This window comes from Cupriavidus sp. D39, from assembly GCF_026627925.1.
Lineage (GTDB): Bacteria > Pseudomonadota > Gammaproteobacteria > Burkholderiales > Burkholderiaceae > Cupriavidus > Cupriavidus ulmosensis.
Genome location: NZ_JAPNLE010000009.1, coordinates 2,055,140 through 2,284,729 on the forward strand (window position 1 = coordinate 2,055,140; position 229,590 = coordinate 2,284,729).

General features: G+C 65.2%; 187 protein-coding genes, 3 tRNA genes, 34 pseudogenes and 1 riboswitch (2 of these 225 only partly in view). Of the genes and pseudogenes, 126 read left to right on the forward strand and 98 right to left on the reverse strand.

Annotation, left to right across the window (positions count from 1 at the left end; translation table 11 throughout):
- On the reverse strand, positions 1-485 hold the 5' portion of the coding sequence (gene hutU, locus OMK73_RS21520) for a urocanate hydratase (protein ID WP_267606462.1). 1,219 nt of this gene lie to the left of the window's left edge; the window shows 485 of its 1,704 coding nt (coding positions 1-485); it begins with the start codon at positions 483-485; its stop codon lies off the left edge, out of view.
- Between the two features lie 319 nt (positions 486-804).
- Here hutU and OMK73_RS21525 point away from each other — a divergent pair.
- Positions 805-2,635 (forward strand): annotated as a pseudogene (locus OMK73_RS21525) (ABC transporter ATP-binding protein).
- 188 nt (positions 2,636-2,823) lie between these two features.
- Here OMK73_RS21525 and OMK73_RS21530 read toward each other — a convergent pair.
- From OMK73_RS21530 to OMK73_RS21555, 6 genes and pseudogenes are all read right to left on the reverse strand, one after another.
- Positions 2,824-3,923, reverse strand: a pseudogene (locus OMK73_RS21530) (IS5 family transposase).
- Between the two features lie 228 nt (positions 3,924-4,151).
- Positions 4,152-4,682 (reverse strand): chromate transporter, encoded by a 531-nt coding sequence (locus tag OMK73_RS21535; protein WP_267603858.1) that lies wholly within the window; start codon positions 4,680-4,682, stop codon positions 4,152-4,154.
- Between the two features lie 136 nt (positions 4,683-4,818).
- Positions 4,819-5,355: pseudogene (locus OMK73_RS21540) on the reverse strand (chromate transporter); the annotation flags it as partial.
- A gap of 137 nt (positions 5,356-5,492) precedes the next feature.
- Positions 5,493-7,844, reverse strand: coding sequence for a DNA topoisomerase IV subunit A (gene parC, locus OMK73_RS21545; protein ID WP_267603859.1), 2,352 nt, complete (start codon positions 7,842-7,844; stop codon positions 5,493-5,495).
- Positions 7,845-7,924: 80 nt separating this feature from the next.
- A complete protein-coding gene (locus OMK73_RS21550) occupies positions 7,925-8,722 on the reverse strand; it encodes a lytic transglycosylase domain-containing protein (protein ID WP_267603860.1) in 798 nt (265 codons plus the stop codon).
- Positions 8,723-8,780: 58 nt separating this feature from the next.
- Positions 8,781-10,771: pseudogene (locus OMK73_RS21555) on the reverse strand (DNA topoisomerase IV subunit B).
- 314 nt (positions 10,772-11,085) lie between these two features.
- On the opposite strand from OMK73_RS21555, the gene OMK73_RS21560 reads away from it, so the two are divergent.
- Both OMK73_RS21560 and OMK73_RS21565 read left to right on the forward strand, forming a co-directional pair.
- On the forward strand, positions 11,086-12,318 hold the full coding sequence (locus OMK73_RS21560; protein WP_267603861.1) for an MFS transporter: 1,233 nt from the start codon (positions 11,086-11,088) through the stop codon (positions 12,316-12,318).
- Positions 12,315-12,461 (forward strand): hypothetical protein, encoded by a 147-nt coding sequence (locus OMK73_RS21565; RefSeq protein ID WP_267603862.1) that lies wholly within the window; start codon positions 12,315-12,317, stop codon positions 12,459-12,461. Before OMK73_RS21560 ends, OMK73_RS21565 begins: the two co-directional genes overlap by 4 nt.
- Before the next feature lie 93 nt (positions 12,462-12,554).
- On the opposite strand, the gene OMK73_RS21570 is transcribed toward OMK73_RS21565, so the two are convergent.
- Positions 12,555-14,477: an ATP-binding cassette domain-containing protein gene (locus OMK73_RS21570; RefSeq protein WP_267603863.1), complete on the reverse strand. Its 1,923-nt coding sequence runs from the start codon at positions 14,475-14,477 to the stop codon at positions 12,555-12,557.
- A 508-nt stretch (positions 14,478-14,985) separates the two neighbouring features.
- On the opposite strand from OMK73_RS21570, the gene OMK73_RS21575 reads away from it, so the two are divergent.
- On the forward strand, positions 14,986-15,912 hold the full coding sequence (locus OMK73_RS21575; RefSeq protein ID WP_267603864.1) for an amino acid ABC transporter substrate-binding protein: 927 nt from the start codon (positions 14,986-14,988) through the stop codon (positions 15,910-15,912).
- A 95-nt stretch (positions 15,913-16,007) separates the two neighbouring features.
- Entirely contained in the window at positions 16,008-17,198 is a 1,191-nt protein-coding gene (locus tag OMK73_RS21580) for a benzoate/H(+) symporter BenE family transporter (protein WP_267603865.1), read from the forward strand.
- Between the two features lie 10 nt (positions 17,199-17,208).
- Here OMK73_RS21580 and OMK73_RS21585 read toward each other — a convergent pair whose 3' ends face one another.
- Positions 17,209-17,673 (reverse strand): hypothetical protein, encoded by a 465-nt coding sequence (locus tag OMK73_RS21585; protein WP_267603866.1) that lies wholly within the window; start codon positions 17,671-17,673, stop codon positions 17,209-17,211.
- A gap of 317 nt (positions 17,674-17,990) precedes the next feature.
- Between OMK73_RS21585 and OMK73_RS21590 the strand changes: the two genes are divergently transcribed.
- On the forward strand, positions 17,991-18,323 hold the full coding sequence (locus OMK73_RS21590; RefSeq protein ID WP_267603867.1) for a DMT family transporter: 333 nt from the start codon (positions 17,991-17,993) through the stop codon (positions 18,321-18,323).
- A 508-nt stretch (positions 18,324-18,831) separates the two neighbouring features.
- On the opposite strand, the pseudogene OMK73_RS21595 reads toward OMK73_RS21590, so the two are convergent.
- Positions 18,832-19,367, reverse strand: a pseudogene (locus OMK73_RS21595) (RcnB family protein).
- Positions 19,368-19,742: 375 nt separating this feature from the next.
- Positions 19,743-20,003 (reverse strand): hypothetical protein, encoded by a 261-nt coding sequence (locus OMK73_RS21600; RefSeq protein ID WP_267603868.1) that lies wholly within the window; start codon positions 20,001-20,003, stop codon positions 19,743-19,745.
- A gap of 88 nt (positions 20,004-20,091) precedes the next feature.
- On the opposite strand from OMK73_RS21600, the gene OMK73_RS21605 reads away from it, so the two are divergent.
- The 12 genes and pseudogenes from OMK73_RS21605 to OMK73_RS21660 all read left to right on the forward strand — a co-directional run bounded on the left by OMK73_RS21605 (position 20,092) and on the right by OMK73_RS21660 (position 26,080).
- A complete protein-coding gene (locus OMK73_RS21605) occupies positions 20,092-20,802 on the forward strand; it encodes a S24 family peptidase (RefSeq protein WP_267603869.1) in 711 nt (236 codons plus the stop codon).
- Positions 20,799-21,128: a helix-turn-helix domain-containing protein gene (locus tag OMK73_RS21610; RefSeq protein WP_267603870.1), complete on the forward strand. Its 330-nt coding sequence runs from the start codon at positions 20,799-20,801 to the stop codon at positions 21,126-21,128. The genes OMK73_RS21605 and OMK73_RS21610 overlap by 4 nt, the downstream gene beginning before the upstream one ends.
- 293 nt (positions 21,129-21,421) lie before the next feature.
- Entirely contained in the window at positions 21,422-21,715 is a 294-nt protein-coding gene (locus tag OMK73_RS21615) for a hypothetical protein (protein ID WP_267603871.1), read from the forward strand.
- Positions 21,716-21,755: 40 nt separating this feature from the next.
- Positions 21,756-21,929: a hypothetical protein gene (locus tag OMK73_RS21620; protein WP_267603872.1), complete on the forward strand. Its 174-nt coding sequence runs from the start codon at positions 21,756-21,758 to the stop codon at positions 21,927-21,929.
- Positions 21,930-22,139: 210 nt separating this feature from the next.
- Positions 22,140-22,469 carry a hypothetical protein gene (locus OMK73_RS21625; RefSeq protein WP_267603873.1) on the forward strand — a complete coding sequence of 110 codons (330 nt, stop codon included), beginning with the start codon at positions 22,140-22,142 and terminating at the stop codon, positions 22,467-22,469.
- A gap of 22 nt (positions 22,470-22,491) precedes the next feature.
- Positions 22,492-22,755, forward strand: a complete 264-nt coding sequence (locus OMK73_RS21630) for a hypothetical protein (RefSeq protein ID WP_267603874.1) — start codon at positions 22,492-22,494, stop codon at positions 22,753-22,755.
- Positions 22,752-23,174, forward strand: coding sequence for a hypothetical protein (locus OMK73_RS21635; RefSeq protein ID WP_267603875.1), 423 nt, complete (start codon positions 22,752-22,754; stop codon positions 23,172-23,174). Before OMK73_RS21630 ends, OMK73_RS21635 begins: the two co-directional genes overlap by 4 nt.
- 404 nt (positions 23,175-23,578) lie before the next feature.
- Positions 23,579-24,184, forward strand: a complete 606-nt coding sequence (locus OMK73_RS21640) for a hypothetical protein (RefSeq protein WP_267603876.1) — start codon at positions 23,579-23,581, stop codon at positions 24,182-24,184.
- A 143-nt stretch (positions 24,185-24,327) separates the two neighbouring features.
- Entirely contained in the window at positions 24,328-24,603 is a 276-nt protein-coding gene (locus OMK73_RS21645) for a hypothetical protein (RefSeq protein WP_267603877.1), read from the forward strand.
- A gap of 67 nt (positions 24,604-24,670) precedes the next feature.
- The gene (locus tag OMK73_RS21650; protein WP_324291755.1) at positions 24,671-24,919 is read left to right on the forward strand and encodes a hypothetical protein; all 249 of its coding nucleotides are present in this window, start codon (positions 24,671-24,673) and stop codon (positions 24,917-24,919) included.
- Positions 24,916-25,433 (forward strand): annotated as a pseudogene (locus tag OMK73_RS21655) (tyrosine-type recombinase/integrase); the annotation flags it as partial. The gene OMK73_RS21650 and the pseudogene OMK73_RS21655, both read left to right, overlap by 4 nt.
- Positions 25,430-26,080 carry a hypothetical protein gene (locus OMK73_RS21660; protein ID WP_267603878.1) on the forward strand — a complete coding sequence of 217 codons (651 nt, stop codon included), beginning with the start codon at positions 25,430-25,432 and terminating at the stop codon, positions 26,078-26,080. The pseudogene OMK73_RS21655 and the gene OMK73_RS21660, both read left to right, overlap by 4 nt.
- Before the next feature lie 27 nt (positions 26,081-26,107).
- On the opposite strand, the pseudogene OMK73_RS21665 reads toward OMK73_RS21660, so the two are convergent.
- From OMK73_RS21665 to OMK73_RS21705, 9 genes and pseudogenes are all read right to left on the reverse strand, one after another.
- A pseudogene (locus tag OMK73_RS21665) lies at positions 26,108-27,037 on the reverse strand (phage Gp37/Gp68 family protein).
- Positions 27,038-27,414: 377 nt separating this feature from the next.
- Positions 27,415-28,593: pseudogene (locus OMK73_RS21670) on the reverse strand (DNA cytosine methyltransferase); the annotation flags it as partial.
- Between the two features lie 63 nt (positions 28,594-28,656).
- On the reverse strand, positions 28,657-30,351 hold the full coding sequence (locus tag OMK73_RS21675) for an IS1634 family transposase (RefSeq protein WP_267603879.1): 1,695 nt from the start codon (positions 30,349-30,351) through the stop codon (positions 28,657-28,659).
- A 160-nt stretch (positions 30,352-30,511) separates the two neighbouring features.
- Positions 30,512-30,850 (reverse strand): annotated as a pseudogene (locus OMK73_RS21680) (DNA cytosine methyltransferase); the annotation flags it as partial.
- Positions 30,804-31,217, reverse strand: coding sequence for a tyrosine-type recombinase/integrase (locus tag OMK73_RS21685; protein ID WP_420715557.1), 414 nt, complete (start codon positions 31,215-31,217; stop codon positions 30,804-30,806). The gene OMK73_RS21685 and the pseudogene OMK73_RS21680, both read right to left, overlap by 47 nt.
- Positions 31,154-31,552, reverse strand: a complete 399-nt coding sequence (locus tag OMK73_RS21690) for an integrase arm-type DNA-binding domain-containing protein (RefSeq protein WP_267603881.1) — start codon at positions 31,550-31,552, stop codon at positions 31,154-31,156. The genes OMK73_RS21685 and OMK73_RS21690 overlap by 64 nt, the downstream gene beginning before the upstream one ends.
- 330 nt (positions 31,553-31,882) lie before the next feature.
- Positions 31,883-32,440 (reverse strand): hypothetical protein, encoded by a 558-nt coding sequence (locus OMK73_RS21695; RefSeq protein ID WP_267603882.1) that lies wholly within the window; start codon positions 32,438-32,440, stop codon positions 31,883-31,885.
- A gap of 8 nt (positions 32,441-32,448) precedes the next feature.
- Positions 32,449-32,778 (reverse strand): hypothetical protein, encoded by a 330-nt coding sequence (locus OMK73_RS21700; RefSeq protein ID WP_267603883.1) that lies wholly within the window; start codon positions 32,776-32,778, stop codon positions 32,449-32,451.
- Positions 32,769-33,251: a hypothetical protein gene (locus tag OMK73_RS21705; protein ID WP_267603884.1), complete on the reverse strand. Its 483-nt coding sequence runs from the start codon at positions 33,249-33,251 to the stop codon at positions 32,769-32,771. Before OMK73_RS21705 ends, OMK73_RS21700 begins: the two co-directional genes overlap by 10 nt.
- Before the next feature lie 409 nt (positions 33,252-33,660).
- Here OMK73_RS21705 and OMK73_RS21710 point away from each other — a divergent pair, with 409 nt between their 5' ends.
- Positions 33,661-34,569, forward strand: coding sequence for a glyoxalase superfamily protein (locus OMK73_RS21710; protein WP_267603885.1), 909 nt, complete (start codon positions 33,661-33,663; stop codon positions 34,567-34,569).
- A gap of 189 nt (positions 34,570-34,758) precedes the next feature.
- Here OMK73_RS21710 and OMK73_RS21715 read toward each other — a convergent pair whose 3' ends face one another.
- The 3 genes from OMK73_RS21715 to OMK73_RS21725 form a co-directional block, all read right to left on the reverse strand.
- Positions 34,759-35,559 carry a hypothetical protein gene (locus tag OMK73_RS21715; RefSeq protein WP_267603886.1) on the reverse strand — a complete coding sequence of 267 codons (801 nt, stop codon included), beginning with the start codon at positions 35,557-35,559 and terminating at the stop codon, positions 34,759-34,761.
- Between the two features lie 381 nt (positions 35,560-35,940).
- On the reverse strand, positions 35,941-36,939 hold the full coding sequence (locus OMK73_RS21720) for a hypothetical protein (RefSeq protein ID WP_267603887.1): 999 nt from the start codon (positions 36,937-36,939) through the stop codon (positions 35,941-35,943).
- Complete coding sequence (locus tag OMK73_RS21725) at positions 36,936-37,970, reverse strand: DUF262 domain-containing protein (RefSeq protein WP_267603888.1); 1,035 nt, start codon at positions 37,968-37,970, stop codon at positions 36,936-36,938. Before OMK73_RS21725 ends, OMK73_RS21720 begins: the two co-directional genes overlap by 4 nt.
- 557 nt (positions 37,971-38,527) lie before the next feature.
- Between OMK73_RS21725 and OMK73_RS21730 the strand changes: the two genes are divergently transcribed.
- From OMK73_RS21730 to OMK73_RS21740, 3 genes are all read left to right on the forward strand, one after another.
- Positions 38,528-39,109 carry a recombinase family protein gene (locus tag OMK73_RS21730; protein ID WP_267603889.1) on the forward strand — a complete coding sequence of 194 codons (582 nt, stop codon included), beginning with the start codon at positions 38,528-38,530 and terminating at the stop codon, positions 39,107-39,109.
- 1,517 nt (positions 39,110-40,626) lie between these two features.
- Positions 40,627-41,238, forward strand: a complete 612-nt coding sequence (locus tag OMK73_RS21735) for a hypothetical protein (protein WP_267603890.1) — start codon at positions 40,627-40,629, stop codon at positions 41,236-41,238.
- Positions 41,239-41,758: 520 nt separating this feature from the next.
- Entirely contained in the window at positions 41,759-43,183 is a 1,425-nt protein-coding gene (locus OMK73_RS21740; RefSeq protein ID WP_267603891.1) for a hypothetical protein, read from the forward strand.
- 460 nt (positions 43,184-43,643) lie between these two features.
- On the opposite strand, the gene OMK73_RS21745 is transcribed toward OMK73_RS21740, so the two are convergent.
- From OMK73_RS21745 to OMK73_RS21770, 6 genes and pseudogenes are all read right to left on the reverse strand, one after another.
- Positions 43,644-46,724: a type I restriction endonuclease subunit R gene (locus OMK73_RS21745; protein WP_267603892.1), complete on the reverse strand. Its 3,081-nt coding sequence runs from the start codon at positions 46,722-46,724 to the stop codon at positions 43,644-43,646.
- 30 nt (positions 46,725-46,754) lie between these two features.
- On the reverse strand, positions 46,755-48,020 hold the full coding sequence (locus OMK73_RS21750; RefSeq protein WP_267606463.1) for a restriction endonuclease subunit S: 1,266 nt from the start codon (positions 48,018-48,020) through the stop codon (positions 46,755-46,757).
- Positions 48,021-49,568 (reverse strand): annotated as a pseudogene (locus OMK73_RS21755) (type I restriction-modification system subunit M); the annotation flags it as partial.
- A 552-nt stretch (positions 49,569-50,120) separates the two neighbouring features.
- Positions 50,121-51,491, reverse strand: coding sequence for a tyrosine-type recombinase/integrase (locus tag OMK73_RS21760; protein ID WP_267603893.1), 1,371 nt, complete (start codon positions 51,489-51,491; stop codon positions 50,121-50,123).
- A 131-nt stretch (positions 51,492-51,622) separates the two neighbouring features.
- Positions 51,623-51,697: transfer RNA gene (locus OMK73_RS21765), tRNA-Arg, on the reverse strand.
- A 109-nt stretch (positions 51,698-51,806) separates the two neighbouring features.
- A pseudogene (locus tag OMK73_RS21770) lies at positions 51,807-52,202 on the reverse strand (hypothetical protein).
- A 1,001-nt stretch (positions 52,203-53,203) separates the two neighbouring features.
- Here OMK73_RS21770 and OMK73_RS21775 point away from each other — a divergent pair.
- Positions 53,204-55,183: a DEAD/DEAH box helicase gene (locus OMK73_RS21775; RefSeq protein WP_267603894.1), complete on the forward strand. Its 1,980-nt coding sequence runs from the start codon at positions 53,204-53,206 to the stop codon at positions 55,181-55,183.
- 160 nt (positions 55,184-55,343) lie between these two features.
- Here OMK73_RS21775 and OMK73_RS21780 read toward each other — a convergent pair whose 3' ends face one another.
- Positions 55,344-56,603: an SUMF1/EgtB/PvdO family nonheme iron enzyme gene (locus tag OMK73_RS21780; RefSeq protein WP_267603895.1), complete on the reverse strand. Its 1,260-nt coding sequence runs from the start codon at positions 56,601-56,603 to the stop codon at positions 55,344-55,346.
- 144 nt (positions 56,604-56,747) lie between these two features.
- Positions 56,748-57,766, reverse strand: a pseudogene (egtD, locus tag OMK73_RS21785) (L-histidine N(alpha)-methyltransferase).
- Positions 57,767-58,378: 612 nt separating this feature from the next.
- On the opposite strand from egtD, the gene OMK73_RS21790 reads away from it, so the two are divergent.
- Positions 58,379-59,077: a TerC family protein gene (locus OMK73_RS21790; RefSeq protein ID WP_267603896.1), complete on the forward strand. Its 699-nt coding sequence runs from the start codon at positions 58,379-58,381 to the stop codon at positions 59,075-59,077.
- A 120-nt stretch (positions 59,078-59,197) separates the two neighbouring features.
- Here the strand turns inward: OMK73_RS21790 and ltrA are convergent.
- Positions 59,198-60,567 (reverse strand): annotated as a pseudogene (gene ltrA / locus OMK73_RS21795) (group II intron reverse transcriptase/maturase).
- Between the two features lie 541 nt (positions 60,568-61,108).
- Here ltrA and OMK73_RS21800 point away from each other — a divergent pair.
- Together OMK73_RS21800 and OMK73_RS21805 are read left to right on the forward strand one after the other, a co-directional pair.
- Positions 61,109-61,903 carry a thymidylate synthase gene (locus OMK73_RS21800; protein WP_267603897.1) on the forward strand — a complete coding sequence of 265 codons (795 nt, stop codon included), beginning with the start codon at positions 61,109-61,111 and terminating at the stop codon, positions 61,901-61,903.
- Positions 61,900-62,400 (forward strand): dihydrofolate reductase, encoded by a 501-nt coding sequence (locus OMK73_RS21805; RefSeq protein ID WP_267603898.1) that lies wholly within the window; start codon positions 61,900-61,902, stop codon positions 62,398-62,400. Before OMK73_RS21800 ends, OMK73_RS21805 begins: the two co-directional genes overlap by 4 nt.
- Before the next feature lie 82 nt (positions 62,401-62,482).
- Here OMK73_RS21805 and pmbA read toward each other — a convergent pair whose 3' ends face one another.
- Complete coding sequence (pmbA, locus tag OMK73_RS21810; RefSeq protein WP_267603899.1) at positions 62,483-63,850, reverse strand: metalloprotease PmbA; 1,368 nt, start codon at positions 63,848-63,850, stop codon at positions 62,483-62,485.
- A gap of 140 nt (positions 63,851-63,990) precedes the next feature.
- Between pmbA and yjgA the strand changes: the two genes are divergently transcribed.
- Positions 63,991-64,524, forward strand: a complete 534-nt coding sequence (gene yjgA, locus OMK73_RS21815) for a ribosome biogenesis factor YjgA (RefSeq protein WP_318232039.1) — start codon at positions 63,991-63,993, stop codon at positions 64,522-64,524.
- Between the two features lie 40 nt (positions 64,525-64,564).
- Positions 64,565-65,218 carry a molybdopterin adenylyltransferase gene (gene mog, locus OMK73_RS21820; protein ID WP_267603900.1) on the forward strand — a complete coding sequence of 218 codons (654 nt, stop codon included), beginning with the start codon at positions 64,565-64,567 and terminating at the stop codon, positions 65,216-65,218.
- 59 nt (positions 65,219-65,277) lie between these two features.
- Here the strand turns inward: mog and OMK73_RS21825 are convergent, their stop codons facing one another.
- Together OMK73_RS21825 and orn are read right to left on the reverse strand one after the other, a co-directional pair.
- Positions 65,278-66,159, reverse strand: a complete 882-nt coding sequence (locus OMK73_RS21825; protein WP_267603901.1) for an AEC family transporter — start codon at positions 66,157-66,159, stop codon at positions 65,278-65,280.
- 66 nt (positions 66,160-66,225) lie between these two features.
- Complete coding sequence (gene orn / locus OMK73_RS21830) at positions 66,226-66,870, reverse strand: oligoribonuclease (RefSeq protein ID WP_267603902.1); 645 nt, start codon at positions 66,868-66,870, stop codon at positions 66,226-66,228.
- 194 nt (positions 66,871-67,064) lie between these two features.
- Here orn and OMK73_RS21835 point away from each other — a divergent pair.
- The 3 genes and pseudogenes from OMK73_RS21835 (at position 67,065) to OMK73_RS21845 (ending at position 69,690) form a co-directional block, all read left to right on the forward strand.
- A pseudogene (locus tag OMK73_RS21835) lies at positions 67,065-68,311 on the forward strand (M48 family metallopeptidase).
- Positions 68,308-69,327, forward strand: coding sequence for a ribosome small subunit-dependent GTPase A (gene rsgA, locus OMK73_RS21840; protein ID WP_267603903.1), 1,020 nt, complete (start codon positions 68,308-68,310; stop codon positions 69,325-69,327). Before OMK73_RS21835 ends, rsgA begins: the two are co-directional and overlap by 4 nt.
- Positions 69,328-69,381: 54 nt before the next feature.
- Positions 69,382-69,690 carry a putative signal transducing protein gene (locus OMK73_RS21845; protein ID WP_267603904.1) on the forward strand — a complete coding sequence of 103 codons (309 nt, stop codon included), beginning with the start codon at positions 69,382-69,384 and terminating at the stop codon, positions 69,688-69,690.
- Between the two features lie 58 nt (positions 69,691-69,748).
- On the opposite strand, the gene OMK73_RS21850 is transcribed toward OMK73_RS21845, so the two are convergent.
- Positions 69,749-70,741 (reverse strand): CobD/CbiB family protein, encoded by a 993-nt coding sequence (locus OMK73_RS21850; protein ID WP_267603905.1) that lies wholly within the window; start codon positions 70,739-70,741, stop codon positions 69,749-69,751.
- 159 nt (positions 70,742-70,900) lie between these two features.
- Positions 70,901-71,599, reverse strand: coding sequence for a pirin family protein (locus OMK73_RS21855; RefSeq protein ID WP_267603906.1), 699 nt, complete (start codon positions 71,597-71,599; stop codon positions 70,901-70,903).
- 151 nt (positions 71,600-71,750) lie between these two features.
- Between OMK73_RS21855 and OMK73_RS21860 the strand changes: the two genes are divergently transcribed.
- Both OMK73_RS21860 and gluQRS read left to right on the forward strand, forming a co-directional pair.
- Positions 71,751-72,674, forward strand: coding sequence for a LysR family transcriptional regulator (locus OMK73_RS21860; protein ID WP_267603907.1), 924 nt, complete (start codon positions 71,751-71,753; stop codon positions 72,672-72,674).
- Between the two features lie 26 nt (positions 72,675-72,700).
- Positions 72,701-73,632, forward strand: a pseudogene (gene gluQRS, locus OMK73_RS21865) (tRNA glutamyl-Q(34) synthetase GluQRS).
- 92 nt (positions 73,633-73,724) lie between these two features.
- On the opposite strand, the gene OMK73_RS21870 reads toward gluQRS, so the two are convergent.
- A complete protein-coding gene (locus OMK73_RS21870) occupies positions 73,725-75,218 on the reverse strand; it encodes a DEAD/DEAH box helicase (protein ID WP_267603908.1) in 1,494 nt (497 codons plus the stop codon).
- 460 nt (positions 75,219-75,678) lie between these two features.
- Between OMK73_RS21870 and OMK73_RS21875 the strand changes: the two genes are divergently transcribed.
- The 4 genes from OMK73_RS21875 to OMK73_RS21890 all read left to right on the forward strand — a co-directional run bounded on the left by OMK73_RS21875 (position 75,679) and on the right by OMK73_RS21890 (position 79,500).
- On the forward strand, positions 75,679-76,173 hold the full coding sequence (locus OMK73_RS21875) for a hypothetical protein (protein ID WP_267603909.1): 495 nt from the start codon (positions 75,679-75,681) through the stop codon (positions 76,171-76,173).
- A gap of 68 nt (positions 76,174-76,241) precedes the next feature.
- A complete protein-coding gene (locus tag OMK73_RS21880; RefSeq protein WP_267603910.1) occupies positions 76,242-77,003 on the forward strand; it encodes a PspA/IM30 family protein in 762 nt (253 codons plus the stop codon).
- Entirely contained in the window at positions 77,000-77,659 is a 660-nt protein-coding gene (locus OMK73_RS21885) for a YqiJ family protein (protein WP_267603911.1), read from the forward strand. The genes OMK73_RS21880 and OMK73_RS21885 overlap by 4 nt, the downstream gene beginning before the upstream one ends.
- 50 nt (positions 77,660-77,709) lie before the next feature.
- Positions 77,710-79,500 (forward strand): flotillin family protein, encoded by a 1,791-nt coding sequence (locus tag OMK73_RS21890; RefSeq protein ID WP_267603912.1) that lies wholly within the window; start codon positions 77,710-77,712, stop codon positions 79,498-79,500.
- Positions 79,501-79,667: 167 nt separating this feature from the next.
- Here OMK73_RS21890 and OMK73_RS21895 read toward each other — a convergent pair whose 3' ends face one another.
- The gene (locus OMK73_RS21895; RefSeq protein ID WP_267603913.1) at positions 79,668-80,666 is read right to left on the reverse strand and encodes a Bug family tripartite tricarboxylate transporter substrate binding protein; all 999 of its coding nucleotides are present in this window, start codon (positions 80,664-80,666) and stop codon (positions 79,668-79,670) included.
- Between the two features lie 219 nt (positions 80,667-80,885).
- Entirely contained in the window at positions 80,886-82,514 is a 1,629-nt protein-coding gene (locus OMK73_RS21900; RefSeq protein ID WP_267603914.1) for an acyl CoA:acetate/3-ketoacid CoA transferase, read from the reverse strand.
- 168 nt (positions 82,515-82,682) lie between these two features.
- On the opposite strand from OMK73_RS21900, the gene OMK73_RS21905 reads away from it, so the two are divergent.
- From OMK73_RS21905 to OMK73_RS21915, 3 genes are all read left to right on the forward strand, one after another.
- Positions 82,683-83,102 (forward strand): helix-turn-helix domain-containing protein, encoded by a 420-nt coding sequence (locus OMK73_RS21905; protein WP_267603915.1) that lies wholly within the window; start codon positions 82,683-82,685, stop codon positions 83,100-83,102.
- Entirely contained in the window at positions 83,027-83,476 is a 450-nt protein-coding gene (locus OMK73_RS21910; RefSeq protein WP_267603916.1) for an IclR family transcriptional regulator domain-containing protein, read from the forward strand. The genes OMK73_RS21905 and OMK73_RS21910 overlap by 76 nt, the downstream gene beginning before the upstream one ends.
- A 107-nt stretch (positions 83,477-83,583) precedes the next feature.
- Positions 83,584-84,090 (forward strand): GNAT family N-acetyltransferase, encoded by a 507-nt coding sequence (locus OMK73_RS21915; RefSeq protein WP_267603917.1) that lies wholly within the window; start codon positions 83,584-83,586, stop codon positions 84,088-84,090.
- 45 nt (positions 84,091-84,135) lie between these two features.
- Here OMK73_RS21915 and OMK73_RS21920 read toward each other — a convergent pair whose 3' ends face one another.
- Together OMK73_RS21920 and OMK73_RS21925 are read right to left on the reverse strand one after the other, a co-directional pair.
- Positions 84,136-84,966 (reverse strand): aldo/keto reductase, encoded by an 831-nt coding sequence (locus OMK73_RS21920; protein ID WP_267603918.1) that lies wholly within the window; start codon positions 84,964-84,966, stop codon positions 84,136-84,138.
- A 247-nt stretch (positions 84,967-85,213) separates the two neighbouring features.
- Positions 85,214-86,092 carry an NmrA family NAD(P)-binding protein gene (locus tag OMK73_RS21925; protein ID WP_267603919.1) on the reverse strand — a complete coding sequence of 293 codons (879 nt, stop codon included), beginning with the start codon at positions 86,090-86,092 and terminating at the stop codon, positions 85,214-85,216.
- A 110-nt stretch (positions 86,093-86,202) separates the two neighbouring features.
- Here OMK73_RS21925 and OMK73_RS21930 point away from each other — a divergent pair, with 110 nt between their 5' ends.
- Complete coding sequence (locus OMK73_RS21930; protein ID WP_267603920.1) at positions 86,203-87,111, forward strand: LysR family transcriptional regulator; 909 nt, start codon at positions 86,203-86,205, stop codon at positions 87,109-87,111.
- A 117-nt stretch (positions 87,112-87,228) separates the two neighbouring features.
- On the forward strand, positions 87,229-87,696 hold the full coding sequence (locus OMK73_RS21935; protein ID WP_267606464.1) for a hypothetical protein: 468 nt from the start codon (positions 87,229-87,231) through the stop codon (positions 87,694-87,696).
- A gap of 82 nt (positions 87,697-87,778) precedes the next feature.
- On the opposite strand, the gene OMK73_RS21940 is transcribed toward OMK73_RS21935, so the two are convergent.
- Both OMK73_RS21940 and OMK73_RS21945 read right to left on the reverse strand, forming a co-directional pair.
- Positions 87,779-87,895 carry a DUF3455 domain-containing protein gene (locus OMK73_RS21940; protein WP_267603921.1) on the reverse strand — a complete coding sequence of 39 codons (117 nt, stop codon included), beginning with the start codon at positions 87,893-87,895 and terminating at the stop codon, positions 87,779-87,781.
- Positions 87,874-88,305, reverse strand: coding sequence for a DUF3455 domain-containing protein (locus tag OMK73_RS21945; RefSeq protein ID WP_267603922.1), 432 nt, complete (start codon positions 88,303-88,305; stop codon positions 87,874-87,876). Before OMK73_RS21945 ends, OMK73_RS21940 begins: the two co-directional genes overlap by 22 nt.
- 267 nt (positions 88,306-88,572) lie before the next feature.
- Between OMK73_RS21945 and OMK73_RS21950 the strand changes: the two genes are divergently transcribed.
- Positions 88,573-88,896 (forward strand): hypothetical protein, encoded by a 324-nt coding sequence (locus OMK73_RS21950; protein WP_267603923.1) that lies wholly within the window; start codon positions 88,573-88,575, stop codon positions 88,894-88,896.
- 124 nt (positions 88,897-89,020) lie between these two features.
- Here the strand turns inward: OMK73_RS21950 and OMK73_RS21955 are convergent.
- The 6 genes and pseudogenes from OMK73_RS21955 to OMK73_RS21980 all read right to left on the reverse strand — a co-directional run bounded on the left by OMK73_RS21955 (position 89,021) and on the right by OMK73_RS21980 (position 96,094).
- Positions 89,021-89,099 (reverse strand) — tRNA-Ile (locus OMK73_RS21955).
- A 27-nt stretch (positions 89,100-89,126) separates the two neighbouring features.
- A pseudogene (gene rpoD, locus OMK73_RS21960) lies at positions 89,127-91,678 on the reverse strand (RNA polymerase sigma factor RpoD).
- Positions 91,679-91,877: 199 nt separating this feature from the next.
- Positions 91,878-93,692, reverse strand: coding sequence for a DNA primase (gene dnaG, locus OMK73_RS21965; RefSeq protein ID WP_267603924.1), 1,815 nt, complete (start codon positions 93,690-93,692; stop codon positions 91,878-91,880).
- A gap of 224 nt (positions 93,693-93,916) precedes the next feature.
- A complete protein-coding gene (locus OMK73_RS21970) occupies positions 93,917-94,366 on the reverse strand; it encodes a GatB/YqeY domain-containing protein (protein WP_267603925.1) in 450 nt (149 codons plus the stop codon).
- 130 nt (positions 94,367-94,496) lie between these two features.
- Positions 94,497-94,709 carry a 30S ribosomal protein S21 gene (rpsU, locus tag OMK73_RS21975; RefSeq protein ID WP_043348281.1) on the reverse strand — a complete coding sequence of 71 codons (213 nt, stop codon included), beginning with the start codon at positions 94,707-94,709 and terminating at the stop codon, positions 94,497-94,499.
- Positions 94,710-94,819: 110 nt separating this feature from the next.
- On the reverse strand, positions 94,820-96,094 hold the full coding sequence (locus tag OMK73_RS21980; protein WP_267606465.1) for an NAD(P)/FAD-dependent oxidoreductase: 1,275 nt from the start codon (positions 96,092-96,094) through the stop codon (positions 94,820-94,822).
- A 173-nt stretch (positions 96,095-96,267) separates the two neighbouring features.
- Here OMK73_RS21980 and tsaD point away from each other — a divergent pair, with 173 nt between their 5' ends.
- Positions 96,268-97,308, forward strand: a complete 1,041-nt coding sequence (gene tsaD, locus OMK73_RS21985) for a tRNA (adenosine(37)-N6)-threonylcarbamoyltransferase complex transferase subunit TsaD (RefSeq protein ID WP_267606466.1) — start codon at positions 96,268-96,270, stop codon at positions 97,306-97,308.
- A gap of 67 nt (positions 97,309-97,375) precedes the next feature.
- On the opposite strand, the pseudogene folE2 reads toward tsaD, so the two are convergent.
- From folE2 to OMK73_RS22005, 4 genes and pseudogenes are all read right to left on the reverse strand, one after another.
- A pseudogene (gene folE2, locus OMK73_RS21990) lies at positions 97,376-98,178 on the reverse strand (GTP cyclohydrolase FolE2).
- A gap of 239 nt (positions 98,179-98,417) precedes the next feature.
- Entirely contained in the window at positions 98,418-100,328 is a 1,911-nt protein-coding gene (dxs, locus tag OMK73_RS21995; RefSeq protein WP_267603926.1) for a 1-deoxy-D-xylulose-5-phosphate synthase, read from the reverse strand.
- A 59-nt stretch (positions 100,329-100,387) separates the two neighbouring features.
- A pseudogene (locus OMK73_RS22000) lies at positions 100,388-101,307 on the reverse strand (polyprenyl synthetase family protein).
- Entirely contained in the window at positions 101,304-101,594 is a 291-nt protein-coding gene (locus OMK73_RS22005; RefSeq protein ID WP_267603927.1) for an exodeoxyribonuclease VII small subunit, read from the reverse strand. The pseudogene OMK73_RS22000 and the gene OMK73_RS22005 overlap by 4 nt, the downstream one beginning before the upstream one ends.
- A gap of 358 nt (positions 101,595-101,952) precedes the next feature.
- Between OMK73_RS22005 and OMK73_RS22010 the strand changes: the two genes are divergently transcribed.
- The 3 genes from OMK73_RS22010 (at position 101,953) to OMK73_RS22020 (ending at position 105,170) form a co-directional block, all read left to right on the forward strand.
- Complete coding sequence (locus OMK73_RS22010; protein ID WP_267603928.1) at positions 101,953-103,056, forward strand: aromatic ring-hydroxylating oxygenase subunit alpha; 1,104 nt, start codon at positions 101,953-101,955, stop codon at positions 103,054-103,056.
- Positions 103,057-103,305: 249 nt separating this feature from the next.
- Positions 103,306-104,226 (forward strand): DMT family transporter, encoded by a 921-nt coding sequence (locus tag OMK73_RS22015; RefSeq protein WP_267603929.1) that lies wholly within the window; start codon positions 103,306-103,308, stop codon positions 104,224-104,226.
- An 86-nt stretch (positions 104,227-104,312) separates the two neighbouring features.
- Positions 104,313-105,170, forward strand: a complete 858-nt coding sequence (locus tag OMK73_RS22020) for a sulfurtransferase (protein WP_267603930.1) — start codon at positions 104,313-104,315, stop codon at positions 105,168-105,170.
- Between the two features lie 52 nt (positions 105,171-105,222).
- Here the strand turns inward: OMK73_RS22020 and OMK73_RS22025 are convergent, their stop codons facing one another.
- The 4 genes from OMK73_RS22025 to polA form a co-directional block, all read right to left on the reverse strand.
- Positions 105,223-106,014, reverse strand: a complete 792-nt coding sequence (locus OMK73_RS22025) for a ZIP family metal transporter (RefSeq protein WP_420715668.1) — start codon at positions 106,012-106,014, stop codon at positions 105,223-105,225.
- 220 nt (positions 106,015-106,234) lie between these two features.
- The gene (locus OMK73_RS22030) at positions 106,235-107,107 is read right to left on the reverse strand and encodes a dienelactone hydrolase family protein (RefSeq protein ID WP_267603931.1); all 873 of its coding nucleotides are present in this window, start codon (positions 107,105-107,107) and stop codon (positions 106,235-106,237) included.
- Positions 107,108-107,299: 192 nt separating this feature from the next.
- Positions 107,300-108,628 carry an NAD(P)/FAD-dependent oxidoreductase gene (locus OMK73_RS22035; protein ID WP_267603932.1) on the reverse strand — a complete coding sequence of 443 codons (1,329 nt, stop codon included), beginning with the start codon at positions 108,626-108,628 and terminating at the stop codon, positions 107,300-107,302.
- A gap of 200 nt (positions 108,629-108,828) precedes the next feature.
- Positions 108,829-111,639 (reverse strand): DNA polymerase I, encoded by a 2,811-nt coding sequence (polA, locus tag OMK73_RS22040; protein ID WP_267603933.1) that lies wholly within the window; start codon positions 111,637-111,639, stop codon positions 108,829-108,831.
- Between the two features lie 4 nt (positions 111,640-111,643).
- On the opposite strand from polA, the pseudogene OMK73_RS22045 reads away from it, so the two are divergent.
- The 4 genes and pseudogenes from OMK73_RS22045 to OMK73_RS22060 all read left to right on the forward strand — a co-directional run bounded on the left by OMK73_RS22045 (position 111,644) and on the right by OMK73_RS22060 (position 115,193).
- Positions 111,644-112,580: pseudogene (locus OMK73_RS22045) on the forward strand (TIGR00730 family Rossman fold protein).
- Between the two features lie 155 nt (positions 112,581-112,735).
- Complete coding sequence (locus tag OMK73_RS22050) at positions 112,736-113,206, forward strand: hypothetical protein (RefSeq protein WP_267603934.1); 471 nt, start codon at positions 112,736-112,738, stop codon at positions 113,204-113,206.
- 198 nt (positions 113,207-113,404) lie between these two features.
- Positions 113,405-114,387, forward strand: a pseudogene (locus tag OMK73_RS22055) (homoserine kinase).
- Between the two features lie 5 nt (positions 114,388-114,392).
- On the forward strand, positions 114,393-115,193 hold the full coding sequence (locus OMK73_RS22060) for a BPSS1780 family membrane protein (protein ID WP_267603935.1): 801 nt from the start codon (positions 114,393-114,395) through the stop codon (positions 115,191-115,193).
- A gap of 42 nt (positions 115,194-115,235) precedes the next feature.
- Here the strand turns inward: OMK73_RS22060 and OMK73_RS22065 are convergent, their stop codons facing one another.
- Together OMK73_RS22065 and OMK73_RS22070 are read right to left on the reverse strand one after the other, a co-directional pair.
- Positions 115,236-115,505, reverse strand: coding sequence for an amidohydrolase family protein (locus OMK73_RS22065; RefSeq protein WP_324291818.1), 270 nt, complete (start codon positions 115,503-115,505; stop codon positions 115,236-115,238).
- Positions 115,460-115,921, reverse strand: coding sequence for an amidohydrolase family protein (locus OMK73_RS22070; RefSeq protein WP_267603937.1), 462 nt, complete (start codon positions 115,919-115,921; stop codon positions 115,460-115,462). The genes OMK73_RS22065 and OMK73_RS22070 overlap by 46 nt, the downstream gene beginning before the upstream one ends.
- Positions 115,922-116,191: 270 nt before the next feature.
- On the opposite strand from OMK73_RS22070, the gene OMK73_RS22075 reads away from it, so the two are divergent.
- Both OMK73_RS22075 and OMK73_RS22080 read left to right on the forward strand, forming a co-directional pair.
- Positions 116,192-116,959, forward strand: a complete 768-nt coding sequence (locus OMK73_RS22075) for a GntR family transcriptional regulator (protein ID WP_267603938.1) — start codon at positions 116,192-116,194, stop codon at positions 116,957-116,959.
- Between the two features lie 72 nt (positions 116,960-117,031).
- Positions 117,032-118,009: a tripartite tricarboxylate transporter substrate binding protein gene (locus OMK73_RS22080; RefSeq protein WP_267603939.1), complete on the forward strand. Its 978-nt coding sequence runs from the start codon at positions 117,032-117,034 to the stop codon at positions 118,007-118,009.
- Between the two features lie 32 nt (positions 118,010-118,041).
- Here the strand turns inward: OMK73_RS22080 and OMK73_RS22085 are convergent, their stop codons facing one another.
- Complete coding sequence (locus OMK73_RS22085) at positions 118,042-120,411, reverse strand: UvrD-helicase domain-containing protein (RefSeq protein WP_267603940.1); 2,370 nt, start codon at positions 120,409-120,411, stop codon at positions 118,042-118,044.
- 310 nt (positions 120,412-120,721) lie between these two features.
- Here OMK73_RS22085 and OMK73_RS22090 point away from each other — a divergent pair, with 310 nt between their 5' ends.
- Together OMK73_RS22090 and galU are read left to right on the forward strand one after the other, a co-directional pair.
- Positions 120,722-123,586, forward strand: coding sequence for a valine--tRNA ligase (locus OMK73_RS22090; protein ID WP_267603941.1), 2,865 nt, complete (start codon positions 120,722-120,724; stop codon positions 123,584-123,586).
- Between the two features lie 53 nt (positions 123,587-123,639).
- Entirely contained in the window at positions 123,640-124,524 is an 885-nt protein-coding gene (gene galU, locus OMK73_RS22095; RefSeq protein ID WP_267603942.1) for a UTP--glucose-1-phosphate uridylyltransferase GalU, read from the forward strand.
- Between the two features lie 618 nt (positions 124,525-125,142).
- Here the strand turns inward: galU and OMK73_RS22100 are convergent.
- From OMK73_RS22100 to OMK73_RS22125, 6 genes and pseudogenes are all read right to left on the reverse strand, one after another.
- Entirely contained in the window at positions 125,143-125,370 is a 228-nt protein-coding gene (locus OMK73_RS22100) for a sulfurtransferase TusA family protein (protein WP_043348346.1), read from the reverse strand.
- Positions 125,371-125,453: 83 nt separating this feature from the next.
- The gene (locus tag OMK73_RS22105; protein ID WP_267603943.1) at positions 125,454-126,041 is read right to left on the reverse strand and encodes an NUDIX hydrolase; all 588 of its coding nucleotides are present in this window, start codon (positions 126,039-126,041) and stop codon (positions 125,454-125,456) included.
- A 58-nt stretch (positions 126,042-126,099) separates the two neighbouring features.
- A complete protein-coding gene (locus OMK73_RS22110; RefSeq protein WP_267603944.1) occupies positions 126,100-127,131 on the reverse strand; it encodes a threonine aldolase family protein in 1,032 nt (343 codons plus the stop codon).
- A gap of 103 nt (positions 127,132-127,234) precedes the next feature.
- Complete coding sequence (locus tag OMK73_RS22115; RefSeq protein WP_043348354.1) at positions 127,235-127,423, reverse strand: 4-oxalocrotonate tautomerase; 189 nt, start codon at positions 127,421-127,423, stop codon at positions 127,235-127,237.
- 96 nt (positions 127,424-127,519) lie between these two features.
- The gene (locus tag OMK73_RS22120; protein ID WP_267603945.1) at positions 127,520-128,293 is read right to left on the reverse strand and encodes a class II aldolase/adducin family protein; all 774 of its coding nucleotides are present in this window, start codon (positions 128,291-128,293) and stop codon (positions 127,520-127,522) included.
- Between the two features lie 130 nt (positions 128,294-128,423).
- Positions 128,424-129,634 (reverse strand): annotated as a pseudogene (locus OMK73_RS22125) (YbfB/YjiJ family MFS transporter).
- A 144-nt stretch (positions 129,635-129,778) separates the two neighbouring features.
- Between OMK73_RS22125 and OMK73_RS22130 the strand changes: the two are divergent.
- The 3 genes from OMK73_RS22130 to OMK73_RS22140 all read left to right on the forward strand — a co-directional run bounded on the left by OMK73_RS22130 (position 129,779) and on the right by OMK73_RS22140 (position 132,954).
- Complete coding sequence (locus OMK73_RS22130) at positions 129,779-130,657, forward strand: LysR family transcriptional regulator (RefSeq protein WP_267603946.1); 879 nt, start codon at positions 129,779-129,781, stop codon at positions 130,655-130,657.
- A 300-nt stretch (positions 130,658-130,957) separates the two neighbouring features.
- On the forward strand, positions 130,958-132,196 hold the full coding sequence (locus OMK73_RS22135) for an NfeD family protein (protein WP_420715558.1): 1,239 nt from the start codon (positions 130,958-130,960) through the stop codon (positions 132,194-132,196).
- Between the two features lie 2 nt (positions 132,197-132,198).
- Positions 132,199-132,954: a slipin family protein gene (locus OMK73_RS22140; RefSeq protein WP_267603947.1), complete on the forward strand. Its 756-nt coding sequence runs from the start codon at positions 132,199-132,201 to the stop codon at positions 132,952-132,954.
- Between the two features lie 82 nt (positions 132,955-133,036).
- Here OMK73_RS22140 and alaS read toward each other — a convergent pair.
- A pseudogene (alaS, locus tag OMK73_RS22145) lies at positions 133,037-135,661 on the reverse strand (alanine--tRNA ligase).
- A 329-nt stretch (positions 135,662-135,990) separates the two neighbouring features.
- Between alaS and OMK73_RS22150 the strand changes: the two are divergent.
- From OMK73_RS22150 to OMK73_RS22160, 3 genes and pseudogenes are all read left to right on the forward strand, one after another.
- On the forward strand, positions 135,991-137,211 hold the full coding sequence (locus OMK73_RS22150; protein ID WP_267603948.1) for a CaiB/BaiF CoA transferase family protein: 1,221 nt from the start codon (positions 135,991-135,993) through the stop codon (positions 137,209-137,211).
- A gap of 159 nt (positions 137,212-137,370) precedes the next feature.
- Positions 137,371-137,826 (forward strand): DUF2214 family protein, encoded by a 456-nt coding sequence (locus OMK73_RS22155; protein ID WP_267603949.1) that lies wholly within the window; start codon positions 137,371-137,373, stop codon positions 137,824-137,826.
- 127 nt (positions 137,827-137,953) lie between these two features.
- Positions 137,954-138,924: pseudogene (locus tag OMK73_RS22160) on the forward strand (tripartite tricarboxylate transporter substrate binding protein).
- A gap of 332 nt (positions 138,925-139,256) precedes the next feature.
- Here OMK73_RS22160 and OMK73_RS22165 read toward each other — a convergent pair.
- Positions 139,257-141,026, reverse strand: a complete 1,770-nt coding sequence (locus OMK73_RS22165; protein ID WP_267603950.1) for a potassium/proton antiporter — start codon at positions 141,024-141,026, stop codon at positions 139,257-139,259.
- Positions 141,027-141,365: 339 nt separating this feature from the next.
- On the opposite strand from OMK73_RS22165, the gene OMK73_RS22170 reads away from it, so the two are divergent.
- Together OMK73_RS22170 and OMK73_RS22175 are read left to right on the forward strand one after the other, a co-directional pair.
- Positions 141,366-141,827: a tripartite tricarboxylate transporter TctB family protein gene (locus OMK73_RS22170; protein WP_267603951.1), complete on the forward strand. Its 462-nt coding sequence runs from the start codon at positions 141,366-141,368 to the stop codon at positions 141,825-141,827.
- 12 nt (positions 141,828-141,839) lie between these two features.
- Positions 141,840-143,341, forward strand: a pseudogene (locus OMK73_RS22175) (tripartite tricarboxylate transporter permease).
- Positions 143,342-143,508: 167 nt separating this feature from the next.
- On the opposite strand, the gene OMK73_RS22180 reads toward OMK73_RS22175, so the two are convergent.
- On the reverse strand, positions 143,509-144,402 hold the full coding sequence (locus OMK73_RS22180) for a LysR substrate-binding domain-containing protein (RefSeq protein ID WP_267603952.1): 894 nt from the start codon (positions 144,400-144,402) through the stop codon (positions 143,509-143,511).
- Between the two features lie 231 nt (positions 144,403-144,633).
- Here OMK73_RS22180 and OMK73_RS22185 point away from each other — a divergent pair, with 231 nt between their 5' ends.
- From OMK73_RS22185 to OMK73_RS22205, 5 genes are all read left to right on the forward strand, one after another.
- Complete coding sequence (locus tag OMK73_RS22185) at positions 144,634-145,611, forward strand: Bug family tripartite tricarboxylate transporter substrate binding protein (protein ID WP_150984157.1); 978 nt, start codon at positions 144,634-144,636, stop codon at positions 145,609-145,611.
- Positions 145,612-145,763: 152 nt separating this feature from the next.
- A complete protein-coding gene (gene ggt / locus OMK73_RS22190; protein WP_267603953.1) occupies positions 145,764-147,389 on the forward strand; it encodes a gamma-glutamyltransferase in 1,626 nt (541 codons plus the stop codon).
- A 642-nt stretch (positions 147,390-148,031) separates the two neighbouring features.
- The gene (locus OMK73_RS22195) at positions 148,032-148,892 is read left to right on the forward strand and encodes a PhzF family phenazine biosynthesis protein (protein ID WP_267603954.1); all 861 of its coding nucleotides are present in this window, start codon (positions 148,032-148,034) and stop codon (positions 148,890-148,892) included.
- A gap of 108 nt (positions 148,893-149,000) precedes the next feature.
- Positions 149,001-149,621, forward strand: a complete 621-nt coding sequence (locus OMK73_RS22200) for a pyridoxamine 5'-phosphate oxidase family protein (RefSeq protein ID WP_267603955.1) — start codon at positions 149,001-149,003, stop codon at positions 149,619-149,621.
- Positions 149,622-149,625: 4 nt separating this feature from the next.
- Complete coding sequence (locus tag OMK73_RS22205; RefSeq protein ID WP_267603956.1) at positions 149,626-150,243, forward strand: FMN-binding negative transcriptional regulator; 618 nt, start codon at positions 149,626-149,628, stop codon at positions 150,241-150,243.
- Positions 150,244-150,273: 30 nt separating this feature from the next.
- Here OMK73_RS22205 and OMK73_RS22210 read toward each other — a convergent pair.
- Positions 150,274-151,724: pseudogene (locus tag OMK73_RS22210) on the reverse strand (CoA transferase).
- A gap of 214 nt (positions 151,725-151,938) precedes the next feature.
- Here OMK73_RS22210 and OMK73_RS22215 point away from each other — a divergent pair.
- The 8 genes from OMK73_RS22215 (at position 151,939) to OMK73_RS22250 (ending at position 157,267) form a co-directional block, all read left to right on the forward strand.
- Positions 151,939-153,714, forward strand: coding sequence for a glutamine--tRNA ligase/YqeY domain fusion protein (locus OMK73_RS22215; protein WP_267603957.1), 1,776 nt, complete (start codon positions 151,939-151,941; stop codon positions 153,712-153,714).
- 4 nt (positions 153,715-153,718) lie between these two features.
- A complete protein-coding gene (locus OMK73_RS22220; RefSeq protein WP_043348411.1) occupies positions 153,719-153,937 on the forward strand; it encodes an RNA-binding S4 domain-containing protein in 219 nt (72 codons plus the stop codon).
- Between the two features lie 78 nt (positions 153,938-154,015).
- The gene (locus tag OMK73_RS22225) at positions 154,016-154,399 is read left to right on the forward strand and encodes an MAPEG family protein (protein WP_267603958.1); all 384 of its coding nucleotides are present in this window, start codon (positions 154,016-154,018) and stop codon (positions 154,397-154,399) included.
- Between the two features lie 11 nt (positions 154,400-154,410).
- Entirely contained in the window at positions 154,411-155,013 is a 603-nt protein-coding gene (locus OMK73_RS22230) for a YceI family protein (RefSeq protein WP_267603959.1), read from the forward strand.
- 144 nt (positions 155,014-155,157) lie between these two features.
- Positions 155,158-155,469: a hypothetical protein gene (locus OMK73_RS22235; RefSeq protein WP_267603960.1), complete on the forward strand. Its 312-nt coding sequence runs from the start codon at positions 155,158-155,160 to the stop codon at positions 155,467-155,469.
- Positions 155,470-155,487: 18 nt separating this feature from the next.
- Entirely contained in the window at positions 155,488-155,994 is a 507-nt protein-coding gene (locus tag OMK73_RS22240) for an alpha/beta hydrolase (protein ID WP_267603961.1), read from the forward strand.
- Between the two features lie 280 nt (positions 155,995-156,274).
- Positions 156,275-156,823 (forward strand): YaeQ family protein, encoded by a 549-nt coding sequence (locus OMK73_RS22245; RefSeq protein ID WP_267603962.1) that lies wholly within the window; start codon positions 156,275-156,277, stop codon positions 156,821-156,823.
- Positions 156,824-156,919: 96 nt separating this feature from the next.
- Positions 156,920-157,267: an FKBP-type peptidyl-prolyl cis-trans isomerase gene (locus OMK73_RS22250; protein WP_006162999.1), complete on the forward strand. Its 348-nt coding sequence runs from the start codon at positions 156,920-156,922 to the stop codon at positions 157,265-157,267.
- A gap of 119 nt (positions 157,268-157,386) precedes the next feature.
- Here OMK73_RS22250 and OMK73_RS22255 read toward each other — a convergent pair whose 3' ends face one another.
- Positions 157,387-157,707, reverse strand: coding sequence for a hypothetical protein (locus OMK73_RS22255; protein ID WP_043348426.1), 321 nt, complete (start codon positions 157,705-157,707; stop codon positions 157,387-157,389).
- Positions 157,708-157,806: 99 nt separating this feature from the next.
- Positions 157,807-158,697, reverse strand: coding sequence for a DUF1223 domain-containing protein (locus tag OMK73_RS22260; protein WP_267603963.1), 891 nt, complete (start codon positions 158,695-158,697; stop codon positions 157,807-157,809).
- A 125-nt stretch (positions 158,698-158,822) separates the two neighbouring features.
- Between OMK73_RS22260 and OMK73_RS22265 the strand changes: the two genes are divergently transcribed.
- Both OMK73_RS22265 and OMK73_RS22270 read left to right on the forward strand, forming a co-directional pair.
- Complete coding sequence (locus OMK73_RS22265) at positions 158,823-159,527, forward strand: gamma-glutamylcyclotransferase (RefSeq protein ID WP_267603964.1); 705 nt, start codon at positions 158,823-158,825, stop codon at positions 159,525-159,527.
- 16 nt (positions 159,528-159,543) lie between these two features.
- Positions 159,544-160,347: an ankyrin repeat domain-containing protein gene (locus OMK73_RS22270; RefSeq protein ID WP_267603965.1), complete on the forward strand. Its 804-nt coding sequence runs from the start codon at positions 159,544-159,546 to the stop codon at positions 160,345-160,347.
- A 68-nt stretch (positions 160,348-160,415) separates the two neighbouring features.
- On the opposite strand, the gene OMK73_RS22275 is transcribed toward OMK73_RS22270, so the two are convergent.
- Positions 160,416-162,155, reverse strand: a complete 1,740-nt coding sequence (locus OMK73_RS22275) for a long-chain fatty acid--CoA ligase (RefSeq protein ID WP_267606468.1) — start codon at positions 162,153-162,155, stop codon at positions 160,416-160,418.
- A 261-nt stretch (positions 162,156-162,416) separates the two neighbouring features.
- Here OMK73_RS22275 and trxA point away from each other — a divergent pair, with 261 nt between their 5' ends.
- Complete coding sequence (gene trxA, locus OMK73_RS22280; RefSeq protein ID WP_267603966.1) at positions 162,417-163,262, forward strand: thioredoxin; 846 nt, start codon at positions 162,417-162,419, stop codon at positions 163,260-163,262.
- A 66-nt stretch (positions 163,263-163,328) separates the two neighbouring features.
- Complete coding sequence (locus OMK73_RS22285; RefSeq protein WP_267603967.1) at positions 163,329-163,718, forward strand: cupin domain-containing protein; 390 nt, start codon at positions 163,329-163,331, stop codon at positions 163,716-163,718.
- Here the strand turns inward: OMK73_RS22285 and OMK73_RS22290 are convergent.
- A complete protein-coding gene (locus OMK73_RS22290) occupies positions 163,715-164,155 on the reverse strand; it encodes a bacteriohemerythrin (RefSeq protein ID WP_267603968.1) in 441 nt (146 codons plus the stop codon). The genes OMK73_RS22285 and OMK73_RS22290 overlap by 4 nt on opposite strands.
- 155 nt (positions 164,156-164,310) lie before the next feature.
- Between OMK73_RS22290 and OMK73_RS22295 the strand changes: the two genes are divergently transcribed.
- A complete protein-coding gene (locus OMK73_RS22295; protein WP_267603969.1) occupies positions 164,311-164,889 on the forward strand; it encodes an AAA family ATPase in 579 nt (192 codons plus the stop codon).
- Between the two features lie 22 nt (positions 164,890-164,911).
- On the opposite strand, the gene tcdA is transcribed toward OMK73_RS22295, so the two are convergent.
- Positions 164,912-165,823 (reverse strand): tRNA cyclic N6-threonylcarbamoyladenosine(37) synthase TcdA, encoded by a 912-nt coding sequence (tcdA, locus tag OMK73_RS22300; RefSeq protein WP_267603970.1) that lies wholly within the window; start codon positions 165,821-165,823, stop codon positions 164,912-164,914.
- A gap of 187 nt (positions 165,824-166,010) precedes the next feature.
- Between tcdA and OMK73_RS22305 the strand changes: the two are divergent.
- The 5 genes and pseudogenes from OMK73_RS22305 (at position 166,011) to OMK73_RS22325 (ending at position 173,076) form a co-directional block, all read left to right on the forward strand.
- Positions 166,011-168,301, forward strand: a pseudogene (locus OMK73_RS22305) (AsmA family protein).
- Positions 168,302-168,599: 298 nt separating this feature from the next.
- Positions 168,600-169,793, forward strand: a complete 1,194-nt coding sequence (locus OMK73_RS22310) for an MFS transporter (RefSeq protein WP_267603971.1) — start codon at positions 168,600-168,602, stop codon at positions 169,791-169,793.
- Positions 169,794-169,932: 139 nt separating this feature from the next.
- The gene (pdxH, locus tag OMK73_RS22315) at positions 169,933-170,571 is read left to right on the forward strand and encodes a pyridoxamine 5'-phosphate oxidase (protein ID WP_267603972.1); all 639 of its coding nucleotides are present in this window, start codon (positions 169,933-169,935) and stop codon (positions 170,569-170,571) included.
- Positions 170,572-170,750: 179 nt separating this feature from the next.
- Positions 170,751-171,983 carry an SAM-dependent methyltransferase gene (locus OMK73_RS22320; RefSeq protein WP_267603973.1) on the forward strand — a complete coding sequence of 411 codons (1,233 nt, stop codon included), beginning with the start codon at positions 170,751-170,753 and terminating at the stop codon, positions 171,981-171,983.
- An 8-nt stretch (positions 171,984-171,991) separates the two neighbouring features.
- A pseudogene (locus tag OMK73_RS22325) lies at positions 171,992-173,076 on the forward strand (DUF72 domain-containing protein).
- Positions 173,077-173,092: 16 nt separating this feature from the next.
- On the opposite strand, the gene msrA reads toward OMK73_RS22325, so the two are convergent.
- Entirely contained in the window at positions 173,093-173,635 is a 543-nt protein-coding gene (gene msrA / locus OMK73_RS22330) for a peptide-methionine (S)-S-oxide reductase MsrA (RefSeq protein WP_267603974.1), read from the reverse strand.
- Between the two features lie 99 nt (positions 173,636-173,734).
- Positions 173,735-174,688 carry a cyclase family protein gene (locus OMK73_RS22335; protein WP_267606469.1) on the reverse strand — a complete coding sequence of 318 codons (954 nt, stop codon included), beginning with the start codon at positions 174,686-174,688 and terminating at the stop codon, positions 173,735-173,737.
- A 181-nt stretch (positions 174,689-174,869) separates the two neighbouring features.
- On the opposite strand from OMK73_RS22335, the gene OMK73_RS22340 reads away from it, so the two are divergent.
- Positions 174,870-175,835: a LysR family transcriptional regulator gene (locus tag OMK73_RS22340; protein ID WP_267603975.1), complete on the forward strand. Its 966-nt coding sequence runs from the start codon at positions 174,870-174,872 to the stop codon at positions 175,833-175,835.
- Here the strand turns inward: OMK73_RS22340 and OMK73_RS22345 are convergent.
- From OMK73_RS22345 to OMK73_RS22360, 4 genes and pseudogenes are all read right to left on the reverse strand, one after another.
- Entirely contained in the window at positions 175,792-177,345 is a 1,554-nt protein-coding gene (locus tag OMK73_RS22345; RefSeq protein ID WP_267603976.1) for a class I adenylate-forming enzyme family protein, read from the reverse strand. The two genes, OMK73_RS22340 and OMK73_RS22345, sit on opposite strands and share 44 nt — an antisense overlap.
- Complete coding sequence (locus OMK73_RS22350) at positions 177,342-178,586, reverse strand: acyl-CoA dehydrogenase family protein (RefSeq protein WP_267603977.1); 1,245 nt, start codon at positions 178,584-178,586, stop codon at positions 177,342-177,344. Before OMK73_RS22350 ends, OMK73_RS22345 begins: the two co-directional genes overlap by 4 nt.
- A 58-nt stretch (positions 178,587-178,644) precedes the next feature.
- Positions 178,645-179,476 (reverse strand): annotated as a pseudogene (locus OMK73_RS22355) (alpha/beta fold hydrolase).
- On the reverse strand, positions 179,473-180,579 hold the full coding sequence (locus OMK73_RS22360) for a peptidase M29 (RefSeq protein ID WP_267603978.1): 1,107 nt from the start codon (positions 180,577-180,579) through the stop codon (positions 179,473-179,475). Before OMK73_RS22360 ends, OMK73_RS22355 begins: the two are co-directional and overlap by 4 nt.
- Positions 180,580-180,750: 171 nt before the next feature.
- Between OMK73_RS22360 and OMK73_RS22365 the strand changes: the two genes are divergently transcribed.
- Together OMK73_RS22365 and OMK73_RS22370 are read left to right on the forward strand one after the other, a co-directional pair.
- Positions 180,751-181,305 (forward strand): flavin reductase family protein, encoded by a 555-nt coding sequence (locus OMK73_RS22365; RefSeq protein WP_267603979.1) that lies wholly within the window; start codon positions 180,751-180,753, stop codon positions 181,303-181,305.
- A gap of 20 nt (positions 181,306-181,325) precedes the next feature.
- Positions 181,326-181,790 carry a MarR family winged helix-turn-helix transcriptional regulator gene (locus OMK73_RS22370; RefSeq protein ID WP_267603980.1) on the forward strand — a complete coding sequence of 155 codons (465 nt, stop codon included), beginning with the start codon at positions 181,326-181,328 and terminating at the stop codon, positions 181,788-181,790.
- A gap of 13 nt (positions 181,791-181,803) precedes the next feature.
- On the opposite strand, the gene OMK73_RS22375 is transcribed toward OMK73_RS22370, so the two are convergent.
- The gene (locus OMK73_RS22375) at positions 181,804-182,286 is read right to left on the reverse strand and encodes an Lrp/AsnC family transcriptional regulator (RefSeq protein ID WP_267603981.1); all 483 of its coding nucleotides are present in this window, start codon (positions 182,284-182,286) and stop codon (positions 181,804-181,806) included.
- 162 nt (positions 182,287-182,448) lie between these two features.
- Here OMK73_RS22375 and kynB point away from each other — a divergent pair, with 162 nt between their 5' ends.
- The 3 genes and pseudogenes from kynB (at position 182,449) to kynA (ending at position 185,292) form a co-directional block, all read left to right on the forward strand.
- Complete coding sequence (gene kynB, locus OMK73_RS22380) at positions 182,449-183,105, forward strand: arylformamidase (RefSeq protein ID WP_267603982.1); 657 nt, start codon at positions 182,449-182,451, stop codon at positions 183,103-183,105.
- Positions 183,106-183,147: 42 nt separating this feature from the next.
- A pseudogene (kynU, locus tag OMK73_RS22385) lies at positions 183,148-184,403 on the forward strand (kynureninase).
- 13 nt (positions 184,404-184,416) lie between these two features.
- Positions 184,417-185,292: a tryptophan 2,3-dioxygenase gene (gene kynA / locus OMK73_RS22390; RefSeq protein WP_267603983.1), complete on the forward strand. Its 876-nt coding sequence runs from the start codon at positions 184,417-184,419 to the stop codon at positions 185,290-185,292.
- Between the two features lie 37 nt (positions 185,293-185,329).
- On the opposite strand, the gene OMK73_RS22395 is transcribed toward kynA, so the two are convergent.
- Positions 185,330-186,145, reverse strand: a complete 816-nt coding sequence (locus OMK73_RS22395) for an IclR family transcriptional regulator (RefSeq protein ID WP_267603984.1) — start codon at positions 186,143-186,145, stop codon at positions 185,330-185,332.
- 225 nt (positions 186,146-186,370) lie between these two features.
- Between OMK73_RS22395 and OMK73_RS22400 the strand changes: the two genes are divergently transcribed.
- Complete coding sequence (locus tag OMK73_RS22400; RefSeq protein ID WP_267603985.1) at positions 186,371-187,564, forward strand: acyl-CoA dehydrogenase; 1,194 nt, start codon at positions 186,371-186,373, stop codon at positions 187,562-187,564.
- Positions 187,565-187,739: 175 nt separating this feature from the next.
- Here the strand turns inward: OMK73_RS22400 and OMK73_RS22405 are convergent.
- Positions 187,740-188,377, reverse strand: a pseudogene (locus OMK73_RS22405) (peroxiredoxin).
- A 228-nt stretch (positions 188,378-188,605) separates the two neighbouring features.
- On the opposite strand from OMK73_RS22405, the gene OMK73_RS22410 reads away from it, so the two are divergent.
- The 5 genes and pseudogenes from OMK73_RS22410 (at position 188,606) to OMK73_RS39330 (ending at position 193,218) form a co-directional block, all read left to right on the forward strand.
- Positions 188,606-188,923, forward strand: a complete 318-nt coding sequence (locus OMK73_RS22410) for a DUF883 family protein (RefSeq protein WP_324291756.1) — start codon at positions 188,606-188,608, stop codon at positions 188,921-188,923.
- Between the two features lie 170 nt (positions 188,924-189,093).
- Positions 189,094-189,474 (forward strand): phage holin family protein, encoded by a 381-nt coding sequence (locus OMK73_RS22415; RefSeq protein ID WP_267603986.1) that lies wholly within the window; start codon positions 189,094-189,096, stop codon positions 189,472-189,474.
- Positions 189,471-189,976, forward strand: a pseudogene (locus tag OMK73_RS22420) (DUF3318 domain-containing protein). The gene OMK73_RS22415 and the pseudogene OMK73_RS22420 overlap by 4 nt, the downstream one beginning before the upstream one ends.
- Before the next feature lie 163 nt (positions 189,977-190,139).
- A complete protein-coding gene (locus tag OMK73_RS22425) occupies positions 190,140-191,372 on the forward strand; it encodes an AI-2E family transporter (protein ID WP_267603987.1) in 1,233 nt (410 codons plus the stop codon).
- Positions 191,324-193,218 (forward strand): annotated as a pseudogene (locus tag OMK73_RS39330) (S9 family peptidase). Before OMK73_RS22425 ends, OMK73_RS39330 begins: the two are co-directional and overlap by 49 nt.
- A 97-nt stretch (positions 193,219-193,315) precedes the next feature.
- Here OMK73_RS39330 and OMK73_RS22435 read toward each other — a convergent pair.
- From OMK73_RS22435 to ybgC, 10 genes and pseudogenes are all read right to left on the reverse strand, one after another.
- Positions 193,316-193,391: transfer RNA gene (locus OMK73_RS22435), tRNA-Lys, on the reverse strand.
- A 71-nt stretch (positions 193,392-193,462) separates the two neighbouring features.
- Positions 193,463-194,578 (reverse strand): YeeE/YedE family protein, encoded by a 1,116-nt coding sequence (locus OMK73_RS22440; RefSeq protein ID WP_267603988.1) that lies wholly within the window; start codon positions 194,576-194,578, stop codon positions 193,463-193,465.
- 65 nt (positions 194,579-194,643) lie between these two features.
- Positions 194,644-195,327 carry a 7-cyano-7-deazaguanine synthase QueC gene (gene queC, locus OMK73_RS22445; protein ID WP_267603989.1) on the reverse strand — a complete coding sequence of 228 codons (684 nt, stop codon included), beginning with the start codon at positions 195,325-195,327 and terminating at the stop codon, positions 194,644-194,646.
- Positions 195,328-195,478: 151 nt separating this feature from the next.
- A complete protein-coding gene (ybgF, locus tag OMK73_RS22450) occupies positions 195,479-196,237 on the reverse strand; it encodes a tol-pal system protein YbgF (protein ID WP_267603990.1) in 759 nt (252 codons plus the stop codon).
- 18 nt (positions 196,238-196,255) lie between these two features.
- Positions 196,256-196,768 (reverse strand): peptidoglycan-associated lipoprotein Pal, encoded by a 513-nt coding sequence (gene pal, locus OMK73_RS22455; protein WP_267603991.1) that lies wholly within the window; start codon positions 196,766-196,768, stop codon positions 196,256-196,258.
- A 17-nt stretch (positions 196,769-196,785) separates the two neighbouring features.
- Positions 196,786-198,051 (reverse strand): Tol-Pal system beta propeller repeat protein TolB, encoded by a 1,266-nt coding sequence (gene tolB / locus OMK73_RS22460; RefSeq protein WP_267606471.1) that lies wholly within the window; start codon positions 198,049-198,051, stop codon positions 196,786-196,788.
- A gap of 294 nt (positions 198,052-198,345) precedes the next feature.
- Positions 198,346-199,499: pseudogene (gene tolA / locus OMK73_RS22465) on the reverse strand (cell envelope integrity protein TolA).
- A 15-nt stretch (positions 199,500-199,514) separates the two neighbouring features.
- Positions 199,515-199,952 carry a protein TolR gene (gene tolR / locus OMK73_RS22470; RefSeq protein WP_267603992.1) on the reverse strand — a complete coding sequence of 146 codons (438 nt, stop codon included), beginning with the start codon at positions 199,950-199,952 and terminating at the stop codon, positions 199,515-199,517.
- A 42-nt stretch (positions 199,953-199,994) separates the two neighbouring features.
- On the reverse strand, positions 199,995-200,678 hold the full coding sequence (gene tolQ, locus OMK73_RS22475) for a protein TolQ (protein ID WP_043348531.1): 684 nt from the start codon (positions 200,676-200,678) through the stop codon (positions 199,995-199,997).
- Positions 200,675-201,079 (reverse strand): tol-pal system-associated acyl-CoA thioesterase, encoded by a 405-nt coding sequence (gene ybgC, locus OMK73_RS22480; protein WP_043352192.1) that lies wholly within the window; start codon positions 201,077-201,079, stop codon positions 200,675-200,677. Before ybgC ends, tolQ begins: the two co-directional genes overlap by 4 nt.
- Positions 201,080-201,241: 162 nt before the next feature.
- Positions 201,242-201,344: riboswitch (ZMP/ZTP riboswitch) on the forward strand.
- Positions 201,345-201,465: 121 nt separating this feature from the next.
- Between ybgC and glyA the strand changes: the two genes are divergently transcribed.
- The 12 genes from glyA (at position 201,466) to OMK73_RS22540 (ending at position 212,330) form a co-directional block, all read left to right on the forward strand.
- Entirely contained in the window at positions 201,466-202,713 is a 1,248-nt protein-coding gene (gene glyA / locus OMK73_RS22485; protein ID WP_267603993.1) for a serine hydroxymethyltransferase, read from the forward strand.
- Positions 202,714-202,877: 164 nt separating this feature from the next.
- The gene (nrdR, locus tag OMK73_RS22490) at positions 202,878-203,339 is read left to right on the forward strand and encodes a transcriptional regulator NrdR (protein WP_267606472.1); all 462 of its coding nucleotides are present in this window, start codon (positions 202,878-202,880) and stop codon (positions 203,337-203,339) included.
- A 164-nt stretch (positions 203,340-203,503) separates the two neighbouring features.
- A complete protein-coding gene (locus OMK73_RS22495; protein WP_267603994.1) occupies positions 203,504-204,205 on the forward strand; it encodes a GspH/FimT family pseudopilin in 702 nt (233 codons plus the stop codon).
- Between the two features lie 3 nt (positions 204,206-204,208).
- Positions 204,209-204,748 (forward strand): type IV pilus modification protein PilV, encoded by a 540-nt coding sequence (pilV, locus tag OMK73_RS22500; protein WP_267603995.1) that lies wholly within the window; start codon positions 204,209-204,211, stop codon positions 204,746-204,748.
- Between the two features lie 13 nt (positions 204,749-204,761).
- Positions 204,762-205,310: a PilW family protein gene (locus OMK73_RS22505; RefSeq protein ID WP_267603996.1), complete on the forward strand. Its 549-nt coding sequence runs from the start codon at positions 204,762-204,764 to the stop codon at positions 205,308-205,310.
- Complete coding sequence (locus OMK73_RS22510) at positions 205,282-205,572, forward strand: PilW family protein (RefSeq protein ID WP_267606473.1); 291 nt, start codon at positions 205,282-205,284, stop codon at positions 205,570-205,572. Before OMK73_RS22505 ends, OMK73_RS22510 begins: the two co-directional genes overlap by 29 nt.
- 10 nt (positions 205,573-205,582) lie before the next feature.
- A complete protein-coding gene (locus tag OMK73_RS22515; protein WP_267603997.1) occupies positions 205,583-206,158 on the forward strand; it encodes a pilus assembly PilX family protein in 576 nt (191 codons plus the stop codon).
- An 80-nt stretch (positions 206,159-206,238) separates the two neighbouring features.
- Positions 206,239-208,425 (forward strand): hypothetical protein, encoded by a 2,187-nt coding sequence (locus OMK73_RS22520; protein WP_267603998.1) that lies wholly within the window; start codon positions 206,239-206,241, stop codon positions 208,423-208,425.
- Positions 208,426-208,672: 247 nt separating this feature from the next.
- On the forward strand, positions 208,673-209,386 hold the full coding sequence (locus tag OMK73_RS22525) for a hypothetical protein (RefSeq protein WP_267603999.1): 714 nt from the start codon (positions 208,673-208,675) through the stop codon (positions 209,384-209,386).
- Between the two features lie 118 nt (positions 209,387-209,504).
- Positions 209,505-211,094 (forward strand): pilus assembly protein, encoded by a 1,590-nt coding sequence (locus OMK73_RS22530; RefSeq protein WP_267606474.1) that lies wholly within the window; start codon positions 209,505-209,507, stop codon positions 211,092-211,094.
- 30 nt (positions 211,095-211,124) lie between these two features.
- Complete coding sequence (locus OMK73_RS22535) at positions 211,125-211,571, forward strand: type IV pilin protein (protein WP_267606475.1); 447 nt, start codon at positions 211,125-211,127, stop codon at positions 211,569-211,571.
- A 333-nt stretch (positions 211,572-211,904) separates the two neighbouring features.
- On the forward strand, positions 211,905-212,330 hold the full coding sequence (locus OMK73_RS22540) for a type IV pilus modification PilV family protein (protein ID WP_267604000.1): 426 nt from the start codon (positions 211,905-211,907) through the stop codon (positions 212,328-212,330).
- Between the two features lie 295 nt (positions 212,331-212,625).
- Here OMK73_RS22540 and OMK73_RS22545 read toward each other — a convergent pair whose 3' ends face one another.
- Entirely contained in the window at positions 212,626-212,892 is a 267-nt protein-coding gene (locus tag OMK73_RS22545) for a hypothetical protein (RefSeq protein WP_267604001.1), read from the reverse strand.
- A gap of 86 nt (positions 212,893-212,978) precedes the next feature.
- Here OMK73_RS22545 and OMK73_RS22550 point away from each other — a divergent pair, with 86 nt between their 5' ends.
- The 13 genes and pseudogenes from OMK73_RS22550 to OMK73_RS22610 all read left to right on the forward strand — a co-directional run bounded on the left by OMK73_RS22550 (position 212,979) and on the right by OMK73_RS22610 (position 222,284).
- Positions 212,979-213,308: a PilW family protein gene (locus tag OMK73_RS22550; protein ID WP_267604002.1), complete on the forward strand. Its 330-nt coding sequence runs from the start codon at positions 212,979-212,981 to the stop codon at positions 213,306-213,308.
- Positions 213,302-213,448 (forward strand): hypothetical protein, encoded by a 147-nt coding sequence (locus OMK73_RS22555; protein WP_267604003.1) that lies wholly within the window; start codon positions 213,302-213,304, stop codon positions 213,446-213,448. The genes OMK73_RS22550 and OMK73_RS22555 overlap by 7 nt, the downstream gene beginning before the upstream one ends.
- Positions 213,449-213,761: 313 nt before the next feature.
- A complete protein-coding gene (locus OMK73_RS22560; RefSeq protein WP_267604004.1) occupies positions 213,762-213,929 on the forward strand; it encodes a pilus assembly protein in 168 nt (55 codons plus the stop codon).
- A gap of 765 nt (positions 213,930-214,694) precedes the next feature.
- On the forward strand, positions 214,695-215,252 hold the full coding sequence (locus tag OMK73_RS22565) for a hypothetical protein (protein ID WP_267604005.1): 558 nt from the start codon (positions 214,695-214,697) through the stop codon (positions 215,250-215,252).
- Between the two features lie 32 nt (positions 215,253-215,284).
- Positions 215,285-215,473 (forward strand): hypothetical protein, encoded by a 189-nt coding sequence (locus tag OMK73_RS22570; protein WP_267604006.1) that lies wholly within the window; start codon positions 215,285-215,287, stop codon positions 215,471-215,473.
- Positions 215,474-215,555: 82 nt separating this feature from the next.
- The gene (locus OMK73_RS22575; RefSeq protein ID WP_324291759.1) at positions 215,556-216,083 is read left to right on the forward strand and encodes a prepilin-type N-terminal cleavage/methylation domain-containing protein; all 528 of its coding nucleotides are present in this window, start codon (positions 215,556-215,558) and stop codon (positions 216,081-216,083) included.
- Positions 216,014-216,586: a GspH/FimT family pseudopilin gene (locus tag OMK73_RS22580; RefSeq protein WP_267604007.1), complete on the forward strand. Its 573-nt coding sequence runs from the start codon at positions 216,014-216,016 to the stop codon at positions 216,584-216,586. The genes OMK73_RS22575 and OMK73_RS22580 overlap by 70 nt, the downstream gene beginning before the upstream one ends.
- Before the next feature lie 68 nt (positions 216,587-216,654).
- Positions 216,655-217,773 (forward strand): bifunctional diaminohydroxyphosphoribosylaminopyrimidine deaminase/5-amino-6-(5-phosphoribosylamino)uracil reductase RibD, encoded by a 1,119-nt coding sequence (ribD, locus tag OMK73_RS22585; protein ID WP_267604008.1) that lies wholly within the window; start codon positions 216,655-216,657, stop codon positions 217,771-217,773.
- Between the two features lie 74 nt (positions 217,774-217,847).
- Positions 217,848-218,476: pseudogene (locus OMK73_RS22590) on the forward strand (riboflavin synthase).
- Positions 218,477-218,775: 299 nt separating this feature from the next.
- Positions 218,776-219,888: a bifunctional 3,4-dihydroxy-2-butanone-4-phosphate synthase/GTP cyclohydrolase II gene (gene ribBA / locus OMK73_RS22595; RefSeq protein ID WP_267604009.1), complete on the forward strand. Its 1,113-nt coding sequence runs from the start codon at positions 218,776-218,778 to the stop codon at positions 219,886-219,888.
- Positions 219,889-219,952: 64 nt separating this feature from the next.
- A complete protein-coding gene (gene ribH / locus OMK73_RS22600; protein WP_267604010.1) occupies positions 219,953-220,456 on the forward strand; it encodes a 6,7-dimethyl-8-ribityllumazine synthase in 504 nt (167 codons plus the stop codon).
- Positions 220,449-220,970, forward strand: coding sequence for a transcription antitermination factor NusB (gene nusB / locus OMK73_RS22605; protein WP_267604011.1), 522 nt, complete (start codon positions 220,449-220,451; stop codon positions 220,968-220,970). The genes ribH and nusB overlap by 8 nt, the downstream gene beginning before the upstream one ends.
- A 132-nt stretch (positions 220,971-221,102) precedes the next feature.
- Positions 221,103-222,284, forward strand: a complete 1,182-nt coding sequence (locus tag OMK73_RS22610; protein ID WP_267604012.1) for a pyridoxal phosphate-dependent aminotransferase — start codon at positions 221,103-221,105, stop codon at positions 222,282-222,284.
- Positions 222,285-222,370: 86 nt separating this feature from the next.
- Here OMK73_RS22610 and OMK73_RS22615 read toward each other — a convergent pair whose 3' ends face one another.
- Positions 222,371-223,447, reverse strand: a complete 1,077-nt coding sequence (locus tag OMK73_RS22615) for a lytic transglycosylase domain-containing protein (protein WP_267604013.1) — start codon at positions 223,445-223,447, stop codon at positions 222,371-222,373.
- Between the two features lie 632 nt (positions 223,448-224,079).
- Between OMK73_RS22615 and ubiD the strand changes: the two genes are divergently transcribed.
- From ubiD to OMK73_RS22630, 3 genes are all read left to right on the forward strand, one after another.
- Positions 224,080-225,609, forward strand: coding sequence for a 4-hydroxy-3-polyprenylbenzoate decarboxylase (gene ubiD / locus OMK73_RS22620; protein ID WP_267604014.1), 1,530 nt, complete (start codon positions 224,080-224,082; stop codon positions 225,607-225,609).
- A 247-nt stretch (positions 225,610-225,856) separates the two neighbouring features.
- Complete coding sequence (locus OMK73_RS22625) at positions 225,857-227,191, forward strand: RNA-guided endonuclease InsQ/TnpB family protein (protein WP_267604015.1); 1,335 nt, start codon at positions 225,857-225,859, stop codon at positions 227,189-227,191.
- 5 nt (positions 227,192-227,196) lie between these two features.
- On the forward strand, positions 227,197-229,221 hold the full coding sequence (locus OMK73_RS22630) for an acetoacetate--CoA ligase (protein WP_267604016.1): 2,025 nt from the start codon (positions 227,197-227,199) through the stop codon (positions 229,219-229,221).
- Positions 229,222-229,288: 67 nt separating this feature from the next.
- Here OMK73_RS22630 and OMK73_RS22635 read toward each other — a convergent pair whose 3' ends face one another.
- Positions 229,289-229,590, reverse strand: partial view of a glutathione S-transferase family protein gene (locus OMK73_RS22635; protein ID WP_267604017.1) — the 3' portion only. It continues 355 nt past the right edge of the window; only the last 302 of its 657 coding nucleotides appear in the window; the start codon falls outside the window, past its right edge — the gene reads right to left on this strand; the stop codon is at positions 229,289-229,291.

Here is a 229,590-nt window from a genome sequence, read left to right on the forward strand (position 1 = left end):
GCTTCCACGAAGGTCTCGTAGGTGCCCTGCACGATGCCCTGGCTGCCGATATAGATCCAGCTGCCGGCGGTCATCTGGCCGTACATGGCCAGGCCCTTGGCATCGAGCTCGTTGAAGTGTTCCCAGGTGGCCCAGTGCGGCACCAGGTTGGAGTTGGCGATCAGCACGCGCGGGGCGTTGCTGTGGGTCTTGAACACGCCGACCGGCTTGCCGGACTGCACCAGCAGGGTTTCGTCGTCGTTCAGCGTCTTGAGCGTCTCGACAATCTTGTCGTAGCACTCCCAGTTGCGCGCAGCACGGCCGATGCCGCCATACACCACCAGTTCCTTGGGGTTCTCCGCCACTTCCGGGTCGAGGTTGTTCATCAACATGCGCAGCGGCGCTTCCGTCTGCCAGCTCTTGGCAGTCAGTTGGCTGCCACGCGGGGCGCGGATCTCTACATCACGGAAGCGGGGGTCTGGCTCACGGCAACTCCTTCGTTCAATAAGGCCAGCTGGAGAGCTAGCCTGTTTAGCTGTTCTAGGTATGTATAGTGTTGTATATACAAGCCCAAAGAAATTGGGGTATTCCCGAGGACAACTCGCAGGCACAGCCAAGAAAGTGCGCTTGTGATTACCTGAACGATAATGGCGACAGAAAGTGCTAACCGCTTAGATGCCGGATCGCACAGGGATCCCTTGCTGCGGGTGCGGATATCGACGCTGTATCATGCTACTGATCCGCCGCATGCCAATGGCATCGATACGGCCCTCGCGAGCACGGCGGCGCCCCGGATGATGCGGTCGCCGCGGAACCTGGACTCCCATGCTGATGCGTTTCCTGGAACGGCTGATCGACCCGTTCCGCCCCTCCCCGACACCAAGCCGCCCAGCCAGATATGGCGCTTCTATGCCTATTTCCTGCTCGAGGTGTGGCCGGTCTTCGCGCTGCTGCTGGCGGTGGGGCTGGCCGGCGCGCTGATCGAGGTCGCCCTGTTCGGTTTTCTTGGCCGCCTGGTCGACCTGGCGCAGGCAACGCCGCCCGCCGACTTCTTCGCGCGCCACCGCGCCGAACTGGCGTGGATGGCGGTGGTGGCGTTGCTGCTGCGCCCGCTCTTCACCGGCCTGCACGACGTCCTCGTGCACCAGGTCATCAACCCGAGCCTGGGCAACCTGGTGCGCTGGCAGAACCACCGCTACGTGCTCAAGCAAAGCCTGTCGTTCTTCCAGAACGACTTTGCCGGGCGCATCGCGCAGCGCATCATGCAGACCGGCTTCTCGCTGCGCGATTCGGCGGTGCAGGCCGTGGACGCGATCTGGCATGTGGTGATCTATGCCGCGAGCTCCCTCTACCTGTTCGCCGAGGCCGACTGGCGCCTGATGATCCCGCTGCTGGCGTGGATCGCGTGCTACGTAGCCGCCATGCTGTACTTCACGCCGCGCGTGAAGGCGCGCTCGGTAGCGGCCACCGGCGCGCGCTCGCGGCTGATGGGGCGCATCGTCGACGGCTATACCAACATCACCACGCTCAAGCTGTTTGCCCACACGCGCCATGAAGAAGACTACGCGCGCGAAGCCATGGCCGACCTGACCGACAAGGCACGCCTGTCCGGGCGCATGGTCAGCGCCATGGATTTCACCGTGACCTCGCTCAATGGCATGCTGATCGCCGGCACTACCGGGCTGGCGCTGTGGCTATGGAGCCAAGGGCACGTCAGCATCGGCGCGATTGCGTTGTCGACCGGGCTGGTGATCCGCATTGTCAGCATGTCGGGCTGGATCATGTGGGTGATCAGCGGCATCTTCGAGAATATCGGCCAGGTCCAGGATGGCCTGCAGACCATCGCCGTGCCACGCAAGGTAGGCGATCGCGACGATGCGCAAGCGCTGCGCGTCACGCGCGGCGAGGTGCGCTTCGAAGGCGTGGGCTTTCACTACGGCAAGGGTTCGGGCGTGATCGAGAACATCGACCTGGTGGTGCGCCCGGGCGAGAAGATCGGCCTGGTCGGCCCGTCCGGCGCCGGCAAGTCCACGCTGGTCAACCTGCTGCTGCGGCTGTACGACGTGGAGCGAGGACGCATCCTGATCGACGGCCAGGACATTGCCGGCGTCACGCAGGAAAGCCTGCGCGCGCAGATCGGCATGGTGACGCAGGATACGTCGCTGCTGCATCGCTCGATCCGCGACAACCTGCGCTACGGACGGCCCGGCGCCAGCGAGGCCGAACTGCTCGCCGCGGCCGACGACGCCCATGCCGGCGAGTTCATTCCGCGCTTGCGCGATGCGCATGGGGCTACGGGGCTGGATGCGCAGGTGGGCGAGCGTGGCGTGAAGCTTTCAGGCGGCCAGCGGCAGCGCATTGCCGTCGCCAGGGTGCTGCTCAAGAACGCGCCCATCCTGATCCTCGACGAAGCCACCTCGGCGCTGGACTCCGAAGTGGAAGCTGCCATCCAGGAGAACCTGGAGACGCTGATGCAGGGCAAGACGGTTATCGCCATCGCGCACCGGCTCTCCACCATTGCGCGCATGGACCGGCTGGTGGTACTGGAGAACGGCCGCATTGCCGAGAGCGGCACGCATGCGGAGTTGCTGGCGCGTGGGGGCTCTACGCGCGGCTGTGGGCGCATCAGACGGGGGGATTTGTGGGGGTGGACTAGAGTGGGTTGGTTGGGGGGCTTGGGATTGATGTTGGCGGTGGTGGTTTTTGGGCCCAATGGCCTGTATGCGTGTTTGGTTCGCCGTTTCTTTGGGCGGCGTTGGTTTTTGCACCCAAGGGCCATACGACATCCCCCTGCGGGGGCTGCCGGTCACTTTTCTTTGCGCGGCAAAGAGGGTGAGGACAAATTCAGGCATTGGTCAATCGGCGTACGAGCAAACGTGCCTGAGATAGCCAGACCCAGGAGGTTGCGCTGGCGATGCTGCGATCGTGATGCATGATCAGGCGGCGCGAGCGCTCGTTCCAGGCATGGGTGCGCTCCACCACCCAGCGCATGGGCAAGGGGGGAACGTTTGATCCAGCGGCCACAGGGACTGCTGTGCATCGTGCCAATGCCCAGCCTTGGGCGGGCGACGCACGATGTGCACGTTCAGGCCGTGAGCTTGCTCGAGGGCGGCGGCACAGCGCCCCGCATACGCCGAGTCGGCAAACAGCCGCTGCAACGTGCCGGCCTTGGCGCAAGCTTGAGCCACCACCGTTGGCGCCGCGTCGCGATCTTGCACGCTAGCGCTGGTAATGCATACCGCCAACAACAGCCCCAGTGTGTCCACCACGATATGTCGCTTGCGCCCTTTGACCTTCTTGCCCGCGTCGTATCCTTGGCCTGCCCCCTGCGGCGAGATCCGGGTCGACTGTGAATCGATGATGGCGGTTGTGGGCTGGGCCTCGCGCTGGATGCGCCTGCGCCATTGCTGGCGCAGGCGCTCGTGCAACTGCTCGAACTTGCCTTGCGCGCTCCAACGCAGGAAGGCCTTTTGCACGGCCGGCCAGGGTGGAAAGGACTCGCGCGGCAGCATGCGCCAGGAGCAGCCCGTGCGCAGCACGTAGCAGCACGCATCGACCATGCGGCGCCTCTCGTACACCGCAGGTCGTCCCCGATGTCCCTCTGGCTGTTCGAACAGGTCGGCCGCCAGCGTCCATTCGGCATCGGTCAGGCAACTGGTGTACTTGCCAGGATCGGCCGGCTCCAGGCGATGAGAATCGTTGTAGCCGTAATGCGCGGGCTCACTGGGCTTTGCATAGAGTACAGCGCTGGGTTGCGCAACTCGCTTCAATCCAGCGCGGCGCAAAGCCGCCGCCAGCGTGACCGTGCTGACCCTGGGGCCACCTTGCTCGGCAAGGCCTTGGGCCAACTCCCTCATCGTCGCGTTCGGATGGCTTCTCACCAGTTCCCGCAACTGCGCGTGATGCTCCTCGTCTATGGCCAAGGGCCTTCCCATCTTCCCCATGACTGCATCTCCATGTTCAGTTTAGGAAGAATAGGTCTTTCTTTCTTTTGTCTTCACCCTCTTTGCCGGTCAAAGAAAAGTGACCGGCAGCCCCCGCAGGGGATGTCGTACGGCTCTTGGGTGCAAAAGCCAACGCCGCAAAATTCAAAACCCAACCACAAAACAAGAGCCAAAGGTTCTGCCCTTGCCCCAATCAGCCAACACCGCATAATCCATCCACAATCAGACTCAAACCAACCCCAACAACCCCGCCCCAGCCCCCAACGCCACCAGCACCAGCGGATGCACCTTAGTCTTCAGCATCAGCACGATGGTGACCACCGTCACTGCCACCGCGGTCCAGCGGTGATCGACGCTCGCAGCAAGGATCCAGCCCGTTGCGAACAGCAGGCCAATGGTCAGCGTAGCAAGGCCGCGCCGGATCAGGCCGGGCCAGCGCGCCTGCGGTGAGCGGCCCGCAAAGTACTCGAAGCCGAGCGCGATCACGCTGGATGGCCCGCAGATGCCGATCATGCCGACGATGGCGCCGGCCAGGCCCGCCACCTGCCAGCCGAACAACGCGACGAACAGGATGTTGGGCCCGGGCGCGGCCTGCGAGATGGCGTACATGGCGGAGAACTGCGCGTCGCTCATCCAGGCGTTCGACTCCACCAGGAAGCGATGCATGTCGGGGATCGTGGTGCTGGCCCCGCCAATGGCAAGGAACGACAGCATCAGGAAATGCGTGAGCAGGCCGGAAAGCACGTTCGGTGAGTTCATGGCTGCGCCTCCTGGTCACGGGCGGCACGGGATCGATGCCATCATCGCTGGACGGCATGGCCGGCATGGAAGACGCCTCGATAGCAGCCGGCACCAGCGGCACCAGCGGCGCCTGCGCGCGCCGCGCAAGCTGCTCGCTGCGCCACTCCAGCACCAGGCCCATCGGCACCAGCACCGCCATCACCGGCACCAGCGGCCAGCGCAACAGCCCGATGCCGACAAACGCCGCGCCACCGATCATCAACCCGCGCACGGTGCGCGGCTGGCTCTGCGCCAGCTTGAAGCCAGTCGACAGCACCAGGCCCGCCGACACCGCCGTCATGCCCGTGAGCATGCGCTGCACCGCCGCCACGTCGCGGTAGTGCTCGTACAGCAGCATCAGCGCCAGCACGCCCACCATCGGCACCATCACCAGCCCTGCAAAGGCCGCCAGCGCGCCGCGCAGCCCGGCAAAGCGCAGGCCCAGCATCAGCGCGAGGTTGATCACGTTGGGGCCGGGCAACACCTGCCCGAGGCTGAGGAGCTCGACGAAATCGCGGTCGCCGAGCCAGCGGTTGCGGTCCACCACGGCGCGCCGCACGAAGGGCAGCACGCCGCCGAAGCCGGACAGCCCCATGCGCGCAAATTCGATGAACAGGCGCCTTGGCGTGGGCGGGGGTGCTAGCGCTACCATCGGATCGTCGCCGGCGGTGGAAGGAGTAACGGGCATCGCGTGTAACGGGAGAGGCATGGCCGCCCGGGCGGTCCGGCATGCCGGTAAAGAAAAAGCCCCGCGCATTGTCGCGCAGGGCCAGTTCGGGTTGACGCGGCTTAGTTGCCGCTCGCCGGGGGCACGATCCGTACCGGCTCGATGCTTGGCTCCTTGAGCCGGAGATCGAGCGCACGGCCCTTGCGGGCGCGCTTGCCGACATAAGGCAGCAGCAACTGGCCGTAGAGCTTCTGCGAGCTCGGCTTGCCGCCGCGCCCGGCACCGGACACTACCAGGCCCGGCGCGCCCACGGCGATCGCCTGCAACAGCGTCTCCTTGGGTTCCAGCTCCATCAGGATCACGCCGCGGCCACCGGCCGAGAGCGACTTGATCTCGTCGAGCGAAACCAGCAGCATGCGGCCGTTGGCCGACAGGCAGGCCACGTGCGTGGCTTCCTCGCCGATCGGCGCGGGCACCAGCGGCGCATCGCCTTCGTCCAGCGTCAGGTAGGCGCGGCCGCCCTTCTGCCGGCTGACCATATCGCCCACCTTGGTCTGGAAGCCGTTGCCGCCGCGCGTGGCGATCAGCAAGCGCTGGTCGACGCTGCCGGCAAAAGTGTGGGCGATCTGGCTGCCAGGTTGCAGCTCGATCAGCGTGGTCACGGGCACGCCGTCGCCACGCCCGCCGGGCAGACCGGCCACCGGCACCGTGTAAGCGCGGCCATTGGTGCCGAACACCAGCATCACGTCCACGCTGCGGCACTCGAAAGTGCCATAGAGCGCATCACCCGCCTTGAAGGTGAACTGCTGGGCGTCATGGCCGTGGCCCTGGCGCGTGCGCACCCAGCCCTTCTGCGAGACCACCACGGTGACGGGCTCGTCGACCACGCGCACTTCGGCGTTGGCGCGGCGCTCCTCCTGGATCAGCGTGCGGCGCGGATCCTTGTCTTCCGGGCTGTATTGCTTGGCGTCGGTCTCGATCTCCTTGATGATGCGCCGGCGCATCATGGTCTCGGACTTGAGCAGCACATCCAGCTCGGCCTGCTCGTCGCGCAGGCTCTTGAGCTCCTGCTCGATGCGCAGCGCCTCCAGCCTGGCCAGCTGGCGCAGGCGGATTTCCAGGATGTCCTCAGCCTGGCGGTCCGACAGGCCAAAGGCCTGCATCAGCGCCGGCTTGGGCTCGTCGCTCTCGCGGATGATGCGGATCACCTCGTCGATATTGAGCAGCACCAGCATCCGGCCTTCCAGGATGTGGATGCGGTCTTCGACCTTGCCCAGGCGATGGCGCGTGCGGCGGGTGACGGTGGCGAAGCGAAAGGCGATCCACTCGCGCAGGATGTCGGCCAGGCCCTTCTGGCGCGGGCGGCCATCGGTGCCGATCATCACCAGGTTGATCGACGCGCCGGACTCCAGGCTGGTGTGCGCCAGCAGCGTCTGGATGAATTCCTGCTGCTCGATGTTTTTGCTCTTGGGCTCGAACACCAGCCGCACCGGCGCGTTCTTGCCGGATTCGTCGCGCACCGCGTCGAGCACAGCCAGCATGCCTTGCTTGAGCTGCAGCTGCTCGGGCGTGAGCGACTTCTTGCCCGTGCGCACCTTCGGGTTGGTGATTTCCTCGATCTCTTCGAGCACCTTCTGCGACGAGGTGCTCGGCGGCAGCTCGGTCACCACCAGTTGCCACTGGCCGCGCGCCATTTCCTCGATGATCCAGCGCGCGCGCACTTTCAGGCTGCCGCGGCCATTCTCGTAGATCTGCGCGATGTCGGCCGCCGGCGAAATGATCTGGCCGCCGCCCGGATAGTCCGGCCCCGGCATCAGCGCCATCAACTCGGCCAGCGTGATGTTGGGGTTGCGGATCATCGCCACGGTGGCTGCCGCCACTTCGCGCAGGTTGTGCGGCGGCACCTCGGTGGCCATGCCCACAGCAATGCCCGATGCGCCGTTGAGCAGCACAAAGGGCAGGCGCGCCGGCATCAGCTTGGGCTCTTCCATCGAGCCGTCGTAGTTGGGGATGAAGTCCACCGTGCCCTGGTCGATCTCGTCGAGCAGCAGGCGCGCGATCGGCGTGAGCCGGGCTTCGGTGTATCGCATGGCCGCCGCGCCGTCGCCGTCGCGCGAGCCGAAGTTGCCCTGGCCGTCGATCAGCGGGTAGCGCAGCGAGAAGTCCTGCGCCAGGCGCACCAGCGCGTCGTAGGCCGACTGGTCGCCGTGCGGGTGGAATTTACCCAGTACGTCGCCCACCACGCGCGCCGACTTGACCGGCTTGGCGTCGGAGCGCAGGCCCATCTCGTGCATGGCGTACAGGATGCGGCGCTGCACCGGCTTCTGGCCGTCGGCCACTTCCGGCAGCGCGCGGCCCTTGACCACGCTGATGGCGTAGTCGAGATAGGCGCGCTCGGCATAGTGCGCCAGGGTCAGCGAGTCCGCGCCGTTGTCGGGCGAACCTGGGTCAAACGGAATGTCTTGTTGTTCCATGGATTGGCAAGAAGACGGCGCACCGCATCGTTGGCCGGTGCGCCGGTTGCATGTTGTTCGTTATGGTGTTCGGGATGGGATCAAGGCATGTTGCGGCGGCCGCCGATCACCATCTTGACGCGATTGACTCCCGCCCCGCCGAACCCCGCGGGCGCGCCGCCCGGACGGTAGAAGCGATAGAACTGCAGCACCGTGCTGACATATTGCTGGGTCTCGGGGAAAGGCGGAATCTTGTTGTTGTAGCGCTGCACCGCGCCCTCGCCCGCGTTGTACGCGGCCAGCACCAGCTCGAGGTCATTGGGGAACAGCTCCATCAGCCAGCGCAGGTAGCGCACGCCGGCCGAGATATTGGTGCGCGGGTCGGCCAGCTTCTGCTCGACCGTGCGCCGGGCATCCGCGCTCACGCCAAAACGCGCGCCGGTGTCGGGAATCACCTGCATCAGCCCGATCGCGCCCTTGGGCGAGACCGCGCCGGCATTGAAGCCAGACTCTACCGCCATCACTGCCTTGACCAGCGCGGGATCGACATTCTGCGCCGCCGCGATCTGGCGGATCATGGGCTCGACCGTGGCGATATTGGGATGGTTGACGACATAGCGGTAAAGCTTGTGCGTCTCCAGGTCGATCTGGCTGCCGGCGCCGGCACCCGCGCCTGCGCCAGCCCGGTAAGGCAGCGGGCTCTTGAGTTCGCCGCCGTTCTTCATGAACAGTGTGTAGCGCTCGTCCAGCTTCTCGTCCGAGAAATGCGCCACGCCGTCGTCGTCGATATAGCCATACAGCGCCGAGTGGGCCGCCGGCATGAAGCCCAGGCAGGCCAGCAGCATGCCTGCGGCAATCCATTGCCGGGGACGGGTGCTGCCAGGTCTGGTCTTGGCCATCGGGACTCCTTGCGTCATGCAGGTATCGATCGGTTCGAACGTGGTGCGCCGGGATACATCAGATATCGGCAACCACTTCGTTGCCGCGCTCCTCGAGCCAGGTGCGCCGCTGCGCGGCTTCGCCCTTGCCCATCAGCATATTCATCACGCCCACGGTCTGCGGCAGGTCGAAATGGCCGAGCGCCACCGGCAACAGGCGGCGCGTGTCGGGATTCATGGTGGTTTCCCACAGCTGTTCGGCATTCATCTCGCCCAGGCCCTTGAAGCGAGAGATCTGCCAGCCGCCGTCCTTGATGCCATCCTTCATCAGCTTGTCCTGGATGGCCACCAGTTCGCCGTCGTCCAGCGCATAGAGCTTCTGGGCCGGCTTCTTGCCACGTGCAGGCGCATCCACCCGGTACAGCGGCGGGCGGGCCACGCACACGTTGCCATTGTCGATCAGCCTGGGGAAATGTTTGAAGAACAAGGTCAGTAATAGCACCTGGATGTGCGCGCCGTCCACGTCAGCGTCGGACAAGATACAGATCTTTCCGTAGCGCAGGTTGGACAGGTCGGGCTCGTCGCTGGGGCCATGCGGGTCCACGCCGATCGCGACCGCGATGTCGTGCACCTCATTGTTGGCGAACAGGCGGTCGCGCTCGGTCTCCCAGGTGTTGAGCACCTTGCCGCGCAGCGGCAGGATGGCCTGGAACTCCTTGTCGCGCCCCATCTTGGCCGAGCCGCCGGCGGAGTCGCCCTCGACCAGGAAAAGTTCGTTGCGGGTGACGTCGGTGGACTCGCAATCGGTCAGCTTGCCGGGCAGCACGGCCACGCCGGAGCCCTTCTTCTTTTCCACCTTTTGCGCCGCGCGCGTGCGCGCCTGCGCCTGGCGGATCACCAGTTCGGCCAGCTTCTTGCCGTACTCGACGTGATGATTGAGCCACAACTCCAGTGCGGGACGGCTGAAGGTGGACACCAGCTTCACCGCGTCACGGCTGTTCAGCCGCTCCTTGATCTGGCCCTGGAACTGCGGGTCCAGCACCTTGGCGGACAGCACGAACGAGGCACGGGCAAACACGTCTTCGCTCATCAGCTTCACGCCCTTGGGCTGCAAGGCGTGCATCTCGATAAAGCTCTTGACCGCCTGGAACAGGCCTTCGCGCAGGCCGGACTCGTGCGTGCCACCGGCCGGGGTGGGGATCAGGTTGACGTAGGACTCGCGCACCGGCGCGCCGTCCTCGGTCCAGGCCACCACCCAGGAAGCGCCCTCGCCCTCGGCGAAGCCGTCTTCCCCTGAATTGGCGTCGGGGTCGGCGAAATGCTCGCCTTCGAACATCGGCACCACCAGTTCGGCGCCGCTGCCCTGCGCCAGCGCTTCCACCAGGTAGCCCTTGAGGCCCTGCTCGTACTGCCAGGTCTGGCGCTCGCCATTTTCTCTTGCAGCAGCGTGACCTTGACGCCCGGCAGCAGCACAGCCTTGCTGCGCAGCAGCCGCTGCAGCTCGGCCATCGGGATCGTGGCCGAATCGAAGTACTTCGCGTCCGGCCAGACCTGCACGCGCGTGCCGCTCTTCTTCTCGCCGCGCTCGAGCTTGCGCGTGGCCAGCGGCACGGTGACGTCGCCGCCGGAGAAGGTCAGCGTGGAGCAGTTGCCGTCACGCCATACGGTCACGTCGAGGCGGGTCGAGAGCGCGTTGGTGACGGAGACGCCCACGCCGTGCAGGCCGCCCGAGAAGGCGTAGGCGCCGCCCTTGCCCTTGTCGAACTTGCCGCCCGCGTGCAGGCGCGTGAACACGATTTCCACCACCGGGACCTGCTCTTCGGGATGGATGCCGACCGGGATGCCGCGGCCATCGTCCTCGACGCTGATGCTGCCGTCGCGGTGCAGGGTGACCATGATCTCGGAACCGTGGCCGCCCAAGGCCTCGTCGGAGGCATTGTCGATCACCTCCTGCACGATGTGCAGGGGATTGTCGGTACGGGTGTACATGCCGGGTCGTTGCTTGACCGGCTCCAGGCCCTTCAGGACCCGGATGGAGGATTCGCTGTACTGACTGATTTTGCTCGCCATGGAGTCGCTTGCTTAGTGGGATTCTCGGCCAGCCTTGGCGGGGGCACGGTTGCCGCACGCCAGCCAGGGGGCCGGGCAGCCTGCATTGTAATGGAAGCGGGTAGCCGTCTTGATGCCAATCGTCACCAACAATGGCCGTGCACGATTCGACACATTCGGTGTCGCGGACGGCACCGGAGTGGCGCCTGACGCCCTCCCGGGATGCGGAGTACACTCGCTCGCACGGCGTGGCCAAGGCGGTTCCGGACCGCGCCGACAAAACTAAAACAGCACCACAACAGCACAAAGCACACCGAGCCAGGATGCAGGACGCCATGCAGAACACGATTCAAAACACACAAAGAAAACCACTCTCCCTCACGACCGTCTTGATTTGCGGTGGCCTACTCGTCACCTTATCGATGGGTATCCGGCACGGCTTCGGCCTGTTCAACCTCCCGATCACGCAAACGCACGGCTGGAGCCGCGAGACCTTCGCCTTCGCGCTGGCGCTGCAAAACCTGATGTGGGGCGTGACCCAGCCGTTTACGGGCGCACTGGCCGACAAGTTTGGCGGGTTCCGCATCATGCTCGTCGGCATTGCGCTGTACGTGGCGGGCCTGGTCGTGATGGCCATGGCCACCTCGGGCACCGCCTTTGCCTCGGGCGCCGGCATCCTGATCGGCATTGCGCAGTCCGGCACTACCTATAGCGTGGTGTACGGCGTGATCGGCCGCGTGGCCAGCCCCGAGAAGCGCGTGTGGGCCATGGGCATCGCGGCGGCCGCGGGCTCGTTCGGGCAGTTCCTGATGATCCCGGTGGAGCAGACGCTGATCTCAACGGCCGGCTGGCAGAATGCGCTGTTCATCTTGGCGGTGCTGGCTTGCCTGATGCTGCCGCTGGCCTTCAGCCTGCGCGAGCCGCAAGGCGCAACGCACGCGCCCGGCTTCCAGCAGACCATCGGCCAGGCCGTGCGCGAGGCGTTCGGCAACCGCAACTTCCAATTGCTCACGCTCGGCTACTTCGTCTGCGGCTTCCAGGTGGTGTTCATCGGCGTGCACCTGGCGCCCTATCTCAAGGACCGGGGCCTGACCGACCCGAAGATCGCCACCGTGGCGCTGGCGCTGATCGGCCTGTTCAATGTGTTCGGCACCTATAGCGCCGGCGCCTTGGGACAGCGCGTGCCCAAGCGCTTCCTGCTTTCGCTGATCTACATCACCCGGTCCGTGGTGATCGCCGGTTACCTGCTGCTGCCGCTCACGGCCACCAGCACCTGGGTGTTCGCCGCGATGATGGGGTTCCTGTGGCTGTCCACGGTGCCGCTGACCAACGGCATCATCGCGCAGGTGTTTGGCGTGCAGTACTTGTCGATGCTGTCGGGCGTGGTGTTTTTCTCGCACCAGATCGGTAGCTTCCTGGGGGCTTGGCTGGGTGGCTTCCTGTATGACCGGACCGGCACCTACAACACGGTATGGATGATCGCGATCGGGCTGGGCGTGGTAGCGGCCCTGGTCAACCTGCCGATCCGCGAGCATGCGATCGCGCGGCCGCAGGCGGCGGCGGCATGAGCACGGCACACCCCGCTGGCCTTGCGCTTCGGGCAGCAGGCATTGCAGCGCTGGCCGGGGTGCTGGCGCTGGCCTTCATGGCCTACCTGCGGCCGGCGTTCATGGTGGATCTGACGAACATGGTGCTCGCCTGGTGCGGGTGAGCGCACGCGAAGACTAACAATCGCCCGTTGTCTCTTCCTCTCCTCCTGAGGGAGAGGAAGAGACAGCCATCGTCATGGCAGGCGATGTCGGCCTTACTGTGCCTCGGCCTTGGTCTTGGCTTCCAGCACTTCCCAGCGTTCCAGCGCCCCCAACAGTTCCAGGTCGATCTCGTCGTGGCGGGCCGCCAGTTGCGCAGCCTTGCCCGCGTCGCTCACATACAGCGAGCCGTCCGCCAGCTGTGCGCTCACGGTCTTCTGCTCGTTTTCCAGCGAAGCGATGCGCTCCGGCAGCGTGTCCAGCTCTCGCTGCTCCTTGTACGACAGCTTGACCAGGCGGTTGGCCGCACGGGCTTCGCGTGGCTTCGTAGTTTCCGCGGCGGCCTTGCCCTCGCCACCGCGCGCGTCCTGCATGGCCGCGCTGCGCGCCGACTGCACCTGCCAGTCGGAGTAGCCGCCCACGTACTCGCGCCAGTGCCCGTCGCCTTCGGCAGCGATGGTGGAGGTCACGACGTTGTCCAGGAAGGCCCGGTCGTGGGATACCAGGAACACGGTGCCGCTGTAGTCCTGCAGCAGTTCTTCAAGCAGTTCCAGCGTGTCGATGTCGAGGTCGTTGGTCGGCTCATCCAGCACCAGCACATTGGCCGGGCGCGCGAACAGGCGCGCCAGCAGCAGGCGGTTGCGCTCGCCGCCGGACAGCGACTTGACCGGCGAGCGCGCGCGTTCCGGTGCGAACAGGAAATCGCTCAGGTAGCTCGTGACGTGCTTGCGCTGGCCATTGATCTCGACCCAGTCGCTGCCCGGGCTGATGGTATCGGCTAGCGAGCGCTCCAGGTCCAGCTGCGTGCGCATCTGGTCGAAATACGCCACCTGCATGTTGCTGCCGTTCTTGACCGTGCCGACGTCCGCCGCCAGCTCGCCCAGGATCAGGCGCAGCAGCGTGGTCTTGCCCGCGCCGTTGGCGCCGATCAGGCCGACCTTGTCGCCGCGCATGATGGTGCCGGTGAAATCTCGCACCACCATCTTGGTGCCATAGGCTTTGCTGACATCGGTCAGCTCGGCGACGATCTTGCCGGAGCGCTCGCCTTGCGAGACCTCCAGCTTGACGTTGCCCTGCACGTCGCGGCGTGCCGCGCGGTCGGTACGCATCGTCTCCAGGCGCTGGATACGGGCCACACTGCGCGTGCGGCGCGCCTCCACGCCCTTGCGGATCCAGACTTCTTCTTGTGCCAGAAGCTTGTCGAACTTGGCCTGCTCGACCTGCTCGGCGGCCATCTGCTCGGCCTTGCGGGCCTGGTAGGCGGCAAAGTTGCCGGGGAAGGAAACCAGGCGGCCGCGGTCCAGCTCGACGATGCGGGTGGCCACGCGGTCCAGGAAGGCGCGATCGTGGGTGATCAGCAGCACGCTGCCGCGGAAGGCCAGCAGCAGGTCTTCCAGCCAGCGGATCGCTTCCACGTCCAGGTGGTTGGTCGGTTCGTCGAGCAGCAGGATGTCGGGCTCGGCCACCAGGGCCTGCGCCAGCGCCACGCGCTTCTGCATGCCGCCGGAGAGGGAATCCACGCGCACATCGGCGGTCAGGCTGAGCTGGGCCAGCGTGGTTTCCACCCGCGTGCGCAAGCCCCAGGCGCCGGCCGCATCGACTTCCGACTGCAGGCGGTGCAACTCGGCCAGCGAGTCCTCGTCGTGGTTGTCGTCCAGCGCCGCCAGCGCCGCTTCATAGGCGACCAGCAGGTCGTGGACCTTGCCCAGGCCCTGGGACACGGCATCGAACACGTTCACGCCGGGCTGGAACTGCGGCTCTTGCGGCACATAAGCCGAGGTCACGCCGCTCTGGCGCGCGATCAGGCCATCGTCCGGCACGGACAAGCCGGCCACGATCTTGAGCAGCGACGACTTGCCGGAGCCGTTGCGGCCAATCAGGCCGACGCGCTCGCCGGCTTCCAGGGAGAAGTCGGCATGGTCGAGCAAGGCCACATGCCCGAAGGCAAGCTGGGCGTCGGAAATCGAAAACAGGGCCATGGGAGCAATACGAAAGGAGACAGCGAAAGGAGGCAATTCAAGCGGCTTGAACCCGCGGCCGCGCGCCGGCGTCGGACAGCAACCGGGCGGCGGGGTGCCAGGTAGCCGGCATTGTAGACCACCTCCGCCCGCCCTCGCCGGAGGCGGCGCAAACCCCGCGCCTGCGGTCGCGACAAAAAGAAGGGCCCGCGCTCGCGCGGGCCCAAGAGTCTCTCCTCGGTGCCCTGCTCGCAAGGCACGGAACGGAGCATAGCAAGCGCCTCCGGCCGACTCTAGTCGTACAAGTCCGTAAGGGAAAGCCCCGTCAACGCCCGCCTGCGGCCCGCCTGTTGCGCGCCGCGCAACACTCCCCGCCGTGACGATTGTCGAGCCGCTCGCCCCCGTGGAACAATGGCCGCCGGCCCGCAGGCCGCAGCACAACGGCAGCAATACAAGAACCGGTCCGAACCGGTGCAGGCGACCCAACGCCAATTCCGCTTGACGCCTTTTTCTTTGTACGGGGAATTCCATGATCCATCCGCGTGCGCAGCGCCTGCCGCTGCTCCTAGTGCTATCGACCCTGCTTTTGCTTTCGCTCGCCATCGGCGCCGGGCGCGCCGCCGCGCAGTCCGGCGGCACGCCGGTCCTGCAACGCATCGAACAGACCGGCGTGCTGCGCATCGCCCACCGCGAAAGCTCGGTGCCGTTTTCCTTCGTGGCCGACGGCAAGCCCCATGGCTATGCCATCGACCTGTGCCTGCGGGTGGCCGATGCCCTGCGCGGCGCGCTCCGGCTCCCGGGCCTCAAAGTGGAATTCGTGCCGGTCACGCCGGCCAGCCGCATCGCCGCCATCGTCGACGGCAAGGCCGATCTCGAATGCGGGTCCACCACCAACAACCGCGAGCGGCGCGAGCAGGTGGCCTTTACCATTCCGCACTACATCGCCGGCAGCCGCATGCTGGTCAAGACCGACTCCGGCATCCGCAAGCTGGGCGACCTGCGCGGCAAAACGGTCGTCTCCACGGTGGGCACCACATCGCTAGCGGTGGTACGCCAGATCAACGGCGGCGGCGCCATGCAAATGCGCGTGGTGGAAGCCAAGGACCACGCCGAAGCCTTCGCCATGGTCGAGCAAGGCAAGGCCGACGCATTCGTGATGGACGACGTGCTGCTCTACGGCCTGCGTGCCAACGCGCGCGACCCGGCCAGCTACACCGTCACCAGCGAGCTGCTGACGATCGAGCCCTACGCCATCATGCTGTCGAAGCAGGACGCCGAGTTCAAGCGCCTGGTGGACAAGACCCTGGTCGCCTCCATCTATTCGCTCGATACCCAGAAGCTCTACAAGAAGTGGTTCCAGTCGCCGATCCCGCCGCAAGGGGTCAACCTCGACATCCCCATGAGCTACCTGCTGCGCGACTCCTTCAAGTTCCCGAGCGACAAGGTCGCCGACTGAGCGCGAGGCCAGTACGGCGCAACTCGTGCGAAGATGGCGGCCCAGCCACTTTTTCCGCACGCGTTGCGTCGAGTGCCCGTCCCATGCCCCGCCCCATGTCCACCGCTCCCCTGAAGCTGACCGATCTCTCCGTCTCCGCCCTGGTCGCCGGGCTGATCGCCATGCTGACCGGCTACACCAGTTCGCTGGTGCTGATGATCCAGGCCGGCCAGGCGGCCCATTTGTCGGACGCGCAAGTCGCCTCGTGGATCTGGGCGTTGTCCATCGGCATGGGAGTGACCACCATCGGGCTGTCCCTGCTGACGCGGGCGCCCATCGTCGTGGCCTGGTCCACGCCTGGCGCCGCCCTGCTGATCGCCAGCCTGCCTGGCGTGCCCTACGCGGAGGCCATCGGCGCCTTTGTCATGGCGGCCGTGCTGATGACCGCCGCCGGCATGACCGGCTGGTTCGACAAGCTGATGCGCGCGCTGCCGGCCAGCATTGCCTCCGCACTGCTGGCCGGCATCCTGTTCCGCATCAGCGTCGACGTGTTCGTGCAAGCCCAGCATCAGACCCTGTTGCTGCTGTCGATGTTCGCGCTATACCTGCTGGGCAAGCGCTTCTGGCCGCGCTACGCGGTGCCGGGCGTGCTGCTGGTGGGCGTGGCGCTGGCCGGCGCGCTAGGCCAGCTGCATTTCGAATCGTTCCATTTCGCGCTGGCCAGGCCGGTATGGACCACGCCGGCATTCTCGCTGCAAGCCTTCGTCAGCATCGCGGTACCGTTGTTCATCGTCGCGCTGGCGTCGCAGAATATTCCCGGGCTGGCGGTGCTGCGCGCCGACGGCTATCACTTACAGGCCTCGCCGCTGATCACCGTCACCGGCATCGCCTCCGCCCTGCTCGCCCCGTTCGGCTCGCACGGCATCAACCTGGCGGCCATTACCGCGGCCATCTGCACCGGCGCGCAAGCCGATCCCGACCGCAACCGGCGCTATACGGCAGCGGTGGTTTGCGGCATCGGCTATCTGGTCGCGGGGGCGTTGGCAGCCAGCATCGCCGCGCTGTTCGCGGCGTTCCCCAAAGCGCTGGTCGTGGCGGTGGCCGCGTTTGCCCTGCTCGGCTCGATCGCCAGCGGCCTGACCACGGCCATGCAAACGCCGGCCGAGCGCGAATCCGCCCTGCTGACGTTCATGATCACGGCCTCAGGCATGACGCTGGCCGGCGTGGGGTCGGCTTTCTGGGGTGTGGTGGGCGGCATGCTGGCGCTGATGGTCTTGCGCCCGCGCGCCGCCCCTAAGGCTGGATAAGCGCGAGCGCTTACAGCAGCAGGAAAGCGATATCCGCCGCGCCGATCCCGGAAATCGGCGTGCCCTTGCGTCGCTGAAACAGGATGTGCTGCAGCACCCGGTCGCGGTGCTCGGCAAACGTGGCAGGATCGAAGCGCAGCGCGGTGAGCGCGTAATGCTCGGAGAGCAGCTTGTAGACCCGGTGGCGGACCATCAGCATTTCGCTTTCGGCCCGCAGGCGGCTCATCTCGCCGGCGTTGTCCTCCTCCAGCTGCCGCATGCCAACCACCACGCGCGCATGCATGCCACGGTAGCGATCCAGTTCGCCGTGCGCCTTGCGCAACTCCTCGCGCAGCGCCCTCACCTCCTGCTGGAGCCTCATGTTGTGCTGCACGCCTCGCTGGATACGCGACGCCTCTTCCAGCGCAACATCGGCCGCGGCAATCGTGTTCTGCCAGACCCCTGACCCATCGTCTGGCCATCCACCTGCGGCCACACGGTCTGAACCTCATCCTCGCCTTTCATGACGCCCCCCTAGAACCTGACTCACCCGCCGCTGGCTTTATCACGTCCGCCAGCTGGTCGGGGCAACCGCAACCACCTTACAACGAGACTCCGGACTACCGGCGCCTGAACAACGCGCTCTACTCCCGATTGAAGATGGCATCCCGGCACGGGACAACCACCCGAAAGGAGGGATCGTCAGCCCGCAAAGCGGCTTCAACCATGCTTTGCACTGCACACCTAGCGAGGCCAGCCGGGCAGCTATGGGAAAATGTGGCCCCAGCGACAGCCAATCAGAAGGACCCATCGATGAACGCCTACGTACTACTGGCCCTCGCCATCGCGGCCGAAGTCATTGCCACCAGCAGCCTCAAGGCTTCCGAGAGCTTCACGCGCCTATGGCCAAGCGTGCTGGTGGTGGCCGGCTATGTCGGCGCCTTTTTCCTGCTGATGCAGGTCATGAAGACCGTGCCCGTGGGCATCGCCTACGCGATCTGGTGCGGCGCGGGGATCGTGCTCGTGACGCTGATCGCCAGCGTGCTGTATCGGCAGGTGCCGGATCTGGCGGCTTGGGCGGGGATCGGGTTGATCATTGCCGGGGTGGCGGTGATTCAGCTGTTTTCGAAGATGGGGACGCATTGAGGCGTGCGCCATGTGGCGACAAGCCACTGCATTGCAATTTCTGGCGGCAGTCGCGGTGAAACGCTACGCTTTGTGCAGGAGTGGCGAGTTGCGGACATTGGAGGGCGGTCAAGGGTGCAATTGATTTTGGTGGAAGGCCTGCCAGGAACAGGCAAGAGCACCTTGGCTAAGCGCCTCTGGGACTTCGCGGCCTTGAACGGACGCGAGAGCGTTTGGTATATGGCATGCGTTGGGCCTGTTGTTGCCACTCGCTCGCGACGGGAACGGCCTACACTGGTTGCATAGCCACCCAATAGGAGGCCGCCATGGTTGCCTCGCTAGTCGTCCTGCTCATCGGATTAGCTCTATGCGCGATCGTTGTCTGGGTACTCCGCGAGCGTGATCCGACCCTACTTTCGACACAGCAGCGTGCCGTTCAGACATGGTTTGACCATCTGATTCATCGGCACTAAGGCCGATCGTCAAATCATCGCAGCCCGCCGCCAGGCGGGCTTTTGTTGTCCGCAATCTAGCGCCCGATGACCACCTGGAAGACTACGCCGGTCGGAATGGCGACCAGGAAATAATCCCCGCCGACTCCCACCCACTGGTATCCGCGCGGCGGAGGCGACAGCCGATAGGAGCGCCAGTCATCGATCACGTACTGACGCTGGCGGTATTCCGGGGGACCCTTTCGCCTCTATGCCAGCTGCCAGGGCCCGGGCGATCAGCGCGACGATCAGGACCATACCCTCCATCCACCTGTCCCCTGCCCCTGTCGCCTTCCCAACCTCTGTCACCTTGCCGGCTGTGGTCACTGTCCCGGCCGCGGTCGCCTTGCCTGCTTTGGTCACCATCCCCACGGCGGTCGTTGTAGCCCCCTCTATCGTGATCTTGTCCCTGATCGCGGCCCATGGGCGGCCTTCCGCGATCATCGCCGCCGGGGCCCATGGGCGGCCTTCCGCGATCATCGCCGCCGGGGCCCCTATCTTGGGCATAACCTGCAATCGAAGTGAGAGTACACGCCGCCATCGCCAGGCCGGCGAACATCTTGATCTTCCGCATCTCGATCTCCAAAAGCCCACGTGATTGAGGGGCCTGTACCGCTCAGTCTATTCGGGGTTCCCGAGCCACCCAGTAACGAAATCGTAACGCGTACTCATCACATACCCAGCGCGCCCCTCTCTCGCGCATCTTTACTCAGCCTATAGAGCGTGGCGCCCACCTCCGTCAGCAGCACCCTCAGCGGTTCTACGCGCTTTGGCCTTTCTTCATGGCACTGGATATTGTGTGGCAGTGGCCGGCGCCACGAACGATGCCGCGAAAAACGGCCGATGTAGGCGACCCATGACGAACTCCGGCGGACGTCGAAAGCCCGCGAGGCCTTGATTTACTTGGGAGTGGAGAGGCGCGGCAAAAGTCGTATTGGTCGGGTCGCCTTTAAGCGGCCTCGGGATGGTCTAGGTGGGTGGCAGACTTGGGGCGCCCCTTCTTCTTCGAGGGCTTCAGTTCCTCTCGGTCCGCCAGATCCATCTGATCCCAGTCAACGGCAGCTGGAAATCGCGCACGCAGAAACATCACCCAAGGCCGAGGAATGTGGTTGCTCGTCTGCCACTGCGAAATCCGTCCTTTACTGAGACCGGTCTCGCTGATGACAGCCTGGGGGCCGCCAAGGGCCTGGATGAGTTCGCGTGCGTTCATGCCCATAGTATAGCGCTCTAAACCGTCACTATCAAGCCCTCTAAACCCACTTTGGTTTAGATTTCTAAAAATGACCCTAAGCGAACGAATGCAAGTGATCCTGGACGAGACCGGCGCTGAAGCTGTGGCGCTGGCGAAGGCCGCCGGCGTTACCAAAGGAACGGTGAGCCAGTGGCTGAGCGGCCAGATCAAATCCATCAAGCTGGAATACGCCGTTGGCATCCAAGATGCGTACGGCTACAACGCCTTGTGGATCGTCATGGAGAAGGGTGAAAAGAAGGCCGCGGCAGCTGCGGCCAATGACGGCGAATCACAGGCGGACGACGAGCTCAGGGCATTTGCCGACAGCGACTTCCAGCGCATGCCCAGATGCCGACAAGTTCCGGTCGTGGGCCAAGCCCAAGGCGGCCCCGACGGCTACATCAGCATCCACGACTACCCGCCAGACCAGGGCGACGGCTGGATCGTCATGCCCACCCGTGACCCGTCGGCCTACGGCCTGCGTGTCCGCGGGGACAGCATGCGTCCACGGATCAAGAGCGGCGAGTTCATCCTGGTTGAGCCCAGCTTCGAGGCGCAACCCGGCGACGACGTCGTGGTCAAGTTCCGGGATGGCAGCGCGGTCGCGAAAGAGCTGCTCTGGGTCCGCGACGATGAGGTGTGCCTGGGCTCGATCAATAACGGCGTGCCCCCGATGACACGCCCCCTGGAATCGGTGCAGACGATCCATCGGATTGCCGCCATCATCCCGCGCGGATCCCCCTCCATGTGCCAAGCGCCTGATGCGATCAGCCCATGAGTGCACCTAGGTGGCGCGCTCGAAAGACCCTGGAAGCCTGGCAGATCGAGGACGCTGAACGGCTGAGCGCCCTGTTCACGCAGCACAAGGGCCCCCTCAGCATTGCGGAATTCGCTCGCCGCCATGAGATCGGCCCCCAGATCTCGCAGTACCTGGCCGGGCAACTGCCGCTCAGCGTGAACATCGCCGCGGCCTTCGCGCGAGGCCTCGGTGTCGAGATCGACGTGATCAGCCCCCGCCTGGCAACGGAAAGCCGCCGACTGCCATCCGAACTAGACACCATCATCACGCTCACCTCCGTCAGCAATACCCTCTCCTTTCACTGAATAGCCGGATCACCCAGCAGCACCGCCAGACCGGCAATCGCGTCGTCGATCGGTAGTTCAGTTTCCTCATTCAGCGCCAGCTGCTCGAACTGGCGTATCACGTCGTCCGGTTACATCCCAAGGCCGCCCCAGACCAGTCTAGGCGGCGGCGCGCCAGTTGGCGCGAACCCACCGTTCGCACCCCACCAAAGCAGGACACTAAACTTTTGGTTTAGTTCGCTTTACTTTTGCGGATTAGAATTCTAAACTAAGTTCGCGCCGCTGAAGTTCGCAGTGGTTCGCCGGAGACAGAAATGAGCAAGCAAGCCAAGCAGTCGTGGGAAGTGGGTCAACAGGTCAAGGTGGGGTTCCTGGCCGGCCTGACCGTCGTCGCCAAGATCCCGACCGCGGGTGACTTCGCCCCGGACGCCTATGTCCTGGTGCGCGGCGAGCAGTTCTATTCCTTCGTGCCGCACAACGGCATCTCGAAGATCACCGGCGGCGAAGCCCGGGAGATGGTCGCCGATGGCAAGCGCCTGCGCGCCGTCGCAGAAAGCCGTGTCGCCGAACAGGCCAACCGCGTCATCGCCACCGCGCCGCCTAGCTGATGGCTGCCTAACCCCGCCTCGCGACCAAAAGGACCTGCCCATGCCCACCACCCACCTCATCCGCTTCATCGAATCCCACGGCGCCCCGTGCGTCGCCAACGTCGACGGCACGCTGACCGTGACCAGCGAAGTCGTGACGAACGGCGTCGTGTCGCTGGTGGAGGACACCATCCCGGCCACCATGGCCGCCGCCCGCGACCTGCTAGGCTACTGATTGGGGACTGTCATGGCTGCCACCAAGCGCGAACACCACTTCAAAGCGATCTCTCAGGGCAAAAACGCCTGGCTGGTCGTCCCTGGCTGGTCGTCCAGTTCTACGTCAGCCCGACCATGGGCGCATGCCACACCGGCTATTTCAACGTCGAGGCGCCCACCGAGCAGGCCGCGATCGAGATCGCCACGCAGGCAGCCTAAGGAAAGCCCGATGCCCTCCCTCAGCACCTACGCCCGAGTTTTCCGCCAGCCGCGCCTGCGCACCGACCAGGTCCAGGCCGTGGTGACCGCCGCCGGCCTGTTTTGGTCCGTCACGGGCGAGTTCACCACGCCCGGCCTCGGTCAAGCCCCGCGCTTTCAAGCGACGGACGTCCGCCTGGTCAACGCCGACGGCAGCGAGACCACCGAGATGCTGGACGACCTGCCCCCGACTTCATCGCGCACCTGGAAGAACAGGCCGTCGAGTCGCTCGAGGAAGACCGCGCAGACGCGCAGGCAGAGATCCAGCAGTCGTATCGCGAGCAGGACCTGTCCGACGTGATTGACGCGGCCAGGAGCGTGGCATGAGCGCGCGCAAAGGCGGGGGCTCGGCGTTCCCCTACAGCGCCCTTATCCCTGATCCGCAAACGCGCCAGCTCGTCGGCAGCATGTATCTGGACAGCACCGGCATGACCCAGCGCGCCTACATCGCGACCAAGGCCATGCAAGCCATCGTCTCGAACCCGGCGCTGGCGGACGTCTTCAGCGGCGGCACCACGGAGTTCATCTCGCGGCGCACCGTTGAGATTGCCGACGCGATGCTGGCCGCCCTGGAGCAGCAATCGTGACCGGCATCACCAACGAGAAGGTCGAGCGCTTCGGCGTGCCCATCGAAGAGGCACTCGCGCTCTTCATTGGCATGTGGAAGAAGGCACAGATGCGCGTGGCCCACAACGAGTCGTTCGATCTGCGGATGGTGCGCATTGAACTGATGCGCCAACTCGGCCACGACGATGGGTTCCACGAGCAGTGGAAGACCGCGCCCGCCTTCTGCACGCAGTCGAAGAGCACCAAGATCATCAACCTGCCGCCGACCGATAAGATGCTGTCCGCCGGACGGCGCACGGCCAAGTCGCCGAATCTGGGCGAGGCCTTCCGGCACTTCACCGGCACCGACCTGGTGGGCGCGCACAACGCCGCCGTCGACCTGGCCGCCTGCCGCACCGTGTACTACGGCATCAAGCGGCATCTCGCCACGGCGGCATGAACTGCCACACCGCATTGATCGTAACCGTCGCCGGCCTCTTCATTGCCCTTGGGGTCGGCGCGTACGCACAACATCGGTTCTTCAAGAAGATGACCGGTGACACGGGGGAGGATAAGGAATGAACGAAGAACAGAAACAAGCCGTGCGCGATGCCGTGGCAGCGCGCTTGGCCATGCCTATGACTGCCAGCGCGTATGGAGCGCCTGGGACGTAGGCACGATGAGCTCCAACGATTTTAGTCTGGTGGCGGAAGACGACGAACGCCTCAATGACATCCCCGACGCAGCGCTGGCGGCTATGCCGGCGCCATTTCAGGCGCGCGTGCAACCGTGGATGATGGCTTGCTTTGGCGCCGAGATCGCCGCTGACGCCCAGGAACGCAATCATCGCTTTCTCGAGAGGCGTTGGAACTGGTCGAGGCGTGTGGCGCCACGGCCAGCGAGGCGCACCAGTTGGTGGACTACGTCTATGGGCGGCCGGTCGGGGACAAGCATCAGGAAGTGGGCGGCGTGATGGTGACGCTTGCCGCCCTATGCCTGGCGCAAGATCGGGGCATGCACGAAGCCGGCGATGCCGAACTGGCCCGCATCTGGACGGAGGTGGAGCAGATCCGTGCCAAACAGGCCGCAAAACCGAAGCACTCGCCGCTGCCACAACATGGCACCAGCGCGCTCGGGCAGCTGGGGGCATTGGAAACCCGGTTCCTCCACACGGCACAGCCTGCCGCCGATGAGCCCAAGTACGCGTCCACCGAAGAAGGTTGGACTGACTCGCGCGTATTCTTCTGGCGCTGCGGCTGGAATGATGCCGTCAACCGATTCCGCACCGTGCTCGCCGCGCCCGCCGCTGCCGTGGATGCGCGCGATGCAGAGCCGATGTTCTACGTCCAGGACACACGCCAGTTCGTCGGCAACTGCGTGATGTGGTGGGGCAAGAATTGCAGCGGCTACGTGACCCGTCTCAACGAGGCAGGCAAGTACCCGCTGGACGAAGCGTCGCGCATCTGCTAGCGCGACACCGACCGAATGTGGCCGTGCGAACAGATCGATGCGCCAGCGCATCCGACGGTCGATATGCAACACCTGCCGAAGCCACTTCAATACAGGACGAAATGCGCCGGCGTGGCCCACTCTCTCAACAAAAAGGACTACGCATGACCGCCCAAGTGCTCGCCAGCGCGGCGCTAGTAGCGCTGGCCGCCCTGCCCCCGATCTCTGTCACCACCGTAGTCCCGGTGATCGCCTCGGTTGCGATCGCCGTGGTCCCCTCGGCCATCTCCGCCGTAGTACCCGCCACCGCCCCGATAGTCGTCCCCATAGGGGGAACAATGCAGCCGCTCAACAGTGCAACGGAAGCTGCAAGCAGTACAAAAATGGGCTTCATAGCTCTCTCCAATTGGATCTTCGCCTTCATCCAGGATACGCATTGAGTTGCATGCCGGATGTAGGAAGTGGTCGCGCCTACAACAAGGATTGCTCCTACAACGAGGCACGCGCATGATCCGCCGCGAATACAAAACCTTCGGCTTCTGCTGCGGCCTGGGCGGCGTTGCCAAGGGCTTCAAGAAGGCCGCCTCGCAGGTCGGCAACATGATCGCCACCTGGAAGTGCATCGGCGGCATCGATGTCGACCCGGCCGCCGCGCGCGACTTCGAGAAGCTGGTGGGCGTGAAGTGCACAGTCATGGACCTGTTCACCAGGGCCATGTACACCGCCTTTCACGGCAAAGAGCCGCCGGCAGGGTGACGCGCCTGGCGATGCAGTTCATGGCGCTCACCTTTGCCCGCACCACCGAGATGATCCAAGCCCAGTGGGGGAGATCGACGAGGACAAAGCCCAATGGCTGGTGCCGGCTGAGCGGATGAAGATGCGCGACTCGCACGTCGTGCCCCTGTCCACGCAGGCCCTGGCGGTAGTGGCAAAGCTGCGTGCGATCAACGGCCACCGCGACTTCATTTTCTACAGCCCCCGCGGCAAGACTGGCCATATCAGCGACAACACAATGCTCTATGCCCTGTACCGCATGGGGTACCACTCGCGCATGACCGGGCACGGCTTCAGAGGGGCGGCGTCGACCGCGCTGAATGAGCTAGGGTTTCGGGCGGACGTGATCGAGCGGCAGCTGGCGCACGTCGAGCGCAATAAGGTGCGCGCGGCCTACAACCATGCGCAGTACTTGCCCGAGCGCCGGCAGATGATGCAGGCGTGGGCGGATCACATCGGTGTTCTGCGTACGCCCAACGGAGGCATACAGAAATGAGGGATTTTCTACGTGGTTCTGTTGTTCCGTTCGTGCTTGCAGGACTCGGCTACCTCGCTTATGGCTTTTATTTGGCACCGCCAAAGGCGAGTCAGGATTGGGCGGCCTGGGCTCAGGCTTACGGCGCAACGGTGGCCCTGGCTATCGCAATCTATGTTCCCTACCGGCAGCGCGAGGACGCAAAGCGAGATCAGCTTGCGAGGGAAGCCGAACAGGCTGCATTGCACTCACAGATCTCGATCCTTATTCTGACCGATGTCATCGCCTTCCTGGAAAGGACGCTCGCATATCCCATCCACATGCCACGCGCGCTGTCTCGGATCCAACTGGAGGTGACCGGCGTGCGCCTCGAGCGGCTGAACGACTGCAGCGAGGCCGATGCGGCAGCCGAGGGCGTTGAACCCCTGGGCACCGAGCGCGAAGAGCGCGACTGGAGCGTATGCCCGCAATGCGGTGGGACTGGACTCTATGACGCTATCGGCCCGAACCTCGGCGTGATGCCCGACACCGACTGCACCGAGTGCGATACGCATGTGGAGCGATATCGGCACCTCTGGGACGCTATCAACGGCGCTGGCGCCTGGGCGGCGAACCCGTCCATACGCTCGAAAATTCACGCGAGATCTCGTTCGCGCGAATATGCGTGATCAGGGCATCAGGGATGGCGCGCTCATTCATGCCGCCACCGCCGGAAATCCATCGTGCTGCACGCCGTCGAGCAGGCGGCCGGCGGCCTTCTTGCCGATCCTGGCGGCGCCGATACCATCGCCGAACTCACGAATCTCGCGCCAGTTCAGCGCAATGGTCGCCGGGTCGGCTCGCCAACTGGAGAGGCTCTCGTTCTCATATTCGTATGTGACCGGAGTCCACTCGCCGTGCTGCTTGAATAGGAACGGCACGCCGGCGTCCGCGCACTGGTCGCGCAGGTCCCGGGCCCAGTCCGGGTGCATCGGTCGCGCGTTGGCGCCGCTCTCGCCGCCGGCGATCACCCAGCCAATGGGCAGGGGCCCCCGCCAAGCGGAGCGCATCCACATGCGCAAATCGACCGGCCCCAGCAGCGGCTCCATGCTGAGGAAGCGCACGCGCGCTGGCGCGGCCAGCAGCTTTGGGATGCCGCGGTCAGCTTCCTCCTGGTTGCAGTTCGTGGCGCCGAGCCAGACGTTCTCGGGCAGCGGCTTATGGATGCAGCCGATGGCGCCCATTGCCACCTGGGACATGGCGCGCGCATTTCCGATGCGTTTAGTCAGCAGCAGCCAATCCAGATTGGGCGTGGCCTCAATCAGTTTGAACAGGTCCGCACGCCAGGCCGGATCCACGGCGTTATCAAACACGTCGGCCAGGCTGGCGCAGAAGACACGCTGGCGCCGCCGGTGCTGTGCCTAGAACACCCCGGCATCGCGGTTCCAGGCAAGCGGCTTGCGCCAGTTTGCGGCGCTCGTGCGCCGGCGCGGCGCGCCCGGGCCCCAATTCACCGCTTGCCCGCCGCCGAAGCGCGCGTTGCGCGTCTCGGCATAGCAGTGGTCGCAGCCGGGGCCGACTTTCTGGCAACCCTCCCACGGATTGAACGTGTGGTCGGTCCATTCGATTTTTGTGTTCTCGCTCATGCCAAATGCCTCAAGGTTTCCCGCCCGCTGCCGATATCGCAGTCATGGACGATAAAGAAAAATTCTTCAAAGAGCTCGCCGACTGCTCGGGCCCGACTTGGGTGCATCGCAATATTTCTTTACATCTCACCGCGTGATTTTTTGGTGATCGTTACTACCCTTAACCCTATTGCGATCGATAGCTGAAGGAGCCACGCAATGAATTGGCGTGAAATTGCAGCCATCACCTCCGGCTGGGTTGTTGTCTGCCTCTTTGCCGGGTGGGCGCTTGCAATTGCGGCGGACGCGATCAAATAGCCTCGGCTCGGGCGCTTTGCTACCAGCGCGATGGTGGTCGCGCACCCGGCGCGCCGGGCTCCATAATGTCTTGGGCTCGCTCATGCGACCTCCGCAGGCTGCGCCACCGCCACCGGCCGTACCCACACCGGCGTGGCCGACAGCATGAACGTCTCGCCGGCCTCGGCCAGCAGCAGGGTAGTGCCCATCACCTCCGCAATCGCGCGCGCGGCATCCGGCGGCACAGCGTTGCCGATTCGTTCACGCCAGGCTTGATCGCTCAGCCCGTCTAGCTCGAGGTATTCCTCCGGCTCGATCAGCGACGGCAGCGCGGCCAGTTCCAACGTAGTGAAAGGGCGGTGCCAGGTGCCGTCCAGCGCGCGGATGATCGCAACCAGCTTGTCGTTCGCCGCCGGCAGACGCGGATCAGCCACCGACCAGCGGCCGTTGTCATGGCCAGCAGCTGCCGACACCGCACCGCTCCGCTGATCCCAACCAATAACACCATAGTGGCCGCCGGTCAGGTAGTCGTCGCCGCGCTCCCGCCGCATGCCCGGGCGCGGGTCGGCCACAGCATAGGCACCCTGGCCGGTGTCGCTGCGCGCGATCACAGTGCCCGCCGGCTCGTCGAAACCGGTGATGCGGTACTTGCCCGCGCCCTCGAAGCCAGTGGACGCGCGTGGGTCCTGCACGCACTGGCCGGTGCCGTGGGCGCCCGTGACAGCGCCGCCAGCTTGATTGTTGTGCTTAGCCGGACCAGCGTGGCGCGGATCGGCGACGGTGTAGTAGCCCTGGCCGGGCATCTGCTGCGCGGCGATGGTGTTTGCATGCTGCTCCCACGGCAGCACGCCATAGGCATGGCCGTCGCTCCACTTCGCGCTCTTGGCGAAACGCGGGTCCGCGACGCTGAACGTGCCGTTCGTCGGGCCACTGCGACCAGCGACGGTACCGCTCGGCTGGTCCCAGCGATTCACCCCCATGTAGCCGTCGCGATACTCGGGCACGATGAGGTAGTCTCGCAGCTGGCCATCCTCCACCGCTAGCTTGTTCAGGCTGCGCCAGTCGCTGCCGGCCTCGACGAACGCCAGGCGCACCCAGGTCTTCCACTGCAGCGACGGCACGCGGCGCGTCGGCCCGCCAGCCGGGTCGCCCGGCAGCGGCATGCGGCCCAGCACGGTGCCGACGCCCTGCAGACGGTGAATCTCGGGCTCATACAGGAAGGCCGGGACCTGTTCCATGTGCCGAGCCACCATGAGGAAGCGCTTGCGGCTCTGGGCCACCCGAGTTCGACAGTTAGAAGCGTAAGTCTTTGATTTGATTGGAGCCGACTGCAAAACGCTCCACTACAAGAGAGTCAGTTGGCTCGTTTTGACTGGTTTGCGAACCTTCAATGCGGAGAAAACCCGGGCCTGCTCCTGACTGATGGTCGAGAGCCCTGCCACGGACTTGGTTTGGTCGAAGACGATGCGGTGGTGCTGAATGCGATTGAGCATGGTAAGGGCTCGCGCGGGCGACAACTCGCTGTTGGCGGCCTGCAAGCGCATCCGCATCACCCGATACAGAATCAGTGCCATGAAGCAGATCGCCGCATGGGCGCGGATACGGTCTGGCAAGCGGTGATAGACCGGACCAATCTCGATCTCGGACTTGAGCACACGAAACCCGCGTTCGATATCCGCCAATGACTTGTAGCGGTCGACGACTTCACGTGGTGAGAGATCCGCGGCATTGGTGACCAGCAGCAGCTTGCCATCCATCATGCGGGCATGATGCAAGGCTCGCTCATCGACGGCGTAGCAGAAGCGCTCGCTCTTCAGATCGACTTGGATGATACGAGCCAGATGGGCCTCGCAAACCGCATGGTAGAACCGTGCACGGGCACCGCCATCGGAGAGCTTTTTGCCACGACTGCGATGACCGGTGTCTTGCGCATCAAGCTTGCCCACCCACTGCGCGGCAAGCTGCTCCAGGTGCGCAATCTGTGCATCGCGTTGCGCGCCTTTCTCCTGCGCAACCACGGGATCGTGCGCCACGATCAGGCGTAAGCCGTTCCATGGCACTTCGCCCAGGACTTCTTCACGGGCCGGCAGGCATTGCTGTGCGTGGAGGCCTTCCAATGAATCGACCACATCGTTGTAGCGACGGCCCGGCACCGCCAGGATAAATTCCAGCGGCGCACCGTCTGGCAAGGTCATCGTCTGCAGCTCTGCCAGGTTGTCGATCGAGAGCAGTCCCCGATCGGCGACGACGATGACGCGCTTGACGGGGAACCGGCTCAGCACCTTCTCGAGGGTTGGCTTCAACGTCGTGACTTCCGCGGTATTGCCGTCAAACACCTCGTGATAGAGCGGCAATCCTTCTGCCGTCTGCACGACCCCCAACATGAACTGCCGGGCAATGACGCCTTCCTTGGCCATGCCGTACTGGCGCACATCATCTTCTTGCTGCGACAGACCCTCGGCACGAATGGTCGTCATGTCGTAGAACACCACCGATAAGGTTTGATCGACCAGCGGACGCAACAGCCCCGCCAACACGGCGTCTACTTCTGCCTGATGCGTGACCAGCGCGTCCATTGCACGCAGCAGATGTTGGTGGTCGACGGCTTCGATAGATAACCCTGGCAGGCCAACCGTTTCCAGCCAGCGCAGCACGCCCAGTTTAGATTCCGGGTCACACAGGCGATTGAAGACCATGATGCGCACGAGCGCTTCGACATCGATGGCATGGCGGGTGCGTCGGAACACGCGGCGCAAGCCGTCGAAGCCGAGCTCGTGCCACAGTTCGGAGAGCGCCCACACGTCGCCGAGCGCACGGGCCGATTCGAACGTCACCGCGGGCTCGGCGGCTGCCTCAAGTGTGGGGCGGCCGGTGACTCGCAACAGCCCATTGATCACGCCTTCCATGCTGTCGCCAAGTTGATCAAGACGGCCCAAGGTGGCAACGGTGCGCTGCTTAGGCTGACCGTTGTCATCGCGATAGGACTCGACCAACTGCACGTAGCGGCGAGAACCAGAGGAGGTGACTTTGACGAACATGCCGTTACTGTACAGGCATTGAATGCCTTGTCAAATATAGGCTTCGTCGTTACAAACGTGCCACTACAAGAGTTTGACGCTCACGACCCGGGAAGCCGCGCCAGTGCTAGGGGCGACGGTCAGAAATGGCGAAAATCGGGCTCAAACTGTCGAACTCGGGGGCCAGCTTGCCGATCTCGCCACAGTCGTGCGTCGTCTCGTTCACGGCATAGCCGTAGTGGCGCAGGATCTGGTTGATCTGGTCCAGCAGATGGCGGCCGCGCGTGGCGAGCCGCGGCACGTTCTCGAAGACGATCAGCTCGACCGGGTCATCCTTCCAGGCCTCGCACATCAGCCAGACGCAGCGCAGCGTGAGCTCGTTCAGCGCCTGGTACTTCGGCGTGCGGCTCAAGGCCTCGGACAGCCCGGACGCACCCTTGCACGGCGACGAAATGAACACGCAGTTTGGCCGCTCACCGCCTGCGGCGCGCCGGATGTCGGCGGCCGTGGCCTCGCGCCACCGCGTCGCCCTCGTACGCATCGATGTCGCGCAGCAGCTGCGGCCGCTCGAGCGCGGACACGCGCGCTTGGTGCACGACCGCCGCGCCCTTCAGCGCGGTGGCACTGTCGATGTCGGCGGCCGGGTTGCGGTCGCACGCCCCATAGATGATCCCGTACTGGAACACCGCGCGCACGCGTTGCAGGATGCGTTTGGTGGTGTCCCGCACGCCCCGCGCCTCGATCTTGCGCAGCATGTCCAGCAGCACCGGCGCCTTGATGTCAGCAATCGGCATGGCGCCGATGACGGGGAACACGTCGTTTTCTAGGGAGGCGATCGCCTTGCCGGCGTAGTCGTCGTCCAGTTGCTCTTCCGGGTGGCATACCACTCGCGGGCGACAGCCTCGAACGAGTTACCCGCGGCGATCTTGATGGCGCGGCGCTGTTCCTGCTTTACCGTGCTCGGATCCTGGCCGCTGGCCACAAGGGTCCGCGCGGCCTCGCGCCGCGCACGGGCCTGGGCGAGCGTGACCTCCGGATAGCTGCCGAAGCCGAGTCGATTCTCGCCGCCAGCGGGCCGGTAATACTTGAAACGCCAGAGCTTTCGCCCGTCGGCCATGACCTCTAGAAATAGGCCGCCACCGTCAAACAGCTTATCGGAACGGTCCTTCGGCTTCGCATTGCGGATTTTAGTGTCGCTTAATGGCTCGACGGTACGGGGCATCGTTTTGGGGCACCAGATATAGGGGCATTTGTTGATGCCCCTAAAACACGCGGATGCTAACGGTTCCCGGCGAACTTTGGCGGACGTCAAAAGCCCGCGAGGCCTTGATTTACTTGGGAGGGGAGAACTTCAGAGAACTTCAGAGAACTAGTTTGTGGTCCCGCCGGCAGGCACCCATGGTTCCTTTTGGCTAGGTAGCCGTGGCGCTGAATCCCAACTGTAGCATGGCATTTTGGGTTAGTGCTGACTGACTTTTCGGAGACTCTTGAGCCCCGTTGGTACAGCAGGGGGCCTTCCGTTGGTACACCAACCCTACCAGCAGCCCCGCGTCTATTTCGCGGTCAGTGTCTCTGCGCTTATGGCGTCTGTGACTGTGGCCGCATCCGCCTCCATCTGCGCCTTCATTGCCTTCTCGATATTGGTGCCGGACCAGGATTGCCGAAGGATGCTCTGATTGATGGCCGCTTGTCCAAGCGCCCTAATCGCAAAGGACGTGCAGACGCCGGACAACGCAGCGAACACGCCCCCAAACAGGCGACCGGCCTCGTACCACGGGGTGTCAGGCAGGATTCCCTTCCTGCCCGCATAAAGCGCCACACCCATGCAGAAGCATGCAAACAACGCCCAGATAATCGCGTTCGAGCGGTTCCGCTGCTCCTGGGCGACAATCAAAAGCATCCAGCTCGGGCTCGTCCGCATGGCGACAGCGAGTTTGTGGTGTCGCTTGTCCCGCTCCTCCCTTTGCTTCCGGCGCTTGTCGGCCCATGAACTGGAAAACTTCTCCAGGCTGCGGGAGATGAGGGGCGTAGCGAGGTTCACAAGAATCCCGACGACGATGGTTCCCACCCACCAGCTCGGGCTTTGCAGGTTTTTGAGGAATTCTTCCATCGCGTTACTTACGCTTTTCCGAGTATGGGGGCCGACCGTTGGTGAAGCATCGCGCAAAGATCAATCAGGACGGACGGCACATAAATGTCCTGTCGCAGCATCTCATCCAGCTTGCTGCGCAGCCCGTGCCCAGTCCCAAGGTGGAAATCCCGGCTCAGCAAACCGCTCCACTTCCAGTAGCCAGTAAGCTCCTTCGCAGCTACTACCTCATTCCTTGAGCGATAAATGCCTACGGCTGCAAAGGCGAAGTACGCGCACAGCGACGCGGCTACGCCATTTCCTTCTGACGCATAAGCAAGTCCGCCGCCGATAGAAGCAGGCAGTCCAATCAGCAGCACTGTCTTTCCAATCGCTTTCCCCCCCAAATGGCAGAAGAGGTAGGAGTCTCTGTTGTGCCCCCAGAGAAGTACAGGCTTTGCAAAGCACTAGCTGTTTGATGCTTGAGGATGGCCCCGACGGCTACTTCTATGAATTCGGGCTCACGCGAAAATCCACCTCCGAGCAGTTCTGAGCCTTGGTGCAAAACATCGTCGCCCATGAAACAGCCCGCAATCTCGTCGCCCTTCTTGCTCGGGACTTTGCTCCATTGAGCCTCAGCCAGAACGCCTAGCGCATACTCCAAGTGTCTTACGTCGGACATCGAAGAGTCATCGCCGGCGACAAACCTGCCGTATTCGTCGTAACCATCGGCTGCCAGGATCGTCTTTGTTGCTGGTAGTAGGCGTGCCCAGTGGCGCGAGATGTATTTTTGCCCTTGCCGTGCAGCGGTGTCCCAAGAGCCCGCGTTTGCCTCGATCACTTCACCCTCCATTGTTCTTTTCCTTTCCCGGTCTAAGTGGACTCTAACACGCACAGCTTTTGGATCTGTGACGAGCCCCGACCCACCCCGAGTGACCCCTTTGGCAAACATGGACCCCTCGTCTGCAGAGCCCCCGGTGGTGGCAGGAGGGTATGTCCGCCGAGTTGGACGAGCTTAGACGTGAGTTCCATGTTGTCACTTCGGAGTTGGAGAGCGAACGACTTGCGACCATCACGAGGGCTGTGATATACCTGCCGCAGGTTCCGGCACCTGCCAGCTCGCGTCGCGCAAGCGACACGGTAAAGTCCGGCAACCATTCGGTTGATTCACGACAGACATGTTGAATCCTTTTCCGGGACTCGGCAGGCAATGCGGGCGGCTTATATCCATTAAGGTGACGGGTCTCGGTAGAGGACAATACATGCCATCCGAGCACACAGCATTTCCAGTCGACTTTAACGTTGACGCATTCTTCTCGGCCATGCCGGCCAATCTGAAGCACACTGCCAGGAATGGTGAGTCTCACCTGAAGATCCTGAAGGCTCAAGGCAAGCGCCTGAAGAGCCATCTTGAGGCCGCCTTTGCCTTGCGACTTACTTCCGCACAAGCGTTGGACGCCGCCGCACGAAGCTACGGGTTTAGCGATTACAACCAAGCCCGTGAAGCGTTGCTCAAAACGCAGGAATCGAAGATTTCCGACTCGGACTACCCGTGGGTAGACTTGGCAGCCGCCTGCCGGGAGGGCGGATATGTCATCGGCGGACACAGCATAGTCGAGCATCTGACGTTGTCGCCAACCTCAGTTATAACCGGGCTGAACGTCTTCCCTAAGGATGTGCCGCAAGGTTGGTACTTAGGCGCTGCAGCAAGATATTCGAACAAAGCATTAATCGGCAACAAGCACTTCGTTATCCGGACAGAAAACCCTAACAGCCGGCAAAACGACTTGGTGGTAATGCTAATAGAACGGGCACAGCGCTTGGCCAGGGTGGGATTGCAGTCGTTTCTTCTACTCAACAAGTGCAACGTAGATGATGAGCTTCTGTGCGAGCTGTTCTCGTCGCGGCGCGAGTTCACGCCAATTATTACTGGCTACGCGGCAGCTTGTACCGGCGAGGAAGGTGTTCCACGCTACTTGTGGAGTTCTTCGGCCTACGGCCTCTTTTTGTCGCAAACCGATTCGACCTCCGTTCTGCGCGAGACCATGCGGCACGTAGCGCAGACCTTGGGTGTCACCGAAGAACGGGCGTTGAACCTGTTAATCAACGTCCCAGACAGTAAATATTTGCGAATTCCCCCGACTAGTGACCAGCGTTCGGCATGTCCGTAGGCCGAGCGAGCACCTGAAGAGCTTCGCTCGAAGAAATGCTCAGAGCGCCGGTACAAATACGGCCGCGGCGTGCCCCCCCAAGACCCATTTTGCAGACCTTGCAGCCAATTGTTCGGAAGGCCCCCAAGGGGTGGCAAGGGCGGGGTACTATTTTCCCAGCGGGATCCTGGGTCTAGAGGATTGCAGGCTTTAGTATGGGGGGTCCTCGAGCTCCTGCTCCCATGGTGAAGAGAGGGCCGCTTTCTTGTTGTGAACTACAAACTTGGACTCGTTGGCGTCAACCCAGTCCCACCCTTCGGGCGTAACCCTGATCCCGTCATAAGGCTCTCCATGCCTTTCATCAACGAGGGTTACCGTCTCGATTAACCCCTTCTGTGTGAGCCTCCTGAGACCTAGGGCGAACCCAATCCCATTTAATCCCGCCCTTTCCATGTCCTGCTTGAGCCCCCAAACGCCTACCCCTTGGTCAAGCAAGGTAACGCTCTCGGCAGCGACCGCAAGCAACGTCAGTTCTGCAGGAGAGAGGCCATCTACTGGTGCAACAGTCTCTCGCTCAGCAAGCTGTTCAATAGTGTCGCCTTGCTGGAGCATCGCAACGAGCTTGGTAGTCAAGCGTTCCCTTAGGTCCTCAAAGTCCTGAATTGCTTCGGTCTTGTAAGTGACAATGGCGCGATGCTGGACGTCGAACGGGAATTTCTTCCCTTCGCGCTGCCGCTCGTCCCCGCACACCATAACCAAGGGGCGGCCTGATGCCTGGGCAAACCCGAGCTCGTACCAGACGTTCGGGTTATCGGTCGTTATGTCTGCGAGGCACACTGCCGCCCGCTTTATGTTCTCCTCAATTGCTTGAATCAGGACAGTTGCTGAGCTGTCCTTGTCAACGCGGTAGGGCTCCATTCCCGCCGCCCTGATGGCGGGCTCAAAAACGCTTTCATACCGCTTATCAAACTTGCCGGAGTCGAAAGGCTGAATCACAAAACAGGTCGGCATGGTTGGGTCAAAGTTAGTCACCGTGCGACCAAGTGTATGGTTGGGGTCACCCAAAGTCCATAGCCCCCCCGGGTGACCCCCTTTGGCAAACCATGACCCCCTGTTTTGCGGAGAGCCCCGGGGTGCAGCACCAGCCGAGGAACCCCGGGAGGCCTACGGTGTAGCCCCCGGGAGAGCCCTAGCAATAATGGCAAGGGCGGACCCAGGCTGGGCCGAAGCCTATGGCCGTTCCCGAGGTATGGCAGTCGCTGCTTCCACCAACGCGCTTTGCGGAAGTTCAGGTGTCTGCCTTGGGAGGGCGGCTACGAGGTAGCCTTCCCGACCATTCGCATCCCAGCAGCCGCGAACGTCCGGGCTTAAACAAGCGGATACTTACATCGATTAGTTTGTATCCTCGAGGTTAAAACCCGCACCCGCAATTGTCGCCTTTGGATAGAGACTGCGAAGTTCTTCCGTAATGTACGGAATGTATCCCTTTAATGGTCCTGTTATCAATTGTGCATTCGCTAGAGTACCAATGCAGAACTGCAGAAGCGAAACGCTCTTGGGGTACGCAGATCCGACTGTGTCTAAGGCCACCTCAATGGTTCCCAAACGTTGCTCAATGAACCGCTCAGCTGCCGCGCCCCTTATCCCCTCATTTTTGGTCGAAAAGAGAAGGCGTTGGACATTCTCACAGAATCGCATCCAGCTTGCGGGGCGTATTTCTTGGGGAAGAGTTCCTGCGTCAAGCCGAGAGCGGAATACTTGTTCTATTCGGGCACGAATAGCTACGTCCGGCCATCTCTGCTTATGAATGGTGTTCGCTGCCCCATCGAAACCCAAAACTAGCATGTCTAACTGCTCGACTGATGCTTTTAGCTGGGCAGCCAACCTCAAGCGACTCCAATCTACCCGCTCCCCTTTGTACGCCAATGAATGTGTTGCGACTGACCACGCATGTTCGAACGCCGTCCGAACTTGAACCTCAAACGAAATTTTCGTCAACTCGCTTTGGGCGGCGAAATCACTGACCCGAAGTTTGGCAATAACGCGGGTAGCATCGAACCGGAAAACTGCTGGATCTTTAAGAGTCGTTCCACGCAGCCTCGTCTCGACAACATCAAACTTCTCCTTGAGCCATTGAATCACCTGCTCCTCTTCATCAAGGAACGGAATTACGATTGAGCACCCATACAAGTCATCGAGCTTGCTCCAACTATCAAAACGGCCAGTTTCGATCTTCTCGAAGAGAGATTCAGTGTCCTTGAGGCGTCCTACGAATGCGTAACCATGCTCGTTGCAAAAATTAAAAATTCGTTCGCGAGCACGCCGCTCAATATTCTCGAGGTAAGGCTTGTACAGGTTGTGCTTTTGGGCAAGCTGCGCTGGGATGATCACGCTTGTCCCACCCCCAGTATGGATCGCATGTACCGCATACGAGTCTCGCGCGGCCCTTTGTCGTTCGATGCGGATCTCGCGGCATCGAAATAGCCAGTAAGCTCGAGATCGGCTTCGCGAGCCTCCGGAAGGTCAACCAAACCCACAAATTTGCGCAGTGCGGCCGCAGATTGCGCAGCCGGCCCGAGTCGTCCATCCTGTTGCAGAGAATCTATAGCGCCAAACAGTGCATAGAAATCCGCTTGATTTCGAACTCGCGTGGTCACAAGATCTTCGTCAGCTGCCAGCACATCTGCAATGTAAGAAATCGCTGCACGGTAACGCGCATCACATTCGACACGCCGATCCCATTCAGAGTCGCGTTCAGCAAAAGCCTTATCCAAGTCATCCTGGCTATAGCCACGTGGCCCCTCTTCAAGCAACAACAGAAGAATAGCGGTGAACTCGACATCCTTCATTTGCTTCCTGGACTGAGAAGCGAAGCGCGGGAAGTTAGCCGGCAGCACTGATTCTTGCCACTCCGACAACTGCTCCGATAGCTTGATAAATTCGCCGTCCAACCTTGCGTGACGAAGCTCCTGTGCCGTCAGCTTTGCGACATTCCGATTAATTCGATCGAAAATAGAGTTAATTACACCCTCGTCGTTCGTTGGAATATATTCAACGAGCAATTGATACGACCAAAATGCACGGCGCACATTATCGTCGAGCCCTTCGAAATATTTCCCTCGAAGTGCAGTCATCTCGGAATTCTCCCCGACCGGAAATTTGCCCTGCACAAACTCGAGGACAGTGGTAATCCGCTGCTTACCATCAACGACATGATACATCGATGTTCCCTCCGCGCTTATTTCCTCATAGAGGAATATCGCAGGCGCTGGATAGTTAAGCAGGACGGTGTCGATGAAGTACGCCTTAAATACATCGTTCCATACGCTCCGTCGCTGGTATGGCGGATCTAGGTCAAGGGCCGATCTCTTGTAGAGATCGTAAAACCAGCTCAGGTTCTGAAAATTTTGTCGGCGGATCATATCTTCAAAGGGTGGAGTTGTAACGTGGCATCCGATCGCGTAAATATAACAGCTATGACTCAATACTTACACAGGCGCGGAGCCCCACCCCATACCCCGTGCTTGGCAAAAATATGCCCCCGTGCTTCTGCGAAGGGGTACCCGGGGAGTGGGGGGTCCCCTCTGGGGTGAATGAAATTCTCTGGGTGGGACTCACTCGCACAAGGCTGAACAACAGCAACAGCGGCGAGCCTTTAGCGGTGTTTTGAACTCGATTCTGGAAAGGCATAGGGGGTACTATGTTTCAGCAGCTACAGAAAACTCTCGAGCCTCGACACCTGGAGAACACCTGAACCCGACTGAGCAACACTGGAGTCAGCCCGTCAGCCTGACGCAATGTCAAACCCCAGATGTGTGAGAGGCTCATTGGGATTCTGAGGACGAGCGGCTACTCATTGGGATGTACGGAATCGACCGGTTTCGTACCCCTCCACAACCACGTACGAAACTGAGGGTTGACGGATTTCGTACGGGGTGTATGATTCGTACATCGAATTCGTACAGATCAAGAACTAACCATGTCCCGTGTCTTCGCATATTGCCGCGTCTCCACCACTGACCAGACCACCGACAACCAAGTCAAGGAGATTGAGGCTGCCGGGTTTGCTCTGAGCCCCAAGAGGATCCAGACGGAGACCATCAGCGGATCGGTGGCGGCCTTCCAACGTCCCAAGTTCGCCAAGCTGGTCGACAAGCTCGAGACCGGTGACGTGCTGGTAGTGACGAAGCTTGACAGGCTTGGAAGGAATGCGATGGACGTACGGGCTACGGTAGACCAACTGGCTGCCGATGGTGTTCGGGTTCACTGTCTGGCGCTTGGGGGCGTCGACCTGACCAGTGCAGCGGGGAGGATGACTATGCAAGTGCTGGCAGCGGTTGCTGAGTTTGAGAGAGACCTCCTGATCGAGCGGACCAACAGCGGCATCAGCAGGGCCAGGGATGAAGGCAAGACCTTTGGTCGTCCGTCTGCCCTGAGCCCCGAGGAGCAGCAGAAGGTGTTGCAAGGGATTGCCGCTGGGGTTCCTGTGGCGCAACTGGCGAGGGACTTCGAAACGACTAGGCAAACGATTATGCGGCTGAGGGCCAAGGCAGCAGCCTAGAGCCCTTCAGGGGCCCGTAGAGGGCCTTACAATCCATTTGTGCCGTCTGGAGTACCCATGGTGAGCCTTGAAACCCAGAGAGCCCCTATGGGTCCCTAAAGGCTCCTGAGGGCCTGTGGTGACATGTGATTGATGATACATTCAACTACCATAGAGAAAGTGACGCTTGGCAGATTTACCTGCTGTAGAAGGAGTTCCCTTCTCCACACAGTAAAGTGGAAAGGCCCGCCGCGTTGCGGGCTTTTTCATGTCTGGAGGAGTCAAGTGAGCGATGGCAGACATACGTCCTTTAGAAGGAAGCGCCTTGCGATGTGGTCCATGTCAGACACGCACCAACGAGAAGGCCAGGTAAGTGATGCTTGGCAGACATACGTCCCATAGGAAGAGAGCCATCCTCAGGTGATCGATGATCGATATCTACCCTCTACAAGGCAGGGCGACCAATAAGCCGACCAATTGGACGGTTTTGTTCCTCATACCATTCATACGTGCATTAGAAGGGAGTCCATCGTCTGTGACGTATGGCAGACATCACCCCACTGGAGAGCGGGGCAGGCAGAGTTCCGCCTTGGAATCCTAGTGGCCATCGAGGACGCCAGACTTTCCCGTTTGATTTACTACGCCCACTAAAGGGAAGGCCTCCCAGCAGCGGGGTGCGCCCCTTGATTCATTTCGTACTACCAGAGGAGGACCGTCAAGGCCTCCTTTTTTCGTCTTTTGCAATAGTAAATATCAATCATCATCATGGAATACATAGCATCACCACAACTAAAGAAACGCCCGCATGCCGAAGGCCGACGCCTCCGACCGAAGGCCAAGAACGGCCAGAAGGCAGAAGCGCGGGCTGCAGCAGTGACTGCAGGCCTGAAGACGTTCCACTGGAAATGCCACAGGGGACACGGGCTGACCCTCTTCAGCACAGCCGGGACAGGACAGTGCAGGACTTGCATAGCCCTGAACTCGCAGTCGTACCTGAAGAGGAGGACGCAGGAAGAAGCCCACCGGATGACTTAAACGAGCTAGGAGCCGTTTTCCCTGTCGAGGCGCCCCCTATCCCTATCCCCGCGTGTTCCAAGAGATCCGAGGGGTCTGGAGGCCCCTCAGGACCACCGATTTATCCACCATTAAGAAACCTACATCATGACTACCACCAAATTTATCACCAGAGCCGAAGCCATTGCCCAAGGGCTGGATCGCTACTTCACCGGCAAGGCTTGCAAGCATGGGCATGTGGCAGAGCGACAGACCGACAGTGCCACCTGCATGACCTGCAGGAGAGACATAACCGTCAAGGGGCACGCCAAGAGAGCCGAACGCAGACGTACCGACACTGAGTACCGGGGGCACTCAACGCGTACAAGCGCGAGCGACACAACAACGTACCGGCAGCCCGAGGCAACACCAATGAAGCCCGCGCAGCCTTTAAATGGTGTAAGGCCACCGGAGGCACCCTAAGCGGCCTCTATGACCTCGAGCGACCGGCACTGCAGAAGATCTACGCAGAGCTGCCGAAGGGGATGGAGGCGGAGCACGGGGTTGCGAAGAAGGCCACGGACAGCGCAGGGCGTCCCGTTGCAAGTGGTCTACACACGTTCGCCAACATTGACGGTATGGCAAGCAAGGCCAACAAGTGGAAAAGGACCTCCTTCGACGACCTGAGAGACCGTCGTCAGCGCAGTGCCAACCGGTACCCCATGGGAGCCTTCGACGCATACCCCACGGAATACGAGTGGTCACTCATTGCTGATCAATGTGCGGACAGGCCCGAGACCATGACCTTTGATGGTGTCGAGTTTGTCGACGTGATTGAAGGCACGGACATGGAGACCCTGCTGGAAACGCTGAGATTGGATCTGGACCGCAAGGCCCGAGCACATGAGAGCCATGTGGGAACGCTGTCGAAGCTGGCCAGGAACACTAAGGGGCTGCGCAGGGGCACCAAAGCCCGATGGGCTGCCAAGGTGAACATGCCCGAGGTTGCCCCTGTGGATGTTCCGGCGATGATTGAGCGCAGGACCGAGGAGGTCTGCAACATGGTGGTGCTGCTGATCGCCGCACAGGCAATGATGCAAGGCTTCGACCTGACGGCGGTAGCTGCCAACGACGAGCAGATGAAGGAGGCAGCATGAGTGAAGCTGACCACTGCTTAGTCCAGCGTACCGGACTCAATGAAGCAGAGCGTAGGGCCTACCTCGAGCTCGCGGGGCTGGCCCCACAGTCCCCAGTGAGGAAGGGTCAGCGGGTCCGTACCGACGACCCCGGCAGACACCTACCGAAAGGCAATGAGCCCCACAGGATCGCCCGGGAACGCGGGAAGAAGCCAGGGAGGCCCGCAGGGGTTGCCAATGGGTGGAATCGAGAGGATCGGAACATCGAGGCAGCCTTTGCGAAGGCTACGGCAAACTGCGATGTCGACTTCCTCTGGCAGCACCAGCGGTGGCCTTCCGAGGAGGAGTCATGGGATCTCTACAAGGCCAACATTCCCGTGCAGCTGTGGCGGGATTGGGTCGACATGCGGAAGCGGCGAGGCATGGCGTAGCCGTGGCCTGCGTGAGCTGCTGGGCAGCAGCAAAGTAACCAATATTTCACATTACGGAATAGGCCCTGTGTAGGGCCGACACATTTCGATGGAAACAGGAAGCAGAAACAATGGAAGTAGATGAAATTGAAACGATGGGGCTGGGCGACGCACACGAGCCATGGGACCCCGTGGACTTCAACGATCCCTCGGTAATCGCAGAGCTTGCCCTGCTGGATCAGCTGTGGTCGAAGTCCGAAGCCAAGCCCAAGGATGTCCAAGGGGCCCTACCAGAGGCGTCAGGTTCTACCCCAGTGCGGCTAAAGCGCGGTGAGCGCAACGACCGAGCATTCGATGACAAGCGGAAAGCCTTGACCACGAAGGCCGCAGCCGTTGTCAAAGGCCTCATTGCCGAGATCCTCGCCTACGAACAACAGAATGGCACCCGCCAGCGTAGGCGCAAGGTCGAGGACCTCAAGCTGTTCAAGAAGGCTGTGGAAGCGGTGGCTTGTGACGTGGCCCACCGAGGTCTCAGCCAAGCTGGCCGCAATGCCAGAGTCAGGTTGTCCCTCTGTGAGAGTGGTCCAGCCCGCAACAAGCAAGGCCAAGCCCTGTTCGATGCGGTGTATCGACTCGCTGACCTGGGGTACCTCAAGTTCGACAAGGGATTCCGACTGCCGAACGACTGGCGTCTGTCGACCATGTGGGCCACCGACAAGCTTATGGGGCTGGGGCTTGCCCTGACCGACCTGACGAGCACCGCGAAGTTCCCTCTGGTGCGACTTAGGGACGAGGCTAAGGACAGCCAGCGGTTCCCCATGACACCGCAGATCGCCCAATGGGAGGCCAACCAGCAGCGGATCAACGATGCCCTGACTGCCAACCTGACCATGGAGCCCGGTGCGGCTGGCATCGAAGACCATGTAGGCAACTGTCTGGACGCTTCCCGAATCCGTCTCTACCGTGTCTTCCATGACAGCAGTTGGGACAAGGGAGGGCGCCAGTACGGTGGATGGTGGATGACGATCAACAAGGCCACCAGGCTGGAAGCTATGCGGATTGCTGGCAAGCGACTAGCGGAGGTGGACTACTGCCAACTGTTCCCGACCATGCTGTATGGGCTGGCTGGTCTCAAGCTGGAAGGGGACGCCTACACGATCCCCGGGCTGGAGGATTCCCGTAGTGGCGTGAAGGTAATGCTCAACTCCATGCTGAACGCTGCCAGGCCGTTGAAGCAGTGGCCGGATGGGAGGCTTGCAGGGAAGTTCAAGGGGAGCGGCCTGAGTTGCATGGGAGTCGCCAACCGCATTCTGGAGCATCACCAAGCCATCGCTGACCGGTTCTACACCGGCTATGGCGTACACCTGATGCGTTACGAGTCGGACATCGTCATTGAGGCTCAACTCAGGTTGCTGCATCAAGGCATTGTGTCGGCACCTTGCCATGACTCGCTGCTGGTGTCCATGGAATACGTCGAGGAAACCCAGCGGGTAATGCTGGAGGTCTTCGAGGAACGGATGGGGTTCCCAGCGCGGGTAGACGTTTCCTACCCGTGAGTGGTGACCCAACAATCAACCAATACAGGGACTGGGAAGGGCACACCAGTGTCCCCGGGGGAGGTACTGGAGTCCTCTAGAACACTGGTCTCTACCCGGGGACACTGGTGTCATACCTTACTACCTGTCATATATTTATCATTAATGGTATTACCATAGGACGACTGAAGGACGGCCTCACTACCCCATAGTATTTCTATGGATATCATTCCAAGCGTAATCCCCGAGATCGGCCACCAGTAAGGTTTTACGGTGAGCGACCTACCGGGCGAGGTCCGTCACCTTGGTGAGCCACCCCAGCGGCCTCTCGAGCGGGTGACCAGCCCCGTACCGGGTTGACACCGCCTCCTTGCGCCATCCCTGAAGCTGTTGCACCATTTCATCAGACTAGAGGCACCCACAGCTCTGAGGCGATCCCGTAGACCATGCGTAACCAGTCAGGGGTGTGGCATCGCATCGGCTACGCCCACTCCGCACTGAGTTTTTCGGCCTGCTGTAGCACCGTCTGTACGGCCTCTTCCTGCTGGTCAGGCGGGTATTTGTATTTCCGCAGAATCCGCTTCACCATCAGCCGAAGCTTCGCTCGCACGCTCTCCCGCACTGCCCAGTCGACGCTCACATTCGCTCGCAGGTTCTCAGTCAGTTCGTGGGCAATCTTCTTCAGCGTCTCGTCGCCGAGCAATCGGACCGATGTCTCATTGTTTGCCAGCGCATCGTAGAAACGAAGTTCGTCCTCACTCAGGCCAAGCGCCTCGCCACGATTCGCAGCCTCTCGGAACTTCTTCGCCATCTCGATTAGCTCTTCGATGACCTGGGCTGTCTCGATGGACCGATTTTGATACCGGGTGATAACGTTCGACAGAAGCTCAGAGAACTTCTTTTCCTGGACGACGTTGCCCCCGAAGCGACTCTTGATCTCGCCTTCCAGCAGACGTTCCAACATCTCTACCGCTAGGTTCCGCTCGGGCAGGTTTTGGACCTCCGCAAGGAAGTCATCGTCGAGAATGCCGATATTCGGCTTATCGAGACCGACCGACTCAAAGATATCGACCACATCCTCGGACACGACCGCCGACCCTATGATCTGTCGGATAGCCAGATCCCGCTCCTCGTCGGTGCGCCTTTTCTGCACAATGTCCCGCTTGGTCAGCAGCACCTTGACGGCCTGGAAGAAGGCGACCTCTTCTCGTACCGCCTTCGCTTCGTCCAGCGTGCAGCACAGAGTGAATGCCTTGCTCATCGCCAGTGCGACGTCGGCGAAGCGCTTCTTCCCATCCTTCAAACCAAGCAGGAAGTTAGCAGCACCAGCCAGGAACTTGTGGCCTCCGGTCAGGAAGGTGCTGTAGTCGAAACCGTGAAGCATGGAGCGCAGAACTTCGAGCTTCTCTTCCAGCACGGCATAGGCTTCATGTGCATCGACAGTAGGCCGACCACGGCCATTGCTGGCGGTGTACTCCTTTAGCGCATGCTTCAGATCGTTGGCGATACCGATGTAGTCCACCACCAGGCCGCCCTGCTTGTCCTTGAAGACACGATTGACCCGTGCAATGGCCTGCATCAGGTTGTGCCCCTTCATGGGCTTGTCGACGTACAGGGTGTGGACGCAGGGGGCATCAAAGCCGGTCAGCCACATATCCCGGACAATCACGAGGCGCAACGGGTCAGCCGGGTCCTTGAATCGCTTTTCCAGTCGTTTCTTGACCTGCTTCGAATAGATGTGGGAGCGCAACAGGGCCTTGTCGGATGCCGAGCCGGTCATGATGACCTTGATCGCCCCTTTTTCTGGATCGGGGTCATGCCAGTCTGGCCGCAGCTTCACGATCTCGTCATACAGATGGACGCAGATCTCCCGGCTCATGGCGACGATCATCGCCTTGCCTGACTGTGCCTTGTTGCGTTCCTCGAAGTGGGAGACAAGGTCGGCAGCCACGCTCTTGATCCTGGGCTCGGCACCAACAACTTTTTCGAGTGCAGCCCAGCGGCTTTTCAGCTTCGATTGTTCGTCGGTCTCCTCGTCTTCCGCCAGTTCGTCAACTTCAGTGTCAATCAAGGGCAGCGCCTCTTCCTTCAGCCCGAGCTTGGCAAGGCGGGATTCATAGTAGATCGCCACTGTGGCACCATCGTCCCGAGCCTGCTGCATGTCGTAGACGTGGATGTAATCCCCGAACACGGCACGGGTGTCTCGGTCCTCGCTAGAGACTGGCGTACCGGTGAAGGCAACGAAGGTGGCGTTCGGAAGCGCATCCCGAAGATGTTGGGCGTAACCGACCTGGTAGCCCTTGTCGTCGCCCTTGAACTTCGCCTCGAAGCCATACTGGGTACGATGCGCTTCGTCTGCAATGACGACGATATTGTGCCGGTCGGAAAGGACGGGGAAGGTGTCTTCGTCTTCGCCCGGCATGAACTTCTGGATCGTGGCAAAGACGATGCCACCTGACGGACGATTCGCCAGCTTGGCCCTGAGGTCCTGCCGCGTGCCGGCCTGTACTGGTTGTTCCCGCAGCAGGTCTTGCGACAGCGAAAAGACACCGAAAAGCTGGCCATCGAGATCATTGCGGTCGGTAATGACGACGATGGTTGGATTCTCCATCGCAGCCTCCCGCATAACCCGAGCCGCAAAGCAGGTCATCGTGATGCTCTTGCCGCTGCCTTGGGTATGCCAGACAACACCGCCTTTATGGCTACCGCCTGGCCTTGATGCAGCTACGACCTGGGAGATGGCCGCACGTACCGCATGGAACTGGTGATAGCCAGCAACCTTTTTCACCAGCCCGCCGTCATCCTCGAACAATACGAAGAAACGCAGGTAGTCGAGCAGGTAGGTCGGCGCAAGCACTCCCCGAATCAGCGTTTCCAGCTCGTTGAACTGCCCAAGGGGATCCAGCGTTTCGCCATCAATGGTTCGCCACGCCAGGAATCGCTCGGAATTAGCGGACAGGGAACCCATCCTTGCGTCGCTGCCATCGGAGATGACGAGGATTTCGTTGTACTGGAAGACGTCAGGGATCTGGTCCTTGTACGTCTGGATCTGATCGTAGGCCTTCCAGATATCGGCGTTCTCGTCAGCCGGATTCTTCAACTCCAGCAGCACCAGCGGCAGCCCATTGACGAAGAGGATGATGTCCGGACGGCGAGTGTGCTTTGGCCCCTTGATCGTGAACTGATTGACTGCCAGCCATTCGTTGGCGGATTCGTCTGTGAAGTCGATAAGCTTCACGAAATCCCCACGGGTCTCGCCATCCTTCTCGTACTCGACCGGTACCCCGTTGACCAGCAGATTGTGGAAGATGCGATTGGCGGACAGCAATACAGGCGTATCCAGATTCAGCACCTGCCGTAGCGCATCGTCCCGTGCTGACAGCGGAATAGCTGGGTTCAGCCGATTAATCGCATTACGCAGCCGATCCCTTAGTAGCACCTGTCGGTAGTCGGTCCGCTCCGGCGAGTCGCCATCCGGGGCGATCTGTGGGCCGAAGAGAGGTGTGTAACCGGATTCCTTCAGCCAGTCGAGCGCTTCTTGTTCTAGTTTGTCTTCGGTCATGGGATCTCTCGGCCCGGGGTATGTCGTTCTTTATGCAGCGTCTTCCAGCAATGCCTCGGCTTCGGGCAGGCGGATCTGGCCAGAGATCAGGCGAGGTAAGAGCGTGTCCCTGAGACCCGCTAGCACATTTATGCACTCGTAGTTTGCTGTACGCTTTTCTTCGGCAAACTTTACGATATTTTCAAAGGCAGCGACGACGTCACGTTGCGGCATCAGGATCGGCACATCGGCAAGAATCCCGGTATTGAGGTTGGGCATCGTTGCACCAACTGCATGCCTTACAAGCCAATTGCGTGCTCGCTTTTCATCCAAAGCCATGGACAGGAATGTGGGTGATGGCCAAGCTGATCCCGGCCTCACAAGTAGACATCCTGTGCCACAAATCCACCCCGTCTCCAATATGCTTATCAGAGCGTGGCGTTCAACGTCACCACGGCGGCTAAAAACAATATCGCCAGATTGCACCTTGTGCCTAGCAAGCCTGTCTGCTTCGGCCTGATCGATGCGGGCAATAGACTGCTCGTTCACCCGGCGATTCGCAATATCCTTTGGCATGACTACGGGGATCCCGAACCTCGTGTAGTCGGAAGCGTGCAGTTGGCTCCCGAACGGGCCAGTTTGAATTGTCCCCCCATGTTCGTCGCACACTCGGCCCAAAGTCGCTTCTGCCCAACCTTTTGGCACCAACCCCAACTCTGCCACCTCGAACCCATCCGGGAATAGCGCAGCCGTTTCCGAGTCCAGCCCTTCCGGTTCACGGCCTTCCGCCTTGGCACGGACCGGGTCGAAGTCCACGAACCAGGACTTGAAGAGGACCTGGGCGATGGCTTCGAGGGTGGCGTTGGTTTCATGAAGCAGGGCAATGCGGTCATCCAGGGCGCCGAGAAGCGAAGCTATGCGCGTTTGCTCGGCCAAGTCAGGACACACCACTGGCATAGGGTGCAGGTGATTCCGATTTAGCGTGGGCACGCCGCTACCTGCATTCATGCCACTGAAGTCGATTGAACGCAGCAGATAGTAGCAAAAGCGAGGATCGTTGCCCTTGAAATCCTTTACCCACAGAGTCGTGTTTAGCGGCCAGAAATCGCATTCAACGTACTGTCCTCCGCCGATACTGCCACTCCGACCAATGACAACACCTGGGCCTTTCACCGGAGCCTCGTCGTGATAACCGACCACCCCAGTTGATGCAACGACAGGAAACTCTCCGGGCTTTCGATCTTGTACCGGAAGGTCCATGCCTCGCTGCAAAGTGACCACCTCGCCGAGGCTACATTCTCGCCACTCAGAATTCATACCCAAGCCCCCCAGCTTCCGCCGAATCAGCGCATCAAGCTCTGCACCCTTGGCCATCTGCTCGCCCAGTTTCTCGGTCAGTTTCTGCATCTTCTCGCCGAAGGCTTCGTCGTCGTCCTCGACCTCTTCCGCACCGACATAGCGGCCCGGCGTCAGCACATGCCCATGTTCAGCAATTTCGGCCAAGCTAACGCTGCGGCAGAAGCCGGCCACGTCCGCATATGTAGTCTTCGCTTCAGTGTCGCCACGCCATGCATAAACTGTCTCTGCAATCTTGGCGATATCCTCGTCGGTCAGCTCAATCTGCACACGGCTGACGGACCGGCCGAGCTTCCGTGCGTCGATGAATAGCACCTCGCCCTTGCGGATTGCCTTCTGCTTTGTGAGGAACCACAGGCAGGCTGGGATCTGAGTATTAAAGAACAGCTGTCCGGGCAGTGCCACCATGCACTCGACAACGTCGGCCTCGACCATGGCCGCCCGAATTTCGCCTTCGCTGTTCTGGCTGGAGCTCATCGAACCGTTGGCCAGGACAATGCCGGCACGCCCCGTTGGCCTCAGGTGGTAGAGCATGTGCTGCAACCAGGCGTAGTTCGCATTACCCTGGGGAGGGGTCCCGTACACCCAGCGTGGATCGCCTTCGAGACTGCCATGCCACCAGTCTGAAACGTTGAACGGGGGATTGGCAAGCACGAAGTCAGCACGGAGGTCGCTGTGCTGATTGCGGATGAAGGTGTCTGCCGGTTCCTTGCCCAGGTTGAAGTCGATGCCCCGAATGGCCAAGTTCATTGCCGCCAAGCGCCAAGTGGTCGGATTGGACTCTTGGCCGTAAATAGACACATCGCCCAGCTTGCCACCGTGGGCTTCGATGAATTTTTCCGACTGGACGAACATCCCGCCAGAGCCGCAGCAAGGGTCGTACACTTTGCCATGGTGAGGTGCCAGCACACCCACCAGCGTCTTGACAATACTGGCGGGAGTGTAGAACTGCCCACCCTTCTTGCCCTCAGCACTGGCAAATTGCCCGAGGAAGTATTCATAAACCTGGCCGAGGATGTCCTTGGCCTTGCTGGTATCGGTACCAAAGCCGATTTGCGACACAAGGTCAACGAGTTCGCCAAGCTTGCCGTCCGGCAGCTGAGCTCGGGCGTAGCGTTTGTCGAGGATGCCTTTCAATTTCGTCGGGTTCTCTGCCTCGATTGCCGCCAGTGCCTCGTCAATACGCTTGCCGATGTCGGCCTGCTTGGCCTGAGAGCGCAGGCTTTCCCATCGAGCAGCCTCCGGCACCCAGAAGGCGTTCACTTCCCGGTAGTAGTCCCGATCCTCCAGTTCCTCTGCGAGCATCTCATCGTCGCACTCGTGCAGGAAGTAGTCGTCCCTCGGGTCTAGGAAGCGGCTGGTCAGCTCGTCACGGCGGGCCTGGAAGGTATCCGAAATATATTTCAGGAAGATGAGCCCGAGCACGATGTGCTTGTACTCTGCGGCGTCCATGTTGGCTCGGAGCTTGTCGGCCGTGGCCCACAGGGTTTTCTTGATGTCTTCGATCATCGATAAGAGGAGTTTGGCTCACAGTGTCGGTGCAATGGCCGCTATTATGACCGCTCCTGATGAGTCCCTTGATGAGTTTTCAGCCCCAGTCGCAAGAGGCGATCAGCGTTGCCCTGACTGCTGAATTCATCTGGGGTCATAGAATCGATTTTGGGGGTGCCGGAGTGACTAGGGTACCAATCCTCTGTGAGGTGCGACTCTAGCGACTCTAAGTGCTTCTCTGAAGGCTGGATTGTGGGTGAGCACGAAGACGACGATGAGGAGCTGGAGTTCTGAGAAGTGGTTGTTTGGGACTGGCCGGGGTGGCGACACATCCGCGCTTCAGGGGTTCGGCCAATTCTATTTGTGAATTCTCTGTTCGCTCGATGGCGCCTGAACGACGAGAGCAGCGGAGACAGAATCGGTCTTTGCCCGCACGGAGTGCCAAGAGTACCAACCATCATGTGATCGTCGATCCTAGAGGCTCTAAGTGCGTTCGTGGGGGCTGCCGCCCTCGCCAGTCACCCCAGCAGTTTCTCGATGGAGCGATCGGCCTGTGGCCTTCTGAGTGACCTACCGGGCGAGGTCCATGCCCTTCTCCAGCCACACCAGCAGTTTCTCGAGTTCGTGCCCATCCCCGTACTCGCTCGACATAGCCGACTTAGCCCAACCCTGCAATGCCTCTACGGCATCCTGCGGGGCATCCACAGCCCGCAAGCGATCCCTCATCCCATGGCGCATGCTGTGGCAGGTCTTTTCGATACCACGGGACCTGAGCCACTCGTTCAGGGTGTTGCTGGCATGGGTCGCCTTACAGCCCTCGTCGCTGGTGTATCGCGGGAAGCAGTAGATAGAACCCTTGGCTAGCTCCAGAGCCCGCTTGACAGCCTGTAGAGCCCTTGGGGTCAGCGGCACATCCCGTTCGCTATGTTCGGTTTTGACTGAACGGGATGCATATTCCTCGATGCGGATGTACGGCACCGGCGCCTTGAGGTCGCAGTCACTGACCCGTAGCCCGATGACTTCGCCTAAGCGAGCCCCAGTGTCCGCGAGGATCACCAGAGCACACCGGAGATCATCCTGGCTGGCAATGTCGCCGATGGCAGCAAAGAGCTTCTCGTAGTCGGTCTGAGTGAAGGAGCCACGCTTGACGGCCCCTCGGGCTGACTTAGGCATGTCCAAATCCCCTGCCCAAACGTTGTCGATCTTCAACCCGTGGCGACGCATTGCCATGGCCCATGCCGCCCGCAGCGGAGTCACGTATCTGGTGACGGTCGTCTTGCTGATGCCTTTGCCCTTGTCGGAATGCTTGCCGTCCAGAAGGTGCTGCACGTAGGCAGTGACGTCCTGTGGCCTGTATTTCTCGATTGGCTTGTCACCGCACAGTTTGATCAGGTACTGGAATGGCAAGGTGGCCGACTTCACGGACTGGGCATCATCGGTCTTGGCGGCGACGTATTCGTCCCTGACCTGCGAAGCCAGAAGCTCCAAACGACCCTGAACAATTTGAAGAGCGGCCCTAGTCACCGGAGGCAGATGGGGATCGATGTCCTTGTGCGTAACCGGAATACCCAACTGCGAGGCTTCCCAGTGCTGCTGTCGGACCTTGGCAGGGAGTTGCTCCTCGACGATGTCATAGAACAGATCGACAGCGAACTCGTCAGCCTTGGGGTTCGCAGGGTCGATCCCACCATCCTCCAGCATCCGCCTGCCCAGCTCTGCGCTGCCAGCCCTTGTCGGGTTGCGATGCTCCTGCCATTGGCGGTCCTGCTCCCGGACGTGTTGCGCAATCAGCCGTGCTGCCACCTTGAGGTCCCGGGTCTTCAGGCTGAACTGGATCCATGTCTTACCCTCAGCGGGAACAAGATCTTTGGGAACCTTGCGCTTGAACCAGAACGGCCCCGTGTCCGACCGAGGCCACAGGTAGCGGATGTCGAGTGCCATGATGTTGCTGAGACGGAAGAAGGCCATGTAGGTACGCCCGTTGGTACGTTTGTTGGTACACCACGGAGACCTTGAGAAACCTTGGAAGCCTTACTGGGCTTGGGATCCAGCCTAATTCCAGACTAATAAAATGGTCCCGCCGGCAGGAATCGAACCTGCATTTCACGCTTAGGAGGCGCGTGTTCTATCCATTGAACTACGGCGAGGACGTTAGACACTCCCGGATACGTCAGTACACCTTGGCGGCGCACATCCTGGAGCAGGCACGGAGTATATCAAAATCCTCTCCGGCCCAGAAACGCGCGGGGACCCGCTTCAGCATTCGCCCTTCTTGGCGTGTCCCGGCGGGCAGTGATAGCCCTTGTCTTTCTTGCCGTACCTGCCGTCGCCGCGTCCGTCCCAGCGCTCCGGCACCAGCACCCAGCCACCGCTGGCCTGCACCCAGCGCGGCGCCTCGTACACGTAGCCGGCACGCTCGCGCTCCCATTTGCCCTTTTTCCATTTGTGCTTGTGACCGCGATCGTCTCAATCCCAATAGCCGGGCGCCCAGACGTAACCCGGACGCGCGACCGGGACGGCTTCATAGACCGGTGCCGGTGGTGGAACGCCAATTGCCACATTGATGGATACCTGGGCAAGCGCTGCCGGCGCCATGGCCAGCCCACTCATCAAACTCGTCACTGCCGCTGCGAACAACACAATCCTTCGCATCTCGCCATCCCATTTTTCAGTCTTGATTAGCGCCAAGAATAGCCTGACCCGGGACTTCAGGCTGTTAGCAAAGGTATCAATGGACTACTTATGTCGCGAGAAGGAAACGCAGCGGCGTTGCGAGGTGAGTGAGCAGCGCCTCACATCCCCACAAACGAGAAGCCCGCCAGGAAACTGGCGGGCTGGTTGCGGACGGTCCGGACCTTCCAGGTCAACGCCGGCGCTATCGCGGCAACAGTCGTTGCAAGCAGCGTTTCCCATGATTCCGCCCATGACGCGGACGTCCCTCCGGACCACCCGGAGAGTCGAAGGAAAGCTGGCAGTGACGCCGACTGCCGCGATATCAGCGGCTAGCAGCACTTAAAGCAAAGCGCCGAGGAAGGTCAGCGGGTATTCCAGGTCCGCTACCTTGCCGAGCAACCGTGTGCCCGACGGCTTCAGTATAGGCAGGCAGCCCGGGGATGCAACTTTGAATGCAAGGGCGCGGAATAGCCAGAAAAGTGCTGCATGGAACGCAAAACGCGACCTTTTGGTCCTAGAAAGGAATTCCTATCGCAGTGCAACAAACTTACTTTTGTTTCTGCTATAATTCGCGCCGTGAGTTCGCACTGTGAGTTGTGCAACACGCCAGCCGGGTTCTTCCGGCAGGCGATACCGCCCCCGCTCTCAAGCTCTGCTCCCCGGTCCCGCCGACTGGCCTGCTTTATGTTGCCGTGTTGTTTGCTGCATCAAGGCCAAGTGGTGATACCCGACAGAACGCATTTCTCACCGACGTCGCCTCGTCTCCGATCCTGTTGAATAGCTCTATAGAGCTGTTTGCCTGCCAGGGACTGTCGCCCGGCCTTGTGCCCGGCGCCACCCTGCCTGCCGCCGTACTGCCAGCTGTGTCTGTCGTAACGGCCTCACCGATTGGCGCCGAAGCCTTTTTAAGACTTTGCACTGCGCCCGCCCCTGTTCGCTAGTTCGGCATGGGGTGCCATGCATTTAAAGAAAATTACGACATGACCCAGCACGACATTCGTGCGGAGCAAGATTTTGCCTCCGCCGCCGACGCATCGATCGAAGCCGCAGCCATCGCCACCCCCGCTATCCAGGAACGGAGCCCACTCGACAAGCTCGACGCCATCCTCAGCCCGGAAGCCGCCGTGGCGCCTGCCGCTGTTGCCATCGATGCCGAAAACGGCTTCGCCAAGCTCGGCCTCGAAGAAGCCATTCTTCGCGCCCTGGTTGAACTGAACTACACCACGCCGACCCCGGTGCAGGCACAAGCGATCCCCGCCTTCCTGGCTGGCCGCGACCTGCTGGTTTCGAGCCAGACCGGCTCGGGCAAGACCGGCGCCTTCATCCTGCCGGCTATCCAGCGCATCAGCGAGAAGGCTTCGCCGAATCGCCCGCGTTCGGACGATCCGGTCAAGCGCATGAAGGGCAAGCGCCCCTGTCCGTCGCCGGCGCAACCCGCACTGCTGGTGCTGACCCCCACGCGTGAACTGGCCCTGCAAGTTACCGAAGCCACCGCCAAGTACGGCCGCCACCTGCGCCGCATCGTCTGCGCCAGCATCCTGGGCGGCATGCCTTACCCGAAGCAGCTCGCCGCGCTGTCCAAGATGCCTGACATCCTGGTGGCCACGCCGGGCCGCCTGCTCGACCACGTTGAAGCCGGCCGTATCGACCTGTCCCAACTGGACATGCTGGTATTCGACGAAGCCGACCGTATGCTCGACATGGGCTTCGCCGACGATATCGACGCCATCGTTGCCGCTACCCCGGCCACCCGCCAGACGCTGATGTTCTCGGCCACGCTGGACGGCCGCATCGCCCAACTGGCTTCGCGCCAACTGCGCGATCCGCAACGTATCGAGATCGCCGCGACCCGCGCCGACCAGAGCAACATCGAACAGCGCCTGCACTTCACCGACGACATGTCGCACAAGGAAAAGCTGCTGGACCACCTGCTGCGCGACACCACGCTCAAGCAAGCCATCGTCTTCACCGCGACCAAGCGCGATGCCGATTCGCTGGCCGAGCGCCTGTCGGACACCGGCTTCGCAGCCGGCGCGCTGCACGGCGACATGACCCAGGGCGCGCGCAACCGCACCCTGACCTCGCTGCGCCGCGGCAACCTGCGCATCCTGGTGGCAACCGACGTGGCCGCACGCGGCATCGACGTGCCCGATATCACCCACGTGGTCAACTTCGACCTGCCCAAGCAAGCCGAAGACTACGTCCACCGTATCGGCCGTACCGGCCGTGCTGGCCGCTCGGGCGTCGCCATCAACCTGGTGAACCACGGCGACATGTTCCAGTGGAAGCGCATCGAGCGCTTCACCAACAACCGTGTCGACGCATCGGTCATCGAAGGCCTGGAGCCGCGTCGCTCGCCGAAGCCGCGTTCGGGCTTCGCCGGCAAGCCGGGTGGCGACCGCGGTGGCTACCGTGGCAACAGCAATGGCGGCGGCTATCGCGGCGGTGAAAACCGCAGCTTTGGCGACCGCAAGTTCGGCGGCGGCGAAAGCCGCGGCTTCGGCAGCCGTGATGGCGCCGCGCGTCCCGCAGGCGATCGCCCGTTCGGCGACCGTGACGGCAACCGTGGCTTCGGCGACCGCAGCAGCCTGGGCAACCCCAATGGCAACAGCACCGGCTATCGTGGCCAGGGCGGCCAGGGCGCAGCCGGCGGCCAGCGCAGCTTCAACAACGAAGGCGGCGGCTACCGCGGCGGCGACAACCGTGGCTTCGGCAATCGTGACGGCGCGGCTCCCCGCAGCTTTGGCGACGGCAATCGTGGCGCCGGCTTCGGCGGCGGTGCGGCCGGCAATGGCGGCAACGGTGGCTACCGTGGCGGCGAAGGCCGCAGCTTCGGCAACCGCGATGGCAACCGTGACGGCGCGCCCCGCAGCTTCGGCGACGGCAACCGCGGCGGCTTCGGCGGCGGTCAGCGCAACGGCAACGGCAACACCGGCGGCCGCTCGCGTTTTGAGCGTTGATTCGGAGCGTTGATTCGGAACGTTAATGCGCCCGGCGCAATGAGCTCACCGCTTCGGCGGTGAGCTCTCGCAGCGCAAAGAAAAAGGCACCTTCGGGTGCCTTTTTCTTTGCGCTGGCCGCTTCAACCATCCGCGCTCGCCACGGGCAGCCAGCGTCCCGCTACATCGAACAACTGCGAAAGCCGACGAACGCGAAATCGTCCTCGGGCAGCAGCGCCATGCGCGCACGCGCATGACGCTGGCGCGCCGGGCTGGCGAAAGAGGTGCCCCGGACCACCTGGTGGCTGGCAAAGCAATACACGTATTCCATATCGGCGGGGCTCGCCTCGAATCCCGCGTAGGGCTCGTACGGCGTCGCCGTCCACTCGCGCACCATGCCCCAGCGCAGGCCGCCGCGATCCTGGACGGCGGCCAGCTCCCATTCCGTTTCCATCGGCAGGCGCCGGCCCGCCCAGGCGCACCAGGCTTGCGCCTCGAACAGGGTGACGTGACGCACGGCCTCGTCAGGGTTCAACGTGCGCAGACTGCCGAAACGCAAGGCCATCCAGGCCCGCGACTCAGGATGACGGGCCCAGTAACGCGGCGCCGAGCGATCCTGCATCATCAGCCACTGGCGCCCCGCCGCCGACCACCACGACGCGCGCTCATAGCCGCCGTCCTCGACGAAATCGAGGAACTGGGCATTGCTGACCGGCGCGGCATCCATCTCGAAAGCCGGTACATAGGTGGGCTGCGCTGGCCGTTCATCGGGCAGCGCGAAGCCATCCGGCTCGTTCCAGCCCTGGATGAAACGCCCGCCGGGAAACTGCAAGGTGCCGCCTTGCGGCACCGATACCGATGGCAGGGCAATCGCAGGCTCCACGGGGGCAACGCCCAGCGCCTGCAGCAGCGCGGCGATGGCCTCGCCCTGGCGGTCCTCGTGAAACAGCGCGCGGCGCCAGGGGTAGAGCGTGGCATCGCCGTCGTCGGGCTGCGCCGCCAGCCGGCGCAGGACGGCATCGAGCACATCGGCGGCGTAGCGCTTGACGACTGCCACGTCAGGCAGCGCCACCTCCCAGCGGGCATCGGGATCGATGCGATCGGGATCGAACCACTCATCCGCGCCGGTCAGCAGTGACGGCACACCGGCCACCTGCAGCCAGGCGCCATCGCGCTCGAGCGTGCGCACGTCGCGCAGGCACCACCATTCGGCATGCCAGGCCACGTGCCCCAGCGTCCAAAGCGGCGGGTCGGCAAAGTCCTGGCGTGGCACCTCCCAGCCGCGCCGGGTCTGGCCAAAGGCTGCCAGCCAGGCCAGGGTGCGGTTGCGCGCTTCCACCAGTGCCTGTGCCAGGCCTTCGCGCGGCAGCCGCCGGACGTCGGCCCAGACGGCCTTGCCGCCGTTGAAATGAAGGTCGGGAAGCATGGAGAAGCCGCTCATCGAACACCCTGCCGGAGAATGGGATTCGCACCCGGTTGCGTGGCCCGGCGAGCCGCGTGCGCCATGCGCCGCACCTTTCGCCGGAGAGATGCGGGCATTATGACACCAGCCCCACCCCGCCCCCGCGCGGCCGGCCCGCAGGCTTCAGGCCCTGGCGTGGAACACCGCGAACCAGCCGCGCGGATCGGTCCACCAGACCGGTTCGTCGAAGCCCGCAGCCTCGAGCAAGGCAGCGAAGTCGTCCGGGCGGTATTTATATGAATCCTCAGTGTGGATTTGCTCGCCCGCGTGGAAGTTGCGGCTGCCCTCGGGCCAGCGCACGGTGACCTCGCGCTCGGCTTGCAGGTGCATCTGGATCCGCGAGCCTTCGCGGTCGAAGCTGGCCACATGACGCCAATCCTCAAGCCGGAAGTCGCTGCCGACGATGCGATTCAGGTTGCGCAGCACATTGCGGTTGAAGGCGGAGGTCACGCCTAGCGGATCGTCATACGCGGCCACCAGCGCCTGCTCGTCCTTGAGCAGGTCCACGCCGATCAGCACGCCATCCCCCTGCCCGCCGCGGCCCGCAGCCGCTGCAGCAAGGCCTGCGCCTGGGCCGGCGCGAAATTGCCGATGCTCGATCCCGGATAGAAGAACAGCCGGCGCCCGTGCCTGACTTCGGGCGGCAGGTCGAGCGGCACGCACAGGTCGGCGCCCAAGCCAAGCATGGGGATCTGCGGATGCTGCTGCTGCAGGCAGAACAGCGTGCCGCGCAGGAATTCCACCGAGATATCGAGCGCCACGTATTGCGCCGGCTGCAGGCTGCCGAAGAGCCGGGCCGCCTTCTGGCAGTTGCCAGCGCCAAGGTCGATCAGTACGCACCCACTGCCGGCGCGCGCGGCCATGGCGGGAGCAAATGCCGAAAAGACCGAGGCCTCGGTGCGCGTGGGGTAGTACTCGGGCAGGTCGGTGATGGCCTCGAACAGGCGGGAGCCGAGCACGTCGTAGAAGAATTTGGGGCTGATGCTGGCGGCGCCGGCCAGCAGGCCGCGCGTGATCTCGCCGCGTAGCGCGCCACTGTCCTCGTGGTACTGCTGGATGAAATCCAGCCGGGGCACCGGGTTCGGCTGTGCTTGGCCGTTGGCGACGACGACGCTGCTGGCGGGAGAGCCGTTGGGTTTCAGGGAAGAGGTGCCGTTGTGATTGGCTTGGGTGTGCTTGAGGCGTGCGTTCAGCGGATTCAGCGGGGTCGGGACTGCCGGCATGACGTTTCCTTGATGGTCGATGGGCACTACATAAAACCCCCAGGGGCCCGCACATCACGGCATGCGCGGGGCTCGCACGGGATCCGCCTCCGGTGACGTCTGGGGCGCATCAGCCGATGCAAGTCTTCTCAGGATAGCTGGCGAGCGCGGAGTGTGCTTACCGCACTGCACAAAATCTTCCGCGCCGAAGCGCAAAAAGTGCTTCATGTATCGCGGTAACAAGCCACCACAAAAAAGATGCAGCATCGTTTATAATCCGCCTCAGCGTATCTGCTTCAGGCCTGCCCCGAATTGGATCGCCCCTCAAAGGGGAGTAGCTCCGGGGCCATGCCCTTAGCACAATCGTCATTCCGGGACTGACAGTCTCCGGTTGTGCTGACCGCGCCAAGTACCATCGGCGGTCGAGCAAGACCTTTGCAACCTGGTTTCATGGTTTGCAAAGGCGCCTCCCAAGCCCCCCACACATCATGTCTCCAGGCCAAACCGGTGCATACGCACGGCTCTTTGCTATTCGTTGTTCGAGGAGATTTCATGGAATGGTTTACCGATTTGTTCACGATGCAGTTCCTGACGGCACTGCTGTCCATCGTCGTCATTGACCTGGTACTGGCCGGCGACAACGCCATCGTGATCGCACTGGCGGCGCGCAACCTGCCGCCCCACCTGCAGAAGAAGGCCATCATCTGGGGGACCGTCGGCGCGGTCGTGGTCCGTTCGGCCATGACGGTCGGCGTGGTGTGGCTGCTCAAGATCCCTGGCCTGCTGCTGATCGGCGGCGCGGCCCTGGTGTGGATTGCCTACAAGCTGCTGTCCGACGACGGCAATGGCGATGAGCACGGCGGGGGCGCGACCACCCTGGTGGGCGCGATGAAGACCATCATCATCGCCGACGCGGTGATGGGCGTGGACAACGTGCTGGCCGTGGCCGGCGCGGCGCACGGCAGCTTCCTGCTGGTGGTGCTGGGCCTGCTCATCAGCATCCCCATCGTGGTGTGGGGCTCGAGCCTGGTGCTCAAGCTGATGTCCCGCTTCCCCTCGATCATCTTCGTGGGTGCCGGCGTGCTGGCCTTCACGGCGGTCAAGATGATCGTGAGCGAGCCGCTGGTCAAGGCGTTCTTCAACACCAACGCCCTGGCTTACTACGGCCTGTTCGTGCTGGTCATCGGCGGTGTGCTGGGCGGTGGCTACCTGGTGCAAAAGCGCCGGGCTCCGGCTACGGCTGCGCAGTAATGCAGGATGAGGCCGGCGCCTGAGGGGGCTGGCCAATCGGCATAGGGGCAGCCCACTGGCTGCGCCCCTGCCACACCACCCGGCATGCGGGTCCGCACCGGGCGGTTCGAGAGGTTGAGGTTAAGTGAGACGGGGCATGCCCAACTGATCGAAGTAGGCGATGGTCAGGACCCGGTTCAGCGTGTCGCCGCTGTTGCGCCACCAGCACCGGCTACTCGCCGCTGCTTGCCTGGCGGCATCCGCTGTAGCACCCAGCGCACGCAACTCTCGGTAAATGACCCGACCACGGCGCCAGTGCTTGAGCTGGATGGCCCTCAGCCGGTGGCGCATCCACTTGTCCAGCTCGCGCCAGACCTGGGGCGTTTGCGCCAGCCGGAAGTAGGCCTTCCATCCCAGAACATATGGCCTCACCCGATCCACGACTGCCTGCAGACTCCGCCCGCCTGAGCGGCGAGTCAGTTCGCGGATGCGTTGCTTGAACGTCAGCAGCGGCTTAACTGCCACTTTGCGCTTGACCACTCCCCCTGCGGCCACCCAGAAGCTGTAGCCGAGGAACTTGCGGCCAAACGCGCTCGCCACCGCGCTCTTTGCCTCGTTGACCTTCAGGCGCAGGCTGCCGTACAAGCGCCGCAATAGCGCCATCACCCGCTCGCCCGCCCGCCGACTGCGCACGTACACGTTCGCATCATCGGCATAGCGCACGAAGCAATGACCTCGACGCTCCAACGCCTTGTCCACCTCATCGAGCAGTACGTTAGCCAGCAGCGGTGACAGCGGCCCGCCTTGCGGCGTGCCCTCGTACCGCTGCAGCACTACCCCGCCATCCATCAGCCCGCTGTTCAGATACGCCCGGATCAGCCGGATGACCCCGGCGTCCCCGATGCGCTTCTGTAGACGGTCAATCAGGATGTCGTGGTTGACCCGGTCAAAGAACTTCTCCAGATCCACGTCCACCACCACTCGCCGCCCCGACTGCACGTACGACTGCGCGGCTAACACCGCATCGTGCGCACGCCGCCCAGGCCGGAAGCCGTAGCTGTGCTCGCTGAAGGTGGGGTCCAGCATCGGCTGCAGCACCTGCAACAGCGCCTGCTGGATCAGCCGGTCCGTCACCGTCGGAATACCGAGCTCGCGCTCGCCTCCTCCGTCCGGCTTCGGAATCGTTACCCGCCGTACCGGACTGGGCCGGTACGTCCCCTTGAGCAGTTGCTGGCGGATCTCCGGCCACGCCGACACCAGATAGCGGGCGGTCTGATCAATATCCAGACCATCCACGCCAGCGGCGCCTTTGTTGCGGCGGACCCGCCTGAACGCCTGCTTCAGGTTCTCTCGCGTCAGCGCCGCTGCCAGCAGCGCCGACCCCGTGTCCTCCGGTCCCCGCCGCGGACCGCCGGCTTCGTCGCAGGCGGGTTCACGGCCGGCTTCACCGCCCGCTACTCCTCCCGCCCCGCTCGCGCGGGCTTCTGACGCAATGCCTTCGGTATCGACATGGCTTCGAACACTCCCTCTCGTTCGGTCCTTCGTCGGCGGATTCGAGCCTTGCCGGCGCTACCCCCAACTACTTCGACCTCTGCTGACTTCTCGCTCCGGCTCGACGCCGTCGCCCTTTCAGGCATGAGGCGAGATCTCCCCAGGTAAGAACGCACTCCTTCGCTGCACAACCGCCGGATTTACGCCGCCTCCCCTTGATCACGAGAACTTCGCGGTTTCATGCCCGCTCGTCCTGGTCGGCACCGCCTTCTATCCGGTTCGTGTTCCTCGGCTCGCAGCTTCACTCCACGCTTCCTCCCCACGATCGGTCGCCCTTTCGCAGTTGCGCTTCGCTTCGATCGCTGTGATCAACTTACGGTGGGACTTGCACCCACAGGAGTGCGCCCATGCTGGGCGCACATGAGAACGGGTCGCCGCGAGGCGGCCCGTTTTGCTTTGCGATAAAATGCTAAGCCTTTAGCAATTTGCTAATCGCTTGGCAGATTGCCCTGATACAGCGCGCACCGCTGCCGCGTCACTTTTTCCCCAACACCCGCGCCGATGAAACAGTACCTCGACTTCATGCGCCATGTGCAAGAGCATGGCACCGAAAAGGCCGACCGCACCGGCACCGGCACACGCTCGGTGTTTGGCTACCAGATGCGCTTCGACCTGCGCGAAGGCTTCCCGGTGGTGACCACCAAGAAGCTGCACATGAAGTCGATCATTCACGAGCTGCTGTGGTTCCTGAAGGGCTCGACCAATATCCAGTACCTGAAGGAAAACGGCGTCAGCATCTGGGATGAATGGGCCGACGCAAACGGCGAACTCGGGCCGGTCTATGGCTCGCAGTGGCGCGCGTGGCCTACGCCGGACGGCCGCCACATCGACCAGATCAGCGACCTGATGACGCAGATCCGCAGCAATCCCGATTCGCGCCGGCTGATCGTGTCGGCCTGGAACGTGGGCGAGATCGCGCAGATGAAGCTGCCGCCCTGCCATGCTTTCTTCCAGTTCTACGTGGCCGACGGCAGGCTGTCCTGCCAGCTGTACCAGCGCAGCGCCGATATCTTCCTCGGCGTGCCGTTCAATATCGCCAGCTACGCGCTGCTGACGCACATGATCGCGCAGCAGACCGGACTCGATGTGGGCGATTTCATCTGGACCGGTGGCGACTGCCACATCTACAGCAACCACGCCGAGCAGGTGGCCACCCAGCTCGCGCGCGCGCCGATGGCGCTGCCGCAGCTGAAGATCCTGCGCAAGCCGGACAGCATCTTCGACTACAAGTACGAGGACTTCGAACTGGTGGGCTACGAATCGCATCCGGCCATCAAGGCACCGGTGGCCGTATGACGCTGTTGACCCTGATCGTGGCAAAGGCCCGCAACGGCGTGATCGGCCGCGACAACACCCTGCCCTGGCGCCTGCCGGAAGACCTGGCGCATTTCAAGCGCACCACCATGGGCGCGCCCATCGTGATGGGCCGCAAGACGTGGGAATCGATTGGCCGGCCGCTGCCGGGCAGGCGCAATATCGTGGTCAGCCGCAACCGCGACCTGCGCATCGAAGGCTGCGACGTGGCGAACTCGCTGGAAGACGCGCAGCGGCTATGCGTAGGTGTGGAGCAGATCTTCCTGATCGGCGGCGCGCAGCTATATGCCGAGGCCCTGCCCAGCGCGGACCGGCTGGTGGTGACGGAGATCGATGCGGATGTGGAAGGCGACGCGGTGTTTCCGCCCATCGACCCGCAGCAGTGGATCGCGACGCAGCGCGAGCGGCATCATTCGGAAGCGAACGGCTTCGACTACGCGTTCGTGACGTATGAACGCCCGCCCTCAGGCGAGGAATAACGGTCGGCTCAAACGCCTGGTTTGAACGACCCTGACGTTGTTACCCGCGCGGCGGCCTGTTTCCAGGCCGCCGCTGTCGTTTTTAGTTGCCGGCGATAGTCATCTGCTCGATCAGGACCGAGCCCGTTTCCTTGGTGCCGCGCACCAGCGAATCGGCGCCAATGGCCACGATCTGCTGGAACATTTCCTTCATGTTGCCAGCGATGGTGATCTCTTCCACCGGATACTGGATCACGCCGTTCTCGACCCAGTAGCCCGACGCACCGCGCGAGTAATCGCCCGTCACGTAGTTCACGCCCTGCCCCATCAGCTCGGTCACCAGCAGGCCGGTGCCCAGCTTGCGCAGCATGCCGGCGAAGTCGTCTTCCGGCGTGGTCAGCGTGCTGGAGAGCGTCAGGTTGTGCGAGCCGCCGGCATTGCCGGTGGTCTTCATGCCAAGCTTGCGCGCCGAGTAGGTGGAGAGGAAATAGCCCTCCACCACGCCGCCGCGCACCACATCGCGCGCGTGGGTCTTCACGCCTTCTTCGTCGAAGGGCGCGCTGCCCATGGCGCCCGGCAGGTGGGGCTGCTCATGGATATGGATATGCGGCGCAAACACCGCCTTGCCCAGCGTGTCATGGAGGAAGGTCGACTTGCGGTACAGCGCGCCGCCGGACACGGCCTGCACGAAGGCGCCGAGCAGGCCGGCAGCCAGAGGTGCCTCGAACAGCACCGGGCAACGGCGCGTCGACAACTGGCGCGCATTCAGGCGGGCCAGCGAGCGTTCTGCGGCATAGCGGCCGATGTCCTCAGGCGCGGCCAGCGCGCCGGGCGCGCGCTTGGACGAGTACCAGTCGTCGCGCTGCATGCCGCTGCCGGTGCCGGCGATCGGCGCGCACGAAATAAAGTGGCGGGAATACGGGTAGCCGCCCGAGAAGCCGCGCGAGGTGGCCAGCACGAACTGCGAATGCTGGGCCGAGACGCTGGCGCCGTCGCTGTTGCGAATGCGCGGCGAGACCGCGAAGGCGGCCGCCTCGGAGCGGCACGCGAGCTCGATGGCTTGCTCGGCGTCGATATTCCAGGGGTGGAACAGGTCGAGGTCTTGCGGGTCGCGCTCGAGCAGTTCCTCTTCAGCCAGGCCGGCGCAATCGTCTTCCGCGGTGAAGCGGGCGATGTTGTAAGCCGCCTCGGCCGTGGCGCGCAGGGCAGCCGGCGAGAAATCCGAGGTGCTGGCGTTGCCGCGCCGCTGACCGATCATGACCGTGACGCCCATTACCTTGTCGCGGTTTTGCTCGATGGTTTCCACCTGGCCCTTGCGCACCGACACCGACAGGCCGCTGCCCTCGGAGATCTCGGTAGCCGCGTCGGTGGCGCCCAGCTCGCGTGCCACCCGCAGCACATCGGCGGCCATCTCGCTCAGCTGGGCCTGGGTATAAGTGAAATGGGTGGTCTGGTCTGCGGATTGATCCATTGTGGGCGCGGTCATCAAAAGTCCAAACAAGAATCATAGCAAGATAAAATGCCAACCATGACGCGAAACACCCGCCCCTCCCCCGGAACGCCTCCGGCTTCCCCGACCCGTTCACCCCCGAACCGGCCGACGACGACGACATGCTCAAGAGCAAGTCGCAGAAAAAGCGCGATATGCTCGCCCTGCAGGACCTGGGCGTGGAACTCGAAGCCCTGCCCAAGGACCGCTTGGCGCGCGTGCCCATGCCCGAAGCGCTGGCCGACGCCATCCGCGACGCGCGGCGCATCACCAACCACGAAGGCAAGCGCCGCCAGATGCAGTTCGTCGGCAAGGTCATGCGCAGGCTGGACGATGACGAGGTGGCAGCCATCCAGCGCGTGCTGGAAGGCTTCAAGGGCACCAGCAAGGCCGAGACGGCCAAGCTGCACCTGGTCGAGCGCTGGCGCGAACTGCTGCTGGCGGACGACGCCGCGCTGACGAAATTCCTGGCCGAGCATCCGGCCAGCGACGTCCAGACGCTGCGCAACATCATCCGCAATGCGCGCAAAGAGCACGAGATGAGCAAGCCGCCGCGCTACTTCCGCGAGCTGTTCCAGGCCATCAAGACCGCGCTGGAAAGCAAGCAGGCCGCAGCCAGCGGCGAGCAGGAACCCGAGCCGGAAGCCGGCGAATAACCGACAACCAACAAGCAGCAACCAAGGAAATGGGGACAAGATGACGCAAACCACAACGCCCGCGCTGGTCCATCCCGTTGCCCGCAGGCACCCGGACGAACTGCTGGTTGGCTTTGTCTCGATCTCCGACCGTGCCTCGAGCGGCACCTACCAGGACGAGGGCATCCCGGCGCTGCGGGACTGGTTCGGGCGCGCCCTGACCTCGCCCTGGCAGGCCGTGGAGCGTCTCATCCCCGACGAGCAGGCGCTGATCTCGCGCACGCTGATCGAGCTGGTCGACGTGGCCGGCTGCGATCTGGTGCTGACCACCGGCGGCACTGGCCCGGCCCGGCGCGACGTCACCCCCGAGGCTACGCTGGCGGTGGGGACCAAGGAAATGCCCGGCTTTGGCGAGCAGATGCGCCAAGTGAGCCTGCACTTCGTGCCCACGGCCATCCTGTCGCGGCAGGTGGCGGTGATTCGCGAAACCGCCAGCCGCGCCGCCCTGATCATCAACCTGCCGGGCCAGCCGCGCGCCATCCGCGAAACCCTGGAAGGCCTGCGCGGCGAGGGCGGCAAACCCATCGTGCAAGGCATCTTTGCCGCGGTGCCCTACTGCGTCGACCTGATCGGCGGCCCCTATATCGACACCGACGAAGCCGTGGCCAAGGTGTGGCGCCCGAAGCACGCGACCCGCGCCAAGCCCGCGGCGTGAGCCAACTGGGGGTGGCTTGACGCTAGCGCTTGTTAGTGCAGTTGGTGCGGTTTGTGCAGTTAGCGCAGCCCCAGATACAACCCCACCGGCACGAACACCACGGCAGCGACATTGCCCAGCAGCACGATCGACGCCACCTGGTCCGGCTCCTGCCGGAAATGATCCGCCACCAGGAAGTTGAGCACGGCAGGCGGCAGCGACGCGAACACGAACAGCAGCCCGCGCTGGAGCTGGGTTAGCGGCACCACCTGCGCCAGCAGCAAGGCGCAGGCGATGCCGGTCAGCGGACAGACCACGGCGCCGATCGCGCCCATGCCCCAGTTGCGCAGGCTCACGTCCTTCATGCGCACGCCGAGCGCGAACAACATCAAGGGCACGGTAGCGTCGCCCAGCAGCTTGATCGACTGGAACACAGGCTCCGGCAACGAGAACCATGGCCGCGCCAGCGACAAACCCACCCCCGCCACCGTTGCCAGCACCATCGGATTGCGCGCGATCTGCGTCATCGATGCGTGACGGTTGACGATCTTCATGCCGATGGTGAAGTGCATCAGGTTGGACGCGGCGAACAGCGCCACCGCGGGAGCCAGCCCGACCGGCCCGAACGCGAACACCGATAGCGGCAAGCCCATGTTGCCGCAGTTGTTGAACATCATCGGCGGCACGAAGGTGCGCGGATCCGCCCCCAGCAGCCGCGCGCCAAGCCAGGCCAGCAGCCCCGAGCCCAGCACCACGGCGACCGCGCAACCGAGCAGCACAAGCTGGTCGGCCAGCACGAATTCCTTGCTGACGAAGGCGGACACCACCAGCAGCGGCGCGATCACATCGAGCGTGGCGCGGTTGATCCCGGACATGTCGGGATGCGCGCGGCGCCCGTAGAGCCAGCCGACCAGGATGATCAGGATGACCGGCGTGATGATCGAGACGATGCGCGCGAGCATGGGCGGGCTGCCGTTAAGCCAAAGCGCCCCGCAGGGCGCCTTGGCAGTGACATGGGAGGGGGAGAATCAGGCGGCCGGGGTAGCCGGCGTTGCGCTCGCCTCGGCCGCGGGGGCCGCCGCCGGCGCCGAGTGGCGGATGAAGTGCGTGCGGTAGTAGCGCAGCTCTTCCACGGACTCCAGGATATCGGCCAGCGCGGTGTGCAGCTGGCGCTTGATGAAGCCCTTGTGGATGGCCGGCTCCCAGCGCTTGCACAGTTCCTTCAGCGTGGAGACATCGAGGTTGCGGTAGTGGAAGAACGCCTCCAGCTTGGGCATGTAGCGCGCCATGAAGCGGCGGTCCTGGCAGATCGAGTTGCCGCACATGGGCGACTTGCCGGCCGGCACCCAGCGCTTGAGGAAAGCCAGCAGCTCGACCTCGGCCTGCGCTTCGGTCAGGGTCGAGGCCTTGACCTTGTCGATCAGGCCCGAGCGGCCGTGGGTGCCCTTGTTCCAGTTGTCCATGCCATCGAGCACGGCGTCTTCCTGGTGGATCACCAGCACCGGGCCTTCGGCCAGGATGTTGAGTTCGGAGTCGGTCACCACGATCGCGATCTCGATGATGCGGTCCGTGTCAGGCATCAGGCCGGTCATCTCCATGTCCAGCCAGATCAGGTTGTTTTCGCTCTTGACGGATTTGACGCCGCTGGGGACGTGGGTATTTTGGCTGGTCATCTGGACTGCAATCGAAAGAGAAGCAAAGGGGGCGCGCCCGAGCCCCGGATCAGGAACACGGGGCTGCGGGCACGAACAACTTATAATTCTCGCATATCCGCCGCCGCAGCCGGTTCCAATGCGCCCGGAAACCCGCTTCGGCGGTCCGGCCGCCACCGCGCACGCCAAGGCTTCCCACGACAAGGCCCTGCCCGATGTTCACGTTTCTGTTCCTAGCCGCCCTGATGCTGATGGTGCTGACCAAGCTCTGGCTGGCCTCCCGCCAGGTGCGCCATGTGGCGCAACACCGTCATGCGGTCCCTGCCCGCTTTGCCGACACCATTTCGCTGTCCTCGCACCAGAAGGCGGCCGACTACACCATCGCCCGCACCCGGCTGTCGATGTTGGAAGTGCTGGCCGGCGCCGCGCTGCTGATCGTGCTGACCATGCTGGGCGGGCTGCAGTGGATCAACCAGTTCTGGATCGACACCTTTGGCCCGGGATACGCCTACAGCGTGGCGCTGATTGCCAGCGTGGCCGTGATCGGCGGCCTGGTCGACCTGCCCTTCTCGCTCTACGGGCAATTCGGCATCGAGCAGCGCTTTGGCTTCAACCGCATGAGCTGGAAGCTCTACCTGGCCGACATGCTGAAGATGACCGCCGTTGGCTGCGTGCTCGGCCTGCCCTTGCTGCTCGCCGTGCTGTGGCTCATGGCCCATATGGGCGAGTACTGGTGGGCGTGGACCTGGCTGACGTGGATCGCCTTCACGATCTTCGTGCAGATGATTGCCCCGTCGGTGATCATGCCGCTGTTCAACCGCTTCGAGCCACTCGCCAACGCTGCGCTGGAAGCCCGCATCACGCGCCTGCTGGCGAAGTGCGGTTTCGCAGCCGCGGCCTGTTCGTGATGGACGGCAGCAAGCGCAGCGCGCACGGCAATGCTTACTTCACCGGGTTCGGCGCGGCCAAGCGCATCGTCTTCTTTGACACCCTGATGGAGCGCCTTGCCGACGACGAGATCGAAGCGGTGCTTGCGCATGAGCTTGGCCACTTCAAGCGGCGCCACATCCTCAAGGGCATGCTGGTCAGCTTTGCACTGAGCCTGGTCTTCCTCGCCGCGTTGGGCTGGCTTTCCAGCCGCACGTGGTTCTACACCGGCCTGGGCGTGCTGCCCAATCTTGGCACCACCAATCACGCCCTTGCCCTCGTGCTCTTCTTTCTGACCTTGCCGGTATTCACCTTCCTGCTCGGCCCCCTGGCGAGCCAGACCTCGCGCCGCCATGAGTTCGAGGCGGATGCGTTTGCGGCCGGCCAGACCGATGCCGGCCACCTGGTCTCGGCCCTCGTCAAGCTCTACAAGGACAATGCCTCCACTTTGACCCCCGACCCGATCTACAGCGCCTTTTACTACTCGCACCCACCAGCAGCACAGCGGATCGACCGCCTGCTGGCGCACGCATGAGCCGCGCCGCCAGCCGGGGAGGCCCGCAGCGTGCCGCAAGCCCTGCCAAAGCCAATGCCAATGGCGCCGCCGCCGAGGAAGCGCTGATCGTTGCCGCGCACGGCCGCCACTATGTGATCGAGCTGGACGACGGCAGCCGCTTGCACGGCTTCCCGCGCGGCAAGCGCAGCGAATGCGCGGTCGGCGACCGCGTCACCATCGAGCGCGCCGCGTCCGACCAGTGCGTGATCACCGGCTTCAAGCCGCGCAAGAACCTGCTGCATCGATCGGACCAGTTCAAGTCCAAGCTCCTCGCCGCCAATATCGACCAGGTGGTGATCGTGCTGGCGACCGAGCCGGGCTTCTCGGAAGACCTGCTGGGCCGCGCGCTGGTGTCCGCCGAAGCACTGGGCATCCGCCCGCTGATCATCCTCAACAAGATCGACCTGACCGAGCGGCTGGAAGAAGCGCGCGGCCGGCTCGAGCTGTACCGCGGGCTGGGCTATGAGACGCTGTTCCTGTCGGTGCACGGATCGCCGGAAGATACGCTGGCGCAACTGCGCCCGCAGCTGGCGCACCGCGCCAGCATCCTGATCGGTCAGTCGGGCATGGGCAAATCCTCGCTGCTGAACCTGCTGATCCCGGGCGTGGAAGCACAGACGCGCGAAATCTCCGCCAAGCTGGATTCGGGCAAGCACACCACCACCTTCACGCGCCTCTACCACCTGCCCGCCAGCGTGGATGGCGAAGTGGACGGCAAGGACGGCGTGGATCCGCAAGCGCGCCAGCGCGGCTGCCTGATCGATTCGCCGGGCTTCCAGGAGTTCGGCCTGCACCACCTGAGCGAAGGCATGCTGGAGCGCGCGTTTCCCGAGTTCCGCCCGCGCCTGACCGAGTGCCGGTTCTACAACTGCCACCACATCAACGAGCCTGGCTGCGGCGTGCTGGCGTCGATGAAGGCCGGCGAGATATCGGGACGGCGCCACCAGCTCTACACGCAACTGCTGCACGAATCCCGCCAGCAAAAGCCGTGGTAAGATAGTCGGGTGCGCCGCATGCGGGCATACGAGCATGCGGCGCACCCGATCCCGATGAAACTACTGCTATCCACCCCATCGCTGGTCCATGCGGCGCACTGCCAGAACGTGCTGGAGGCCGCCGGCATCCGTGCCGACCTGCGCAATACCTGGCTGGCCGGCGCCATGGGCGACATCCCGTTTCGCGAGAGCGCGCCCCAGGTCTGGCTGATCGACGATGAACGGGAAGCCGAGGCCTGGGAGGTATTGCGCGCCGCCGCCAATCCGGCGCCGGGGCCGCGATGGGCCTGCGTGTCCTGCGGCGAATGGCACGAGGCGCAGTTCGGCTCGTGCTGGCAGTGCGGCGCGCCGCGGCAACCCTGAAGCAAAGCGCCCGCGGCAAGCGCGGGCGTCGATGGTCAACGGGTACAGCGGGATTGGCTCAGCCCACCCAGAGCGCCAGCGACAACATCGCCAGCAGCAGCATCCACAGCACCACGGCACGCCACACCAGGCCGATGGCCGATTGCAGCGTGCGCACGTTTGGCTCCATGCCGAATTCCGGCGCAACTGCCTCGGGCTCGCTGTCGTCTTCCATGCCTGGCGCATAGTCCACCGCCGGACCGGCGAGGCTGGTGCGCAGCACCACGGTAGAACTTTCCTCTGCCAGCGGCACGCCCAGGCGCACGCCAAGCGCGCCGCCGCCGCTGGCAAGCAGGATGCCGTTGACGGCATCGTTCCACTTGCGCGCGTGGTTGCGCCATGCGTAGACCGCGTCTTCAAAATTGCCGACGATGGCAAAGCCGACCGAGGTCAGCCGCGAGGGAATCCAGTCCAGCAGGTAGAAGGCGCGCGCGGCAAAGCGGCCCAGCGCGGGGCTGCGCTCCGTGGACGGGATATTCCAGTGACGGGCGAGGTACTCGGCGATGCGGTACAAGACCACGCCGCCCGGGCCGATCGGCACCAGGAACCAGAAGAACACCCCGAACACATGCCGGTGCACCGCCACGATGGCGGCTTCCAGGGTATGCCGGACGATTTCCGTGACCGGCATTTCGATGGTTTCGAGGCCGGTCCACTGGTGCAGCAGCGCGCGGGCGCGCGGCAGGTCGTCGCGGTTGAGCGCTTCGTGGATATCGGTGAAGAAGTGGCTGAACTGCCGGAAACCGAGGGTGAGGTAGAGCAGCAGGACATTCCACGCCAGCGTGAGTGCCACGCTGATGGAGGCCAGCAGGTAGTGCACCACCATGGCGGTCAGCGTGAGCGGCAGCACCACGGTGAACCAGGCCAGCGCGGTATCGCGCGGCCGCCCGGTGTCAAAGGCATGCTCGGCGCGCTCGGCAAGAACGCGCACGATGTCGTAGATCGGATTGTTGCGGCCCAGGGCGCGGAACTGCTCGGCGATCAGCGCGAGGAGAACGGATACAAATGTCATCTCTGGTCTGGGTGTCGATGGCCAGGGCGCATCAGGCGGCGCGTGTGCCGGGCTGATCGCTTATCTATAGCAAGACGATAGCATACGGCAAACCCGCCCAGACAAGGCACCGCAGCCCGCCGGCTGAGCGGGCGGGCTGCAGGCTGCCGAAGCAACGCCTCAGGGCAGATCAAATACCAGCACTTCGGCACCATCGCCTTGGGTCAGGGTCACCGCCTCAGCACCTTCCAGCTGTGCGGCATCGCCCGCTTCCAGCGCCTTGCCATTGACGGTGACGCGGCCACGCGCCACATGCACATAGGCGCGCCGCTTGGGCGCCAGCGCCAGCGTGGCGGACTCGTCACCATCGAACAAGCCGGCATACAGGCGCATGTCCTGGTGGATCACCACCGAACCCTCGGCGCCGTCACGGCTGCCCACCAGGCGCAGCCGGCCGCGCTTGTCGGCCGCCGGGAAGTGTTCTTCCTCGTAGCCGGGTTCGAGGTTGGTCTTCTCCGGCAGGATCCAGATCTGCAGGAAGTGCGTGGTGTCGTGCGCAGCGTGGTTGTACTCCGAGTGCCGCACGCCGGTGCCCGCGCTCATGCGCTGCACGTCGCCGGGGCGGATCACGCTGCCGTTGCCCATGCTGTCCTTGTGGGCCAGCTCGCCTTCCAGCACGTAACTGATGATTTCCATGTCGCGGTGGCCATGGGTGCCAAACCCCATGCCCGGGGCTACACGGTCTTCGTTGATGACGCGCAGCGGCCCGAACTGGACGTGCTTGGGATCGTAGTAATCCGCGAAGGAAAACGTATGGTACGACTTGAGCCAGCCATGATCGGCATAACCACGTTCACCCGCCTTTCTGATTTCAATCATTTTGACGGCCCTCCTTCAGGCCACATCGGCATCAGGAACCGGTCTAAACCTAGTCCTGGCCTTGCGCTACGTTTCAATACTAGGCAGTTTAGAGCGGCAGGCGTATATTAAGCAGGTCGATCTTAGAAGCATTCATTCAGAATTTCTGAACATGGCACTCTCTCTCGAATCCCTGGAAGTTCTTGACGCCATCGAGCGCAAGGGCAGCTTTGCCGCCGCCGCGCACGAGATGGGCAAAGTGCCCTCCGCGCTCACCTACGTGGTGCGCAAGCTGGAGGAAGACCTGGACGTGCTGCTGTTTGACCGCCGCCGCCACCGCGCCGAGCTCACGCCCGCCGGGCGCGCCCTGCTGGACGAAGGCCGCCACCTGCTGCATGCCGCCGACGACCTGGCCCGCCGCGTCAAGCGGCTGGCCACCGGCTGGGAAGCCGCGCTGACCATCGTGGTGGACGACCTGATCAACTTCCGCGCCCTGCTGCCGGTGATCCAGGACTTCTACAAGGAAAACGATGCCACCCGGCTGCGCTTTGCAAAGGAAGTGCTGGGCGGCGCCTGGGATGCGCTGGTCAGCAGCCGCGCCGACCTGGTGATCGGCGGCGCCTACGATGCGCCCAGCACCCAGGGCTTCCAGGTGCGCCCGCTGGGCTCCATGCCGTTTGTCTTCGCGGTGGCCGCGCATCACCCGCTGGCGACCGAGCCCGGCCCGCTGACCACGCTGCAGATCGCCAAGCACCGCATCGTGGCCGTGGGCGATACCTCGCGCAACCTGCCGGCCCGCACCCATGGCGTGCTCGCCGGGCAGGACGTGCTGGTGGTGCCCACCATGCGCGACAAGCTCGAAGCCCAGATCCGCGGCCTGGGGTGCGGCTGGCTGCCGGCGCCCATGGCGCAGCCCTTTATCGAAAGCGGCGTGCTGCAGGCGCGCGAAACCCTGGAGGTGCGCGCCCCCGGCAACTTCAAGGTAGCCTGGCGCACCAACACGCGCGGCAAGGCGCTGCAATGGTGGGCCAACAAGCTGGAAGACCCGCGCCTGGCGCAAGCCCTGCTCCAGCAGCAACCGGGCCAGCCTGACTAACCGCCCGACCCACACCTGTTTTCGCCATGCCTACCCGCCCGAGCCCGGCGCCCGGCTACCGGGGCCGCTTTGCGCCCTCCCCACCGGCCCGTTGCATATGGGCTCGCTGGTCACCGCGCTGGCCAGCTGGCTCGACGCGCGCGCCCACCTTGGCAGCTGGCTGGTACGCGTCGAGGACATCGACTATCCGCGCTGCGTGCGCGGCGCGGACCAGCAGATCCTGCGGGCCCTGGCGCGCCTGGGCCTGCATCCGGACGAGCCGCCGCAATGGCAGAGCCGGCGCGAAGCGCTGTACGCCGAGGCACTGCGCAAGCTCGATGCCGACCACCGGACTTATCCCTGTGGCTGTTCGCGCAAGGAGATCGCCGACTCGCTGCTGCACGCGCGCGCGCGCCACCAGACGCTGGGCTATCCCGGTACCTGCCGCGACGGCCTGCATGGCAAGCCGCCCCGCGCCTGGCGGGTGCGGGTGCCGGACGGCGACGCCGCGCTGATCTGCTTCGACGACCGCTGGCAAGGCCGGCAATGCCAGGACCTCGCGACCGAGCTCGGCGACTTCGTGCTGCGCCGTGCCGATGGCTTGTGGGCCTATCAGCTGGCGGTGGTGGTCGACGATGGCCACCAGGGCATCACGCATATCGTGCGTGGCGCCGACCTGCTCGACTCCACGCCGCGGCAGATCCACCTGCAGCATCTGCTAGGGCTGCCCACGCCGTCGTACCTGCACGTGCCGGTGGTGACCAACGCGCTAGGCGAGAAGCTCAGCAAGCAAAGCGGCGCGCAGGCCATCGACGATCTTGATCCGCTGGCGGCACTGCGCATGGCCGGCGCGCACCTGGGCCTGGCGAGCGCGGCGCAATCGGTGCAGAGCTGGCTGAGCGACGCCACGGCCGGCTGGGCGGCCTTGCTGGAACGCCTGCCTGCCCAAGCGCACGGCGAAGCGACGACACACACCTGAATGGCATGAAGTCCAAAACAAGAAAGGCGCCCGAGGGCGCCTTTCTTGTTTGCTGCAGCGGCAGCGATTCGCTACATGTCGCGCCGGCCCGTTCAGGACTTGCGCGGCACGCCGCCGAGCAGTGCCGCCAGCTGCCGCTTGGGCGCCGGACGGCCGCGGCCAAAGGCGGAGGCATTGTTGTCCGTCACGTCGGGCTGCGCGGCAACCGCCGCGGCGCTCGGCTCGTAAGGACGCGAGAAGAAGGAATCGTCGGAGGACGGGCGGAACGCATTGCGCGAGCTGGCCGGATCGTTGCGGCGCGCACGCGGCTCTTCGCCGTCGCCATTGGCGCGCGGGCGGCGCACTTCGGTGCGGGCACGGCGGCGGTCGCTCTCGTCGGCACGGGCGCCGGCGCCGGTGGGGTCGAAGCCTTCCAGCGGCGTACGCGGGATGCTGCGCTTGAGCAGCCTCTCGATATCGACCAGCAGGCGCTCGTCGCCCGGCACGTAGATCGACATGGCATCGCCGCTGGCGCCGGCACGGCCGGTACGGCCAATGCGGTGGATGTAGTCTTCGGCGCTGAACGGCAGGTCGAAATTGATCACGCAGGGCATGTCGGGAATGTCGAGGCCGCGCGCCGCCACGTCGGTGGCGACCAGTGCGTCGATATTGCCTTGCTTGAAGCCTTCCAGCGTCTGCATGCGCTCGGTCTGGGTCTTGTCGCCGTGGATGGCGGCGGCGTTGATGCCCTCGCGCTCCAGGTGGCGCGCCAGGCGCGAGCAGCCGATCTTGCTGTTGACGAAGACGATGCACTGGCGCGACAGGCCTTCGGCGGCGCGCTTCTTCAGCAGGTGCACCACGGCGCCCTGCTTGTGGCCGTCTTCGACCTGGAACACGGTCTGGCGCACGTTCTCGTTGGCCGAGTTGCTGCGCGCCACTTCGATGGTGACCGGCTGGCGCAGGTAGCTGGCGGCCAGCCGCTTGATTTCGTTCGAGAAGGTGGCCGAGAACAGCAGCGTCTGGCGCTGTGCCGGCAGCAGGTTGATGATGCGCTGCAGGTCGGGCAGGAAGCCCATGTCGAGCATGCGGTCGGCCTCGTCCAGCACCAGCATCTGCACTTGCGACAGGTTTACCGACTTTTGCTGCACGTGGTCGAGCAGCCGGCCCGGGGTTGCCACCAGGATTTCCACGCCGCGGCGCAGGGCCTCGGTCTGCGGGTTCATGTCGACGCCGCCGAACACCACCGTGCTGCGCAGGTCCGTGAAGCGCGCGTAGCGGGCCACGTTGTCGTAGACCTGGTCGGCCAACTCGCGGGTAGGGGTGAGCATCAGGGCGCGCACCGGATGGCGGGCCGGCGAGGCGCTGCCGCTGGCCAGCGGCAGCAGGCGCTGGATGATCGGCAACGCAAAGCCAGCGGTCTTGCCGGTGCCGGTCTGGGCCGCGCCCATCACGTCCTTGCCCAGCAGCACCACGGGAATCGCCTGCTCCTGGATGGGAGTGGGCTTGGTGTAGCCCTGCTCGGACAGCGCGCGCTGGATGCGAGCATCTAGCCCGAAGCTGTCGAAGGTGATCTCGGGGGTGGTCTGGTCAGTGGTCGTAGTCGTCATGGTTTCCGTGTCTTGCAGGAGGCGAACCCGGCGCCAACGGACACGCGTCTTGAACCGAGCGGGCGAGATCTGCGCATGGATTTAAGGGCCGGCTGCGTGGGGCGCGCCGTGCTGGCGCACGCCATTGCAAACCGTTGTCTGTCCGTGCCTTGCGTGGGCCCTTGCGTGGGCAATTCCGCCGCGCGATCAATAGCTCATGTAAATCAAAGACTTAGATTGTAGCATTAGCAGCCCATTTAAGGGTAGTGCGGGTGTGGCGGCAACGCCAGTTTCGGCGTTGCGGATTTCAACTTTATGTCACCAGCCGTGTTGCCGTTAAGTCCCAGCGCCTCGCCACCGCCCTTATCCGGCAAGCGCGCTGGATCGTAGTTGTCATTTTTTGTTTTCAAACGTATACAAACGATGACGCGCGACCTATGCTTGGTTCCAGTGAGTCACTTCAGGCCGCTGGCCGATCCCGATGCAAACCGTCTCCGTCCGAATCCCCGAAGAAGACCTCGCCTGGCTGGCCGGCATCCAGCTGGCCGGCGCCAGCAGTCCCAGCGACAAGATCCGCGCCCTGCTTGCCGATGCGCGCCGGCGCGCCGACGGCTCAAGCGACTACATCGGCTGCGTCTCGCTGCTGCGCGAGCAAGTGCGCCCCCTGCTCGAAGCCACGCAGGCCCTGGAGCACGACCACCAGCTGCACTCAGCCATCGTCCCGCTGCTGGCCATGCAGCTGCCCGAGCTGATGGCCAGCCTGATTGCCGCCGTACCTGCCGGCGACCAGGCCCCGGCGCAGGCGCGCGACCTGGAGGCACGCCTCACCGCCCGCGCCATGCGCATGCTGCTGGGCCTGCTGCGCCTGGGGGTGACCCAGCGCACGCCGGCCTACGACCCCGCCGTACTGGACGCCTATATCCCGGAAGTGTTAGAACTGGCAAAACTGATCCAGAGCGCCCGGCAAGCCACCTGAAATTCTTACTTTCGTGTTGCGCCATCGCCGCCCAAGCGGCGTCTTATCGATGCACCGAGGAACACACCATGACGACAGAAGGCCTGGGTAACCGTGTGAAACGACTGCTGACCGCCAATGTGCACGCACTGGTCAGCTCGCTGGAGGCGCGCGCGCCGCAAGCCGTGCTGGCGCAGTACCTGCGCGAGTTCGACGAGGTGATCGCGCAAGCGCGGGTCGGGCTCGGCCAGCACGAGGCGGCCAAGCATCAGGCCGCCAAGGCCATCGCGCGGCTCAATAACGAGATCGAGCGGCTCGACGAACAGGTCACGGTTGCGCTCAACCACGGCGACGACGCTGCGGCGCGCGCAGGGACCGAGCGCCAGATCGACCTCGAGGACCAGCTTGGCACGCTCAACGGCAGCCTGCAGGAAGCCGTGGAAAAGTCCGAGGCAACCGAAGCCGACCTGCTGGGCCTGCGCGCCAAGCGCGCCGAGATGGAACAGGCGCTGGCCGGCATGGTGGCCGCGCGCGCTGCCGCCGAGCGCGCGGGCGGCAGCGTTGGCGCTGCGCCCGGCGCCGGCACCGGCGTGCGTGCCGAACAAGCTCGAGCAAGGCTTCAACCGCGCCATGACCAGCGCCACGGGCGTGGCCGGGCTCGGCGTGGGCAGCTCCAGCGCCGACGCCTCCTTGCTCAAGCGGCTGGAGACACTGCACAAGGAACAGCGCGTCAACGAGCGCCTCGAGCGCCTGAAGGCCGGGCGCGACGGTACCCGCTCCTGAGCCCCGGCCACCCAACACCGGCTCTCGCCGCTCCCGACCGATTCAGCACAATAAGAAAGCCGAAATGAATCAGCTGTTATTGCCGGGCAATGCCCCGTTCGTGGTGGCGATTGGATTGATGGTAGTCATCGGCGTGCTGGAGGCGCTGGCCCTGCTGCTTGGCCTCGGCCTGTCGCAGCAGGCCGACAGCTTCCTGATCACGCATTTCGCGCTGGACCATACCGACACCGGCGCGGCCGATGCCGGCGCCATCGGCCAGTTCCTCGGCTGGCTGCACGTGGGACGCGTGCCACTGCTGATGCTGGTGGTGCTGTTCCTGACGGGCTTCGCCATCGTCGGCCTGGTCATGCAATGGGCAACGGCTTCCGTGGCCGGCCACCTGTTGCCCGTGCCAGTCGCGGTGGTGCTCGCCACGCTGGGCGCCCTGCCCTTCGTGCGCACCGCCGGCGGCCTGGTGGGACGCTACTTTCCGCAGGACGAAACCTCCGCCATCTCCGAGCTCGACTTCGTCGGGCGCGTTGCCCAGGTCACGGTTGGCGAGGCTTCGGCCGGCAATCCGGCGGAGGCGCGCCTGGTGGATGAGTACGGCCAGGCCCACTACATCCGCGTCGAGCCGGACGAGCCGGGCCAGCGTTTTCCGCGCGGCGAAACCGTGCTGATCGTCGCGCGCGCCTCCGGCACCTTGTATCGCGCCATCGTCAACCCGCGGCCGGACCTGCTATAGGCCGCACGCGGTCTTTCTTTTCCAAGATCTAAGGGAGTGTCAGAACCAATATGGATTCCATCATCTTCTGGGGTGTCATCGGCCTGGCCGGCGTAATCGGCCTGTGCATCATCGGCCTGATCTTCTCGCGCCTGTACACGCGCGCATCGGCCGAGCGCGCTTTCGTGCGTACCGGCCTGGGCGGGCAGAAAGTGATCATGAGCGGCGGCGCCATCGTGCTGCCGGTGTTCCATGAAATCATCCCGATCAACATGAACACGCTCAAGCTCGAGGTCAGCCGCGCCTCGCGCGACAGCCTGATCACCAAGGACCGCATGCGGGTGGATGTGGTGGTGGCCTTCTTCGTGCGCGTCAAGCCCACCGTGGAAGGCGTGTCCACCGCCGCGCAGACGCTGGGCCAGCGCACGCTGGCGCCGGAGAGCCTGCGCGCGCTGGTGGACGACAAGTTCGTCGACGCGCTGCGCTCCACCGCGGCGCAGATGAGCATGCAGGACCTGCAGGACGCGCGCGAGCAGTTCGTGCAGGGCGTGCAGAACACCGTGGCCGAAGACCTGACCAAGAACGGGCTGGAACTGGAGAGCGTGTCGCTCACCAACTTCAACCAGACCTCAAAGGAGTTCTTCGATCCCAACAACGCCTTCGATGCCGAGGGCCTGACCAAGCTCACGCAGGAAACCGAGCGCCGCCGCAAGGAGCGCAACGAGGTCGAGCAGGACACCGAGGTCTCGGTGCGCGAGAAGAACCGCGACGCGCTGGCCAAGAAGCTGGAGATCGAGCAGCAGGAATCGTTCATGAAGCTCGAACAGGAACAGCAGGTCAAGACCCGTACCGCCGAGCAGAACGCGCGCATCGCGTCTTATGAAGCCGAGCGCAAGCAGGAGGCCGAGCAAAGCCGCATCACCGCCGAGCGCCAGGTGCAGGAGTCCGAGATCCAGCGCGAGCAGGCCGTGCGCACGCGCAAGGTGGAAGCCGAGCGCGATGTGCGGGTCAAGGAAATCGAGCAGCAGCGCGTCACGCAGATGGCGGCCATCGAGCAGGCCAAGGTGACGGAAATCGCCGAGCAGGAAAAGGCCATCGTGATCGCCGCCAAATCGGAGGCGCAATCGCAGGCGCAGGGCCGCGCCAATGAGGCGCTGGCCGAAGCCGTCAAGGCCGAGCAGATGGTGGAGACCACGCGGCGCACGGCGGAGGCCGACCGGGCCAAGCAGGTGGCCCTGATCGAGGCGGCGCAGGAAGCCGAGACGCAGGCCGTGCACGTCACCACCAAGGCCCGCGCAGAACGCGAGGCCGCGCAGATGCAGGCCACTGCCATCGTCGAACTGGCGGAGGCCGCGCGCAAGAAGGGCCTGGCCGAGGCCGAAGCACAGCGCGCGCTCAACGACGCCATCAACGCGCTGTCGTCCGACCAGACCAGCCTGAAGTTCAAGCTGGCGCTGCTGCAGGCGCTGCCGGGCGTGATCCAGCAGACCGTGGAGCCGATGAAGGCGATCGACGGCATCAAGATCATCCAGGTCGACGGCCTCAATCGCGGCGGCTCGGCGGGATCCGGCGACGCGGGCAACGGTGGCGGCAATGGCAGCAATGGCAGCAATGGCAGCAATGGCAACGGCAATCTCGCCGAGCAGGCGATGTCCGCCGCGCTGTCCTACCGCGCGCATGCGCCGCTGATCGATTCGCTACTCAAGGAAGTGGGCCTGACCGGCGGCTCGCTGCAGGGCCTGGTTCCCGGCCTGGCCGCGGCAGCCTCGCACACGGACGACGCGCAAGTCTTGCCGCTGAAGCACGCCAACTATGCAGGCAACGCGTCGAAGGTCGAGCCGGGAAGCAACGCCAGCAACTGATGGCTGGCTGACTGGCTGACCAGCTAGCGAGCAAGACAACGGGCCGCATGCATCCACTGCATGCGGCCCGTTTTGCTTTAGCGGCTCTGGCGCTTGATTCGCGTGTCCGGCCTTCCTCCACGACCTATCCAGTCGAGGCCGGCAACGATCGATTCAACCTGCCACTCTCAGTCGCTCTTGATGCCGTTGTCCTGGATCACCTTGCCCCACTTCTTGTAGTCGCTGCGCATGCGCGACGCCAATTGCTCCGGCGGCTGGTAGGCAGCGACCGTGCCCGCGCCCAGCATCTTTTCCTGCACCACGGGATCCGCCAGTGCCGCCTTGAGTTCGGCCGACAGCTTGGCGATCACGTCCTCGGGCGTGCCGGCGGGTGCCAGCAGGCCGCCCCAGGCGGTTGCCTCGAAGCCGGGGAAGCCCTGCTCCGCCACCGTCTTCACATCCGGCGTGAAGCTCACGCGCTTGGCCGAACCCACCGCGATGGGGCGTAGCTTGCCAGCGTTGATATGCGGCAGCGCCGCGATCATGTCCGAGAACATCATCGGCACCTGGCCAGCCAGCAGATCGGAGATCGCCGGCGCGCTGCCCTTGTAAGGCACGTGCTGCACATCGAAGTGCCCGAGGCTCTTGAGCAGCTCCGTGGACAGGTGGCCGAAGCTGCCGTTGCCCGCGCTGGTGTAGTTGAGCGCGCCGGGCTTGGCCTTGGCGCGGGCGATGTACTGCTGCAGGCCGGTCACATCCGGCATGGCCTGCGGATTGACCACCATCACGATGGGCAGGTCGTAGGCGGAGCCGATCGGCGTGAAATCCTTGAAGATGTCATAGCCCTTGCGGCTGATCAGGTGCGGCGCCAGCAACGTGGGCGTAGCCAGCACCATCAGCGTGTAGCCATCCGGCGCGCTCTTGGCGACGGCTTGCGCCCCGATCGTGCCGGAGGCGCCCGGGCGATTGTCCACCACCACGGTCTGCTTCAGCGACTCGCCCATCTTCTGGCCGATGATGCGCGCGGCGGTATCGGTCGGGCCGCCCGGCGGGAACGGCACCACCAGGCGGATCGGCTTGGTGGGATAGGCCTGCGCGAATGCCTGGGGCGCGCACAGCGGCAGGGCTGCGCCCAGGATGGCCGCGCCCAGGCGGCGCGAAAAGATACGACGGTTTGTCTTCTGCATAATGAACTTGAAACGTAATCCAGCAATGACGCGTGCCGGCTCCACAGCCCGCGCGTGTCGACGATCCAGCAAAAACCAACGGGAAAGACGGGACAAAGCTTCGATGGCCTCCTCCATGACCGGTCATGGCCGGTCGCTTGTTATCGGGCCGCTGGCCGGCGGGCCGAGGCTCGCCGGCTTCATGGCATCAAAGCGTTGGAGCGTTAGGGCATCAGAGCTTCAGAGCTTCAGCGGCCCGGCGCGGAACAGCCGCGCATCCATGGTGCGCAGGTCAGGCGCCACGCTGACCGCGGTGGCGCACTGGTCCAGCACATCGCGCTGCAGGTCGATGCCCGGCGCGATTTCAATCAGGGTCAGGCACTCCGCGCCGATGGCATCGGGCCGCATCTCGAAGACGGCGCGCTCGGTGATGTAGAGCACGGGGATGCCCAGCGAGGCCACATAGGGGCCGTTGAAGCTGAGGTGCGAAACCTGCGGCACGATCTTTTTCACGCGGCCTTCGCGCGTAATGCGCAGCGAGCCATTCTCGGCGCGCACCTCCAGGCCGCCGGCGGTGAGCGTGCCGACGAAGACCACGGCCTTGGCGCTCTGCGTGATGTTGATAAAGCCACCGACGCCGGCGATCAACGCTTCGGCGCCTTCGCCGAACTTGCTGACATTGACGTTGCCGTGCCCATCCAGCTCGGCCAGCCCGAGGATGGCGAGATCGATGCCGCCGCCCTCATAGAAATCGAATTGCGCCGGCTGGTCGACGATCGCTTCCGGATACGCCGACGCGCCAAAGCTGAGGCCGTCGGCCGGCGTGCCGCCGATCGGGCCGGCTTCCACCGTGAGCGTGAAGCCGTCGACGCCGGCCTCCACCGCCAGCATGCCGACGGCGGCTGGCATGCCAACCCCGAGGTTGACCACGCGCGGCTGCCGGCGCGCCAGCTCCAGCACCGCGCGCCGCTGCACGATGGTGCGGGCGTCGAGCACGGACGCCATCTCGGGCGCAGGGGCGCCGGCGGTGCTGGCAGCGTCCCCTTGCCAGGGCGTCACGTAGGCCGGATTGAACTGCTCCGCGAACGTCATCTGGTGATGCGCCGGGTTCTCGCTCACCACCACGTAGTCGACCAGGATGCCGGGCACGTGGATGGCCTGCAGGTTGTCGTGGTGATCCACCAGCGACTCCACCTGCGCGATCACGATGCCGCCGGAGTTGTGCGCCGCCTGGGCCATCGCCAGCAGTTCGTGGTGAAAGGCCTCGCGGTGCGTGCTCAAGTTGCCGCGCGTATCGGCGGCGGTGCAGCGGATCAGCGCGCAGTGGATCGGGAAGCTCGGATAGAACAGGTATTCATCGCCGCGGAAATCGACCGCCTCGACCCAGTTCGCGCGGCCCTCGGCAATCGCCGCTTGCGCGCAGCGGTTGATGGCGCCGCCGTGGTAGCGGCTGTCCTGCGCGGTGCGCGGATCGACAAAGGTGTGCAGGCCGATCTTGGTCAGCACGCCGGGCTTGCCACCGGCGATGGCGCGGTACAGGTGCGTGAGCACGCCTTGCGGCAGGTTGTAGCCCTCGCACGCCTCGGCCATGGCGAGCGTGGCCAGGCGCGTGGCGGAGCGCCAGTGCCCGCCCACGATGCGCCCGGTCATGCCGGCATTGCCGAAGTGGTTGACCCCGCGCGCGCCCCGGTCGCCCTGGCCCGCCGAATACACCAGCGTCAGGTCGCGCGGCATGCCCGTCTCCAGGAAACGGCGCTCAAGCGCGTCCGTCACCGCCTCGGCATGGCCGGCGCCAACGAAGCCTGCGCTGGCCACGGTCCACTGGGATTGCACGAGCGCAGCAGCCTGCTGCGCGCTGATGACCTTCATGGCTGTCTCCATCGTGTTCTTCTTGGCGCCACGTGCTGCCTGCACGCGCCGCGCCGGACCGAATTCCGCGAACATTTGTTCGCAAAACGCCTATCATACGTAGTCATGCCGGCATCGCGCAAGTGCGTTCAGCGCACTAAAATCTCCCTATTTCCGCCTCCTCACTCCATGAACAGTCCCGAAACGCCCCTGGCCAACCCGCAGAAAAAGGAAGAGCTGCTCGATTCGCTGACCAATGGCCTGGCACTGCTGCGCCTGTTCGCCTCCGGCGCGGGGAGCCTCACCATGCAGGATGTAGCGGAGCAGCTCGACGTGACCCGCGCCGCGGCGCGGCGGCTGCTGCTGACCCTGCAGCACAACGGCTATGTCGCGCAGGATGGCCGGGACTTTTCCATCACCCCGCGCGTGATGGACCTGGGATACGCGTACTTTGCGTCGATGAACCTGCCGCAGCTGGCCGGGCCTTACCTCAAGGCGCTCTCCGAGCAGGCGGGGAAACCTGCTCGCTGGGCGTGCTCGACGGCGAAGCGGTGGCGCTGGTGGCGCGCGAGGAACCGCCGCAGATCCTGCGGGTCGACATGGGCGTAGGGCGGCGCATGCCGGCCTACGCCCACTCGCTCGGCCGCGTGCTGCTGGCCGGGCTGGACGACAAGGTGCTGGAGACTTACCTTGCCACCGCGCAGTTGCGCAAGCTCACCCCGTTCACGGTCAGCTCGCGCACGGCGCTGGCGCGCACGCTCAAGCAGGTGCGCAGCGACGGCTACTGCACGTTGAGCAGCGAACTGGTCGACGGCTTCGCCGGCATCTCGGTGCCGGTGCGCGCGGAGTCCGGCAAGGTGGTGGCGGGATTGGGGTTCAGCATGGTGCTCGGCAGCCGGGATGCGGCGCACCTGGAGCAGCACTACCTGCCGGCGCTCAGGCACGCCGCGGGAGAGATCGAGGCGTTGCTGCGACGGCGCTGAAGGCTTGAGTGCCCAAGCGAGGCACAACCGAGGCACAACCGCTGCACGAAGCCTAGAATGGGAAACGGGTCAAGGCCGGCATGAAACGCACTTGAAAGCATCACTGCATGACTATCAGACCGCTCGACTGGGCGCGTGACGGCGCCGGCATCCTCAAGCTCGACACCACCTACGAGACCGATCGCATCTATGCGGTCAAAAGCGGCCCGCTGGGCATCTGGCTCGTGGAGCAGGTGCTGGGCCAACCCGTGCTCAACCACTATGACCCATCCGGTTTCGAGCAAGACTGCGCCAGGGCCGACCATGCGCTGGTCTTCGAGAGCGCGAGCGGCGATATCGGCGGCTTTGCCGCCGTCAGGCTGGAGGCCTGGAACCGGTCCGCGCTGCTGAGCGCGATCTTCGTGGCGCCCGCGTTCCGTGGCACCGGCATCGGCCGCGTGCTGCTGGGGAGATCAATCGCCTGCTGCAAGGTACGCCGGCGCGCTGCCTGCGCGCCGAAACACAGAACACCAACTACCCGGCCATCGGCTTTTACCGCGCGCTGGGATTCTCGCTGTGCGGGATGGACTGGGACTTATACGACCCCGACACCGCCGGCACGGAGACGGCGCTGATCTTCACCCGGCCCGTGGTGCGCAAGAGCGCCGGCTAGTTGCTGGTTAATCGCCGGCGCGATCCCAGGCGGGTGCAAAGGGCGGCGTGACAAAGCGCTGGTCCTTCGGCAAGGCGCAAAGCGCGCGGCGGTCCTCGTCGTCCAGCTGCAGCTTCAGCGCATCGAGGTTGGCTTGCTGGCTCTCGCGCCGCTGCGCCTTGGGAATCGCGGCCACACCGTCCTGGTCGAGCAACCAGCGTAGCGCGACCTGCGCGGGCGTGGCGCCATGCCGGGCCGCGACGCTGTCCAGCGCCGCATGCTCCGCCAGCCGCCCTTGCGCCAGCGGGCAATGCGCCACCAGCGCCATCGAACGGCTGGTGAGGTAGCGGCGCATCACCGTCTGCTCCAGCAGCACGTGGTACTCGACCTGGTTGCAGGCCAGCGCAATGCCGATCTCCTCCACCACCGTGCGCACCATGCCCACCGTGAAATTGCACACGCCGATGGCACGCGTGCGGCCCGCTTCGCGAAGGCGCTCCAGCGTTTCGAAGATGGCGGGCAGGTTCATGTCCGCCGCCGGCCAGTGCACCATGAACAGGTCGACGTAGTCCAGACCGAGCTGATCCAGGCTGGCATCGAACGAGCGGTGGATCGCATCCGGCGCCAGCTGGTCGTGCCAGACCTTGGTGGTGACATGCAGCGCCGCGCGCGGCAGCGCCGACGCCGCCAGCGCCGCGCCCACGGCGTCCTCGTTGCCATACATCGCGGCCGTGTCGATGTGGCGATAGCCAAGTTCCAGCGCGCTTTCCACCGCGGCACGGCAGACCTCGCCCTGCATGCGGAAGGTGCCAAGGCCCAGGCGCGGCATGTTCAGGCCATTCGATTGCAGGTATTCCATAGCGTGGCTCCAATACCGCTTAATGAACCGTGTGCTTGGCGTCTGCCCGGCGGCGCCGGACGGTCATCACCAAGGCAGTATTTCGTTGCGGTAGTCGACAAATACCAGGCCCCGCGAAGATATTCACGCGAGTCCCCAACCAAGGCCGCGGGAGGCGCCCAGGATCAGGACGGTACGCGTCGTATGCATCAGGCTGGCTCAAGGTTGGCTCAAGGTTGAACCCAGGTTGAAGAGTGAACTCGGGCATTCAGTGCCCGCGCTCAAGCAGCCCGGCCAGCACGGTACGCAGCGTCACGGTGCCCTTGCGGGTCGCCCCCTCGCCGGCCTCGAAGCCGATCCAGCCGGCGTTGAAGCCATCGAGCATCTGCATGCGCGGCACAGGGTTGCGCATGCCTCGCGCACGGAACACCGCATCCCAGGTGTCGCGCGGCACCGGCTGCGCCGCTACCGGGCGGCCCAGCAGCGCCGACAGCGTATCCGCGATCTCCAGTGGCGTGACGCGGCGCGGGCCTTCCAGCTCAACCACCTGCCGGCCCTGCCACGCTTGCTGCAACAACGCTGCCGCGACCCGGCCGACGTCGGCGGTGGCGACCATCGGCACCGGCCGGTCCAGCGGCTGCAGGTAGCTGGGGATGATGCCGCCGCTGCGGGCGGGCTCGATATCCCACACGGTGTTCTCCATGAACCAGCCGGCGCGCAGGAAGGCCACAGGCATCGATATCGATGTCGCCAACACACCCAGCTCGCGCTCCATGTGCGAGAGCTGCTGCAGCAGGTTGGGCTGGCTGGCCTGCGCGCCGATCGTCGACAGGCAGACTACGCGTGGCGGCCGCGCCGCTTGCAGCGCCTCGCGCAAGGCCGCCACGACGCCGCGCGACTCGCGCAGGTCGGCGCTGGGATCGAACGTAGGCGGCAGCACCACGAACACGCCCTCCACGCCGCTGAAGGCGCGCCGCAGCGCCTGCGCATCGTCCATCGCGGCGAGCGCGACCTCGCAGCCCTGGGCGGCCCAGGCGTCGCCCTTGTGCGCCGAGCGCACCACCGCGCGCACGTCCTTGCCTGCCGACAGCAGCGCGCGAGCCACCACGCCGCCAACTTGTCCGGTAATGCCAGTCACTGCGAACATTCTCTTCTCCAGTCGCTGCGGCTTGTGCCGCGGTGACGGGATTGTGGTTCGCGGCGCGGCGTTTAGCGATAACATGCCCGTCACTTGATTGATGACTGCGGGGCATCGATATGGGATTCGACGAGCGCATGCTGGACGGTATCGGCGTGCTGATGGCGGTGGTGGACCACGGCAGCTTCGCGCGCGCCTCCGCCTCCCTGGACATGACGCAGTCCGGCGTCAGCCGCGCCATCGCACGGCTGGAGAACCGGCTCGGCATCCGCCTGTTCGACCGCACCACCCGCAGCGTCACGCTGACCGACGACGGCCGGCGCTTCTTTGATGACATCGTGCCGCTGCTGGCGCAGCTGGAGGAGACCACGGCCGGCGCCGCCCAGGGCGTGGCCGCGGTACGGGGCCGCTTGCGGGTCAACGTCGATCCGCTGTTCTCGCGCCTCGTGCTGGGCCCGCAGCTAGGCAGCTTCGTCGACGCGCATCCACACCTCACGCTGGACCTGGTGATGCGCGACCATCTCGGCGACATGATCGCGGACGGCTTCGACCTGGCCTTTCGCTTTGGCTTTCCGCGCGTGTCCACGCTGGTGGCGCGCAAGCTGATGGATATCCCGGTGATCACCGTGGCCGCACCGTCCTACCTGAAGCGCCGCGGCACGCCGCGCACGCCGGCGGATCTGGAAAGCGGCGAGCATGCCTGCATCCACTATCGCGACCCCGAGACCGGCCGGCCCTTTCCCTGGGAATTCCATCGCGGCGCCGAGCGCCTTGTCGTCCAGGCCAGGGGCCGCTTGATCGTCAACGACGCCAGCGTCATGCACACCGTGTGCCTGGGCGGCCACGGCATCGCGCAGGTGCTGCAGTTCGGTTCGGAGGCGCTACTGGCCGAGGGCCGGCTGGTGCCGGTGCTGACCGACTGGCCCGACGAGCGCTTTCCCCTCTACGCCCTGTATCCGTCGCGGCAGCACCTGCCGGCGAAGGTGCGGGCCTTCGTGGATTTCGTGGTGTCCTTGTGCGAGCGATAGGTGCGGTGCCCATCAGCAAGACCAGAATAACGGGTGATCGCTGCGGGCGCCGCAGCGGCCATAGCCGCCATAGCGGCGGGCCAATCCATTCACCGCAATATCTTTAAAGGAAAAGACGTGCCATTCATCATCGCAGGCCTCGCCTTGATCGCCGCCCTCATCTACGGCGCGGTCCGCCTGTACGCCAGGGTGGCCGCGGCCTATGGCGCGATCGCCGGGACCGCCGCAGTCGTGTTCTGCGCGGCGCTGCTCGCGGTATTCGTCGCGAGCCAGGTCCGCCGCTATCGCGCGATCCACGGGGTCAAGATCAAGGGCGAGCGCATCCTGTCGCTGGAGGGAGCGTGGGGGACGATGCGCGTGGATCCGGAGCGCAAGCGTGGCGTGCTGGATGTCGGCGGGCAGCAGGCGAAGTTTATCTTTGCGGATATAGCGGGCGCCGGCGCGTTGGAGAACGGCGGCGAATGGATGCTTGCATTACGTCTTGAACACAATGCGCAAGGCAGTTGGCATATCCCCATGGCGAGTCGGAAAGAAGCATTGCGCTGGGCAAAGATATTCGACCTTGCCGCCGTGCAGAAGCTCTGAAAACCTGGCGCGTCAGGGCTCATCCAAGCATCATGGATGGCAACGCAATAAGAGCGAACGCACCTGCCTCGGCGAGGCCTGGCTACTCGAGGAATATGTAATCCGCGCGATAAGGCACGCGGCTTTCCTGTCCTTCCTGGGTGCAGGCCTGAGCGGGCGCGAGGCCGCCTTGGGTGTTCAATCGCTGAACGTAATGCACGGCCGCAAGCAGGCCTGTCCCCCGGAACTCGTCGCCTGCAACAGCAATAGCGCGATGCTGTCCGGCGCCCGCGCATTTGCCGCCTGCCGCAATACTTTGCCGGTCACCTTGCTGCCGTCAGGCGCCTCCCAGGTCGGCCCGGCGTAATGCTTGGCGATGAGCTTGCCGGAAGCGTCGCGCAGATCCGCTTCCGGGGATTTGAACGCCCACGCCAATGCATTGCCCTGATCGCGCTTGCACACATAGATCTGCACGCCGGATGCGTGCAGGGTCGCGATCGTACGACGTGCGTCGGCGGGCTGGAGTTCGGGCGGAGCCGTCGCCTGGGCAATCGCGCAGGAGGCCAGCAAGCATGCCCCGGCGAGGGCGATGCGATGCGATTTGCGACTACTGCGGAAATCTTGCCACATACAGCCTCCTTGCCCGAGCCTGGTCAGAATAGTACCCCCGGCTCGATGACAAGGAAACGCCGGCAATCGCGGCATTGCCAATCGCCCGCATTGCGGCTGGATACGGTTGGATACGGTTGAAGTAGCGAACTACATACTTGGGCTCACCGCAAAACGATCACTGGAACTTTGCAAGGCTGACGGCTACGCTAATAAGCGGACCGCCGCGCCAGGTGAGCGCGCGAGGGCCATCGGCTTTGCATCGACTTTGATTGGAAGGAGTCATCCATGAAGATCGCTATCGCATTGGCAATTGCAGTTCTCCTACCTGGTACCGTCTACGCCGCCGGCCCCGCAAATCCGGCGGATCGCTACGACTACAACATGCGTAGTACCAACAAGGACGGCTACGTGCCGGACCCCCAGCGCACGACCAACAAAGACGGCTACGTGCCAGACACAGCAAAGGCCAATGACAAGTTTGACCCGTACACCCAGGGTGCCAATCAGAACACGGCTTCGGCGCTCACCGACTCAAAGACTCCGAGCAAGAAAGCGGCTGGCAAGGCACCAAGCCACAAGAAAGCACCCGCTACCGGCATGGACAAATAGCAGCGCCGCCTGATTTGATCCGAGACGGCAATATGGCGGCGGCCAGGCTGCGATACGCAAGTCCGCGGAAACGCCGCGGCAAAGAAAAAGCCCCGCAGAAAAACCTGCGGGGCTTTTTCAACAATGGTGGGCCTCCCGTGAGTCGAACACGGCACCAACGGATTATGAGTCCGCTGCTCTAACCAGGCATGAGCTAGAGGCCCAGGAAAGTCAGACCGGCATGATACCGATCAACTACCTTCGAGGAAACTCTTAAGCTTATCAGAGCGGCTCGGGTGACGCAGCTTGCGCAATGCCTTGGCTTCTATTTGCCGGATCCGCTCGCGGGTTACGTCGAACTGCTTGCCGACTTCTTCCAGCGTGTGGTCCGTGCTCATTTCGATGCCAAAACGCATGCGCAGCACCTTGGCTTCGCGCGGCGTGAGCGAGTCCAGCACGTCCTTGACGACGTCGCGCATGGAGCCGTGCAGCGCCGCCTCGGCCGGGGCCAGCGTGTTGGTGTCTTCGATGAAGTCGCCCAGATGGGAGTCGTCGTCGTCACCGATCGGCGTTTCCATGGAGATCGGTTCCTTCGCGATCTTCATGATCTTGCGGATCTTGTCTTCCGGCATCTCCATCTTCTCGGCCAGCGTTGCCGGATCCGGCTCATTGCCGGTTTCCTGCAGGATCTGGCGCGAGATGCGGTTCATCTTGTTGATCGTTTCGATCATGTGCACCGGGATACGGATGGTGCGCGCCTGATCGGCGATCGAGCGGGTGATGGCCTGGCGGATCCACCACGTCGCGTAGGTCGAGAACTTGTAGCCGCGGCGGTATTCGAACTTGTCCACCGCCTTCATCAGGCCGATATTGCCTTCCTGGATCAGGTCGAGGAACTGCAGGCCGCGGTTGGTGTATTTCTTGGCGATCGAGATCACCAGGCGCAGGTTGGCCTCGGTCATCTCGCGCTTGGCTTCGCGGGCGCGCTTCTCGCCCTCGCTCATCCTGCGGTTGACTTCCTTGAGCTCCTTCAGCGGCAGCACCACGCGCATCTGCAGGTCGATCAGCTTTTGCTGCAACTCGCGCACGGCCGGCACATTGCGCTCGACGATGGTGCTGTACGACTTGCCGTCCTTGATGATCGTGTCGATCCACTCGAGGTTGGTTTCATTGCCCGGGAAACGGGCGACGAAATCCGCACGCGGCATGCCGCACTTGTCCACCACGATCTTCAGGATGGAGCGCTCGAGCTTGCGCACTTCGTCCACCTGGCCACGCAGCGTGTCGCACAGGCGTTCGACATTGCGGGCGGTGAAGCGGATGCTCATCAGTTCGTTCAGGATGGCTTCCTGGGCCTTGACGTAGGACTTGGACTTGTAGCCTTCCTTCTCGAACGAGCGGCGCATCTTGTCGAACTGCTCGGCGATCACGCGGAATTTTTCCAGCGCGGCCTGCTTCAGTTCCTCCAGCTGGCGCGCGGAGGCAGCCAGGCCGCCGGCATCGTCGTCCTCGTCTTCGTCGGCATCTTCGCCGTCCGATTCCAGGTCGTCTTCCTCGGCGGCCACCACCACGGCCGGCGCCGGGGAGCCGCGGGCACGTCCACGGCGTTCGGGTCGATCAGGCCGTCGACGAACTCGTCGATCTTGATTTCATCGCTGGCAACGCGCTCGGCCAGCGCCAGGATCTCGGAGATCGTGACCGGGCAGGCGGAGATCGCCATCACCATGTCTTTCAGGCCGGCCTCGATACGCTTGGCGATCTCGATTTCGCCTTCGCGCGTGAGCAGCTCCACCGTGCCCATCTCGCGCATGTACATGCGCACGGGGTCGGTGGTGCGGCCGAACTCGGAATCAACGGTGGAGAGTGCAGCCTCAGCTTCTTCTTCGGCTTCTTCTTCGCTGGTGGCCGACGGTGCGTTGTCGTTGAGCAGCAGCGTCTCGGCGTCGGGCGCTTGTTCGTAGACGGCGATGCCGATGTCGTTGAGCGTGGCGACCAGCGTGTCGATCGTTTCCGAATCGACCATGTCGTCCGGCAGGTGATCGTTGATTTCCGCGTACGTCAGGTAGCCGCGCGACTTGCCGAGCTTGATCAGCGCCTTGAGCTTCTGGCGGCGTGCTTCCAGTTCTTCCTCGGTACCCTGCTGCGTCGAGGCGAACTCCTTGAGCAGGGCCTTTTCCTTGGCCTTGCGGTCACGCGCCTTTTGCTTCTCGCTCTTGGGCGCGGCAGTCGGCGTTGCGGCCGCGGGGATCTCGTCTTCGTAAAGCTCTTCAGTCACGTCGTCTGGTGTGCTGTCGTCGTGCTGCGCTCCGGCCTTGGGCTTGCGGCCACGCTTTTTCGGCTCCGGCTTGACGGCCGGAGCGGCGGGACGCTCGGATGCAACGGGGGCGGAAGTTGTGGCATGCGGCGTGGCCTCGGGCTCGGCAGCGCCTGGCTTGGCGTTTCCGGTCTTGGCGCTGGTCGCTGCCGTTATCTTGCTCTCGACTTCGGTATTCTGCTGTTTCGCCACGGTAATACTCTTGCCTTTCACAGGTACAGACGCGGCGTTGTTGCCGCTTGTATTGGCGCTATCGCCGCTCTCGTGTGCCGAAGTCGAGGGCCTCAGGTTTTCGGATAGGCGGGTCCCGGTGGAAGTGGACGCAGCGGGCGCCTTGGCGCTCCGAGCGGTCTTAGCTGGCACAGGCTGGGCTGGCGCCTTGACTGACGCGGCTGTCTTCGCAGGCGCCGTTGTTTTCACGGACGCCTTGCCGCTCCCCGATTGGGGAGTTTTAGTGGAAACCTTTTCGGTTGCTTTGGCCTTTGCCATTGGCACGCTCACTTTCACCAGAAGGGAGAGAAAGATTTCGCTATCCAAACCGGCTATTGTAGCACTAGCAATTAGCCGGCTTCCCAACAGGTGAGGTTTTCACCTGAAAAATCAAGGCTTAAGCGTAGCCAGGCCGCGCCAAACCTTCACTTATTTGTCACCACCCACCTTGCCCGACCTACCGGACGGTCAACCCGCCTCAACCCAACTGCCGCCGCCGGTTGATCTCGCTGACCAGCCATCGCATGCGGCTCTTGCCAGCCTCATCCGCCGTGCCCATGATCACCGACTGCTGCAGCATGTCGAGCTCGCGGCGCAACGGCCCTGCCAGCAACTTGGCGATGGCGGTATCGAACTCCTGCTCCGCGGGTTCCTCATCGATCTCTTCGCGCAGTACCGCTGCGCGCACATTGGCGTAGACCTCGGCATACGGCGACTGCGCGAGATGCTCGCTAAAGGCGGCGAAGTTCACCTCGCCCTGCAACTCGTCGCACGCGGACACCAGGTGCGCCAGCACTTCGGCGTCGGCCTGCTCGTCTTCCAGCAGCAATGCCCGGCTGTCGGCGTCGAGCCGGCTCGAGAGCTGCGGGTAGCGCATCAGCAACTGCAGCACCCGCTGCTCCAGCCCGGTGGGGGCCTGGCGCTTGGTGCGCGGCCGCGGCTGGGCAAAGCGCCCGACCCGCGCCGGGTCGCTCGCCAGCCCGCAGACGGCTTCGATTTCGGCCGGCGTCGTGCCGGTGGCATCGGCCAGCTCGCGCACGATCTGCAGCCGCAGGCCGCCGCTGGGCATGGACTGCAGCAGTGGTTTGGCCTCGTACTGGGCGCGGGCGCGGCCTTCGGCCTGGCGCAGCTCCTGCCCCTCCGACACCACCTGCAGCAGGAAGCGCGACAGCGGCATGGCATCGCGCACCTGCGCGGCAAACGCGTCGGTGCCTTGCTCGCGCACATAGCTGTCCGGGTCGTGCTCGGCAGGCAGGAACAGGAAGCGGATGGTCTTGTTGTCCGCCACGTATGGCAGGCAGGCCTCCAGGGCCCGGCGCGCCGCGCGGCGGCCCGCGGCGTCTCCGTCGAACGAGAACACCACGGCGTCGGTCTGCCGCAACAGCTTTTGCACGTGCACCGCCGTGCAGGCCGTGCCGAGCGTGGCCACGGCGTTGGCAAAACCCAGCTGGGCCAGCGCAACGACATCCATATAGCCTTCGACCACCAAAACGTAGCCGGTTTCCCGGATCGCGTGGCGGGCCTCGAACAGGCCATACAGCTCTGTGCCCTTGCTGAACAGGGGCGTTTCCGGCGAATTCAGGTACTTGGGCTCGCCCTGCCCCATCACCCGCCCGCCAAAGCCGATCACCTGGCCCTTGGTGCTGCGGATGGGAAACATGATGCGGTCCCGGAAGCGGTCGTAGCGCCGCGGCTTGCCATCGGCGTCGCGCTTCTCGGCGCTTTCGATCATCAGGCCGGCCTCCACCAGCGGCCCGGCGATGGCGTCGTCGCGATAGCTGCCGAACACCGACTCCAGCCCCTGCCAGTCGTCGGGGGCATAGCCCAGGCCGAACTGCGCCGCGATCTCGCCGGTCAGGCCGCGGCCCTTGAGGTACTGGATCGCCTGGGGCGCGCTGCGCAGTTGCTTGCGGTAGAACTCGGTGGCGCGGGTCATCGCATCGGACAGCGCCAGCGAGCGCGCCTGCGCTTCGGCGCGCTGGGCCGGCGGCAGCCGGTCGCGCTCCTCGGGCACGGACAGGCCGACCGATTGCGCCAGCTCGCGCACCGCATCGGGGTAGGACTGCCCGGAATATTCCATCAGGAAGCCGATGGCCGAGCCATGCGCCGCGCAACCAAAGCAGTGATAGAACTGCTTGGTCGGCGAGACCGTGAATGACGGCGACTTCTCGTTGTGGAAGGGGCACAGCCCCATGAAGTTGGCGCCGCCCTTCTTCAACTGCACGTACTTGCCCACCACATCGACTATGTCGACACGGTTGAGCAGGTCCTGAATGAAGGATTGCGGAATCACCCGGCTTGTCGTCCTATGGCCGAGCTGCCCGTGGAACCGGGCAGCGGCGATATCTTGTTCATGAAGTGCGTGACCGGCACTGCGCTTTCCGGCCTCTTAACACTACATTGTAGTGCAGACGCAACGGATTGCAGCCAGCGCCGGCGAGAGGGGCCGGCAAAAAGCGCCTTAAATGACACTCGATCGTCCTCACTCGCCAGGCGCCAACTGGCGCCCCGGCCCGCTCAACGCCCCGTCAGCGCGGCCTTGACCAGGCCGGAGACGGCGGTCATGTCGGCACGGCCGGCCAGCTTGGCCTTGAGCACGGCCATGACCTTGCCCATGTCCTGCGGGCCGGCGGCGCCGGTTTCCGTGACCGCGGCCTGCACTTCGGCGGCAACTTCCGCATCCGACAGGGCTGCCGGCATGTAGACCTTGAGCACTTCGATTTCCGCGCTCTCCTTGTCCGCCAAGTCGGTGCGGCCGGCTTGCGTGAACTGGGAAATGGAATCCTTGCGCTGCTTGATCAGCTTTTCGATCACGGCCTGCACGGCGGTGTCGTCGAGTTCGATCCGCTCGTCCACTTCCCGTTGCTTGATGGCGGCCAGCAGCAGGCGGATGGTGCCAAGGCGCTCGGTCTCGCGGGCACGCATGGCGGCCTTCATGTCTTCGGTTACACGGGCTTTGAGGGACATCGCATTATTCCAGGAAAGTGTGGGCGGGACGGTGCCGGCCAGGCGCTGCGCCGGCCGTCGGACCGCCAATGCAAAAACCCGCCGGAGCCTTGCCCACAGCGGGTTTTGATGCGGAACGCGAAGAGTACGCTCAGTACATCTTCTTCGGCAGCATCAGACTGCGGATGCGCTTGTAGTGGCGCTTTTCGGCGGCGGCCTTCTTGCGCTTGCGCTCAGCCGTCGGCTTTTCGTAAAACTCGCGAGCCCGCAATTCAGTCAGCAAGCCGTTTTTCTCGATGGTGCGCTTGAAACGACGCATGGCAACTTCAAACGGCTCGTTTTCTTTAAGGTGGATCGTGGTCATTTTGCTGAAATAAGTAGCAGCTGTTAGCGGTTTTACGAAAGCTACAAGTGTAGCACAACCGCTGTCAAGCCCGTATGGCGGTTTTTTCGTCGCCGTGCCGCTTACGACGCTCAGGCCGTCCCCGCCACCATGGCCCTTACGTTCTCCGCCACGGCCTGGCCGGCGGCCACGCCGGATGCCCACGCCCACTGGAAGTTGTACCCGCCCAGCCAGCCGGTGACGTCGACCACCTCGCCGATGAAGTACAGGTTCGGCACGGTGCGCGCCATCATGGTGGCCGACGACAGCGCCCGCGTATCCACGCCGCCGAGCGTGACCTCGGCCTTGCGATAGCCCTCGGTGCCTGCCGGCACCAGTTGCCAGCTGTTGAGCGCGGCGCCGAGCCGGCGCAGTGCCTTGTCCGGCATGTCGTGCAACGGCTGGGCACCGTTGAGGCCCGCCGCCGCGCACCAGGCGTCCGCCAGGCGGGCCGGCAGGCGCTCGGCCAGCAGGTTGGCCAGGTGCTTGCGGCTGCCGCCCTTTTGCTCGAGCAGCCAGGCGCTGGCGTCATTGCCGTCGAACAGGTCGATGGTAATCGGCGTGCCGGGCCGCCAGAAGCTGGAGATCTGCAGCACGGCCGGGCCGGACAGGCCGCGATGGGTCCACAGCAAGTCCTCGCGGAAGGCGCCGGCCGTCTTGCCGTTGCCTGTCGCGATGTCGACCTCCATTGACACCCCGGCCAGCGGCACGAACGGCGCCCAGCCCTGCCCGTCGAAGGTCAGCGGCACCAGCGCCGGGCGTGTTTCGACCACGCTCAGCCCGAACTGGCGGGCAATGCGGTAGCCGATGTCGGTGGCGCCGATCTTGGGGATGGACAGGCCGCCGGTGGCCACCACCAGCGCGCCTGCGCGTACCGGCCCGCTGGCCGTCATCAGCAGGAAATCGTCGCCTTCGCGCCGGACCTCGTCCACGCCGCAGCCGGTGCGCCAGTGCACATTGCCCGTGCCGCATTCGGCACGCAGCATCTCGATCACCTGCTCGGCGCTGTCGTTGCAGAAGAGCTGCCCGCGGTGCTTCTCATGCCAGTCGATCTCATGCTTGCGCATCAGCGCGAGGAAATCCTGCGGCGTGTAGCGGGCGAGCGCGGAACGGCAGAAGTGCGGGTTAGCCGACAGGAAATTGGCCGGCCCCGCCTGCAGGTTGGTGAAATTGCAGCGCCCGCCACCGGAAATACGGATTTTCTCCGCCACCTTGGTGGCGTGGTCGATCAGCACCACGCTGGCACCGCCCTGCCCTGCCACGGCGGCGCACATCATGCCGGCGGCCCCGGCGCCAAGCACCGCCACATCGAAGCGCCCTGCGCGCGCGCCGGCCTGGCCGGTCTCTGCGGTCTGCTTGCTGCCCATGTCTGTCTTGCCCACTCAATGCCTGCTGAAGAAGCGGCGATTGTAGCGAAAAGCATGGCCAGCGCCGCTGTGCTACCCTGCTGGCCTCATGCCAGGCTGCCGGCCCGATGGTCCGCAGCCCGCACCAACCCCTTGATTTGCCGGCCTCGCTTGATGCCGGCCTTGCCTCTCCCATGCTTGTCCTCGGCATCGAATCCTCCTGCGACGAAACCGGCCTCGCGCTCTACGACACGCAAGCCGGCCTGCTCGCCCACGCCCTGCATTCGCAGATCGCCATGCACCGCGACTACGGCGGCGTAGTGCCTGAACTCGCCTCGCGCGACCATATCCGCCGCGTGCTGCCGCTGTTGCAGCAAGTGCTCGACGAAGCCGGGCGCACCCGCGCCGACATCGGCGCGATCGCCTTTACCCAAGGGCCCGGCCTGGCCGGCGCGTTGCTGGTGGGCGCATCGGTGGCCAATGCCCTGGGCTTCGCGCTCAATGTGCCGATGCTGGGCGTGCACCATCTCGAAGGCCACCTGCTGTCACCGCTGCTGGCGCCCAATCCACCGCCGTTCCCGTTCGTTGCCTTGCTGGTTTCCGGCGGCCACACGCAGTTGATGGAAGTGCGCGGCATCGGCGAGTACGCCTTGCTGGGCGAGACCCTGGACGACGCCGCCGGCGAAGCGTTCGACAAGACCGCCAAGCTGCTCGGCCTGAGCTACCCGGGCGGCCCCGAAGTCTCGCGGCTGGCCGAGTTCGGCGTGCCGGGCACGTACGCCCTGCCGCGTCCGATGCTGCATTCGGGCAACCTCGATTTCTCCTTCGCCGGCCTGAAAACCGCCGTGCTCACGCAAACCCGCAAGCTGGGCAATGTGTGCGAGCAGGACAGGGCCAACCTGGCGCGCTCCTTTGTCGATGCCATCGTCGACGTACTGGCCGCCAAGTCGATGGCCGCGCTCAAGCAGACCGGGCACCGGCGCCTGGTCGTCGCCGGCGGCGTGGGTGCCAACCGGCAGTTGCGCGAGCGGCTGGACCAGCTTGGCGCGCAGAAGAAGATCGCGGTCTATTACCCGGACCTGGCTTTCTGCACGGATAACGGCGCCATGATTGCCTTCGCCGGCGCAATGCGGCTGCAAGCCGCGCCGGAACTGGCCAAGCGCGACTACGGTTACGGCGTGACGCCGCGCTGGGAGCTGTCGGATATCCGGCTGCCGGAGCGCCCCCACGCCTGAAGCCAACGTTTCGATGCCCAGTAAAAAAGCCACCTCGCGGTGGCTTTTTTGACAGGGCCCGGCGGGCTTACTGCGCGCGCTTGTCGCGCTCGATCACGGCATAGGCGCTGTGATTGTGGATGGACTCAAAGTTCTCGGCCTCCAGCACATAGGCCACGATGCGATCGTCCGCATTCAGGCGCATGGCGATATCGCGCACCAGGTCCTCGACGAACTTGGGGTTCTCGTAAGCGCGCTCGGTGACGAACTTCTCGTCCGGGCGCTTGAGCAGGCCCCACAGCTCGCACGAGGCTTCTTCCTCGGCCATGCGCACCAGCGCCTCGACCGGCAGGTCGCCCGCCAGCTCCACGTTCATGGTGATGTGCGAGCGCTGGTTGTGCGCGCCGTACTGCGAGATCTTCTTCGAGCACGGGCACAGGCTGGTGACCGGCACCAGGGCTTTCAGGAAGACCTTGGTGGCGCCGTCGCGCACTTCGCCGATCAACGTGACCTCATAGTCCATCAACGATTGCACGCCCGATACCGGCGCGGTCTTGTTGATGAAATACGGGAAAGTCACCTCGATGCGGCCAGCCTCGGCTTCCAGCTTGACCAGCATCTTGTCGAGGAGAGAGCGGAAGGTCGCCAACTCCAGCGGCTCGCCCTCTTCTTCCAGCAAGGCGACGAAACGCGACATGTGCGTGCCTTTCTGGTCGGCAGGCAGGTGCACGTCGAGATTGAAGGTGCCAACGGTGGCCAGCACGCCGGCCGGCGTCTTCAGCGACAGGGGTAACGCACGCCCTTCACGCCAACCCGCTGGATGGGGATCTGGCGGGTATCGAGGCTCGACTGCACGTCGGGCATCACAAAGGCGGGATTGATGTCATTCATACCGGTTAGGTTTCCTCTACGGTCGCGGCATTTTTCGCAGTCAACCTTGCCGCGCAACGAGTGTGAAACCGCGGGGATGGCAAAGCCGATGCCTTCCCGCAGCTGCGAACACAGAACCTGGGATTCTAAGGGAAATTGCCTTTGGCTGCCCACGAGCGGGGCGATACCCGTACGCGGAGCACGGATTGCCAGGCATCAGGAAAACCGGCGCGCCCGCAAGCCGCGGGCGCGCCGCTGGCTCAGGCCACGCGAGTGGCGACGGCCGGCTTTGCCAGGTTGAAGCGCTCGCGCACCGAGTGCTCGATGCCTTTGGCGTCCAGCCCGCATTGCGACAACAGGAAGGCCGGGTCGCCATGATCGACAAAGCGGTCGGGCAGGCCAAGCTGCAGCACCGGCACGGCGATGCCGGCGGCGGCCAGCGCTTCGAGCACCGCGCTGCCAGCGCCACCCATCACGCAGCCTTCTTCGACGGTGACGAGGTAGTCATGCTCGCTCGCCAGCTTCTTCACCAGCGCTTCGTCCAGCGGCTTGACAAAGCGCATGTTGGCCACCGAGGCGTCGAGCGCCTCGGCCGCGCCCAGCGCCGGATGCAGCATCGAGCCGAACGCCAGGAAGGCCACGCGCTGGCCGGCACGAGCGCCGCCCGTGCGGCGCATCTCGCCCTTGCCCACCGGCAGCGCCGTGAGCGCGGCCTCGGTCGCCACGCCGGTGCCGGCACCGCGCGGGTAACGCACGGCGGTCGGGCAATCCTGCTGGAACGCAGTGGTCAGCAGCTGGCGGCATTCGTTCTCGTCGGCCGGCGTCATCACCATCATGTTGGGGATGCAGCGCAGGAAGGCGATGTCGTAGGCGCCCGCATGGGTGGCACCGTCGGCGCCGACCAGGCCGGCGCGGTCGAGTGCGAACACCACCGGCAGGTTCTGCAGCGCCACGTCGTGGATCAGCTGGTCATAGCCGCGCTGCAGGAACGTGGAGTAGATCGCCAGCACGGGCTTGAGGCCTTCACAGGCCAGCCCGCCCGCGAACGTCACGGCATGCTGCTCCGCGATGCCCACGTCGTAGTAGCGGTTGGGGAAGCGCTTCTCGAACTCGACCATGCCGGAGCCTTCGCGCATGGCCGGCGTCACCGCCACCAGCTTGGGCTCGGCGGCGGCCATGTCGCACAGCCATTCGCCGAACACCTGCGTGTAGGTCTTGCGGGCCGGTTTGGTCGACGGCCGAATGCCTTCGGCCGGGTTGAACTTGCCGGGGCCGTGGTACAGGATCGGGTCGGCCTCGGCCAGCTTGTAGCCCTGGCCCTTCTTGGTGACCACGTGCAGGAACTGCGGGCCGCCGCCCTCGAGGGCGCGCTGGCGGATGTTCTGCAGCGTCGGCACCAGCGATTCGAGATCGTGGCCGTCGATCGGGCCGATGTAGTTGAAACCGAATTCCTCGAACAGCGTCGCCGGCACCATCATGCCCTTGGCATGCTCCTCGAAGCGCTTGGCGAACTCGAGCACCGGCGGGGCCACCGACAGCACGCGCTCGATCCCCTTCTTGGTGGCCGCGTAGAACTTGCCGCTCATCAGCCGCGCGAGGTGGCTGTTGAGCGCGCCCACCGGGGGCGAGATCGACATGTCGTTGTCGTTGAGCACCACCAGCAGCGGCAGGTCCTTGTAGACGCCGGCGTTGTTCATGGCCTCGAAGGCCATGCCGGCGGTCATCGCGCCGTCGCCGATCACGGCAATGGAAACGCGCTTCTCGCCCAGGGTGCGGGCGCCCAGCGCCATGCCCAGCGCAGCCGAGATGGAGGTGGAGGAATGCGCGGTGCCGAAGGTGTCGTATTCGCTTTCCGAGCGGCGCGGGAAACCCGAGATGCCGCCCCACTGGCGCAGTGTATGCATGCGGTCGCGGCGCCCGGTCAGGATCTTGTGCGGATAGCTTTGGTGCCCCACGTCCCAGACGACCCGGTCGTCCGGCGTATCGAACACATAGTGCAGGGCGATGGTCAGCTCGACCGTGCCAAGGTTGGACGACAGGTGGCCGCCGGTTTGCGACACCGATTCGAGCACGTAGGCGCGGAGTTCGTCGGCCAGCGTCTTGAGCTGGCGGCGGTCCAGCCTGCGAAGGGCTGCGGGGTCGTCAATAGTTTTGAGCAGTGCGTAGGTCATGATGTCCGTTCGGCGGCCGGATTCTTGTGCCCGGTTGTCAGTGTTTCCTGCTTGTCCATTCAATTCGAGCGCAGCACGATGAGATCGGCCAGTTCGCCCAGGCGTCGGGCGCGCGCGCCGAACACCGCCAACGCTTCGTGCGCCGTGGCCCGAAGCTGCTGCGCCAGCTGGCGTGCAGGCTCGAGCCCCATCAGCGACACGTAGGTCGGCTTGTCGTTTGCCGCATCCTTGCCGGCGGTCTTGCCGAGCGTGGCGGTATCTGCGGTCACGTCGAGGATATCGTCCACCACCTGGAACGCCAGGCCCACGGCAGCGGCGTAACGGTCGAGCGCGGCCAGGCCGGCCTCGTCCACCGTACCGCAGTAGGCGCCCATGCGTACGCTGGCACGCAGCAATGCGCCGGTCTTCATGCGGTGCATGCCTTCCAGTTCTTCCAGCGACATGGCCAGGCCGACATGCTGCAGGTCAATCGCCTGCCCGCCCGCCATGCCTACCGAGCCAGAGGCCCGGGCCAGTTCCGCTACCAGGCGCATGCGCGCGGCGGCGTCGAGCGAGGCCAGCGAGGCCGATTCGGCCAGCACCACGAAGGCCTGGGTCTGCAGCGCGTCGCCCACCAGCAGCGCCGTCGCTTCATCATAAGCCTTGTGCACGGTGGGACGGCCACGACGCAAATCGTCATCGTCCATGCAAGGCATATCGTCGTGGACCAGCGAGTAAGCGTGGATCATCTCCACCGCGCTGGCCGCCGCGTCGCAAGCCTCGGGGCCGCGCCCGCCACTTCACCGGCCGCATGCACCAGCAAGGGGCGAACCCGCTTGCCACCGCCGAGCACAGCATACCGCATGGCTTCGTGCAGCGTGCACGGCACTGTTTCCACCGCCGGCAGCCCGGCGTCGAGCGCGGCCTCGGTCCTGGCGCCCGTGGCGCGCATCCAGGCGGCGAAATCGCCGGCTTCAATGGCTTGATGCGATTCGCTCATTCCAGGTCTCCAGCGTCGGCAGACATGGGCTTGAGCACATCGCCATCCAGTACTTTAACCTGTTGTTCCACGCGTTCGAGCATCTGCTGGCAGTACCTGACCAGTTCAGCCCCGCGCTTGTACGCGGCCAAAGAATCTTCCAGCGGCAAGGCGCCGCCCTCCATGCTGGCTACCAGCGCCTCCAGTTCGGCCATGGCGGCCTCGTAGGAGGCGGGCGGCGTGGAGGCGGACCGCTGGTCGGTCGCGGCCGGATCGGTCTGGGCCGGGGAGCTCGTAGTCTTTGGCATTGCGGACATTGAATCTGGGGAAGGTGGGATTTTACGCCAAAGCGGGGCGTTGACCGCATCCATGCAATCAGGGGGCATGGACAGCGTTGCCGGAAAGTGACTTGTGCGCTCGGGTCGTCTTTCCGAATGCGCCCTGAACGACACCTAAATGACGACCCGGGTCGACTTTTTCGCTAAAAAGGCTAAATAATCAGTCCCTTAACTTTTTCGCTCGGGTACAATCCGCGGTTCGTCAGCGCGATCTCCATCCATCGGTCCGGAAGCGGGCCAGGGCGCGGCTGACTGTCTTTCCCATATCGATTTCTTTTTCGATGGTTGGGTTGTTCACTGCTTTCGCCTGTCATAGGGAGTGGGGATAATGTCCAATCTCAGCACCGCGCTGAAACTGGTGCCGGCTGATACGCAGTTGCCCGTAAACGTCTACATCGACGAGGCACTGCATCAACAAGAACTGGAACTGCTGTTCAAGAAGGGCCCGGGCTATGTCGGCCACGAGCTGATGATCCCCGAAACGGGCGATTATCACACGCTGGCTGCCGAGGACGAGGGCCGCATCCTGGTACGGAATGCCGACGGGATCGAGCTCATGTCCAATGTCTGCCGCCACCGGCAGGCCATCATGCTCAATGGCCGCGGCAATGCGAAAAACATTGTCTGCCCCTTGCACCGCTGGACCTACGACCTGAAGGGCGAACTGCTCGGCGCACCGCATTTCGCCGAGCGTCCGTGCGTCCACCTGAACCGCTCGCCGTTGCAGAACTGGAACGGCCTGCTGTTCGAGGGACAGCGCGACGTGCGCGCCGACCTGGCACGCCTGGGCGTGGCCGAAGACCTGAACTTCGAAGGCTACCTGCTCGACCACGTCGAGATCCACGAGTGCAACTACAACTGGAAGACCTTTATCGAGGTCTATCTGGAGGACTACCACGTCGTGCCGTTCCACCCGGGCCTCGGGAGCTTTGTCTCCTGCGATGACCTGAGCTGGGAGTTCGGCGACTGGCACAGCGTCCAGACTGTCGGGTTGCACGCGGGCCTGAAGCGCCCGGGCAGCCCCACGTACCAGAAGTGGCATGAGGCCGTGCTGCGCTTCAACAACGGCGTTCTGCCCAAGTATGGCGCGATCTGGCTCACCTACTACCCCAACATCATGGTGGAGTGGTATCCGAACGTGCTCGTGGTCTCCACCCTGCACCCGCTCGGGCCGAACAAGACGCGCAACGTCGTGGAGTTCTACTACCCCGAGGAAATCGCGCTGTTCGAGCGCGAGTTCGTCGAGGCCGAGCGCGCCGCCTACATGGAAACCTGCGTCGAGGACGACGAGATCGCCGAGCGCATGGACGCCGGGCGCCGGGCGCTGGGAAAACGCGGCGTCAGCGAGACCGGCCCGTACCAGTCGCCCATGGAAGACGGTATGCAGCACTTTCATGAATGGTATCGCCGCGCCATGTCCTTCACGGACTGACCCGCCAGCCAAGGCCCAGCGGCCCGCGGCAGCGACACCGCAGTGACGACGCAAGCAAAACGGACCGCCCAGGCGGTCCGTTTTGCCTTTGGTGCAGTGCACACTCGCTGCTACAATCGCCGCTTCCGGTGTGCGCCCGGCGCCTCGCCGCCTGTCGTGCCGGCCATCCGCCTCATGCGGAGCCTTTCGCGATCCAGCTCCCCGCCAGGAGCCGGCTCGCGCGCTGCCCATTCTTCCTTTCGCCTCACCATGCAATCGCTCTGGATGCTGTTCGCCGCCTTCGCCTTCTCGTTAATGGGGGTGGGCGTCAAGCTGGCATCCGAGATCTATGCCACGGGCGAGATCGTTTTCTACCGCAGCCTGATCGGCGTGATCATCATGTGGACAGTGCTGGCTTCGTCAGGCACCTCGGTGCGTACGCCGCACATGGCCATGCATATCAAGCGCAGCCTGTTCGGCGTGACCGCCCTGCTGCTGTGGTTCACCTCGATCACCATGCTGCCGCTGGCCACGGCAATGACCCTGAACTACATGTCGCCGGTCTGGATCGCGCTGATCCTGGGCGCCGGCGCGGCCTTGACCGGCACCGGCGGCGCCGACCGCAAGCTGATCGGCGCCATCCTGATGTCGTTCGGCGGCGTGATCTGCCTGTTGCAGCCGTCTGTCGGCCATAACCAGCTCACCGGCGGCCTGATCGGCCTGATCTCCGGCATGTTCACTGCGCTGGCCTACGTCGAGGTACGCCAGCTCGGCCAGCTGGGCGAGCCCGAAGGCCGCATCGTGTTCTATTTCTCGGCAGTCGGGATGGTGGTGGGCCTGGCCTGGATGCTGTTCACCGGCCCAAGCGCCCACACCTGGCGTGGCGCGGGCCTGCTGCTGGCCATCGGCATCCTGGCCACCCTCGGCCAGACCGCGATGACGCGCGCCTACAAGCGCGGCAACACACTGCTCACCGCTAACCTGCAGTACGCCGGCATCGTGTTCTCCAGCCTGTGGGGCATGATTGTCTGGCGCGACCAGCTCAACTGGCTGTCCTGGGTCGGCATGGCGCTGATCATCGCCAGCGGTATCGCCACCACGCTCACCCGGGCGCGCGAAGGCTCCAACCGGCAGCCGACCGCCGATACCCCGGTCAAGTCGGCCGAGGCGGAAGTGCACCCCGAGGTGTAGCATCGGGGGTGGCCAACGGTGCTCACCCCGCCGCCCCCGCCTGCCCGTGCCGTTGCAGCGCGACTATCCCAACCCAAGGTTATGCCATGTTCACCACCCTGATCTCCAGCCAGGACCTGCGCGCGCTGCGCGAAGACGGCAGCCGCCACAGCGTCGTGATCGACTGCAGTTTTGACCTGGCCAACCCGGCCGCCGGACGCGAGGCCTATCTTGTGGGCCACCTGCCCGGCGCCTTCTACCTGCACCTGGACAACGAGCTGTCCGGCGAGAAGACCGGCACCAACGGCCGGCACCCGTTACCGGACCCCAACACGCTGACCGCGCGCTTGCGCGTGCTGGGCGTGAGCGAAGACACCCAGGTCATTGCCTACGACGCACAGGGCGGCATGTACGCGGCACGCGCCTGGTGGCTGCTGCGCTGGCTGGGCCACGGCGCGGTGGCCGTGCTGGATGGCGGCAAGAATGCGTGGGTGGCGGCCGGCCTGCCGCTCGAGGCGGACAACACACCTGAGCCCGAAATCCCGGGCAACCTGACGCGCAAGGCCTCGCTGGTCGCCACGGTGGACGCCGACGCCGTGCTGGCGAACCTGGCAAGCCCGACGCGGCTGGTGGTGGACGCCCGCGCGGCGGACCGCTTCCGTGGCGAGAACGAAACGCTGGATCCCGTGGGCGGGCATATCCCCGGCGCGGCCAACCGCTTCTTCAAGGACAACCTGGAGGGGAACGGCAGCTTCAAGGCGGCCGCTGCGTTGCGCCAGGAGTTCGGGCAGGTGCTGGGCAGCAAGCCGGCCAGCGAGGCGATCATGCAGTGCGGCTCGGGCGTGACCGCCTGCCACAACCTGCTGGCACTGGAAGTGGCTGGCATGCCGGGCGCAGCGCTCTACCCGGGCTCGTGGAGCGAGTGGTGCGCCGACCCGGCTCGGCCGGTGGCAAGCGGCGCCTGATGGTGGCGTGATGGTGGCGTGATGGCACCGTGAGAGCGGGCGCCGGTCAGCCTTACTTGGTGGCAGCCGCCACGCCGTGCGCGTGGCCATGACCATGGTCATGCGCTTCGTGCACGCCATTGGTGATGAAGAAGATGGCGCAGATCCCGGTGGCAACCAGCACCACCTGGATGATCGACTCGCGCCAGCGCGGCTTGCGCTGCATCTGCGGCATCAGGTCGCTCACGGCGATATAGACGAAGCTGCTTGAAGCAATCACCAGCACGTACGGAATCCAGCCACTCATCTGGTCGAGCAGGTAATAGCCAACCACCCCGCCGGCGATGGCCGCCAGGCTGGACAGCAGGTTGAAGGCAAAGGCGCGCGCCTTCGAGAACCCAGCGTTGAGCAGCACGATGAAATCGCCAACTTCCTGCGGGATCTCGTGCGCGGCGATGGCCAGCGCGGTGACCAGGCCAATATGCGGATCGGCCAGGAAGGCAGCGGCGATCACGATGCCGTCGGCGAAGTTGTGGAAGGTATCGCCCACCAGGATGGTCATGCCGCTACGGCCCGCTTCCTCGCGGTCATGGCCGTGGTGGTGGTGGTGCCCATCCCCTTCGTGATGGTGAGAGTGGCGCAGCAGCGCGACCTTTTCCAGCAGGAAGAAACCAAGCAGGCCGGCCAGCAGGGTACCGAACAAGGCACGCGGATCGGCGCCGGACTCGAAGGCCTCGGGCAGGGAATGCAGCAGCGCCGTGGCCAGCAGCACCCCCACCGAGAAACTCACCATGCGCTCGACCACGCGGGATGCCACCGTCAGCGACAACAGCGCCGCGCCAAAGATACTGCCCACCCCCGAGATGGTGGCGGCAAGCAGGATATAGACAAGCGTGGAATCGATGATGGGCTCCTGGGATCGGCTTTTCCGCTCGCGGGGAGCAGCATCGATCTCAAACGCAACAGTGTTGCAAGAAACGAAGCCCGCATTGTACGTAGGTTGCAGCCGGTTTTGCAAATCCCGCCGCACAAGTCGACCTTGGCCGCCGGGCCTTGCCGCAAACGCGTGCCAATGCGCGCCCGCGTCAAACCCCGTGCTGCTTTAACCAGGCCAGGCAGCGCTGCCAGCCGTCCTTGGCGTCGGCCTCCCGATAGCTCGGGCGGTAGTCCGCGTTGAAGGCATGGCCGGATTCCGGATAGACCACGAAGGTCGATGCCTTGGCAAAGGGATCGTTCGATGCCGCCAGCGCCGCCCTCATCTTCTCGACCTGCTCCTGGGTGATGCCAGTGTCCTTGCCGCCATAGAGCCCCAGCACCGGCACCTTGAGCTGGCCGGCCAGGTCGATCGGGTTGCGCGGCTTGATCGGGGTCGGCTCGCCCACCAGCTGGCCATACCAGGCCACGCCGGCCTTGATCTGCTGGCTATGCGCGGCGTACAGCCAGGTAATGCGCCCGCCCCAGCAAAAGCCGGTGATGGCCAGCCGGCTGGTATTGCCGCCGTTGCCCTTGGCCCAGGCCACGGCAGCATCGAGATCGCCCATCACCTGCTCGTCGGGCACCTTGGAGATGAGCTTCGCCTGCAGTTCCTGGATCGTGCCGAAGCTGCTGGGGTCGCCCTGGCGCGCGAACAGCTCCGGCGCGATGGCGAGGTAGCCCAGCTTGGCAAAGCGCCGGCAGATGTCGGCGATGTGCTCATGCACGCCGAAGATTTCGCTGACCACCAGCACCACCGGCAAGTTGGTCTTGCCTTCCGGCTGGGCGCAGTACGCCGGCATGTTGAAGCCGCCCGAGGGAATCGTCACCTCGCCGGCGGTGAGGCCGGTGAAATCGGTCTTGATGGCCTGCGCCATCACGGGCAAGGCAGCGGCAGCAAACGCCGAACCCAGCGCCGTCTTGACGAAGGCGCGGCGGTCAAAGGACTGGCTGGGTAAGAGGCTTTCGACTTCTGGCTTCAGCATGCGGTCTCCTGTCAGGCGTGGATGGCGTGGATGGCTTGAATGGCTTGGATTGCGGATCCGGAAGGGGCAAGGCACGCCGGCGCCACCGGCGCCGGGAGATCCGATTCTAAGCAAACATGGCGTGAAACGCACGCGCCCGAAAGGAGGGGCGAGCCTCTGCCCTCCTCCGGCACCCGTTAGCCTGTCAGCCGGTCAGTGCAGCTTGACGCGCGGGCTGGTCTTGCTGCGCAGCCAGTGGGTCACGGTATCCAGCCCCATGCCCACGGCGCCGTGCAGCGCCATGACGTGCATGCGGTACAGGGAGCTGTACATCACGCGCGCCAACAGGCCCTCGATGAACATGGAGCCGCCGATCAAGCCGCCCATCAGGCTGCCGACCGCGCTGAAATGCCCCAACGACACCAGCGACCCCAGGTCCTTGAAGGCAAACGACGGCAGCGGCTTGCCGTCCAGGCGCGCGCGCAGCGCGCCGTAGAGGAACATGGCCTGCTGGTGCGCGGCCTGGGCGCGCGGCGGCACCGCGCCCTGCTTCTCGGGCCAGGGGCAGCTGGCGCAATCGCCGAAGGCGAAGATATCGGGATCGGCCTCGCTTTGCAGCGTGGGCTTGACGATGATCTGCCCCATCCGGCTGACCGGCAGGCCCAGGGTGGACAGCACCGCCGGCGCGGTAATGCCGGCGGCCCACACCGTCAGGTCGGCGTCGATGCGCTTGCCGCTGGCGGTCAACACCGCGTCCTCGGTGACTTCGGTCACGCGCTCGGCGGTGAGGACTTCGATGTCGAGCTTGTGCAGCAGCTTGGTGGTTTCGGTGGACACGCGCTCGGACAGCGCGGGCAGGATGCGCGGGCCGGCCTCGATCACGCGGATGCGCACATCGCGGCGCGGATCCAGCTGATGCAGCCCGTAGGCGCTGAGCACGTGCGCGGTATTGCGCAGCTCGGCGGAGAGCTCGACGCCGGTGGCGCCGGCGCCGATGATGGCAACGTCCACGCGCGGGCGGCTGTCTTCGCCAATGCGCCCGCGCCCGTTCTGGGCACGCACGCAGGCCGAGATCAGCTTGCGGCGGAAACGCTCTGCCTGGTCCACGGTATCGAGCGCGATGGCGTTCTCGGCCGCGCCGGGCACACCGAAGAAATGCGTGACGCAGCCGATCGCCAGCACCAGGGTGTCATAGGGCAGTTCGCGCGCGGGCAAGAGCTCCGTGCCGTCGAGGTCGACGCAGGCCGCCACCGAGATGGTCTTGCGGGTCCGGTCGATGCCGGTCAGCTCGCCTTGCTGGAATTCGAAATGATGCCAGCGCGCCTGCGCGACGTATTCAAGTTGATGGGTGTGGGGATCCATGCTGCCGGCGGCCACTTCATGCAGCAGCGGTTTCCAGATATGCGTGGGGGAGCGGTCCACCAGTACCACCTGCGCGGCCCCGCTCTTGCCGAGCTTGTCGCCCAGCCGGGTGACCAGCTCCAGCCCGCCTGCTCCTCCTCCCACTACGATGATGCGATGCGCCCTTCCCTCTGTGCTCATGATCTACCCAGTGTCGTCGATATTCTTTTGCCGGGGCACGACGCGAGCCAGTGGCCACGGCTTTTCGCCAGTTTGCTGCACAGCAGCACAACTAGCAAGGCGCCATTCACCGATTCAGCGGTCGCTTCATTCGATACCAGGATGCAGGAATATGGGACCGTGGGCAATCCCGGAGCGGCCCGAGGGGCCGCCCCGTGCGCTTAGTGGGCCTCCTCCCAGTTGCTGCCGGTGCCGACTTCGGCCACCAGCGGCACGCGCAGTTCGGCCACATTGCACATCAGTTCCGGCAGCTTGACCTTGACCAGCTCCAGCTCGGCCTGCGGCACTTCAAGCACCAGTTCATCATGCACCTGCATGACTTGGCGCGTGCCCAGGCCATCGCGTTCCAGCCAGCCCTGCACGGCGATCATGGACAGCTTGATCAGGTCGGCGGCGGTGCCCTGCATCGGCGCGTTGATGGCGGCACGCTCGGCGCCCTGGCGGCGCGGGCCGTTGCCGCCGTTGATGTCGGGCAGCCACAGGCGGCGGCCAAACACGGTCTCGACGAAGCCCTGCTCGCGCGCGGTCTGCCGCGTTTCTTCCATGTACCTCGCCACGCCGGGGTAGCGCATGAAATAGCGATCGATGTAGTGCTTGGCGGCCTCGCGCTCGATACCGAGGTTGCCGGCCAGGCCAAAGGCGCTCATGCCGTAGATCAGGCCGAAATTGATGACCTTGGCGTAGCGGCGCTGCTCGCTGCTGACCGCATCCGGCGCCACGCCGAAGATCTCCGCCGCAGTGGCGCGGTGCACGTCCTCGCCCTCGGCGAACGAGCGCATCAGGTTCTCGTCGCCGGAGATATGGGCCATGATGCGCAGCTCGATCTGCGAGTAATCGGCCGACACGATCACGTTGCCCGGTGCGGCGATAAAGGCCTCGCGGATACGGCGGCCTTCTTCGGTGCGCACGGGGATGTTCTGCAGGTTGGGCTCGGTCGAAGCCAGCCGGCCGGTCACCGCGGTGGTTTGCCCATAGCTCGTATGCACGCGTCCGGTGGCCGGGTTGACCATCTTCGGCAGCTTGTCGGTATAGGTGGACTTGAGCTTGGCCAGGCCGCGGTAGTCCAGCAGCAGCTTGGGCAGCGGGTAATCCTCCGCCAGCTTCTGCAGCACCTCTTCGTCGGTGGACGGCGCGCCGCTGGCGGTCTTCTTGACCACCGGCAGCTTCATCTGGCCGAACAGGATCTCGCCGATCTGCTTGGGCGAGCCCAGGTTGAAGGGCTGGCCCGCGGCCTCATAGGCGGCCTGTTCCAGCTCCAGCATGCGCTGGCCAAGCTGCGCGCTCTGCGCGCCCAGGCGCGCGGCGTCGATCAGCACGCCATTGCGCTCGATCTTCTGCAGCACCACCGAGACCGGCATCTCGATCTGCTCGTAGACGTAGTGCACGCCCCGCAAGGCCTCGACCTGCGGGTACATATTGCGGTGCAGGCGCAGCGTGACGTCGGCGTCCTCGGCGGCGTACTCGGTGGCGCGCGCGATGTCGATCTGGTCGAAGCCGATCTGGCTCGCGCCCTTGCCGCACACTTCCTCGTAGCTGATGGTCTTGAGGCCGAGCAGGCGCTCGGCCAGGCTGTCCATGCCATGGTTGCGGTGGGACGCCAGCACGTAGCTCTGCAGCATGGTGTCGTGCACGATGCCGCGCAGGTTCACGCCATGATTGGCAAAGACATGGGCGTCGTACTTCAGGTTCTGACCGACCTTGCCGCGCAACGGGTCTTCCAGCCAGGCGCGCATGCGCGCCAGCACGGCCTCGCGCGTGAGCTGGCCATTGGCTTCCAGCCCCACCACATCCGGGCCGCGATGCGCCACCGGGATATAGCAAGCCTCTCCCGGCTCGATGGACAGCGAGATGCCGACCAGCTGCGCCTGCAGCGGGTCCAGCGAGGTGGTCTCGGTATCGATGGACACCAGCGGCGCGGTTTCGATGCGACGCATCCAGGCCTCCAGCGCCGCCTCGGTCGCCACGGTCTCGTAGCGGATCTGGGCCGGGGCCGGGGCGCTGTCGAACAGGCCGCCCTGGGCCGGGCCCGGATCGGCCGCACCCGCGCCGGCCGCGGCAGGCGCAGCAGCGCTGGCGCGCGCCTGGGCGCGCGGGTTGGGCAGGCTTTCGCCGGTGGCCTCGCGCAGCCAGGTCTTGAAGCCATAGCGCGCGAAGAAGTCGATCAGCTTGTCCTTGTCCTCGCTCCCACCCTTGAGCTGGTGGAAGTCGGCCAGCGAGCTCGTCAGGTCGCAATCGGTCTTGACCGTCACCAGCTCGCGCGCCTTGGGCAGCCACTCCAGCGTATTGCGCAGGTTCTCGCCCACCACGCCCTTGATGCCGGGAGCGCTGGCCATGACATCGTCGAGCGTGCCGTACTCGGCCAGCCATTTGACCGCGGTCTTCGGGCCCACCTTGGGCACGCCGGGCACGTTGTCCACGGCGTCGCCGATCAGCGAGAGATAGTCGACGATGCGATCCGGTGGCACGCCAAACTTGGCGACCACGCCGGGCGGGTCGAGGACTTCGCCGCTCATGGTGTTGACCAGCGTGACATGGTCGTCGACCAGTTGCGCCAGGTCCTTGTCGCCGGTGGAGACCACCGTGCGCATGCCTTCGGTGGTGGCCTGGCGCGCAAGCGTGCCGATCACGTCGTCCGCCTCCACGCCTTCCACCACCACGATGGGCCAGCCCAGCGCGCGCACGGCTTCGTGGATCGGCTCGATCTGCTTGGCCAGGTCCTCGGGCATAGACGGGCGATGCTCCTTGTAGGCCGGATAGAGGTCGTCGCGGAAGGTCTTACCCTTGGCGTCGAACACGCAAGCGCTATACTCTGCCGGGAAATCGCTGCGCAGCTTGCGCAGCATATTGATCATGCCGTAGATTGCCCCTGTGGGCAGGCCCTCACCGTTCCTCAGGTCCGGCAGAGCGTGATACGCACGATACAGATAGCTCGATCCATCGACGAGCAAGAGTGTTTTTGGACTATCCGACATTCACATGGACTCAAAATTGACTGGTGCCGCCGCAGGCGGTGCGAACGCCGCCCCCCTTCCGACGCAGCCGGCGCCGATAACCCGGCGGCGGCCCTCAAGCAGGCCGCGCAAGGCAGTATTACCACCGCGGCCGATATGGACGTGAACGTGACGGTCAGCGCCGCTGCCGATGGCCCGGGAGATACTTCCCCCGCCGCCGGCATCCGCGCCAACCCACGCAAGATGATTCCCAGCCTGCGTGCGCTGGCCGACGAAGACCGCGCGACTGCAAAAAAGCGCGCGCTTCGTGGCAAATGTTCACGATTATGGCAGAGTTCATCGAGGCGACCGAGTACCTTTCCGAGATCCGCCCGGCGGTCTCGATCTACGGCAGCGCGCGCTTGCGCGAGGATTCGCCTTACTACCAGCGCACCATCGAGATCGCCCGCCTGTTCTCCGACGCGGGCTTCGCGGTGATCTCGGGCGGCGGCCCGGGCATCATGGAGGCGGCCAACAAGGGCGCCCACGCGGGCAAGTCTGCCAGCGTCGGCCTGAACATCGAGCTCCCGCACGAGCAGCAAGGCAATCCCTACCAGGACATCGCCATGCGCTTTCGCCACTTCTTCACGCGCAAGGTCACCTTCGTCAAGAATTCGGACGCCTTTATCGTGATGCCGGGCGGTTTCGGCACGCTGGATGAACTGGCCGAGGTGCTGACGCTGGTGCAGACCGGCAAGTCGCGCGCCGTCCCGGTGGTGCTGTTCGGCAGCCGCTTCTGGAAGGGCCTGCTCGACTGGTTCCGCTTCACGCTGTTGCCGATGGGCCTGATCGCCGAGCACGACCTCGACCTGATGAAGATCGTGGATGAGCCGCATGAAGTGCTCGAAGCGGTATATGAGTACTACGAGCAGCGTGGCGGCGACAACCCGATGCCGCCCAAGGAAGAGATGTTCTACCTCTGACCCGGGTCGGCCATGCGGCTTCCTTCCGGGCCCGCCGCCCGTCCCGCAAAGGTGCCCGCCGGGTCACCGCGAGGGGCCCGGTGCGGGCAGGAATTGCTAGAATGGAACCCTGACACACTGCGAAAGCCTGGCGTCGCCGGGCTGCAGCGCCATTTGTGGCGCAGCATGCCCCTGGCCTGCTGCACTGCACAGGAGCCTTCGATGACCTCCCCTCACTCCTGGCCACCGCACGCGCGGCGGCGCCGGAGCCGTTCCGGGCCGCCGCCCGCGCGCTCGGTTTTGCAACCTTGCTGGCGCTTTGCGCCCCCGCCGCGGTAATGGCGCAGCCGAGCACCGAACAGGCAGGCGGCGCCCTGACCCAGCAAGAGCTGAACCAGATCAACGACCGGCCGATCACCACGCCCGCCAAGACCCAGCTGAACCAGCCGCGCGAACCGAGCTTCCAGCTCAATGAGCGGGATGGCACCCAGGTCCGGGAATACAAGAACAAGGGCCAGGCCACCGATATTGAGGTCAAGTCCGGCATGGGCACCAAGTACCAGATGAGCAAGCCGGAAGACAGCTCGCCGAAGATCCGGGACCACGACACAAACCGCGTGCCGTCGGTCAAAGTGTTGCAATTCTGAGTGCCGGCAATCCGGGGCTTGACGTCCCGGGTCCGGCGTCCCGATTTTCGCTTTCTGTTTTCTGCTTGCTGTTTCCTGATTTCCCACGACCCCGCCAGAAGATCACGGCGGGGCCGCGCCGGCGCTTCCGGCATCCATGCCGCGAAAGCCAAGCTCTGCTTGCGCCCGCCGCCATCCGTTTCGATTCACACAAAGAGTATGGCCGTATTCACCACGGTCTCGCCGGACGAGATCGCCAGTTGGCTCCTTGATTACAACCTGGGCGAAATGCGCGACTTGCGCGGCATTGCCTCGGGCATCGAGAACAGTAACTTCTTCCTGACCATGGAGCAGGACGGCGTCACGCGCGAATACGTGCTGACCATCTTCGAGCGCCTGACGTTCGAGCAGCTGCCGTATTACCTGCACCTGATGGCCCACCTGGCCGCGCACGACATCTGCGTGCCAGCGCCTGTCCCGGGCCGCGACGGCGAGATCCTGCGTGCCCTCAAGGGCAAGCCGGCGACCATCGTCACGCGGCTGCCGGGCGGCTCGCAGCTGGCGCCAGGCGTGGGGCATTGCGCGCAAGTGGGCGACATGCTCGCCCGCATGCACCTTGCCGGCCAGAGCTATCCGCGCCAGCAGCCGAACCTGCGCAGCCTGCCGTGGTGGCAGCAGACGGAAGGCGAGATCCTGCCGTTCCTGGATGCCGGCCAGCAAGCGTTGCTGCGCGAGGAACTGGCCCACCAGACCGCGTTCTTCGGCGGCGCGGGTTACGCGGCGCTGCCCGGCGGCCCTTGCCATTGCGACCTGTTCCGCGACAACGCGCTGTTCGAGGATGGCCCGGCCGGGCAGGACAAGCTGGGGGCTTCTTCGATTTCTACTTCGCCGGCAACGACAAGTGGCTGTTCGACCTGGCCGTCACCGTCAACGACTGGTGCATCGACCTGGCCAGCGGCACGCTCGACGCCGAGCGCGCCCAGGCCCTGCTGCGGGCTTATCATGCCGTGAGGCCGCTGGGCCCCATCGAGGCGCAACACTGGCGCGACATGCTGCGCGCCGGCGCACTGCGCTTCTGGATTTCCCGCCTGTGGGACTTCTACCTGCCACGCGAGGCCGACATGCTGCAACCGCATGACCCGACCCACTTTGAACGCATCCTGCGCCGGCGCATCGAAGCCGCCGCGCTGCCCTGGACCTGACCGTCATGCAATTACTGGAAGTCTCCGCCAAGGAAGGTTATGTCTGGTTCCGCCAGGGTGTCTGGCTGTTCCGCAAGAACCCGCTCGCCTTCCTGATGCTGTTGTTTGTCTACCTGATCGCCGCGCAACTGGCCGTGTTCGTGCCGTTGATCGGCATCATCGCGCTGCTGGTGGTCACCCCGGGCCTGTCGGTCGGCATCATGACCGCCTGCCGCGAGGTGATCCTGAACAAGCGCGTGCTGCCCACCGTGTTATTGGCGGGATTCCGCGGCAACGGCAAGCAAGCCAGCCGCAACCTACTCGTGCTGGGCGGCATCTATGCCGGCCTGGTCTTCGTGCTGAGCCTGATCGCTGGCAGCCTGGTGGACATCAGCACGCTGGTGCCTATCCTGCTCAAGGAAGAAGCACCGTCGGCGGAATCCGTGCGGCAGCTGTACTTCGCGCTGATGATCGGCGCGGCGCTGTACACGCCCATCGCCATGCTGTTCTGGTTTGCGCCGTTGCTCACCGCGTGGCACAACGTGCCGCCGGTCAAGGCGCTGTTCTTCAGCTGGACCGCGTGCTGGCGCAACCGTGGCGCGTTCCTGGCCTATGGCGTGGTGTTCGCGGTCTTGCTGGTGGCGGTACCTTTTTTCCTCGAGGCGCTGTTCGGCGCATTGGGGGCTGAGGCGGTGCTGTCCTTCCTGGTCACACCGTACTCCCTGCTGATGCTGGCGATCATGTATTGCTCGTTCTACGCCACCTACCGCGGCTGCTTCAATGTGGTTCCGGAAGAAGCCACCGGCAAGACGGACGTGGCAGCCTGAAGACCTGACGGCTGGCGCCGGCCCGGGCGCAGCCGACCGCCGTCACGCGGCCGGCAGGCCGAACAGCCGGGCCGCGTTGCGGTCCGGCGCCTCGCACAGCGGCCCCAGCCACTCCCACACCTTGCGCTGCATGCCGGCATAGCCGGCCTCGGCCTCGTGGTTGGTCCACGGCCAGTCCGATCCCCACAGCAAGCCTTGCTCGCCCAGGCAGTGGTGCCAGCCGGTCACCACGCCTGCCAGGTCCGCCGCCACGCGATACGGCGCGCTCAGCTTGACGTAGACCTCCTCTGCCCGCGCCAGTGCGCGGCGCAGGCCAGCATCGGCGCGTCTGCCTGCACCCCGGACGCGGGCTTGCCGAAATGATCCAGCACCAGCGCAATCGGCACTGACGGCAGCCAGGCCTGCAGCTCAAACAGCCGGCCCGGGTCGGTATGCAGCTCCAGGTGCCAGCCCAGCGCGTGGGCCGCCTCCAGCAACGCAGGCCAGCGCGCGTCGCGCCATGACGCGTCGTTGTGCCGCCCCACCATGTTCCAGCGCAGCCCGCGCACGCCCAAGCCATGCAGCCGCGCCAGCTCGCCAACGGATGCCTCCGGGCCAACAACGCAAACGCCTCGCAGCGCCGGCGAAGCCGCCAGTGCCGCCTCCAGCTCGCTGTTGTCGCTGCCGAAAAACTCGGCTGCACCACCACGCCCGCGCGCACGCCATGCGCCCCGGAGATGGCTTGCCACTGCGCCAGGCTGGCGCCGTAGGCGGGCCGGTAGCGCGCTCCGCCCACGGCGGGGGCATCTGCGGAAAACACATGGAAATGGGTATCGATCTGGAACATGTTCTGGCCCAAGGAGCGGCGCATGCCGCCATGAATGGTAGCGCCGGTCCATTCTGTGCCGGCCAGGCGCCCGGCGGTTGACACCAGTGCCCCTCCATTCTATGCTCTAGTCCTATAGATGACTAGAGTCCTCGGCAATGCACAGCCGCCGGGGCACGCACGAAGGACACGAATGCCCGACCGTTCCGCCCTGCCCGACCCGACGGGCGCCGGCCTCGACGCCTCGCCAGCCAGCCTGGCGGCGCCCCGCTGGGCCCGCATCGCGACCGCGCTCAAAGGCCGCATCCTGGCCGGCGAATGGGCCTCCGGCACCGCCATTGCGGCCGAGAGCGCGCTGGCCGAGCACTACGGCGTGGCGCTGGGCACCATGCGCGCTGCCATCCAGGCACTGGTGGACGAAGGCCTGCTGGAACGCGTGCATGGCCGCGGCACCTTTGTGCGCGGCGCGCTCACCGGCGCCACCATGGCGCGGTTTTTCCGTTTCGGCGATGCCGGCTCGGAGATCCCCGAGTCGCGCATCGTGTCGCTGCGCACGCTGGCCGCGCCGGCGGATGTGGCGGTGCAACTGGGGCTGGCGGCGGGCACGCCGGTGCTGCGTGTACTGCGCCAGCGCGGCTGGGAAGGCCAGGTCCGCCTGCTCGAGACCATCTGGCTGCCGGCGGCGCTGTTCAGCGCGCTGGCCACGCTCAAGCCGGCCGAGTTCGCGCCCCTGCTCTACCCGATGTATGCCGAGCGTTGCGGCGTCACCGTCGGCCGTGCCGTCGACGACTTGCGCTTCACCCGGCTGGGCGCACGCGAGGCCGCCCAGCTCAGCTTGCCGGAGGGCCATCCCGCGCTGGCGGTCAGCCGCGTGGCATTCGACCTCGCGGGCCGGCGCGTGGAGTTCCGCCAGACGCTGGGCAATGCCGACGATTTCCACTATCGCGCCGAGGTTCGCTGAACCGCGCGAGAGCGCGCCGCCGCGAAGTGCGGGCCGGCGCAGCACCCAGACCTGCACATCCCGAGGAGACCCATGCGATTCCCGATCCGTCTTTGCGCCAGCGCCCTGTGCTGGCTCGCCGCTGGCACCAGTGGCCTTGCGCACGCCCAGGCCTGGCCCGCCGCCAAGCCCATCCGGCTGGTGGTCACCTACGCGCCTGGCGGCGGCGCCGACACCATGGCCCGCATGATCTCGCCGCGCCTGGGCCAGGAACTGGGCCAGACCATCGTGGTGGACAACCGGCCCGGCGCGGGCGGCCAGATTGGCACGGACCTGGTCGCCAAGTCGGCGCCGGATGGCTATACGGTGCTGCTCGATGCCGCCTCGTTTGCCGCCAATCCCTCGCTCTACAAGCGGCTACCCTACGACCCGGTCAAGTCCTTCGCCCCGGTCTCGGTGCTGGCGCTCTATCCCAACATGCTGGTGGTGAACCCGCGGTTCCCGGCCAAGACCACGCAGGAGCTGATCGCGATGGCGCGCGCCAAGCCGGGCAGCATCGCCTATGCGTCGTCCGGCAACGGCTCGGCCCAGCACCTGGCGGGCGCGCTGTTCGCGCAGCGCATGAAGCTGGACCTGCTGCATGTGCCGTATAAAGGTGGCGGCCCGGCCATGGCCGATGTGATTGCGGGGCAGGTGCCGGTGTTCTTTGCCAATACGGCCTCCGGCCTGCAGCATGTGCGCGCCGGCAAGCTGCGCGTGCTCGGCGTGACCGGCGCCAAGCGCACGGCCATCCTGCCGGACACGCCGACGCTGGCCGAGGCAGGCGTGCCGCACTATGAGGTCTACGAATGGAATGGCGTGTTCTTGCCGGCGGGCACGCCGCCGGAGATTGTCAAACGCCTGTCGGATGCGATCCGCAAAGTCATCAACCTGCCGGAGAACCGCGAGCGCGTGACCAGCCTGGGCGGGGAGATCGTGGCCGGCACGCCGGCCGAGGCGGCGAGGTTCATCCAGGCCCAGACCACCGAATGGGCCAAAGTGATCAAGGAAGGCAACATCCAGCTGGACTAGCCACCTCCCTGGTTGCTTAGCCGATCATCCGATCAGTCGATCGGGTCCAGCTTGGCGACCGACAGCATCAGCCATTTGGCGCCGTGGCGCTTGAACTTGATGTTGGCGCGGGCGGCCTCGCCCTCGCCTTCCAGCCCGGCGATCACGCCTTCGCCAAACTTGTTGTGGAACACGCTCTGGCCGATGCGCAAGCCCGCGCCGGCCTGGCGCTTGGCGTCGGCGTAGCCGTTGCCGGTGTCCATGCCGCCGGTGGGCTGGGTGCCCGAGTAGGGGACGTCCTCCGGCCGCTTGAACCAGTCGCGGCCCCAGCCGCCCTCGTTCTGCTGGCGGCGCTGCGAACCACCACCGCCACCGCCATAGGCCTGCGCAGGCGGCATCAGCCACTTGAGCGATTCCTCCGGCAGCTCCTCGAAAAAGCGCGAGCGCACGTGGTAGCGCATCTGCCCGTGCAGCACGCGGCTTTGCGCAAACGAGAGATAGAGCCGCTCGCGCGCACGCGTGATCGCCACGTACATCAGGCGGCGTTCTTCCTCCAGCCCGTCGGCTTCGGTGGCGCTGTTCTCGTGCGGGAACAGCCCTTCTTCCAGCCCGGTGATGAAGACCGCATTGAACTCCAGCCCCTTGGCCGCGTGCACCGTCATCATCTGCACGGCGTCCTGGCCGGCCTGCGCCTGGTTGTCGCCGGCTTCCAGCGACGCATGGGTGAGGAAGGCCACCAGCGGGGTCATCACCGCCGGCAGCGCCTCGGGGTCCAGCACCTGCTGGGCCTGGTCGCCCTCGGCCAGCGCGGGCAGCGGCTGCGCGCCATCGCGCCCGACGGGAATCGCGCTGGCCAGCGCGTCCAGGCCAAATCCTTCTTCCATCACGAACGCCTGCGCGGCCGTCACCAGTTCCTGCAAGTTCTCGATGCGATCCTGACCTTCTTTTTCAGCGCGATAGTGCGTGATCAGGCCGCTGGTGTTGGTCACGTACTCGACCGTTTCCGGCAGCGTCATGCGGCGCGTCTCGGCGCGCATCTGCTCGATCAGCCGCACAAAGGCGCCCAGCGTGCTGCCGGCCTTGCCGGGCACGAAGGCCACGGCTTCGGCCAGCGAGCAGTTGTACTGGCGCGCCGCATCCTGCAGGGATTCCAGCGAGCGCGCGCCAATGCCGCGCGTGGGGAAATTCACCACGCGGCCGAAGGCGGCGTCGTTGCGCGGGTTTTCCAGCAACTGCAGGTAGGCCAGCGCGTGCTTGACTTCGGCACGCTCGAAAAAGCGCAGGCCGCCGTACACGCGATAGGAAATGCTCGCCGAGAACAGCGCGTGCTCGATCACCCGCGACTGCGCATTGCTGCGGTAGAGGATGGCGATTTCCGAGCGGCTCATGCCCTGCGCGATCAGGTCGCGGATTTCCTCGACGATCCAGCCGGCTTCCTGGCCGTCGGTGCCGGCCTGGTACACCCGCACCGGCTCGCCGTGCCCGGCATCGGTGCGCAGGTTCTTGCCCAGGCGGCGCGAATTGTGCGCGATCAGGTGGTTGGCCGAATCCAGGATGTGGCCGTGGGAGCGGTAGTTCTGCTCCAGCTTGATCATGTGGCGCACGCGGAATTCGTGCTCGAAGTCGCGCATGTTGCCGACATTGGCGCCGCGGAACGCGTAGATGCTCTGGTCGTCGTCGCCCACCGCGAACACCGCGGCGGGATTCTGCGTGCCGAAGCCAGCCAGCATCTTGAGCCACTGGTACTGCAGCACGTTGGTGTCCTGGAACTCGTCCACCAGCACATGGCGAAAGCGGTGCTGGTAGTGCTGGCGGATCGCGTCGTTGTAGCGCAGCAGCTCGTAGCAGCGCAGCAGCAGCTCGGCGAAATCGACCACGCCTTCGCGCTGGCACTGCACGTCGTAGGCGGCGTAGAGGTCGACGAAGCGGCGGTTGAAGTCGTCGTTGGCCTCCACGTCGGCCGGGCGCAGGCCTTGCTCCTTGGCGTTGTTGATGAAGTACTGCAGGTTCTTGGCCGGGTACTTCTCGTCGTCGACGTTGAGCGACTTGAGCAGGCGCTTGAGCGCGGAGAGCTGGTCCTGGCTGTCGAGGATGGCGAAGGTCTGCGGCAGGCCGGCGTCGCGGTAATGCGCGCGCAGCAGGCGGTTGCACAGCCCGTGGAAGGTGCCGATCCACATGCCGCGCGTGTTGATCGGCAGCATCGACGTCAGCCGCGTCATCATCTCCTTGGCGGCCTTGTTGGTAAAGGTCACCGCCAGCAGGCCGGCGGGCGACACCCGGCCGTTCTGGATCAGCCACGCGATGCGGGTGGTCAGCACGCGCGTCTTGCCGCTGCCCGCGCCAGCCAGGATCAGCGCCGGCTCGTCAGGCAAAGTGACGGCGGCTAGTTGTTCAGCATTGAGATTGGCAAGCAGGTCGGACATCGGGGAGGCCTTGTGGAGTGCCCGAATTATACCGGGGCGCCCCTCGTGCCCGTGCGGCCCCTGCTTAGCAGACACGGGGATCGTCCGGCGACGGGTTGGAAAAGCCACAAAACAAGGGCGGATCCCCTCGCGAGAGGTAAGCCGCGCACTTTCAGGCAGGGCAAAGCGCCGGCAAAATGACGCCGCGACGCCGGCTGCGGGCCGAAATCGCGCACCCTCCACCCGCCTCCCCTATAATTTGACGTTTTCCCGGCGCGTTGCCCCTGCCCGCCTGGCCCGCAGAATCCGACGTAATCATCGACATCCGAGCATGACCGCCCAAGACCAGTCCCTTGCCAAGAGCTTCGAACCCGCCGCCATTGAGGCCAAGTGGGGCCCCGAGTGGGAGAAGCGCGGCATCGCGAAGCCGACCCTCGACCCGGACCGTCCGGACTTCTGCATCCAGCTGCCCCCACCCAATGTGACCGGCACGCTGCACATGGGCCATGCCTTCAACCAGACCATCATGGACGGCCTGGCCCGCCACGCCCGCATGAGCGGCGCCAACACCCTCTGGGTGCCGGGCACCGACCACGCCGGCATCGCCACCCAAATCGTGGTGGAGCGCCAGCTGGAAACGCAGGGCGTGTCGCGCCATGAGCTCGGCCGCGAGAAGTTCACCGAGAAGGTGTGGGCCTGGAAGGAGGAGTCCGGCTCGACCATCACGCGCCAGATCCGCCGCATGGGCGCCTCGATCGACTGGAGCCATGAGTACTTCACGATGTCGCCGGAGATGTCCAAGGCGGTCACCGAAGTCTTCGTGCGCCTGTTTGAGCAGGGCCTGATCTACCGCGGCAAGCGCCTGGTGAACTGGGACCCGGTGCTGGGCACCGCGGTGTCCGACCTGGAAGTGGACAACGTCGAGGAAGAAGGCTCGATGTGGCACATCCGCTATCCGCTGGCCGAGGCCGATACCGTGCACGGCCTGACCCACCTGACGGTGGCCACCACCCGCCCCGAGACCATGCTGGGCGACGTGGCCGTGATGGTGCACCCGGAAGACGAGCGCTATGCCCACCTGATCGGCAAGTTCGTGCGCCTGCCGCTCACCGGCCGTGATATCCCGGTGATCGCCGACGACTACGTCGACCGCGAATTCGGCACGGGCGTGGTCAAGGTCACGCCGGCCCACGATTTCAACGACTATGCGGTTGGCCAGCGCCACAAGCTGCCGCAGCTGTCCATCCTGACGCTCGACGCCAAGATCGTCGCCGACGCGCCCGCGGCCTATGCCGGCCTGGACCGTTTCGAGGCGCGCACGCGCATCGTGGCGGATCTCGAAGCGCAGGGCCTGCTGGCCGAGGTCAAGAAGCACAAGCTGATGACGCCGCGCAGCGAGCGCACCGGCAGCGCCATCGAGCCGATGCTGACCGACCAGTGGTTCGTCGCCATGAGCAAGCCGGCGCCGGAAGGCACGTTCCACCCGGGCCGCTCGATCGCCGAAGTGGCGCTGGATGCCGTGCAGAGCGGCGAGATCAAGCTGATCCCCGATAACTGGAACAGCACCTACAACCAGTGGCTGGAGAACATCCAGGACTGGTGCATCTCGCGCCAGCTGTGGTGGGGCCACCAGATCCCGGCCTGGTACGACGAGGCCGGCAAGTGCTTTGTCGCCCGCACCGAGGAAGAGGCCCGGGCCCAGGCGCGCGCGGCCGGCAGCACCGGGCCGCTGCGCCGCGAGGACGACGTGCTCGACACCTGGTTCTCGTCGGCGCTGGTGCCGTTCTCGTCGCTGGGCTGGCCAGCCGAGACGCCGGAGTTGCAACATTTTCTGCCGTCGTCTGCACTTGTTACCGGTTACGACATCATTTTCTTCTGGGTGGCACGCATGGTCATGATGACCAAGCATTTCACCGGAAAGGTGCCGTTCCACACCGTGTACGTGCACGGCCTGGTGCGGGATTCGGAAGGCAAGAAGATGAGCAAGTCCGAGGGCAACACCCTGGACCCGGTCGACCTGATCGACGGCATCGACCTCGACACCCTGCTCAAGAAACGCACCACCGGCCTGCGCCGTCCCAAGGACGCGCCCAAGATCGAGAAGAAGACGAAGAAGGAATTCCCCGAGGGCATTCCCGCGTTTGGTGCGGATGCATTGCGCTTCACCTTCGCCTCGCTGGCCACGCTGGGCCGCAATATCAACTTCGACACCGGCCGCTGCGAAGGCTATCGCAATTTCTGCAACAAGCTGTGGAACGCCACGCGCTTCGTGCTGATGAACACCGAAGGGCACGACTGCGGCATGGGCCCGTGCACCAATGACTGCGGCCCCGACGGCTACCTGCACTTCTCGCAGCCGGACCGCTGGATCGTGTCGCTGCTGCAGCGCGTCGAGGCCGAAGTGGAGAAAGGCTTTGCCGAGTACCGCTTCGACAATATCGCCAGCGCCATCTACAAGTTCGTCTGGGACGAATACTGCGACTGGTACCTGGAACTGGCCAAGGTCCAGATCCAGAATGGCACGCCCGCGCAGCAGCGCGCCACCCGCCGCACGCTGTTGCGTGTGCTGGAAACGGTACTGCGCCTGGCCCACCCGATCATCCCCTTCATCACCGAGGAGCTGTGGCAGAAGGTAGCGCCGCTGGCCGGCCGCGCCAAGGGCGACGGCAGCGAGACGCTGGCACTGCAGGCCTACCCGCTGCCCGCCATGGCCAAGATCGACGAGGCCGCCGAGCAATGGACCGCGCAGCTCAAGGCCGTGGTCGATACCTGCCGCAACCTGCGCGGGGAAATGAACATCTCGCCGGCCCAGCGCATCCCGCTGTACGCCGAAGGCGACAGCGCGTTCCTGACGTCGGCCCAGGCCTATGTGCAGGCGCTGGCGAAACTTTCCGAGGTCAAGGTGTTCGAAGATCAGAATACCCTGATGGCTGAAGGTGCCGGCGCGCCGGTGGCCATCGTCGACGGCAACCACCTGTTGCTCAAGATCGAAATCGACGTGGCCGCGGAACGCGTGCGCCTGTCCAAGGAAGTAGAGCGCATCAGCGCCGAAATCGGGAAATGCCGCGGCAAGCTCTCCAACGAGAGCTTCGTCGCCAAGGCCCCCGCTGTTGTCGCGCAAGAAACCCAGCGTCTGTCGGACTTCGAACAGACCCTGGTCAAGCTGCAGGATCAACTACAGCGAATGCCGGCATGAGCTTTGCATCACCAGCAGGGTTTTGTACACCGCAATGATAAGGAAAACCTGATATGGAAACCCGCGTCACCAAGGCTGTCTTCCCGGTAGCCGGTCTCGGCACTCGTTTTTTGCCGGCTACCAAGGCAAGCCCGAAGGAAATGCTGCCGGTGGTCGACAAACCCCTGATCCAGTACGCCGTGGAAGAAGCCATGGCTGCCGGCATCACCGAGATGATCTTCGTGACCGGCCGCTCCAAGCGGGCCATCGAGGATCACTTCGACAAGGCCTACGAACTCGAGGCGGAACTCGAAGCCAAGAACAAGCAGGATCTGCTCTCCCTGGTGCGTTCGATCAAGCCGTCGCATGTGGAGTGCTTCTATGTGCGCCAGCCCGAGGCGCTCGGCCTCGGCCACGCCGTGCTGTGCGCGGAAAAGCTGGTGGGCGACGCGCCGTTCGCCGTGATGCTGGCCGATGACTTGGTGGATGGCGAGCCGCCGGTCATGAAGCAGATGGTGGACCTGTACGGCCACTACAACTGCTCGGTGCTGGGCGTGGAAGAGATCGCGCCGGAGCAAAGCCGTTCCTACGGCGTGGTGGATGGCCGCGAGTGGGAGGAAGGCGTGATCAAGGTGTCGGACATTGTCGAGAAGCCCGCACCCGAGGACGCACCGTCCAACCTGGGCGTGGTTGGCCGCTACATCCTGACCCCGCGCATCTTCGACCATATCCGCAACCTCAAGCCGGGCGCGGGCGGCGAGTTCCAGCTCACCGATGCGATCCAGTCCCTGCTCAGCCAGGAGCAGGTGCTGGCCTACCGCTACAAGGGCGTGCGCTACGACTGCGGCAGCAAGCTGGGCTACCTGAAGGCCACCGTGGAGTTTGCGCTCAAGCACCCGGAGGTGATGGACGAATTCGGCACCTACCTGCGCGCGCACCGACAACATCTGAAGGACTGAAGCACAAAAAAGCCGCGCAAACGCGGCTTCAGCTTGCTAACAAAAGTCGATCTACGTTGTCGCGCTCCCTCTCCCGCAAGCGGGAGAGGGCGGGAGTCACTACGAAGTGCACGCCCTCACTCTGTGCGAGCGCCCGCCCTCTCCCCGGCCCCTCTCCCACAAGTGGGAGAGGGGAGCAAACCGGCGGCAAGATCAACCAATTGTGGTAGCCGTGATTTGCGCCCCCAGGCGGAAATCACCCACGCGCGATGCGAAGCGAGCCGTCAAGGTTTGAATCTCCCGTTATGCGGCGCCTCGTCGGCAAGCCAAAAGAGCGGAAAAGAGGGACCCATGTCTGAGCATCGCCCTAAGGCGATGTGAGTTTGGGTCCCGGCCGCTCTTTTGGCTTGCCGACGAGGAGGCTTTCGCCGCATCCGGGTCGCCTTCTTTGCCTACTTTCTTGGCGAGACAAGAAAGTAGGTCGCCTCCCGCAGGGGAGGTGAAACTGCCTTTGACTTTGACGTTAAGCCGTTGAATTTGCATTGAAGCAGCGCGGATGGCGAACAAGTCCGCATTCGCGTGCCAACGAACGCGGCTTTTTTCATTGGCGGGGCGACCCCCACAGTACTGACGCCGGCTTTAACGCCGGCGCATATAGAACACGAACACCTTGTCCACTTCCTGGTGCGACAGCAGCTCGTTGCCGGTCTGCTTGGCAAACGCCTGGAAATCCCGCGTGGCGCCGGGATCGGTGGCGAGAATCTTGAGAACATCGCCGCTGGGCATGTCGGCCAGCGCCTTCTTGGTACGCAGGATCGGCAGCGGGCAGTTCAGGCCGCGCGCATCCACTTCTTTCTGGAACTCCATTCCTCTCTTCCTTGGTTCTGGTCGCGCAGGGCCGCCATGGCCGTTGGGACCATGCCTGTCGCTGTCGCACCCATGACTGATGACTATCGCCGGTATTGTAGCGAAATGCCCGGTTGCCCCAGGCCATCGCGCCGGCGCGGGTCAGGAATGTCCTCGCCGGTCTGGCGATCGAAGAAGCGCACCGGATGGCCACGCGAGGCAAGCCAGTCCGCCACCGCAAAGCCCGTGCCCGCCGACCAGATGCGCATGTCCTCGGGCGCCACCAGCTTGTAGTCGACCAGTTCTTCCGACAACGCGATCGTGCCGCTCGCCTGCACATGGTAGGCGATGATCAGCTCGTTCTTGCGCATGAACTCGTACACGCCGATCAGCGATACCGAGTGCGCGTCCAGGTTGGTTTCTTCCTTCAGCTCCCGCGCCACGCCCTGCTCCGGCGTCTCGTCGCGCTCCATGAAGCCGGTCACCAGCGCGAACATTTTTTCTGGCCACGCGGCGTTGCGCGCCAGCAGCAGCTTGCCTTCATATTCCACCACCGCGGCCAGCACGGGCAGCGGGTTGTTCCAGTGGACAAAGCCGCACTCTGGCTGGATGCAAGCATCGCGCTCGCGGCCGGAATGCGGCAGCAATTCCAGCGGCGAACCACATTGCGGACAATATCGGTAGACGGCCATGCGGGAGCTCCTGTCTTTGTAGTCTTGTTATGTTGTCATTTTATAAGCGCGGCGGCGTTCACGCGCCGCAGGCCGCGCGCATATCCGCAGCCAGCGCCTCGACGGTTTCCGGCTGCAGGTCCCACGAGCACATGAAGCGGCAGCCACCGGCACCGATAAAGGTATAAAAGCGCCAGCCCTTGGCACGCAGCGCCTCGATGGCCGGCAACGGCAGCTCGGCAAAGACGGCGTTGGACTCGGTCGGAAACATGATGCGCACGCCAGGGATGCTGGCGATGCGCTGGTGCAGCAACTGCGCCATGGCATTTGCATGGCGGGCGTTGCCGAGCCACACATCGTTCTCGAGCAGGCCCAGCCAGGGCGCCGAGATAAAGCGCATCTTGGAAGCCAGTTGCCCGGCCTGCTTGACACGGTACGCAAAGTCCTCGGCCAGCTTGCGGTCGAAAAACACCACCGCCTCGCCAACCGGCAGGCCGTTCTTGGTGCCGCCAAAGCACAGCACGTCCACCCCCGCGCGCCAGGTGATCTCCGACGGATGCACGCCGAGTGACGCCACCGCATTGGCAAAGCGCGCGCCGTCCATATGCACCCGCAACTGGCGGCGCTTGGCGATGGCAGCAATGGCACGCACCTCTTCCACCGTGTACACGGTGCCAACCTCGGTCGACTGCGTCAGCGACACCACCTTGGGCTTGGGATAGTGAATGTCCGAGCGGCGCGTCACCAGCGCTTCCACCGCATCGGGCGTGAGCTTGCCGTTGGCGCCCGGCGCGGTCAGCAGCTTGGAGCCGTTGGAGAAAAACTCCGGGCCGCCACACTCGTCGGTCTCGATATGCGCCAGTTCATGGCAGATCACCGAATGGTAGGACTGGCACAGCGCGGACAGCGCCAGCGAGTTCGCCGCGGTGCCGTTGAAGACGAAGAACACTTCGCAATCGGTCTGGAACAGGTCGCGGATCCGGTCGCAGACTTTTTGCGTCCACGAATCGTCGCCATAGGCCTGCTCGTGGCCGCTGCCGTTGGCTTCGAGGAAATACTTGAGCGATTCCGGACAGAAGCCGGCGTAGTTGTCGGAGGCGAAATGCTGCATCGGGAGATCCGTGGCGGTGGCGAGACGCGTGCCGTGGGCGTCGGGGCTTGTGGCCTTTGGCCCGGGGCGGGTTTTGGTCTGAGGCTGTCTGTTGCGTAGCCGCTTACTTCTTGTCAGCCCACAGCTGGCCGCCGGTGGACCAGTTCTCGCGCTTGATGTCGGTGATGATGATATCCACGGCCGAGGCCGAGCAGCCTAGCGTCTCGCAGGTGACGCGGGTGACTTCCTCGACCAGCTTGCGCTTTTGCTCGATGGTGCGGCCTTCGAAAAGTTCTACGTGGTAAGTCGGCATGGCTTGTTTCCTGTTTCCTGTTGTCGTTTTGGTTTTCGTTGTCCGTGGCGGATTGCCCTGGCGATGCGCGGATGGATCTGCCAGCACCCGTTAAGGTCAATCGCGGTACGAAGCATCGATTCTATCGAGTTTGCGCAACAGCGACGGCCATTCCAGTTCGCCCTCGACGGCGCCGCCGTCGTCAAGCTGCTCGGAAGCCCGTTGCGCCAGCGCGTGCGGCGGCTGCACGACCTGCCCGCCGGCCTGCGCGCCAAGCTGGATCTCGCAGGCCTTGATGAGCGTCGCCATCAGCACGTAGGCCTCGGCCACGGTCCGGCCCACGGTCAGCGTGCCATGGTTGCGCAGCAGCATGGCGGGATGCTGGCCGAGCGACGCGGTTAGCCGCGCGCCCTCGGCAGGCGTGAACGCCAGGCCTTCGTAGTCGTGATAGGCCAGCCGGCCATAGAAGCGCAAGGCGTGCTGCGAGAGCGCCAGCAGGCCGCAGGCCTGGGCCGATACCGACACGCCGGCGCTGTTGTGCAGGTGCATCACGCACACCGCATCGGGGCGTGCGGCATGCACCGCGCCATGCAGCGCGAAGCCGGTGACGTTGACCGCATGCGTGCTGTCGCCCACCACCTCGCCGCGGCCATTGATCTTGACCAGGTCGCTGGCGCGGATCTCGTCGAAGGCAAAGCCGAACGGGTTGATCAGGAAGTGATCGGGCTCATCCGGCACGGCGGCCGAGATATGCGTGTAGATGAGGTCGTCCCAACCCTGCAAGGCGCACAGGCGGTAAGCCGCCGCCAGGTCGAGGCGCATGCGCGACTCGGCTTGCGTGACGGGGTGAATGGGGCCCGCGGCACGGGCGGGCTGCAAGGCAAAGGACATGTTCGGCTCCTGCGCCGCGCGTGTCTCGCGCGCCGGTTCAGCCTACCGGCGCCGGGGGCGGCAAAGGCGATACTGTAGCGCAAGGCAGGAGCGGCGTCAGGACGTGCCCGCGTGCCGTGGAAGGGCCGGGTTATCCGCGCTGTTGCCGGCTCATCCAGGCGAAGATCGCGCCACCCAGCAACAGGGCCGCCACCGCGCAGCCAAGCGAGGCGGCAAAGCCGCCGGTGCGCGCCACCAGCGCCGTGGCCAGAGGCGGCCCGACGATCTGGCCGAGGCCGTAGCTGGCGGTCATCAGGCCCATCAGGCGCTGCGCCTGCGCGCCCCACAGCCGCCGCGCCTCGCGCATGGCGAACGACACCAGGGCATTGAACGGCAATCCGGCCAGCATGCTGCTGAGCGCGAACCCCGCCACCGTTGGCCAGACCACCGCGATGGCCACGCCAATTGCCTGCATCACATAGGTAAAGGCCAGCAGGCGGCGATTGTCGCGCTCCGTGCTGACGCGCGAGGCGACGAAGGCGCCAATGGTCACCCCCACGCCGAAGATGGGCCAGAACAGGTCGGCCCACAGCGAGCCCGGCATGGCCTGGCGCGCGATCACCGGCAGGAAGGTGGCGGTGATGATGTAGCCGAATCCCGCCAGGCCGTAGGCAAACGTCAGCAGCCAGGTCTCGCGGCTGAGCCGCGGCGCCGCTTGCACCGGCGCGGCCGGGTCGGCAGCGTGCACGCCGCGCGGCGCGGGCGTGAAGACATGCCAGACCGCGCCGACCAGCAGCACCGCCAGCGCGCCGAAGGCCAGCCAGCCCCAACTGGCGCGCCAGCCGGCGCTCACCATGGTAAAGACGGAAACACCCGTGACGACGATGCCGATGCCCGGCCCGCAAAGATCACGCCGCCCAGCGGCGCCCGGCCCAGTTCGGCCAGCCGGTGCATGCACCAGGCCGAGCCGTAGACCATGACCATCGCGCTGGCCACGCCGGCCGCCGCGCGCGCGAGGCCCCAGGCCGCCATGCCGCCGGGCGCGGCCATGCCAAGCGTCAGCACGACGGTGGCCACCATGCCAATCCGGACCATGCGCGCCGGGTCGGGCCGGATGAACAGGCAGGCAGCGGCGCCGGCGAAGTAGCCCAGGTAGTTCAGCGTGGCCAGCCAGCCGCCCTCGCCCAGCGTGACGCTGCCGTCGTGCAGCAGCATGGGCAGCAGCGGCGTAAAGGCGAAGCGGCCAACGCCCATTGCCACGCCCAGCGCCACCAGCCCCGCCAGGGCCACGGCCCAGACGCCGGGCTGTGCCTGCGCCGGCGCGGCGGCGTCGCGGGACGACAGTGTGGATGTGGATTTCATAGGCGCATGCTACGCTCGGATCCGCGAACCGAAAAATGAATAATTGAGAACTCAATCATCTTTTCCCGAGATGATTGTTTGTTCGTCATCACTTCGCCATCCGTTCGCCGTCACTTCATCATCACACCCTGCAAGGGGACCGCAATGGACCTGGCTTCCCTGGAAATCTTCCGCTCCGTGGTGGAGGAAGGCGGCATCACCCGCGCCGCCACCCGCCTGCACCGCGTGCAGTCCAATGTCACCACCCGCATCCGCCAGCTGGAGGCCTCGCTCGGCGTCGAGCTGTTCCTGCGTGACGGCAAGCGCATGGTGCTGACTCCGGCCGGCCAGACCTTGTTCGACTACGCCCGGCGCGTGCTGGACCTGGCCGAGGAAGCCCGCCAGGCGGTGCTGCCGGCCAAGCCGCAAGGCCGGCTGTGCATCGCCTCGATGGAGAGCACGGCGGCCAGCCGCTTGCCCGCCGTGCTGGCCGCCTATCACCAGGCGTGGCCGGACGTACAGCTAGAGCTGGTGACCTGCCCCACGCGCCAGGCTTTGCAGGCGCTGGCGCGCTTCGAGGTGGACTGTGCCTTCGTGGCGCAGCCGCTGGACGACCCGGCGCTGGCGTCGCTGCCGGCGTTCGAGGAAGAGCTGGTGCTGATCGCGCGCGAGCGCCATGCCCCCATCCACAGTGCGGCCGACCTGGAAACCCGCACCATGCTGTCGTTCGAGTCCGGATGCAATTACCGCGGTCGGCTCGAAGCCTGGTTTGGCGCCAGCGGCAGCCCGCCGCGCCGGGTGCTGGAGCTGGGCTCGTATCACGCCATCATTGCCTGCGCCGCAGCCGGCATTGGCGTGGCGATTGTGCCGCGCTCGGTACTTGGGCTGTACCGCGACCTGCCCAAGATCAGCCTCCATGACCTCGGTCCGGCGGGCCAGGTCACCACGCTGCTGGCCTGGCATCCGGCCATGGCCAACACCGCGCTGGGCGCGTTGGCCAACACATTCAGGGTGGCCCCGTCCGGGCTGGCAGCGGCGGCCTGAGTCCCATCGGCTGGTGCCGCGCCAGCAAGATGTGCCCGGTCGCCTACACTGGAAGTGGCGCCGCGTTTGCACTCCACGTGCCGGCGTCACTGTCATGAAGCATGTCCCGATGCTCCCGCGATGGCTTGCCGCGGCCTTCTGGCTGGCCCTCGTTGCCTTGGTGGCAACACCGCTGGTCCCCGCCACGCCCGCCAATGCGCAGGCGAGCGCGCCCACGTCCGCCGGCGCCATCCCCCCGTCTTCGTCATTCCGCTCAAAGGCGCGATCGGCCCGGCCAGCGCCAGCTTTATCGAGCGTGGCATGGCCCGCGCGCGCGATGCCGGCGCGCAGCTGATCGTGCTGGAAATGGACACCCCGGGCGGGCTGGACCTGTCGATGCGCGAGATCATCCAGGGCATCCTGGCCTCACCGGTACCGGTGGCGAGCTATGTCTATCCGGGCGGCGCGCGCGCGGCCAGCGCCGGCACCTACATCCTCTACGCGAGCCATATCGCCGCGATGGCGCCCGGCACCAACCTGGGCGCCGCCAGCCCGGTGCAGATCGGCATCGGCGGGCCGCAGAAGCCGGAGGCGACCCCGGCCTCGGCCCCTGCCGGCACGCCGCCGCAGGACACCATGGAGCGCAAGCAGATGCACGACGCCTCGGCCTATATCCGCGGCCTGGCGCAATTGCGCGGGCGCAATGCCGAGTGGGGCGAACGCGCGGTGCGCGAGGCGGTCAGCCTGTCGGCGAGCGAGGCGGTCGAGCAGAAGGTCGCGGACCTGATCGCGCCCGACCTGCCCGCACTGCTGCGCGCCGTGGACGGCAAGCACATCCAGGCCGCCGGCGTGGACCGCGTGCTGCGCACGGCGCACGCGCCGGTGCAGGTGCTGGAGCCCGACTGGCGCGACAGCTTCCTGGAGGTCATCACCGATCCCAGCGTGGCCCTGATCCTGATGATGGCCGGCATCTACGGCCTGATCTTCGAGTTCTCCACGCCGGGCATGGTGGTGCCCGGCATTGGCGGCGCGATCTGCCTGCTGCTGGCGCTGTTCGCGCTGCATATGCTGCCCGTCAGCTACGCGGGCCTGGGGCTGATCGCACTGGGCATCGGCTGCATGGTGGCTGAGCTATACCTGCCCACCTTTGGCGCGCTGGGCGTGGGCGGCATCATCGCCTTTATCTTCGGGGCGGTGATGCTGATCGATACGAATGTGCCCGGCTTCGGCATTCCGCTATGGCTGATCGGCAGCCTGGCGCTGGCCAGCGCGGTGTTCCTGTTCGCCGTCTGGTCGCTGCTCTGGCGCGCGCGGCGCATGCCCGCGATCAACGGCGGCGACGCGATGATCGGCACGCCTGGCGTGATCCTGGACGATCTCCAGGAAGACGGCTGGGCCGAGGTGCGCGGCGAGCGCTGGCGGGTACATAGCGCGCGGCCGCTGGCGCGCGGCGAACCGGTGCTGGTCATCGGGCGCAATGGGCTGCTGCTCGAAGTGCGCGCCCTCCACGCGTCTGGAACGACAGCCGGCCCGATTCCCCCATCCACCCAAGGAGCATGATCATGGCATTTGGATTCAGCGCAGGCGGTCTGGTCTTCATCATTGCCCTGCTCATCGTTTCCTCCATCCGCGTGCTGCGCGAATATGAGCGCGGCGTGGTGTTCATGCTAGGACGCTTCTGGAAGGTGAAAGGGCCGGGGCTGGTGATCCTGATCCCGGCGGTGCAGCAGATGGTGCGCGTGGACTTGCGCACGGTGGTGATGGACGTGCCGCCCCAGGACGTGATCTCGCGCGACAACGTGTCGGTGAAGGTGAATGCGGTGGTGTATTTCCGCGTGATCGACCCGGAGCGCGCCATCATCCAGGTGGCGAACTTCCTCGAGGCCACCAGCCAGCTGGCGCAGACCACGTTGCGCTCGGTGCTGGGCAAGCATGAGCTCGACGAGATGCTGGCCGAGCGCGAGCAACTCAATATCGACATCCAGAAAGCGCTCGATGCCCAGACCGATAGCTGGGGCATCAAGGTCTCCAACGTGGAGATCAAGCACGTCGACCTCAACGAAACCATGATCCGCGCCATCGCGCGCCAGGCCGAAGCCGAGCGCGAGCGGCGCGCCAAGGTGATCCATGCCGAGGGCGAGCTGCAGGCATCGGTGAAGCTGCTGGAAGCCGCGCAGATGCTGGCAAGGGAGCCGCAGGCGATGCAACTGCGTTATCTGCAGACGCTGACGCAGATTGCCGGGGACAAGAGCTCGACCATCGTGTTTCCGCTGCCGATCGATATCCTGACGCTGATCGGGAAGCTCAGCCGGCAGTAGACATAGAAAAAGGCGCCGAAGCGCCTTTCTTGATCCAGCAGCAGGGAGACTCAAATTCCCGGCCGATGGTTTTGGCCCAGCATCAGACCTTGCTCGCGACCCACTCGCCGACACCTGCCAGTGCCTGCGGCAGGTTGGCCGGCTCGGTGCCGCCAGCTTGCGCCATGTCCGGACGGCCACCGCCCTTGCCGCCGACCTGCTGCGCGACAAAGTTGACCAGCTCGCCGGCCTTGACCTTGGAGGTAGCATCGGCGGTCACGCCGGCGATCAGGCTGACCTTGCCGTCAGCCACGGTGCCCAGCACGATGGCCGCGGTACCCAGCTTGTCTTTCAGCTTGTCCATGGTCTCGCGCAGCGTCTTGACGTCGGCACCGTCGAGCTGGGCGGCCAGCACCTTGATGCCCTTGACGTCGATGGCTTGCGCCGCCAGCTCGTCGCCTTGCGAGGCGGCCAGCTTGCTCTTGAGGCGTTCCAGTTCCTTCTCCAGCGCGCGCACCTGCTCCTGCACCTGCCCGATACGGGGCACCAGTTCGGACGGCTGCGCCTTGAGCGCGGCGGCGGCTTCGTTCAGCTTGGCGTCCAGCGCTTGCAGGTAGTGCAGCGCGTTGTCGCCGGTGATGGCTTCGACGCGGCGAATGCCCGCTGCCACGCCGCCTTCCATCACGATCTTGAACACGCCGATATCGCCGGTGCGGGTCACGTGGGTGCCGCCGCACAGTTCCTTGGAGCTGCCGATCGACAGCACGCGCACGTCGTCGGCGTACTTCTCGCCGAACAGCGCCATGGCGCCGCTCTTGACGGCGTCGTCGAACGGCATGACTTCAGCGCCGGTGGCTGCGTTCTGCAGGATCTCGGCGTTGACGATTTCCTCGACGCGACGGATCTGCTCGTCGGTCATCGGCGCGTTGTGCGAGAAGTCGAAGCGGGTCTTGTCGGCGTCGACCAGCGAGCCCTTCTGCTGCACGTGGCTGCCCAGCACTTCACGCAGTGCCTTGTGCATCAGGTGGGTGGCCGAGTGGTTGCGCACGGTGCGCGCGCGGCGTTGCGCATCCACCTGCGCGGTGACGCTGTCGCCCACCTCGAGCGCGCCGCCAGCCAGGGTGCCCTGGTGGCCGAACACATCGGCCTGCACCTTGGTGGTATCGACCACGGCGAACACGGCGCTGCCGCTCTTGAGCTCGCCCTGGTCGCCGGCCTGGCCGCCGGACTCGGCGTAGAACGGCGTGTTATCCAGCACGATCACGCCGGTCTGGCCGGGCTGCATGGTATCGACGGACGCGCCGTCCACATACAGCGCGGCGATCTTCGCGCCGTCCACGCCCAGCTTCTCGTAGCCGTGGAAGGTGGTCTTGTCGCCCTTGTACTCCAGGCCGGCCGCCATCTTGAACTTGCCGGCGGCACGAGGCCTGCTCGCGCTGGCGATTCATGGCCGCGTCGAAAGCGGCCTCGTCGACGCTGATTTCCTGCTCGCGGCACACGTCCTGCGTCAGGTCGAGCGGGAAGCCGAAGGTGTCGTGCAGCTTGAAGGCGAGTTCGCCGTCGAGCACCTTGCCGCCCTTGAGCTTGATGTCGGCCAGCGCGCCCTCGAGGATGGACATGCCGTTCTCGATGGTCTCGAAGAAGCGTTCTTCCTCGGCCTTGAGCACTTCCACCACGCGCGACTCGGCCTCGGCCAGCTCCGGATAGGCTTCGCCCATCTGCGCCACCAGGTCGGCCACCAGCTTGTGGAAGAACGGCGTCTTCTGGCCCAGCTTGTAGCCGTGGCGGATGGCACGGCGGATGATACGGCGCAGCACGTAGCCGCGGCCTTCATTGCCGGGGATCACGCCGTCGACAATCAGGAAGGCGCAGGCGCGAATATGGTCGGCGATGACCTTGAGCGAATTCTGGTTGAGGTTGTCGGTATGGGTCTCGCGCGCAGCACCCTTGATCAGTGCCTGGAACAGGTCGATCTCATAGTTGCTGTGCACGTGCTGCAGCACCGCGGCGATGCGCTCCAGGCCCATGCCGGTGTCGACGCAGGGCTTGGGCAGGCGCGGCATGTTGCCTTGCTCGTCCCGGTTGAACTGCATGAACACCAGGTTCCAGATCTCGATGTAGCGGTCGCCGTCTTCCTCGGGAGAACCCGGGGGCCGCCCCACACTTCGGGTCCGTGGTCGTAGAAAATCTCCGAGCACGGGCCGCAGGGGCCGGTGTCGGCCATCTGCCAGAAGTTGTCCGAGGCGTAGCGCGCGCCCTTGTTGTCGCCGATGCGCACGATGCGCTCGGGCGGCACGCCGACTTCCTTGGCCCAGATGTCATAAGCCTCATCGTCTTCCGCGTATACCGTGACCCACAGCTTCTCGGCGGGCAGCTGATAGACCTTGGTCAGCAGCTCCCACGCGTACTGGATCGCCTCGCGCTTGAAATAGTCGCCAAACGAGAAGTTGCCGAGCATTTCAAAGAAGGTGTGGTGACGCGCTGTGTAACCCACGTTCTCCAGGTCGTTGTGCTTGCCGCCGGCGCGCACCGAGCGCTGCGAGGACGTTGCGCGGGTGTAGGGGCGCTTGTCGGTGCCCAGGAACACGTCCTTGAACTGCACCATGCCGGAATTGGTAAACAGCAACGTCGGATCGTTCCCCGGCACCAGGCTGGACGAGCGGACCACGGTATGGCCCTTCGATTCGAAGTACTGCAGGAACTTGCTGCGGATGTCGGAGACTTTCATGTTCTGGGCAGGGCGTCCCACGGCGTGGCAGGGCGCTGTCGGTCAAGATGGATTTGCAAACCATTGATTATACGGGGAAGCCTGACGGCGCGGCAGTCCGCCGGGGATTCGTCGCGCGCCGCCTGCAACACCGCGCCCCGCCGCGATCCGGGCCGGCCGCGATGTGCTCCCGGCGGCTTGCCGGTGGTAAAGTGCTGCCTGTCCCCGCCGGACGCCCCCGAGCCTGGTTTCGCGCCAGCCTCCGATTGCCCCGCAAGCCGCCACCCAGACCAGACGGCGGGGCCGCCCGGCCTTCCCTCGCCCACCTTGCCGGATCCGCCTGACACCCCATGGGAGCTTTAAGCCACCTCCGCGTCCTCGACCTGACCCGTGTTCTCGCCGGGCCATGGTGCGCCCAGAACCTTGCCGACTTCGGCGCCGACGTGATCAAGATCGAGCGCCCCGGCGCCGGCGACGACACCCGCACCTGGGGCCCGCCCTGGCTGCAGGACGGCGAAGGCCGCGATACCGCGGAAGCCGCCTACTACCTGGCCGCCAACCGCAACAAGCGCTCCGTCACCTGCGATATCAGCACGCCCGAAGGCCAGGAGCTGGTGCGCGCGCTGGCCGCCCAGAGCGATGTGGTGCTGGAAAACTACAAGGTCGGCCAGTTGAAGAAGTACGGGCTGGACTACGACTCGCTCAAGGCAATCAAGCCCGGCCTGATCTATTGCTCGGTGACCGGTTTCGGCCAGACCGGCCCCTACGCGGCGCGCCCGGGCTACGATTTCATCATCCAGGGCATGGGCGGCTTCATGAGCCTGACCGGCGAGCGCGACGACCTGCCCGGCGGCGGCCCGCAGAAGGCCGGCGTGGCCATCTCCGATCTGATGACCGGCCAGTACGCCACCATTGCCGTGCTGGCCGCCCTGGCCCACCGCGAGCGCACCGGCGAAGGCCAGTACATCGACATGGCCCTGCTCGACGTGCAGGTGGCCATGCTGGCCAACATGAACACCAACTACCTGGCCAGCGGCGTGGCGCCCAAGCGCTGGGGCAACGCCCATCCCAATATCGTCCCCTACCAGACCTTCCAGGCCGCCGACGGCTGGATCATCGTGGCGGTGGGCAACGACGGCCAGTTCCGCAAGTTCGTCGATGCCGGCGGCCGGCCCGAGCTGTCGGCCGACCCGCGCTTTGCCACCAACCCGCAGCGGGTTGCGCATCGAGACGTGCTGGTGCCGATCCTGGCCGAGATGGTCAAGCCACGCACCCGCGCCCAGTGGATCCTGGACCTGGAAGCCGCCGGCGTGCCGTGCGGCCCGATCAATACGCTGGACGACGTGTTCGAGGATGCCCAGGTCAAGGCCCGCGGCCTGCGCGTGGACCTGCCGCACCCCAGCGCCGGCGAGGTCAAGCTGGTGGGCAGCCCGATCAAGATGAGCGCGACGCCGCCCGAGGCCGTGCGCCACCCGCCGCTGCTGGGCGAACACACCGACGCGGTGCTCGGCGGCATGCTGGGCTACACGCCGGAGCAGATCGCCGCGCTGCGCGCCAAGGGCGTGCTGTAAGGCGCTTGCCGCCTGTGCCCGTAGGGGCGGCGCGCGGGCGGCAAGCTGAACTTTGTAGTGGTAGTTGTTTGCCTTAGCCGTTGCCGTAGCGAAAAAGCAAGAACCCTGACCCCGCGTGCGCCGGCGTACGGCGCATGCCCAACCACAAGAGGAGTTTGGATGCTGACCGACGCCCTGCTGGCCTTCCTGCACTACGCCTTCATCTTCCTGCTGATCACCTTGATGACCGCCGAAGCGCTCGTGCTGCGCCCGGGCATCACGCCGCCCGTGCTCAAGCGCCTGTCGGTCTACGACCTGCTCTACTTCCTCACTGCCATGGCGGTGCTGGCAACCGGCCTGCTGCGGCTGTTCTACGGCGCCAAGGGCGCCCAGTTCTACCTGCACAACCCGTGGTTCCACGCCAAGATCACCGTGTTCGTGGTGATCGCCTTGTGCTCGCTGCCACCCACCTTCGCCATCCAGCGCTGGCGCCGCCAGGTGCGCAGCCTGCCGGACTTCGTGCCAATGCCCGCCGAGCTGAAGTCCGCGCGGCGCTGGGTCATGATCCAGGCCCACCTGCTGATCCTGCTGCCGCTGTGCGCGGTGATGATGGCGCGCGGCATCGGCATGAAATAGGCCGCAGAGCCTTCGCCGCCAGGCGGCCCAAGGGCGCCTGGCGCGCCCAGATTCCCAATCCAACCCGACGCATCTTCATGCTCAAGAAAAACTCGCCGCGGCGTTGCTCGCCGCTGCCCTGCCCGCCATCGGCACCTTTGCCGCCTTTAGCACCTCGCCTGCCGCCGCAGCCGCCCCTACCCGACCAAGCCGCTCAAGTTCGTCGTGCCCTACCCGGCCGGCGGCCCGCTGGACACCGTGGCGCGCGCCATCGGCGACAAGCTCAAGGACAGCCTGGGCCAGCCCGTGGTGGTGGAAAACCGCCCGGGCGCCGGCGGCAATATTGGCGCCGACTACGTGGCCAAGCAGCCCGCGGACGGCTACACCATCGTGATGGGCGCCGTGGCCACCCACGCCATCAACCCCAGCCTATTCGCCAAGATGCCGTACGACCCGGTGAAGGACTTCAGCCCGATCACGCTGGTGGCCGACGTGCCCAACGTGCTGGTCATGCACCCCGGCAAGGCCGCCGAGCTGCATATCAACAATGTGCGGGAGCTGGTGGAATACGCGCGCAAGAACCCCGGCAAGCTGGACTACGCCTCGGGCGGCAACGGCAGCGCGGGACATTTGTCGGGCGAGCTGTTCAAGAGCATGGCCAAGGTCAGCATGGTCCACATTCCCTACAACGGCGCCTCGCCCGCGCAGCTGTCGGTGCTGTCGGGCCAGACCGACATGATCTTCGACAACCTGGCCTCGGCCTCGGCCAACATCAAGGCCGGCAAGCTCAAGGCCTTCGCCGTCACCACCGCCACCCGCGCCGCCGCCCTGCCCGAGCTGCCCACCATTGCCGAAGCCGGCAAGGGGCTCGGCCTGGAAGGCTTCGACATCTCCACCTGGTTCGGCGTGTTCGCCCCGGCCAACACCCCGAAAGAGATCGTCGACCGCCTCAACCACGAGATCGTCGCCATTCTCAAGACCGACGACATGAAGGCCAAGCTCGCCCGCATCGGCGCCCAGCCGGCACCAACCACGCCGGACCAGTTCGCAGCGCTGGTGCACCGCGAGCTGAAGAAGTACGCGCAGATCGTCAAGGTGTCGGGCGCCAAGGTGGACTAAACCACCAAACCTGCACAAGATCGGTTCAATCCGTGTGACCCGCCCCAAGGCGGGGAACACACCAGCGCGATGCGCAGCGAGCCGTGAAGGTTTTCAACTCCCGTTATGGGGCGCCTCGTCGGCAGGCAAAATGAGCGGAAAAGAGGGGGCCATGTCTGAGCATCGCCTTAAGGCGATGTGAGTTTGGCCACCGGCCGCTCTTTTTGCCTGCCGACGAGGAGTCTTTCGCCCCATCCGGGTCGCCTTCTTTGCCTACTTTCTTGGCGAGACAAGAAAGTAGGTCGCCTCCCCGCAGGGGAGGTGAAACTGCCTTTGACTTTAAGCAGTTGCAGTTAAGCCCTTGAAGTTGAAGCTGATTTTGCAGTTGCAGCCACCAGATCAAGCACCCCCTCCCGCGGCAACAACAATCCCACCTGAATAATCCGCGGCCCATCCATCCGCATCACTGTCAGCTTCAGCCCGGCAATTTCCACCGCATCACCCTCCACCGGCGGTGTTGTAAAAGCCTCCTGCATAACACCTTCCAGCGTCCGCGCCGCCTCGGCAGGACTCAACTCCCGCGTCCCATAAAGCCCCGCCACATCCCGCAACGTAGCCTCCCCGGACAGCAGGAAATCATGGCTAGCCTTGCCCCAGGCAGGCGCCGGCCCAGGCCGATGAAACAACAGCGCCAACATCGGCACGCTGGTCCCCGGCGCCAGGATCGACACCACATCCCCAGCCCGCAGCACAGTCTGCTCGGGCGCAGCCAGCGCCTCGTCCCGCACCACAGTCAGCAGCCGGCAGCGCGGCGGCAGTTCAAGCTGGTCGGCGCGCAGGTTTTCCGCAGGCGAATCGGCCTCGACCCGGAACTGCATCACCTCCAGCGCCGGCGCATGGGTGCCCTGCAGCCGCGCACGTGCCAAGGGCTCCGGATAGGCAGGACGCAGCACACGCGCCAGCCGGGCGGCCAGCGGCACGGTGGTGCCTTGCAGCAGCAAGCTGGCCAGCACCACCGCAAAGGCAATGCGGAACAGCAGCCCGGACTCCGGCAGCCCTTGCAGCATCGGGAACAGCGCCAGCACGATCGGCACCGCCCCGCGCAGTCCCATCCAGGCCACAAAGCCCTTCTCCCGGGCGCTGAAGCGAAACGGCAGCAACGCCAGCCAGACTGCCGCCGGGCGCGCCACCAGCATCAGGAATGCCGCCACCGCCACTGCCGGCAGCGCCACCTCCCAGATCCGGTGCGGCGCCACCAGCAGGCCAAGCAGCAGGAACATCACGGACTGCGACAACCAGGCCATGCCGTCCATCGCCCGCATGGTGTCGGGGCCGACCGCACGGTCGCGGTTGCCCACCAGGATGCCGGTCAGGTAGACGGCCAGGAAGCCGCTGCCGCCCGCCGTCTGCACAATGGCGAATACCATGGCGCCGCCCGAGCACAGCAGGATGGCCTGCAGGCCTTCGGCCACGCGGATGCGCTCCATCACGTTGGCCATGCAGTAGCCCAGGCCCAGGCCGAGCAATCCGCCTACCCCGAACTGCACCACCAGGCGCCACAAGAGCGCGCCGGGGCTCAGCCCCGCGGGCGCAGCGATCCAGTCGATCAGGGTGAGGGTCAGGAAGATGGCCATCGGGTCGTTGATGCCGGATTCGATCTCCAGCACGCTCGCCACCCGCTCCTTGAGCCGGATGCCGCTGGTATTGAGCAGCGAGAACACCGCCGCGGCATCGGTCGAGCCGACGATGGCGCCCAGCAGCAGGCCCAGTTTCCAGTCGATCTCCAGCACCCAGGCGGCAAACAGGCCCACCAGGCCGGTCGTCACCAGCACGCCTACGGTCGCCAGCGACAGCGAGGGTTTCAGCGCCACCCGGAACGTGGTGAGCCGGGTGCGCAGGCCGCCATCGAGCAGGATCACCGCCAGCGCCAGGTTGCCGACCAGGAAGCTCAGCCAGGTATTGGAGAAGCGGATGCCACCGGGGCCATCCACGCCGGCCAGCATGCCGACCGATAGAAACACAAGCAGGAAGGGCACGCCCACGCGCGCCGAGAAGGCGCCCACCACAATGCCCAGCGACATCACGACGGCGCCGATCAGGATGACATGGTCAATGCTTTCCAAAGCGGCTTTCCCTTTCCTTTTCAATGCCGTGCCGCACCGGCCGCAGGTTGCGAACGCGTCGGCAACGGCAGTGCAGCCGTTGATGATAGCGCAGCCCCATGACCACTCAGCCGCGCAGGATGTGAAAGCGGCACCCGGCAACGGTGCAAGCGGCCCCTGGATGTCTCCTAGGGAGATACCCGCACATTGACCATTTTTGCAGACATCTGAAAGGTAGCTGAAAGGTCTTCCCCTTAATTTCCACCCTGCCAGCGGCGGGACGATTGCTCGCGCGTTTTTGACGCATCGCAACATCCGTAGCCGCACGGATTTCAAGCAGTTTTTTCGAGGAGAATCATTTTGCGCATTCGTAGCCAAAAGGACTTTGCCTCCGGCCTGATGTTCATCCTGGTCGGATTCAGCTTTTCCTGGGTCGCACGCGGGTATTCCATGGGTACTGCCGCGAAGATGGGCCCGGGGTATTTCCCGTTCTGGCTCGGCATCGTGCTCGCCTTGCTGGGCGCGCTGGTGCTGTGGAGTTCCCTGTCCGCCAACAAGGAAGAAGACCAACTCGCACGCTGGGACATCAAGACCCTGCTGTGGATCCTGGGTTCGGTGGTGCTGTTCGGCCTGATGCTAAAGCCGCTCGGCATGGTGCTGTCGGTGCTGGTACTGGTGCTGGTGTCGTCGATGGCCAGCCATGAATTCAGCTGGAAGGGTGCCGTTGTCAACGCCATCGTCCTGGTGATCATCAGCCTGGGCGCCTTCGTCTACGGTATCAATCTTCAGATGCCGGTGTGGCCGGCATTCTTGGCAGGATAAGGAGACGGCCATATGGAACTACTAGCCAACCTGGGCCTCGGCTTCTCGACCGCCCTGACCCTGCAAAACCTGGCATACGCCTTCCTGGGCTGCGTGCTGGGTACCTTGATCGGCGTGCTGCCGGGCCTGGGGCCTCTGGCCACCATCGCCATGCTGCTGCCGGTGACCTACACGCTGCCGCCGGTGGCCGCGCTGATCATGCTGGCCGGTATTTACTACGGCGCCCAGTACGGTGGCTCCACCACCGCCATCCTGGTCAACCTGCCGGGTGAATCGTCGTCGGTGGTGACTACCATCGATGGCTATCAGATGGCCAGGCGAGGGCGAGCGGGGTGGCGTTAGCCACCGCCGGCCTAGGCTCGTTCTTCGCCGGCTGTGTGGCAACCCTGATCCTGGCCGCGTTCGCAGCGCCGCTGTCGGAACTGGCGTTCAAGTTCGGCCCCGCCGAGTACTTCTCGCTGATGGTGCTGGGCCTGATCGGCGCCGTGGTGCTGGCTTCGGGGTCGCTGGTCAAGGCCATCGCCATGATCGTGCTGGGCCTGCTGCTGGGCCTGGTGGGTACCGACGTGAACTCGGGCGCCGCGCGCTTCTCCTTCGATGTGCCGGAACTGACCGACGGCCTGAATTTCGTCTCGGTCGCCATGGGTGTCTTCGGCTTCGCGGAAATCATCGCGAACCTGGAGCAGAAGGATGCCCGCGAAACCTTCACGGACCACATCACCAACCTGTTCCCGACCAAGGAAGACTTCAAGCGCATGATCCCGGCAGTGCTTCGCGGCACGTTCCTGGGCTCCGCGCTGGGCATCCTGCCGGGCGGCGGTGCGGCGCTGGCTTCGTTTGCAGCCTACTCGCTGGAAAAGAAGACCTCGAAGTTCTCGCATGAGTTCGGCAAGGGCGCCATCGAAGGCGTGGCAGGCCCGGAATCGGCCAACAACGCCGCCGCGCAGACCTCATTCATCCCGCTGCTGACGCTGGGCATTCCGCCCAATGCCGTGATGGCGCTGATGGTGGGCGCGATGACCATCCACAACATCCAGCCGGGCCCGCAGGTCATGACCAGCAACCCCGCGCTGTTCTGGGGCCTGATCGCCTCGATGTGGATCGGCAACTTCATGCTGATCATCCTGAACCTGCCGCTGATCGGGATCTGGGTCAAGCTGCTCAAGGTGCCTTACCGCTACTTGTACCCGGCCATCCTGGTGTTCTGCTGCATCGGCGTGTACTCGGTCCAGAACACCACGTTCGACGTGTTCCAGACCGCTGCCTTCGGCGTGATCGGCTACCTGTTCATCAAGCTCAAGTGCGAGCCGGCGCCGTTGCTGCTGGGCTTCGTGCTGGGACCGATGATGGAAGAGAACTTCCGCCGCTCCCTGCTGCTGTCGCGCGGCGAGTTCAGCGTGTTCCTGACCCGCCCGCTGTCGCTCGGCCTGCTGATCGCAGCCGCCGTGCTGGTCCTGATCGTGGCGCTGCCGTCGATCAAGAACAAGCGCGAAGAAGCTTTCCAGGAAGAATAAGACAGCCAGTCCCGCGGCCGGTATCCGTGCCGGCCGCGGGCGACGCTGCCACAGAAGACCCTCAAGGTGCCGCAAGGCACCTTTTTATGCCTTGTCCGCAGCGGCGCGCAAAGGCCAGCGGACCGCCCGTGCGCCTGGCAGGGTAAGGCTCGCCCCCGAGGGCTGCATCAAGAACCAGGCAGATCGAACAGGCCCGCGCACGCGTCCCGCACGGCCGCAGTGATGTGGCGGCGCGCCTGATCGCGACGCTCCAGCATGCCGATGGTGCGCAGCACCGGCGCGCCGCCCACTTCCAGCGGCAGGATGCGCAGGGCCTCGTCCTCCAGCCAGCGCGCGCGCGCCAGCAACGGCACCACGGTCACGCCCACCTGCTGGCGCACCAGCTCGACGAGCGCCTCGATCGAGTTCAGCTCGAGGAACTCATTGACGCGCAGATGCGCGCGGCGCAGCGCCCGTTCCACCAGCATGCCGGTGCGCTGGCCGCGGTCGAAGCGCAGGAAAGGGTTAGCCGCCAGCGCCTCGCGCGCGTTCGCGCCCGGGCTGTCGCGCCCGGCAATCGCCACCAGCGGCTCCTGGTAGAGCGGTGTCCACACCAATGTGCCGGGCAGGCGGCCCGCCCCTTCCACCAGCATCGCCGCGTCGAGCTCGCCGGCTTCCACCTGCACCGCCAGCTCGATCGACTTGGCGCCGACCAGGCGCACGTCCAGCGCCGGGTATTCGCGCTTCATGCGCGCCACCACATGCGACAGGCCGCCCATCACCGAAACCACCGCGCCCACGGCTACCGCGCCTGCCATCGCGTCCGGCGCTTCCGGGGGCAGGCGCATCTCGTCGTAGAGCGCGAGCATGCGGCGCGCCTGTGGCAACAGCTCGCGGCCGCCGGCATTGAGCGCCACCACCCGGCCGCCGCGGTCGAACAGCTCGCGGCGCAACTCCATCTCGAGCGCCCGCATCTGCAAGCTGACCGCGGCCTGCGTCAGGGCCACCCGCGCGGAGGCGGCGGCAAAGGAGCCGTGGTCGGCCACGGCAACGAAGGTGCGCAGGAAACGGATGGTGCTCATGGGAAGGCGGTCATGGCGTGCGGCTTAGCGTGCGGCTTGGCGAGGCTTATCCGGCACGCCGATGCTTAAGAAAATCTTGAGTCATAAGAAAGAAATATTAGCTTTCATTATGATGGCCCGCACGGAATAATTGATCAGCGGCACCGCCTGGCAGCATCCGCGGCGGGGTGTGTTGCCCGAGGGCCGGCCCCGGCCTGCGTTTGCCTTGCTTGCCCCGATCCGGAGATCACCATGAAACACTGGCTGCGCCTGTTTGGCACGAGCCTTGCCACGGGACTTGCGCTGAGCGCCGTCCCGGCACTCGCCGACACCTACCCTAACAAGCCGATCCGCCTGATCGTGCCGTTCCCGGCCAGCGGCGCCACCGACTTGCTGGCTCGTGCCATCGCGCAGAAAGTGGGCACCAACATGGGCCAGCAGATCGTGGTCGACAACCGGCCCGGCGCGGGCGGCGCCATCGGCTCCGACATGGCCGCCAAGGCCCCGGCCGACGGCTACACGCTGTTGATCGCCACCACCAGCACGCACTCGATCGGGCCGTACATCAACACCCGCCTGCCGTACAACACCGAGACCGACTTCACGCCGATCGGCCAGGTAGCCATCGCCACCAACGTGCTGGTGGTGCCGAACAGCCTGCCGGTGAAGAACGTCAAGGAGCTGATCGACTACGCCAAGAAGCATCCGGGCGAGCTGAACTACGCATCCAGCGGCAACGGCACCGTGGTGCACCTGACCGCCGAAGCCTTCAAGGCGCAGGCCGGCGTGTTCATCACGCACATCCCGTATCGCGGCACCGCGCTGGCCGTGCCCGACCTGATCTCCAACAAGGTGCAGATCCTGTTCGACAGCATCGTCTCGGGCCTGCCGCACGTGAAGGACGGCAAGCTCAAGGCGCTGGCCGTGACCAGCCTGAAGCGCTCGCCGCTGGCACCCGAGATCCCGACCGCCAGCGAGTCCGGCCTGCCTGGCTTCGAGTCCGATACCTGGTTCGGCATCTATGGCCCCAAGCAGATGCCGGCAGAGCTGGTGAACCGCCTCAACGCCGAGTTCAACAAGGCCATCCAGGCGCCCGACGTGAAGGAACGCCTTGGCAAACTGGGCGCGGAACCCGTTGGCGGCACGCCGGCCCAGTTCGCCGCGATGGTGAAAAAGGACAGCGCGCGCTGGGGTAAGCTGATCAAGGATCGCAAGATCACCGTGGAATAACGACGACGAAGCCCTAGCGGCTTCCGGCGCGCGCCCCTTTCCCTCTTTCCCGCTTTCCCGCCCGGGACGGGGCGCCAGAACAAGCACGAACGCTGGCAAGCCGGCGGCAACATTGCCGCCAAGCGCAGCCAGCGCATCGAACCGAGGCAAGCATGCAGAACTTCAACTGGACCAATCCCTACCCTTCCGTGCGCATCCCGCTGTTCGCGCGCAACGTGGTGTCCACCTCGCACCCGCTGGCGGCGCAGGCCGGCCTGCGCATGCTGCTCAAGGGCGGCAACGCGGTCGATGCAGCCATCGCCGCGGCGGCAGCCATCACCATCGTCGAGCCGGTCTCGTGCGGCCTGGGCAGCGACGCTTTCGCGATCCTGTGGGACGGCAAGGAAATGCACGGCCTGAACGCTTCGGGCGTGGCGCCGGCTGCATGGAGCCCGGAGTACTTCAAGAACAAGTACGGCACGGACGCCAATGGCATCGCCAAGCGCCCCGTGCGCGGCTGGGACGCCGTCACCGTGCCGGGCGTGATCGCCGGCTGGGCCGCGCTGCATGAGCGCTTTGGCAAGCTGCCCTTCGCCGAACTGATGGAACCCGCCGTCGAGATCGCCGAGCGCGGCTACGCCGTGCCGCCGGTGGTGGCGCACAAGTGGGCCGCTGCCGTGCCGGAACTGAAGGACCAGCCCGGCTACGCCGAGGCCTTCATGCCCAATGGCCGCGCGCCCAACGTGGGCGAGAAGTTCACGCTCAAGGCCGCCGCCGACACGCTGCGCAAGATCGGCGCCACCAATGGCCGCGCCTACTACGACGGCGAGATCGCCGAGAAGATCGTTGCCTTCAGCCAGGAATGCGGCGGCGCCATGACGGCCGACGACCTGCGCAACTACAAGCCGGATTGGGTCAAGCCGATCAGCAAGTCCTATCGCGGCTATGCGGTGCACGAGATCCCGCCGAACGGCCAGGGCATCGCCGCGCTGGTGGCGCTGGGCATCCTCGACCAGTTCGACATGGCCTCGCTGCCGGTGGATTCGGTCGAGTCGCAGCACCTGCAGATCGAGGCGATGAAGCTGGCCTTTGCCGACCTCTATCGCTACGTGGCCGACCCGGGCAGCATGGAAGTCACGCCCGAGCAGATGCTGGATGACGCCTACCTGAAGTCGCGCGCGAAGCTGATCGACATGGAGCGCGCCACGCATTTCGACTTCGGCATGCCCAAGGTCGGCGGCACCATCTACCTGAGCGCCGCCGACGAGAACGGCATGATGATCTCGTTCATCCAGTCGAACTACATGGGCTTCGGCTCCGGCGTGGTCGTGCCGGGCACCGGCATCAGCCTGCAGAACCGCGGCGTGGGCTTCTCGATGGACCCGAAATCCCCCAACGTGGTGGCCGGCGGCAAGCGCCCCTTCCACACCATCATCCCGGCCTTCCTGACCAAGGACGGCCAGCCGGTGATGAGCTTCGGCGTGATGGGCGGCGACATGCAGCCGCAGGGCCACCTGCAGACCGTGGTGCGCATGGTGGACTACAACCAGCAGCCGCAAGCCGCCTGCTGCGCGCCGCGCTGGAAGGTCAACCGCGACTTCACGCTGGATGTGGAGTCCACCATGGATCCCGCCGTGGTGGCTGGCCTGAAGGCACGCGGCCACCAGCTCAAGTCGGTCGACGACCCGTACATGGATTTCGGCTCGGGGCAGTTTATCTGGCGCCTGTCGGATGATGCCGAGCATGGCTACGTGGCCGCCAGCGACAGCCGCCGCGATGGGCAGGCCGTAGGGTTTTGAATGCCCGTAGGTAGGACTGGGAGCGCCCGCCGCAACGTGGGCGCTTTTTTGAGAGACCAGGGGCATTGGACGAGGCCGGCAGGATGCGCCAAAGCCGTCTGGAATGACGACGGCTGGGAGAGGGGAGCCAACCGGCGGCAAGATCAACCAATTGTGGTAGCCGTGATTTGCGCCCCCAGGCGGAAATCACCCGTGCGCGATGCGAAGCGAGCCGTCAAGGTTTGAATCTCCCGTTATGCGGCGCCTCGTCGGCAAGCCAAAAGAGCGGAAAAGAGGGACCCATGTCTGAGCATCGCCCTAAGGCGATGTGAGTTTGGGTCCCGGCCGCTCTTTTGGCTTGTCGACGAGGGTCTTTCGCCGCATCCGGGTCGCCTTCTTTGCCTACTTTCTTGGCGAGACAAGAAAGTAGGTCGCCTCCCCGCAGGGGAGGTGAAACTGCCTTTGACTTTAAGCTTTTGAGCTTTTGAGCTTTTGAGCTTTTGAGCTTTTGACCTTTTGACCTTCTGACGTCAAGCAGGCCAACGCCACGGAGCAACCCGACCCAAACTGTCAGCAACTGGCCTGCCCGCCATCCCGGCGAGTGTGCATGGTGTACGCAGCGAGGAGACTTACACTGATGTCTTTGCCTCCACGACAACTGCCATGACCACCTACGCTTACCGCCTGCTCAACGTCTTCGCCGAATCCACCTTCGGCGGCAATCCCCTGTGCGTGTTCGAGGATGCGCGCGGGCTGGACACGGCCACCATGCAGGCCCTGGCGCTGCAGTTCAACCTGTCCGAGACCACCTTCATCCTGCCGTCCGAACAGGCCAGCGCGCACGTCCGGATTTTCACGACGGGCTACGAGATGCGCTTCGCAGGCCATCCGACGCTGGGCACCGCGCATGTGGTACGCGAACTGGCCGCTACCGGCGACGCGCTCACGCTGGAGTTCAAGGCGGGCGTGGTGCCGGTGACCGCGCAGGGCGATGTGTGGACGTTCACCGCGCCGCATGCCGGCGAGCCCAAGACCGCGCCAGCCGGCCTGCCCGACGCGCAGATGGCATCGCTGCTCGGGCTTGCCGAGAGCGACCTGCTGGCTGCGCCGATCTGGGTCGACACCGGCGCCGACCAGTTGCTGGTGGCGCTCAACAGCGTAGACGCCGTGCGCCGCGCGCAGCCCGATGGCGCGCGCCTGGACGCCTGGCCGCAAAGCAGCCTGGGCCGCAAGACGGCCTACGTCTTCGCCTTCGACCCGACCCGGCCGGGCCAGGTGGTGTCGCGCTATTTCTTCACCAAGCAAGGCGGCGGCGTGGCCGAGGATCCGGGCACCGGCTCGGCCTGCGCCAACCTGGGCGGCTGGCTGATTGCCAACGGCCACGCGCTGCCCGCCGCGTACCAGATCTCGCAAGGCGAGGCGGTTGGCCGGCCTTGCACGCTGCATCTGGAGGTCACCGCGGATCGGGCGATCCGCGTGGGCGGGCGCGTGATCGAGCTGGGACGGGGCACCATCAACCTGTAACGCGGAGCGGATCGGGCCGGCGCGACAAAGCGCGCGCTACTGCGTTACAGTGAGCGTCTGCCCGGTCCTCCCAACGCTCCAACGCGCGCCCCACACGCGCCAACCGCCATGACCACGCCGCACACCCTGACCACGCTGGCCGAACTGGAGGCCTACTACGCCGAAGCCGGCGAAGCCTCGCTCGCCAAGGAAGTCGACTATCTGCACCCGCACTACCGCGCCTTCGTCGAGGCCGCCCCGCTCTGCCTGCTATCCACGGTGAGCGGCGAGTACGCCGAGTGCTCGCCGCGCGGCGATGCGCCGGGCTTTGTGCAGGTGCTGGATGAGCGCACCCTGCTGCTGCCGGATCGCCGGGGCAACAACCGCCTGGACAGCCTGCGCAACATCATTGCCGACCCGCGCGTGGGCTTGCTGTTCCTGATCCCCGGCGTGAACGAGACCATTCGCGTGGCCGGCGCCGCCCAGGTTTCGGTGGACCCGGCGCTGATCGCACGCTGCATCGTGGATGGCAAGGCGCCGGCCACGGTGCTGGTGATCTCGATCCAGTCGGTGTTCTTCCAATGCGCCCGCGCGCTGGTGCGCTCCAAGCTATGGGACCCGCAGACGCAGGTGGCGCGCAGCAGCCTGCCGAGCAACGGCACCATCCTCACCGCCGTGAGCCAAGCCCCCTTCGACGGTGTCGCCTACGACGCGTCGCAGCCCGCGCGGATGCAGCAAACCCTGTATTGATCCCATGTACACGCCATCCCACTTTGCCAGCACCGAAAGCGACGCCATCGACGAGGTCATGCGCCGCTACCCCTTTGCCACGCTGATCGGCAACGACGCCGATGGCCTGCCGTTCGCCACCCACCTGCCGGTGGTAGCCCAGCGCAGCGGCGACGCCTGGCAGATCGAAGGCCATATGGCGCGCGCCAACCCGCACTGGCGCTGGCTGGAGCAGACGCCAAGCGCCCTGCTGGTGTTCCAGGGGCCGCACGGCTATGTGTCGCCCGCGCTATACGAGCAAAAGCTGTCGGTACCGACCTGGAACTACGTCGCCGTGCACGTGTACGCCGAGATCGCCACCCTCCATGACGCCGACGCCAAGGATGCGCTGCTCAAGCGGCTGATCGCGCAGAACGAGCCGGGCTATGCCGCGCAATGGCGTGAGCTGCCGGAGGATTTCCAGCAGAAGATGCTGGGGGCGATCGTGGGCCTGCGCATCGTGCCGACGCGCATCGAAGCCAAGTTCAAGCTCAGCCAGAACCGCCCGGCGGGCGACCGCGCCCGCATTCTCGCAGCCCAGCAGGAAGGCAGCCCGATCGAGCGCGACATGGCGCAGTGGATGGCGCGCATGACGGGCGCCTGAAGCCGGCCTCAAACCCAGCCCGCGCCGCGCTCAGGCGCGCGGCAGCCACTCGGGCGCGTGCGTGCCCAGCGGCACGGATGGCAGCGCCCAGTGCGCGGGCGTCTCGGACAGGCGCCCCGCATGCGACACCACGCGCAACTCGCCAAAACCAGACGGCAACGTCACCAGCAGATCTTGCACATCCTCGAAGCGCTGGTCCGGTGCCTGCAATCCGCCTTCCACCCGGCCCAGGCCGCGCAGCCACTGGCCAACCTGCGCCAGCGACACCCGCACATGCCAGCTGCCGCCCTCGGCCGCGCGGCGATGCAGGCCAGCCATGGCGCCAAGCGCCAGCAGGTAGCCGGCGGCATGATCCAGCACTTGTGCCGGCAGCGGCAGCGGCTCCTCGCTGCCAGCCGCGAGCGCTTCCGCGTGGTTGAAGCCGCTTGCGGTCTGCACCAGCGAATCGAAGCCGCGCTTGGCCGCCCACGGCCCCACGTGGCCGTAGGCGCTTAACGTCACATAGACAATGCCCGGGCGCGCGCGGGCCACCGCCTCGGGCCCCACGCCCAGCTCCGCCAGCCCCTGCGGGCGATAGCCCTGCACCAGCACGTCGGCGCCATGCAGCAGCTTGTGCAGGGCGCGCTTGTCGTCGGGGTCGCGCAGGTCGAGCTGGCAGGCGCGCTTGCCGCGCCCGGTGTCGATCACCAGCGGGGCGATGCTGGGGAGGTGGGCGGCGCTCACCTGCAGCACATCGGCGCCATGCACGGCCAGCGTGCGCCCTGCTACCGGCCCGGCGATGACGCGGGTGAAGTCGAGCACGCGCACGCCGGAAAGGGGCGCGCACCGGCTACGGGGAGCGCCGCAAGCGGCTGCGGCGGCGCTTGCCCGATGCGCTCGATGGTGAGCGGCGGCAACGCTTGCAATGCCTGCCCCTGGGGATGGCGGTCCCATTCGTCGAAGCTGCGCAGGGCGGCCACGACCAGGCCGGCCTCGGAAGCTGTGGCCTCGAACGCCTCGGCGTCCCATTTCTGCAAGGCCGAGCGCACCGCGGCGAGATCGTGCGCGCAGCCCAGGATGCGCAGCACGCCGTCCCGGTGATGCGGAAAATTGGCATGCACGCGCACCCAGCGGCCGTCGCCGCAGCGATACAGTCCGGACAGCTTGTCGCGAAACTCCGGCGCCGGCTCGCCGCCAACGCGCAGGTAGCGCTCGCTGCGGAACTCGGCCACGGCGTGGCGCATGTCGACGGCCACATCCTGCCAGCGCCGGCTGCGCTGCTGCCACAGCATGGCGGCCGCCAGCGCCGACGCGCCCAGGCTGGCCTGGGCGGCCATGCCCACCGCAAACGACGACGGCAGCGCCGGATCGGTGCCGCTGAGCTGCAGCCGGTCCAGGGCGGCGGCCGGCAGCCCGGCGGCCTGCCAGAGGCCGGCTACGGCCTCGAACGGGGTTGGGCGGGCGGGATCGGAAAGGCTGGAGGTCGGGGTTGGCGTCGGCATGGCGGCAAGGCTCCACAGGGCGGGTGCGCTCTCTCCATCCTAGGCCGCGCCAGCTGTTTTTGCCCCCGCGCGCGCAGTTTGCACGACTCTGGTCCCCGGCACGGTAAAATCACCCGATCCGGCATTCCGCCATGCAATCGAGCAGCGCGGCAGGCTGCGCGCCAAATTCCGGCCGCCGCCCCGCCTCCTGACTTAACCGCCCACCGGCGCCACCATGAGCAACGACCCCAAAGCCAACGACAGCACGCCCGCCGCATCCAATTTCCTGCGCAGCATCATCGACCAGGACCTCGCCGCCGGCACCTACGCCGGGCGCCAGGATGCCCAGGGCGAGCCGTTGCCCCCCGTCATCACCCGCTTCCCGCCGGAACCCAACGGCTACCTGCATATCGGCCACGCCAAGAGCATCTGCGTGAACTTCGGCATGGCGCTCGATTTCGGTGGCCGCTGCCACCTGCGCTTCGATGACACCAACCCGGTCAAGGAAGACACCGAATACGTCGACTCCATCATCGACGCGGTGCACTGGCTCGGCTTTAGCTGGGACAGCACGGCCAAGGACGGCAGCAAGCAGCCCCACCTGTATTACGCCAGCGACTACTTCGACCAGCTCTACGCCTTCGCCGAAAAGCTGATCGAGCGCGGCGTCGCCTACGTGGACAGCCAGAGCGCCGAGCAGATCGCCGCCAACCGCGGCGACTTCTCCCGCGCGGGCACGCCCTCGCCGTTCCGCGACCGCAGCGTCGAGGAAAACCTGCAGCTGTTCCGCGAAATGCGCGACGACAAGTACGCCGACGGCGAGCACGTGCTGCGCGCCAAGATCGACATGAACGCGCCGAACATCGTGATGCGCGACCCGGTGATCTACCGGATCCGCCACGCGCATCACCACCGCACGGGCGACAAGTGGTGCATCTACCCGATGTACGACTTCACCCACTGCATCTCGGACGCGCTGGAAAACATCACGCATTCGCTGTGCACGCTGGAGTTCGAGAACAACCGCCCGCTGTACGACTGGGTGCTGGCCCAGCTGCGCGAATGCGGCGTGTTCAGCGACCCGCTGCCGCACCAGTATGAATTCGCCCGCCTGAACCTGACCTACGCCATCACCAGCAAGCGCCGCCTGCTCCAACTGGTGAACGAAAACCGCGTGGATGGCTGGGACGATCCGCGCATGCCCACCATCGTGGGCGTGCGCCGCCGTGGCTTTACGCCGGAATCGATCCAGTTGTTCTGCGACCGCATCGGCGTGGCCAAGTCCGATAGCTGGATCGACATGAGCACGCTGGAAGGCGCCGTGCGCGACGACCTCGATGCGCGCGCCGCGCGCGGCGCGGCCGTGCTGGATCCGCTCAAGCTGATCCTCGACAACTACCCCGAAGGCCAGAGCGAAGACTGCACCGCGCCCGTGCATCCGAAAAAGCCGGAGCTGGGCATGCGCGTCTTCCCGCTGACGCGCGAGCTGTGGATCGAGCGCGACGACTTCAGCGAAGCACCGCCCAAGGGCTACTTCCGCCTGTTCGCGCCCAAGGACGGCACCCCGGGCAGCAAGGTACGCCTGCGCCACGGCTACGTGATCGAGTGCACGGGTGTGGACCGCGACGCCGACGGCAAGGTCATCGCCGTGTATGCCAACTACCTGCCCGAGACCAGGAGCGGCACGCCTGGCGCGGACAGCGTCAAAGTCAAGGGCAATATCCATTGGGTCAGCGCGGCGCATGCGTATGAAGCCGAAGTGCGGCTGTATGACCGCCTCTTCAACGACCCGAACCCGGACGCCGGCGGCAAGAACTTCCTCGACGCGCTGAACCCGGCCTCCAAGAAGATCGTCACCGCCTACCTGGAACCCGGCCTGGCGCAAGCCGCTCCGGAGGATCGCTTCCAGTTCGAGCGCCAGGGTTATTTCGTGGCCGACCGCGTGGATTCGAAGCCCGGCAAGCCGGTGTTCAACCGCATCGTCGGGCTGCGCGACAGCTGGGGGAAGTAAGCCCATGCAAACCGTAACCTTCCCGCTGGAGGGCGAGCATATCGCCCTGAACGACCTGCTCAAGGTGGCGGGCGTGTGCGACAGCGGCGGCGCCGGCAAGGCGCTGGTGGCGGCCGGCGAAGTCTCGGTCGACGGCGCGGTGGAATCGCGCAAGACCGCCAAGATCCGCGCCGGCCAGGTCGTCAGCGTGGCCGGCGTGAAAATCCGCGTGGTGGCGGCCTGAGGCCGACCCGTTCGCAAGCATGCCCGGCGGCCGGCCAGTCCGGTCGCCGGGCGTTTTCCTCAAGCAAAGGAAATAACAATGCCGATCGCATTCTGGTGTGTGCTGCTGACAGGGATCCTGCCCGTTGCGACGGTGGGCATCGCCAAGGCGAGCGGAAGCGCCTACGACAATCACGACCCGCGCGGCTGGCTGGAAAAGCAGGCCGGACGGGCGCGGCGCGCCGACATGGCCCACCGCAATCACTTCGAGGCCTTCCCCTTCTTCGCCGCGGCCGTGCTGTGCGCCACGCACCTGCAAGCGCCGGGCGCCCGCATCGACGAGCTGGCGCTGGTCTTCATCGCCGCGCGCATCCTGTACACCGTGTGCTACCTGGCCGATCGCGCCACCTTGCGCACGCTGTGCTGGACCATCGGTTTCCTGTCGGTGATCGGTATCTTCCTGTTGCCGGTGTTCGTGCACTGAGGCCACGCATCATGCGGCTTTCGACGGCTGTCATTTGCGCGCTCTGCCTGCTGGCGCCGGGCCTGTCCGGCACGGCGCGGGCGGAGCCCGTCAACTTCACGGTGGACCCAACGCACACCACGGTGTACTTCGCCGCCAGCCACTTCGAGCGGACCTCGGTACGCGGGCGCTTTGGCAAGATCGATGGCCGCATCAGCTATGACGAAGCCAGCGGCAGCGGCGCGATCGACTTCACGGTCGATGCCGACACGGTCGATTCCGGCAACCGCACGCTGGACGGCATCCTGCGCTCGGCCCAGTTCCTCGATGCCCAGAGTTTCCCCGTGGTCCGGCTGCGCGCGAATCGCTTCGTGCGGGACGGCGACCGGCTGGTGGCCGTGGAAGGCGAGCTGACCCTGCACGGCGTCACGCAGCCGCTGCGGCTGGAAGCCGAGCGCTTCAGCTGCGGCGAGACCTCCCTGTTCGGCATCAAGCGCCATGTGTGCGGCGGAGACTTCCGCGCCGTGCTGTCGCGCAGCGCCTTTGGCATGACGCGCTTCCTGCCGGAAGTGGGCGATACCGTGGTTCTGACCCTGTCGGTGGAGGCCACGCCGGCGCTGCCGGCGCTGGAGTGACAGCTACGCCACGAACGCGTCCGGCATCGTCATCCATGTCGGCCCGGCGACACCTGAAAATTCGAATTCTTCTGTAGAATCAGCGGTTTGCATTTTCCGGCCGGCCCGTTTCCGGCCTCCGCCTGAACGGGGAACCCGAAAATAATGATCACGATTCAAGTTGGGGATGTGGTGGCCGCCTCGCTGGCCGCCGCGGGCGCTTGCCTGATCTGCAGCATCCCGATGGCCTTCCTGCGCAATTTTCCGGCGTGGGCTTTGCGCACCTATGGCCGCCGCGCGCTGCTGGTGCCGCTGATGATCCTGCCGGTGGGCAGCTGGCTGGCCAGCCTGGCCCTGTCGGGGCAGATCGACAGTCCCGCCGGCCACGCCATGGTGATTGCCATCGCTTTTCTTTGCCTGACGCTGGCGTCGGCCCTGCTGCGCTACTACCTGAGCGATTACCGAAAATCCCGCTGAGCCGCCGCCAGGCCATCCATGAGCACGCCCCTGCGCTTTGACATCGAGGCCGGCGCCGAAACGCTGGCCGCCGACCGCATCGACCCCGGCAACGGCGCGAGCTGCCTGCTGCTGCACGGCGCCGGCACCAGCCACAGTGCGCGCTGGCTGGCATTGCGCCAGGCGCTCGCCGCGCACGGCGTGGGCAGCGTCGCCATCGATTTTTCCGGCCACGGCGAGAGCTCGGCGCGCACGCCCAACTCGCTGGCCAAGCGCCTGCGCGAGGCCCAGGCGGCGCTAGCCCACCTGGATGGCACCGCCCCCAGAGCCGTGATCGGCATCAGCATGAGCGGGGAAATCGCCGTGCGGCTGGCCGCCGATCCGAGCAACCACATCGGGCGGCTGCTGACGCTGGTGGGTGCCGCCTATGACCCGGCCGCGTTCGAGCTCCCCTTCGGCCCGGCCTTTACGGCCGTGCTGCGCACCCCGGCAGCTGGCGCGCCTCGCTCGCCTTCGATCTCATTGCCCAGTTCCGCGGCCGCCTGACGCTGGTACGCGGCGCCAACGACGCAGTCATCCCGCCGGGCATTGCCGATACGCTTGCCCGGCGCGCAACCCTGGCCGAACGCGTGGAGATAGTCGACCTGCCGGATACCGGCCACTTGCTGGGCGATGCCTGGCAAAACCAGCCCGGCTTTGCCGACAGGCTGAGCGCGATCACACTGCGCGCCGTGGCCCCTGAGAGGCCAGCGCGAGATTGCCGCGCCCGATTCACGTATGATGCGGCCTTTCGCTTCTCGCAGCCTTTGCCGCCCCCGCTTCCTTCATGGCTCTTAAATCCACCATCTTCAAGGCCGAACTGTCCGTATCCGACATGGATCGGCCCTATTACGGCAGCCACGCCCTGACCATTGCCAAGCACCCGTCGGAAAACGACGCGCGCATGATGGTGCGGCTGCTGGCCTTTGCCTGCGAAGCCAGCGAAACCCTGGCCTTCACCCGCGGCCTGGATGAGCCCGACGAGCCGGACCTGTGGGAAAAGACCCTGACCGGCGACATCGCGCACTGGATCGAGCTGGGCCAGCCCGACGAATCGCGCCTGAAGCGCGCCGCGGCCCGTGCCGATCGCGTCACCGTGTTCACCTACAATGGTGCAAGCGCGCGTGAATGGTGGAAGGGCATGGCCGGCAAGGCGGGCAAGCTGCGCAACGTGACCATTTACAATGTGCCGGCCGAGGCGGTGGAAGCACTTGCCGCCCTGGCGCAGCGCGCCATGCGGCTGTCGGTCACGATCCAGGATAGCGAGATCTGGGTCAGCGACGACGACCACAACGTCCGCATCACGCTCGAAGTCCTGCAACAGCCAGCGGGCTGAGCCATTTCCGTTTCACCAATCCGCCCGGTGCGGCCGGCTCGCCGCCAGCCTCACCGAACCCGTGACCCTCGCTGATACAGCACAAGGAAGCCATCCATGAATACCACTCCCTCCGGCCTGCAATTTGAAGACACCGTCACCGGCGAAGGCGCCGAAGCCACGGCAGGCAAGCATGTCACGGTGCATTACACCGGCTGGCTCTACGAGAACGAACAAGCCGGCCGCAAGTTCGACTCGAGCAAGGACCGCAACGACCCCTTCGTGTTCCCGCTGGGCGCCGGCCACGTCATCCGCGGCTGGGATGAAGGCGTGCAAGGCATGAAGGTTGGCGGCACCCGCCGCCTGGTGATCCCGGCCGAGCTGGGCTACGGCGCGCGCGGCGCGGGCGGCGTGATTCCGCCGAACGCCACGCTGCTGTTCGAAGTGGAACTGCTGGCAGTCTGATCGCCTGGCCGCCGCCCGCCAGCGGCGGCCAGCGACATCCCGTCCCGCACCTTGCGCGGATGGGGCAAAGAGGGCGCCCGTGGGCGCCCTCTTTGCATTCCGCTGCGGCCAGGCCGCGATCAGAAGCTGATCGCGGCGTTGCCCACGTCGACCCGCACCTTGTCGCGGTCCAGCAGGCGGGCAGCATGGCGGGCGTAGTCCTGGGCCCACGCCGCATCGCCGCTAAAGCGCTGCTCGCCGGAGAACTTCGCCACGCTGAGGATCTTGTCGATCACCAGCACCTTGCCTACCGGACTGGAGGCCTGGCAATCGAGCTCGGCGTATTCGCGGTCGAACCAGCGCCAGCCAGCATCCTCGGTGACCGCCGCCAACTCTGCGTCGCCAATGGTGAAGCCAAATTCCTTGCCGGTACCGAAAACTACCGTGAGCGTGCGCGCCATAGCCTGTTCTCCTGGTTGATGCGCCATTGTAAAGACATAGCAGGCGATACCGCCACCTTGCCCCGCAGATAGTGTCAGTCCGCGAGGTTAGCCCCAGCGTCACCCAGGTAACTCGCAGCGCGGCGCCAGCACGGCCTGCGCTACCTCGGCGCCGGGCTGCTGCGCGAAGGCTACCCAGGCCAGCTTGCTCGGGTCGGCCCCGGCCGGCAGCGGCACGCTGCCCGACCAGGCCAGCCCCTCGGGCGGCACGGCGAAGGGCCCCAGCCATAACCGCACCACACGCTCGTGATGCAAGGTGGCGCCCTGGTTCTCGCCGGCCTTCACCGCCGACACCAGCCCGTCCTCGACCAGCGCGGCATAGGCCTGCAATGGCCCGGAGCGGGCTGCGGGCGTCACGTTCAGCGCGACCTGCACCTGTGCCGCGGAGAGCGCCTGCCAGCCCAGCCGGAGCGAGGCGCCAGGCGCTTGCGCATTGATCTCGGCGACGCGCGCCGCGACCTCGCCTGCGTCTTGCCAGCGGCGCTGCTCGCGCGCGCCGACAAACACCTCGGGCGTATATACCGTATGACTGCCGACGGCGCGCGCCAGCATGCGCTGGCGCGCGGTAGACACCGGGCTGGCAAAGCGGTCGCGCCAGCCAAGGCTGTCCCAGTAGTCGACGTGCAGCGCCAGCGCCAGTGCCTGTGAAGCCGGCAGTCGAGCGGCCTGCGTGCCAAGCCAGCGATCGGCCGGCGGGCAGCTGTTGCAGCCCTCCGAGGTGTAGAGCTCGATCAGCGCGAGCCGCTGGGGCGGGCTGTCGTGCAGGCACGCGGCCGGCACGGCGCCGGCCGCCGCGCGCACCGGGCCGGCCAGCGCGGCGAGCATCAGCACCGGCGCCCAGCGCAGCGGCCAGGACCTGGGCTTGCAGGATTGCCGGGAGGGATTGCGCGGCCCGGCATCCCGGTACATGTTGGCAGCGGCCTGCGCCGATTGTTCGAGATGGGTGTGCATGCTGGACCTCCGAAGGCTGCCTGACCGTTGTCAGTCGCACACAACCTGCCGGACCTTACAGACATTTCTGCGTGCCATGTGGTTTCCATGCCGCCTGCCGCGCAGCTTTGGATTATGCTTGCATCATGGCCATCACCCGACAAGATCTCGAAACAGATCGGCTGCGTGCTTCTCTTTGCAGCACGCCAGTGGCTTCCTCGCTACTTCCCGAAGAAGCTTTCGAACGTTCCCTGCGCGCTACGCTGGACCAGCGGCCGGATACGCCCGGGCTGGCCGGCGATGTCCTGCTGTTCGGCTATGGCTCGCTGATCTGGAACCCGATGGTGATTCACACGGATCGCCAGCTGGCTAGCGTGCATGGCTACCACCGCGGCTTCTACCTGTACTCGCGCATCAACCGCGGCACCTGGGACGACCCGGGCCTGGTGCTCGCGCTAGACCGCGGCGGTTCGTGCCACGGCGTCGTCTTCCGCATCCCCCATCACATGATCGAGCAGGAATTCCGCCTGCTGTGGCGCCGCGAGATGCTGACCGGCGCCTACCATCCGCGCTGGCTCAACGTGAAGATGGCCGGCAGCCCGCGGCAGCGCGCGCTGGCCTTCGTGATGAACCGTCAGCACGAGGCCTATGCCGGGCGCCTGCCGGACGACCGCGTGGTCGCCTGCCTGCGCCACGCCTGCGGCCTGTATGGCCCGGCCCGCGAATACCTGCAGCAAACGCTGCTCGGGCTTGCCACCAACGGGGTCGACGATCCCTACCTGGGACGGCTCTGGCGCCGGCTGCAGGATACGGATGCCACGGCCGCACAGGCTGTCAGCGAAACCGCCTGACCCAGGAACGACCAGCATGCCACGCCCTGCTGCCCGCCCCCGCCGACTGGTGCTTGCCGAAGTGCTGGGGCTGACCGGATTGCTGATGGGCGGCGCGCTGCTGGCCGGCCCCGGTGGATCGACGCTGGCCGCGCGCCCTGCCGGCAGCGGCCCGGCCCAGTCTTCGCCGCGCTCGCACGGGCAAGGCGCCGCCGGCTCCGCCGCGCCGGCGCACGATAGCGTTGGCGGGCTCGACCGCAATCTGCTTGCCGCGGCAACGCTGGGAGACCTCGAGCTGGTCAAGCGCTTGCTGGCTTCCGGCGCTTCCGCCCAGGCCGCCGACGAACGTGGCCGCAGCGCCTTGCTGGTGGCGGTCTACAGCCGCCACGCCGAGGTCGCCAAGGCACTGGTGGCGGCAGGCGCCGATGTCAACCGCAAGGACATGGAATCCAACAGCCCATTCCTGCTGGCCGCGTCCACCGGGCAGCTTGAGCTGGTGCAGCTGTCGCTGGCGCATGGCGCCGACATCAACAGCACGGACAGCTACGACAACACCGCCCTGATCGCCGCGTGCGAGCATGGCAATACCGAAGTGGTAAAGGTCTTGTTGAAAGCCGGCGTGGCGGTCGACCATATCAACCGCCAGGGCTGGACCGCTTTGCTGGAGACCATCGTCATGGGCGATGGCAGCGCGCGGTATGAAGACACGGTGCAGTTGCTGCTGGACGCGGGCGCGGACGCCAACCTCGCCGACCGGGATGGCACCACCCCGACCCGGCACGCGCGCGAGCGCAGCTACAAGACCATGGTGAAGATGCTGGTGCGCGTGCGCGGGCACTGACGCGGGCACGGATGTGCCCGCGCGCGTCCCGCTGTTGCAACGCTACCCGGCCAGGCCGCTCAGGCCGTTCATGCCGCCGCCGGCTTCGACTCCGCGCTGCGCGCGTTCTCGCTTTCCTGCAGCGCGCGCCACATCACCTTGCCCGTGCCCGACTTGGGCAGCGCGTCGACAAACTCCACCACGCGCGGGTACTTGTAGGCCGCCATGTTTTCCTTGGCCCACTCGATGATTTCCTCGGGCGTGGTCTTGCCCTTGGCATGCGTCTTGAGCACCACCACCGCCTTGACGGTTTCGCCCCGATACGCATCGCGCGTGCCGATGATGCAGGCTTCCTGCACGTCGGGATGCTTGTACAGCAGGTTCTCCACCTCGGCGGGCCACACCTTGAACCCCGACGCGTTGATCATGCGCTTGAGCCGGTCGGTGATGAAGTAGTAGCCCTCTTCGTCCATGCGGCCCAGGTCGCCGGTGCGGAAGAAGGTCTTGCCATCGAACTCGATGAAGGCATCGCGCGTGGCATCCGGCTTGCCCCAGTAGCCCTTGAACACCTGCGGGCCGCACACGATGATCTCGCCGATCTCATTGACCGCCACTTCCTTGAGCGTGACCGGGTCGATCACGCGTGCGTCGGTATTGAAGGTGGGCACGCCCAGGCACTGCAGCTTGGGCCGGTCGCCCGGATTGCTGTGGGTCGGCGCCATGGTTTCGGACAAGCCATAGCCTTCGATGTAGTTGAGGCCGAACTGCTGCTTCAGACGCTCCGCCACCGCCTGCGGCATGGCCGCGCCGCCGCCGCCGATATAGCGCAGGCTCGACAGGTCGAACTGGTCCAGGTTCGGGCTGCCCAGGAAGTCGATCACCATGGTCGGGATGTTGGTCCAGTGCGTGACCTGGAAGCGCGAGATCAGGCGGCCCGCGACTTCCCGGTCCCAGCGCGGCAGCATCACCACGGTGGCACCGCTGTAGATCGGGCCGTTCATGCCGTACTGCATGCCGGTCACGTGGAACAGCGGCAGCACCGCCAGGATCGTCGATTCCGCGCCGCTGCCGCTCCAGGTGCCGCCACCGATCACGTTGTGCATGACGGAACGGTGGGTGTGGATGCAGCCCTTGGGAAAGCCGGTGGTACCCGAGGTGTAGGGCATCACCGCCATATCGTCCGGGCCCGCGGTATGCGGGCCAGGCACCAGTTGCGCGGCCAGCGCCTCGGTCCACGGGGTGGCGCCGGCCGGCAGCGGATGCTGCGCGGTCAGCCAGGCACCGGGGGCGTCTTCGGGGTTCTCGTAGCTGGCCGGCAGCGCGTCGCTGTATTGCGTGACCAGCAGGTGCTGCAGGCGCTGCAGGCGCTGCTCGGGCGGCAGCTCATTGTTGGCTTGCTCGGCGCCCATGGCCAGATCCGCGCTGCAGATCGCCACGCTGGCCTGCGCGTCGGTGATGTAGTGCTTGAATTCCTCGGCCCGGTTCATCGGGTTGACCGGCACGACCACGGCATCCGCGCGCAGGATCGCGTAGTACGCAATGATGAATTGCGGGCAGTTCTGCATATACAGCAGCACCCGGTCGCCCTTCTTCACGCCGGCCTTTTGCTGCAGCCAGCCCGCCATGGCGCTGGCCTGGGCTTCCAGCGCCCGGAAGGTGATGGCGTTGCCGAAATAGCGGATGGCCGCCTTGTCGGCGTAGCGATGGGCGGAGACCACCAGGTTGTACCAGAGCGAGGTCTCCGGCAACACGATCTCGGTAGGCATGCGCTTGGGCCAGAACTGGAAATGCGGGCGCGCGGGCTGGGGGTCTGCATAAAGGTCTCCTATGCGGTCTATCCGACCTAATCTTGGGATGCGAGGCGAGGAATGAATCTGGTGAAGCTGGCAATCGGTCAAGCAATATAACCGAACGACCGTTCTTTTTTCAATCCATCCTTACCCTTGCCCGTGCCTGTGCTCTTGCGTGCGCCGGCTTCGATGCCGCATTGTCAAGGTTGCATTCGGCGGGATAGCCCCAATATAAGGCGCATGACGTCATTGCCCGGGCGGAGCCTTTCGCGCGGGCGTCCCACACTCCGAGGCCAAGCCATGAGCGACGTAACCCTGCAGAATTTTGACGCCGACGTGATCGAGACGTCGCGCCATATCCCGGTGCTGGTGGATTTCTGGGCGCCGTGGTGCGGCCCTTGCCGCACCTTGGGGCCGATGCTGGAAAAGCTTGAGGGCGAGGCGGCCGGCAAATGGCGGCTGACCAAGGTGAACGTGGATGAGAACCAGGAGCTGGCCTCGCATTTCGGCGTGCGCAGCATTCCCCACGTGGTGGCGTTTGCCGACGGCCAGGCGGTGGACCAGTTCACCGGCGTGCTGCCGGAATCCGGGCTGCGCGAGTTTATTGCCCGCGTGATGCCCGACCCGGGCAAGGTGGCACTGCGCGCTGCCCGCGACGCCGCCGCCGCGGGCGACCGCGAGGCGGCCAGGTCGGCGTTCCAGGCGGCGCTGGCGTTCGACCCCGGCTTTGACGCGGCTCGCCTCGAATATATCGGCTTCCTGCTGGACGAAGACGCACTGGACCAGGCCCAGTCGGAGTTCGGCATGCTGTCCCCGAATGCGGCCGAGGAGGACGGCTACGCAGCGCTCTGCACCCGGATCGAAGCCATGCGCGGTGCGTCGGACCTGCCGGACGCGGCCACCCTGGCGGCCCGCATCGCCGAAGCGCCCGGCGACCTGCAGGCGCGGCTGGACCTGGCGCGCGCGCTGATCGCGCACCGGCAATATGAGTCGGCGCTGGAGCAACTGCTGGCCATCGCGCGCACGGACCGCACCTTCGAGGACGATATCGGCCGCACGGCCATGCTGTCGGTATTCAAGCTGATGAGCGATCAGCCCGACGTGGTGTCGCGCTATCGCCGGCTGCTGGCCTCGGCGCTCAATTAAACTGGCGGATGCATGCGGCGGGCCAGGCCCGCCGTTTTATCCGCCCAGCCAACTCCCCGTTCCGCCGTGACTGCCTCCCCGCCCCGCCTGATCGACTTCCAGACCGACCACGAACCGCTGCCCAGCCACGACCGTCCGCACCCCGACCGGCTGGTCGCCGGCAACCCGGACCGCACCACCTGGACGCACTACAGCGCCAGCCAGGGCGACTTCGATTGCGGCATCTGGGCCTGCGAGCCGGGCGCGTGGCGCATTGCGTTTCCGGCCGGCAAGGAGGAGTTCTTCCATGTCATCAGCGGCCGCCTGCGTATCAGCGACGACGCGGGCAACGCCCGTGAGTTCGGCCCCGGCGACGCCTGCGTGATCCCGGCCGGCTTCACCGGCCTGTTCGAGGTGATCGAGCCGGTGCGCAAGCACTTTGTCGTGCTGGACCGGGCTGCCGCCGACGCCATCTAGGCCGCCTGCTCCGCCGGCGCCTCGATCAGGCTGAAGCCGTTTTCGCGCATGTGGTTGACCATCATCGCGTCCATCGCCTTCACGTGCTGGTCGAACCAGCCGGGCAGCTCCGACAAGAGCCGCCGGCCCAGCGCCAGGTCGCCCTCGGCCACCTTGTCGCGCACCGCGCCGGCCACCGCCAGCACCTGCTCGTGCTCGCCGCGATGGCAATGCTGCGGACCGAAGGCCATCGCCTCCATCCACGCTTGCTCCTGGCCGAAATGATGGCGGGTATGGTCGATCCATTCGTCCAGGGCCGCCAGGAAGCCAGCGTCGTCGGCGCGCGTGGCAGCGTCCAGCAACTGTACGAACTCGGCGTGGGTCGCATCGGTGACCGGCTCGCCCAACAGCAGGTCAGGGGCCAGTGTGGCGGTGCTCGGAGAAGAGGAATCGGTCATATAGGGGGACAAAATCAGGCAAACCGCAAGGATACCGAATCCGCGGCGGCGCGGCCTGATCCAGAACAAAGCGGGGCGCCGCCAGGGCTGCCGGCGCTCGCAGGGTATGCTCAAGGCTGGCTCTTTCATTGCACCAGGCTGATCCCTGGCTTCCCATGCCCCGACTGCTCTTCTTCTGCGGCCATGCCGGCACCGGCAAGACCACCCTGGCCCACCGCCTGATCGGCCCGCTGATGCAGGCCACCGGCGAGCCGTTCTGCCTGCTCGACAAGGACACGCTCTATGGCGGCTACAGCGCCGCGGCAATGGGCGCGCTGACCGGCGACCCGAACGACCGCGACAGCCCGACCTACCTCAAGCACCTGCGCAACGCCGAATACCATGGCCTGCTGGATACCGCGCGGGAAAACCTCGCCCTGGGCATCAGCGTGATCGTGGTGGGCCCGCTATCGCGCGAGGTGCGCGACCACCTGCTGCACGATCCCGAATGGCTGCGCGTGTCCGCCGGCACCATCGTGCGCACCCTGTGGGTGCACCTGCCCGAAGACGAGGCCCGCGCGCGCATCGTCAAGCGCGCCAATCCCAACGATGCCTACAAGCTGGCGCACTGGGACGACTACCGCACCCGACGCTTCATGCCCGAGCCGGCACAGCACCCCGAGTTGACCTACTTCGACAATACGGCGCCGAACGACGCCGCTGTGGACGCCCTGCTCGCCACGCTCGCGGCGTAGCGATAGCGATGTGCCCGGGCGCTCATTCCGGTGTGGGGATGGCGTCCGGCGCCGTGAGCGCGGCCAGCACGCTTGACGCCGCCACCATCCCGAACACCGCGGTGACCGCCACCGACGAGCCAAAGCCGGCGCAGGCCAGCCCCTGCGGGCCGGCCGGCGGCTCGGTCGACGCGCCTGGCGCGGCTTCCGGGGCCTCGTCGATCTCGCAGGACTGCTGCTCGGGCTCCGGATAGCGCAGCGGCTCGTCGGAGAAGACCGCGTCGATGCCGAACTTGCGCTTGGGGTTGCGCGGCCAGCCCCAGTCCTTGCGCAGGGTAGAGCGCACCTTGGCCAGCAGCGGATCCTGCACGGTGCGGGAAAAATCGACCACGCGGATGCGGGTCGGGTCAAGCTGGCCGCCGGCGCCGCCGCAGGTGATGATGCGCCGGCCTACGCGGCGCGCCCAGCCCAGCATGGCGATCTTGACCTTGACCGAGTCGATCGCATCGATGATGTAGTCGTGCCCGTCGAGCAGTTCGACCAGGTTCTCCGGGGTCACGAAATCGTCCACCTCCGTCACCCGGCAGCGCGGGTTGATCTGCACCATGCGCTCCGCCATGGCCTGCACCTTGGCGCGGCCATAGGCATCGCCCAGCGCGTGGATCTGGCGGTTGGTGTTGGATACCGCGATATGGTCGAGATCGATCAGCGTGACACGGCCGACCGCATTGCGCGCCAGCGCCTCGGCCGCCCAGCTGCCCACCCCGCCGATGCCGACCACGCAAACGCTGGCCGCCTCCAGCCGCGCCAGGCCCGCCGCGCCATACAGGCGCGCCACGCCACCGAAGCGCCGGTGGTAGTCGTCATCCTCCGGGCTCTCGTGGGTAAGGGCCGGCGGCAGTTGCGCCAGCTCCGGTTCCGGCTGGGTGGAAGTTGCGGGGACGAGGTTGCTCATTTCTACGCTCGAAGCTGGCTGAATTGGAGGACACTGCGGGGAAAAGCGCGCGTTGCCGCACCTTGTCAGCCAAGCGCCGACAGGGAAACGGGGCGCGCAACTATACAATACCCACAGCAGTGGTTCGACCGCCGCATTGTCTCGCAGAGAGCTCGCGGCTGCCGGCGCCAATCAGGAAACCGATCCCATGCCCCTGCGCCGCAAGGCTGTTCTCTGGAGTGTACTGACGCCGCTGGTGCTCATCGCGGCGCTGGTCGTGATCATTCTGACCTTCGACTGGAGCCGGCTCAAGCCATGGCTGAACCAACGGGTTACCGACGCCATCGGCCGGCCTTTCGCCGTGAACGGCGACCTCACCCTGACCTGGCGCAGCGCCGAGGGCGAGACCGGCTGGCACACCTGGGTTCCCTGGCCGCGCCTTTCGGCGCGGGATATCACCATCGGCAACCCGGAATGGGCACACGAGGCCAACTTTGCCACCGTGCGCGAGCTGATCTTCGTGCTGCGCCCGCTACCCCTCCTCTCCCACCAGATCTCGATCCCCACCATCACCGTCGACAGCCCCGCGGTCTGGCTGGAGCGGCTGGCCGACCAGCGCAACAACTGGACCTTCGCCACGCCCGCGGGCAAAGCGCCCTCGCAGTGGCGGCTCGACATCGGCGAGATCTCGCTGGCGCGCGGGGACCTGGCGCTGAACGACCAAGCAATGAAGATTGAGCTGCAGGCGCGCCTGGACACCATCGGCGACGCCGCCCTCTATGACAAGACCCGCGACGGCGCCCTGATCGCGCCGCCGGCATCCGGCTCGGCCGGCGCGGGCGCATCGGGCCCGGCCAGCGCGGCCGGCCAGCCCGGCGGCACAAGCGCCGCCGGCAACGCCGGCCAGCGCTATGGCATCCGCTGGAAGGCCACGGGACGCTACAACCAGGCCACCATCAACGCCACCGGCAAGGCCGGCACGGTGTTGAGCCTGCGCGACACCCAGGATCCCTTCCCCTGCAGGCCGATGTGCGGGTGGGCAATACCCGCGCGGTCGTGGAAGGCACGCTGACCAACCCCGCCCACCTGGGCGCGCTGGACATGCACCTGCAGCTGTCGGGCGACAGTATGGCCAAGCTGTACGCACTGACCGGCATCGTGCTGCCGAGCACCCCGCCCTACGAGACCCGTGGCCGGCTCGTTGCCACATTGCGCAAGGGCGCGTCCGTGTACCGCTACGACAAGTTTTCCGGGCGCGTCGGCGGCAGCGACCTGAACGGCTCGCTCACCTACACGCAGCGCCAGCCGCGCCCCATGCTGTCGGGCGAACTGGAATCGAACCAGCTGCGCTTCGAGGACCTGGCCCCGCTGATTGGTGCGAACGCCAAGCCCGGGCAGGCGGCCCCCGACAGCACAGTGCGCCAGCCCGCCGACAAGGCGCTGCCGGTGGCGCCGTTCCGCACCGAGCGCTGGGACAGCATCGACGCCGACGTGAAGTTCACCGGCAAGCGCATCATCCGTACCGTCGACCTGCCGATCACCGACCTCGTCACCCATCTCAAGCTCGAGGATGGCGTGCTGACGCTGGACCCGCTGAATTTTGGCGTGGCCGGCGGCAACCTGATGTCTTCCCTGCAGCTCAATGGCAAGCGCGAGCCGCTGGCGGCGACCATCGACATGAAGGCACGCCACCTCAAGCTCAATCAGCTGTTCCCGAAATTCGAGACGATGCGCGCCAGCGTCGGCGAGGTCAACGGCAGTGCCAAGCTGAGCGCCACCGGCAACTCGGTGGCGGCCTTGCTAGGCTCGTCCAATGGCGAAGCCAAGCTGCTGGTGGAAAACGGCACGGTCAGCAAGTTCCTGCTGGAGGCGATGGGCCTGAATGTGGGCAGCGTGGTGATCTCCAAGCTGTTCGGCGACAAGCCGGTGCAGATCAATTGCGGCGTCAGCGACTTCAGCTTCACCAAAGGCGTGGCGCGCTCGCGCGTCTTCGTCATCGATACCCACGACGCCGTGATCGACACCAGCGGCGCCATCGACCTTGCCAGCGAGCGGCTTGCGCTCACCGTACGGCCGGATTCCAAGGGCCTGCGCATCTTCTCGCTGCGCTCGCCGCTTTATGTAGGCGGCACGCTGAAAAAACCCTCGGTCAGCCCGGACATCGGCGTGCTGGCATTGCGCACCGGCGGCGTGGTGGCACTGGCGCTGGCAGCGCCGGTGGCCACGGCAGTCTTGCCCTTGATCGATCTCTCCACGGCCCCCGACAGCCAGTGCGGCAAGCTGCTGGCGGAGATTCGCACGCGCCCGACCGCCCCGCCGCCCGGGCAGACCTACCGCGACCCGAAGACCGGCAAGACCAACCAGGCGGCCGGCCCCGCACCGTCGCCCGACGCGCAATCCGCGCCTGCGGCCGCGGCGCCGGTCAAGCCCGCTGAACCGTCGCGCCCCGCCACACCCGAGCGGCCGGCGCCGGGCAGCTCGCTCTATCAGGGCGGCTGAAAAGACGGCTGAACACCACCGCGCCAGCCCGGCAGCAACCCGCGGCGTTGCCTGTTTGCGACACTGATCCTTTCGACGACGCAATTTCGCAACACTTTGGTGCATTGCAACGCAAGCCATCGTTGTGTATCGCCCACGTTCGATCGCATAATTAAACAGCCATTTACAACGAAGTTTTCAATACGTGGCATGAAGCGGATGTCCGGCTCCGATGCATTTCGAGGCTGGCGTCCTTCTCAGGGTGCGGTCTCGGCCGCACTTGTTTTTCCCGATTTTCCCTTCCAGCCCCCGCCCCTGCATGACGCCGCTACACGCCACCGTCCCGCCGATCAGCTGCCTGATCGCGCTAACGGTGTGCAATCACGTAGCCTTCAATGCCAGCCGCGTCGTGGTTTCGCTGTTCGCCCTCTCGCTCAAAGCCTCGACCGTCACGCTCGGCATCCTGATGTCGCTCTATGCGCTGCTGCCGATGCTGCTCGCGATCCATGCGGGCAAGCGCATCGACGAGATCGGGCCGCGCAAGCCGATGACCGCGGGCTCGCTGATGGTAGTCGCGGGCACGCTGCTGCCGGCGGTGTGGCCGGGCATCGCGGCGCTCTATCTTTCCTGTGCGCTGATCGGCGTCGGCTTCATGCTGGTGCAGGTCGCCATGCAACTGCTGATCGGACAGATTTCCACCGATGGCACGCGGCTGCGCAACTACACGCTGCACGCGCTGGGATTGTCGTTCTCCGGCACGCTGGGCCCGGTGGTGATGGGCTATGTGATCGAGCACGCTGGCTACCGGCCTGCTTTCTTCGTGCTGGTGGCGGTGGCCGCGGCCGGGCTGATCGGCCTGCATTTCGTGCGCGGGCGGCTGCCGGCGCAGGGCGGGCGGGCGGCGCGCAGCGCGATCGTGGACGGCACCCGCAACTCCACCCTCGGTTTGCTTGCCCACCCGGAACTGCGCGCGGTCTTTATCGCCAGCGCGGTCCTGTCGGCGGCCTGGGACCTGCACGCCTTCCTCATTCCCATCCAGGGCACCCGGGTCGGACTCTCGCCGTCGTCGATCGGCTGGGTGCTGGGCGCCTTTGCCATTGCCACCTTCGCCATCCGCGTGGCGATGCCGCTGGTCTCGCGCCGGCTCTCGGAGTGGAAGGTGATCCGGGTCGCGCTGCTGGTCGGGGCGGTGGCCTACCTGCTCTACCCCTTCGTGACCGAATTCTGGCTGATGTGCTGCCTGGCGTTCCTGCTGGGCCTGGCGCTCGGCAGCGCCCAGCCCAATGTCATGAACATCCTGCACACGGCCTCGCCCACCGGGCGCGCCGGCGAGGCGCTGGGATTGCGCTCGGCCGTGCTCAATACCAGCCAGGTGGTGTGGCCGCTGACCTTTGGCGTGGTCGGCACGGCGCTTGGCATGCTGCCGATTTTCCTGTCTATGGCAGGGGCAATGGGCGTGGCCGGCTATTACTCGCGCGGCCAGACCCGCAAGCTGCCCCAGCCGCCGGCCTGAGGCGCCCACGGCATCGCGCATGAGTTGCGTGCGCGCAAATGCGGTCTGCTGCGCTTTCGCTATACTCAAATCAGACAGGCCGCCGGCGCCATGCATGCTTGCCCCGCGCGCGGCCTGCTGACTCGATACCTGATCCGACATGACCCAACTCGCCGACCTCCGCCGCACCTACGTACTCGGATCGCTGTCCGAATCCGATGTGGCGTCCGATCCCATCAGCCAGTTCCAGCGCTGGTTCGATGAAGCCATCCACGCCAAGCTCCCGGAACCCAATGCCATGACGCTGGCCACCGTCGACGCCGACGGCCAGCCTTCGGCACGCATCGTGCTGCTAAAGGGCATGGACGCCCAGGGCTTTACGTTTTTCACCAACTATGAAAGCCGCAAGGGCCTGGACCTTGCCGCCAACCCGCGCGCGGCGCTGCTGTTCCACTGGGTGCAGCTGGAGCGCCAGATACGCGTGGAAGGACACGTTGAAAAAGTGACCGATAGCGAGAGCGATGCTTACTATGCGTCGCGCCCGCTGGGCTCGCGCCTCGGGGCGTGGGCCTCGGAGCAGAGCCGCGAGGTAGCGGACCGCACGGTGCTGGAGCAGCGCGAAGCGGATTTCCGCGCCAAGTTCGGCGATAACCCGCCGCGCCCGGCGCACTGGGGCGGCTACCGGCTGGTGCCGACCCGCATCGAGTTCTGGCAGGGACGCCCGTCGCGCCTGCACGACCGGATCGCCTACCGCCTGGCGCCGGATGGCAGCTGGCAGATCGTGCGCCTGTCGCCCTGAGTACCGTGAGCGCGGTGCCGCCGGCCGCCGAGGCCGCGCACTGCACAATATTAGGAATTGTCGTAAAGTAAGTCAGGGTCGCTTTCCAGTCTTGCAAGGAAGCGGCCATCAGGAGCAGGCCCCGCCTGCCCTGTGCTGTAGTTCGAGGAGTGTGCCGCAACCATCAGGAGGGAGGCCGCATGTTTTTCAAGCAAGCACTGGACAAGCAACTGGACCACTGGATCGCCGATCTGCGCGACCGCGCCAATCTCCCCGTGAGGTTGCGGCTATGGAACGGCAACGAGTATCCGCTCGGCCGTTTCGAACATCCTTCGGTGACCCTGACCGTACGCGAGGCGGGCGCCCTGCCCCTGTTGCTCACGCCCAGCCTGGACAACCTCGGCGAGGCCTATGTCCAGGAGAAGATCGACCTGGACGGCAAGCTCAGCGATATCATCGCCGTGGCTTACCGCTTCTCGGCTGCCGCCAGCGCGCAAGCCGGCGGCGCACTGGCACGCGTGGCCCAGCATTTCGCCCACACCAAGGCAGCGGACAAGGCCTCGATCCAGTATCACTACGACGTATCCAACGAGTTCTACCGGCTCTGGCTGGACCCGGGCATGGTGTACTCCTGCGCCTACTTCGAGCATGGCAATGAAGACCTTGCCACGGCCCAGCGCAAGAAGATCGACCACATCCTGACCAAGATCCGGCTGCAGCCCGGACAGACCTTGCTCGACATCGGCTGCGGCTGGGGCGCGCTGGTGATCCGTGCGGCGCAGAAGTTCGGCGCGCGCTGCGTCGGCATCACGCTGTCGCAGAACCAGTTCGACCTGGCGACGGAACGCGTCAGGCAGGCGGGCCTGTCCGACCGCATCGAGATCCGCCTGCAGGATTACCGCGACACCGCCGGCACCTTCGACCGCATCACCAGCGTCGGCATGTTCGAGCACGTCGGCAAGAACAACCTCGCCGCCTATTTCGGCCGCATGCGCGAGCTGCTGGCCGATGATGGCTTTGCCATGAACCACGGCATCACATCGCCGGACCCCGACAGCGGCGCCACGCCCATGGACGGCTCCGAGTTCATGGATCGATACGTGTTCCCGCAGGGCGAGCTGCCGCACATCGGCATGGTGCTCAACACCCTGCAACGCGGCGGCCTGGAGGCCACCGATGTGGAGCTGATGCGCGGTCACTACCGGCGCACGCTGCAGCATTGGGCGGACAACTTCGAAGCGCAGGGTGATACCATCCGCGCCATGGTGGGCGAAAAGAAATACCGCATCTGGCGCGTCTACCTGGCAGGCTGCGGCCATGCCTTCGATACCGACCAGATGTCGATCTACCAGGTGGTTTGCCACAAGGCCGGACTCTCGTCGCAGAGCTTGCCCTGGTCGCGCCGCTACATCTACGACAAATCGCTTGACTGAAAATCGGCTTGACTGAAGACCTGTTCGGCGGCTTGCTGGAGCCGCCAGGGGTGGCCGCTGCCGGCAATGCCGCACCGCTTGCCGGAGCCACCCCGACCGAAGCCGCTGCCACCAAGCCGTCGCGCGGCAAGACCGTACTGGCGCCGCCCCGGACCCCGCCCTGCTCGCGCTGGCGCAACGCCTGCCGGCCGGGCTGCATCTCGGCACATCGTCATGGTCCTATGGCGGCTGGAACGGGCTGGTCTACCAGGGCGAGTACACCGACAGCCTGCTCTCGCGCAAAGGCCTGGCCGCCTATTCGCAGCATCCCTTGCTGCGCGCCGCCGGCATCGATCGCGGGTTCTACGCGCCGATCCCGCTTGCCGACTACGTTGCCTACGCCGCCCAGGTGCCGGCGCATTTCCGCTTCCTGGTCAAGGCGCCCGCCAGCGTGTGCGATCCGTGGCTGCGCACCTCCGAAGGCGCCGGCCGGCTGGCCAACGCCAGCTTCCTCGATGCCGAGATCGCCGCGCGCGATTTTGTCGCGCCTGCCACTGCGGGCCTTGGCGCCAAATGCGGGCCGCTGCTGTTCCAGCTCTCCCCGCTAGGCGCGATGGCCGCCGACAGTGCCGGCTTCCTGTCGAGGCTCGACGCCTTCCTCGGCGCCCTGCCGCCGCTCGACGCCGCCGCCACGCCCGATGCCCGCTACGCGGTGGAACTGCGCGATGCCGCCTTGCTCACGCCGCGCTTCATCAAGCTGCTGCGCGCACGCGGCGTGCGCTTCTGCCTGTCCGCGCGCGAACGCATGCCGCCGGCCGAACGACAATTGCCCGCACAGGCATTGATGGATGAGGGTGCACCAGGCCCCCTGGTGCTGCGGTGGATGCTGCATGCGGGCTTTGCCTACGAGCAGGCCGAATCCCGCTACGCGCCGTTTGACCGGCTGATCGACGAAGACCCGCATACCCGCGCGGTGATCGCCGAGCAGGTGGTGCGCACGCTGCGCGCGGGCCAGCCCGCCTACGTGATCGTCAGCAACAAGGCGGAAGGCTCCGCGCCGTTGACTTGCGTACGGCTGGCCGAGGCCATTGCCGAGCAGTTGGAAGCGAGCTGAGCGCAGGCCCGGCGCGTCAACGATTCAGGTGATGCGCGAACTTCTGCCGGAACTTGGCCAGCTTGGGTGAAATCACGAACGAGCAATAGCCCTGGTTCGGGTGGTTCTGGAAGTAGTTCTGATGGCTCTCCTCCGCGCGCCAGTAAGGTTGCGTGGGCTCGACCTGCGTCACCAGCGGCGCATCGTAGAGCTTGTGCTCCGCCACCTCTCGCATCACATACTCGGCCATGGCGCGCTGCGGCTCCGTGTTGGTGAAGATCACCGAGCGATACTGCGTGCCGACATCGTTGCCTTGCCGGTTGAGGGTGGTGGGATCGTGGATGGCAAAGAAGATCTCGAGGATCTCGCGGAACTTGATCACCGTGGGATCGAAGGTCACGCGCACCACTTCGGCGTGCCCGGTGTCGCCGCCGCACACCTGCTCGTAAGTCGGATGGTTCACGTGGCCGCCGGTATAGCCCGACTCCACGGCCCGTACGCCCTTGACTTGCTGGTACACCGCTTCCAGGCACCAAAAACAACCACCACCCAGCGTGGCTACCTCATGCTCGTTGTCCATCTTGATCTCTCCGGCTCGTGACAATAGGTAGCATACTCGTTCGGCACCCGTCCCGCCGCCGGAGTCTGTCGTGGCCGCCGCGCAGCGCAGCCGCTCCGGCTAGCGGATCGGCAAGGCGACCGGGCGGATCGGTGCGGCGTCGGCCCCGCGGAACTTCAATGAGGCGCCGATAAAGGCGAACTGGTAGACGCGGTCTCGCGACAACGCCTCCAGGTTCACCAGCTCGATGATCGGTGCGCCCTGCTGTGCCAGCAGATAGGTGTGTACCGGGATGTAATTGTCGGGCACCTCCGCCGGGAACGTCTCGAAGCTCAGGTTATCGGCCCCCACCACCATGGCGCCCCCTTCCTCGACCAGGAACCTGGCCGCATCCAGGCCCAGGCCCGGCGGGTTGGCCATATAGGCCTGGGCGTTTTCATAGTGCTGCATGCGCCCGGTGCGGATCAGCACCACGTCGCCCTGCTGTAGCCCCACGCCCTGCTTGTCCAGCGCCTCGCGCAGGTCCTGCCGGGTCACGCGGTAATTGTCAGGCAGCATGTCCAGCCCCTTGGCCGCGGCCACGTCGATCAGCACGCCGCGGGCGACGATCGGCGGCAGCTTCTCCGCGCCGGTCACTTTCCAGCCGCGATCGCCCAGGTGCTCGGCGGCGGAGTATCCGTTCCAGATCTTGCCGTTCAGGCCAAAGTGGTTCAGCGCATCGATATGGGTGCCCATGTGCGCGTACATGGAAACCGCCGAGCCGCTGTAGCTGACATGCCGGTTCATCGCCTCGCCCACCTGCATGGAGTCTGCCACCAGGTTGCCGTGCGGGGTATGGGTCATCCACATCTGGTACGGCGGATCGCCGGCGGCCTGCCAGCTCGGCATGCCGATGAAATAGTCCACCGCCAGGTCGTAGGCCTGCGTGCCGGAAACCCGCGCCATGATGGCCGCGCGCGAGGCTGGGGTAATGAGGTTGAGGCGGCCGATCTCATCCTTGGGACCCCAGGGGCTGACGCCCACCTGGGGTGCTGCGCCGGCGGCAGCGCTCAGCAGCGCGAACAGCAGCGGCATGGAAAAGGCGGCCAGGCGGCGCGTGGCGCTGGCGGCAGGGGTGAGGCGTTGGAACATGGGGACTCCTGACTGGATTGGCGTTTTCCACAGCAACGTGGAAGGCATGCTGCCATCCTATTAGGCATCCGCTGGTAGATAATCTGCGAATTCGGACAAACATATTCAACTGACAGGAAAATATATGGATCTGCTCGCGGCGATGCGCACCTTCCGGCGCGTGGTGGAACGCGATAGCTTCAGCCAGGCCGCAGCCGATCTCGGGCAGTCGACCGCCGCGGTCAGCAAGCAAGTGCGCCAGCTGGAGGCACGCCTGGGCGCGCTGCTGATCCAGCGCACCACGCGCCGCATGCGCCTGTCGGAAACCGGCCGCACCTACTTCGCCGAATGCTGCCGCCTGCTCGACGAGCTGGATGCGCTGGAACGCGCAACAACCGCCGGCACGGACGAGATCAGCGGCCGCCTGCGCGTGAACGCGCCGCTGTCGTTCGGGCTAAAGGTGCTTTCGCCCTTGCTGGTGAGCTTCATGGCGCGCTACCCGCAGGTGCAGGTGGAGCTGACCCTGGACGACCGTTTGCTGGACGTGGTGTCGGAGGGCTTCGACGTCTCGCTGCGCATCCGCTCGGCATTGACGGACTCGTCCCTCATCGCACGGCGGCTGGGTGAGGTAGAGCAAACCATCTGCGCCGCCCCCGCCTACCTGGCGGCGCGCGGCACGCCGCGCACCGTCGAGGACCTGCGCGGCCACGACTGCCTGGCCTACCAGCTGGCCGACTATCCCGGCAGCTGGCACCTGGAGGGGCCGCAAGGCACCACCAGCATCGAGGTACCGGCGCGCTTCTCGGCCAACAACAGCCTGCTGCTCAGCGATATGCTGCTGGCCGGGCTGGGCATCGGCGCGCTGCCCTCGTTTATCGCGCTGCCGTTGCTTGCGCGTGGCGAGCTGGTCAGGGTACTGCCGGAGCATGCGCTGGCCGGCCGGAGCATCTACGCGCTCTATGCCAGCCACCGGCACCTGCAACGGAAGGTGGGCGCGTTCGTGGCGTTCCTGGCCGAGGCTCTGCAGGGCCGGCAGGATGCCGCGCAGGGAGATGGCCGGCCGCACGCTAGCTCAACGACGCCGCCACCATCGCCCGCAACTGGGGCTTGAGCACCTTGCCAAGCGCGCTTTTGGGCAGGCTATCCACCAGCACAACCCGCTGCGGCAGCTTGAACCGCGCAATCGACAGCGCCAGCGTTTCACGCAGCGCCTCCGGCGCAAACGCGGCACGATCCGCGCCAGAGGCAGGGACCACGACGGCAACCGGCACCTCGCCCCAGCGCGCGTCTGGCAGCCCCACCACCGCGCATTCCAGCACACCGGGCAGGCCCAGCAGCGCGTTCTCGATCTCGGCCGGATAGATGTTCTCCCCGCCCGAGATGATCATGTCCTTGCTGCGGCCAACCACCTCGATGCAGCCATCGGCATTGCGATGCGCAAGGTCACCCGAGCGGAACCAGCCATCGCGGAAATCCGCATGGTCCGGCTGCCGCCAGTAGCCCCGCATCAGGTTGGCGCCCGCGAGCCAGAGCTCTCCCACTTCGCCATCGGCCACCTCCAAGCCTTGCGCATCGGCCAGGCGTACTTGCACCTCCGGCTGGGGCCAGCCGGCATAGCCAGGCCGCGCCATGGCCTGGTCCAGGCGCAGCACGACCGATACCGGGCCGGTCTCGGTGGCGCCGTAGACTTGCCCCAGCGGAATGCCGCGCGCGTGGAAGGCATCGATGTACGCGCGGGGAATGGGCGAGGAGCCAGCCATCACGCCGCGCAGCGAAGTGAGATCCGCGCTTGGCCAGCTGGGATGCTCGAGCACGGCGCGCAGCGTGGCCGGCACCATCAGCGACAAGGTGGCCCGCGTCTGCGCGCATGCGTCAAGCCAGCCCTGCGGAGCGAAGCGCTGGTGCAGCGTCACCTGCGCCCCGGCCAGCAATGCCGGCAGCGTCTGGATGCACAGGCCGCCCACATGGAACAACGGCAGCACGGACAGGATATGGTCGTCCCGCGTCATGCCATGTGCCCACCAGCTCGCGCGCGCGTTGGCCAGCAAGCCGGCCTGCGTATGCAGCGCGCCCTTGGGATGGCCGGTGGAGCCAGAGGTGTAGACCAGCAGCAGCGGCGCCTCGTCGGGCGGCTGCGATGGCCGCGGCAGGGGCGTGTCCAGCGGCGCCGGCCGGTCGATCAGGCTATCGATCGGCGCCTGCGCGGCGGGCTCCGGCAAGGCGGCTGCCACCGCCGCCGCGGCCTGCGCATGCGGCGCATCGTGGAACAGCACGCGAATGCCTGCATGCGCGGCAATGGCGCTCAGCTCCGGCACCGCCAGCCGAAAGTTCAGCGGCACGAAGATGGCCCCGAGCCTTGCGCACGCAAACAGCATGGCGATCTGCAGATCGTGGTTCAGGCACAGCGTGGCCACGCGGTCACCCGGCTGCACGCCCCAGGTGCCGGCCAGATGCGCGCAGACGCGTTCCACGCGGCGCCACAGCTTGCCGTAGCCGATGGTGTAGCCGAGGCTATGCAGCGCCGGGCGCAGCGGTTCGGCGCCGGCATGCGCATGCAGCGTGCGCAGCAGCGCGCCCGGCTCCGGCGTGCCGGTGAACAGCCGGTTGGCGCGCTCGCTCATTCGTCGCGCTCGCCCGACTCGTAAAGGGTCTCGCGGCCCATGCGGTCCAGGATCAGCTCGGCGGTCCAGGGCAGCATCAGCGCGCCGCAGCGCGAATCGCGATAGAGCCGCTCCAGCGGCAGGTCCTTGAGCATCGACTGCCCGCCGCAGGTGCGGATCGCCAGCCGGGCGATATCGTTGGCGCCTTCCATCACGCTGTAGTGCGCGGCGTACAGGCGCATGCGCGCATCCTTGGACGGACTGGCGCAGGCTTCATGAATCACGCGCCAGAAGATCGAGCGCATGTTCTCCAGCTGGATGCGCATCTGCGCCACCGCGATCTGCTTGGTGGGATACATGCGGCGCTTCACCGGTGGCTGGCCCGGCACTTCGCCGCGCAGGTACTGCACGGTGAAGTCGTACGCGGCCTGCGCCACGCCGAGATAGGTCGGCGAGAGCGTGAAGAACATCGCCGGCCAGGTCTGTGCGGCCTTGTAGTACACGCCGCGTGGCATCAGCTGCTCCTGGTCGGCGACGAACACATCCTTGAGCAGCAGCGTGCGCGACACCGTGCCACGCATGCCCATCGGATCCCACTCCCCGGTCACGGTGAGGCCGTCTGCATTGCCCGGCACCGCGATGTAGAGCGTGTCGCGCATATCGGGCGAATGGTCCGCGCACTCCTCCGTGCAGAGGATCCCGTAGTAATCCGCCGCGCCCGACAGCGAGGCAAAGATCTTGCGGCCGTTGAGCACCCAGCCGCCTTCCACCTTGCGTGCGCTGGTGCCGAACGGCGCGCGCCCGGCGGCGGCGGCCGAGCCCTCCGAGAAGGGCTGGGCGTAGATCGCGCCGTCCCTGACCACGCGCGCGAAATGCAGTTCGCGCCGGGCCTCGTGCTCGGCGCGCTGCTCAGGCGTCATGGCGATGCCGTCGGACAGCATGCCGGTCCACATGGTGGAGCAGATATGCATGTTGTAGGTCAGCGCGGTGGCGCCGCAGAAGCGGCCGATCTCCGCGCCCACCATGCAGTACGTGGCGAAGTCAGCGCCCTCGCCGCCGAACTCGCGCGGCACGCACAAGGCCAGCAGGCCGGCCTCGCGCAGATCATCGTAGTTGGCAAAGGGGAAGCTGGCCTCGCGGTCCCACTGTGCCGCGCGCGGGGCAAAGCGCTCGCGGCCGAGCCGGTTGGCGAGCGTCAGCAGGCGCTCTTGCGCCTCGGTGAAATCGGCGCTGCCGACGGCGGGGATGAAATCCAGTGGCATGTTGGTGTCTCCCGGGCATCGGCCACACGCGTGGCGATGCCTCGATGTTTTTGTGGATTCAGTGCAGCGGGAAATGCCGCCCCAGGAAGCCGAGCACGGCGGCATTGAAATCCGCCGGGCGCTCCATGCAAGCCAGGTGGCCCACCGCGGGCTGGCACAGGTACTCGGCGCCGGCGATCTTCTGCGCCATGCGCTCCATCACGGCGGGCGCCGCGTTGGCGTCGTGCTCGCCGGCCAGCGCCAGCACCGGCACCGTGATGCGCGCCAGCACTTCGCGCCGGTCGAAACGCACCAGCGCCTGCAGGGCGGCGCGATAGGTGCCGGGTGGCACGGCCGCCATCACGCTGGCGGCGAACGCCACCGCGTCGGGCCTCGGCCTGCGGCGCGACCATGGCGCGCACCAACCCGCCCGCCATCTGCGCCATGGTCTTGCCGGCATCGAGCGGCGCCGTGCGCGCGGCGACGAAATCGCGCTGCCACTGGCCATCGGTCTTGCCGAATGCAGGCGACGTGCCGGACAGCACCATGCCGTCGATCAGTCCCGGCATGGCAGCGTAGGCTTCCTGCGCGACCATGCCGCCCATGCTGTGGCCTAGCAACACGACACGCCGGCCGGCGTCGCGCTCGGCCTGCAGCACCGGCCGCAAGGCTTGCGCCAGCCCGGCGAAATCGTACGGCTCGATCATGGCGCTGTCGCCGTAGCCGGGCATGTCCCAGGCCACCGCGCGATAGCCCGCCTGCGCCAGCGCATCGAGCTGCGCCGGCCACGCGGCCTTGCCGCCGCCGATGCCATGCAGCATCACCACTGCCACGGGGCCGGTGCCCCGTGCGATGGTGGACATGCCATTGGCATGGGTCTGGGTCATGCCAGGGTTCATGTTTTCGTTCATGCGCTAGCCTTGTTGTTTGTCTGGGCCACGTCGGGCGTGGCCGGGCCGGCGAGCCGGCCCGCGTCCACCTCGCTCACGCCGTCGAGCATGATCGTGCAGTTGCGCAGCGGCAGGTCGAAGTGGCCCAGCGTGTGGCGGCCGGCTACCTCGTTGGCGCCGGTGGAATAGAGGAAGTTGCCGGCAAAGGCGCGCAGCTCCGTGCCATTGCTGTCGCGCTTGTCGTAGAAGGCCATGGCATCCCAGCGCGCCTGCGGGTTCATGCCCCAGCCTACATGCGAGACCGCGTAGGCGTCGCGCGTGCCTTCGCGGTCGGCCCACGCTGCGTAGTAGCCGCGCATCATGTCCGCGTCCATGCCCTGCCCTTCGATCCCGACCATGTAGTCGTCCTCGATATGGCACACGATGGTGTCGCGCAGGTAGGTCTTGAAGGTCAGGTTGACGTCTCCCGGTGCGAGCACCAGCGTGCCGTTGACCTGACCGCCGGCGGGGAAGGCCAGGCACAGGCCGCCCGGCCAGTGGGCGACCTGGCCCGGCTTGTTGCAGTAGCCCCAGACGCCGCCGACGCGTGCGCTTGCGAGCCCGACGCGCAGCTCGGTGCCGGCGGCCGAATGCACGCGCATCTCGCGCGCGCCGCGCAGCCGCTTCATGGCCGCGCGCACGGTGCCCTCCAGCGCGGGATCGGGCAGGCAGCGCTCGAGGATTTCGGGATGTTCGTTGCTGACCATCAGCAGGCGCGGCACGATGCCGTCGGCGCCTTTGAGGATCAGCGGGAGTTCGGGCGCATGCAGCAGGCCCTCCACGGTGCAATCGATCACCAGGTGGCAGCGCTGCAAGGCGGCCACTACCGGGGCGAGTTGCTGCAAGGCATCGCTGGCGCCGGTGGAACGCACGGGCGCGGGCGCAGCAAGCGCCGGGGACGGCACCCGGATGCGCACGGGCGTGGCGCCCAGCGCTTGCACCGCCAGTTCCGCCAACTCCACATTGACGCGTCGGGATTGGGACTCCGTTACAATCCCAACCACTTCCTGGGCGGACAGGGCGCACAGTTCAAGGGTGCGCCGAAAAGCCGCCAGCCAGCGGTGCTCGATTTGCTCGATGAGCATAGGTCTCCTCCTGGTGCGATCTGCCGCGGTCCTGGCAGGGTCCCGGGGAGGTGGCCTTGGTGCGCCAGCCCACCGATGCCTCCCGCCGGACGCATTAGCTTTGTGCTTGTGATTCTTGTCGCTGGCGCAAATAATATATGAAATTTCATGGATCCCAGTGGAGCCCGCGCTATGGGCATGCCTGAGGCCAAGCCAAGCATCATCGGCAAGGCCGCTTCTCCCGATTTCGATACGCTGCACTTCCGGCGCACGCTGTCCCAGTTCGCCACCGGCGTGACAGTGATCACCACCCGCGCGGGCCTCGGCTCGCCGCCGGGCGCGCCGTTCGTGGGCATTACCGCCAGCTCGTTCAACTCGGTATCGCTCGATCCGCCGCTGGTGCTGTGGAGCATGGCCACGCGCGCCAACAGCCTGCCGATGTTCCGCGACGGCTCGCACTACATCATCAATGTGCTGTCGGCCTCGCAACTGGACCTGTGCCAGCGCTTCGCCACGCTCAAGGGCGACCGCTTCGCCGGCGTCGACTACCGCCTGTCCGAGAACGGCCTGCCGATCCTGGCCAACGCGCTGGCCTGGTTCGAATGCCACAACCGCAGCCGCTACGACGAGGGCGACCACGTCATCTTCGTGGGCGAGGTGGAGCGCTGCGGCGTGCACGACGATGCGGGCAACCCGCTGGTGTTCCACGACGGCCGCTTTGCCACCACCGATCCGCTGACGGACTGACGTCCGGGCACGCAGCAGCCATGACGGATTCACCCAAACCCGCTCCGGTGGCCTCAGACGCTTTTGTAGACGGCTACCTGCCCTACCTGCTGGCGCGGGCCAGCCATCTTGTGTCGGGCGAGTTCCACCGGCAGGTCGAGGCGGCCGGGTTCTCCGTGCCCGAATGGCGCGTGCTGGCCACGCTGGCCGACCGACCCGACTGCACCATCGGCGCGCTGGCCGATATCACGCTCACCAAGCAGCCCACGCTGACCAAGCTGATCGACCGCATGGCCGCCGACGGCCTCGTCACGCGGCGCAACGGCGCCCAGGACCGCCGCCATGCGCTGGTGTCGATCACCGCACGCGGGCGCACCCGCGCCCGCGCGCTGCTCGACCAGGCCGCCGCCCACGAGCAGCAGGTGCTGGACGACTTCGGCGCGCTGCAGGCCGACCAGCTCAAGGACACCTTGCGCCGCCTGATCGCGCTGCGCTCGCCGCGCTGAGCCCCGAACGCGCTCAGGCCCGCGGCTCGCCCTTGATGACCGCCAGCGGCGAGCCATCCGTCTTGATCCTCTGCAGCACGATGTTCGAGCGGATATCCATCACGCCCGGCGTGCGGTAGAGCCGGTTGACGATGAAATCGGAGTAGTGCTTCAGGTTGCGCGCCTGCACGGTCAGGATGTAGTTGCTGTCGCCGGTGATGATGTAGGCCGACACCACTTCAGGCCAGGATTGCACCGCTGCGTTGAAGGTGTCGTGCCAGCCCTCGGTTTCGGGGCGCATCGACACCTGCACGATCGCCTCCAGCTCCAGGCCAAGCCGCTCGGCGTCGAACCACGCCCGGTAGCCGCCGATCACCCCGTCCTCCTCCAGCAAACGCACCCGCCGCAGGCAGGCCGAAGGCGATAGCGCCACGCGGTCGGCCAGGTCCTGGTTGCTGATGCGCCCGTTCTCCTGGAGGCAGGTCAGGATGCGCAAATCGATGGGATCGAGGTTCATTTCGCAGATTCTTCCATGATTCTCTTCACAAATGAAATTCTATGCGAAAACCATGTGAATCCACTGACCATTTCGCAAGCCTCTTGCCCGTAATATTGACTATCATGCCGTCATCTGCTCCCCGATGAGCCTTGGAACGCCGCCCCCAGGCGTCAACCCCCGATGACGAACCGCCCCACCCCCGACACTCCGCGCCAGCTCTGGGACATCAGCCCCGCGCTCTCGCCCGACACGCCGGTATGGCCGGGCGATACGCCGTTCCAGCACGAGCGCAACTGGCAGATCGACGCGCACTGCCCGGTCAATGTCGGGCGCATCACCTTGTCGCCCCACACCGGCGCCCATGCTGATGCGCCGCTGCACTACGCCGCCGACGGCGCGCCCATCGGCGCGGTGGACCTGGCGCCCTACCTCGGCCCGTGCCGGGTGATCCATTGCATCGGCGCGGCCCCGCTGGTCGAGCCTCGCCACATTGAACATGCCCTGGCAGGCACGCCGCCGCGCGTGCTGCTGCGCACTTACCGGCAAGCACCGCTGGCAACGTGGGACCCGGATTTCTGCGCGGTCGCGCCGCAGACCATCGCCTTGCTCGCCGAGCACGGCGTCATGCTGGTCGGCATCGATACGCCCTCGCTGGACCCGCAGGAATCCAAGACCATGGACGCGCACAACATGGTGCGCCGGCATCGCCTGGCCATCCTCGAAGGCCTGGTGCTCGACGCCGTGGCCGAGGCCGACTACGAACTGATTGCCCTGCCGCTGCGCTTTGCCGGACTCGACGCGAGCCCGGTGCGCGCGGTGCTGCGCAGCCTGACCTGAACGACCCGAACCGCCCAACCTCCCCCAGGAAACCTCTCACACATGACCGCACTGACTCGCGAGCAATGCCTCGCCCTCGACCAGCAAGATCCGCTGCGCCGCCTGCGCGACCAGTTCGCGCTCCCGCAAGGCGTGATCTACCTCGACGGCAACTCGCTGGGCGCGCGCCCGCGCAGCGCCGCGGCACGTGCCGCCGAAGTGGTGAGCGAAGAATGGGGCACGGGCCTGATCCGCAGCTGGAACACGGCCGGCTGGTTTGAACTGCCCCAGCGCTTGGGCAATATGCTGGCGCCGCTGATCGGCGCCGGCGAGGACGAAGTCGTGGTGACCGACACCACCTCCGCCAACCTGTTCAAGGTGCTGGCGGCAGCGCTGCGCGTGCAGCAGACCCGCGACCCGAAGCGCAAGGTGATCGTATCGGAGGCCAGCAACTTCCCCACCGACCTCTACATCGCACAGGGGCTGGCCGACCTGCTGCAGCAAGGCTACTCGCTGCGCCTGGTGAATGCGCCCGAGGAGATCGATGCTGCGGTCGACGCCGACACCGCCGTGTTGATGCTGACCCACGTCAACTACAAGACCGGCGAGATGCTCGACATGGCCGGCGTGACCGAGATGGCCCACGCCCGCGGCGCGCTCACGGTGTGGGACCTGGCCCACTCGGCCGGCGCCGTGCCCGTGGCGCTCAACGCATCGGGCGCGGACTACGCGGTCGGCTGCACTTACAAGTACCTCAACGGCGGCCCCGGCTCGCCTGCCTTCCTGTGGGTCGCGCCCTGCTGCGCGACGCCTTCTGGCAACCGCTGTCGGGTTGGTGGGGCCATGCCGCGCCGTTCGCGATGGAACCCGGCTACCGCCCGCGTGAAGGCGTGGCGCGTTTCCTGTGCGGCACCCAGCCCATCGCCTCGCTGGCCATGGTCGAATGCGGGCTCGATATCTACGCCCAGACCGACATGGCCACGCTGCGCGCCAAGTCGCTGATGCTGACAGACCTCTTTATCGCGCTGGTGGAAGCACGCTGCGCCGCGCACCCGCTCGAACTGGTGACCCCGCGCACCCATGCGCGCCGCGGCAGCCATGTGAGCTTTGCCCATCCGGACGGCTTTGCCGTGGTGCAGGCCCTGATCGAGCGCGGCGTGATCGGCGACTACCGCGAGCCACGCATTGCGCGCTTTGGCTTTACGCCGCTGTACACCAGCTTCACCGAAGTCTGGGATGCCGTGGAAATCCTGCGCGACGTGCTCGACAGCGGCACCTACAAGGCCGAGCGTCACCAGACCCGCGGCCTGGTGACCTGAGCAGGAGCACGCCATGAGCAACCACAAGGGATGCCCGATGTCGGGCGCGGGCGCCAGCGATGGCGGCGATGCCAGCTGGCACGACGCCCAGATGGATTTCGCCAAGGACATGAGCTACGGCGACTACCTGGCGCTGGACCAGATTCTCAACGCGCAGCATCCGCTCTCGCCCGAGCACAACGAGATGCTGTTCATCGTGCAGCATCAGACCAGCGAGCTGTGGATGAAGCTGGCGCTGCACGAGCTGCGCGCCGCGCGCGAATGCGTGCGCCAGGACCAGTTGCCGCCAGCCTTCAAGATGCTCACGCGGGTCTCGCGCATCATGGAGCAGCTGGTGCAGGCGTGGAGCGTGCTGGCCACGATGACGCCGCCGGAATACTCGGCGATGCGGCCCTACCTGGGGATGTCTTCGGGCTTCCAGTCCTTCCAGTACCGCGAGATCGAGTTCATTCTCGGCAACAAGAACGCGGCCATGCTGCGCCCGCATGCGCACCAGCCGCAGCACCTGGCGCTGGTGGAAGAAGCCCTGCGCACGCCGTCGCTGTATGACGAAGCGATTCGCCTGATGGCGCGGCGCGGCTTTGCCATCGATGCGGCCTGCATCGAGCGGGACTGGACCCTGCCGGCCGGCGAGAACGCCTCGGTGGAAGCGGCCTGGCTGGAGGTCTATCGCCGGCCCGAGGCGCACTGGGAACTGTATGAACTGGGCGAGAAGTTCGTCGACCTGGAAGATGCCTTCCGGCAGTGGCGTTTTCGCCACGTCACCACCGTGGAACGCGTGATCGGCTTCAAGCGCGGCACCGGCGGCACCGAAGGCGTCAGCTACCTGCGCAAGATGCTCGACGTGGTGCTGTTCCCCGAGCTGTGGAAGCTGCGCACCGATCTGTAAGCGACAGCGTTGGCGAGGCGGTGCCGCCTCGCCAACTTCAGAGCGCCGGGTCCGACAGCCGTGCCGCCAGCGCGCGCAAGGCCGGCGCGAGCTTGTCGTGGAACACCGCCTCCGCCACCGAGCCATAGGATGCACTGCAGCTCAGCATGTGCAGCTCCTTTTCCCCCACCGGACGGAATGCCACCGCGCACGCGTGGATGGCCGGGTGCCAGTCGCGGAACGACGCCGCATAGCCCAGGGTAGACGCCTGCGCCACCGTGGCGCGCATGGCCGCCTCCTGGGTTTTCCACTGCTCGGGATAGGCCAGGGCAAATTCCGCCAGCACGCGTTCGCGCTTGGCCGCCGGCAAGGCAGCCAGGTAGGCGCGGCCCATCGAACTCGACACCAGCGAGAGCCGCGACCCCACTCCCAGCCCCAGCATCACCCCCGCATCGTTGCGGATCGACTCGAGATAGATCACCTCCATGCGCTCGCGCTTGCCCAGCGATACCGACACGCCGTAAGCCTGGGCGAACGCCAGCATATGCGGGCGCGCCAGCGTCACCACATTGGAAGCGGACAGGTAGGAATAGCCCAGCGCCAGCACGCCGGCATCGAGCGCGTACTTGCCCAGGCTATCGTCATAGCGCAGGTAGCCCAGTTGCACCAGCGTGCCGGCCAGCCGGCTCACGGTGGCTTTGGGAAAACCCGTGCGGCGCACGAAATCCTGGTTGCCCAGCATCGACTCGCCGGTGCGGAAGCAACGCAGCAGTTCAAGGCCGCGCGCCAGCGCGGTAACAAAATTAGGATCGCTTTCGCGCGGTGTGACGCTGGCGGCATCCGCCGCAGGCGTGGCTTGCGATTCAGTGGCCAAAAGTGATCTCCGCGGTTGGGATGAAGGCAGATGAACGCGGCGCGCCCTATTGCACGGACCGCGCATTGCGATATACTACATCATCGGAACATAGTTCCGCAATGCGGAACCGCGAAAGCACTTCGGCGGACCGCGGAATACGCCGATACTTGCTGAATTCAGGGTTGGCCCGCGAGGCCACCCATCCCGACCTGCACTAGACCTGCACTACCGAAGGAGACCTACATGGCTGCCAACGCCGAATTCCACTGGGCTGACCCGCTGTTGCTGGACGACCAGCTGAGCGCCGACGAGCGCATGGTGCGCGACGCCGCCCTGGCCTATTGCCAGGACAAGCTCGCCCCGCGCGTGCTGCAATCGTTCCGCAATGAGAAGACCGACATCGAGATCTTCCGCGAAATGGGCGAGCTCGGCCTGCTGGGCCCGACCATTCCCGAGGAATACGGCGGCCCGGGCCTGAACTACGTGGCCTACGGCCTGATCGCGCGTGAAGTGGAGCGGGTGGATTCGGGCTATCGCTCGATGATGAGCGTGCAGTCGTCGCTGGTGATGGTGCCGATCCACGAATTCGGCACCGAAGCGCAAAAGCAGAAATACCTGCCCAAGCTGGCCACCGGCGAATGGATCGGCTGCTTCGGCCTGACCGAGCCGAACCACGGCTCCGACCCGGGCTCCATGATCACGCGCGCCAAGAAGGTGGCGGGTGGCTATGAGCTGTCCGGCGCCAAGATGTGGATCACCAACTCGCCGATCGCCGACGTGTTCGTGGTGTGGGGCAAGCTGGTCGGCGACGACGGCAAGGAAGCCATCCGCGGCTTCATCCTGGAAAAGGGCTGGAAGGGCCTGTCGGCACCTGCCATCCACGGCAAGGTCGGCCTGCGCACCTCGATCACCGGCGAAATCGTCATGGACCAGGTGTTCGTGCCGGAAGAGAACCTGATGCCGGGCGTATCCGGCCTGAAGGGTCCCTTCACCTGCCTGAACTCGGCCCGCTACGGCATCGCCTGGGGCGCCCTGGGCGCCGCCGAGTTCTGCTGGCATACCGCCCGCCAGTACACGCTGGACCGCAAGCAGTTCGGCCGCCCGCTGGCCGCCAACCAGCTGATCCAGAAGAAGCTGGCCGACATGCAGACCGAGATCACGCTGGGCCTGCAAGGTTGCCTGCGCCTGGGGCGCATGAAGGACGAAGGCACCGCCGCGGTGGAAATCACGTCGATCATGAAGCGCAATTCCTGCGGCAAGTCGCTGGACATCGCCCGCGTGGCGCGCGACATGCTCGGCGGCAACGGCATCTCGGACGAGTTCGGCGTGATCCGTCACGTGGTCAACCTCGAAGTGGTCAACACCTACGAAGGCACCCATGACATCCACGCGCTGATCCTGGGCCGCGCCCAGACCGGCATCCAGGCGTTCTTCTAAAGCGCCGCGGTCCGCAGACCGGGCTCTCCCGCTCTCCCGCTAGAAATAAAAAGGCCCGGCTGCAAAGCCGGGCCAAGCACACTACCAAGGAGAGACGACGGGCGAGCCCATCGTTGTACAACACCGGTACGCCGGCCCGGCGCTACGCGCTCCGGCCGGCCTTCTGCTTTTCAGCTTACTTGTTGGGTTGCGGCGTCAGCCGCAGGTAGGGCCGAACGGCCTTGTATCCCTTCGGAAATTTCTGCTTTATCACGTCCTCGTCCTTCAGCGAGGGCACAATCACCACATCCTCGCCGTCCTGCCAGTTGCCCGGCGTGGCAACGCTATGGTTGTCGGTGAGTTGCAGCGAATCGATCACCCGCAGGATCTCGTTGAAATTGCGCCCGGTGCTGGCCGGGTAGGTGATGATCAGCCGGACCTGTTTTTCGGGTCGATCACAAACAGCGAGCGAACCATCAGGGTCTGGTTGGCATTGGGGTGAATCATGTCGTACAGCTCGGAAACCTTGCGGTCGCCATCGGCGATGATGGGGAAATTGACCGTGGTACCCTGGGTCGCGTTGATGTCCTTGATCCACTCGCGATGGGATTCGACAGGATCGACCGACAGCGCGATGACCTTGACATTGCGTTTGGCAAAATCGCCCTTGAGCTTCGCCGTCAAACCCAGTTCGGTCGTGCACACCGGCGTGAAATCGGCCGGGTGTGAAAACAATACGCCCCAGCTCTCGCCAAGCCATTGATGAAAGCGAATCGGGCCTTCACTGGAATCCTGCTCGAAATCGGGTGCGATGTCGCCAAGACGTAGTGTCATAAGTGTGTCCTCAAAGGGCAAATTCGGGTTGAACCAGTGTAGTGAGATTGCGATCCAACCCAAACGAATATAAAGTCACTACAAAATCACCTTTTTGTATCAAGACCTTTGTCCTGCGTCACTGTCCTACACGCTGTGTCGGACTCGTGGTGTTGAAACCACGGCGATTCCCCGCATATGCTAGTAAAGAGGGCGAGAAGCTGCCCGACAACGTGCGAGGAAGGCAAAATGTCACAATCCGAAACCACCGCCCGCAAACAGGAGAAACTGATGAGCGATGTCAAGACCGTTTTGTCCGATGCCGAAGAACTGCTTAAGCAAGCGGCCTCGACCACCGGCGAGAAAGCTGCCGAACTGCGCGAGCGCGGCATGGGCCTGCTGAAACAAGCCAAGGAGAAGGCCCAAGACCTCCAGGACGCCGTGGTCACCAAGAGCAAGGCGGCTGCACGTGCCACCGACGACTACGTCCATGACCATCCGTGGCGCGCTGTCGGCGTTGCCGCCGGCGTTGGCCTGCTGATCGGCCTGTTGCTGAACCGCAAGTAATTCGCCAGGCATGCCGCCTCGCGCATGAACCCAAACGCCTTGCACCTGGGCCGCCACCCGTCGCGGCGCGGTGCCGGGCAACGCCCCGCCGGCGGTCAAGCACCGCTGGCGGGGCGTCCCGTCTGCAGCAGGTGCAGCGCTTCGCCGCTGCACGCCTTCGCCGGAATTGCATGAGCGACCCCACCTCTTCCCCCAAGTTTATGGATGCCCTGCGCAGCCTGGCAGGATCATTGGTGGCGATGGTGCAGACGCGCCTTGAACTGGCCAGTGTCGAACTCGCGGAGGAACGCTCCCGGCTGATGAAGATGGCCTTGCTGGCCTGTTTCGGCCTGGTGTTCTTTGGCCTGGCCATGGTGACGCTGACCGTACTGATCGCCATCGTGTTCTGGGACACCTACCGCTGGCAGGCCCTGGGCGTGCTGGTGGCGGTCTACCTGGCCGCCTGCGCGATCTGCCTCGCGGTTGCCCGCCATCTGGTGCGCAATGCCCCGCCCCTGTTCGAAGCCACGCTGGCCGAGATCGATAAAGACCGGGAGATCCTGCGCCGATGAGCACACCGCACACACCAGGCGAGCCGGCCGATCACGCGGCCGGCACCGCATCCACCTCCAACGCGCCTCGCTCGCACCAGCGCCCCGTGCGTTTCTCGCGCGAGGTGCGCCTGCCCTTGCCATTCGCAAGGAGCTGCTGATCACGCGCGCCGCGCTGGAGCGCTACGACTGCGCCCAGGCGCTCCATCACGTCCGAGGCAGCGCGACCCGCCTCGGCCGATTCAGCACCTGGCTGCCGCGCATGACCCGGCCCGCCTCCTGGCTCAAGCTGCTCGGACTGGCCAAGGACTACCCAATGCTCAGCACGGCCGTGTCCCTGGCGCTGCCGTTGCTGCGCAAGACCCCGGTGCTGCGCTGGACCTGGAAGCTGTCCAAGTTCGGCGCACTGGCCGCAGCCGGCTACTGGGCCTACGAGACTTTCCAGAAGAGCTCCGTCCAGGCTGCCCGCAAGCCCCCTTCCGACACCGTCGACACCGGGTTCCGCGACCCGCTGGTGCGTTAGCACCGCGTTTTCGCCATGCATGGCCGCCACCTGCGCCGGCCTTGCCTACCGAGGCCTGCCATACGGCAATGAAGGCAATGAGCGCCACGCGCCGCGGCGAGCCGCCGTACGCCACCATGGCGGCGCGCGCTCCAACGCTTTTTCGACGCAAGGTGACAGCGCAATGACCCAACGAGCGGATATGCAGCAAAAGTCGTTCTACCTGCTGCTGGCAGTAGTCTCGGTAGCTTTTTGCTTCGTCCTGTGGCCTTTCTCCGGCGCCGTGTTCTGGGGCGCCATCCTGGCCATCATCTTCACGCCGTCCAACAACTGGCTGACCCGTCGCATGGGCGGCCGGCGCAACCTGGCCTCGCTGACCACGCTGACGCTGTGCCTGCTGATCGTGGTGCTGCCGCTGATCTTTGTCACCGGCGCCCTGATCCAGGAAGGCAGCACCGTCTACCAGCAGATCAAGTCCGGCCAGATCAATTTCGGCGCCTACTTCCAGCAAGCCGTGCACGCCCTGCCGCCGTCGGTGACAAGAGTGCTGGACCGCTTCGGGCTGACCGATATCAGCGACCTGCAGCAAAAGCTCACCACGGGGGCTACCCAGGCCAGCCAGATCATCGCCACGCAGGCATTGAGCATCGGGCAGAACACGTTCCAGTTCATGGTCAGCTTTGGCGTGATGCTGTACCTGCTGTTCTTCCTGTTGCGCGATGGCCCGCAGATTTCCAAGCTCATCATGCGGGCGATCCCGCTGAGCGAGCCGCACAAGCAGCACCTGCTGCGCAAGTTCACCACCGTGGCCCGCGCCACCGTCAAGGGCAACATCGCCGTGGCTGCGGTGCAGGGCGCACTGGGCGGCCTGATCTTCTGGTTCCTCGGCATCCAGGGCTCGCTGCTGTGGGGCGTGCTGATGGGCTTCCTGTCGCTGCTGCCGGCGGTCGGCGCGGCGCTGATCTGGGGACCGGTGGCGATCTACTTCCTGCTGACCGGCGACGTGGGCAAGGGCTCCATCCTGATCGGCTTCTGCGCGGTGGTGATCGGCGCGGTGGACAACGTGCTGCGCCCCATCCTGGTCGGCAAGGACACCCGCATGCCCGACTGGGTGGTGCTGATCTCCACGCTGGGCGGCATGGCGCTGTTCGGGCTGAGCGGCTTCGTCATCGGCCCGCTGATCGCCGCGCTGTTTATCGCCAGCTGGGACCTGTCCACGTCCACGCGCGAAGAAATCGAGCGCCGGGATGCCGCCCAGGACAAGGAGCCAAAGCCACCTGCGCCCCCGAAGGCAAAACCGGGCAAGCCGCGCGTACGGATTGAGCCCTGCCGCTGCTTGCCGGGACCGAACACACCAAGGAGTGAGCATTGCGTCAAGACAACCCAGCATCCGGTGCAACGGCGCCGGCAAAGGTAAAGCACTACAGCGTGCGCGAGCTGTTCCGCAAGCCGGACCGTTCGCAGTTCTCGATCTCGCCGGATGGCCGCCACCTGTCCTTCCTCGCCCGGCACCAAGGCCGCCAGAACGTCTTCGTGCAGGCCATCGACGCCGATGGCAACCTGCTGGGCGAAGCCCGGCCGCTGACCCGCGAGAGCGAGCGCGACCTGCCCTTCCACACCTGGAAGGGCAACGCGCACATCCTGTATGCGAAGGACTTTGGCGGCGACGAGAACTTCCACGTGCTGTCGGTGCCGATCGACGGCGGCGAGCCCGTCGACCTCACCCCGTACCCGGGCGTGCGCGCGGAGATCATCGACGATCTCGAGGACGATGACCGCCATATCCTGCTGTCGCACAACAAGCGCGACCCGGAGGTATTCGACGTGCTGCGCGTCGACGTCGTCACGGGCGAGTCCGTGCAGATCGCGGAGAACCCCGGCAACGTGATGAGCTGGGGCACCGACCACGCTGGCCGCCTGCGGGTGGCAAGCGCCAGCGACGGCGTGAACACCACCCTGCTCTACCGCGATACCGAGGACGAGCCCTTCCGCCCGATCCTGACCACCGACTTCCGCGAGACGGTCTCGCCGCTGTTCTTCACCTTCGACGACAAGCAGCTGTACGTGCAGTCGAATCGCGGCCGCGACAAGACGGCGATCTTCGAGTTCGATCCGCAGACGGCCCGGGAAGGCCGCCTGGTCTTCGAGCACGACGAGGTGGATGTCGGCGGCCTGTCCCACTCGCGGCGTCGCCGCGTGCTGACCGCCGCCTGGTACACCGACTGGAAGACGCACCGCCATTTCTTCGACGCCCACGCCGAGCAGATCCATGCCGACCTGGAGCGGCAACTGCCGGGCTACGAGCACCACGTCACCAGCATCACGCGCGACGAGACCCGTATGATCGTCTCCGCGTCGAGCGACAAGACCACCGGCACGCGCTACCTGTACGACAGCGGCACAAAAAACTGGTCACGCTCGGCAAGGTGCAACCCTGGCTGGATGAAGCCGACATGGCCGGCATGCAGCCGATCCGCTTCACCTCGCGCGACGGCCTGCAGATCCACGGCTACCTGACGCTGCCGGTGGCCAGCGCGGGAGAGCCTGCACCGCAGGGCCTGCCTCTAGTGGTCAACCCGCACGGCGGCCCGTGGACGCGCGACGTATGGGGCTTCAACCCCGAGGTGCAACTGCTCGCCAATCGCGGCTACGCGGTGCTGCAGATCAACTTCCGCGGCTCCACCGGCTATGGCCGCGCGTTCTGGGAGGCGAGCTTCAAGCAGTGGGGCAAGACGATGCAGCACGATATCGACGACGGCGTCGACTGGCTCGTCGCGCAAGGCATCGTGGACCCCAGGCGCATCGCGATCTACGGAGCAAGCTATGGCGGCTATGCGACGCTGGCAGGCGTGGCCTTCACGCCGGACCGCTATGCCGCGGCCATCGACTATGTCGGCGTATCGAACCTGTTCACGCTGCTGGAGACGATTCCCGCGTACTGGAAGCCGATGCTCGACATGCTGTACGAGATGGTCGGCAACCCCAACGTCGAAGCCGAGCGCCAGGCCCTGCACGATGCCTCGCCGGTGTTCTTCGCCGACAGGATCCGCACGCCGCTGCTGGTGGCGCAAGGCGCCAACGATCCGCGCGTCAAGCAGGCAGAGAGCGACCAGATCGTACAGGCGCTACGCTCGCGCGGCGTGGATGTGGAATACCTGCTCAAGGAAAACGAGGGCCACGGCTTCCACAACGAGGAAAACACCTTCGACTTCTACGAAGCCATGGAGGCGTTTCTCGCCAGGCACCTGGCCAAGAAGGGTTGATCCAGGGGGTGATCCGCGCCGAAATACTACGAAAGCCACGCGCGGGGCATGAAACAAAAAAGGCGTAGCGGTTGCCCGCTACGCCTTCTCGCAATGCTGGTGGGTCGTGCGTGACTCGAACACGCGACCAACGGATTAAAAGTCCGCTGCTCTACCGACTGAGCTAACGACCCGGAAAAACTGAAGCCGCGATTATAGGAATATCTTGGCGCTAAAGTCAACCTTTGAACGCGAACTACTCGTGCTAGATCATGCGCTCAAGCCGCCATATCTGGTAGCGGAAGCCCAGCACCGCGCCAACCAGGATGCCGGCCAGCGCGATAAAGGAGCCAATCGCCAGCGTGGATACGCCTGACAAGCCCTGCCCGATGGTGCAGCCCAGCGCGGTCACGCCGCCCGCGCCCATCAGGATGCCGCCCACCAGATGGTTGCCAACGTCCTCGGCGCTGCCAAAGCCTTCCCAGCGGAAGGTGCGGGTCGCCAGCGCATACGCGGCGGCACCCGCCACCACGCCCAACACGCTGACGATGCCGATGGTCAGCACCTTGCTCTTGTCGCTGAACATCATCAGCCAGTCGAGGGTGTAGGCGTAGGGGGCGACGAAGCTCAGGCTCTCCATGCGGCCGCTGTTGCTGGCGACGAACAGTTCGTCGAGCGTATTGGGATCTTCGGCGACATAGCCCAGGTGCCCGGATACATACCACATGGCCACGATGATCAGGCCCACGGCCAAGCCGCCCAGCAGGTTATCGAAGGTACGGAAGCCGCGTCCGGCCAGCGCCCAGATCACCAGCGCCCCGCCCAGCACCAGCGCGATGCCCAGCTGCAGGGTGGCGCGCGCCATGCCGCTGGCCTGCGCCAGCACGGAGGGCAGGTCCTGCGTGGTGGGCAGCGTGAGGGCCACGGCATCGACGGTGTTCACGCGAATCACGCCAAACAGGCCGCGCAGCGTCATATAGGCCGACAGCCCCAGGAAGGCGAACACCACCAGCGACTTCAGGTTGCCGGCGCCGATGCGCACCAGCGTCTTGCTGCCGCAGCCCGAGGCCAGCACCATGCCGAAGCCGAACATCAGCCCACCCACCAGGGCCGAGAGCCAGCTGAGCTTGCTGGCGGCATAGATGGTCTTGGTGGGATCGATGTAGCCGCCCGCGGCCAGCGCGGCGGTGCCGATCATGGCCACGCCGATGGCCAGCCCCCACATGCGCATGCGGGTCCAGTCGCCCATGTTGACGATGTCGGAGACCGCGCCCATGGTGCAGAAGTGCGTGCGCTGGAGCACAGCCCCAAAGGCGAAGGTCAGGATGAAGGTGCTCGCCAGTACGGTACGGCTGAGCGCGGCAATATCGATTTCGGGCATGGGTGTCCGGCGGGGGAAGCGCAACGGGTGGGTGCGCGCAAGCGCGCTTGTGGCAACGGCAACCGTCAGGCGGCGCCCTGGTAGCGGGTGGGATCGGGCACGCCGGCGGCCTCGAAGCCCGCGCGGCGGATGCGGCAGGAGTCGCACACGCCACAGGCACGGCCGTCGTCGTCGGCCTTGTAGCACGACACCGTCATGCCGTAGTCCACCCCGAGCTTGACCCCAGCGCGGATGATCTCGCCCTTGGTCATGTCGATAATGGGCGCGTGCACACGGATGCGTTCGCCTTCCACGCCGGCCTTGGTGGCCAGGTTGGCAAGCGCCTCGTAGGCGGACACATACTCGGGCCGGCAATCCGGATAGCCGGAGTAGTCGACCGCGTTGGCGCCGAAGAACAGGTCGCGGCCGCCAATGGCCTCGGCCCAGCCCAGGGCCAGCGACAGCATGATGGTATTGCGGGCCGGCACGTAGGTGACCGGAATGCCGCCAACGGCGCCGTCGGTGGGCACCTCAAGGCTATCGTCGGTCAGCGCGGAGCCGCCGAAGCGGCGCAGGTCGAGGTCGATGATCTCGTGGCGCACCGCGCCCAGGGCGGCGGCCACGCGCTTGGCGGCTTCCAGTTCCGAGGAGTGGCGCTGGCCGTAGCGCATCGACAGCGCATAGGTCTCGAAGTCCTGCGCATTGGCCATGGCAAGGACGGTGGCGGAGTCCAGGCCGCCGGAAAGCAGGACGATAGCGCGTTTTTTCATGATGGCAGGGCGCGGCGCCTGGCGGCGCCACGCAAAATTCGAGGCGAATCGCGTATTTTAGCGCGGCCAGGACAAAGGGCCCGCGAAAAGCGGGCCCTTTGTCTTCTGCCTACCACCTGGGCCGCGTGCCAGCGCCCGCCCTCCCGGGCGTCTACTTCAGCGTCTTGAGGCGATTGCTCGCCGCCTGCGCGCCCTCGGTGCCGGGGTATTTGGACACCACCTGCTCCAGGGTCTTGCGGGCCGCGGGCTTCTGGCCCGATTCGATCTGGTTGTTGGCGATGGCGATCAGCGCATCCGGCACCTTGGGATGATCCGGATAGGCCTGCACCATGTTCTGCAGCACCGAGGTCGAGCCGCGGTAGTCCCGCTGCGCGTACAGCGAGTTACCTAGCCAGTACTGCGCCAGCGGCACGTACGGGCTTTGCGGGTACTTCTTGATGAAAGCCGAGAATACGTTGCCCGCGCCCTTGAAGTCCCCGGTCTGGAACTGCTTGAGCGCGGCGTCATACTCGGTCTTCTCGCCCGGTTGCGACAGCCCTTCGCGACCATCCACGGTGACCTGCTGCGGCTCGAATTTCTTCAGGCGCGCATCCAGGTCAGCGTAGTAGTCTTTCTGCTGCTTTTGCAGCGTCGTCACCTCGTTCTGCAGCATCTCGTTCTGGCCGCGCAGCCGCGCCACTTCCTGGCGCAGGCCCTCGAGCTGGTTCTGCATCTCGAGCTGCGCGCGGCTGTTCTGGTCGATACGCTGCGATGCGGTCGCCTGGAAACCGTTGAACTGGTCGCGCATGTTCACGATGGCTTTGCGCGCCTCGTCATCGTCGAACACGCCGGCCCGCGCCTGCGCCAACGGCAACAGGCTGGCGCAGGACATCGCAGTAAGCAATACCAACTTGGAGACGCGTGCTTTCATGAGATGGCTATCCGCAGATTAGTACGTGATGTCCGCGCGGCGGTTTTCTGCCCAGGCGGCTTCGTCGTGGCCGGTTGCCTTGGGCTTTTCCTTGCCCAGGCTGACGGCTTCCATCTGGCTTTCCGGCACGCCCAGCGAGGACAGCGAGCGGCGCACGGCTTCGGCGCGCTTCTGGCCCAGGGCCAGGTTGTATTCGCTGGTACCGCGCTCGTCGGTGTTGCCCTGGATCAGGATGCGGCGGCCCTTGTTGGCGCCCAGGTACTTGGAGTGCTCCGACAGCATGCCCTGGTAGTCAGGCTTGACGCTATAGCTGTCGAAGTCGAAGTACACGCTGCGCTTGGCCAGCGGGCTGTTCGGATCGTTCAGCGGATCGCGCGAGACGTCCACCGGCGCCACGGCGCGAGCGTCGGTCGAAGGCGTGCCCTTGCCGGCACCGGCGTTGGCGGTATCGTCCAGCTTGACGCCGGAGCTGCAAGCGCCGAGGGCCAGCAGAGCGGCGACGGCAAGGGTTTTGGTCATCATATTGGTCATGGCTAGGAACTCCTCGTTTATTGCATGAATGGTCCCCAGGACGGCTCGCGAACCTCGCCGGACTGGAGCGACAAAACCTGCCGGGTACGCCCGTCAGTGGACACTGCCGCCAACACCGAGCGACCTCCCACCCGGGTGGCATAAAGAATGTACTTGCCGTTGGCGGCGAAGCTTGGCGCTTCGTCGTTGGCGGTGTCGGTCAGCGACGTGACATCGCCGTTGCCGAGGTCCATCAACTGCAGCTTGAAGCCGCCGCTGCGGGTGATATAGGCCAGTTGCTTGCCGTCCGGGGAAATGCGCGGGCTCACGTTGTAGCTGCCCTTGAAGGTGACGCGCTGAGCTGCGCCGCCCTCTTCGCCGCCGGCCGGCATGCGGTAGATCTGCGGCGCGCCGCCGCGATCGCTGGTGAAGTAGATGCTGCGGCCGTCCGGCGCGTATTGCGGCTCGGTGTCGATGGCGCTGCTGCGTGTCAGGCGCTTGAGCCCGGAGCCATCGGCGCCGACCTGGTAGATCTGGGTATTGCCGTCGCGCGACAGCGCCACCGCCAGGCGCTGGCCATCCGGCGACCACGAAGGCGCGCTGTTGTTGCCCTTCTGGTTCGACACCAGCGTGCGCTTGCCGGTCGCCAGGTCGTGCACGTAGACCACCGGCTTCTTGGCCTCGAAGGACACGTAGGCAACCTTGCTGCCGTCAGGGGACCACGAAGGCGAGATGATCGGCTCGTTGCTGGTCAGCGCCACCTGGGAGTTCTGGCCGTCGGAGTCCGAGATCAGCAGCTGGAAGCGCCCGCCCACCCGCGAGACATAGGACAGCCGCGTGGCAAACACGCCGCGCTCGCCCAGCAGCTTCTCGTAGATGTAGTCGGCGATCTTGTGGCCGGTCACGCGCAGCTGGTTCCCGCTGACGGTGAAGGCCAGGCCACCCAGGCTGGTGCCCTTGACGGTGTCGTAGAGGCGGAAGCGCACGTCGTACTGGCCGTTGCCGGTGGGTGTCACGCTGCCGGCCACGAAGGCATCGGCGCCGCGCGCCTTCCAGCTGCCAAGGTCGGCATTGGCGGACTCCGCCACGGTGGCGCCGCCCGGGTCGACATTGCGGAAGCGGCCGCTGCGCTGCAGGTCGCTGCGGATGATCGCCGTGAGATTTTGGGGGGCCTGTGCTTCGCCCTGGAAGTTGGCCGTGGCGATCGGGAGCTGGCTGGCGCCAACGCCGGTGATTTCAACGTTCAATTGCGCCTGCGCGCTGCCGGCCGAACAGGCCAGAACCACTGCCAGCCCGGCAAACAGGGCGTGCGCGCGGGTGCTGTGCCGCCGCGCGGCCAGCCAAAGGGGGCCCAAAGCTTTCGCATGCTGCTCCTCAGTCGAGATCAATATTCATATCGAACGCGGCCGGCAAAGCTGGAGCCATGGTACGGGCAGGCAGACTGAAGGCATGTCGCATGCCTGTATCGGGTGCCCCGGGCACATTTGCCGGCTGCGTCAGGCAACCTGTCATCGTAGCGGTGGGACTACCGAGCATCGACGTAGGTTGCAATATGTTGCAATTCGAATTATCCCGCGCCGTTGCCATCACCGCACCCCTTAATCCTTAGGTTTGAAGGTGATGGTGAAGCTGGCCGGTGCCTTGCCGTTTTCGTCGCGGGGCAGCGGGTCCGAGCGCTCCACCGCGCGCAGCACGGCGTTGTCCCAGCCCGAATTGCCGCTGGACCTGGACAGCCGCGCGGACATCAGCGAGCCGTCCGGCGCCAGCTGAACGGACACCACCGCGGCCGGATTGCCAGGCACGTCTTCGGTGAACACGATATTCGGCTTGACGCGGCGACGCACGCGATCCGGGTAGCCGGGCGAGGCCTTGCCGCCGGAACCGGCGCCACTGCCTGCGCTGCTGCCGACACCACCGGCGCCGCCGACTGCCGCCCCGCCACCCGCCAGGGCCTGCAGGCGTGCCAGCTCGCTGTGGCGCTGGGCATTGGCAGCGGCATCGTGCTTGGCCTTGGCATCTGCGTCGGCCTTGGCTTTCGCGTTGGCGGCGGCCTTGGCTTCGGCGTTGGCCTTGGCCTTGGCGTCCGCGCTTGCTTTCGCCTTCGCGTCTGCCTCGGCACGCGCCTTGGCATCGGCCTCGGCGCGGCTCTTCGCCTCGGCGCGGGCCTTGGCGTCGGCTTCCTTGCGCTCGCGCTCAGCCTGCTCCTTGCGCTGCTCCTGCAAGGCGGCCTGCTTGCGCGCGTCTTCCTTGCGCTGGGCTTCCTTCTTCAGGTCGTCCTTCTTCTGTTCTTCGCGGCGCTGCTCTTCGCGGCGCAAGTCGTCCTTGCGCTGGGCGTCCTTGCGGGCGGCCTCCTTGCGGGCGGCTTCCTGCCTGTCGGCTTCCTGGCGCGCGCGCAGGTCGGCCTGCTGGCGCGCCTCTTCGCGGGCGGCGGCCTCGGCCTGGCGGCGCTTTTGCTGCTGGAGGGCGATCTCGGCGTCCTCTTCCGCACGGGACCTCACCGCTGGCGCGGGGGTGCGGGCCGGGCTTGTACGATAGGCTGGGGTTCGGGCGGCGGCGGGGGCGGGCGCGGGGCGGTAGTTGCCGGGACCTCATCCCAGAGCTCGGCTTCGGCGCCGACCGGGGTGCTGCTCTGCCAGTGCACACCGAAATACAGCACGATGCCCAGCAACAAATGCATGAAAACCGCGAGCAGGAAGGAACGCAGGGTTCCCCGCTCCGGGGCCGGCTGATAAGGATAGGCGGCGGTCTTCATCGCGTGGGGCGCTGCTTACTTGGGCTTGACCATCAGGCCGACGCGCTTCACGCCGTCGGCCTTGAGCACCGACATGACGTCGAGCACGGCCTCGTACCTGACCGAGCGGTCGGCGGCGATCACCACCGGCTGGTCGGGATTCTCGTTCTGGCGCTGATGCACGAAGTCGATCAGGCCCTGCTTGTCGAGCTTGCGCTCGAAGCTGTTGCCAGCGTTATCCTTGCCGCGCGCGGTCAGTGCGCCGTCCTCATGCACGGTCACGACGATGGGAGGCGCCTTTTGCTGCTGGGTGGCGTTGGCCACGCTGGGCAGGTCAACCACGGCGGGGTTCACGATCGGTGCTGCCACCATGAAAATGACGAGCAGCACCAGCATCACGTCGATGTAAGGCACGACGTTGATGTCGGCACTGGCCCGGCGGCGCGAGCCGCCACGGCGCTGTATCGCTGCCATTGCTGGTTCTCCTTGACCGAAGACGTTGGTGGCTTCGGCGCTTTAGCGGGTCTGCCGTTGCAGGATGTTCAGGAACTCTTCCATGAAGCTCTCGAAGCGGATGGCCAGGCGATCGACTTCGGTAGCGTAGCGGTTGTAGGCAATGACCGCCGGAATCGCCGCGAACAGGCCGATGGCGGTGGCGACCAGCGCCTCCGCAATGCCGGGCGCCACTGCGGCAAGCGTTGCCTGCTGCACATTGGACAAACCGCGGAAGGCGTTCATGATCCCCCATACCGTGCCGAACAAGCCGATGTACGGGCTGACCGAACCCACCGAGGCCAGGAACGGAAGATGCGATTCCATCACATCCATCTCGCGCTGGTAGGCCGCGCGCATGGCACGACGGGCGGCGTCGAGCAGCGCGCCGGCGTCGTTGTTGCGCTCGCGCGCTTTCAGGTATTCGCCCATGCCGGACTCGAAGATCCGTTCCAGCGCGCCCGTGTTGTGACGGTTGTTGGCTGCGCTCTGGTAGAGGGCCTGCAGATCACCGCCAGCCCAGAAGTCGCGCTCGAAACCCTCGGTCTGGGTGCGCGCGGCGCGCAGGGAGAAATGCTTGCGGAAGATATATGTCCACGAGAACAGGGACATCACCAGCAGCAGGGCCATGACGGCCTGTGCCAGCACACTGGCGTGCAGCACCAGCGAAATGATCGACAGGTCTTGCGTGACGGTCACGGGATTCATCGAGCGGTCTTGATGGTTGCAAGGACGGGAGCGGGAATGGGAGTCGGGCGAAATGTGCTGCGATCAACACACCCGACCCGGATGGCGCCAGTAGCCAGCAATTGCTCGCCACGCCAGGCTTCCTGGGCGAATTGGACCGACGCCGGGCCAACCCGTTCAATCTGTGTCCGGATCTCAAGCAGGTCGTCCAGACGGGCGGGGGCATTGTAGTCCACCGCCGTGCTTCTGACGATGAAGACGACGCCGGACTCATCGGCCAGCGCTTGCTGTTCGATGCCAAGCGAGCGCAGCCACTCGGTACGGGCGCGCTCGAAGAATTTGAGGTAATTGGCGTAGAACACCACGCCGCCCGCGTCGGTGTCTTCCCAATACACCCGCAAGGCCCACACATTGTTGCTCATGGCCGCGATTGTAGCGGAGAGCCGGCCCGACCCGGTGTAAACCCTTGTCCGACATTACAACACTTACATTGCCTGACAGACAAGGCATTGACTTTCGGCCCCGGGGCCCACCACACCGTCTTGCAGCGAGCCAGCGCCTCGCGTTAAACTGCCGCCAACCATTCCATCTTGCGCGACTGGCGAAGTCAGTGGGCACTACCACGAGGAAGCGCAAAGTTCTCTGGCGCGATGTTTCAAGCGCCTGCCGCTCGCCTGGGCAGCGAATGGGAAGCAGGGTGCGCCCTGCGCCGGATAGCTAACGCGTCCGACGCCGGTCGCCTGTGCCTTCCCCGCGCGCCCTACCCCGAAGCCATTCGGAATTCCCCTTTTTCAGACGAGTTTTCGCCATGTTCGAACGCAGCCGCTATACGATCGACCAGATCGACCCTGAGATTTTCGCCGCCATCCAGAAGGAAGACCAGCGCCAGGAAGAACACATCGAGCTGATCGCCTCGGAAAACTACACCTCGCCGGCCGTGATGGCCGCGCAAGGCTCGCAACTGACCAACAAGTATGCCGAGGGCTATCCCGGCAAGCGCTACTACGGTGGCTGCGAGTACGTCGACGTCGTCGAGCAGCTCGCCATCGACCGCGTCAAGCAACTGTTCGGCGCCGAAGCCGCCAACGTGCAGCCCAACTCCGGCTCGCAAGCCAACCAGGGCGTGTTCTTTGCCGCGCTGAAGCCGGGCGACACCATCATGGGCATGAGCCTGGCCGAAGGCGGCCACCTGACCCACGGCATGGCCCTCAACATGAGCGGCAAGTGGTTCAACGTCGTCAGCTACGGCCTGGACGCCAACGAAGACATCGACTACGACGCGCTGGAAAAGCTGGCCCAGGAAAAGAAGCCCAAGCTGATCATCGCCGGCGCCTCCGCCTTCGCCCTGCGCATCGACTTCGAACGCATCGCCAAGGTAGCCAAGTCCATCGGCGCCTTGTTCATGGTCGACATGGCCCACTACGCCGGCCTGATCGCCGCCGGCGAGTATCCCAACCCGGTACCCCACGCCGACTTCGTCACCACCACCACCCACAAGAGCCTGCGCGGCCCGCGCGGCGGCGTGATCCTGATGAAGGCCGAGCATGAGAAGGCCATCAACTCGGCCATCTTCCCCGGCATCCAGGGTGGCCCCCTGATGCACGTGATCGCCGGCAAGGCAGTCGCGTTCAAGGAAGCCCTGTCGCCCGAGTTCAAGGCCTACCAGCAACAAGTGGTCAAGAACGCCCGCGTGCTGGCCGAGACCCTGATCGAGCGCGGCCTGCGCATCGTCTCCGGCCGCACCGAAAGCCACGTGATGCTGGTCGACCTGCGCGCCATGCAGATCACCGGCAAGGAAGCCGAAAAGGTCCTGGGCGAGGCACACATCACCGTCAACAAGAACGCCATCCCCAACGACCCGGAAAAGCCGTTCGTCACCTCGGGCATCCGCCTGGGCTCGCCGGCCATGACCACCCGCGGCTTCAAGGAAGAAGAAGCCCGCCTGGTGGCCAACCTGGTCGCCGACGTGCTGGAAAACCCGCACGACCTGGCCAACATCGCCAGCGTGCGCGAGCAAGTGGCGGCCCTGACCAAGCGTTTCCCGGTCTACGGCTAAAGCCCCCTGCGCCACCCGCCCATGCGCGGGTGGCCGGCAGCCCGCCGCGGCCCGCCAGCGCCGCCGGCGGGCCTTGCCAACCCGGCCCGGCGCGACACAGAATGACAAGACGCTGCACGCGCAGCACGCGCCCCGGCTCAAACTTCGAGGTGGTCAGGCATGAAATGCCCCTTTGCGCCCATTCCAACACCCAGGTCCTGGACACGCGCATGTCGGAAGAAGGCGATACCGTGCGCCGCCGCCGCCGCTGCGAATCCTGCGACCGACGCTTCACCACCTATGAGCGGATCGAGCTGTTCTTCCCCGCCATCGTCAAGAAAAACGGCTCGCGCGCGGACTACACCCGTGACAAGCTGAAGGACTCGATGCGCCTGGCACTGCGCAAGCGCCCGGTCTCGGCTGAAGCCATCGACGCCTCCATCACCCGCATCGAAGAGAAACTGCTCGCCCTCGGCGAGAAGGAAATCCCCAGCAGCCAGGTCGGGGAACTGGTCATGCGCGAGCTGCGCCGGCTCGACAAGATTGCGTATATCCGGTTTGCTTCGGTGTATCGGAGCTTTGAGGACGTGTCGGAATTCCGCGACGTGCTGGATGAGTTTTCGGCGTCCACCCCGCGAAAGGGGTAGCAAAAGTTACTAAAACGTAATTAAATCAATTCCGCCAGCATCCTGGGCTGCCACTCCAACAAGAAGAACAAGCCCGGACAGAGCAAACAGAAGAAATAGCGAAGTTTTTTTCGGACGAGGGTCAAAATGGGTCAGTCTTGCTGCCGGGGGCAGCCGGCTATGCCATGCTTGGCGCGCCGGCGGCGTTCGCCCGCATCGCTTGCGCGCGCGGCATTTCAAGCGAGATCGCGCCATCGGGCGGCGTCAGGTCATGCCCTCCTGTTCGTCAATCCCTGCAGGAATCACCCTGCAAGATTGCCTCGTTCCCCACTGAACTTCCGGGCCTGACTTCCCGCATTGCCGCCATTCGGCCCGCGCGCGTCGAGAAAGGACTCACCCTGATCGAGCTACTAGTCGCGCTGAGTATTCTGGCGATCCTGGCGGCAGCCGCGACTCCAAGCTTTACCTCGTTCCTGCAACGAGCCCGGCTGCGAACCGAATCGAGCGCACTGGTTTCCGATATGGAACTGGCCCGCAGCGAAGCCGCACGGCGCAACACGCGAGTGACCATATGCCCGACGACCGACGGCTCCACCTGCACCAGCAGCTGGAGCAACCGCCGCATCGTTTTCGTCGACCTCAACACGGATGGCAGCTGGAATTCCGCGACCGAAGAGCTGCTGCGCGTCAGCGACACACCCAGCGCGAACCTCGCATACACAGCCAGCGGCTTCGCCAACCCGGGCATCATCCGCTTCAATAGCTACGGTACGCCGGACGCATTTGCGAACTGGAAGCTCTGCACCAGCCCAGCCAGTGCCAACGGCAATGCCGTGTCGCTATCGGGAAGCGGCCGCCCCATTGTCCAGTCAGTTGCCTGCCCCTGAGCCATGGCACGCCACCCACTCCAGCCTCGCCTCCCCGTTCAGCCAACCAGGCGCCTGGCTGGCTTCACCCTGATAGAGGCCCTGGTCTCGATCGTAGTAATGTCGATCGGGGTGTTGGCACTGGCGCGACTCCAGGCCCAGACCCTGGTCGACGGCAGAAGCGCCTCCATGCGCAACATTGCCACCATGTTGGCATACAACCTCGCCGACCAGGTCAGGAGCAACGAAGCCGCTCAAGCCGCGGGATACTACAATCTTCCTGGCGCAACTCCCACGGCGGCGTGCTACAGCACTGCGGGCTGCACCCCGCAGCAGATGGCGGTCACGAGCTACAAGGTCTGGCTCGACGAAGCGGGCTCCGCGCTGCCCGGCGGCTACGGCACCGTCTGCATCGACTCGACTCCGGGCGATGGAACACCCTCGAATCCCCAGTGCGACAATGCGCCCAACGCACCCTACGCTATCAAGATCTGGTGGCAGGACGACCTGACGCACAGCGGTACGGCAAGCACTACCGCGCCCCCCCAATGTCCCTCTTTGTGACGACATTAGTGCCATGAACGAAAATCGCTCAGGCAAGGTGCGCGTTCCTGCGGGCTTCACGCTGGTCGAATTGATGGTCTCATTGATCATCAGCATGCTATTGATCATTGCCATCGCGTCGCTCTATCTCGGCCAACTGAGGTCCTACGATACCCAGTCAGATTTGTCTCTGGTCCAGGAGAGCGCGCGCGCCATCGGCCAAATGCTTCAACGCGACGCCCGCCAGGCAGGCTACACCGACTATGCCACCCTGAACCGCTTCGGCTCCGCCACCAATATCATCGATGCGGTAAATGACCAGGGCACGAACAGTAGCGATACGCTGTCCTTCCGTTTCTACGGTTCGTCCACGCCGGGCGCGGCAACCGCGGACGGGTCAATCGTCGATTGCACAGGCACCGCGGCCCAGAACGCGACGCTGATCTTCGAGACCTACTCCGTGGTAACCGACGCGACCACCGGCGAACCGTGGCTGCAGTGCAGCGTCAACGGCAACGCCAGTGCGCATGTTCCAGGGGGTCGAGCGATTGCAGGTGTTGTTCGGCGAGGATACCGATGGTGACCTCTCCATCGACCGCTACGTGGCGCCGGGCGTCGCGAATATGGCGAACGTCAGGGCCGCGCTGATTTCGGTCGTGATACGCGGGACCACCCGTTCGAACGTGACGGCCGCATCCGCAACCGTGAATCACTTTGGCACGGTATACGCGCCTGGCGACGTCGCTCCCAGCAATGATACCGGCAGCGTATCGGTGGTGCCTGCGGACGGTCGTCTGCGCAAGCACTTTACCTATTACGTGGCCCTGCGCAATCGATTGAACTAAGGTCAGGCAGATGACGCTGCAAGCCACGAAACGTTGGAACCGAATGACGCAACTTCCTGCGGCCAGGCAGGCAGGCGTGTCACTGGTAGTGGTGTTGCTCTTCCTCGTCATATTGACGCTGGTCGGCGTGTCATCCAGTCTGCTAAGCACGTCCGGCGAACGCATGGCCCGCAACTCGCGCGACCAGAATATCGCTTTGCAGGCCGCGGAAGCTGCGTTGCGCGATGCCCGGATAGATATCACCACGACGCGTGGCATCGCCGGCGCCACCGGTGCCACCGCGACTTGCGACTACACGGGGTTCAAAGGGTTCTGCACGCCGGCCACGGCCGGTCAGCCCGTATGGAACCTGTATATCGAGGACGACAACCGGTCCGTCACGCTGGGAGCGATCACGAAGACTCAAGGCGTGAATCCCGTGGCTGGCGTAGCCAAGCAACCGCACTACCTGATCGAACCAATCCCCGATAGTAGCCCTGGCAGCATGAAGGCTGGCCCAATCAACTATGTCTACCGCATTTCGGCTATCGGCTATGGCGCCAATGCCAACACCAAGGTCCTGATCCAGGAAATCTTCCGACCATAGCGACCCGGCTGGAGCAGCAGCAGGAATCGCCCGGCCGCGCCAGCAAAATGCAAGAGCACGAAACAGAGACAGAGACAGATATGCCAACTCGTACTCGTTCCAGCCTGATCTTCCTATGCCAGACCTTCATGGTCACGCTCTCGCTGACACTGGCCGTTCTATCGGCGAGCGCGGCACAGCTCAACCTGGCGAGCGTACCGCTCTATGCCGGCGGCAATGTGCCTCCGATCGTGATGATCGACCTATCGAAAGACCACGCCCTGTACCAGAAGGCATACAACGACTATTCCGACGTGAATGGCGACGGCAAGATCGACACCACCTATGATGATTCGATCGATTACGCTGGCTATTTCGATTCGTTCAAGTGCTACACCTACAGCACTACCCAGCATGCCTTCGTACCGGCCTCGACCATTGCGACGGCAACCCCCAAGAATCACTATTGCCCGGCGTCGACCGCCTGGAGCGGCAACTTCCTGAACTGGTCCAGCATGACCCGCATGGATGCGGTCAGGAAGATCCTCTACGGCGGCTACCGGTCTACCGACACAAGCACCAGCACCATCCTCGAACGTACGTTCCTGCCGATGGACGCGCACTCCTGGGCGAAGTACTACAACGGGTCCGACCTGCCGAAGCTCACGCCGTACACGTACGGCACAGGACAGCAGGTAGAACAGACCGCACCAACGTTCTCTTCCTCCAGCACCTTCAATCTGGCCTCGGGAACGCCCAGCGTAACCATCAGCACCTCGAACCAATTCGAGATTGGCGACCAGATGCTGCTGGTACCCGCTAGCGCGCCTGCCAACACGCAGATGATCGGTTGGGTGACCAAGGTAGCGAACGGCACTAGTTCCACCAAGCCGTCGACCATCACCGTGAATATCGACAGCCGTTCAGTTTCCGGGACGAGCAAGAGCTACAGCAGTTGGACAGTATCCAACCTCAGCCGCGTGGGGCTAACGCTGTGCAACACAACTCCCAACGACTCGAGCGCCGCCAACAGATACTCCCAAAGCAATAATGCCCCACCGGAAATTCGTGCGGCGAGGGGAAACTATGCCTTGTGGGGCGCCAGTGAGCGCTGGCAGTGCAATTGGGCGTCGGAACACAGCGCGACCCAGGGCGCCAACCTTTCCAACGGGAACCTTCCCGCACTCTCTGGCCTGAATGCCTCGGCGGAGAATCCGCCGCAATCCACCCGCGGGGTCGGCACGGACGGAGAGGCCGCGGGAAAATACTACGCCCGCGTGCAGGTCTGCATAGCCGGCCTGATTGGCAACGACAACTGCCGCGCCTATAACAGCGCCCAGAAGCCGATCGGTTTGTTGCACACATACAGTGGCATCAGCGGATCAATGCTCTTCGGTCTGATGACCGGCACGTACGACCGGAATATCTCCGGCGGCGTACTAAGACGCAACGCGCAGGATTTCAATACGGAAATCAATTCGACGGATGGCACCTTCAACACATCCGTCAAAGGCATCGTCTGGAATATCAATCACCTGCGGATCTCCGGGTACAGCTATAACGACGGCACGTACTTCGATCAGACAGACAGTACCAAATCTGACAACTGCAACTTCCAGCAGACCGGCATCGCCCTCTCCGGCGGCAAAAACGCACAGGGACAGCCAGCGCAGCAAGGCAATTGCTCGACATGGGGCAATCCGATGGCGGAAGTGTTTATGGAGTCGCTGCGATATTTCGGCGGGGCATCCGCCGACGCGACATTTTCCGTGGCGCCGGCTACGCGCGACCAGGCTCTGGGGCTGACGACGGAGACCTGGAAGGATCCCCTGACAACCGCCAACTACTGCACGCCGCTAAATACTTTGGTATTCAATGCAAGTGTCTCTTCCTATGACGGCGACCAGCTAAGCGGCTTCAGCAGTCTTGGCACGACGACGACAGCGCCCAGTTGGACAGACCAGGTCGGCACCGGAGAGAAGGTGGACGGCAATAGCTGGTTCGCAGGCTCCAACGGGACCGTGACGGACAACCTGTGCTCCGCCAAGGTCATCGGCAAGCTCAGCCAGGTTCTCGGCCTATGCCCGGAAAGCCCCTCCCAGCAAGGCACCTTCAATATCGCGGGCGCAGCCTACTACGCTCACACCAACCGCATACGTCCAGCGACCAATGTGGTTAGCATCGCGGCGCCGTCCAACGACACTACGTCCCTTAGGGTAACTTCCTACGGGGTGCAACTGGCGACCAATACGCCACGCGTCACGGTGAACGTGGGGGGAAGAATGTAACTCTGATGCCGGCCTACAGGCTTGGCAGCGGAGCCACATCGAGCACCGGGCAGATCGTAGACTTCAAGATTATTTCGCAGGATTCGTCGAGCGGAAAGTTCTACGTCAACTGGGAAGACTCGATTGCCGGGGGGACTACGACCAGGACGTATGGGGCATTCTGAGCTACACCGTCAGTGGAAACACAATCTCGGTATCCACCCAGGTCATTACTGCCAGTTCCGCCAACCCCCAAGGCTTTGGCTACGTGATTTCCGGCACGGACAAGGACGGTCCCCATTTCCATTCTGGCGCCTACAGCTTTGTCTATAACGATCCGACTTCGGTCTCCATCACGCCCACGGGCCTGGCGTATATCAACACCAGTGGCGGCTGCCAGAACTGCCTCCCAAGCAACGTCCAGACCACTGCCAGCTATACCGCCACGGGCAACTCCGCAGCCCAATTCCTGGATCCCCTGCTCTATGCCGCCAAATGGGGCGCTTTCAAGGATCAAAACGCGTCTGGCACCCCCGACCTGGTCGCCGAATGGGACAACTATGACGCGAACGGCAATCCGGGCGCGGACGGCATTCCCGACAATTATTTCTACGTAACCAACCCGGCCAATCTGCAGAATGCGCTCAACAACGCGTTCCTCAATATCCTGCAGACCTCGTCGGCTGCCTCGGTCGCCACCAATTCGTCTTCGCTGAACACGGGTTCGGTCGTATATCAGGCGCAGTTCAACGGCGCCAACTGGTCCGGGCAACTGTTGGCGCTGAGTGTCGATGCGAACGGCAATATCAACACGACTTCGCCGAACTGGGACGCCCGCTCTCAACTTGCCGCCCAGAGCAAGACCCCCGGCAGCAGGAACATCTTGACGTTCGACGCGACAGCCACAGCCAGGGAGGGATTCCATTCCGGTGGCCTGGAACTGGGGTCGTCGGGGTGCCCGTGGCCTACCAGACCACGCTGAACCAGGCTGACAGCAAAGGCAGTCAGCGGCTCGACCGGCTGCGCGGCGACCACTCGAACGAAGGCAACACCTTCCGGGCGCGCCCCTGACGTCGACCACCAACTGGGCCCTTGGCGATATCGTCAACTCCAGCCCGCAGTACGTGGGCCCTCCGAGCGCTGGCTATCCTGACGCCGACTACGCCACCTTCGTCAGCACCTACAAGAGCCGCAGCCCCATGCTCTATGTGGGTGCGAACGATGGCATGCTGCACGCGATCCGAGCCGACAAAGGTACCGAGAGCTTCGCCTACATCCCCTCCCCGTTTTTCTCAAGCACTGCCTCCGGTATTCCGGCCACGCTTCCGGCGCTGACCAACCGCGCCTACGCGCACAAATACTACGTCGACGGCACGCCCGTCACTGGGGACGCGAAAGTCAACGGCAACTGGGCCACGGTGCTGGTGAGCAGCCTGGGGGCAGGCGGGGCTGGCATCTTCGCACTCGACGTGACAAACCCCGACAACATCACGGAGGCTACGGCGAGCCAGGCGGTCTTGTGGGAGTTCACCAATCAGGTCGACGCTGATCTTGGCTACACCTTCGGCCAGCCGTCCATCGTCAAGTTGGCAAACGGCAAGTGGGCTGCAATCTTCGGCAATGGATATAACAGCACAGCCGTCAACGCGAACGCGGACGGCAGCGCCTACCTCTATGTCGTATTCCTCGACCGCCAGGCCGGCAGCCAGAGCTGGGTCGCGGGCACGGACTACCTGAAGATTCCCACCGGCACGGGTTCCAAGACCAACCCGAACGGCCTGTCGCAACCCACTGCGGCGGATGTCAATCAGGACGGCATCACTGACTACATTTATGCGGGCGACCTGCTGGGCGACCTGTGGAAATTCGACGTAAGCAATACCAACCCGACAAAATGGGGCGTGCCGAGCCCGCAAACAGGTACCCAGCCACGGACACCGCTATTCATCGCCACGAACAGCAGCAACCAAGCGCAGCCCATTACGTCGCCGGTGGACATCACGCGCAATCCGGCCGGCGGTTTCCTGGTCTTGTTCGGAACTGGCCGCTACCTCGACACCTCGGACCCGAGCGACCAGACTGTCCAGTCGTTTTATGGAATCTGGGACCAGAATCTTGCTGTGGTAACTACCGTTCCACGCTCGGCGTTGGTACAGCAGAGCATCCTGCAGCAGGTCACCAGCAAAGGGTACATGTATCGGATGGTGAGCCAGAACCCCGTGATCTACGGAAATGGCAGTTCCCAGAAAGGCTGGTATATGGACCTTGTCTACCCCGCCAACAATCCGCAAGGAGAACGCGTAGCATATGGCCCGTCGGTGAGAGGAGACCGGATCATCTTCACGACGCTGATCCCGTCCACCGCGCAATGCCAAAATGGGGGCACCAGCTGGCTGATGGAATTGCAGGCGCTGAGCGGAGGCCATCTGGTCAACATTTCCCCCTTCGATGTCAACGGCGACCGCAACTTCACCAGCGCGGACTACTTGCCAGATCCCCAGACACAGATATCCGTCCCGGTCGGAGGCCGTGGCTCGACAGTCGGTATCACGCCGGCGCCTACCGTGACCAAATGCGGGCCCGGCAGGGAATGCAAGATCTCGTCGGGTTCCAGCGCCAATCTCGAAACCATCTCGGAGAGTGCGGCGAATCCGAGCGGGCGCCTCGCCTGGCGCGAGATCTTGCACTAGCCGCGAGCATCTAGCATGAAGGCATCTCAAATGACTATCCAGCCCCGACGTCACAGCGGTTTCACGCTTATGGAACTGATAGTGGCCATGACAATCACCGCGATTCTCGCGTCGGTCGCCTACCCGCTCTACACCAACTATGTGTTGAAAGCCCGGCGCACCGAGGGGAAATCCGCGTTGATGCGGGTACAGGGGGCCCTGGAGCGGTATTACACTGTCAACAACGGATACACCACCGACCCAGCGGCCCTCCAGCTGCCCACATGCACAGGTAGCCCGACCTCCACCTTTTCGGCGGATTCCTGTTCAACCAGCGCCTACACCATCACGATCAGTCCCGGTACCGGCGGCATCGCCACGTCTTATGCCATCACGGCGACGCCGGTAAAAGCGGACGCCACTTGCGGCAACCTGAAGTTGGATCAGACCAATGTAAAGAGCTATTCGGGTACTGGCACGACCAACGACTGCTGGTAGAACGTCCTGGCGGCACAGGCAGGTTATCGCGCCAGTTAACTATCAACCGCGCTGGCGATCGCCCCTGGAGTTCAGGTCTTCGCGATTCGTGCCTGCTTGGCCGGCAACCCCGCCATCGGAAATCGCTCCTCGCGAGCGCAGACGCTATTCCGGAAATATCGTACTGAATTGCCCTCCCAGCGCAGGGCTCCCGCCAGGTACAGGCGCGCCCACACTCAGCCTACGTCTGCCACCTCACCTTTAGCAATTCGCCCACGCATTCTCTACAGTCTGGAACATTTCCAGGCCGCCGTTCTGGCTATCCTCGGGCACCACGTCTCCCATGCGAGGGCCATGTCAATATCAGCAAGAACGCCTCTCCATCCCACGCCCGAGAGAGGACGACACGGCTACGTCCTGACCGAGTCCCTGACCGCCCTCGCGGTCCTCGGCATCGGCCTGCTGCCCCTCGCCACGCTCGCTCCGGTTGCACTAGGTGCCTTGCGCCAATATGAAGCCGTCGGACAGGCCACGCGTGCCGCAGGCGAACTGGCGGAGATGGGGGATCCCAGCCTGGCCTTGTTACCGCTGCATGCCGGCAGCATCAGTCGGCATCAACTGCAGTTGTGCCGGTCCATCGCTTCCGCCGGCAGCGAACAAACCCTGCCCGGGTGCGCGCCGGGATCAAGGCTCGCCGTCGTCGGCTCGCTGCCGCAGCCCCCAAGTCATGTGGGGGCACGGGCGGACAGGCTTCGCTTCGCGCGGTCGCGCTGTGGATAGGGCCATGAACGCGAATGCCACGCGCGGCAAGCCGGCCAAAGGCGGTTTCGGCTACGGGCACGCCCAAGGCTTCTCGCTCGTCGAGTTGATGCTCGGGCTGGTGCTGGGTCTACTCGTGAGCGCGCTGGCGGCTTCGGCATTTCATACAGTGCAACTCGCTTACCGCGCCGCCGTTGACCTCGTGCTGCTGGAAGAACGCGGCCAGCGGGCGCTCGCCATCCTCACTCACCTGATCCGGCATAGCGGCTGGCAGCCGGTCGGTCAGGCCTTGCCGGCCGATGCGCCACCGGCGCTGTCAGGGCGCGACGATTGCGGCCAGCCGGGCGTTGCCGCGCTGCCTACCTGCGCTCGCGGTGGCGTCAATGGCAGCGATGCGCTGCTGGTGCGCTTCAGCGGCAGCGGGCGCGCACAGGATCCGACGCTGCCGGACCAGACCATGATCGATTGCAGCGGGTATGCGTTGCCGGCGATGAGCGTTGGTGGCCAGCCGGATGGTGTCGCGCGTGCTTATGCCGGGGCCAACTTGCTCTACGTGGCGATCGGCGCGGATGGCGAGCCACAATTGTTGTGCCGCTATGCCAGCCGGCGCGACGGGCGGGTGCAGGAGGAAGCTGGACTACTGGCGCCCTGGTGCGCGGCGTGGAGACCATGCAGCTGCGATACGGCATCGATACCGATGGCGATGGCAAGGCCGATGCGTTCCTGCGCGCCGAGGAACTGCGCGCCAGGGGCGACGCGGCCTGGCGCGAGGTACTGGTGGTGCAGGTGGCACTGGTCCTGCGTGGTGAGCGCCCACTGGCGCTGGCAGCAGCGCCGGCCGTGCTCACCTTGTTCCCACCGGGCGCACATGGCGGCGCCGGCCTCCATGCCGACGACCTCGTCTTCTCGCCGCGTGACCGGCCTGCCTTGATACGCCGGGTCTTCTCGGCATCCGTGCGCTTGCGCAATGCCCGGCCCTGCACGGAAACACTATGCTGAGCGCCGCGGCTGCGCCTTGCCTGCTGCGCCGCAAGCGGGCCAAAGGGAGCACCACGCTCCTGCTGACGGCCACGATGCTGCTGCTTGTGGCCGCCACAACCCTGGCTGGCCTGCAATTTTGCTCGCCAGCCGGCAAGTGACCACTTACCAGCTCGAGCAGGAGATCGCCATTCGCGCAGCGGAGGCGGCATTGCTCGACGCGGAAGCGGAGCTGATGGCGGCGCTCAGCAATGGCGCGTCCGGGGTGGATGCCCGCCTTGCTGCGTGGCCACCGCCGGGCCAATGCGGCACTGGCCCGCAGCGGGGGCTTTGCCGGCCTGCCCCGAACATGCCGCCGCCATGGGTGGGTTGGCTCGATTCGCGCCGTGCGGATGAGGCCACCGGCATCGCGATGGGCACGTTCAGCGGCGTTACCCTGCCCGCGTTGCCCCCGGAGCGGCTGGCGCGGGAACCATGCCGCGATACGTTGCCGAGTTGCTGCACGAGCGCCCTCCTGGCGAATGGCTGGGATCCGGCTACGCGTCGGGCACGGGATCGCGGCCGCGTTTTCGCATAACGGCGCTGGGCATGGGGCGCGACGCGGCGGTACGCCGCTTGCTGCAAAGCGAGTTCCAGCCATGACGCGCACCGCCCGGTTCCACTACTCGCTGACTGCGCTCGCCGCCGGCCTGCTGCTTGCTGGCACGGCACAGGGCGCGGGGAGCACACCACCTCTCCTGGTACCACCTCCCGCGTGGATGCCTGGCTGGCCGGGCCACGCCGAGTTCGTCGTTCAGCACGGCGCGCGCGCTGCGCTGGTCTGGCTGGGCACGCGCGACGGCCTGCTGCATGCGTTCGACGCCAGGTCCGGCGAGGAAGTACTCGCTTACCGACCGCGTGCATTGCTCAAACGGGGCGCCGCGCCCTGCCCCTATCCCGAGGCGGCGGATGTCTCGCTCGAATCCGGTCGCTGGCGCACTGTGCTGCTGTGTGGCCTCCCGGCTCCCGCTACCGGCGCGCACGCAAGCGTCTTCGTCCTCGACATCACCAATGCCGCAGCGCAGCCGCCACTGGAGGCCCTCTGGGAAGCCAATGCATCCGACGCGCTGCCGCTGGCGCCGTCAGGACCCGTGCGCGCATTGGCGCTATCCACGCTTGAGGGGCCTAGCTGGTATGCCATGGTGATGCTCGCCAGCGCACACGGGCGCAAGACCCGGCCTGGCGAGCCGCAACGCGATCCGCCATGGCGGCCCGCCGGCATCGCCATGCTGCCGCTCGGCAAACCCGCGGGCGCCTTGGCAAGGACCCCACGCGATACTGCGGCTTCACCTGCCCGCCAGCGGTTGCCGGAACGGCGAGCCCAGCCCGGCCCTGCTGGCCGCGAGCATCCTGCCCGACGCTGCCGGCGTGGCTTTGGCGGCTTATGCGGTGGATGCCGCCGGTGGGCTTTGGCGCTTCGACCTGCGCGGCGCGCCGCCATGGCACGATGGCGACCGGCGGGTGCGTTGCATTCACCGCGCAGAGAATCCAGTGCCCTTGCCGGCGCCATCCGCCAGCGCAGACGCGATCGTGCCGCCTGTCCTCATCAGCGGTTCCGGTGGCCATCTGGTGGTGTACGGCCACGGCGAACGCATCACTGCCGTATTCGACAGCACAGCCCTTTCAAGCACAGGTAATACCGACCGCAGCGCCGCGCTCATCGCGGCCCAACCCCACGGGGGCGGCGTGGTGCTGCGCCGGCAGCCTCACAAGCGGGCTACGCAAGGCGGGGCCGCATCCACCGCTGGCTGGCACTTGCCTCTTCCCAATCCCGGCGAGCGCCTGGACCGGTTTCTCCCCGCCGACCCGGGATACCTCGGCTTTGTCACCCGGACGCCCGACGCGCGCCAGCGCGCGTACCTGATCCACGCGCTGAGCGGCGAATCCACTACCAGTGCGCAGGCGGGCGGCCCCTCGCCCACGTAGCAACCGGACTCGGCGCGAGCGCCAGGGCGGCAGTGGTTCTCCAACGCACGGCACTGCCGCCGGAGCGATCCGCGCAACCAGGGACCACCTCGCGCGAGGCCGTTGCGCTCACGCTCTGGTCACTGGAGGAAGGAAGCGCCGTGCCACTCAACCGCACCATCGCGAGCCGCCGCACCGGCCGCCTGAGCTGGCGCGAGCTGATCCGCGCCGGCCCGCCATGAGGCCCCGATATTCCCGATCGATCCGCTGCGACAAGCCACGTCCTTCCGTCCGCAATGGCGGACGCGCCCCGGAGACACGTTCATGACACCCTGCCCTCGCCCGGGCGGCTTCACCCTGCTCGAGTTGCTGATCACGCTGACTGTCTCCGCGATCCTCATGGCGATGGTGATGCCTGCCTGGCACCAGCACATGGCACGCGGCTGGCGCGCCGAGGCGCGCAGCGCACTGATCGGCGTGATGCTGGACCTGGAGCGCCACGCGCTCGCCACCATGAGCTTCGCCGCCCAGCCGGGCGGCGCCACGGTGGGCCGGCAAGTGGCCGCAGCCGGTGCCCGCCCAAGCGGCGCGCCCGCGTCATTGGATCAACGCCAGCGCCTGCCCGGGCAGCGGGCTGGCGCATTGCGTGGAGCTGCGTGCCGTGCCGCTGACGCCGGATGCGTCATGCGGCACGCTGATACTGCGCAGTACCGGCGAGTGGCTCGCGCAGCCCGCCTTTGCCGCGGAGCCGGTGCCGCTGCCCCAGGCGTGCTGAGGCGGCCATGCGTCGGATCTGGCACCCGCACTGGCGCCGGCATTCGCGTCGCGGCGCAACGCTTGCCGAGCTGCTGACCTGCGTGGCCGTGCTGGCCATCCTGGCAGCGCTGGCTTTCCCGTCCTGGCAGCGCTTGCAAGCGCGCCAGCAGGTGATGCTGGCGGCAGACCGCCTGGCCGGCTCGCTGGCGGTGGCACGCTCCGCCGCCGTGGCCCGGCGATCCGACGTGATACTGACGCCCTTGCCGGGTGCCTCGTCGCTGGATCATGGCTGGCGGCTGGCACTGGCGCCAGGGGGCGAGCCTGGCCAGGACAATGCCGGCTTGCTTGCGGTCGTCGAACTGCGCAACGCCTGCCTGCGCATTGCCCTGCGCTCCACCACGCAAGGCAGCAATACGCTGCGCATGACAGCTGTGGGATACTCTCGCTCAGAGCAAGGCGGGTTCCTCGCTGCCACCTTCACCGTTTCCTGCCAGGGCGAACAGCGGCAGCTAAGGCTCGGTGCTCACGGCCGCGTCCGTCTGTGCACGCCGGGGCAGGATGCCGATTGCGGCGACCTTGCACAGTCCGCGCCGCCCTGACACCAGAAGACTGAAACCGTATCCAACGCATCAACTCACCGCCCGCGCGGCAGGAAGCACCAGGCCTCATGTTCTCCGATACCGACCACGCAGCCATGGCACAGGCTCTCGCGCTCGCCGAGCGTGGCATGTACACCACCACGCCCAACCCGCGCGTTGGCTGCGTTTTGTCCAAGGACGGCAAGATCATCGGCCAGGGCTTCACCCAACCCGCCGGGCAGGATCACGCCGAGATCCAGGCGCTCAAGGATGCCGCGGCGCGCGGGAACGATCCCAAGGGTGCCACGGCCTTTGTCACGCTCGAGCCCTGCAGCCATTTTGGCCGGACGCCGCCCTGCGCGGACGCGCTGGTGCGCGCCGGCATCGCGCGCGTGGTGGCGGCCATGGAAGACCCGAACCCGACGGTTTCCGGCCGTGGCTTGCAGCGGCTGCGCGAAGCCGGCGTGGACGTGCGCTGCGGCTTGCTCGAAAAAGAAGCACGCGAGCTCAACATCGGCTTTGTCAATCGGATGACGCGCGGCCTGCCCTGGGTGCGTGTCAAGGTGGCTGCCTCGCTCGACGGCGGCACCGCGCTGCACGACGGCAGCAGCCAGTGGATTACCGGCCAGGCGGCGCGCGACGACGGCCACGCCTGGCGTGCGCGCGCCAGCGCCATCCTGACCGGCATCGGCACCGTGCGAGACGACAACCCGCAGCTCAATGTGCGTGCCGTTGACACGCCGCGCCAGCCACAGCGCGTGGTGGTGGATTCCCGGCTGGAGATTCCCCTGGACGCGCGCCTGCTGACGCCGGACACCGGGGACTTTGCCAAGCCGGTGCTGGTGTTCTGCGCCTTTGACGATACGGCGCGCCGGCGCGCCCTGGAAGCCCGCGGCGCGGAAGTGGTGGTGCTGCCCAATCCGCACGGCAAGGTGGAATTGCGCCACATGCTGGAAGAGCTCGGCCGGCGCGGCGTCAACGAGCTGCACGTGGAAGCCGGCTTCAAGCTCAACGGATCGCTGATCCGCGAGCATTGCGCCGACGAGCTGCTGATCTACCTGGCGCCCAAGCTGCTGGGCGACGCGCAAGGCATGTTCCAGTTGCCGCCCCTGGCGCGGCTGCAGGACGCCGCGGCCTTCCGCTGGCACGACGTGCGCATGATCGGCGAAGACCTGCGCCTGATCGCGCGCCGCGCCGATCACGTCTGATCACCTGCCGGTAAAAACGAATCGGCTCCACACCTGCTAGCATGCGTGTTTTCCCATCGCATCACGCATCGATCATGTTCACTGGCATTGTCGCGGCCGTCGGCCGCATCGAAACCGTTTCCCCGCTGGGCGCCAGCGAAGCCGCAGCCGATGCCGGTGTGCGCCTGCGCATCCGTGCCAGCGGGCTGGACCTGTCCGATGTCATCCTTGGCGACAGCATCGCCATCCAGGGTGCCTGCATGACGGTCATCGCGCTGGACGGCGACGCCTTCGACGTCGATGTCTCCCGCGAATCGCTCGACAAGACCGCTGGCCTGGACAAACCCGGCCGGGTCAACCTGGAGAAGGCGCTGACCCTGGTCGACCGCCTCGGCGGCCACCTGGTCTCGGGCCATGTCGACGGGCTTGGCGAAGTCACGCACTTCGCGCCGGTGGGCGAGTCCCATGAACTGCGCGTGCGCGCCCGCGCGAGCTGGGACGCTACCTGGCCTACAAGGGGTCGGTGGTGGTCAACGGCGTGTCGCTGACGGTCAACAAGGTCATCGACGACGAAGACGGCTGCACGTTCTCGATCAACCTGATCCCCCACACCATCGAAGTCACCACGCTGCAGGATCTGAAGCCCGGCGCGCGCGTGAACCTGGAGATCGACCTGATCGCGCGGTACGTGGAGCGCATGTTGAGCGCCCCGAAACCCGCCTGACACGCGTCCTTTCAGCACCCCGCCGCCTGGCAAGGCCACCTGACTTGCCGCCGCCCACCGTCACACGGAGGGCCTTCGGCATTGGCCCGGCAGGCGCCGCGCGCCCTGCGGCGCCCGGTTGACGTACAATATTGGGCCAGACCGCTGCCGCAGCCAGCCGGTATACCGCAAAAGCGCGCAAAAGTGCGTCAAAGCGGGTATCGGCCAGATTGCACCGGCAGCCGGCCAGCAAGCCATCCCGCCCGAAATTCAGCCAGAATTCCAGCCCAAACTTCAGCCAGCTTCCCAGCCTGCAAGCCATGACAATCGCCCGTACAGAAGAAATCATTGCCGAAATCCGTGCCGGCCGCATGGTCATCCTGGTTGACGAGGAAGACCGCGAGAACGAGGGCGACCTGGTCCTGGCCGCCGATTTCGTCACACCGGAGGCGATCAACTTCATGGCCAAGTACGGCCGTGGCCTCATCTGCCTGACACTGACCGCCGAACGCTGCCGCCAGCTCGAGCTGCAGCCCATGGTCAGCCGCAATGGCACGGTGCACGGCACCAACTTCACGGTGTCAATCGAAGCGGCGGAGGGCGTCACGACCGGCATCTCGGCGGCCGACCGGGCCCGCACCGTGCAAGCCGCGGTGGCCAAGGATGCCCGTGCAGCCGACCTGGTCCAGCCCGGCCACATCTTCCCGTTGACGGCCCAACCCGGCGGCGTGCTGATTCGCGCGGGCCATACCGAAGCCGGTTGCGACCTGGGCGCCCTGGCTGGCCTGACGCCGGCCGCCGTGATCTGCGAGATCATGAAGGACGATGGCACCATGGCGCGCCTGCCGGACCTGATCGAGTTCGCGCAAGAGCATCACATCAAGATCGGCACCATTGCCGACCTGATCCACTACCGCAGCCGCACCGAGAGCATCATCGAGCGCGCCGGCGAGCGCACCATGCAAACGCCGTATGGCACGTTCCACAGCATCATCTATCGCGACAAGCCGAGCGGCCGCGCCCACCTGGCGCTGGTCAAGGGCAACCCCCAGGCCGATCGTGAAACGCTGGTGCGCGTGCATGAGCCGCTTTCCACGCTGGACCTGCTGGAAGTGTCGCGTACCACGCACTCCTGGAGCGTGCCCGCCGCGCTCGAGGCCATTGCGCAGTCCGAGCATGGCGTGATGGTGTTGCTGAACTGCGGCGACACGGCCGAACAGCTGTTCACGCAGTTCTCGGCGCTCGACGCGCCGCAAAACCGCCCGCGCGTGAAGCCGGACCTGCGCACCTACGGCACCGGCGCCCAGATCCTCAAGGATCTCGGCGTGGGCAAGATGCGCGTGCTGGCATCTCCGCTGAAAATGCCGAGCATGACCGGCTATGACCTTGAAGTGACTGGCTACCAGCCCATGAGCGGCGGCCAGGCTAACTGAACTACCGGATACACGGCAGCCGCGAACCTGTCGCTGGCCGCCACCCGAACCCAGGAGAATAAAGATGGATCACGGTTTCTACCCCAGCAACCTCGAAGGTGAAGGCCTGCGCATCGGCATCGTGCAAGCGCGCTTCAACGAGCCGGTTTGCGCCGAGCTGCTTGAAGCCTGCGTCGCCGAGCTGGAAAAGCTGGGCATCGAAGGCGAGGACACCCTGGTGGTGACCGTGCCGGGCGCGCTCGAAGTGCCGCTGGCGTTGCAAAAGATGGCTGAAAGCGGCCAGTTCGATGCGCTGGTCGCGCTGGGCGCGGTCGTGCGCGGCGAGACCTATCACTTCGAGCTGGTCTCGAATGAATCGGGCGCCGGCATCAGCCGCGTCGGCCTGGACTTCAATGTGCCCATCGCCAACGGCATCCTGACCGTCGACACCGACGCCCAGGCCCATGCCCGCACCCGCGAGAAGGGCCGCGACTGCGCTCGCGCCGCGGTGGAAATGGCCAACCTGGTCTCCGCGCTGGATTCGCTGCGCAGCCAGGAAGCGGATGAAGACGAGGACGACGATGAGTGACACGCCCGAAAGCAGCAACCCCGCCGGCAAGCCGGCGGACGACGCCGGCACCAAGCCCGTCGCCAAGACCGAGCCCAAGGCAGCGCCCAAGAGCGCGCGCCGCCGCTCGCGCGAGCTCGCCCTGCAGGGCCTCTACCAGTGGCTGCTGAACCGCAACGATACCGATGCGATCCAGGCCCACCTGCACGACGCCCAAGGCTTCAACAAGGCTGACCGCGAGCACTTCGATGCACTGCTCAATGGCGCCATCCGCGAAGAAACCCGGCTAACGGGCGCCTTCGAGCCGTTCCTGGACCGCCCCGTGAGCGAGCTGTCGCCGGTCGAGCGTGCGGCCCTGCTGATCGGCAGCTACGAGTTGATCCACTGCGTGGACATCCCGTACAAGGTTGTCATCAACGAAGCCGTGGAACTGACCAAGACCTTCGGCGGCGTGGAAGGCTACAAGTACGTCAACGGCGTGCTGGACAAGCTGGCCGCCAAGGTGCGCGCGCCGGAACTGGCCGCCCGACGCTGAACGGCGGCAACCGGCGCCGTTCACGGTGCCATGCTTGCCGTACCGACACCCGCTCCGGCGGGTGTTTTTACTTGTACTGCCCCCAACTCCGTCCAAATTCATTCAACCCAGCCCACCAAGCTTATTCCCACCATGGACCTGCAGCGCCTCGCCACCGCCTCCCGCCTTGCCAATATCGACGCCTTCCACGTGATGGAGCTGGCCAAGCAGGCCGCCGAACTCGAGCGCGCCGGGCGCCACATCATCCACATGGGGATCGGCGAGCCCGACTTCACCGCCGCCGAGCCCGTGGTGCGGGCCGCCGAGGCCGCCATGCGCCGCGGCGTGACCCAGTACACCAGCGCGCTGGGCATCGCACCGTTGCGCGAGGCCATCGCCGGCTATTACAAGACCATGTACGGGATCGACATCCCGGCGCGCCGCGTGGTGGTCACCGCCGGTGCCTCGGCCGCGCTGCTGCTGGCCTGCGCCGTGCTGGTGGAGATCGGCGCGGAAGTGCTGATGCCCGACCCCAGCTACCCCTGCAACCGGCATTTCGTCGCCGCTTTCGACGGCCGCGCGAAGATGATCCCGAGCGGCCCGGCCCAGCGCTTCCAGCTCACGGCCGAGCAGGTGGAGACCCACTGGGGCGAACAGACCCGTGGCGTGCTGCTGGCGTCGCCTTCCAACCCCACCGGCACATCGATCCTGCCGGACGAGCTGGCGCGCATCCTGAAGGCCGTGCGGGCCCGCCAGGGCTTTGCCATCGTCGACGAGATCTACCAGGGCCTGTCGTACGACGCGCCGCCGGTATCGGCGCTGAGCCTGGACGACGACGTGATCACCGTCAACAGCTTCTCCAAGTACTTCAATATGACCGGCTGGCGCCTGGGCTGGCTGGTGGTGCCGGACGAACTGGTGGGCGCCTTCGAGAAAGTGGCGCAGAACCTCTTCATCTGCGCCTCGGCCGTTGCCCAGCACGCTGCGCTGGCCTGCTTCTCCCCCGAGGCGCTGGCGATCTACGATGCGCGCAAGGCGGAGTTCCACCGCCGCCGCGATGCCGTCGTGCCGGCGCTGGAGTCGCTCGGCCTGCGGGTGCCGGTCAAGCCGGATGGCGCCTTCTACGTCTATGCGGACTGCCGTGGCGTCAACCACCCGGCCGCGGGCGATGCCGACAGCCTGACGCAGGCCATGCTGCACGATGCCGGTGTGGTGCTGGTGCCGGGCCAGGACTTTGGCCCCTTCACGGCGAGCGACTACATCCGGATTTCCTACGCGACCTCGATGGAGAACATCGAGGAGGCCATGGCCCGCCTGGGCAAGTTCTTCGCCTGAACGCCAGCCAGAGCCGTCGCTGCAACGAAAAAAGCACCCGGAAGGGTGCTTTTTTCTGCGCTGCCCGAGATGTGAAGATCCCTGGATCAGGCGCTTTTCGGAACGTTGCCTGCCGCTTCCAGTTTATCGCCGGCCGTGCCGTGATGATGCTCGGCCTGAGCCTTGGCATCCGCCGTCACTTCCGGCTTGGCCGACACCGGCTCAGCCGCGACGCTGCGCACGCCCGGCAGCTGGCGCAGGCGGGCGCGCTCTGCCAGCACCTTGGCGCCATAGCCGCCATCGGTGTTGGTGGTCGCCGCACCCACGTAATACTTCAGGCCGCCTTCCAGCGAACCGGCGCGGGCGATGCAGTCCTTGAGCACCAGCGCGCCGATCTTGATGTTGGCGTACGGGTTCAGCGCGGCTGCTACGCCGCCCACGGCCTCGTACTTGTCCTGGTGGACCTTGGTCATCACCTGCATCAGGCCCTGGGCACCCACGCCGCTCTCCGCGTACGGATTGAAGCTGGACTCGATCGCGATCACGCCCAGGATCAGCAACGGATCGATACCGACCTCGCGCCCCGTCAGGTACGCGGCCTTCACCAGTTGCGCGGTAGCCTGCGCCGCCACGCGATACTTGCGAGCGATGTACTCAGCCACCACAGCCTGCTCGCGCGCGCTGCCCAGCGTGGCCGGATTGCGCGCGTCAAGCGCCACGCGCTGTGCCGGGATCTGCGCGGCCAGGTGGGCAACGGAGGGTACCTTGCCGGCGGGCTGCTGGCCCCAGTCGTCCGTGCCGGACACGGTCGGCAAGCCTGCGGGCTTGGACTGCGTGGACTGCGCCATCGTCAGGCCCAGCTTGGCCGCGGCCACATCGGCCGTGGACGCGGGCACTGCGGCTTCCATCAACACCGCGGGCGCTTCCTCGCCGGCCAGCGCACCGGCCAGGGCCGTACGCCATTCCTGGCTGACAGACAGCGATACCGCAGCGACTACAGACATGACCCCGAGACTGTTCAGGGCATATTTCAATGTTGCGCGACCGCTCCGTAAAGCGCGGCCAGCGACCGGATGCGCAAGGCGGACCTGCAATGCCCGACTCACTCCGGGTACCGGGTGTCTGAAACGGACCTGCAATGCCCGCCCGACTCCGGGAAGATGAAGGGTTTTCCAACCACTCATACTTACCTCCATCCGCTGCCCGCTTCGTGCCGCGCTGCTGCGCCGCACGCCCGTTGACCGCGTATTCAAGTAAGGATGCCGCGCCGCCTAGCAAAGACGTCCAGCACCTGTTGGTGGGCGCTCCCCATGCGCCCAACGAGAAACAGGGTAGGCTCTTGGGGGAGCCTGCCCTGCCGCGAACTACTCAAAGCACCCGGCCACGGCCGGGGCGATCGATCGAATCCGTCCTGCTCAGACGCATCCGTTCATATGATCAGATATGGATATTTCCCCACTAATCCCCTTGACAGGGCAGAAGAAAATGTGCTGCACCGCAACACTCCAACGAGCAGAACCGGATTGTAGGAACCCTTTTATACATCGTCAAGAATAACGTTTAGATAAAACAAAGCTTTTGGTTATATGTAACAAGGGTCTTTGACGCACTTTCATGCCCCCTCGATTGGGTAAATCTCAGTACTGGCAAAGCATAGAGGCCATCCCTACCGACCAAGGCAGAGTCAAAAAATTTACAATTTGGAGATGCAAATTGGGACGATTTTTTTGTGTCCCATCACTTTCATGTGAATATTGCTTCACACCACTTGCATGGACAGGTGCGCTAACGTGCCTGCGCCTCAATCGAATAAATCATGAAATACAACGACTTGCGCGATTTCCTGGGCCAACTGGAAGGCCTTGGCGAGCTGAAACGGATCGGTGCGCCGGTGTCGCCCAACCTCGAAATGACCGAAATCTGCGACAGGCTGTTGCGAGCCGGCGGACCGGCCGTCGTGTTCGAAAACCCGAGCGATCCGCATCGGCCTGGTCAGACTTATAGCGTGCCCGTACTGGCCAATCTGTTCGGCACGACACGAAGAGTGGCCCTCGGCATGGGCGTGGAAAGCCTGGCCGACCTGCGCGACATCGGCCGCGTCTTGTCGGCGCTCAAGGAACCCGAGCCGCCCCGCGGCCTGCGCGAAGCGGGCAAGCTGTTCACCTTGGCCAAGTCGGTGTGGGACATGGCGCCCAAGCGCGTCAGCAGCCCGGCCTGCCAGGAGGTGGTCTGGGAAGGCAACGACGTGGACCTGGCGCGCCTGCCGATCCAGACCTGCTGGCCGGAAGACGCTGCGCCGCTGATCACCTGGGGCCTGGTGATCACCAAAGGCCCGCACAAGAAGCGCCAGAACCTGGGCATCTACCGCCAGCAGGTCATCAGCCGCAACCAGGTGATCATGCGCTGGCTGGCGCATCGCGGCGGCGCGCTGGATTTCCGCGAGCACGCGCTGGCCAACCCCGGCAAGCCGTTCCCGATTGCGGTCGCGCTGGGCGCGGACCCCGCCACCATCCTTGGCGCCGTCACGCCGGTGCCGGACACCTTGTCGGAATACCAGTTTGCCGGCCTGCTGCGCGGCAGCCGCACGGCGCTGGCGGGCTGTATCACGCCGACGCTGTCCGAGCTGAGCGTGCCGGCCTCGGCCGAATTCGTGCTGGAGGGCCATATCCAGCCCGACCCGGATCACCCCACGGGCTACCAGCACGCGCTGGAAGGCCCGTATGGCGACCACACTGGCTATTACAACGAGCAGGACTGGTTCCCCGTCTTCACCATCGACCGCATCACCATGCGGCGCGACCCGATCTACCACTCCACCTACACCGGCAAGCCGCCCGATGAGCCGGCCGTGCTTGGCGTGGCGCTCAACGAAGTCTTCGTGCCGCTGCTGCAAAAGCAGTTCCCCGAGATCACCGACTTCTACCTGCCGCCGGAGGGCTGCAGCTACCGCATGGCCGTGGTGCGCATGAAGAAGCAGTACGCCGGCCACGCCAAGCGCGTGATGTTCGGCGTCTGGAGCTTCCTGCGCCAGTTCATGTATACGAAGTTCATCGTGGTGGTGGACGACGATGTCGACGTGCGCGACTGGAAGGAAGTGATCTGGGCCATCACCACCCGCGTCGACCCCGCGCGCGATACCGTGCTGGTGGAGAACACGCCGATCGACTACCTCGACTTCGCCTCGCCGGTATCCGGGCTGGGCTCGAAGATGGGCATCGACGCGACCGACAAATGGCCTGGCGAAACCACCCGCGAATGGGGTCGCCCGATCCAGATGGATGCCGCCGTCAAGGCACGCGTCGATGGCATGTGGGACTCCCTGTTCGAGGCCCGGGCCAAGGCGTGAAGGCGGGCGGCATGTAAGATCACGTTCGCCGGGGCGGCGATGCATGGCGTTGCTCGGCCCCAACTCGTATCGCCAGGTATCGCACAGCATCGCATCGCAACCCATCCGCACGTCCGCGCAGACTGACCCGGGGAGGAGATGGTCTCTAGGTAGCGTGAACGTGCCGATAGGTGCATAATCGTGCACGCCCAGCGTGCGCTCTTAAGCCGCCATACGGAACACAAAGGGAACACAAAGGCCGCTGCCAATGCTGCTAGCCCATACGATCGAACTTGTGACCAGCCAGCGCGAAGTCGATTACTTCGTGAGGGCGGCTGGGTGCGCGCGTTTCGTATGGAACTGGGCGTTGGCAGAATGGAACCGCCAACGCGCAGCCGGCGGTAAGCCGAGCGCAATGGCGCTGAAGAAATCCTTTAACGCCATCAAGTATCAGCGGTACCCGTGGATGACCGACATCCATCGTGACGCGCACGCCCAACCATTTGCTAATCTATCAAAGGCCTGGTCGAAGTTCTTCTCTGACATTAAGTCGGGGATAAAAGCGCATGCCCCCAGGTTCAAGAAGAAAGGTCAATGCAAGGACGGATTCTACGTCGCCAACGATAAGGTAAGGTTTGACGGACAGTCGGTTGTGCTGCCATTGATTGGGCGGGTTGCCATGCGGGAGTCGCTGCGGTTCCCCGGGCGAGTAATCGGCGCCGCCGTGAGCCGACGCGCTGATCGTTGGTTCATCTCGGTCCAGGTAGAGGTGGCGGATGAAGTGGCGTTCGTCCCGCGCACCGGCAATGGCGTGGTTGGCGTGGACCTTGGGATCAAATCGGCCGTCACACTTTCGACGGGGGAAGCGTTCGAGGGCCCAAAGCCGTTGAAAGCAGCCCTACGGCGCCTGCGGATTCGGTCTCGACGCCTTTCCCGGAAGGTTGAGATGGCGAAGCCAGGGCGCGCGGCATTCAGCCGAGGTTTCATTGGGCCGCTACGTCCGAACGCCAAACCACGGCCGGCGCGGTCTTCCGGACAGATCGACAGTGCTGCACGGCTGGCGCGCCTGCACGCCCGCATCGCTAATATCAGGCAGGATTTCCTGCACAAGACAACCACTAGGCTATGCCGCGAAAACCAAGCGATTGGCCTGGAGGATCTCAACGTCGGCGGTATGCTCAAGAATGAGCGTCTTGCACGCTCACTATCGGACATGGGGTTGAGTGAGTTTCGCCGGCAAATGGAATACAAGGCGAAGAGATACGGCACGCACCTTGTGTTTGCCGAACGCTGGTTTCCGTCGAGTAAGCTGATGTCCTGCTGTGGCCATAAACTCGACAGGCTTGCGCTTAGTGAGCGTCGCGTCGTGTGCCCGGCCTGCGGCATTAGTCATGACCGCGATCACAACGCAGCGATCAACCTTGAACGGCTCGCAACCGAAACTGCGCTACCCGTGGCGAGTGATTCGGCAACGAATCGCACTGCGAGAGGCATGTCGCCAATCGCAGGCGGGAAAGTTACGTCCGTCAGAGACGAGGTCGGCCAGCAAGGAGCCTCGGGGCGGGAAGGAAACGGCGCACACATTTGCGCACGTTTTACATAGCAGACATGACCACCCTTGAAGAAGGAAAATTGATGTGGACGCCGTCGCCGGCGTTTCGCGACGGCAGCCGCATCGCGCACTTTATGCGCTGGCTGGAAAGCGAGCGCGGCCTCGCCTTCGCAGACTATGCCGCGCTATGGCAGTGGTCGGTGACGGACCTGGAGGCCTTCTGGGACGCCATCCGCGCCTACTTCGACGTGCGCTTCGACACACCGCCCGCGCGCGTGCTCGGCAATGCCTCCATGCCCGGCGCGCGCTGGTTCGAGGGCGCGAGCCTGAACTATGTGCAGCAGGTTTTCCGCCATGCCGGCAGCGGCGCGGCGCGGCAGCGTGCGGCCATCCGCTACGCCGGCGAATCCGTTGAGGTCACGGACCTCAGCTGGGACGCGCTCGAACAGCAGGTCGCTTCGCTGGCGCACGCCCTGCGCGAAATGGGCGTGAGCCGCGGCGATCGCGTGGCGGGCTACCTGCCGAATATTCCCGCCACTGTCGTCGCCTTCCTCGCCACCGCCAGCCTGTGCGCGATCTGGTCGGGCTGCGCACCGGACATGGGCCAGGTCGCGGTGATAGACCGTTTCCGCCAGATCGAGCCCAAGGTGCTGATCGCGGTCGACGGCTACCACTATGGCGGCAAGGCTTACGACCGCGCACCGGTGCTGGCCGACCTCGCCGCCGCCCTGCCCTCGCTGACGGACCTGGTGCTGGTGCCGGCTGGAAATGCCGATGCCGGCACGATCCCGCTTCCGCCCGGCCTGCGCCGCCACGCGTGGCAAGACGTGCTGGCGCATCGGGTGCCGCTGGCGATCGAGCCGGTGCCGTTCGACCACCCCCTGTGGATCGTCTACTCCTCCGGCACCACCGGCATGCCCAAGCCCATCGTGCACGGCCACGGCGGCATCGTCATCGAGCAGCTCAAGCTGATGGCGTTCCACAACAACCTCGGGCCGGACGATGTCTTCCACTGGTACAGCAGCAGCGGCTGGATCATGTGGAACGCCCAGGTGGCGGGACTGTTGCTGGGCGCCACCATCGCGCTCTACGACGGCAACCCCGCCTGGCCCGATGCCGGCGTGCTGTGGCGTTTCGTGGACGACGCCGGCGTCACCGCCTTCGGTGCCGGCGCGGCGTTCTTCACCAGTTGCGTGAAGGCAGGCATCGAACCCGCCCGCCTGGCCGACCTTTCCCGGCTGCACGCGCTCGGCTCGACCGGCTCGCCGCTGCCGGCCGAAGCCTATGACTGGATCTACCGCCACGTGGGCGCGGACATCTGGCTTGCGCCGATGAGCGGCGGCACCGACTTCGCCGGCTCGTTCGTGGCAGGCTGCCCGATCCTGCCGGTCTACTCGGGCGAGATGCAGTGCCGCTGCCTGGGTGCGAAAGTCGAAGCCTTCGACGAAGCGGGCAACGCGCTGGTGGGCGAAGTGGGCGAGCTGGTCTGCACGGCGCCCATGCCGTCGATGCCGCTGTTCCTCTGGGGCGACACGGACGGGCAGCGTTACCGTGACAGCTACTTCGACACCTATCCCGGCGTGTGGCGCCACGGCGACTGGATCAAGATCACCGCGCACGGTGGCGCCATCATCTACGGCCGCTCGGACGCAACCATCAACCGCCACGGCATCCGCATGGGCACCAGCGAGCTGTACCGCGTGGTGGAGGACCTGCCGGAAGTGCTCGACAGCATGGTGGTGGACCTTGAATACCTGGGGCGCGATTCGTACATGCCGCTGTTCGTGGTGCTGCGCGAGGGCATGGTCCTGGACGATGCATTGCGCGACACCATGCGCGCGCGCATCCGCAGCGCGCTGTCCTCACGCCATGTGCCCAACGAGATCCTGCAGGTGCCCGGCGTGCCGCGCACGCTGTCGGGCAAGAAGATGGAAGTGCCCATCAAGAAGCTGCTGCTGGGCCACCCGCCCGACAAGATCGCCAACCGCGACGCCATGGCCAACCCGGGAACGCTGGACTGGTACTTCGCCTACGCCGAGCGCTTTATCGCGGCGCGCGCCAGCGAATCCGCGGCGGTGTGAAACGAACAAGGGCGCACCGCGGCGCAAAACGCCGCGGTGCGCCCTCTTCCATCTCCTGGCAAGAAGGTCAGAACTCCACTTCGAGTTCGCTGATTTCGTCGGGCTCCTTCTTCGCCGCGGCAATCCATTCCTGCAACTCCGGCATGGCGAGTATCTGCTTGCAGTACTCCACCGGCGCCGGATCCAGCATGACGCCGTAGGTCACGAAGCGCGTCACCACCGGCGCGTACATCGCATCGGCCATGGTGCGCGTCGCACCAAACAGGTAGGGGCCGCCGTATTGCGTCAGGCACTCGGTCCAGATCTGCGTGATACGGTCGATGTCGGCTTGCGCGCGCGACCACACCTTGAAGCCAGGAAAATGCCCCT

Coding starts and splice junctions, on each gene's coding strand:
- OMK73_RS21535 (WP_267603858.1), bottom strand. CDS start 4,682: ATGAACTCACCGAACGTGCTTTCCGGCCTGCTCACGCATTTCCTGATG.
- parC (WP_267603859.1), bottom strand. CDS start 7,844: ATGGAACAACAAGACATTCCGTTTGACCCAGGTTCGCCCGACAACGGC.
- OMK73_RS21550 (WP_267603860.1), bottom strand. CDS start 8,722: ATGGCCAAGACCAGACCTGGCAGCACCCGTCCCCGGCAATGGATTGCC.
- OMK73_RS21560 (WP_267603861.1), top strand. CDS start 11,086: ATGCAGAACACGATTCAAAACACACAAAGAAAACCACTCTCCCTCACG.
- OMK73_RS21565 (WP_267603862.1), top strand. CDS start 12,315: ATGAGCACGGCACACCCCGCTGGCCTTGCGCTTCGGGCAGCAGGCATT.
- OMK73_RS21570 (WP_267603863.1), bottom strand. CDS start 14,477: ATGGCCCTGTTTTCGATTTCCGACGCCCAGCTTGCCTTCGGGCATGTG.
- OMK73_RS21575 (WP_267603864.1), top strand. CDS start 14,986: ATGATCCATCCGCGTGCGCAGCGCCTGCCGCTGCTCCTAGTGCTATCG.
- OMK73_RS21580 (WP_267603865.1), top strand. CDS start 16,008: ATGTCCACCGCTCCCCTGAAGCTGACCGATCTCTCCGTCTCCGCCCTG.
- OMK73_RS21590 (WP_267603867.1), top strand. CDS start 17,991: ATGAACGCCTACGTACTACTGGCCCTCGCCATCGCGGCCGAAGTCATT.
- OMK73_RS21600 (WP_267603868.1), bottom strand. CDS start 20,003: ATGAACGCACGCGAACTCATCCAGGCCCTTGGCGGCCCCCAGGCTGTC.
- OMK73_RS21605 (WP_267603869.1), top strand. CDS start 20,092: ATGCAAGTGATCCTGGACGAGACCGGCGCTGAAGCTGTGGCGCTGGCG.
- OMK73_RS21610 (WP_267603870.1), top strand. CDS start 20,799: ATGAGTGCACCTAGGTGGCGCGCTCGAAAGACCCTGGAAGCCTGGCAG.
- OMK73_RS21615 (WP_267603871.1), top strand. CDS start 21,422: ATGAGCAAGCAAGCCAAGCAGTCGTGGGAAGTGGGTCAACAGGTCAAG.
- OMK73_RS21620 (WP_267603872.1), top strand. CDS start 21,756: ATGCCCACCACCCACCTCATCCGCTTCATCGAATCCCACGGCGCCCCG.
- OMK73_RS21625 (WP_267603873.1), top strand. CDS start 22,140: ATGCCCTCCCTCAGCACCTACGCCCGAGTTTTCCGCCAGCCGCGCCTG.
- OMK73_RS21630 (WP_267603874.1), top strand. CDS start 22,492: ATGAGCGCGCGCAAAGGCGGGGGCTCGGCGTTCCCCTACAGCGCCCTT.
- OMK73_RS21645 (WP_267603877.1), top strand. CDS start 24,328: ATGACCGCCCAAGTGCTCGCCAGCGCGGCGCTAGTAGCGCTGGCCGCC.
- OMK73_RS21650 (WP_324291755.1), top strand. CDS start 24,671: ATGATCCGCCGCGAATACAAAACCTTCGGCTTCTGCTGCGGCCTGGGC.
- OMK73_RS21660 (WP_267603878.1), top strand. CDS start 25,430: ATGAGGGATTTTCTACGTGGTTCTGTTGTTCCGTTCGTGCTTGCAGGA.
- OMK73_RS21675 (WP_267603879.1), bottom strand. CDS start 30,351: ATGTTCGTCAAAGTCACCTCCTCTGGTTCTCGCCGCTACGTGCAGTTG.
- OMK73_RS21690 (WP_267603881.1), bottom strand. CDS start 31,552: ATGCCCCGTACCGTCGAGCCATTAAGCGACACTAAAATCCGCAATGCG.
- OMK73_RS21695 (WP_267603882.1), bottom strand. CDS start 32,440: ATGGAAGAATTCCTCAAAAACCTGCAAAGCCCGAGCTGGTGGGTGGGA.
- OMK73_RS21705 (WP_267603884.1), bottom strand. CDS start 33,251: ATGGAGGGTGAAGTGATCGAGGCAAACGCGGGCTCTTGGGACACCGCT.
- OMK73_RS21710 (WP_267603885.1), top strand. CDS start 33,661: ATGCCATCCGAGCACACAGCATTTCCAGTCGACTTTAACGTTGACGCA.
- OMK73_RS21715 (WP_267603886.1), bottom strand. CDS start 35,559: ATGCCGACCTGTTTTGTGATTCAGCCTTTCGACTCCGGCAAGTTTGAT.
- OMK73_RS21725 (WP_267603888.1), bottom strand. CDS start 37,970: ATGATCCGCCGACAAAATTTTCAGAACCTGAGCTGGTTTTACGATCTC.
- OMK73_RS21730 (WP_267603889.1), top strand. CDS start 38,528: ATGTCCCGTGTCTTCGCATATTGCCGCGTCTCCACCACTGACCAGACC.
- OMK73_RS21735 (WP_267603890.1), top strand. CDS start 40,627: ATGGAGGCGGAGCACGGGGTTGCGAAGAAGGCCACGGACAGCGCAGGG.
- OMK73_RS21740 (WP_267603891.1), top strand. CDS start 41,759: ATGGAAGTAGATGAAATTGAAACGATGGGGCTGGGCGACGCACACGAG.
- OMK73_RS21745 (WP_267603892.1), bottom strand. CDS start 46,724: ATGACCGAAGACAAACTAGAACAAGAAGCGCTCGACTGGCTGAAGGAA.
- OMK73_RS21750 (WP_267606463.1), bottom strand. CDS start 48,020: ATGAATTCTGAGTGGCGAGAATGTAGCCTCGGCGAGGTGGTCACTTTG.
- OMK73_RS21760 (WP_267603893.1), bottom strand. CDS start 51,491: ATGGCACTCGACATCCGCTACCTGTGGCCTCGGTCGGACACGGGGCCG.
- OMK73_RS21775 (WP_267603894.1), top strand. CDS start 53,204: ATGACCCAGCACGACATTCGTGCGGAGCAAGATTTTGCCTCCGCCGCC.
- OMK73_RS21780 (WP_267603895.1), bottom strand. CDS start 56,603: ATGAGCGGCTTCTCCATGCTTCCCGACCTTCATTTCAACGGCGGCAAG.
- OMK73_RS21790 (WP_267603896.1), top strand. CDS start 58,379: ATGGAATGGTTTACCGATTTGTTCACGATGCAGTTCCTGACGGCACTG.
- OMK73_RS21800 (WP_267603897.1), top strand. CDS start 61,109: ATGAAACAGTACCTCGACTTCATGCGCCATGTGCAAGAGCATGGCACC.
- OMK73_RS21805 (WP_267603898.1), top strand. CDS start 61,900: ATGACGCTGTTGACCCTGATCGTGGCAAAGGCCCGCAACGGCGTGATC.
- pmbA (WP_267603899.1), bottom strand. CDS start 63,850: ATGGATCAATCCGCAGACCAGACCACCCATTTCACTTATACCCAGGCC.
- yjgA (WP_318232039.1), top strand. CDS start 63,991: ATGCTCAAGAGCAAGTCGCAGAAAAAGCGCGATATGCTCGCCCTGCAG.
- mog (WP_267603900.1), top strand. CDS start 64,565: ATGACGCAAACCACAACGCCCGCGCTGGTCCATCCCGTTGCCCGCAGG.
- OMK73_RS21825 (WP_267603901.1), bottom strand. CDS start 66,159: ATGCTCGCGCGCATCGTCTCGATCATCACGCCGGTCATCCTGATCATC.
- orn (WP_267603902.1), bottom strand. CDS start 66,870: ATGACCAGCCAAAATACCCACGTCCCCAGCGGCGTCAAATCCGTCAAG.
- rsgA (WP_267603903.1), top strand. CDS start 68,308: ATGAGCCGCGCCGCCAGCCGGGGAGGCCCGCAGCGTGCCGCAAGCCCT.
- OMK73_RS21845 (WP_267603904.1), top strand. CDS start 69,382: ATGAAACTACTGCTATCCACCCCATCGCTGGTCCATGCGGCGCACTGC.
- OMK73_RS21850 (WP_267603905.1), bottom strand. CDS start 70,741: ATGACATTTGTATCCGTTCTCCTCGCGCTGATCGCCGAGCAGTTCCGC.
- OMK73_RS21855 (WP_267603906.1), bottom strand. CDS start 71,599: ATGATTGAAATCAGAAAGGCGGGTGAACGTGGTTATGCCGATCATGGC.
- OMK73_RS21860 (WP_267603907.1), top strand. CDS start 71,751: ATGGCACTCTCTCTCGAATCCCTGGAAGTTCTTGACGCCATCGAGCGC.
- OMK73_RS21870 (WP_267603908.1), bottom strand. CDS start 75,218: ATGACGACTACGACCACTGACCAGACCACCCCCGAGATCACCTTCGAC.
- OMK73_RS21875 (WP_267603909.1), top strand. CDS start 75,679: ATGCAAACCGTCTCCGTCCGAATCCCCGAAGAAGACCTCGCCTGGCTG.
- OMK73_RS21880 (WP_267603910.1), top strand. CDS start 76,242: ATGACGACAGAAGGCCTGGGTAACCGTGTGAAACGACTGCTGACCGCC.
- OMK73_RS21885 (WP_267603911.1), top strand. CDS start 77,000: ATGAATCAGCTGTTATTGCCGGGCAATGCCCCGTTCGTGGTGGCGATT.
- OMK73_RS21890 (WP_267603912.1), top strand. CDS start 77,710: ATGGATTCCATCATCTTCTGGGGTGTCATCGGCCTGGCCGGCGTAATC.
- OMK73_RS21895 (WP_267603913.1), bottom strand. CDS start 80,666: ATGCAGAAGACAAACCGTCGTATCTTTTCGCGCCGCCTGGGCGCGGCC.
- OMK73_RS21900 (WP_267603914.1), bottom strand. CDS start 82,514: ATGAAGGTCATCAGCGCGCAGCAGGCTGCTGCGCTCGTGCAATCCCAG.
- OMK73_RS21905 (WP_267603915.1), top strand. CDS start 82,683: ATGAACAGTCCCGAAACGCCCCTGGCCAACCCGCAGAAAAAGGAAGAG.
- OMK73_RS21915 (WP_267603917.1), top strand. CDS start 83,584: ATGACTATCAGACCGCTCGACTGGGCGCGTGACGGCGCCGGCATCCTC.
- OMK73_RS21920 (WP_267603918.1), bottom strand. CDS start 84,966: ATGGAATACCTGCAATCGAATGGCCTGAACATGCCGCGCCTGGGCCTT.
- OMK73_RS21925 (WP_267603919.1), bottom strand. CDS start 86,092: ATGTTCGCAGTGACTGGCATTACCGGACAAGTTGGCGGCGTGGTGGCT.
- OMK73_RS21930 (WP_267603920.1), top strand. CDS start 86,203: ATGGGATTCGACGAGCGCATGCTGGACGGTATCGGCGTGCTGATGGCG.
- OMK73_RS21945 (WP_267603922.1), bottom strand. CDS start 88,305: ATGTGGCAAGATTTCCGCAGTAGTCGCAAATCGCATCGCATCGCCCTC.
- OMK73_RS21950 (WP_267603923.1), top strand. CDS start 88,573: ATGAAGATCGCTATCGCATTGGCAATTGCAGTTCTCCTACCTGGTACC.
- OMK73_RS21970 (WP_267603925.1), bottom strand. CDS start 94,366: ATGTCCCTCAAAGCCCGTGTAACCGAAGACATGAAGGCCGCCATGCGT.
- rpsU (WP_043348281.1), bottom strand. CDS start 94,709: ATGACCACGATCCACCTTAAAGAAAACGAGCCGTTTGAAGTTGCCATG.
- OMK73_RS21980 (WP_267606465.1), bottom strand. CDS start 96,094: ATGGGCAGCAAGCAGACCGCAGAGACCGGCCAGGCCGGCGCGCGCGCA.
- tsaD (WP_267606466.1), top strand. CDS start 96,268: ATGCTTGTCCTCGGCATCGAATCCTCCTGCGACGAAACCGGCCTCGCG.
- dxs (WP_267603926.1), bottom strand. CDS start 100,328: ATGACCTACGCACTGCTCAAAACTATTGACGACCCCGCAGCCCTTCGC.
- OMK73_RS22005 (WP_267603927.1), bottom strand. CDS start 101,594: ATGCCAAAGACTACGAGCTCCCCGGCCCAGACCGATCCGGCCGCGACC.
- OMK73_RS22010 (WP_267603928.1), top strand. CDS start 101,953: ATGTCCAATCTCAGCACCGCGCTGAAACTGGTGCCGGCTGATACGCAG.
- OMK73_RS22015 (WP_267603929.1), top strand. CDS start 103,306: ATGCAATCGCTCTGGATGCTGTTCGCCGCCTTCGCCTTCTCGTTAATG.
- OMK73_RS22020 (WP_267603930.1), top strand. CDS start 104,313: ATGTTCACCACCCTGATCTCCAGCCAGGACCTGCGCGCGCTGCGCGAA.
- OMK73_RS22030 (WP_267603931.1), bottom strand. CDS start 107,107: ATGCTGAAGCCAGAAGTCGAAAGCCTCTTACCCAGCCAGTCCTTTGAC.
- OMK73_RS22035 (WP_267603932.1), bottom strand. CDS start 108,628: ATGAGCACAGAGGGAAGGGCGCATCGCATCATCGTAGTGGGAGGAGGA.
- polA (WP_267603933.1), bottom strand. CDS start 111,639: ATGTCGGATAGTCCAAAAACACTCTTGCTCGTCGATGGATCGAGCTAT.
- OMK73_RS22060 (WP_267603935.1), top strand. CDS start 114,393: ATGCAATTACTGGAAGTCTCCGCCAAGGAAGGTTATGTCTGGTTCCGC.
- OMK73_RS22075 (WP_267603938.1), top strand. CDS start 116,192: ATGCCCGACCGTTCCGCCCTGCCCGACCCGACGGGCGCCGGCCTCGAC.
- OMK73_RS22080 (WP_267603939.1), top strand. CDS start 117,032: ATGCGATTCCCGATCCGTCTTTGCGCCAGCGCCCTGTGCTGGCTCGCC.
- OMK73_RS22085 (WP_267603940.1), bottom strand. CDS start 120,411: ATGTCCGACCTGCTTGCCAATCTCAATGCTGAACAACTAGCCGCCGTC.
- OMK73_RS22090 (WP_267603941.1), top strand. CDS start 120,722: ATGACCGCCCAAGACCAGTCCCTTGCCAAGAGCTTCGAACCCGCCGCC.
- galU (WP_267603942.1), top strand. CDS start 123,640: ATGGAAACCCGCGTCACCAAGGCTGTCTTCCCGGTAGCCGGTCTCGGC.
- OMK73_RS22100 (WP_043348346.1), bottom strand. CDS start 125,370: ATGGAGTTCCAGAAAGAAGTGGATGCGCGCGGCCTGAACTGCCCGCTG.
- OMK73_RS22105 (WP_267603943.1), bottom strand. CDS start 126,041: ATGGCCGTCTACCGATATTGTCCGCAATGTGGTTCGCCGCTGGAATTG.
- OMK73_RS22110 (WP_267603944.1), bottom strand. CDS start 127,131: ATGCAGCATTTCGCCTCCGACAACTACGCCGGCTTCTGTCCGGAATCG.
- OMK73_RS22115 (WP_043348354.1), bottom strand. CDS start 127,423: ATGCCGACTTACCACGTAGAACTTTTCGAAGGCCGCACCATCGAGCAA.
- OMK73_RS22120 (WP_267603945.1), bottom strand. CDS start 128,293: ATGTCCTTTGCCTTGCAGCCCGCCCGTGCCGCGGGCCCCATTCACCCC.
- OMK73_RS22130 (WP_267603946.1), top strand. CDS start 129,779: ATGGACCTGGCTTCCCTGGAAATCTTCCGCTCCGTGGTGGAGGAAGGC.
- OMK73_RS22135 (WP_420715558.1), top strand. CDS start 130,958: ATGGCCCGCGCGCGCGATGCCGGCGCGCAGCTGATCGTGCTGGAAATG.
- OMK73_RS22140 (WP_267603947.1), top strand. CDS start 132,199: ATGGCATTTGGATTCAGCGCAGGCGGTCTGGTCTTCATCATTGCCCTG.
- OMK73_RS22150 (WP_267603948.1), top strand. CDS start 135,991: ATGGGAGCTTTAAGCCACCTCCGCGTCCTCGACCTGACCCGTGTTCTC.
- OMK73_RS22155 (WP_267603949.1), top strand. CDS start 137,371: ATGCTGACCGACGCCCTGCTGGCCTTCCTGCACTACGCCTTCATCTTC.
- OMK73_RS22180 (WP_267603952.1), bottom strand. CDS start 144,402: ATGAGCACCATCCGTTTCCTGCGCACCTTCGTTGCCGTGGCCGACCAC.
- OMK73_RS22185 (WP_150984157.1), top strand. CDS start 144,634: ATGAAACACTGGCTGCGCCTGTTTGGCACGAGCCTTGCCACGGGACTT.
- ggt (WP_267603953.1), top strand. CDS start 145,764: ATGCAGAACTTCAACTGGACCAATCCCTACCCTTCCGTGCGCATCCCG.
- OMK73_RS22195 (WP_267603954.1), top strand. CDS start 148,032: ATGACCACCTACGCTTACCGCCTGCTCAACGTCTTCGCCGAATCCACC.
- OMK73_RS22200 (WP_267603955.1), top strand. CDS start 149,001: ATGACCACGCCGCACACCCTGACCACGCTGGCCGAACTGGAGGCCTAC.
- OMK73_RS22205 (WP_267603956.1), top strand. CDS start 149,626: ATGTACACGCCATCCCACTTTGCCAGCACCGAAAGCGACGCCATCGAC.
- OMK73_RS22215 (WP_267603957.1), top strand. CDS start 151,939: ATGAGCAACGACCCCAAAGCCAACGACAGCACGCCCGCCGCATCCAAT.
- OMK73_RS22220 (WP_043348411.1), top strand. CDS start 153,719: ATGCAAACCGTAACCTTCCCGCTGGAGGGCGAGCATATCGCCCTGAAC.
- OMK73_RS22225 (WP_267603958.1), top strand. CDS start 154,016: ATGCCGATCGCATTCTGGTGTGTGCTGCTGACAGGGATCCTGCCCGTT.
- OMK73_RS22230 (WP_267603959.1), top strand. CDS start 154,411: ATGCGGCTTTCGACGGCTGTCATTTGCGCGCTCTGCCTGCTGGCGCCG.
- OMK73_RS22235 (WP_267603960.1), top strand. CDS start 155,158: ATGATCACGATTCAAGTTGGGGATGTGGTGGCCGCCTCGCTGGCCGCC.
- OMK73_RS22240 (WP_267603961.1), top strand. CDS start 155,488: ATGAGCACGCCCCTGCGCTTTGACATCGAGGCCGGCGCCGAAACGCTG.
- OMK73_RS22245 (WP_267603962.1), top strand. CDS start 156,275: ATGGCTCTTAAATCCACCATCTTCAAGGCCGAACTGTCCGTATCCGAC.
- OMK73_RS22250 (WP_006162999.1), top strand. CDS start 156,920: ATGAATACCACTCCCTCCGGCCTGCAATTTGAAGACACCGTCACCGGC.
- OMK73_RS22255 (WP_043348426.1), bottom strand. CDS start 157,707: ATGGCGCGCACGCTCACGGTAGTTTTCGGTACCGGCAAGGAATTTGGC.
- OMK73_RS22260 (WP_267603963.1), bottom strand. CDS start 158,697: ATGCACACCCATCTCGAACAATCGGCGCAGGCCGCTGCCAACATGTAC.
- OMK73_RS22265 (WP_267603964.1), top strand. CDS start 158,823: ATGGCCATCACCCGACAAGATCTCGAAACAGATCGGCTGCGTGCTTCT.
- OMK73_RS22270 (WP_267603965.1), top strand. CDS start 159,544: ATGCCACGCCCTGCTGCCCGCCCCCGCCGACTGGTGCTTGCCGAAGTG.
- trxA (WP_267603966.1), top strand. CDS start 162,417: ATGAGCGACGTAACCCTGCAGAATTTTGACGCCGACGTGATCGAGACG.
- OMK73_RS22290 (WP_267603968.1), bottom strand. CDS start 164,155: ATGACCGATTCCTCTTCTCCGAGCACCGCCACACTGGCCCCTGACCTG.
- OMK73_RS22295 (WP_267603969.1), top strand. CDS start 164,311: ATGCCCCGACTGCTCTTCTTCTGCGGCCATGCCGGCACCGGCAAGACC.
- tcdA (WP_267603970.1), bottom strand. CDS start 165,823: ATGAGCAACCTCGTCCCCGCAACTTCCACCCAGCCGGAACCGGAGCTG.
- OMK73_RS22310 (WP_267603971.1), top strand. CDS start 168,600: ATGACGCCGCTACACGCCACCGTCCCGCCGATCAGCTGCCTGATCGCG.
- pdxH (WP_267603972.1), top strand. CDS start 169,933: ATGACCCAACTCGCCGACCTCCGCCGCACCTACGTACTCGGATCGCTG.
- OMK73_RS22320 (WP_267603973.1), top strand. CDS start 170,751: ATGTTTTTCAAGCAAGCACTGGACAAGCAACTGGACCACTGGATCGCC.
- msrA (WP_267603974.1), bottom strand. CDS start 173,635: ATGGACAACGAGCATGAGGTAGCCACGCTGGGTGGTGGTTGTTTTTGG.
- OMK73_RS22335 (WP_267606469.1), bottom strand. CDS start 174,688: ATGCCGCTGCTGTTCGCGCTGCTGAGCGCTGCCGCCGGCGCAGCACCC.
- OMK73_RS22340 (WP_267603975.1), top strand. CDS start 174,870: ATGGATCTGCTCGCGGCGATGCGCACCTTCCGGCGCGTGGTGGAACGC.
- OMK73_RS22345 (WP_267603976.1), bottom strand. CDS start 177,345: ATGAGCGAGCGCGCCAACCGGCTGTTCACCGGCACGCCGGAGCCGGGC.
- OMK73_RS22350 (WP_267603977.1), bottom strand. CDS start 178,586: ATGCCACTGGATTTCATCCCCGCCGTCGGCAGCGCCGATTTCACCGAG.
- OMK73_RS22360 (WP_267603978.1), bottom strand. CDS start 180,579: ATGCTCATCGAGCAAATCGAGCACCGCTGGCTGGCGGCTTTTCGGCGC.
- OMK73_RS22365 (WP_267603979.1), top strand. CDS start 180,751: ATGGGCATGCCTGAGGCCAAGCCAAGCATCATCGGCAAGGCCGCTTCT.
- OMK73_RS22370 (WP_267603980.1), top strand. CDS start 181,326: ATGACGGATTCACCCAAACCCGCTCCGGTGGCCTCAGACGCTTTTGTA.
- OMK73_RS22375 (WP_267603981.1), bottom strand. CDS start 182,286: ATGAACCTCGATCCCATCGATTTGCGCATCCTGACCTGCCTCCAGGAG.
- kynB (WP_267603982.1), top strand. CDS start 182,449: ATGACGAACCGCCCCACCCCCGACACTCCGCGCCAGCTCTGGGACATC.
- kynA (WP_267603983.1), top strand. CDS start 184,417: ATGAGCAACCACAAGGGATGCCCGATGTCGGGCGCGGGCGCCAGCGAT.
- OMK73_RS22400 (WP_267603985.1), top strand. CDS start 186,371: ATGGCTGCCAACGCCGAATTCCACTGGGCTGACCCGCTGTTGCTGGAC.
- OMK73_RS22410 (WP_324291756.1), top strand. CDS start 188,606: ATGTCACAATCCGAAACCACCGCCCGCAAACAGGAGAAACTGATGAGC.
- OMK73_RS22415 (WP_267603986.1), top strand. CDS start 189,094: ATGAGCGACCCCACCTCTTCCCCCAAGTTTATGGATGCCCTGCGCAGC.
- OMK73_RS22425 (WP_267603987.1), top strand. CDS start 190,140: ATGACCCAACGAGCGGATATGCAGCAAAAGTCGTTCTACCTGCTGCTG.
- OMK73_RS22440 (WP_267603988.1), bottom strand. CDS start 194,578: ATGCCCGAAATCGATATTGCCGCGCTCAGCCGTACCGTACTGGCGAGC.
- queC (WP_267603989.1), bottom strand. CDS start 195,327: ATGAAAAAACGCGCTATCGTCCTGCTTTCCGGCGGCCTGGACTCCGCC.
- ybgF (WP_267603990.1), bottom strand. CDS start 196,237: ATGAAAGCACGCGTCTCCAAGTTGGTATTGCTTACTGCGATGTCCTGC.
- pal (WP_267603991.1), bottom strand. CDS start 196,768: ATGACCAATATGATGACCAAAACCCTTGCCGTCGCCGCTCTGCTGGCC.
- tolR (WP_267603992.1), bottom strand. CDS start 199,952: ATGGCAGCGATACAGCGCCGTGGCGGCTCGCGCCGCCGGGCCAGTGCC.
- tolQ (WP_043348531.1), bottom strand. CDS start 200,678: ATGAATCCCGTGACCGTCACGCAAGACCTGTCGATCATTTCGCTGGTG.
- ybgC (WP_043352192.1), bottom strand. CDS start 201,079: ATGAGCAACAATGTGTGGGCCTTGCGGGTGTATTGGGAAGACACCGAC.
- glyA (WP_267603993.1), top strand. CDS start 201,466: ATGTTCGAACGCAGCCGCTATACGATCGACCAGATCGACCCTGAGATT.
- nrdR (WP_267606472.1), top strand. CDS start 202,878: ATGCCCCTTTGCGCCCATTCCAACACCCAGGTCCTGGACACGCGCATG.
- OMK73_RS22495 (WP_267603994.1), top strand. CDS start 203,504: ATGCTTGGCGCGCCGGCGGCGTTCGCCCGCATCGCTTGCGCGCGCGGC.
- pilV (WP_267603995.1), top strand. CDS start 204,209: ATGGCACGCCACCCACTCCAGCCTCGCCTCCCCGTTCAGCCAACCAGG.
- OMK73_RS22505 (WP_267603996.1), top strand. CDS start 204,762: ATGAACGAAAATCGCTCAGGCAAGGTGCGCGTTCCTGCGGGCTTCACG.
- OMK73_RS22515 (WP_267603997.1), top strand. CDS start 205,583: ATGACGCTGCAAGCCACGAAACGTTGGAACCGAATGACGCAACTTCCT.
- OMK73_RS22520 (WP_267603998.1), top strand. CDS start 206,239: ATGCCAACTCGTACTCGTTCCAGCCTGATCTTCCTATGCCAGACCTTC.
- OMK73_RS22535 (WP_267606475.1), top strand. CDS start 211,125: ATGACTATCCAGCCCCGACGTCACAGCGGTTTCACGCTTATGGAACTG.
- OMK73_RS22540 (WP_267604000.1), top strand. CDS start 211,905: ATGTCAATATCAGCAAGAACGCCTCTCCATCCCACGCCCGAGAGAGGA.
- OMK73_RS22550 (WP_267604002.1), top strand. CDS start 212,979: ATGCAGCTGCGATACGGCATCGATACCGATGGCGATGGCAAGGCCGAT.
- OMK73_RS22555 (WP_267604003.1), top strand. CDS start 213,302: ATGCTGAGCGCCGCGGCTGCGCCTTGCCTGCTGCGCCGCAAGCGGGCC.
- OMK73_RS22560 (WP_267604004.1), top strand. CDS start 213,762: ATGCCGCGATACGTTGCCGAGTTGCTGCACGAGCGCCCTCCTGGCGAA.
- OMK73_RS22575 (WP_324291759.1), top strand. CDS start 215,556: ATGACACCCTGCCCTCGCCCGGGCGGCTTCACCCTGCTCGAGTTGCTG.
- OMK73_RS22580 (WP_267604007.1), top strand. CDS start 216,014: ATGCGTCGGATCTGGCACCCGCACTGGCGCCGGCATTCGCGTCGCGGC.
- ribD (WP_267604008.1), top strand. CDS start 216,655: ATGTTCTCCGATACCGACCACGCAGCCATGGCACAGGCTCTCGCGCTC.
- ribBA (WP_267604009.1), top strand. CDS start 218,776: ATGACAATCGCCCGTACAGAAGAAATCATTGCCGAAATCCGTGCCGGC.
- ribH (WP_267604010.1), top strand. CDS start 219,953: ATGGATCACGGTTTCTACCCCAGCAACCTCGAAGGTGAAGGCCTGCGC.
- nusB (WP_267604011.1), top strand. CDS start 220,449: ATGAGTGACACGCCCGAAAGCAGCAACCCCGCCGGCAAGCCGGCGGAC.
- OMK73_RS22610 (WP_267604012.1), top strand. CDS start 221,103: ATGGACCTGCAGCGCCTCGCCACCGCCTCCCGCCTTGCCAATATCGAC.
- OMK73_RS22615 (WP_267604013.1), bottom strand. CDS start 223,447: ATGAGTGGTTGGAAAACCCTTCATCTTCCCGGAGTCGGGCGGGCATTG.
- ubiD (WP_267604014.1), top strand. CDS start 224,080: ATGAAATACAACGACTTGCGCGATTTCCTGGGCCAACTGGAAGGCCTT.
- OMK73_RS22625 (WP_267604015.1), top strand. CDS start 225,857: ATGCTGCTAGCCCATACGATCGAACTTGTGACCAGCCAGCGCGAAGTC.
- OMK73_RS22630 (WP_267604016.1), top strand. CDS start 227,197: ATGACCACCCTTGAAGAAGGAAAATTGATGTGGACGCCGTCGCCGGCG.